Here is a 223,730-nt window from a genome sequence, read left to right on the forward strand (position 1 = left end):
GATCAGGGAGGCCATTGTCGGGTTTTTCGAGACCCGCCAGGAGATGTCGGCCCCGGATTTCAAGGACCTGACCGGCCTGTCGCGCAAGTATCTGATCCCGGTGCTCGAACATTTCGACAAGGAAAAACTCACCGTGCGGGTGGGAGATGTCAGGCATATCCGCAAACGTTCTTGACACGGTGGTGGAGGCAACTTACGCCATGCTCATGGCAAGAAAATATCCACATCGCAGGCCACGGTTCCTGTTGGTCTGCCTGTTGCTCATGGCCGTGTTCCTGGCCTCTTTTCTGGCAGGTTGCGCGGGCAGGGGGACTGGCTCGGTCTCCGGCTCCGAGGCCACGGCCCAGTCGCTGGTTGACTCGGCCACGCGAACCTTGCAGGCCGGGCTGGACGGCGAACAGGGAGAGCGGTTGCGCCAGCTCATCGGTCAGGCCAAAGGGGCCATGATCGTGCCTGGCATGGGCAGCGTCAGCTTTCTCTTTTCCCTGGGCGGCGGCAACGGCGTGATGCTGGCGCGCACCGACCGGGGCTGGTCCGGTCCCGCCTTCCTGACCAAGGGCACGGGCGGGCTGGGCATGCAGGCCGGGGTGACCCGCGTCTCCGGCATCATCCTCTACATGCGCGAGGAGGACGTGCGGTATGTGCTTGAAACCGGCGCGCTGCTCCAGGGCCGGGCGGCCATCACCTTTTTGGACGCCGACTTCGAGGGCAACCGTACGCCCGAATTCGTGGAGACCGGCGACGTGATCTTTGTGGGCGATACCGAGGGACTGTACGCGGGCATCGGCGTGAGTACCGGCGGGTTGTCCAACCGGACGAGCCTCAACGCGGCCTATCACCGCACCGCCGATGGCAGGCCGGTACATGTTCTCTATGAAACTGGGAGTGTGCCCGAGGGCGCGCGCGGTCTCATGGACCTGCTCGACCGCGCCGGGGCGCAAGGACGCGAGGCAACAAAAAAGGACGGAACCGAAATTCCGTCCGATTAGGACCACTTGGGGTGAGTGATGGGACTTGAACCCACGGCCACTTGGGCCACAACCAAGTGCTCTACCAACTGAGCTACACCCACCGTGTGAGGGGCATTTCTTAGCTAAGGTTTCAGCCACGGTCAAGCAAAACAATCATGAAAAGGTAAATACATGGATAAACTTATCATCCAAGGTGGCGTTCCGCTTCAGGGCAACATCCGCGTCAGCGGCTCGAAAAACGCGGCCCTGCCCATACTCATGGCCTGCCTGCTGGCCGAGGGCAAAGTGAGCCTGAGCAATGTTCCCCGGCTCGCGGACATCCGCACCTCGCTCAAGCTCCTGAACATCCTGGGGTGCGAAACCGCCTTTGAAGGCAACGAGGCCAGCAGCGAATGCGTGGGCCTCAAGCCCGAAGCGCCCTATGATCTGGTCAAGACCATGCGCGCCTCGGTGCTGTGCCTGGGGCCGCTCCTGGCTCGGCTGGGCGAGGCCAGGGTGGCCCTGCCCGGCGGCTGCGCCATTGGCGCGCGCCCGGTGGACCTGCACCTGCGCGGTCTGGAGCGCATGGGCGCCAAGTTCGAGATCACCGAAGGGTACATCATAGGAACCTGCAAGGACGGCCTCAAGGGCGCGCACATCACCCTCGACTTTCCCACCGTGGGCGGCACCGAGAACCTGCTCATGGCCGCCAGCCTTGCCCAGGGGCGCACCACCATGGAGAACGCCGCGCGCGAGCCCGAGGTGGTGGATCTGGCCAATTTCCTCAACGCCTGCGGGGCCAAAATCAGCGGGCAGGGGACCAGCGTCCTGACCATCGACGGCGTGCCGTCCCTCTCCGGCTGCGATTACCGGGTCATGCCGGACCGCATCGAGGCGGGCACCTACATGGTGGCCGCCGCCATCACCGGCGGGGAGCTCAAGATTTTCGACTGCCCGTTCCAGGAACTGGACGCCGTGAGCTACAAGCTGCGTGCAATGGGCGTCTGGCTCCAGGAGGAGGACGGCTACGTGCTCGTGCGCCGGGAAAACGGGCTGCTCAAGAACGTGGACGTGACCACGCTGCCCCATCCCGGATTCCCCACCGACATGCAGGCCCAGCTCATGGCCCTGATGTGCTTTGGCCAGGGAACAGGGACCATCGAGGAGAAAATCTTCGAGAACCGCTTCATGCATGTGCTCGAACTGGTGCGCCTGGGCGCGGATGTCCGGCTCAAGGGGCGCACGGCCATGGTCCACGGTGTGGGCAGGCTCACGGGCGCGCCGGTCATGGCGTCGGACCTGCGGGCCAGCGCGTCCCTGGTACTGGCCGGACTGGCCGCCAGCGGAACCACCACCATCGAGCGCATCTACCACCTTGATCGCGGCTATGAAAACATCGAGGCCAAACTCTCCGGCGTGGGCGGACGCATCAAAAGAGTGGGAGAATAGGGTCGAGCCGGGGGAAAAACTTTTGGGATAGTTTTCCCCCCGGACCCCCCTTTCAAATCTTTTTGGGTCTACGCCGCCTGGAAAGGCAGGCGGGAGAGAAGGGGCTTGATGGCGGCGTAGGGGGCTGCCGTCCGTACGGGGCGGGCCGCTTTTTTATCAAGTAGAAAAGAAGGCTGCCTTTCCGCGCATCCACGCCCGCTCCGTCGCTCTCCGTCGCCTTGCTCTCACGACCTCGCCTTGCGGCGGAGAGCCGAAAAGTGTTGGAGAGTCCAGAGAACCTTTTCCAAAAGGTTCTCTGGCAGCCGGAGGCATATCCCAAGGCCGCGCGTGAGCTGGCGGTGCGCTGTTTCATGCCGTACACGATAGACGATCACCATGACAACGGAGCGAACTGCATGACCAAACGAATCCGGGTTGGCGGACTTGCCGTTTCCGCCCCTCTGCACGCGATGATGGAGACCGCCCTGGTCGGCACGGGCCTGGACGCCCGGACCTTTTGGGGCGGGCTGGAACGCATCGTGGCCGACCTCGGCCCGAGGAACCGCGTCCTGCTCGAAAAGCGCGACACGCTGCAACAGGCCATCGACGGCTGGCACCGGCAGCGGGCCGGGCAGCCGCACGACCCTGCGGCATACAAGAAATTTTTGCAGGAGATCGGCTACCTCGTGCCTGACGGCGGCGATTTTGCCATCACCACCAGCGGGGTGGACCCGGAGATCGCCACCATCGCCGGGCCGCAGCTCGTGGTGCCTGTCACCATCGCCCGCTATGCCCTGAACGCGGCCAATGCCCGTTGGGGCAGCCTCTACGACGCGCTCTACGGCAGCGACGTCATTGACGAGGGTGGTGGCGCGCACAAGGGCGGTGTCTACAATCCCGTGCGCGGGGCCGAGGTCTTTGCCTTCTGCGCCAGGTTTTTGGATACGGCCCTGCCCCTTGCCACCGGCTCCCATGTGCAGGTGACGGAATATGTTTTGGACGCGGGCGGCGTCCAGGCCCGGCTGGCCGACGGCAGCCTGGCCGCGCTGCGCACCCCCGGCCAGTTCGTCGGCAGCGCGGATCATGATGCCCGTCTGCTTTTTGTCAACAACGGCCTGCACATCGAGCTGTGCATCGACCGCGCGCATCCCGTGGGCAAGGATCATCCCGCCGGGGTCAGGGACGTGGTCCTCGAATCCGCGCTGACCACCATCCTTGATTGCGAGGACTCGGTGGCCGTGGTGGACGGCGAGGACAAGGCCCTGGCCTACGCCAACATGCTCGGACTGGCGCTCGGCACCCTTGAGGCCTCGTTCCCCAAGGGCGCGAAGACCGTCACCCGGACCATGAACCCGGACCGCCGCTACACCGGGGCCAGTGGCGGGGAGGTGGTCCTGCCGGGCCGCAGCCTGCTCCTGGTGCGCACCGTCGGGCACCTCATGACCACGCCCGCCGTGCTCGACGCCGAGGGGAGCGAGATCCCCGAGGGCATGCTCGACGCCATGGCCACGGGCCTGATTTTCTCGCACGACCTGCAAGGCCGGGGCAGGGTCGCCAACAGCCGCGCCGGGGCCATCAACATCGTCAAGCCCAAGATGCATGGCCCGGAGGAGGTCGCCTTTGCCTGCGAACTCTTTGAGCGGACCGAACAGGCGCTGGGCCTGCCCGCCGGGTGCATGAAGATCGGCATCATGGACGAGGAGAGGCGCACCACCCTGAACCTTCGGGAATGCATCCGTCAGGCCAGCGACCGCGTCATCTTCATCAACACCGGCTTTCTCGACAGAACGGGCGATGAAATCCACACCAGCATGGAGGCCGGGCCCGTGGTCCGCAAGGATGCCATGAAGGGCCAGCCCTGGATCATGGCCTATGAAGACTGGAATGTGGACGTGGGGCTTGCCTGCGGTTTCAGCGGCCGGGCCCAGATCGGCAAGGGCATGTGGGCCAAGCCCGACAGGCTCGGCGAGATGGTGGCCACCAAGGGCGCGCATCCCGCTGCCGGGGCCAACTGCGCCTGGGTTCCCTCACCCACGGCGGCCACCCTGCACGCCATGCATTACCACGAAACGGACGTGTTCGCCCGCCAGGGCGAGCTCATGGGCCAGAACCGCGCCACGCGCGATCAGCTCCTGACTCTGCCGCTCATGGCCCGCACACCTTCCGTCGAGGAGGTGGAACACGAGCTGTCCAACAACTGCCAATCCATCCTGGGCTATGTGGTGCGCTGGATCGACCAGGGCATCGGCTGCTCCAAGGTGCCGGACATCAACGACGTGGGCCTGATGGAAGACCGCGCCACCCTGCGCATCTCAAGCCAGCACATAGCCAACTGGCTGCGCCACGGCGTCTGCTCGCACGATCAGGTGCTCACCGCGCTCAAGCGCATGGCCGCCGTGGTGGACCGTCAGAACGCGGACGACCCGGCCTATCGGCCCATGGCCGCGGACTTCGAATCCAGCGTGGCCTTCCAAGCCGCCAGCGATCTGATCTTCAAGGGCGCAACACAGCCAAACGGCTACACCGAACCCATCCTCCATGCCAGAAGGCTGGAGGCCAAGGCCGAATATCGATAGGCATGGTCGAAACGCGGCACCGGGCGCAAAGAGCGATTCAGGACTGGCCAAGGACTTGTGGGCCTGACGTGCTCTGTGGGCGGGGCGGGCCGGTGTCACACGGCTTTCTTCCATGCAGTGCGGGTGTCTCGCACGAGTGAGAGCAGGGCGTTCCCGGCCAGTGCCAGTTCGCCGCTGTTGTCGATGGATTTGAGGGCGGGATGCCTGACTTCGTACGCCTCGGCCAGTGCCAGCCGATGTTCGATTTCAGATTCGTTTTCGCGGCCCCGGACCAGGAGCCGGTGTCTCAGGATGCCGGGTTCCACGGTGATGAGCACGGGCCGCATGTCCGGGTAGCGTCTGGCTGCTTCCGGCAGATAGGCACGGGAGCCGTTGACCACCACGTTGAACCCGGCCTCCATCCAGGCGTCGATCTCGCAGCCGATGCCGTAGCGGTAGCCGTGGCTGTCCCAGTGCAGGGCGAACACGCCGCCTTCCACCCGCGCCTGGAACTCGTCGGGTTGGAGGTGAACGTGGTTCTCGCCGCCTGCCTCGGCGCTGCGGGTGATGTAACGGTGGGCAAAGACGGCCTCGTTCCCCGGACACAGCTTCCTGGCGTAGGCCATGACGCTGTCCTTGCCGCAACCCGAAGGCCCGATCACATATGTCAGTCTGCCGTATTTCATGATCATCTCCTGTCACGCCCCAGCGGGACGCGGTGGGTGAGAAAGAACGGGGCCTCGGTGAACTCCTGGTGAAAAACGCAGATGTCCCGCACAGGATGCGCTGCCTTGCGCAATGGTTCGGTGAACTCCGCCAGCCGTCGCAGCAGCGTCTTGCGCCGGGCCTTGTCCCTGACCGGACCGGTCAGGGTCAGGTGAAACAGGTATTCGCCGAGAACATAGGGATAGCCCCAGTCCGCCAACAGACGCTCCTGGGTCGGCGTCAGCCCCCTGGACCTTTGCCGCTCAAGCTCGGCCAGGGACGGCGGCTCCCTGAAGGCGCCAAGGGCCCGCAGACAGGTCTCGGCCAGGGCGGCGACAGCCTCCTGTCTGGCCGGGACCAGGGCGATGAAGTTGCCGATCTCCCGGATCGTCAGCAGGGGCAGGTCAAAGGGGTGCAACTCCCCGGCAACGGCGTGGACACGCGTGAGGAAATTGTCGGCTGAGCAGGATTCCCTGAGCGCGAACGGCGGCACAAGGGTGGCGTGGAAGCCGTAGTGGCGAGGCGCGCTGGTCAGCTCGCGCAACTGGTCCCGGCTGAGGCCCGGCAGCGCCGGCTGTTCGACAGGCAGTCCGGTCCGGGCGCATCGGCCAACCCATTGACTGCCGAAGCGACCGAGGTCGCTCTCCCGCACCGGGGCAAAATATACCGCGAATCGTTCAGGCATCCCGTCACCCCCGCGTCTTCTCGTACTTGTCCAGGAACGCCTCGGCATCGAGCCGCCTGAAATCATCAAGGGCAAGGGCGAGGGTGTCGTGAGGCCAATCCCACCAGCCCAGCCGGACAAACCGCTCCCCCACAGCCGTTGAAAAGCGCTCCTTGATGAACCGGGCCGGGACTCCGCCGACAACGGCATAGGGCGCGACATCCCTGCTGACCACCGCGCCCGCCGCCACCACCGCTCCGTGGCCCACGCGCACGCCGGGCAGGATGATGGCGCCATGGCCGATCCAGACATCGTTGCCGATGACCGTGCGCTGCGCCCGTCGCCACTCGAAGAGCCACTCCTCGTCCTCGCCGAAGCCGTACTTGTCGCTGCGATAGGTGAAGTGGTGCTGGGCCGCCCGCCAGGTGGGGTGGTTGGTCGGCCCGATGCGGACCTGGGCGGCCACGGACACGAACCTGCCCACCTCGGCGTGGGCCACATCGCATCCCTCACTCAGGTACGAATACGCCCCAAGGGCGCTCTCAAGCACGCGGCAGTTCTCAAGGATCTCGACGTAGGGGCCAAGAATGGAGTCCGCAACGTCCGCTGTCGGGTGGACGCACGGCTCAGGACCAAGGCGCTGTTCGGCGCTGTTTTCTTTGGCTGGATGCTGCATGGTCAAGGACATACAGCCGGGCCGGATGGAAGAAATCACGATATGCCGTCAATTGGGAGACAATGGTGGCAAACGTGTTACAACTCCATGAAATTACGAAAAAAAACGCACAGGTCAAGTACTTGTCTAGTGCTGTTGCCAGACGCATGGCCTACCACCGTGAACAGCAGGCCGCATCAATGGGGATGGGCCGCATACTAAGGAACGGCACGGCAATGGCGTCACTCGAAGGAATCGACCACGATCTGCACCCAGTCGCTGGCGAACAGGCTGACCCCGAACTCGATCGGGACGCCTCGTGCGTCCACGTTGACGCTCTCGGTGATGAGCACGGGCCGCGTCCTGGGCTGACCAAGCTCGCGGGCCTCCTGCGCCGTGGGCATCCTGGCAATGATGCGGGTGCTTTTTCTGAAGTAGTCCCTGACCTTGTAGTGCTCCAGGGTCTGGGTGACCGAGCCTGTCTGGCGGTACACCCTGATCATGCCCGGAAACAGGACGCGCGGAAAATAGGAATGGCAATAGTTGATCCTGCGCCCGTCCGCCTCGCCCGCGCTGGTGATGCGGGTGACCATTTCGCCGGGCCGGATGCCGAGCGCGGCGGCCACAGGTCCATCCGCCTCGATGTCCGCCGCCTCCAGCAGCACATTGCCCGGCGCGCGGCGCTGCCGGGTGAGGTTCTCGCTGAACCGGGTCCGCCTGCCTACCGGGTAGTTGATGACCGGCTCGCGGACAAACGCGCCCCGGCCCTGCTCCACGCGCACCAGCCCGGCCTGCTCCAGCGCGGCCATGGCCCGGCGGATGGTGTGCCGGTTCACTCCGTATTTTTCGGACAGGGCGTTTTCCGACGGCAGCCTGTCGCCGGGCCTAAAGCCGTGGTCCGCTATCTCCCGCTCAAGATTCGAATAGATCTGCCGCCACAAGGCGACACCGCTGTTGCGCGCAAGCATGGGGCACTCTCCCTGGCGATCCGCCAAGTCACAGCGACAACACATCCTCTGTCGGATGTCTAGACAAGCAAGGAGGATGTCACAGAAATGAAACCCGACACCACACCCATCGACTCCATGCTCCTGGGCACCGCAGCCCGGAAACGCTGGATGAGCGTGCTGGCCCGCGCCGGTGCCACGAGGCTGGAACAGGCCCTGACAGCCCTTGGGACGTCGCCGCAGTTCGAACACATCCGCCCGCCCGAGGTCGGGATGGTGCTGGTCCGTGGCCGGGCTGGCGGCGGGGGAGAGCGGTTCAACCTGGGCGAGATGACCATGACCCGGTGCTCGGTCGCGCTGTTCGGCGGTGTGGTGGGCCACGGCTATGTGGCGGGCCGGGACAAGGTCCACGCCGAGTTGGCCGCCATATTCGACGCCCTGCTCCAATGCCCGGAGCACAATCCGGGACTCATGGACCGCGTCATCGACCCCCTTGAGCGCGAGCAGCAGGCACGATGGCGGGAACAACACGATAAAACGGCGGCCACCAGGGTGAACTTCTTCACCATGGTACGCGGCGAGGATTGAGGAATATCGATGCAAGGATGTGAAAAGCGCGAAAAGCGCGAAGAACGCGTCACAGCGACCATTGCGCCTGGCCTGAAGAACCCGGCTCAGGACAACCAGCGGATATTCCGGGCGATCCTGCTGACCATGTCGCGCCCGGGAACCGTGACGGTTCTGGGCAACTGGCCCAAGCCCCCGGCCTCGCTGCACCCTGCGGCCACGGCAGTCTGCCTGGCCCTGGCCGACATGGACACGCCCCTGTGGCTCGGCCCGGCAGCGCCAAGGGACGCCCAGACCTATCTGCGCTTTCACTGCGGATCGCCGCTGGTGACCAGGGAGGAGGACGCGGTCTTCGCCATCATCCCTGACGGTCACGCCCTGCCGGATCTGGCTCGGTTCAATCCGGGAACGCTGGAGTATCCCGACCGCTCGGCCACCGTGATCATCCAGGTCCGGTCCATCGAGGTGGGCTGCGGCGTGCGTCTCTCCGGCCCCGGCATCAGGGACGAGGTCAGGCTGGCCGTTGACGGCCTGCACACGGACTTCTGGCAGGCCATGCAGTGGAACAGCCACCGGTTTCCCCTTGGATTCGACACCATCCTGGCGACAGAAACCGAGATCGTCTCGCTCCCGCGAACGGTCCGGGTGGGGATCTGACATGTATGTGGCTGTCAAGGGTGGCGAAAAGGCCATCGACAACGCCCACCGGCTCATGGCCGGGGAGCGGCGCGGCGACACCGAAGTGCCGGAGCTGACCGTCAGGCAGATCATGGAGCAGATGAGCCTGGCCGTGGACCGGGTCATGAGCGAGGGTTCTCTTTACGATCCGGAGCTGGCCGCCCTGGCGATCAAGCAGGCGCGCGGCGATCTGGTGGAGGCCATCTTCCTGCTGCGGGCCTACCGGACGACCCTGCCCAGGCTGGCCGTGTCCAGCCCTGTCGAGACCTCGGCCATGCGCGTGCGCAGGCGCGTCTCGGCCACCTTCAAGGACATTCCAGGTGGCCAGCTGCTCGGGCCGACCTTTGACTACACCCACCGGCTCCTGGACTTTTCCCTGGCCGGGGAATCCAGCCCCGAACCGGCCCGGACCAGCCCGCACGAGGAGCGCCCCATGCCGCGTGTCATGGACATTCTCGCTGCGCAGGGGCTTGTGGACCAGCCGGACCGCGCTGACGACAAGCCCGTGGCGGACATCACCCGCGACCCGGTCACCTATCCTGCCGGGCGGGATGTCCGCCTCCAGAACCTGGCGCGCGGCGACGAGGGCTTCCTGCTCGCCCTGGGGTATTCCAGCCAGCGCGGATTCGGCGACAACCACCCCTTTGCGGGCGAGATCCGCATGGGCGAGGTGGCCGTGTGCATCGCGCCCGACGAGCTCGGCTTCGAGATCGAGATCGGTGACATCACTGTCTCCGAGTGTGAGATGGTCACCAGCTTCACCGGCTCGAAGACAGAGCTGCCCACTTTCACCCGGGGCTACGGCCTCTCCTTTGGCTATTGCGAGCGCAAGGTCATGGCCATGTCCCTGGTGGACCGGTCGCTCCAGGCCAGGGAGCTTGGCGAGGAGATCGCCGCGCCCTCGCAGGACGAGGAGTTCGTCCTCTCCCACAGCGACAATGTCGAGGCTCAGGGGTTTGTCCAGCACCTCAAGCTGCCGCACTACGTGGACTTCCAGGCTGACCTGATCATGGTGCGCGGGATGCGCGAGGAGATCCTCGGCACAACGGCCCGGAACCGTGACAAAACGGGCGACATAACGGGCGACAAAACTGGCGACATAACGGGCGACAAGGCAGAGGAGGCCGCATGACCCCCATGCACGCGGAAACAGCGACAGTCCGCGAGACCGACGCGGGCAGGGATACCGGCTACAACTTCGCCTACCTCGACGAGCAGACCAAGCGGATGATCCGCCGGGCGATCCTCAAGGCCGTGGCCATCCCCGGCTATCAGGTGCCCTTTGCCGGGCGCGAGATGCCCATGCCCTACGGATGGGGCACGGGCGGCATCCAGCTCTCGGCGAGCATTCTCGGCCCCGACGATGTCTTCAAGGTCATCGACCAGGGCGCGGACGACACCACCAACGCGGTTTCCATCCGCCGCTTTTTCGCCATGATGGCCGGGGTGGAGACCACGGAGAAGACCGCCGAGGCCAGCGTCATCCAGACCCGGCACCGCATCCCGGAGACGCCTTTGTGCGAGGACCAGATCATGGTCTATCAGGTGCCCATCCCCGAGCCGCTGCGCTGGGTCGAACCCCGCGAGTCCGAGACGCGCAAGATGCACGCCCTGGAGGAATACGGTGTCATGCATGTCCAGCTGTACGAGGACATCGCCCGGCATGGCCGCATCGCCACCAACTTCATGTATCCGGTGACGGTCAATGGCCGCTACATCATGAGCCCGTCGCCCATCCCCAAGTTCGACAACCCCAAGCTCCACATGAGCCCGGCCCTGCACCTGTTCGGCGCGGGCCGCGAGAAGCGCATCTACGCCGTGCCGCCCTATACGAGCGTCAGGAGTCTCGATTTCGAGGACCACCCCTTTGTGGTGGAAAAGTGGGACGCCTGCTGCGGGCTTTGCGGAGCGCGGGACAGCTACCTCGACGAGGTGGTGCTCGACGACGCCGGGGAGCGGATGTTCGTCTGCTCGGACACCGACTATTGCGCCAGCCGCCGCGAGCAGGGTCTGCTCGGCCCCATGGCCGCCCGCGACGACATTGCGGAACTCACGGGCCAACGCTCGCAAACCAGGCAGGAAACCCCATGGCCGAATCCGAAAAACCGCTGATCAGCGCGCACGGGCTGACCAAATACTACGGCAGCATGCTCGGCTGCAAAAACGTGAGCTTCGACCTCTGGCCCGGCGAGGTCATGGGCATCGTGGGCGAGTCCGGCTCCGGGAAATCCACGCTCCTCGCCTGCCTGTCGGGCCGGTCGGCCCCGTCCGGAGGGGCGGTGGAGTATCGTTCCAGCGAATTCGGAACCATAGACGTGCATGGTTCCATCGAGCCCGTGCGGCGCAAGCTGATGCGCACCGAATGGGGCGTGGTCCACCAGAACCCGCGCGACGGGCTCAGGCTCGGCGTCACCGCCGGGGCCAATATCGGCGAGCGGCTCATGGGCATCGGCGCGCGCCACTACGGCAACATCCGGGCCAAGGCCCTGGAATGGCTCGCCCAGGTGGAGATCGATGCGGACCGGATCGACCATTTTCCCAAGACCTTTTCTGGCGGCATGCAGCAGCGGCTGCAGATCGCCTGCAACCTGGCCACCTCCCCCAGCCTCATCTTCATGGACGAACCCACCGGCGGGCTCGATGTTTCGGTCCAGGCCCGGCTGCTCGACCTGCTCCGGGGGCTCGTGGCCCGGCTCGGACTCTCGGCAGTGGTCGTCACCCACGATCTGGCCGTGGCCCGGCTGCTGGCCCACAGGCTGATGGTCATGAAAAACGGCGAGGTGGTGGAATCAGGCCTTACCGATCAAGTGCTGGACGACCCCCAGCATCCGTACACGCAGCTGCTCGTCTCATCAATCCTGCAAGCCTAGGAATGGTCATGACCGTTTGCATATCCGTGAAAAACCTCTGCAAGACCTTTACCCTGCACACCCAGGGCGGCACGGTCATCCCGGTCTTCTCCGGGCTTGATCTCGATGTGCGGGCCGGGGAGTGCGTGGCCTTAAGCGGCTCATCCGGAGCCGGGAAATCGTCACTCATCTGCTCCCTGTACGGCAACTACAAGTCACAGGCCGGGAGCATCCTGGTCCGGCACCAGGGGTCTCTCGTGGACATGGTCACGGCCCAGCCGCGCGAGATCATGGATGTCCGCAGGCGCACCATGGGCTATGTGAGCCAGTTCCTGCGAGTGGTGCCCAGGGTGCCGGCCAGGGATGTGGTGGCCGAACCGCTCGCAAGCCTGACCGGCGACCGGGCCGCGGCCAGGGACAAGGCCGAACACCTGCTTGCGCGGCTGAACATCCCGCGCCCCCTGTGGTCCCTGCCGCCCGCCACCTTCTCTGGCGGCGAGCGGCAGCGGGTCAACATCGCACGCGGCTTTTGCGCGGACTACCCGATCCTGCTCCTGGACGAACCCACGGCCTCGCTGGACGCGCACAACCGTCAGGCGGTCGTCCAGCTCATTCTGGAGGCCAAGGCCAGGGGCGCGGCTGTGGTCGGCATCTTTCACGACGAGGAAGTGCGCGGCCTGGTTTCGGACACAGTGTTTGCAATGCGCGGTTTCAGGGAGGCCGCCTGATTATGGATATTGTCATCAAGAATGCCCGCATCGTCGCCGCAAGCGGCATTGTCGCTGGGTCGGTCAAGGTTGTCGGCGGAGTGATCGAGTCCGTGGACCAGGGACCGTGCATGGCCCCCGGCGGGGTGGATTTTCAGGGAGACTATCTCTTGCCCGGCTTTGTGGAGCTGCATACCGACAATCTTGAGCAGGAGCTGGAGCCCCGGCCCGGCGTGTTCTGGCCGGACACGCTTTCGTCCGTGCTGGCTCACGATGCCCAGATGGTCAGCGCGGGCATCACCACGGTCCTGGATGCCGTGTCGCTGGGAGAATACCATGACGGCCCCAAGCGGAGCACCATCCTGGACATGAGCATCCGCGCCCTGCGCAAGGCCCGGTCCACCGGGGTGCTCAAGGCGGACCACAAGCTCCACCTGCGTTGTGAGTATTCGGACCCCAAGGTGCTTGAGATGCTCGCTCCGCATCTGGACGACGACGTGCTGATGCTCGTCTCGCTCATGGACCACACGCCGGGCCAGCGGCAGTTCACGGATACAGACAAGTACCGGCAATACTACAAGAACAGATGGAATGACGAGGAGTTTGCCGAGATGGCAGACCGGCTCGTCGCCACCCAGCGGGCCTGCGCCGCTGAGAACCGGCGAGTCATCGTCGAGCTGTGCCGCCAGCGCGCCATTCCCATGGCCAGCCACGACGACACCACAGCCGAACACATCGGGGAGGCGGTGCGCGAGAAGATCGCCATCTCCGAGTTTCCGACCACGCGGCTGGCCGCGTCCCTGGCCAGACAAGCCGGGATCAGCATCGTCATGGGCGGCCCCAACGTGGTCCGGGGCGGGTCGCATTCGGGCAATGTGGCTGCCCAGGATCTGGCGGCTGTGGGGCTGCTCGACATCCTGTCATCCGACTATGTGCCGGGCAGCCTCGCCTCTGGCGCGTTTGCCCTGCACAGGCGGCTTGGCATTCCGCTGCACGAGACCGTGGCCATGATCAGCCTGAATCCGGCCACGGTGATCGGCCTTTTGGACCGGGGGGAGATCGCGCCGGGCAAGCGGGCTGACCTGGTCCGCGTCCGGGAAATCGAAGGTGTGCCCGCCGTGTTACAAACCTGGGCTGGCGGAACCGCAAGCCCCCTTGAAATAACGGCAAAAAATGCGGCCTGAATGTTACGGGGCCGTCCATGATCATAATGGAAAGGTCACAGGATCATCATACCCCCGTAGCGGGATTGTTATAGACCCATGCTGATGAGGAATGGCCCTGCCCATGTCCAGCTTGTTCCAGAAAGAACCGACTTTGGAGGCGCAATATGAAATCAATCGACCTGAATGCGGGCAAGGTGGCCGTCAGGGCCAGGAATCTCTGCAAGGTGTATCCCAACGGCACTGTGGCCCTCAATAATGTCAGCCTGGATGTCAGGCAGTCCGATTTTGTCGTGGTCATCGGGCTCTCGGGCGCGGGCAAGTCCACCATGCTGCGCTGCCTGAACAGGCTCATCCGGCCCACCAGCGGCGAACTGTCCCTGTTTGGCGACGACATCACCACGGTCAACGGGAACAAGCTGAAGCAGGTCCGCCGCAGGGTGGGCATGATCTTCCAGCAATTCAACCTCATCAGAAGGCTGAGCGTCCTGGAAAACGTCCTGGTCGGGCGGCTGCGCTTCAACGCCAGCCTGACCAAGCGGTGCTGCTCCATGTTCCGCCACTTTTCCCGGCAGGAGAGGGAGTTCGCCTTTGACTGCCTGAAGCAGGTCGGCATCGCCGATCTCGCGTTCCGCCGGGCCGATGCCCTGTCGGGCGGCCAGCAGCAGCGTGTGGCCATCGCCCGCTCCCTGGCCCAGGAGCCGGAAGTCTTCCTGGCTGACGAGCCCATCGCCAGCCTTGATCCCCGCAGCTCGGAAACTGTCATGCAGATACTCACCCAGATCCACGAGGAGCGGGGTATCCCGGTCCTGGTCAACCTGCACCACATCGACTTTGCCCAACGCTACGGCAAGCGCATCCTCGGCATGTCCAAGGGCGAGATCATCTTTGACGGCACGGCCCGCGACCTCAATTGCGACAACGTGTCCTGCATCTACGGCGACAAGGCGGAAGAGGCCCTGGAAGAGCTCTCTGCCGCCTAGAACCATACTGGAAAAGCAAGGACTGATTGTGAGAAAAAACAATTCCAACCGATTACAGGAGAATTCCCAATGTTTGGCAAAATGACGAAACGACTCATCGTTGCTGCCCTTATGCTGGCTTTTGCCCTGCCCGGCCTCGGCCACGCAGCCCCTGCTGACTGGCCTGCGGTCATCAAGTTCGGCTTCATCCCCACCGAGGGTGCCGCCGACTCGGCCAAGCGCGCCAAGCCCATCGCCGACAAGCTTGAGGCGGTCCTGGGCGTGAAGGTCGAGGTCTTCACCGCCTCCGACTACAACGGCATCATTACTGCCATGGCCAACAAGCACATCGACTTCGCCTACTTCGGCCCCAAGAGCTACATCGAGGCCGCTGAAAAGGCCAATGCCGAAGCCCTGGTCCTCGAACTGGACCAGGACGGCCAGCCCGGCTACACCGGCATCATCATCGCCCGCAAGGATTCCGGCATCACCACCATGGAGCAGGCCAAGGGCAAGACCTTTGCCTTCACCGATCCCAACTCCACCTCCGGCTTCCTGGTTCCCAACGTCATCTTTGCCAGGGACATGAAGGTTGATCCCAAGGCGTACTTCAAGGAAGTCCGTTTCTCCGGCTCCCATGGCGCGTCCATCCTGGCTGTCAAGAACAACTCCATCGATGTCGCCGCCACCAATGACATCGACCTGAACCGCATGATCCAGAAAGGTTCTGTGGCCATGGACGAATTCGTCATTCTCACGAAATCCGACCTCATCCCCGGCGCTCCCATGACCGCGCGCAAAGACCTTCCCGCCAGCCTGAAGGCGGCCTTTGCCGGAGCCCTTCTGCAGATCAATGACGACCCCGAGGCGCTGAACATCCTGCAAAACGGCGGCTACGCGCACACCAACGACAAGAACTACGACATCATCCGCTACATGAATCGGCTCAAGAAACAGCTGGACAAGCAATAGCCATGAGTCAGGACCTGACACTCGATCATGTCACCCCCAAAGCGACCCTCCTCCAGAGGGTCGCCATGGGGGGGCTGCTCGCCCTCGTGCTGGCCGTTCTCGCCGCCTCCTACATCTCGACGGACATCAACCCGTTCAAGCTGTATGAAAAACGGCAGAACGCCTTTGAATACCTCTTTGGCCGCCAGTTGAACGAGGCCGACGAGCGCGACGCCATGGCCCAGGCCATGCGGCTGCCGGAGATCATCGCCTTTGAAGAGGCGTATCAGGATATCAAGTCGGAATATGTTGCAGACGGCCGCAAGTTGGACACCGTGGCCATCCAGCGCGAAGCCCAGGCGCGGGCCGACAAGCGCCTCGCGGCCATGAGCCCGACCGATCGGGAAACCCTGGTGCAACAGGAATACGCGCGCATCGCTGACGAGAAATCAGGGGGATATTTCCCGCCTGTTACGGCCTGGAGCTACCTGAAGGAGTATTCCAAGGCGCTCATCGAAACCGTGGCCATCGCCATATGGGGAACCCTGCTGGCCTTTGTGGCAGCCATCCCCATGGCCATGTTCGCGGCCCGTAACACTCTCGAACTGATGGTCCAGGGCGATGGCCTGCGCCAGAAGGTGATCCGCTGGTTCGGCCAGTTTGTGGCCCGTCGGACCCTCGACTTCTGCCGCGGGTTCAACGAGTTCGTCATGGCCCTCATCTTCGTGGCTGTCATCGGGCTCGGCCCGTACGCGGGCGTGCTCGCCCTGGCCATCCACACCTTCGGCATCCTGGGCAAGGTGTTTTCCGAGGCCATAGAGCAGATCGAGCCGGGGCAGGTGGAGGCGGTGACCGCCTCGGGCGCGGGACCGGCCCAGATCATGGCCTTCTCGGTCATCCCCCAGGTCATGCCGCTGATCGTCAGCTACACCCTGCTGCGGTTTGAATCCAACGTCCGCTCGGCCACCATCCTCGGCTTTGTGGGCGCGGGCGGCATCGGCTTCCTCATGTTCGACAAGATCAACGGCTACCTCTACCGCGAGGTCTGCACCATGATGATCATGGTCATACTCTCTGTCACACTGATCGACTATATGTGCGGCGTGCTGCGGCGGCGTTTCGTCTAACGGTTTTCGCCCAGTGGCGAAGAGAGGGGGGCAGGCCGTCAGGTCCGCCCCCCTTTCCGTCCCTCTGATCCGAACCGGAGCACCCGGTCAAGGCGATCTCGTAACACTGCCGCCCAAAAATGCGCCGGAGCGTGACTAATTGTGACAATCGTGCGCACCGTATTGAACTGGCCGTCCAATTGAGGGTAGTGGCAGTAGTTCAACAACACTCCGAAGGAGACTCAATGGGAAGCGACACGAAAGCCACCAGCCAGATGGACATCCGGGAACTGCCCGCTTTTTTCCGCTTGCTGGCCGACGCTCTTGAAAAGGGGGGCGACGGCGAGTTCGTCGGGAGTGACGAGTTCAGGAAATTCAAGATCAGCGGCAAGAACGAATTTGGCCAGGTCACGGTCAAGGTGAAGTTCAAATCCGCCGGGGAGTGCGAGGCGGCTGAAGAGGCCGAAGAGTGCGACGAGTGCCGCGCCTCTGGCACGCTGAAGTACAAACATCTCAAAAAGCGCATGAAAATCAGCTTCAGGCTGATTTTCAAGATGATTCACGAAGGGCAGATGCCACCTGCGGAAGCCGTGGAATCCTTCCTGGCCGACTCTGATCTGATGATCGGCTATCCCGGCTATGGCGACGAATACTATGCCCAGTATGCCAAGGTCTGCGCCACGTTCAAGGCGGCATTCGAGTCCGGCGACCTCGCCCGGATGGGAGAGGCCGTTGATGCCATCGCCCACGAGAAGAGCCGCTGCCACGCCAAGTACGACTGAAACACCAGCTCTGGAGCGGCACCCATGAAACTGATCAAGAAAGGCGAAATTCCGGACAGGCCGGGTCCGCTTGCCGGGGCATCCCCGGAGATAACCGAGGACGACAGCAGGCGTTTCTTCGAGCTGGTCTCGACCGACCTGATGCCCTGGCAGGTCGAGCAGGTGATCACGCCGTCGCAGGTCCATGCCCGCCAGGAGGCCCTGCTTGCGGTCCACTGGCACCCGGAGTTCGTGCCCATGGAGCATATCCGCAGACGGGTGGAAGCCATGTTTCCGAATCGCCAAGAGGAACTGCTCATCCCCACCCAGCACAACGAGCTCATGAGCTGGGACGGCCACTCCGGCGTGGAGGTGGACTGCTACTCCAGCGGGTTCAACCGCAAGGTGCAGCTTCTGCTTCATTTTGCCGACGACCGGGTGCGCGACGCCGGGGTGCTCCGTTCGATGCTCATCCATACCTTCAAGTACCGTTCGGGCCAGCTTTTTGACTTCATGCACACCATCACCAAGCCCATTGAGCCTCGGATACAGGCGGCTGCCAGGATTTCCGGCGCAGACGTGGAACTCGTGGAGTTCGTCCGGCGAGGCGTCTCCAAGATCGAGCGGTTGCTGGACGAACACTGGGCCGATGTGCCGCGCCAGTCGGTCAAGAACAAGCTGCTGCGCAACTGGTTCGACTCCCTGCGGCCCGAGCTGGGCGATGTGGCCATCGACCGGGTCCAGGCCTATCTCAAGGCGGTCAAGGAGATCGTCAAGCAGGGATTTGATCTCTCCTTCTTCTACCGGGCGAGCGAGGTCATCGAGGAGGTCCGGGGGCTTGGCGGATGCGTGGTCATTCCCCACCCGGAGCAGTTCTGGCCCATCCTGCTCAGGAACTACGACGTGGACGGCATCGAGGTGTGGAACCCCCAGTCGCAGGAGTATACCGAGTTCCTCATCTCGGTGGTCAACGAGCAGAACGAGCGGCGGCAGAAAAGCGAGCGCAGGGTGCTCATCTTCATGGGCGACGACTGCCACATGGGGGAAAAGACCAAGCCGCTTGATCAGCAGGATGCGGTCAAGGCGGGGCGCGAGGTCGGGCTTCAGCCCGCCTGGGACGACCTGGCCGTCAGGAAACGACTCATTGTCAACAACATCAGCCGACATTCAGTCATCAATGAATACAGGGCCCGGCTCGCCGGATAACCCAAAGGGGTGCTTCATGTCTGAAGAGAAATTCGTCTTTGACTCGCTGCAGGACAGCGAGACCATCAAGGCATTCCTGGCCTCTCTCACCGAAGGGTTCGAGAAGGGGAGCATCACCCTCTCGACCAACGGCGACGCCATTGAACTCAAACCCGACGGCCTGCTGAACTTCATCGTCAAGGCCCGCAAAAAGGGCACGGAAAACAAGCTGTCCATCAAGGTCGAGTGGAAGGATGCCGCCAAGCTGAAGAAAGACACCGATGAAAAACTGAAGGTCAGTTAGGCGATGATCACATTTGAAGGTTTGGACGAGAATTTCAAGTTCATCGTCCTCGAGGTCGAGAATCAGGCCCGGTCCACCCGGAAGTTCATGGACGCCCCGTCCCGGCAGCGCTACTCGAAGATCGCCAATCGGGACGACTACATCGACAACCTGAAGACGATCATCGAGAACAAGTGTTACTCGCGCATCCACTCGGACAAGTCGCTGGACAAGAACCAGATCAACAGGATCCGGGCCATACAGGTGATGTGCGTCAACCTGGAGAAGATTGCCGATTATTTCGTCAACATCACCAAGCAGATGCGGTATCTGGACGACCAGTCGTTCATCAAGAAGTACGACTACGGGGAGGTTTTCGACATCATCTTCGATCGGCTCGCGGCCATCCTGGCCGCCTTCAGGAACGAGGACATGTCCAAGGCGCTCTACATCTGCAAGGCGGAGCCAATGCTGGACAGCGTCTACAAGGTGCGGTTCGACCGGATCATGAATGAGATGGGCATGGGCCGCGACGCCCAGAGCCTGATCACCGTGCTGTTCATCTTCCGCTACTTCGAACGGGTCGGGGACGCCCTGCTCAATATCGGCGAGGCCGTCATCTTCTCGTTGCTGGGTGAGCGCATCAAGATCGAGCAGTTCGAGGCATTGCAGCAGACCCTGACCAAGTCCGGGTTCAGCGATTCGTTTGCGGACATTGATTTTCGCGCCATCTGGGGCACACGGTCCGGATGCCGCATCGGCAAGGTGGAGCAGCGGGACGCGACCACTTCCTCCGAGGAAAGACGGCAGGGCAGCATCTACAAGGAAGGGAGCCTGGAAAAGATTCGCAAGGAACGGGAATCGATCCAGCGCTGGAAGCAGACCTTCCCCAATCTCGTGGCCGACATCTACGGCTTTCACGAGGATGCCGACAAAGGCTCCATGCTGGTGGAATTCCTCAACGGCTGTACCCTGGATGAGGTCGTCCTCTCCGGTGAGGACGAACTCGTCCGAAACGCTTTGTTCATCTTTGAAAGCACAGTCCTTGAGACCTGGACAACCACCCTGGAGCGGTTGCCGGTCAAGACCAACTATATCTGGCAGGTGCAGTCGAGGCTCGAAAGCGTGCTCCAGACCCATCCCGAATTCTGGCGCACGCCCAAGTCCCTGGGCAGCGCCGAGGTCCGGTCCACCGAGGAACTCCTGGTCCGTTGCGCCGAGATCGAGGACGAGATGGAGGCGCCGTTTTCCGTGTTCATCCACGGCGACTTCAATATCAACAACGTGGTCTACAATAACGAGGCGCAGCAGGTGCACTACATCGACCTCTACCGCTCCCGCGATTTCGACTACGTGCAGGATGCTTCGGTCTTCCTCGTTTCCAACTTCAGGATGCCCATCTTCGATACCGATCACCGGGGCCGCATCAACAGCGTCATCAACCAGTTCTACGGGTTCGTCAAAGGGTTTGCCCAGGAGCACGAAGACCCGACCTTTGAGGCGCGCATGGCCTTTGCCCTGGCCCGGTCGTTCTATACCTCGACCCGGTTCGAGCTGAACTTCAAGTTCGCCAAGGAGATGTACAACCGGTCCATGTTCCTGCTCGAAAAGATATCCCATTACCGGGGTCGCAACTGGGAGAAGTTCTCCCTGCCGACCCAAGTCCTCCACTACTAGCCCGCAACAAGGAGCTGCCGCGTGAAAATTGGAGTCATCGGAACCGAGGGCGGCTGGTCCTCGGAAACGCTTGCAGACACCGTGGCCCGCAGAACCGGGGAACGCATCCTCATCGGCATGGATCAGGTCCGCCTCGACCTGCCCTCCGGGGACGCGTTTTACAACGGCCACAACCTCAAGGATTTCGACGCCCTGATCATCAAGAAGATCGGAGCCCGGTATTCACCGGACCTGCTGGACCGGCTGGAGGTGCTGCGCTACCTGGCCGAGCGTGGGCTGAAGATTTTCAGCTCTCCCTACTCGATCCTGCGGGTGCTCGACCGCTTGAGCTGCACCATCACCATGCAGTTGGCGAACATCCCCATGCCGCCGACCACCATCACCGAAAGCGTGGATCAGGCCCTGACAGCCCTGGAAATGTACGGCGAGGCGGTCTTCAAGCCGCTCTACACCTCCAAGGCGCGGGGCATGTTCATCCTCGAAAACGGCCCGGACGCCCGCGCCGCCATCGAGCAGTACAGGACCGAGAACCCGATCATGTACATCCAAAAAACCATAGAGCTTGGCGATCTCGACCTCGGCATCGCCTTTCTCGGCGGCGAGTACCTGACCACCTATGCCCGGTGCAAGACCAACGGGGCGTGGAACACCACCACCGAGTCCGGCGGCAAGTATCGGCCCTACGAGCCGTCCCCTGAAATCATCGAACTCGCCCACAAGGCACAGGCGCAGTTCGATCTCGACTTCACCTGCGTGGACGTGGCCATCACCGATGACGGCCCCTATGTCTTCGAGGTCTCGGCCTTCGGCGGGTTCCGGGGCATCCAGGAGACCAGCGGCATTGATGCGGCACAGCGGTATGTCGAGTACGTCATGGAGAGAATATGATGCTGACTGATGTCACTTCGTGCAAGGAACTGGTGGCGAGGTTCAGGGAGTCCGTCCCGGCGGACAAAGGGCTGTTGCTCGATTTCGGCGGCTGCGTCGTCCAGGCGCTGTGCAGCACCGATACGCTTCGCGACGAGCTCGCGGCCTATTTCAAGGAGTTTGTCACGCCATCCGGCAGCCCGGACATCGTGGTCTCGGCCCACGAGGCTGACCCGCCGGAAACCGGCCTGGATTTCTCGGTCAAGCAGCCCGACTCCGGCAAGACAAAGATCAAGGAGGAGTGGGCGGACCTGGAAGATGGCCGCGTGGTGCGCAAGCGTCTGACCGGGATGCATTTTGTCTTCGGGCAGGGGGAGAACGCGACCATTGGTCCCTGCCTCGCCAATTCCAACCAGGTCATCAACTTCATCAACAACCGGTTCATCGAGTGGAAGCTCAACCTGGGCGGGCTTCTTGGCCATGCCGCGGGTGTCGCCCACCATGGCCGGGGCATCTCCCTGGCCGGTTTTTCCGGGGCGGGCAAGTCCACCCTGGCCCTGCACCTCATGAGCCGGGGGACCACTTTCATCAGCAACGACCGGGTCATGGTGGAGCAGAACGGCAATGGGCTGACGATGTTCGGCGTGGCCAAACAGCCGCGCATCAATCCCGGCACGGCCCTTCACAACCCGGACCTGTGCAACATCGTGGAGCCGGATATGAGAAGGGACTTCCTGGCCATGCCGCCGGAGGAACTGTGGCGGCTCGAACACAAGTATGACGCGCTCATCGACGAATGCTACGGTCCTGGCCGGTTCATGCTCAGGCACACCATGAACGCCCTGGTCATCCTCAACTGGACGCGGGGCGGCGGCTCCATGAAGGTCTCGATGGTCGATCCCCTGGAGCGTGCCGATCTGCTGGCCGCATTCATGAAGGACACCGGCCTGTTCTACCTGCCCGCCGACCCGGAGCGGGCAAAGGGACCGGACGTGGGCGACTATGCCCGCATGCTGGGCAGGGCGGATTTGATCGAGATATCGGGCGGCATCGACTTCGAAGGCGCCTCGACCGTCTGCCTGCACTACATGGCCACGGGGGAACTCCCTGAAAACCAGCTGTAATTCAATGCGAATACGCATCACGCGGGATGTTGCCATACCCGACCTGCTCAAGCTGGAGCGCTACAGGAGAACCCCGGAACTGGGGCCGCGCATCCTGTTTTTCAGCGGCGGCACGGCCTTGCGCAAGACCTCGCGGGCGCTCGTCCGCTACACCCACAACTCCATCCACCTGATCACGCCCTTTGATTCGGGGGGCAGTTCGGCCATCATCCGCAAGGCCTTTGCCATGCCCGCGGTGGGCGATATCCGCAACCGGCTCATGGCCCTGGCAGACCAGTCGGTGCAGGGCAACCCGGCGATCTTCGATCTCTTTGCCCACCGGCTTCCCAAGGTGGGGGAGCAGGCCGGGCTTCGCCAGGAGCTTGAGGAGATGGCCGCAGGCAGGCATCCGCTGGTCAGGCGCATCCCGGACCCCATGCGCAAGATCATCCGCAACCACTTCCACCAGTTCCTGCTCGCCATGCCCGAAGGGTTCAACCTCCGTGGAGCCAGCATCGGCAATCTGGTGCTGACAGCGGGCTACCTGGGCAACAGGCGGCAGCTGGACCCGGTCATCTACATCTTCTCCAAGCTGGTCCATGTCTGTGGGGTCGTCCGCCCGACCCTGAACAAGGACCTGCACCTTGCCGCACGCCTGAGAAACGGGACGGTCCTGGTCGGGCAGCATCTCGTGACCGGCAAGGAGACCGACCCGATCCCTTCGCCAATAGAGGAGGTCTGGCTGACCCAGTCGCTGGAGGACGCGACCCCGGTCACGCCGCACATCCGCAGCAAGATCAGGGACAGGATCGCCGAGGCCGACCTGATCTGCTACCCGCCAGGGAGCTTCTTTTCGAGCGTTGTCGCCAATCTTCTGCCTTCCGGCGTGGGCCGGGCCGTGGCTGCAAACGCCTGCCCCAAGGTGTTTGTTCCCAGCACGGGCCTGGACCCGGAAGCCCGCGATCTGAGCGTCGCGGCCCGGGCCGGTCTGCTGCGCCGCCACCTCGCCGGGAGCGGTGCGCCGACCGGGAGCGATGTCCTGAGCCACGTGCTCGTGGATACCAGAAACGGGGAGTATCCGGGCGGCGTCAACAAGAAAGGGCTCAAGGATCAGGGGCTCGACGTGGTGGACTGTCCCCTGGTGACCGCGCACAGCGCGCCGAATATTGACGAAAAGTTGTTGAGCAAAGTGCTTTTGTCGTTGACCTGACGTGAAACCGGAACAGAGGAGGACACATGGAAAAGAGAAAGATCAATGTCAAGATGAGTCTGTCGTATCCCGAGGTGGTCGCCTACCTGGAAGATCTGCTCAAAAGCTTCAAGTCCCGCAAGATCGTTGTGCAAACGGGCGAGGATCATCTCGTCATGACTCCCCCGGAGCAGGTCGGCGTCAAGGTCGAGGCCAAGATCAAGAAGGATCGGCAGAGCATCGGCTTTGAGCTGTCCTGGGTCCAGTGCGAAACCGGCTGCCTCTCCATCAGCGACAGGGAGCCGGAACCTGCGGCGGCCCGGATCGAGCTGAAACCCGTGGCCATGAAGCCGGAGCAAGGCACAGGTGTCGAGGTTGCCGAGAAGGTCGTGAAAATCAAGAAGGAAGAGAACAAGCACGGGAAGAAAGACGCGAAAGAGGAGAAGAAGGATTCGTCCGGCAAGGGCAAGACTCTGAAAGCGCATGCAACTGAGCCGCGCGGCTGATCGCGGCAATCCACACATGGAGAGGACAATGACTGACAGTTGCTACAAGTCCTTTGAGTGGAACGAGCTGATCGATCTCTTCCGCATCCCTGAGCCCCAGACGGTCAACGAGGAGGAGCGGATGAAAATCATGGATAAAATAAACAGCCTTGCCGACAGGTTCGGTCGGGAATACGTGATCAGGAAAATCGCGCTCCATGCCGGGTAGGCAGCATGCCCGCTAGGCTGCATGCGCAAACACCATCAGTATTCGGGAGTTGTATGCGAACCCTTGCAGTGCTCAATCAGAAAGGCGGTGTGGGCAAGACCACGACCGCGGTCAACCTGGGGGCAGGGCTTGCCCGGCAGGGCCGGAAGGTTCTGCTGCTCGATCTCGACCCCCAGGCGCACCTGACCTACTCGCTGGGCGTCATGGCCCACGAACTGCCGCGCACCATGGGGGCGGTGCTCATGCAGGAGTGCCGCCTTGGCGATGTGGTCCGCCGCGTCGCAGGCATGGATGTGGTCCCGGCCTCGGTCGCCCTGGCCGGGACCGAGGTCGATCTGGCCGGGGTGGACAACCGCGAGAACCGTCTCCGGATGGCCCTGGCGGACGTTGACGGGTACGATTTTGTCGTGGCCGACTGCCCCCCCAACCTCGGCCTGCTGACCCTCAACGCCATGACCGCCTGCGACGAGCTGCTGGTCCCTGTCCAGCCGGAGTTCCTGGCCCTGCAAAGCCTGGGCAAGCTCATGGAGACCGTGGCCGCCATCCAGGGGGGCTGGAATCCCGATCTCAGGGTGACGGGCATTCTGCTGACGCGCTACCAGCGGCAGAAAAAGCTCAACCGGGAGACGCGCCAGAGGATTCAGAAGCATTTCGGCGACACCCTGCTTACCACCGTCATTCGCGACAACATCTCCCTGGCTGAGGCTCCGAGCTTCGGGCAGGATATCTTCACCTACAAACCGGGCAGCAACGGAGCCGCGGATTATCGCAGCCTGGCTCTGGAACTGCTCCGCCGAGGTGCTCCATGAGCAACGACACACGACTCGGCGTCGACCCGCTGAACTGGATGGCCCCTGGCGGCCCCTCCGCGCAGCATGTCGCCGCCGTCCAAAACGACACAACGCCGACAGGCGACACACCCCCGGCTTCCCCGATGCCCAGGGGCGGCGTGTTCCTGTCCGCCGAGACACCTTTGAAGGAGAACCCCATGAGCAAGGACAAGGTCAAGATCAAACAGACGCTGGACACGGCCCAGGTGGTGGCCCACCTCGAAGACCTGGCCGATTCGCTCAAGTCGGGCATTGTCCGCGTTGACGATGGCACCAACAGCGTGGTCCTGTGCGCTGGCGACATCATGAACTTTGAAATGAAGATAGGCCGCAAGAAGGATCGTGCCAGATGCTCCATCGAACTGGAGTGGGACGACGACGGCTCCAAGCTGGAATCATTCAAGATATCTGATAAATAGGAAGCCAAGGGCGCAGGTCTTGGTGGCTGATTCAGGAGGGAAGACTTGTGGAAGAGCCTTCTCTCTGGCTGCCGGAAACGTTTCCATCAAGTGGAAAGCGGCCAGCATCGGGGGGATGCTGGCCGCTTTCGCATTGGGGTGTGGTTGGAGAGTCTAGGCCCTGGCGACCTGGACGAAGTGCTCCTGCATGGAGACGGCACCGCCGGACTTGTCGTAGCGCTTGATGCCCTTGGGCATGAGCAGGTTGTCAGCCGCGCCCTTGCCCAGTGCGCGGGATTCGCATGGCAGGGTGTGGCCGAAACCATGAATCATGAACACCGCCTCCGGGTGGATGAAATCCGTGACAAAGGCGCGGATTTTTGAGGAATACCCGTTGTTGCTCACGGTGACGTAGTCGTCGGTGGCGATGCCGAGCGCTTTGGCCCTGTCGGTGTGTATCCACAGGGTGTTTTCGGACATGCGCTCGAAGAGCAGGGCGTTGTTGACCGTGTGGCCCTGGGTATGCAGGGCGCAGCGGCCAAAGGTGATGCGGAACTTGTCCGCAGGAGGCCTCTGGGGCGAGACATAGGGCTTGAGCGAGGGCATGCCATCGGCTTCGAGCTTTGCGTCGATGATCTGGATCTTGCCCGAGGGGGTCTTGAAGATGCCCTCTTTGACGGGCTTGAACAGCGGCTCCTTGGTCAGGGAGACCATGCCTGTCTTGGCGAAGTCCTCGATGGTTACCCCGGTGCCTTCGAGCTGGAAGTTCCAGATGTCCTCTATCTTGTCGTAGTCGAGCTCCTTGAGGCCCATGCGCTTGCCAAGGCCCGCATAGATTTCCCAGATGGCCTTGGTGTCGTAGACCGGCTCAATGGCGCGGTTGCGGATGATGAAGCCCGGCTTGGCGCCGTTCTTGGTCATGATGGTGTCGTCGCGCTCAAGGTAGGGCGAGATGGGCAGCACCACGTCGGCCTGCCAGGCGGTGTCGGACCAGGAGAAGGTCACGGCCACCAGCAGGTCGAGGTTGTCCCACATGGCCTTGACGTCGTCCTTGTCCGGGAAGGCCATGAGCGGGTCGTGGCGGTGGGCGATGTATGCCTTGATGGGGTAGGGTTTGCCGGTGACGATGGCGTCATAGGCGAGGTTGACCAGGCCCGGGCCGGCGTCGTAGTGCTTGCGGCCTTCCATCCAGCCCACGCCGTCCACGCGCTTGGCTTCGGGCTTGGGGTAGATCTCCATGAAGCTCTTCACATCCTTGGCTCCCACATCGCCGGGCTTGACCATGATCGGCAGGCCGCCCTTGGCCCCGATGCTGCCGAGCAGGGCGTTGATGATGTAGATGGTGCGCGACATGTAAAAGGAGTCGTCATAGCGGGCGGTCATCCAGCCGGGGTGCCAGAGCACGGAAGGGGCGGCCTCGGAGAGCTGGCGGGCCAGATCGCGGATGGCTTCCGCCGACACGCCGGTTTCGACTCCGGCCCATTCCGGGGTGTACTCGGCCACGAAGCTCTTGAGCACCTCGAAATCGTTGAACCAGTCGGCCACGAACTGCTTGTCGTAGAGTTCCTCGGTGATGAGGGTGTTGATGACAGCCAGGTTGAAGGCGTAGTCGGTGCCGGGGCGGATGAGGTAGAAGTTGTCCGCCTTGGTGGCCGGGACATTGGCCCGGATGTCGATGACCGAAAGCTTGCAGCCGTTTTCCATGGCGCCCAGCAGGTTGTTCACCTCGGCCACGTTGATGGCTTCGAAGATGTTGCGCTGTTGCAGGATGACATGCTTGGCGTTCTTGAGGTCGTAGGCCATGCCCTTGCGGCCAAATCCGAAGACGGAGAGGGCGGCGTTCTGCACGTTGCGTGCGCAGGCCGAGTCATGGTTGTTGTAGTTGGGCGTACCAATGCCGCGCAGGAAGGCGCGGTAAAAGTCGCGGAACGGGCCGCCCCGGTCTGAGAACAGGACCGATTCCTTGCCGTACTGGGCCTGGATGGCCTTGAGCTTGTCGGTCACATAGTCCAGGGCTTCGTCCCAGGATGCCTTGCGCCATTTGCCCTCGCCGCGTTCGCCCACACGGATCATGGGATGCTGGGGGCGCTCCTCGTCGTAGGTCAGGGCGGTCCCTGCCGCGCCGCGCGGACACAAGGAACCCAAGATGCCCGCTGCGTGCGGGTTGCCCTGGATGTACTCGGCCTTGCCGTCAACCACCTCGACCTGGATGGGACAGCGCACCGTGCACATGCCACAGACGCTATACACATATTCTTTGCTCATATACTCCTCCTGAAGGCACGGGAATGAAACGATGACTCTTGGAACCCTACAACCGCACGACGGACGCTAGCAATGTCTTATGACAAACAGCAACACTCTACCCGCATGTGAAGCATATCACAATCAACAGCCCAAAAAAATAATACCGAGGGAGTCTGAAAAGCGTTTAATTGAGAAAATAATCACAACCACTGGTCCCGTTGACCAGGGTTGATTTTTGGACCTAAAGGGTGTCTATCATAAAATTTGCGCGGATAAACGCTGATTCAGAGGTGAGGAAATGGCAATTTACAGGATCAAGTTCGACAAGAAGAGGTGCATCGCCTGTGATGCCTGTCTGATTCACTGCAAGGTGAAAAACAAGGTTCCGACTGGGCTGAGTCTGAACAGGCTGATAGCCGAGGGACCTGTTGCCGACAAGGACGGCAAGCCCACGGCCAAGCTCAAGTACCAGCCGTGCATGCACTGTAAGAAGCCGGAGTGTGTGCCGGCCTGTCCCACCGGGGCCATGTACCAGCGCGAGGACGGCCTCGTGCTCGTCAACATGGACCTGTGCGACGGCTGCCAGTCATGCATTGCCGCCTGCCCGTGGGACGTGCCTGTCTTCAATGCGCTGACTGGCAAGATCATGAAGTGTGATTACTGCGTGGACCGGGTGGATGCCGGGGGCACACCCGCCTGCGTTACTGGCTGCACCGCCTCTGCCCTGAGTTTTGTGCGGCCTGAATAGGCAATGTTCAAACCCTGTTGTCGGGTGACCGCAGGGTGATTTTTCGGGGTTCAACACATTCTAGGAGGTTAACCGTGTTACGTTCCAACAAAGTTCTCTTGTTGCTGGCCGTGCTGGCCGTCTGCTTCATGGTCCAGCCCGCCTGGGCCGACGCCCTGGCCGATGCCATTGCCGAGGCCAATCCCCAGGGTGAGCCCGGCTATCTGGGCATTCCAGGCGGCCCGCAGATCAACCTCATCGTCGCCCTGCTCTGGGCGGTCTGGGTAGGCTGGATTTTCTCCACCGTCGGCGCGTTCGGCGGAATCATGGCCGGTGTCGGCCACATCACTGTCTTTGGCCTGGGCGACTACGCCAGCTCCTTTGGCAAGGGTGCCAAGCTCAACAATCTGATCACCGACTCCATCCGCGTGTCCAACCAGTGGATGGTCGGTTGCTCGGCGGCCCTGTCCTCCTTCAACTACTGGAAGGCTGGCCGTCTGGTGCTCCCCCTGGCCATTGCCCTGGGCATCGGCTCCATCGCCGGTTCCTGGCTGGTGCCCTGGCTCACCGCTGGCAAGATCAGCCTGAAGGCGTACCTCGGCTACTTCGGTCTCTTCGTCCTGTTCCTGGGCTGCTACCTCTTCTATGAAACGACCCCCAAGGGACAGGCCGGCAAGCAGGCCGCCAAGAAGGCTGCCGACGCCTTCCAGAAGTCCGTCAAGGAGCAGAAGTCCGGCACCACCGTGGACATGGCCGAAATGGGCGTCAAGGTGCAGAAGTTCACCCCCACCATGTGCGAGTTCACCTTCTTCGGCGTCGAGTTCAAGTTCAACCCCCTGATTCCGGTGGTCGGCGGCTTCTTCATTGCGGCCATGGCCTCCTTCCTGGGCGTTGGCGGCGGCTTCCTGCTGGTGCCGTTCCTGACCTCCGTGGCAGGCCTGCCCATGTACCTGGTGGCCGGCACCTCGGCCCTGGCCGTGTTCGTGGGCATGATCAACTCCATCGCCTCCTACATGTTCCTGGGCAACATCACCATCGAGTGGAGCCTGATCGGCGTGGAACTGGTCGGTATCGTCATCGGTTCCATCATCGGCCCCAAGACCTCCAAGTACATCCCGGACATCTGGCTCAAGCGCCTCTTCATCCTCTTGGCTCTCTACGTGGGTATCCGCTACGCCACCAAGGGCTTCCTGGGCTACAGCATCGTGCCCCCCTTCTAGGTCGCAGTTCGATTGGCCTGATGAAAACGGAGGCCGCCCCAAGCGGGCGGCCTCCACAAAAAGACAGGAAAGACCATGACCGGCACCGCCGTTTACCAGTTTCTCGATCCGTGGCTCATCTGGACCTTTCGCCTGGGCGACAATCCCCATGTCGGATTCGCCATTGGCCTCTTCTGGCTCTGCCTTTTGACCACCGTCATCGGCGAGCTGTGCATGGCCGGGGTCTATTTCCTGAACAAGAAGCATTTCGCGGCCATCAACAAAGACATGGTCAGCCACCATAACCTGTCCCTCAAGGCGTTGGGGGCCAAGGACAAGACCGCGTGGAAGGCGTGCAACTCCATTGCCAATGACGCGTTCGGCAAGAATTTCTTCTCGCGCATCGCCCTGTTCGCCTCATCCCTGTGGGTGGTGCCGTTCGCCATCGGCTGGCTCTATTTCCGGTTCTCGTCGGTGGATTTCGCCCTGCCGTATCTGGGGCAGATAGGCGTTTCCTTCATCTTCATCCCGGCCTACATCCTGACGCGCGTGCTCTTCAGCCGGGTCAAGCCGGTGCTGCCGGTTTTCCGGTCCATCAAGCGCAGGATCAGCGAGAACGAGGGTGGCGAGGTCCTGATGAACTACATGGATCTGGCCGCAGACCCTGACAGGCCGCAGGCCGCCAGCCCGGTTCACGGGAACCCGTAAGGTGTGCGCGAGCTTCGCTTGAAGGGCGGGCGGCCCGGACTCGGGCCGACCCGCTTTTTCTATTGTTTGAGCTGTTCGACGGACTCGGCGAACTGGTCCAGGTTGGTGGGGCCGAGCAGATAGTCTCTGTCGGCGGTCTGGAGGCACAGGACATCCGGCCTGTTGGAGACGATGACACCCTCGCGACCGTTACCAAGCTCGACCACACCGGAGCGATACCCGGCGAAGTGCATGAATTTCTTGGCCTTGCGAACGGCATAGGCGGGATCGTCGAGACGGGCGGCAAAGGTCTTCTCCACCGAGGCCCAGGGGATGACCGCGCTGGCAAAGGGCGGCGCGGCCAGGAGGATGCCCTCCTCGGCCACGGTGATGGCGGCGCGCCTCGGGTTGACATAGAGCATGTACCAGTAGAGCAGGGCGAGCGGGGCGGCCACGACGATGAGGCAGATGCCTGTCCAGGTCAGTCCCGACTTGAAGCTCCAGGCCACGGTTGCGGAGACTGCGGCGACGCAGAGGAGCAGGGCGACCGGGACCAGTCTGTTCATGGGTATCTTGTATGTGGTGTGCATGCGTGTATTCTCCTTGGGTGCTCGGCGCGGATACGCTGGCCTGGTCATACGGACCAAGCGGACCGTTGCCAAGGGGTAATACGGATTGGACTGGGGCGCAAATTCTTGTAGAGTGATGGCATGGCGCAGGTCGCAGGCAATAACGAGGCAGGTCAGACACGATGATTTTCAGCACAGCCAGATGTCTCTTTGCGATGGTCCTGATGGCGACCATGCTCGTCTCTCTTGGCTGTGGCGAAAACGAGTCGGTTGTCGAGGTTGATCTCTCCCGTCGAGAGAAACTCGTGGCTCCCCAAAGGCAGAAGACGATCACCTACGCCTACCTGCCCCAGTATTCGCGCACCGTGTCCTTCCAGCGCCACCGGGCGTTGCTTGAATATCTGCGCGAGACCACGGGGCTGCCCCTGCATCAGGTGTTTCCCGACACCTTTGACGAGCACATCAAGATGGTGCAGCGGGGCGAGATAGACATCTCCTATTCCAACCCCTTCGTGTACATCCAACTGGCCGAGGTTGGTTCCACCGCCTTTGCCAGGATCATCGAGCCAACCGGCACGCCCGATTTCAGCGGGCAGATCATCTGCCGCAGTGACAACCCGACCATCAGGACCATCGAGGATTGCCGGGGCAAGCGGCTCATCGCCGTGGACCCGGGTTCCGCAGGGGGGTTCCTCTTTCCGCTTGGCCTGTTCTACGATCACGGCATTCGCCTGGGTGACTTTGCCGAGGTGGAGTTTGCCCAGGGCAAGCAGGAAAAGGTCGTTCTGGCAGTCCATGCCGGGGCCTACGACATCGGCACCATCCGCAAGGGAACCCTGAATGTGGTGGCCGGAATGATCGACCTGACCGACATCCGCGTTCTGGCCGAGACCAGACCCTACCCCGGCTGGCTCTACTCGGCGCGCGCGGGATTCGACCCGGCAGCCACGGCTGCCATCGCCCAGGCCATGTTCGCCCTCAACCCGGACAATCCGGAGCACCTCCGCATCCTCGACGCGGCGGGCATGCGCGGCGTTATCCCGGCTGAAGACGCAGACTATGATCCCGTCAGGGAGCTGACCGAAAAAGTCGGCATCTACTAGGCGGCCCAATGCGAATCTTCTCAAGGCTCAAATTCCACACCAAGCTCAACCTGGGCATCTCGGCCATCCTCATCGGCATGGCGGTCCTGCTGCTGCCCTTGGTCAGCAACATGACCGCCAAGATATTGCTGGAGGAAAACCGCAAGCGCGGGGCTGCCCTGGTGGAGAGCATGTCGGCCAGGGCCGTGGACCCGCTGCTGGCGCGCGACTTTTTGCGCCTGAAGAACATGGTGGACGAGCAGGTGGCCGTGGGCGACGTGCTCTACGTCTTTGTGCAGGACAAGCGCGGGTATGTGCTGGCCCACACCTTTGAGCGGGGGTTTCCCGTGGACCTGATCCGGGCCAACGTGGTGCCCAGCGGTTCAACGGTTCACATCCAGCTGCTGGCCGACGGGCCTGGCCGAATCTATGATTTCGCCTCTGCTGTGTCGATAGGGGACGAGCGGCTGGGTACGGTCCGCATCGGGCTGTCCAAGACACGCATCAACGCATCCGTCAACCACCAGATATCCATCATGGCCGGGCTTTTCGCCGGGGCCCTGCTCCTGGCTACGGTCATGGGCACCCTCTTTGCCAGACGGGTCGCGGCCCGGATTGGTCAGCTCAGGGAGCATGCCGAGGCCATGCTCATGGGCAACCTCGACACCCAGTCCGGCCCAGCTGATGGGGCACATTGCTGGGAGAGGCAGAACTGCAACCTGATCTCCTGCCCCGCCTTTGGCGAGCGCCGCCGCCGGTGCTGGTATATCGCCGGGACCATGTGCCCGGATTGCCGGGACGAGAAGACCAAGTCCGTCTCGCGCGATTCGTGCAGCCTGTGCAAGGTCTATCTGGAGAGCGCGGGCGACGAGTTGCAGGATCTGGCCGAGACCTTCGATGTCATGGCCCTGTCCCTCAAGAGCCACATCGATGAGCTGCGCGATGCGGACCGCAGCCTGCGCGACCAGCAGCGGCTCATGCGCACCATCCTTGATGTGACCCCGGACCGGGTCTCGCTGGTGGACACGCGGATGCGCTACCAGAGCGCCAACCGGAGCTTTACCGAATCCGTGGGACTCAACCTGCACGAACTGGTGGGCAAGACGGACTTCGACATCTTTGACGAGCCCGAGGCCGAGGCGCGCCACATGGCGGCCAGGGAGATTCTTCAGTCCGGGGAACGGTTGGACACCCAGGTGGTGGTGACCGAGGATGGAAGCGAGCGGTGGTTCCACGTGGTCTGCATCCCGGTCCATGACGAGGACGGGCGCATCTCCGGGCTTTTGCGCACGGACCGCGACATCACCGACATCAAGGGGTATGAGAAGCAGCTCATCCAGGCGCAGAAGATGGAATCCTTGGGTCTCATGGCCGGGGGCGTGGCCCACGAGATCAACACCCCGCTGGGTATCATCCTCGGCTACGCCCAGCTCCTGCAGGAGGACGTGGCCCCCGGCACCCAGATCCAGCAGGATCTGGCCGTGGTCGAGAAGCAGGCCAAGGTGTGCAAGAAGATCGTGGCCGACCTGCTCGGCTTCTCCCGGCAGACCCATTCGGCCAAGCGCGAGATGTGCTTCAACAACTCGGTCATGGAGGCCGTCACCCTCGTGCGTCATACCTTCGAGCTCGACCATGTGGATATCGTCACCCAGCTCGACGACCGCTTTCCCATCATCTATGGCGACCCGGAAAAGCTCAAGCAGGTCTGGATCAATCTGCTCACCAACTCCCGCGACGCCATGCCCGATGGCGGCCTCATCATCATCCGGACCCGGCTCGACACCCCCAGGGGCGTGGTCCAGCTCTGGGTGGCCGATTGCGGCGAGGGCATCAAGGAGGACGTGCTCAAGAAGATTTTCGATCCCTTCTACAGCACCAAGCCCGTGGGGCGTGGCACAGGCCTTGGCCTGTCCGTGTCATTTGGCATCATCGAGGACCATGACGGAGAGATTCACGCCACCAGCCCGGTGCCAGCCGAGTTCAACTTTCCCCAAGAGGCCCTGTCCCGCAAAACCGGGCCGGGAACCGTGTTCGAGGTCAATCTTCCCCTTGACCATGGCGTGGACGAACCCGTCAGGGCCAAGGACGGAGCTGCCGAGAGCATCAAGCAGGACATATAAGCAAAAGGAGACGGAAAATGGCTCAGATATTGGTACTGGACGACGTTTCTGACGCCGGGATGCTGGTCAAGCGCATCCTGGAGCGCAAGGGGCACAGCGTGGTCGTGTTCACCGAGGAGGAAGACGCCTTGCGCCATGCGACCACTTCTGCTGTTGATCTCTGCATCCTCGACATCAAGCTCAAGAAGATGACCGGCGTCGAGGTGCTTGAAGAGCTCAAGAAGCTCAACCCGGCGATGAAGGCCATCATGCTCACCGGGTACCCGACCCTGGAGACAGCCCGCGAGGCACTGCGCCTTGGCGCACAGGAATACTGCGTCAAGCCCATCAACAAGGAAGAACTCGAAACCAAGGTGGCCGAGGTCATCGGGGAATAGGAGAGGCCATGCATGTGAAACAGCTCTTCAAGCATTGGACATACCAGGTCTTTGCGCCGGGAACCCTGCTTCGGAGAAAGTACGAGGCGTTCAAGTCGCTGCTTCGGCACGATGCCAGGGCGCTGGAACTCATCGCCGATCTCGAAGAGCTGTTCTACGGAGAAAAGCTGGCCGACAGGCAGCGCGCCAATTGGCTGGCGGCAAGGCTCTCCGAGTCCGTCAAGGTCATGACCGGCCAATTGGTGGAGATGAACCCCACCCGGTACATGGATCTGCCCGAATACTTCCGCAAGATCGACTTCTACGTGCGCATGGCCCTGGAGCTTGATCAGCCCGAAGTCGGCCCGCCATACATCCTGTCGCTGGAGGATGCGGGCTCGCTGCCCAATCTCGCCGGGGGCAAGGCGGCCAACCTCGGACGCGCCCGGCGCGAGAGCGGGGTGCCTGTGCCGCCCGGGTTTGTCGTCACCGCCAACGCCTTCAACTACTTTATAGAATTCAACGGGCTGAGAGACGACATCGAGCGGTGCCTGCGCGAGATGGTGGTCGGCGATCGCGACCTGCTGGTCCGGCTCACCGGCGAGATGCAGGAGCTGATCCTCTCGGCAGAGGTGCCGGAGGAGATTGCCCGTGGCATCCGCTTCGCGGTGTCGGAGATCATCAGCGGTGATGATCTCATTGCCGTGCGCTCCAGCGCCCTGTCCGAGGACGGCGAGATATCCTTTGCAGGCCAGTACGCCAGCGAGCTGAACATCCAGCCCAACGACGTGCTCGAAGCCTACAAGCGCGTGCTGGCGGGCAAGTATTGCCCGCGCGCCGTGGCCTACCGCATCTCCAACGGGCTGACCGACAGTGAGACGGCCATGGCCGTGCTGATCATCCCCATGGTGGATGCCGAGACCGCGGGCGTGGCCTATTCGCTCGACCCGGACTGCACCGGGCGCGATCAGATAGGCGTCTACGGCGTGCGCGGCCTGGGCAACGGGTTGGTGGACGGCAGCGTCTCGCCGGGCAAGGCGGTGCTGACCCGCGAGGAGACCCCGCGCATCAGCGAGGACTGCGCGCCCGATGAGGGCGGGCTGCCCTCAAAGGACACCCTGATCGAGATCGGGCGGCTGGCCATGCGGCTTGAGGAAATCTTTGGTTCCCCCCAGGACATCGAGTGGGCTGAGGACGTGACCGGTGCGCTCTTCATCCTCCAGACGCGCCCCCTGCAACGGGAGCGGCCAGAGTTCGACGCCGAACACGCGCCGCTCCTGATCAAGCCTCTGGCCGATGGATTTGAGCGGGCGGCCACCGGCGTGGGCTGCGGCGAAGTCTACTACGCGCCCACCGGCGAATCCATCGCCCGCATCCCCAAGGGCGCGGTGGTCGTGACCCCGACCCTCAAGCCTTCGTTGCTGACCTTCATCGGCAACATGAACGGGGTCATTGCCCAGACCGGCAGCCGGGCCAGTCATTTTGCCTCGGTGGCCCGCGAGTGTGGCGTTCCCGTGCTGGTCGGCTCCATGGCTGAGGCGCTTGAGCCGGGGCGGCTTGTCACGGTGGACGGCACCACCGGCGCCATCTACGACGGCTACGTCGAGGAGATCGTGACCCGCGGCAAAAGGGAGGCGGCGGTCACGGACCATGTGACGCGCCAGTACGCCAAGGTCATCCCACTCACGGTCAAGCTCAACCTGACCGATCCGCAGGCCAGCGAGTTCACCCCTGGAGGGTGTCGCTCCATGCACGACGTGATCCGCTTCTGCCACGAGAAGGCCGTTGGCGAGATGTTTTCCCTGGTGGACAAGAAAGGCCGGGGCATGGGGGCTGCCAGACGCCTCAAGACCAACCTGCCGCTGGTCATGTACCTGCTTGACCTTGGCGACGGCCTGTTCGCCAACGCCAGCCAGGGCGAACTGGTCACGCCGCAGGACATCAAGAGCCGCCCCATGTGGGCGCTGTGGTACGGGCTTTCCGATCCGCGCGTGCAGTGGTCAAAAACTCTCACCCACATGGACTGGGAGGAGTTCGACCGCATGTCCGCCGGGATATTCAGCTTCGATTCCAAGCTCCTGGCCAGTTATGGCCTCATTTCCAGCGATTATCTGCATCTGATGATCCGGTTCGGCTACCACTTTTCGGTGGTCGATTCCGTCTGCGGGTCCGATCCCGGAGCCAACTACATCAATTTCCGTTTCAAGGGCGGAGGCGCGGCCTTTGACCAGCGGCTGCTGCGGCTCAAGTTCATCGGGGATGTGCTTACCCATTACGGGTACGAGGTCAGCTTCCGTGGCGACATGCTGGACGCCGGGTGTGTCCGCCAGGACGAGAACGAGACCAGGCGGCTCCTGGCCCGGCTGGGCTACCTGATGGCCGTCACCCGCCTGATGGACATGCGCCTTGAGAACGTCGAGTCCGTGGAGCGTGAGGTGGAGCGGTTCATTCAGGACGCGGAGCGGCAGGATGTTCGGTCTCAGTCGTAAGCCCGCCTACCAGGTGACCTGGGTCACGGACCAGCTGGGCGTGGGCAACGCGCCCATGAGCCATGCCCAGCTCGATGCCATCCGCAATGAGGGGGTGGACGCCATCCTCAATCTCTGCGGCGAGTTCTGCGACCTGCACGACATCGAAAAGGACGCCGGGTTCGAAGTCCACTATCTGCCCCTGGCCGACGAGGAGGCCCCGGACCTGATCGAGCTGGAAAAGGCGCTGGCCTGGCTCGACGAGGCCATCTACCTCGGCAAGAAGGTGCTCATCCATTGTCGCCACGGTATCGGGCGCACCGGGACGGTGCTCAATTCCTACCTGCTGCGGCGCGGCCTGGGCCACAAGCTGGCGTGGCGGGCGCTCAAGAAGCTCAAGTCCAAGCCCGCCAACTTCGTGCAGTGGCGCACCGTGCGCAAGTACGGCAAGCAGAGCGGCAGGCTGACCGTGCGCGAGCCGAGCCTCGAATTCAAGCGGCTGGTCGATCTTTCGCCTTTTTTCAATGACTACGACGAGCTGGTGCAGCGGGTGGACGAGCGGGCCGGGCAGGCCAGGGCCGGGATGGCCTGCGGGCTGGACCACGACCAGTGCTGCCGCACCCCGGTCAGGCTTTCGCTGGTGGAGGCCGTGCACCTGAGCCACCGCATCAATCGCGAGTTGTGCTGCGAGGACCGGCTGCTGGTCATCGAGCGCGCCGTGGAGACCGCCCAGGCCGAACGGCAGGCGGCCCGCGACCTGGGCCGGGAGCAGGAGAATCTCGAATACTGTCTGTCCGAGGTTGGGACCGTCTGCCCTCTGCTGGTGGACGGCGTGTGCATGCTCTTTGCCCACCGCCCGTTGCAGTGCCGCGCCTTTGGGCTCGACGAGAGCGAGGACGGCGAGCTCTGGAGCAGCCTGCTCACCCCGGCTCTCGACAAGATTTCCGGTGAGATGTGGTTCGCCTACACAGGCACCATGGTGGAGGAGCGGCTGCCCCTCTTTTCCCTGCCCGACGTGGTCTCGGGCAAGTTCATGGAGCGGGTGTTCAAGCTCATGCTTCAACTGGGCCTGCCCCGGTAAGGGAACGTCTCCCGTGAAACCCCGTCCCGAACCCCGGACCCCGCCGCCCCTGGCCGGGCTGTTGCCGTGGCAGAGCGGTTTTCTCGCCTTTGTGGTGGGCGTATTTGCCTATCGCGCCCCGGTAGAGGCCGGGCTTGGGCTCGCGGTGCTCATGGTGGCGGATACCATGCTCCGGGGATGGGCGCGTCGGCTGCCGCTGCTGACGCTTGTTCTGTGCGCGGTCTTTGGCCTGGCTTATGCGGCCCAGCGCGCTCCAGAGCCCTTGGAGACGCCGCCCTGGATGGAGTCGGGCCGCCCTGTGGTCGTGCGGGGCGTGGTGGACCGGGTCGAACCCCGGGAGGATCGCCGGTTGCGCCTTGTTCTGCGCGACATGGTCTGTCTGACAGACGATGGTCAGGTCGCGCTGCCGGGTCGGCTCGTCTGGAACTGGCGCATGCCCGCATACGATCCGCTGCCGGGGCAGAGGGTGGAGGCGAGGCTGCGCGTGGTTCCGGTGCGCGGGTTCGGCAATCCGGGCGGTTGGGATTTCGAATGGTACTGGCTGCGCCAGGGGGTGAACTGGCGCGGCTGGACCGGGGGCAAGCCGCTACTTGTCTGGGGCGAACGCCCCTCGGCCACCCTTGGCGAACTGAAGGCGGACCTACGCCGCGCCGTAGCCGATCGGCTGCCGGACACTCCTGGCGGGGGGGTGGTTCTGGCCCTGCTCACGGGCGACCGGTCAACCATGGATGCCAGCACCACACAGGCGGTTCGCGCCGCCGGGCTGGCCCATACCCTGGCCCTGTCCGGGCTGCATGTCGGGTTTGTGGCCGCTCTGGGCATGGGGCTGGCCTGGCTGGCTGGCTGGCTTCGCCCCTCCCTGATGCTGCGCATTCCGCGTCCCAAGCTGGCCGTGCTCCTGGCCGCGCCCCTGGTGCTCGGCTACGTTTGGCTCGGCCAGCCGTCGTCGTCCCTGATCCGGGCCGCGACCATGTACGCTTTCTGGGGTGCGCTCCTGCTCCAAGGACGTGGCCGCGTGCTCATGGACGGGCTGTTTTTCGCCCTGGCTGTGATCGTCTTTGTCTCGCCCCTGTCCGTCTACGACCTCGGCTTGCAGATGTCCGCTCTGGCCGTGGCCGGGATCGGGCTGATGCACCGGCGCATCAGACCTCTGGTGTCCGGCGGGGCGGGCGCGGTGCGCGCGGTCCTCGGATTCGCCTGGGGGGTGCTGGCGGTCAGCCTGTGCGCCAGTATCAGCCTGCTCCCGCTCGTGTCCTGGTATTTCGGCACCTTGGCCCCCAACATCCTGCTCAATGTCATCTGGATTCCCGCCCTCGGATTCGCGGTCATGCCCCTGGGCATTATGGGAATGCTTCTGGCCCTGCCCGCGCCAACGGCCCCCCTTGGCGGGCTGCTGCTCGGGCTGGCGGCCCGGATCATGGATCAGCTGCTCGCCCTGCTGCAACTCCTGGCCGATGCCGGGCTGACGCCGGTCTCCTCCGTTCTCCGGCCCCTGTGGCCGGAAGTCTTCGGCTTCGGTCTGCTTCTGCTGGCGGCCCTGACGGCCTGGGCCAACAGGCGGGTCATGGCCGGGCTGGCCGCGCTCGGTTTTCTCCTGCTTGTCGGGCCGCATGTGGCGGTCATGGTCTCGGACGCGCGCGGCATCGTGCGGCTGTCTCTCATCGATGTCGGGCTTGGGCAGGCCGCGCTCGTGACCATGCCGGGCGGCCATCGCTGGCTGGTGGACGGCGGGGGCGGCTCCCGGACCTTTGACCTGGGCGAGGCCGTGGTCGCTCCCTATCTGACTCTGGGGCGGCCTCCCCGGCTGGACGGGGTGATCATGAGCCATCCGGACAACGACCACAGTCGGGGGCTTTCCTTCATCCTCGCCGGATTCAATGTGGGCACCTTTCATACCAACGGCCTGATGCCCACGGGCGAGTCGGGCGAGGAGATGCGCGCGGCCCTGGGGCGCAGCGGGTTGGCCCCGGTCCCGCTTGTGGCCGGGCAGCGCCTGGGCCTTGGCGGCGATGTCCGCTTCGAGGTTCTGCATCCGGCGCGGGATTTCCGGGCTTCGGGCAGCAACGAGCGGTCCCTGGTCCTGCGGCTGGCCGCTGGCGACAGGGGGCTGGCCATACTGCCCGGCGACATGGAGCGGACCGGCACGGCAGCCGTGCTCGCGTCCGGAGCCGACCTGACGGCGGACATCCTGGTCCTGCCGCACCACGGTAGCCGGTCGAGCCTGAGCCCGCCGTTCTACCGGGCAGTGGACGCTCGGGCGGCCCTGTGCTCCGACGGGTTCATGAACCGGTTCGGGTTCCCCCATCCGGAGGTGGTGGAAGCGCTCGGCATCCCGCTTTTCGCCACCTCGCGCCACGGGCTGGTCAGTGCCCAATGGCATGGAGCCGGGCCAGTCGCAATCCGGGCGAACCTCCCCTGACCCGGACTTGCCAAAACCGGTCATTCCTGCGATACGAATTGGGTCTTGTGCCGTGTGGGGGCGAGCGATCATGTGCCGCGCGCGGCGGCTCGCGGGTCGGGAATCCAGCAACTATCGTGGGATACATGCCGAACGTCAGAACGAACCTCGTGGATGCGGTGGAGAGGATGCCAGCCTTTCCCAAGAGCGTGCATCAGGTGCTGAAGCTCGCCTCGGACATCAATTGTTCGCAAAAGTGTCTGGTCGAGATCATCAAGAAGGACCCGGTCTTCACCCTGAAGATCCTGCGGCTGGTCAACTCCGCCTATTTCGGCCTCTCCCGCGAGGTCACGTCCATCAATCACGCCAGCGTCTACCTCGGCCTGAACACGCTCAAGAACGTGGCTCTCGGTCTGGCCGCAGTGGGGGCCATGCCCAGAGCCAACATGGCCGGGCTGGACATGGACGCGTTCTGGCTCCACTCCCTGGCCGTGGCCACGGCCACCCGGATGCTTGGGGGCATGCTCGGCGTCTCACAGGACGAGGCCGCGGACTATTTCGCTGCCGGGCTGCTGCACGACATTGGCAAGGTGGTCCTGGCCCTGTACATGGCCGAGGAGTTCGAGGATGTGGGGCGGTTGATGGACAGGGAAGGCATGCCCATGTACGAGGCCGAGATGGCCGTGCTTGGAGCCACCCACGCCGATGTCGGGGCCATGCTGGCCGTCAAGTGGAACCTGCCCGTCGACCTGGGCGACGCCATCGCCCGGCACCACACCCCGGACCAGGGGGATCGCTCCCAACTGGTGGACTGCGTGTTCGCCGCCGACCAGATCAGCAAGAAACTCTGCTTTGGCTCTTCCGGCAATCTCGCGGTTCAGCCGCTGCCCGCTCCGGTCAGGGCCAGGTTCGGCCTGGACCTGGATGGCCTTATCGCCGGAATGCCGACCCTTGACCAGGAGGTCGGGGAGGCCCGCATCTTCATCAGGCTCGGGGAGGCGGACTGATGCGGTTCCGTTTTCGCGGCACACGGGGCTCGCTGCCCGCGCCCGGCCCGGACACGGTCAGGTACGGGGGCAACACCACCTGCATCGAGGTCCGATCAGACGCGGGCGAGTTGATCATCCTCGACGCAGGCACCGGCATCCGAGAGCTCGGCATCGAGCTGATGGCGGCCCGGCCCGTCAAGTGCCATATTTTCATCAGCCACACCCACTGGGACCACATCCACGGACTGCCGTTCTTTCTCCCCCTGTTCACGCCGGGCAACGCTGTCACTCTCTACGGCCCGCCCGACCCGCTGGCCATGACCGGCATTGAGGCCGTGTTGAGCAAGCAGATGGAATACCCGCACTTTCCCGTGCGCGTGGCCGAGCTGCGGGCGGATATCGCCTACAGGACGCTGGCTGACAGGCAGGCCGTGGACCTCGGATTTGCCACTGTCTCGACCCTGCTCATGAACCATCCGGCCATGGATTTCGGCTGCAAGGTGCGCTGTGACGGCAAGACCCTGTTCTTTACCGGTGATCACGAGCCGTATTACAACATTTATGCGCCGGGCGACGCGGACTTCGAGGAATATGGGCGGATCGTGGACGAGCGAAACAAAGCGCTCACGGATTTCCTGCGCGGTGTGGACATCCTGGTGGCGGACGCCCAATATGCCGAGGAGGAATACCGGACGCGGCGCGGCTGGGGGCATTCCACTTTTGAGCGGACCCTCTCGCTGGCCAGAGAGGCGGGCATTGCCAGGGTCTACCTGACCCATCACGAGACGACCCGGACCGATGACGAGATGGACGTCATCCTCGCCAGGCTGCGCCGCGAGTGGGAGGGATGTGGGTTTGATTTTGACATGGCCCGCGAAGGAGACGACCTTGTCGCCTGAGTTACAATTATCCCCACGGTCAATGTCTCGGAATGGTTGCTTTTTGCGCAAAACAATGCGATGAGTACCAACGGCGGCAAAAGGTCAATATAGACTATCAGGAGGAGATGATGAAAGCGTTGATCGTGGATGATGACTTTTACAGCAGAAACATGATTCACGAAATCCTCCGCCCTGTGGCGCGGTGTGACATCGCGGTGAACGGGGAAGAGGCCATAGAGGCGTTCCGCCGGGGATTGATGGCCGCGGCTCCCTACGACCTCATCTGCCTTGATCTCCTCATGCCGGAGCTCGACGGCCAGCAGGCCCTGCGCGAGATTCGGGCCATAGAGCAGGAATTCGACGTGGCCCCGCGCAACGAGGCCAAGGTCATTGTCACCACCATGCTCGACGACGAGAAGGAGACCCATGACGCTTTTTTTCTCGGCGGAGCCACCTCCTACCTCGTCAAGCCCATTGATGAGGAAAAATTATTGAACGAAATCAAGAGCCTCGGACTGCTATAACCCGTCCGATCCTTTTCCCCGATGCCGATTCGCGAGCCGGGAGCCGTATCTGCAGCACGGCCCCGGCTTTTTGCGCACATGGGTATTTGAAGTCGGCGGCGTTTTCTAATATGATATCTTTTTGCGCGGCATTATCTCTCCCCTGCACGGCGGGGGTCATTATACACAGGATTGTGATGCATGAGCCAGATACTTGGTGTGAAATTCAATGACTACGGTCAGGTATACTATTTCGGCTCCGGGCCGTTCGTGGTCCGCGAAGGGCAGCACGTCATCGTCAAGACCGACCAGGGCATGGGCCTTGGCAAGGTCATCCTGACCCGGCAGGCCCCGCAGGAGAACGAATCGGAAGACGGCGAAGGGTACAAGGCCATCTATCGGCTGGCCAACGACAAGGACCTGGAGGCCGTGGCTGAGAACGAGGCCCTGGCCAGGGACGCCTACCGCCATTGTCGCAAGTGCGTGTCGCGGCTCAAGCTGGGCATGAAGCTCGTGGATGTGGAGGTTTTTTTTGACCGCAGCAAGATGGTCTTTTTTTTCACCGCACCGGGCCGCATCGATTTTCGCGAACTGATCAAGGATCTGGTGCGGGAGTACCGCACCCGCATTGAGCTGCGCCAGATCGGCGTGCGCCATGAAACCCAGATGCTCGGCGCCATCGGCAACTGCGGCCAGATGTGCTGCTGCCGCCGGTTCATGCGCAAGTTCGTGCCGGTCACCATCAAGATGGCCAAGGAGCAGAACCTGTTCCTGAATCCCACCAAGATTTCCGGCATTTGTGGCCGCCTCCTGTGCTGCCTGAGCTTTGAGCAGAAGGGATATGAGGAATTCCACCGCATGTGCCCGAGGGTGGGCAAGAAGTTCACCACCTCCCTTGGGGCCGTGAAGGTACTTCGCTCTAATTTCTTCAAGAAATCCTTGACTTTGATGACGGAGAATTTTGACGAGAAGGAAGTTTCCATTGACGAATGGAATGAAATAGTTAACAAGCCGCCCAGCGAAGAAGCCATGGCCGAGGCGCGCGCGCAGGCCTCTCGTGGCCGTCGGCCCGCGCGCAGGCCGTCCCGCCCGGATGTCGAGTCTGCGTCCGAGGCGGATGAGGTGTCGCCTGAGATTCTCGCCCTGGAGGACAACGAGCCGCCCCTGGGCCTGGAGCGTCCAGACGCGGGGCAGGGGGCGGAACGCCCGGCCAGGCAACCCAGAGCGCCCAGGCCGCCCCGACAGGCCCCGCAGGCCCCGCAGGCCCCGCAGGCCGTGCAGGATGCACAGGCCGGGAACGATTCCCCTGGCGCAGGTGACGACGACGGCAAGAGCGTGCGCAGGCCAAGGCGGCGCAGACGCAAACCCCCCAGGAAATAACTGTCCCAGCCAGCCCCTGCGCCAGTCGGGACAAGGAGATTCGGTTTGGAACGTTTCTACATCACCACGCCCATTTATTATGTGAACGCGAAACCGCATCTGGGACACGCGTACACCACCACGGTTGCGGATTCGCTGCGCCGCTTCCACTCGCTCATGGGCGAGGAGACCTATTTTCTCACCGGAACAGACGAGCATGGCGACAAGATCGTGCAAGCCGCAGAGGCCAACGGCCAGTCGCCCAGGGATTACGTCGATGCCGTCAGCGGGTTGTTCAAGGCTCTGCTGCCCGACATGAACATCAGCAACGACGATTTCATCCGCACCACCGAGCCGCGCCACATCAAGGTCGTCCAGAGTATCCTCCAGAAGGTCCACGATTCTGGCGACATCTACTTCGGCGAATACGGCGGCCACTACTGTTTCGGCTGCGAGCGGTTCTATACCGAGAAGGAGCTGGTGGACGGCCTGTGCCCGGATCATCAGACCAAGCCGGAGTACATCGCGGAAAAAAACTATTTCTTCAGGATGTCCAAGTACCAGGGGTGGCTCAAGGAGCACATCAGAACGAACCCCGACTTCATCCGTCCGGAGCAGTACCGCAACGAGGTGCTGAGCCTGCTCGAATCCGGTGAGCTTGAGGATTTGTGCATCTCGCGGCCCAAGAGCCGGTTGACCTGGGGGATCGAGCTGCCCTTTGACTCGGAGTTCGTCACCTATGTCTGGTTCGATGCGCTCATCAACTACCTCTCGGCCCTGGGCTACCCGGACGGCGACAAGTTCAAAAAATTCTGGCCCGCCGCCAACCATCTGGTGGCCAAGGACATTCTCAAGCCCCATGCCGTATTCTGGCCGACCATGCTCAAGGCTGCGGGCATCGAGCCTTACCAGTCCCTGAATGTCCACGGCTACTGGCTGGTCAAGGACACCAAGATGTCCAAGTCCATCGGCAATGTCATCGAGCCGCTGGCCATCAAGGACAAGTACGGCCTGGACGCCTTCCGCTACTTTCTGCTGCGCGAGATGTCCTTTGGTCAGGATTCGAGTTTTTCCGAGGAGGCACTGGTGGGCCGACTCAACGCCGACCTCGCCAACGACCTGGGCAATCTCTTCAACCGCACCCTGTCCATGACCCACAAGTATTTCGGCGGCGTGATCCCCAGCCCGGATGCCGAGGAGATCATGGATGCCGAGATCAAGAAGCTCGGACAGGACTCCATGCGGGCGTTCCAGGCCCATTTTAGCGACCTGCGGTTTTCGCGCGGCCTGGAGTCGCTGTGGGAGCTGGTGCGCGGCCTGAACAAGTATATCGACACCAGCGCGCCCTGGACCCTGTTCAAGGCCGGGAACACGGGCAGGCTCTCCACTGTCATCTACGTGCTGCTGGAAAACATGCGCAAGATCGCGGTCCACCTGTGGCCGGTCATGCCCGAATCCAGCGAGAGCATGCTCAAGCAGCTGGGCATCAGTTTTGCCTGGGACAAGTTCAATCTGCCCAAGGAGCTTGAGGTCTGGGGCGTGCTTGAATCCGGCTCCACCGTGGCCGAGACCTCCAATCTTTTCCCACGCATCGAGGTGGTCGCGGCTGAATCCGCGGCTCCGGCAGCCAAGGCTGTGGGCGGTAAAGTCGGCAAAGTCGGCAAAACTGGCACGGAAGGAAAAGCCGCAAAGGAAGCTGAAGCCTTTCAGGGCAACGGAACCATCGAGTTCGAGGATTTCCAGAAACTTGACCTGCGCGTGGGCACCGTGGTCGAGGTGGAGCCGCACCCCGATGCCGACCGGCTGCTGCTGGTCCGGGTGGACACCGGCGAGGACGCGCCGCGCCAAGTGGTGGCGGGCATCGCCGAATTCTTTGCGCCTGACGATCTGGTCGGCAAACAGGTGGTTGTGGTGACCAACCTCAAGCCGCGCAAGCTCCGCAAGCAGCTCTCCCAGGGCATGATCCTGGCGGTCAAATCCGGCGAATCCCTGCACCTGCTCACCCCATCGGGCGAGGTCGCGCCGGGCAGCAAGGTCAGCTAGCCTTTTCCCTTTTTCGCCGCCAAAGAGGCCGTCCCGCACCGGGGCGGCCTCTTTGGCGTCCGGCGTCCATGGTAGAGCGGCTGGCAGAATCCTTGCAGGGCTGGCGTGGGACGTGTCAAGACGGCAACAATCGGACGATCCGGGGGTAGAAACATGCATATCGAGATGATCCGCGGCGTTGACAGGGGCAAGGAAGGACAGGGCGAATGCCCGTGGCAGGCCTTGGTCCGGCTGGGACAGGGTGGCACTGCGGTCGATCTGGCCAGGGCCGTTCGCAAGCAGGGGCTGCGCTCGCTGGCGTTCGACGACGAGGCGCTTTTTGCCTGCCACGCGCGCGCCATGACCGTGTGCAGCGAGATGCGCGAGCTGGATGTCAATGTCCTGTGGAGCGCGCGGTTGTCGAGCCTGCCGGAGCGGGAACTGTTGCGCGCCATGCGGCTGGCCGGATGCCAGTTGCTGGATGCGCGGCTCGGGCCGGACGAGGCTGCCGAGGCCCTGTGCCGGGCGCGCGAGTTCGGTTTTGACATCCGTCTGCGCAATGTGGACGGCTCGGCCTATGCCACGGACAAGACCAGCTACACCGTGGCCGAGCGTGAGGCCATCGCGGACCTGCTGCCCGGCCTGCACGCCGCCCAGTTCGACCTGGCCGTGGCCTATTACCGGGCGCGTCGTTTCAGCGATGTCATGCAGCCTTTGGGCAAGGCCATGGTCCTGCGCTTTCCCATGAACGAGCTGTGCCTCAACCTGCTGGCCTGCCTGAGCGCGGCCCGGCACTATCCCGATATGGCCGCCGGGCTGCTCGATCAGGCCGGGCATGGCTGCCCGCATCCGGTGGTATTCCGCAACCGCGGGCTGCTCCGGTCGTGGATGGAGAGCGGGGGTGACCTGCGGGGCGTGCGCCTGGAGCTGGAGCCTGTCAGCGGACCCGGCGCGATCCTCTGATCCTTCTGGTTGGGGAGCGGCAGCGCGTCAGGCGTGATTGCGCAGCTTCAGTTCGAGCGGGTGCGGGGCGAGGTAGCACTGGTCCTTCAGATAGTGGACGCCGTATTTTCGCACATAGTGGTTCATGAGCGTGATCGGCACGATGAGCGGGATCATTTCTTTCTTGTAATTCTCGATAATCTCCAGACATTCCTGCTTTTCGTCAGCGGTGAGCATGGCCTTGAAATAGCCCATGGCGTGCATGAGCACGTCCGCGTTCTTGCGCGCGGTGGGCTTGTGGGCCATGGCCTGGGCCAGCAGGCGGCCATAGTGGTCGAAGAGTTCATCGCGGGGCATGGTCTTGCCGCCAGCCACGAGCGATCCCATCTTGCGGTAGGTGGGGATGTCGTGGGAGCGCAGGAGCATCTTGTGACTGGTGTGGAAATTGATCAGACCCTTCATGGTTTTTTCGGCCATGAACACCGAGTTCCACCGGTGCTGCACGAAGACTCGCTCAAGGAAGTTGGCGCGCAACCCGATGTCGTGCAGCCGTCCCTCGTCCTCCACCGGCAGCAGGGGAAACCGCTCCATGAACAGTCGGGCAAAGAGGCCCACGCCTGCGTGGCTGACGGACTGCCCGCCGTTTTCCGGATAGACCTTGATGCGGGTCATGCCGCTGGACGGCGACTTGGCCTTGAAGATGAATCCGCACAGGCCCGCGTCTGCCAGTTCGTCGAGCGCGTTTTGCGCCCAGGCGGTCATGCGCCCGGTCCAGTCCGCGCCGGATTCGCGGCCCACCAGCCTGCACGATTCGGGCGTGCCCACCAGCCGCACCGGTTCGCGCGGAATGCCCATGCCGCACCCCACCTCGGGGCAGACGGGGTGGAATTCGACGCGGTCCGCCAGCAGGGCGGTCACATGGTGCGCGTGGGCGTGGCCGCCGTCATACCTGACCTTTTCCCCCAGCAGACATGTGCTGATGCCGATGCGTATGGGGTTGTCCATCGCCAGTCCCTCTGCCTTGCTAGGCGTGGTTGAGGAGCTTCTGTTCCGCCGGGTCCGGGTTGAGGAAAAACTGCTGCGTCAGGTAGGGCCGGTCGTACTTGCGCGCGTAATGGTTGAGGATCGTGATGGGGATGAGCAGGGGAACCCGGCCCTCCTTGTAGGCGGTGATCATGTCCAGCAGTTCCTGCTTGTCCCGGCTGTCCAGATCTTTCTTGAAGAACCCCATGGCGTGCATGAGCACGTCCGCGTTCTTGCCGGGCGTGGCCTTGAGCGCCAGGGAGCGGAAGAGCAGGGTGCCGTAGGTCGCAAAAATCTCGGCGTTGTTGAAGATTGAGCTTTCGCCCAGCAGTTGTCCCAGTTGGCGATAGCCGCGCAGGTCGTGGGCGCGGACGAGCATCTTGTGGCGGGTGTGGAAGTCCACCAGTTGGCCGATCTGCATGCCCTTGGACAGCAGCTCACGCCAGCGCTTGAGCACGAAGATGCGGCGGACGAAATTCTCGCGCAGCAGGGGGGTGTGCAGTTGGTTGTCTGTTTCCACCGGGAGCAGGGGATAGCGCTCCATCAGCCTGCCTGCGAAGAATCCTGATCCCCGCCTGGGCGGATCGCCCTTGGTGGAGAACAGCTTGCCCTGCATCAGTGCGCAGGAGGGCGAGGCGTGCCTGAGGACGAATCCGCAGATGGCGTCCTCGTCCAGGCCGGGCAGGATGCGGTTGGCCCAGACGTTCATGCGGTCGGTCCAGTCCTCGCCGGAGTCGTAGCCGATGAGCCTGGTGGCACCGCCGCAGTCCACCTGTCGAATCTGCTCGCGCGGCACACCCATGCCACAGGCGACCTCCGGACACAGGGGGACGAACTCAACGTACTTGGCAAGGGTGTCGGTGATGTAGGCGTCGCGGGCGTGGCTGCCGTCGTAACGGACCCTCTCCCCCACGACGCAGGCGCTGACGCCTATCCTGATGATGTTGGGCATGGTTGGCGAACCTCCGGTGGCTTCCTTGTGGATAGCATCCGGCGATCATCATGCACAAGACAAAATCAACCTGTCTGGCAGGTTGATCTCTTGTCGGGAGCGAGTGGGACGGGGATGGGGTTACGAAGCCTTGGCCTGGGTGCCAGGGCAGCAGTCGCAGGGCGGAACCTCGACGGAGTCCTTGTCCACGGCCAGTATCTTGCCAGCCAGGCCGCAGCACAGAACCACTTCGCAGCCGCGCACGCGCACCCGGCATCCCGCCGGGCCGCCGGCCAGGATCTCCACCGGGCAGCCGGGGGTCAGGCCCATGGCCAGCATGCGCGACCGTGCGCGCCTGCCGCCGTCGATGTCGGCCACGCGGACAATGGTTCCCGCCGGATACTCGGTCAAAGGCTTTACCATCAAAGCTCCCCTCCAGGACAGTCTTGAGTTTGATAATAAGTATCAACCTCGATCCTGTCAATGAGTAAAACGGGTTGCGTCTCTTGAGGGAAGCCTTGATGCCTCCTCCGGCAAGGAGTGCGGGGGGCGGAAGGAGGGGCGCGGGGCGGGTGCCCGACCGGGGTGCGGCCCATAAAACCATTGCGTTTCAAGGTCCAAGGCTGTAAGTAAATGAGCTTGTCCGGCGGGTGGCGGCGTTGCCTGGCCGGGCACATGAGCCGACTGTTTCCTCCGATCTGAAAAGATGCCGTAACTTCAACTACTTCCATATAGAATGCCCAAACGCACAGATATCAAAAAGATCATGCTGATCGGGTCCGGCCCCATTGTCATCGGGCAGGCCTGCGAGTTCGACTACTCCGGCACCCAGGCGCTCAAGGCGCTCAAGGAAGAGGGGTACGAGGTTGTCCTGATCAATTCCAACCCGGCGTCGATCATGACCGACCCGGAATTGGCCGACAGGACATACATTGAACCCATCGAGCCGGAGACCGTGGCCCGAATCATCGAGAAAGAGCGTCCCGACGCTCTTTTGCCGACTCTGGGGGGGCAGACCGGGCTCAACACCGCCTTGGCCGTGGCCGAGATGGGCGTGCTTGATCGCTTCAACGTCGAGCTGATCGGGGCCAACATTGCGGCCATCAACAAGGCCGAGAGCCGCGAGGAATTCCGCGCGGCCATGGAGAACATCGGGTTGTCCGTGCCGGAGTCCGGCATCTGCCGGAACATGGAGGACGTCCGCCGCTGGGGGCAGATCATCGCGTTCCCCATCATCGTCCGGCCCGCCTACACCCTTGGCGGTTCTGGCGGCGGCGTGGCCTACAACATGGAAGAGCTTGAGGAAATCTGCGCCAACGGCCTGGCCCTGTCCATGAAGCACGAGATCATGCTCGAACGCTCCATCCTCGGCTGGAAGGAGTACGAGCTTGAGGTCATGCGCGACAGGAATGACAACTGCGTCATCATCTGCTCCATCGAGAACCTGGACCCCATGGGCGTGCACACCGGCGACTCGGTGACCGTGGCCCCGGCCCAGACCCTGACCGACGACGAGTACCAGATGATGCGCAACGCCTCGCTGGCCATCATGCGCGAGATCGGCGTGGAGACCGGCGGGTCCAACGTCCAGTTCGCCATCAATCCAGAAAACGGCGAGATGATTGTCATCGAGATGAATCCGCGCGTGTCGCGCTCCTCGGCCCTGGCCTCCAAGGCCACAGGCTTTCCCATCGCCAAGATCGCGGCCAAGCTGGCCGTGGGCTACACCCTGGATGAGATTCCCAACGACATCACCCGCGAGACCATGGCCTCGTTCGAACCGGCCATCGACTACTGCGTGGTCAAGATACCCCGCTTCACCTTCGAGAAATTCCCCGGCACCGAGGACTACCTGACCACGGCCATGAAATCCGTGGGCGAGACCATGGCCATAGGCCGGACCTTCAAGGAGGCGCTGCAAAAGGGGCTGCGCTCCCTTGAGACCGGACACACCGGCCTTGGCAAGCGGTTCGAGACTTGCGAGATCGACAGGAACGAGATCCTGCGTCTCCTGCGCAGGCCCAATTCGCAGCGCATCTACGCCCTGCGCAACGCGTTGCGCTGCGGCATGTCCGTGGAGGAGATCTTCGAGGCCACCCACATCGATCCGTGGTTCCTGCGCCAGTTCGAGGACATCCTGGTCATGGAGCGCACCCTGATCGAGTTCGGCAAGAAAGAGGGAGTGGACGCCGCCGCCAAAGGCATGGCCGAGATGCTGCGCACGGCCAAGGAGTATGGCTATTCCGACGCCCAGCTGGCCGCCATGTGGCGTACCGGCGAGGACGCCATCCGGGCCATGCGCAAGGAACTGGGCATCATCCCGACCTATTATCTGGTGGACACCTGCGCCGCGGAGTTCGAGGCCCACACCCCGTACTACTACTCCACTTACGAGACCGGGCAGGAAAATGTCCGCGACGAGGTGAAGAAGATCGTCATTCTGGGCGGCGGTCCCAACCGCATCGGCCAGGGCATCGAGTTCGACTACTGCTGCTGCCACTCCTCCTTCACCCTCAAGGAGATGGGCGTGCAGTCCATCATGGTCAATTCCAATCCGGAGACCGTGTCCACCGACTACGACACCTCGGACAAGCTCTACTTTGAGCCGCTGACCTTCGAGGATGTCATGAACATCATCGATTTCGAGCAGCCGGACGGCGTCATCGTCCAGTTCGGCGGGCAGACCCCGCTCAATCTGGCGCTGAGGCTGATGCGGGCGGGCGTGCCGCTCATCGGCACCAGCCCGGACGCCATCGACCGGGCCGAGGACCGCGAGCGGTTCAAGCAGTTTCTCAACAAGCTGCACCTCAAGCAGCCGCCCAACGGGACGGCCATGAGCATGACTGCGGCCAAGGAGATCGCCCAGGGCCTTGGCTTCCCCCTGGTGCTTCGGCCTTCCTATGTCCTGGGTGGCCGGGGCATGGACATCGTCTATTCCATGGACGAGTTCGAGGCCTATTTCCGCGATTCCGCCCGGGTCTCGCCCGAGCATCCCACTCTCATCGACAAGTTTCTCGAATACGCCATCGAGGTGGACGTGGACGCCCTGGCCGACGGCGAGGATGTCTACATCGGCGGCGTCATGGAGCATATCGAGGAGGCGGGCATCCACTCCGGCGACTCGGCCTCGGTGCTGCCGCCCTACAGCCTCAGCTCGGAGATGATCCGCGAGATCGAGCGCCAGACCGTGGCCATGGCCAGGGAACTCGGCGTGGTCGGGCTGATGAACGTTCAGTTCGCCATCAAGGACGGCGAGGTGTTCATCATCGAGGTCAATCCGCGCGCCTCGCGCACCGTGCCCTTTGTGTCCAAGGCCACCGGCGTGCCGCTGGCCAAGCTGGCCACCAGGGTCATGCTGGGCGAGAAGCTCAAGGATCTCAAGCCCTGGGCCACGCGCAAGAAGGGCCATGTCTCGGTCAAGGAGTCGGTTTTTCCGTTCAACCGCTTCCCCAATGTGGATGTGCTGCTCGGCCCCGAGATGCGCTCCACCGGCGAGGTCATGGGCATTGATCCGAGCTTCGGGCTGGCCTACATGAAGGCGCAGCTGGCCGCAGGGCAGAAGCTGCCCACTTCGGGAACGGTCTTCATCTCGGTCAATGACTGGGACAAGGCCAAACTGGTGCTGGCGGCCAAGGACTTTGCGGACATGGGCTTTAGGGTCATGGCCACCGGGGGCACGGCGGATTATTTCATCGAGAAGGGCGTGCCCGTGACCAAGGTCAACAAGGTGCACGAGGGCCAGCGCCCCCATGTGGTGGATCACATCAAGAACGGCGAGATTGATCTGGTCATCAACACCCCGTCGGGCAAGAAGACCGTGGGCGACGCCAAGATCATCCGTCAGAACACCTTGTTGTACAATATTCCGTACACCACCACGGTGTCGGGTGCCCGGGCCATCGCCCAGGCCATCCTCGAATTGCGGCAGACCGGCCTCCAGGTCCAGAGCCTGCAAAAGTACTACGGCGGCTAGACCGCCTTCAGAGAATAGCACATGAAAAAAGAGTATTGCGGTCTTTTCGGAGTCTACGGCCACAAAGAGGCCGCCAGGATGACCTACTTCGGCCTCTATGCCCTGCAGCACCGCGGGCAGGAGTCGGCTGGCATCGTCACCTGGGACGGCGAGACTATCCGTGAGCAGAAGGGCATGGGGCTGGTAGCCGATGTGTTCAACGAGCGCCACTTGAGCAAGGAGCTCAAGGGCGACATCGCCATGGGCCACATCCGCTATTCCACCACCGGTGCCTCCCTCATCCGCAACGCCCAGCCGTTTCTCGTCCGCCATGGTGACCTGCGGCTGGCCGTGGCCCACAACGGCAATCTGGTCAACACCTATGAGTTGCGGACCGAGCTTGAGCAAAACGGATCAATCTTCCAGACCACCATGGATACCGAGGTCTTTGCCCACCTGATCATCAAGTATCTGCACGAGACCGACACCATCGAGGCGGCCATCGCCAAGGCGTGTTCCAGGGTCCGCGGCGCGTACTCCATGCTGATCATGGCCAACGACAAGCTCATCGCCCTCAAGGATCCCAACGGCGTCAGGCCGCTCGGCCTTGGCCGGGTGGGCGACCGCTACGTCTTTGCCACCGAGACCTGCGCCTTTGACCTGATCGAGGCGGAATACCTGCGTCCGCTGGAGCCCGGCGAGATCGTCACCATCCACAAGAACAAGCTGACCTCCCTGCGGTTCAACGACACGGAACCCAAGCGTCAGTGCATCTTTGAGCTGATCTATTTCGCCCGGCCCGACTCCAACATCTTCGGCGATGTGGTCTACGAGCGGCGCAAGGCCATGGGCGTCATGCTCGCCAAAGAGGCCCCGGTGGACGCGGACTTTGTCATGCCGTTCCCGGACTCGGGCAACTACGCCGCCGTGGGCTATTCCCAGGAGTCCGGCCTGCCGCTCGAGCTGGCCATGATCTGCAACCATTACGTGGGCCGCACCTTCATCCAGCCATCGCAGGACATGCGCGACTTCTCGGTGCGGGTGAAGCTCAACCCGGTCAAGAGCATGGTCAAGGGCAAGCGCATCATCATCATCGAGGACTCCATCGTGCGCGGCACCACCATCCGCGCCCGGGTGCGCAAGCTGCGTGAACTGGGAGCGCGCGAGTTGCACCTGCGCGTCAGTTGCCCGGCCATCAAGTTCCCCTGTTTTTACGGCATCGATTTCTCGTCCAAGGGCGAGCTGATCGCGGCCAATCATTCGGTGGAGGACATAGCCCGGTTCATGGGGCTTGATTCCCTCCACTACCTGACCATCCCCGGCCTGCTCGACTCGGTCACGGACGACGACGCCTGGTGCCTAGCCTGTTTCGACGGCAATTATCCCATTCCCCTGTCCGACAAGATGGGCAAGGACTGCCTTGAGGCCAACCCCGGTATCATCAAGGAATTCTGCTAGGAGCGCGCTCATGGCATGCACGTCCGACAGAACAGACTGGCTTGAGCTGGCCCGCGAGGTGCTCGACATCGAGATCGAGGGACTGCGGACCGTGTCCGGGCAGCTGGGTGACGGGTTCGTGCGCGCCCTGACCCTCATGGCCGAGTGTAGGGGCCGCGTGGTCATCACCGGCATCGGCAAGTCCGGGCTGGTGGGACGCAAGATCGCGGCCACCCTGTCGAGCACGGGCACGCCCGCCTTTTTCCTGCATCCGGTGGAGGGCGCCCACGGCGACATGGGCATGATCCGCAGCGAGGACGTGGTCCTCGCCCTGTCCAATTCCGGCGGCAGCGACGAGGTCAACGCCATCATCCCGACCTTGCGCTCGCTGGGGGCCACGGTCATCGCCATGACCGGCAACACCGCCTCGGCCATGGCCGAGCTGGCGGACATCACCATCGAGGTCCGGGTGCCGCGCGAGGCCTGCCCCATGGGGCTCGCCCCCACGTCGAGCACCACGGCCCACCTGGCCGTGGGCGACGCCCTGGCCGTCTGCCTCATGGAGTGGAAGTCCTTTGGTCAGGACGATTTCCGTAAATTTCATCCCGGCGGTTCCCTGGGCCAGCGGCTGGCCATGTGCGTGGACCAGCTCATGCACACCGCCGACCTGCCTGTGGTGACCGACACTGTGACCGTCCGGGAGGCGATCACGGCCCTCAACTCCGGCGGCCTCGGCCTTGTGGCCATCATCGATGCCGGCACCATGCTCAGAGGCGTGTTCACCGACGGCGATGTGCGTCGTCTGGTCTGTTCGGACGCCATGGACATGGACCGGCCCGTGGCCGGGGTCATGACCGTGTCGCCGCGCCGGGCCGTGGTGGGAGAATCCTCGGCCCATGTCCTTGATGTCATGGAGCAGAACGAGATCACCGTGCTGCCCGTGGTGCTGGAAGACGGACGGCTGGCGGGCATGGTCCACCTGCACGACCTCCTGGGTAAGGGCGCGCTGCGCTTTTCCGGCAGCTCCGGATTTGGCAGCGCCGGGTCAGGGAGCGCCGAATAATCGGCGGGGATGCCATGACCACGATCCGGTCCAGCGACTCCGACACCTGCCGCCGATGCGCCCTCCTGGGCCCCACCTGCTGCCGCATGACGGCAGGGCAGGAGGAGTTCTGCTTTCCCGTGTCCCAGATGGAGAAGGACCGCGTCCGCGATCATGCCCCCTTTACCGGTGGCTTTGTGCTCACGCCCAACAGCGTGGCCTTCATCGACAATGTCTGCCGTTTGTTTCCGGGCGAGAGCGACCTGATACACGAATTGTTTCCCGCCCGGGGCGAGCACTATCGCCTGACGGTGGACACCATGGGAGCGTGCCGGTTTCTCGGCCCGGAAGGGTGCGAGATTCCCTACGAGGCCCGGCCATACTATTGTCGGCTCTATCCCTTCTGGGTGGTGGGGCGGGAGGTGACGTTCTTCGACGCGCCCACCTGCCTTGCCAGACGGGAGGAGAAGACGCTGCCGCGAATGCTCAAATGCTTTGACACGAACAAGTCCTCGGTCCTGGACCTCCATGGGAGGCTCCGGCTGGCCTGGGGGTTGCCGCCCACGCGGGGTGCGTGCACGGTAAAAAGAGGTTTTTGATACCCATGAAAGCGCTCAAGATTCTGCTTGTTGTTTTCCTGCTTTGTCTGCTCGCCGGGATCGGCGCGGCCTTCGGGCTGTACCACTGGGCGTCCAAGGATCTGCCTGGTTTCCGAAACATCACCGACTACAAGCCGCCGCTCGTGACCACGGTCTACGGCAAGGACAACGAGGTGCTCGGCTATTTCTACAAGGAAAAGCGGTTTCTGGTGACGCTCGACCAGATGAGCCCGTTCCTACCCAAGGCGTTCCTGGCCGCCGAGGATTCGGCCTTTTACCAGCATGACGGGGTGGACCTGACGGCCATCCTGCGCGCCTTTGTGGCCAACGTCCGGGCCGGGCGCACCAAGCAGGGCGGCTCCACCATCACCCAGCAGATCATCAAGCGGCTGCTCCTGACCCCGGAGCGCAGCTATACCCGCAAGATCAAGGAGGCCATCCTGGCCTTCAGGCTCGAAAACTATCTGACCAAGGAAGAGATCCTGACCATCTATCTCAACCAGATCTTCCTTGGTGCCAACTCCTATGGGGTCGAGGCCGCGTCCAGAACGTATTTTGCCAGGCACGCCACGGACCTGACCCTGGCCCAGGCGGCCATGCTGGCCGGTCTGCCCCAGGCGCCCAGCCGCTACAATCCGTATCAGAGCCTGGAACAGGCCAAGGTCCGTCAGCGCTATGTCCTCGACCAGATGCTTTCCCTGCGCTGGATCACCCCCGAGCAGCACGCACAGGCTCTGGCCGAGGAGATCGTGCTGGAGAGCATGGCCGAGCCGTCGTGGCAGATCGGGGCTTATTATCTCGAAGAAGTGCGCCGCTGGCTCATTGGTCAGTACGGCGAGGATGAAGTCTACACCGCGGGCCTGACCGTGACCACGCCGTGCGACCTCAAGCATCAGGGGGCGGCGGAAAGGGCGCTTCGGCGCGGCCTGCTTGATTCTGCCCAGCGGCGCGGCTGGCTCGGTCCCATCGAGACCGTCAATCCCGGCGATGTGGCCCGCATCCTTGACCAAGGCCCCCAGGCCACGGACGGCCTCAAGGACAAATCCGTGCCCTTCAAGGTGTGGGTGGCCGAGGTGGACAAGGACAGGGCCACGGTCCGGTTCGGCAAATACAGCGGCGTCATCCCTGTCAAGGCCATGTGGTGGGTGCGTGAGCCCAACATCAAGCGAAGCCACGAGGATGTTCCGGACCCGTCGGACGCCCGCAAGGTGCTTAAAAAGGGCGATGTGGTCTGGGCCACGGTGGCCAAGGCACCCGATGCCCCCGAAGGCGTGTGGGTGCTCGACCTTGAGCGCGAGCCGCTGGTGGAGGGGGCCATCGTCTCCATGAAGCCGGAGACCGGCGAGGTGCTGGCCCTGTCGGGCGGGTATTCCTTCCACAGGAGCCAGTTCAACCGGGCGACCCAGGCCAAGCGCCAGCCCGGTTCGGCCTTCAAGCCCATCGTCTACTCCGCGGCCATGGACAACGGGTTCACGCCCGCGTCCATCGTCCTCGACGCCCCCATCGTTTACGCCAACGATGCCCTGGGCAAGCTGTGGCGGCCTGAAAACTTCGAGGGCACCTTCGAAGGGCCGACCCTGCTGCGCACCGCGCTGGTCAAGTCCAAGAACCTCGTCACCATCCGCGTGGCCCAGAAGATCGGCATCCGCACCATCATCGATCGGGCCAGGGCCATGGGGCTTGAGAGCGATTTTCCTGCGGACCTCTCGGTCTCGCTGGGCTCGTCCGTGGTCACCCTCATGAACCTCTGCGAGGCGTATACCGCCTTTGCGCGCGGCGGCTCCTACATCAAGCCGCGTACCGTGCTCTCGGTCCATTCCGCCTGGGGCGAGGAGATGTACACCTCGGTCCCCGAGGCCGTGGACGCCATCAGCCCCCAGACCGCGTTCATCATGACCACCATGATGAAGCAGGTGGTGCTGCACGGCACCGGCTGGCGGGCCAAGGAACTCAACCGGCCCGTGGCGGCCAAGACCGGCACGTCGAACAACGAGAACGACGCCTGGTTCATGGGCTTCACCTCCTACCTGCTGACAGGCGTGTACGTCGGTTTTGACGAGATGCGGCCCATGGGCAAGTTCGAGACCGGATCGCGCGCAGCCAGCCCCCTGTGGGTGGACTATCGCAGGCAGGTGGAGGAGGATTTCCCCTATCAGGACTTCACCGAACCGCCGGGAGTTGTTATGGTCCGGGTGGACGGCAATACGGGCAAGCTCGCCTCGTCGGGTTCCAGTACGGAGTTTTTCCTGCCCTTCAAGGTGGGTACCGAGCCGACCGAGACCACCGCGCCAGCCGGATCGCGCGAGGATTCCACCGGCTCGGCGGACGATTTGTTCAAGCAGATGTTCTAAAAAGGATTTAGTCATGGAACTCGACATCTATCAGGTGGACGCCTTTGCCGAAGAGGTGTTCAGCGGCAACCCGGCTGCGGTGATCCCGCTTTTCGAGTGGCTGAGCGACGGATTGATGCAGCGCATCGCCCAGGAGTGCGGCCAGTCCGAGACGGCGTTTTTCGTGCGCCGGGGCGAGTATTTCGAGCTGCGCTGGTTCACCCCGGACTACGAGATCGACCTGTGCGGCCACGCCACCCTGGCCAGCGCCCATGTCCTTTACGAATTCCTCGACTACACTGACCCGGTGGTGGTCTTTGAGACCAAGAGCGGGCGGCTCTTTGTGGACCGCGAGAACGGCTTGTATTCCATGGATTTTCCGGCCTGGAGCGTGCGCCCCATCCAGGTGACCGAGCGGGTGGCCCAGGCGCTGGGCGCGCGGCCCGACGAGCTGTTCATGGGTGAACGCGACATGATGGCCGTGTTCGGCAGCGAGGAGCAGGTCCGCGCCCTCAAGCCCGACTTCCGGCTCGTCTCCAAGCTCGACGGGCTGTGCATGATCTGCACCGCGCCCGGCCTGGATCATGATTTCGTCTCGCGCACCTTTGTGGCCATCACGGGCTTGCCCGAAGACCCGGTCACCGGCTCGGCCCACTGCACCCTGGTGCCCTTCTGGGCCGAACGGCTGGGCAAGTCGGCCCTGCGCGCCCGGCAGGTCTCGGCGCGCGGCGGCGTGCTCATCTGCGAGAACCTCGGCAGCCGCGTCAAGATTGCGGGCCACGCCGTGACCTTCATGAAGGGAACCATCACGCTGTAGTTGCTCTTGTTTTCAGGAATAGAGAAGGGGGAAGCGGTGTGATCGCTTCCCCCTTTTTTTGCGGGCATTGGCATCCGGGGGCTACAGCAGTTGCAGCTTCCAGTTGAAGGTGCTGGTCCGCCTTGGTTTGGGCACGTCCTTGGGCCACTCCTCGATCATGGTCACGAAGGTCTTGAAGCCTGCCCGGTCGAGGGTCTTGTATTCCTCGCTCAGGTCCAGCTCCCAGGCCGGGAAGAGCCAGTTGGTCTGGCCGTACTTGCGAACGAAGAGCACCTCGTGCATGGGGCTCTTGACCGGCCCGTCGAGGCGGACCGACTCGGCCAGGAAACGCGACAGGCCAAAGGGCCACATGCCCTTGATGACCAGCCCGAGCGGCAGGGGCGTGTTGCGCGACAGTTCGAGCGTGTCCTCGCCGGACAGCTCCGGGCTGATGATGGCCGACGAGCAGCCCAGCTCCTTGAGCACCTGGAGCGCGAACCGGTTGGACGCGTTGCAGAACGGCCCGGCCACCAGGACGACGTTCTTGCGGTCCTCGAAATAGGCTGCCTGCCAGGGCGAGTTGATGACGAACTCGCGCCCGCCGTTCTTGATGGCTTCCTTGATCAGGGTGCGGTATTTCTTGTCCTCGTCGGGCCAGATGACCGGGGGCAGCCACCACTGGGCGCGGCCCGTCTGGCCCCTGGCCACCTTGCCCAGCGAGGCGCGTTCGAGCCAGTAGGCGGCCCGGCCATTGACCCGCCCGCGCGGCGGCAGGCGGAAGAGCAGGACGTTTTCCGGGCGGCCCTTGCCGCGCACCGCGTCCTTGGGCCATTTGGGCGTGAATTTCGATTCCTTGGGCTCCGGGGCCGGGAACAGGGCCAGCTCGGCCTCAAGTCCCCTGATCAGTTTGACCAGCTCCGGATCGCGGCGGTCCACCAGGAATATTTTGGTGCCCGTGGGCAGGGGTGGGCCGGGGGTCTTGGCCGAGTAGGGGATGTCCATGCGCCCGCGCTTGGGCACGCGGCGGCGGATGGAGAGCGTCCGGTGGCCTGGCTGGTCCTCGTAGCCCACACGGATGAGGTCGCCGGGGTGGAGGTCTTCGCGGGGCTGGAAATAGAGTTTCTTCTGCTCGCGTTTGATCTCGCCCACGAGCCTGCCGGAGCTGGTCTCCTCCTTGGGCTGGATGGGCATGAAGGGCCGCTGGGGAAGGAAGACGGAGTGGCTGGAGGGCCTGCCCAGAGCCTGATCGAGCAGGTCCACGGCAGCCTTCTTGGCCTGGGCGTCGTTCGGGTTGTCGCGCAGCATCTGGTAGGCGCGCACCGTGTAGTAGACGTAGTGGGGGCCTTTTTTGCGGCCCTCGATCTTCCAGGCCGTGACCTTGGGCATGTCCAGCAGCGGCTTGGTCAATACGTCCAGGGAAAGATCGGTGCAGGAGAAGAGCCGTTCGGCGTCCTGCTTGCCTTGTTTGTACAGGCGGCGGCAGGGCTGGACGCAGCGGCCACGCAGGCCGGACTTGCCGCCCAGGTAGCTGCTCCAGTAGCAACGGCCCGATACGCAGTGGCACAGCGCGCCGTGGACGAAAATCTCCAGGTCCAGATCCTTGGGGCAGGCGTCGGCCATGAGCTTGACCTCGTCCAGGTTCAGCTCGCGGGGGACGACCACGCGGGTCGCGCCGAGCTTTTTTGCCACCTCAAGGCCTGCCGGGTGGCTCAGGTTGGCCAGGGTGGAGAGGTGCAGCTCGCCCTTGAACCCGGCCTGCCGGGCAAGGGGGATCATGGCCAGATCCTGCACGATGAGGGCGTTGGGCTTGACGTTGGTTTGCAGCCGCTCGATGAGTCGGCCTGCGGATTCAGGATCGCCGGGCTTGACCAGGGTGTTCATGGCGACGTAGGTCTTGGTGCCCCGGTCGCGGCCCAGGCTTGCCAGTTGCGCCAGCTCGCTGATAGAGAAGTTGGTGGCCTGCATCCGGGCCGAGAAATGTTTCAGCCCCACGTACACGGCGTCCGCCCCGGCGGCCACGGCGGCGAGGAAGGATGACGTATCCCCTGCGGGCGCCATGATCTCTGGTAAATGTTTTATGCTCATAAGGGTATCGTATGTCCTTGAGGATCTGCCGGAATGTTACGGTATTGGAAGTGTCCCCGGTCGGTCAATCAAAAAGGCCGGACGAGTTCTACGAGATCCGGCTCTCCCTGCCCGACTGGGACGGGTGGAAGCCCGGCCAGTTCGTCATGGTCCGGCCCGTTTCCTGGGAGCTTGACCTGCTCTGGGCCCGGCCCTTCTCCATCTCGTCGGTGGACAATGAAAGCGTGACCATCTTCATCCAGAAGGTGGGGCGGGGCACGGCCCGCATGGCGCGCCTTGCGCCGGGCGATCAGGTGGCCCTGTGGGGACCGCTTGGCAACTCGTTCGCCATGGAGCCGGACACGCCGACCCTGCTCCTAGCCGGGGGGATCGGCATCGCACCTTTTCGCGGTTATGTCGAGCACCATCCGCATCCGGAGAATCTGCGGCTCTTCCTGGCCCACCGGTTGCCCGTGGAATGTTACCCCTTTGGCCTGCTCTCCGCGCGGGTGGACAGCCGGTGCATGCTCGAGGCCCAGCCCTGCGATCTCGACCTGATCATCGCCGCCATGCGCGCGCAGATCGCTGAATACGCGGCCCTTGGCGGGCTGGTGCTGGCCTGCGGCCCGACCCCGTTTATGCGCACGGTGCAGACCTTTGCCGCCGAGTTCGGGGCGCGGGCGCAAGTGTCGCTCGAAAACCGCATGGCTTGCGGCGTGGGCGCGTGCCTCGGCTGCGTGACGCGCGACGGCGAGGGGCATCACGTGCAGGTCTGCACGCGCGGCCCCATCTTCTGGTCCGACAAGGTCCAGCTCTAGTTTTTTCGACAGGGAGTCTTTTTCATATGGATATGCACGTCACATTCGGCGGCCTGAGCCTCAGGAATCCGGTCATGACCGCCTCGGGCACCTTTGGCTTCGGCCTGGAATTCGCGCCCTATGGCGACCTCACGCGGCTGGGCGGCATCGTGGCCAAGGGCATATCCCTTGCGCCGCGCGAGGGCAATCCCATGCCGCGCATTGCCGAGACGCCGTGCGGCATGCTCAACGCCATCGGCATCCAGAATCCGGGGGTGGAGCAGTTCATCGCCAAGGCGTTGCCCTCCCTGCCGTGGCGCGAGGTGGCCATCATCGCCAATCTCTACGCCTGCGACGCTGCGGAGTTCGGCGAGCTGGCCGGGATGCTGGCCGCCGAGGAGGGTATCGCCGCCCTTGAGGTCAATGTCTCCTGCCCCAACGTGCGCGAGGGCGGCATCGCCTTTGGCCAGGACCCGGCCCAGATCGCGCGCGTGACCGAGGCGGTCAAAAAAAGGGCCGGGAACAAGCCGGTCATGGTCAAGCTCTCGCCCAATGTCACGGACATCACGGTCTGCGCCAGGGCTGCAGAGGACGGCGGGGCCGACTGCCTGTCCCTGATCAACACCCTCTCGGGCATGGCCGTGGACATCCGCAAAAGGCAGCCGCGCATCGCCAACGTCATTGCCGGGCTGTCCGGCCCGGCCATCAAGCCCGTGGCCCTGCGCTGCGTGCATCAGGCGGTCCGGGCCGTGAGCATCCCGGTGGTGGGCATCGGCGGCATCGCCAGCGCCGAGGACGCCCTGGAGTTCATCCTGGTGGGCGCCCACGCGGTGCAGGTGGGCACGGCCAATTTCCTGCGGCCCGACTTCGCCTTTGGCCTGGCTGACGAGATGGCGGCCCTGCTGGCCGAGATCGGCGCATCAAGCCTCGACGAGTTCCGCGGGAGCCTCCAGCTCCCATTGTGAGCCAGCCGGGCCGGACTGTGAGCCCGCCGGGCCGGTTGCGGGAACTTTTCTCTTGCCATGGCTGCTCATTTTGGTTAGTTACTGCCTCTCAAACGCGGAGAGGTGTCCGAGTACGGTTTAAGGAGCACGCCTGGAAAGCGTGTTTGGGGGGAACTCCAACGGAGGTTCAAATCCTCTCCTCTCCGCCAGATACCACAAGGGCTTACGGTGAAAATCGTAAGCCCTTTTTGCGTGTTTTCAGCCGCAACTATTTGGATTTGTTGCAAGATCGTCAAGCGCCCGAATGGCGCCACTTGACGAGGTACAACTTTGGTGTAGTATATTATGTGTGATCGAGATTTCATAAATCTAGGGACTGACCAATAAAACCGAGGGTTGCTATGAAGTTTGCGATCGTATTCGCTGCCATATTATGCCTTTTTTTCAGTTCACCGGTTGAGGCCAAAGACAAGGTCCTCCGTATCAGCACTTCCTATCGAAATCTTCTATCTAATTCTGATTGTTCAGGGATGCTGGATCAGATAGTCACAGAGGCATTTCGAAGAATCGGCATTAAAGTCGAGATCGTTTTTACTACCACGAAACGTTCAGTGGTTGAGGTAAATGATGGGTTGTTGGACGGTGAGTTGAATCGCATCGAAGGTATGGAGCAGGGTTTTAACAATTTAGTTCGTGTTCCTGAACCAAATATGCAGATGCACTTTGTTGCCTTTGCCAAGAGGGATATTCCAATTTCCGATTGGGAGAGCCTCAAAGACTTAAGGATCGGCCTTGTCAGTGGATGGAAGATATTGGAGCAGAACATCAAGGGTTTTCCCAACGTCACGTACCTGACTGAAATTGCCACCCTGTTTAAAATGCTTGAGATGGATCGGTTGGATGTAGTTTTGTACTCTCAACTGACTGGGTATGAGGAACTTCATAAGTTGGGGTATGATGACATTCACCATCTTACGCCGCCACTGTGCGTGAATGACATGTTTCTCTATCTGCATAAGAGCCACAAAGAAATCGTTGTCCCTGTGGCTGAGGCGTTACGCGAGATGAAGAAGGATGGGACTTATGACAAGATCATCCAAGAAACGACCGGTCATCTGCACTAAGGCGGTCGGGTGGTGGAAGTGAAAACTATGGAGCAGCCTCAAGACTGTTGAAACTGCAATAGCTTACGGAGAAAATCGTAAGCCTTTTTTCGCGTCCCCGCCCAATCCTCGCCAAGCAACAAAAAAAAGCGCGTTCCTGAGAACGCGCCTTTGAGTGGAAGCCGGACACCCGGCGGCAATCGATACCGCTGCTTCCTTTCGGACCTGACGGGGTTTTCAACGCCGCCGCCGCCCGGCTTCCCTCTGATCGGGAAAGGACTTCCTACAGTGTCGGGCCGGGTTCGTCAACCATCGTGTTGGGGCGCGGCAGGGCAAACGCATCACAAATCACAAAATTAGACAATCGCTTTCCCCTCAAGGCCGTAGCCGTTGCAATGGACGGGTTTGATGGAAAGATTTCGTCCCTTCGGGCCGACTTACTTTTGGACCGGAGCGCCCAAAAGTAAGCAAAAACCGCTCTTTATCCTGTAATCGGGTCTCCCGCGCCGCGCGCCAGTAACGTCGGCCCGCTGGCGAAACAGTTGTCGGCGTCGAAGACTCCGCCTCCGCCGGGTTTCGCCCGAGACGCGAGCCAACGAACTGGCGCTGCGACGCTCCCGCCCATTGCCTGTCTGCCGTAAGCAACATCGAAAATGGCGTGACCAGCGTGGATACGAAGAAAAGACAAGGATACCGAAAGGCTGCCGTTTCTGCCTGCAACCCGAGGAGTGCGCCGTGTGGATACGAAGAAAAGACAAGGATACCGAAAGGCTGCCGTTTCTGCCTGCAATCCGAGGAGTGCGCCGTGTGGATACGAAGAAAAGACAAGGATACCGAAAGGCTATTCGCCTCCCGTACCCGAGGCTCTTCCGGCCTCCGAGTGCCCCAGCCATTAAGCCTCCTAAGGCCTAGAAGCTGACAAATCGCAAGCTGCGGCTCTTTCGAATCACGGACGGAGCGAAGCGGAGGACTTGATTCGGGAGCAGCGTGATTTGATCAGCTTCTTGGCCGTGGAGTGCGGCGGCCAAGCACGTAAGCCGAGCTTTTTTTGGTTCTTTTTTGGGGCGGCCCAGCCAAAAAAGAACCCCGCCGGGAGGGCAATTCTAAACTTGGAGGAGCGACAGCGACGGCTCTTTCTTCCTCTCTTGTTCCCAAAGCAACAGGCAGGAATCAGTTTCACGCGTCGCGTTGACAAACTGCAAAATTTCATCCACCCATCCGGCATGAAACCCGACGCCATCCCCGCCTTCATCGAGCGCTTCTTCATCCCCATCACCGCCACCCTGTGCGCCATCGCCCTGGCGCATCCGCCGTCCTTCACCTGGATCAAGCCGCATATCCCGCTGTTTCTGGGCGTGATCATGTTCGGCATGGGGCTGACCCTGGAGTTCGGCGATTTTCGCAATATCCTCGGCAAGTGGCGGCTGGTTGGGTTCGGGGTGTTCATGCAGTACGCGATCATGCCCGTGCTGGCCGTGGGCATTTCCTCTGCGCTCCGGCTGCCGCCCGAGGCCACGGTGGGCATGGTCCTGGTGGGGGCCTGTCCCGGCGGCACGGCCTCCAACGTGGTGGCCTATCTTGCCCGTGCCAACGTGCCCCTGTCCGTGACCCTGACCCTGGCCTCCACCTGTCTGGCCCCGGTCCTGACGCCCGCCATCGTCTACCTGATCCTGGAGCAGAAGGTGGAGATGGACTTCTGGGGCATGGTCGCCTCGGTCTTCTGGATCGTGGTCTTCCCGCTGGTGGACGGGCTTATCCTGCGCCGCCTGCTGCGCCGCTGGCTGGAGCCGTTTCTCCGGTATTTTCCCTCCCTGTCCATCCTGGTCATCGCCATGCTCATCGCCTGCATCATCGGGCTGAACCAGACCACCTTGCTGGCCCTGCCGGCCCTGGTCTTCGTGGCCGTGGTCCTGCACAACGGGCTGGGGCTGGCCGCAGGCTATTCCCTGGCCCGGCTGGCCCGGTGCTCCCGCCGCGACGCCCGGACCCTGGCCATCGAGGTGGGCATGCAGAACTCCGGGCTGGGCGTGGCCTTGGCCGTGGCCCACTTCGGCGCGGCCAGCGCATTGCCGGGCGCGTTGTTCAGCCTGTGGCACAACATCTCCGGCGTGTTCCTGGCACGACGGTGGCGCGCAAACAACGACTCCGAGTAACCCGGTGCGAAAAGATGCGGCTTCCGCCTTGACTTGTGTTACGCTTTTGGTATCAGTATGCATTGCTGCTGACGAAACGTAATTCAATATCTCTAGACGCGGGAGGTTCGGACTGATGAAGATACGGATGACGATTGTGACCACGGCTGCGGCGCTCCTGATGGCGAGCGCGGCGTTTGCGCATTTCGGCATGCTCATCCCTGACACCGACGAGCTGAGCCAGGACAAGAGGACGGTCAACCTGACCCTGTCCTTCTCCCATCCCTTTGAGATGGTGGGCATGGAGCTTGAGAAGCCCGCGGCCTTCTTCGTGGTGGCCAACGGCGAGGCGAAGACCGACCTGCTCGGCACCCTCAAGCCGGCCAAGGTCATGGATCATACCGCCTGGACCGTTGCATACACCCCGCGCGAGCCAGGCCTATACGCCTTTGTCTTTGATCCGGTCCCCTACAAGGAGGACGCGGAGAACAACTACATCCGCCACATCACCAAGGTGGTCATCGACGCCTACGGCGAGGGCGAGGGATGGAACAAGCCCCTGGGCCTGAAGACCGAGATCGTCCCGCTGACCCGGCCCTTTGGCAACTATGCGGGCAACGTCTTCCAGGGCGTGGTCATGCTCGACGGCAAGCCCGCCCCGTACACCCGCGTCGAGGTCGAGTTCTACAACCAGGACGGCAAGCGGACCGCGCCCAACGAGCGCATGATCACCCAGGAAGTGGTGGCCGACGGCAACGGCGTGTTCACCTTTGCCTGCCCGTGGAAGGGGTGGTGGGGATTTGCCGGACTCAACGCCGACTCCGCACCCTACCAGGGCCGCGAGCTGGAGCTTGGCGCGGTCATCTGGGTCAACATGCAATAATTCTGAGTTTTCGACATGGTGAGAGGAATCACCTCCCTTTCACGGAGCCCTGGTGAGCGATCACCGGGGCTTTTCCGTTTCCTGGCTGGGAGCTGGCTCAGAGGCTGCCGTGGCGGGGCTTGGCCCGATCCTGCGCGCGCATCAGTTCAAGGATGGGGGTGATGACCTCATCGGGGAACGCGCCGGTCATGGCCCCGAAAAACGCGCCGACCATGGAGCCGACAACGAGATTCGCGCCGCTGGCGCTGTCGGCCAGCTGGACCAGGGTGCCGAGAAAGGCTCCCATGAACGCGCCCATGACCCAGCCGTCGTGGTTGATGCAGCGGTAGGGGGGGAGTCCGCGCAGGGTGCGTCCCAGGTCTTTCAGGAAAAATCCGGTGAATCCGCCGAGGAAGGCGGCCACCAGGGTCAGGGCCATGCCCGGAAACCCGGTGTGCAGGGTGAACCCATAGCGGAGCGACCCTTCGCCAATGCCCGCGAGGCAGCCGACGGCCAGCAGGCCGTGAAAGTTCTTTTCCTTGATGTCCAGTTTCGAGAGCATGGGGCGTCCTTGCTGGTCGGGCAGCTTTTTCCTGTTCCCAAACAGGATGCCAGAATCATGCCCGGCTGCTCTGTTGGTTCTGTGACAACAGTCTGTTGCGTGCGCATTTGGTCGGCTGATGGTCAGTTTTTGTTGTACATTGAGTGACGGTTTGGTTATAAAAACACGCTTTGTGCAAAAAGTAACAGACCTGATGGTTCCGGGGCGGGGCAACCCGCCGCATCTGGGAGGGTGCCGGATTCATCAGGCCAGACAGTCGCCGCGCACGCTGCGACACCGTCAAGGGGGAAGGATGAAACGTGCAGTTATTGCAGTTTTCTGCAGTCTTTTCGTATGTCTTCTGGCAACGGCCTCCAGCGTCCATGCTGGTGGTTTCGCATTGTATGAGTGGAGCAACCGCGGTGTTGCCATGGCCACTACCGGGTATGCCATTGCCGGAGACGCTTCGGTCATCGCCACCAACCCGGCGCTCATGACCAAGCTGGAAGGGTCCCACGCCCTGGCCGGTGCCGTGCTCATCTCGCCGCAGTCCACGGTGGTGGTTGATGGTCACAAGAACAAGACCAAGGCCAACATCTACACCGTGCCCCACGCCTACTACACCCGCCAGATGGAATCCAACGAGAACGTCTGGTTCGGCGTTGGCATGTTCACCCGGTTCGGCCTGGGCACCCATTACCAGGATGACTGGACCGGCAAGGCTAAGTTGCAGTACGTGGACCTGACCTCCGTCTCGCTCAACCCCAACATGGCCTTCAAGTTCTCTGACGATTTCTCGGCAGCGGTTGGAGTCGAGGTTCTCAAGGGCGGCATCAAGCTGCAACGGAATATTGCAGGCAATATTTTCAGCGCCAACACCGAAGGCTACGCCGTGGGCGGGAATATCGGCCTGCACTACGATATTGACGACCAGTGGGCCGCCGGCCTGACATGGCGCGCGCCCATGCACATGGTCACCGAAGGGTCCGGTCAATCCAATACGGCTTCTTCGGCGACCAGCGGACAGACCATCGAGGCGACCCTGCCGGGCAGCTACACTCTGGGCATCGGCTATCAGCCCCTGGACAACTGGTCCTGGGAATTCGACGTGGTCCACACCCGGTGGGATTCCGTGGACGCCATGGATTACAGTGGCATCCTTGTCGCCAGCGACCAACTCCATTACAAGAATACCTGGCGGTTCCAGGTGGGCACCGAGTACTGGGCCACGGACTGGTTCGCCATGCGGTTCGGTTATGCCTACGACCAGACGCCCACCAGGGCGGGCTATTCGTCCTTCATGCTGCCGTGCAACGACCGCCAGCTCTTTTCCACCGGCCTTGGCCTCAAGGGAGACAAGTGGACGCTTGATTGGTCCTTCATGTATGTGAAGGCCAAGGAACGCCATGGGCTTGGGATATCCAACCCGCTGGGCGGTTCCTACAGTGTTGACTTCAAGGACGGCAAGACGTGGATAACAGGCCTGTCCGTGGGGTACGATTTCTAGTTCCTCCCCAATTCCTGTCCGTCATGAGCCCCTGCCCGCGCAGGGGCTTTTTCTTTGGCCGAGGCGGCTGCGGGTTGACAGCTCGCGGTCGTGTGGTGAAGGGTGGGTCCGGTCCGGATTCGGGCCGACACTCACGGGCCACAAGGAGCTGCCATGATTCGCGTGACCGATCTTGAATACGCCTATCCCGGAGGGCAGGGCGCACTTGTGTCGGTGTCCCTGTCCACCGGGCCTGGGCGGCTTGTCGGGCTGGTGGGTGCCAACGGCAGCGGCAAGTCCACTCTCATGGCGCTCATGGCTGGATTGTACACCCCTACGGGCGGCACGGTCACGGTGGGCGGCCATGTCAGTCCGGGCGAGACCAGGGCCATTCGCGGGTTGTGTCGGCTGGTCATGCAGGACGCGGACCTCCAGATGCTCGGAGCCACGGTGGAGGAGGACCTGTTGCTGGGTCGCCAGCATACTGCCGGGACCGTGAGCCGGGCCAGGGAGCTGGCAGCGCGGCTTCATCTGCTGGACGCCTGGGAGCGTCCGGTCCAGACCCTGTCCTGGGGCATGAAGCGCAAGGTCTGTCTGGCCGCTGCCCTGCTCGACGATCCCAAAGTCCTGCTCCTTGACGAGCCGTTTAGCGGCCTCGATTACCCCGGCATGCGCGAGATGCGCAAGTTGCTGGTGGAAAACCGCGAGGCCGGGCTGACCCAGATCGTGTCGTCCCATGATCTGGAATGTTTCGTGGACATCGTGGATGAACTGGCCGTGCTCGATGCGGGCAGGCTGGCTCTGGCCGGGCCGCCGCAGGACGTGCTGGGCCAGGTGCGGGAACACGGCGTGCGTCCGCCCTGCTCGTGGAATGCGGGCCAGGGCGTCAGGCCGTGGGAGGGCGGGGAGCGATGATGCGGGGCCTTGCCGCCTTGGCGCGTCGGCTCGACCCGCGCCTCAAGCTGGGGGCGGCCCTGGTTCTTGGTCCGGTGTTGTGGCTGGTGGGGGCGGCGCAGGCCGGGGCGTGCGCGTTGGTCCTGCTGGCGCTGGTCGCACCCCTGGCCGCGGACCACCCCCTTGGCGGGCGCATGGTGCGCAGTCTTCTCCTCTTCGTGGTCTTCTGGGTGGCGGCCAAGGCCGGGCTTGACGCGCTCTCCGGTCTGCCCCTGGGCGCGATCTCGGCTGGCGCTGGCGAGCTGGCAATCCGTCTTGCCGCGCTGCTCCTGCTCGGCCTGTTCCTGGCTCTGTCCTCGTCGGCCCGCGCCCTGGGGATGGCCGTGGCCTGGGCTGTGCGCCCGGTTGTCGGGCGCGAACAGGCATGGCGGCTGGCCCTTTCCCTCGCTCTCATGGTTCATTTCCTGCCCCTGTGTCTCTCCACGGTTTCGCAGGTCAGACAGACCATGGCCCGCCGATGCCCACGGTGCGGGTTTTTCCTGCGCATGGTCGTGATTCCCCAGGCCGTGATCCGCGCCTTGGGCCAGAAGACCTGGAACCAGACCCTGGCCGTGGCCGGGCGCAACCTGGACCGGCCCGAGGCCTGGGAGCCGGACTTTTCCTGGACCAGCCGCGACACTCTGCTGTGTCTGCTGGTGATTTGCGCCCTGGCCGGGTTGATTTTCCCGGTCATTTTCGTCCCTTCCCCGTAATCCTCCCCATTTCTGACGGGCGTTGCCCCCTGTGGTGCGAGTTGACGCCCTCGGACCATGTGCCGTATCCTTTTGAGAATGGGGCAATCCCGTTGCGTCCCATTCCCGACGATGATGTCATACAGCCGAGGGAGCCATGACCACAGCCGCGAAGACCATGAGTGTTGATCAGGCCAGGGCGTTTCTGGACCGGCGGTCGCCAGGGGACCACAGCCTGCTCGATGTCCGGCAGGGCTGGGAGTACGAGGAGTTTCACCTGCCCGGAGCACGCCACGTCCCCCTGGCCGACCTGCTCGACCGGCTGGACGAGATCGACCGTGACAAGCCGGTGCTGGTCTATTGCCTGTCCGGCGGACGGAGCCACTCGGCGGCGAGCCTGCTCGACGGGCAGGGATATGCGGATGTGGCCACCATGGCGGGCGGGATCATGGCCTGGCAGGGGCAGACGGCCTTTGGCCCCGCAGCGCTCGGCATGGTCGAGTTCACGGGCCGGGAGACGCCGCAGGAGGTGGTGCTCAAGGCGTACGCCATGGAGAACATCCTGCAGGAATTCTACATTCTCCGGGCCGATCTGGCCGAGACCCTGGAGCGCATTGAGCTGTTCATGGAGCTGGCTGGCTTTGAGGACCGTCACAAGGACACCCTGTTCGCCCTCTATCAGAAGCTCATGGGCGAGAAGATGGACCGGAAGCTCTTTGACGAGGTGGCCCTGGCCGGGGCTGGTGCCAAGGGCGGAGCCGGTGCCGGGGAAGCTGTTGCCGAGGGCGGAGTGGGCATCCTGGAATACCTCGATGTCTTTGGCGAGGCCTTTGACGCGGACCAGGGCGTGCTCCAGTTCGCGTCCATGATCGAGGCGCAGGCCCTGGACTACTATCTGCGTTGCGGGAGGCGGGCGGAGCGGGACGACGCCCGTGATGTCTTCGCCACCCTGGCCAGGGAGGAGAAGGCGCACCTCAAGCTCCTGGCCCGGTTCATGGACAGGCGCGGGGAATAACCCGCTGGCAGGATGTCAGGCCGACCGGATCAGTGTGGCCGCCCGTCGCCGCAGGAGCAGGGCGCGCAGGTTGGGGATCACGATGCCGAGGATGATCAGGACTGTGCCGCCGATCTGCAGGAGCGCCACCTGTTCGCCGAGCAGGATCGCTGCCCCGGCCAGGGTGACCACCGGCTCCACCGACGAGAAGATCGAGGCATAGGCGCTGCCCACTTTTTCCACGGCCATGTAGAGGAATGACACGGCCACCACCCCCGGCACCACGCCCAGCGACACGCCGAAAACCACCCGCTCCCAGGTGGGGGAGAGCCACGCCGCCGGATCGCCGGACAGGGTGAAGGAGATTGCGGCAAAGAACATGACGTAGAAGGTGGCGGTCAGGGGTTTCAGTTTCCTGAGCAGCACCTGCACCAGCAGGAGGTAGCAGGAAAAGAAGCACATGGCCCCTACGGCGTAGAGTAGCCCCACCGGGTTGGCCTCTTTCAGGAACGCGTCGTAGAACACGAGGCAGCAGCCGCCAAGCACCAGGGCCAGCGAGCCGAGCACCACGCGATTGAGCTTCATCCCCAGAAAGACCGCCGAGAGCAGGGTCACGCTCACCGGGTAGAAATACAGGATCAGCGCGGTGGTGGAGGCGGGTATGGTCTCAAGGGCCCGGACAAAGCATGTGGTCTGGAGCCAGTAGACGACCAGGCCGAGCAGGGCGCACCGGGCCAGCCCGGAGCGGGAGATAACCAGGAGCGAGCGGTCGCGCAGGAGCATGAACGTGCCGAGAACGACGACGGCGTAGGTGAAGCGGTACTGCATCATCTCGCTGCCCGAAAGGCCCGCGTCGTAGCCGAGCTTGACCAGGACGGCCAGGGAGCCGAAGGCCACGGCAGAGATGACGGCGTAGACGAGTCCCTGGAACATGCTCTTCCCGAATGGATTGAATTTGTTGGATGCGAGACTGGTACGCCGGGTCCGGGGGATCAGGCAAGTCTTTTCATGTAGGCCAGATATTCCTGGTTGCCCTTGGGGCCGAGAATGCACGAGGGGACTACGCCTGCCACGGTCAATCCCAACTCGTCGCGGCAGAATCCGGTCACCATGTCCACGGCCTTCTGTCTCAGGGTCTCGTCGCGGACCACGCCCTTGTCGGTCTGGCCCGGTCCCAGTTCGAACTGCGGTTTGATGAGCGCCACCACCTCGCCGCCGGGCCGCAGAAACTGCAGGCACGCGGGCAGGATCTTGGTCAGGGAGATGAAAGAGACATCAGCCACCACCACATCCACCGGCTCCGGGATGAGATCCGGTCCGGCGTGGCGCACGTTGGTCCGCTCCAGGTTGATGACCCTGGCGTCCTGCCTGAGTTTCTCGTGGAGCTGGCCGTAGCCTACATCCGCCGCGTAGACGCGCACCGCTCCGTGCTGGAGCAGGCAGTCGGTGAAGCCGCCGGTGGAGGCTCCGGCGTCCAGGGCCACCGCGCCAGCGAAGTCGAGGCCGAACTCCTCAATGGCCGTGAGCAGCTTGTGCGCCCCGCGCGATACATAACAGTCATCGCCGGGAACCACGAATTCGGTGTCCTCGTCGAACTGCTGGCCGGGTTTGGACACCGGGATCTTCTGGCCCCGGTCCAGAGAGTGGACCTCGCCTGCCATGATCAGACGCTTGGCCTTCTCGCGGCTCTCCACGAGGCCGGATGCCGCCAGCAGATGGTCGGCGCGGTATTTCTTGGGCATGGCCGGTCCTACTTCTTCTCCAGTCCCAGCCGGGCGACGATGTTCTCCGCCGTGGTCCGGGTGAATTCCTCGGGCGAGAGGCGCGCCTTGTCCTCGGGCGAGATGACCAGCGCGGGCTTGTTGGCCAGGGCCATGTCCGGCACCACCTCAAACTCCGGCGGGAAGGCGTTTTCGAAATACATGGTCTGGAAATCCACAAACTTGAGCTGGTGGGCCGTGGAGTCGAGCACGCACAGTTCGTCGGGCGAGACCAGCCCAAGCTCCAGGGCGCGCTTGGCCCCGGCAAAGGATTCGCCACCCTGGGTACAGGCGATGTGTCCGTTGCGGTTGGCCTGGATCATGGAATCCATGATCTGCTGCTCGGTCACCTGGATCACCTGGAAGGCGTCGGCACCTGCCACGGCCTCGAATTTCTCGGCAAAGTGGCGCACGCGCGGGAAGGAGACCGGGTTGCCGATCATGGCCGCCTGGGCCACGGACGGGGTCACGGTCACGGGGCGGTAGTGCCGCTCCTTGGGGTCGTCCACGGCGTAGTAGCGGTAGACCGGGTCCGCATGGTGCGACTGGACGCCGAAGATGCGCGGCAGGCTGGTGATGACGTCAAGTTCGTGAAGCTTGAGGAATCCGGCCATGATGGCCGTGATGTTGCCCGCGTTGCCGATGGGCACGAAGATGCATGTGTCGCGCAAATCCCAGTCGAACCACTGGGCGACCTCAAAGGCGTAGGATTCCTGGCCGAGGATGCGCCAGGCGTTCTTGGAGTTGAGCAGGGCCACGCGGTAGTTGTCGGCCAGATGCTCGACCACCTTCATGCAGTCGTCGAACACGCCCGGCACTTCGAGCACCACCGCGCCCGAGCCGAGCGGCTGGGCGAGCTGGGCCGGGGTGACCTTGCCGTGGGGCAGGATGACCACCGAGGTGATGGCCCCGCCCACATAAGAGGCGTAGAGGGCCGCAGCCGCCGAGGTGTCGCCCGTGGAGGCGCAGACCGTGAGGATGGAGTCCCAGCCGTGCTTGCGGATGAGGGCGCGCAGGTAGGAGAAGCCACAGGCCATGCCCCGGTCCTTGAAAGACGCGGACGGGTTCTGGCCATCGTTCTTGTAGGCGGTGCGCAGACCCGTGGCCGCGTTGAGCCCTGGGGATGATTCCACCAGCGGGGTGTTGCCCTCACCCAGGTAGACTATGTCCTCCTCCTCCAGCACCGGAGCCATCAGTTCGTAGAACCGGAACACGCCGCGCAGCGCGGTGCGCTTGGAGGCAGCGCGCGCGTCGAAGATTCTTCGCCACTCTTCGCCCGGCGTCTTCTTCAGTTCGTTGAAGTCGAGGTTGTCGAGCAGGAACACGCCGCCGCACTCGGGGCAGGTGTAATACAACTCGTCGGCGGGGTACCGCTGGCCGCATCCGAGACAGAAGTATTCCATGCGTCCGCGATAGGTGGGGAAGAGATCGGCAGTCATAGCATCACCCGGCTGAAAGAGGTTCTCTGGTCTGGGATCGCCGCAAACGGCCCCACAAAGTCGCTCAAAACCCGGCGTCGCGCAAGCCAAATGTGGGAAGGCAGCCTGTCAGGCCATGGAGGGGCTCAGGGCCAGATGCGGGGAATGGCGAGGATGACCATGGCCGCGCCCACGGCGGTCTTGACCGTGAAGCCGAGGGCCTTGCCCACGAACGCCCCCTTGGCTGCGCGCAACGCCTCGGTCCGGCTGCGGCCCGGCATCTCCACCAGCAGGCAGCCGAGGTATGCGCCGGCCAGCGCACCGGGCAGCGCGCCCAGGCCAAAAAGAAAGGGCACGCCCAGAATGGCGCCGACCACGGCCCCGACAATGCCGCCGAAGTTGCCGCGCCGGGTTGCGCCGTAGCGGTCCGCGCCCCATGCCTGGAGGCCGAATTCGAGCACCTCGGCCAGGAGGGCGAGCACGGCCAGGATGATGACGAAGGTCCAGTCCATGGATGCGGGGTGGAGCCATTTCCACAGGGCCACGATCCCCAGAGCCACCCAGTTGGCGGGCATGCTGGCGATCTGTAGCACCTGCGACAGGAGCAGGGACAGGATGGCGAGGGTCGCCCAGACGTAGGCCACGGGTTAGTCCTTGTTCCGGTTGTCGATGACGCGCACGGCCTTGCCCTCGGCCTTGGGAATGGTGTCGTGCTGGACCAGCTCCACGCGCGGGGTGAGCAGGATCTCGTTGCACAGGTTCTTGGCGATCCGTTTCTGAAGCCCCTGCAACGAGCGCATGTCTTCCACGAAATATTCGTTCTTGATCTCCACCTTGACCTTCATCTGGTCGGACACGCCCTCGGTCACCAGCTCGATGAGGTAGTTCTGGCCCACCTCGGGCATGGCCATCAGGCACTGCTCGATCTGCATGGGGTAGATGTTCACGCCCTTGAGGATGATCATGTCGTCGGCCCGGCCCGCGATGCGGTCGATGCGGCGATGGGTGCGGCCACAGGCGCACTGGCCCGGAATGAAGCGGGTCAGGTCGCGGGTGCGGTAGCGGATGATGGGCATGCCCTCGCGGGTCAGGGTGGTCATGACCAACTCTCCGATCTCGCCTTCGGCCACGTGTTCGCCAGTCTCGGGGTTGATGATCTCGGCGATGTAGGCGTCCTCCCAGAGGTGCATGCCGGTCTGGTGCAGACACTCGAAGGCCACGCCCGGGCCGTTCATTTCGGACAGGCCGTAGGAGTTGTACGCCTTGATGTGCATCATCTCCTCGATCTTGCGTCGGGCCTCCTCGGTGTGCGGCTCCGCGCCGATGAGGGCGATGCGCCAGGGCATGTCCGCGGTGTCGAACCCTTCCTCGCGCACCTTCTGGGCGAAATAGAGGGCAAAGGAGGGGATGATGTGCATGACCGTGACGTTGAAGTCGCGGATGAGCTTGATCTGTCGCCGGGTGTTGCCCGCGCCCGCCGGGATGGTCAGCATGCCCAAACGCTCGGACCCGTAGTGGATGCCCAGCCCGCCCGTGAACAGGCCGTAGCCGGACATGTTCTGGAGCACGTCGGACCTGCGGCAGCCGCAGGCGTACATGGAGCGCGCCATGAGGTCTGCCCAGGTCTCGAGATCCTTCTGGGTGTAGAAGACCGCCGTGGGCGTGCCCGTGGTGCCGGACGAGGCGTGCAGCCGGACGAAATCCTCCAGAGGCCGGGCGAGCATGCCGCAGGGATACTGGCTGCGCAGGTCGTCCTTGGTGGTGAAGGGCAACGAAGTGATGTCGGCAGGGGTGCGGATGCTCTCGGCATCAAATCCGGCCAAGCGCTCCTTGTAGAAGGGCGATTGGCGGGCGATGGCAAGGGTGTCTCTGAGTCGCCGGGCCTGGAGTGCTTCCAGGTCTGCGCGGTCCATGGCTTCAACTGAATCGAAATACATGTTTTTCATTGGGTTGGAGTTAGATCCCTTCCGGGAGTTCCGAGGGATACGGGGTGGCGTCCATGTTTTCGAACAGGGTGAATTCCTTCTGGAAGAAGAGTTCACACTTGCCCACAGGGCCGTTACGCTGCTTAGCGATGATGATTTCCGCATGGTTTTTCAGCGGGTTGTCCTCGCTCTTGTTGTAGGCGGCGTCGCGGTAGAGGAAGACGATGATGTCCGCGTCCTGCTCAATGGCGCCCGATTCGCGCAGGTCGGCCATCATGGGCCGCTTGTCCGTGCGCTCCTCCACCTTGCGGTTGAGCTGGGAGAGGGCGATGACCGGAAGGTTGAGTTCCTTGGCCAGGGCCTTCATGCTCCGGGAGATTTCCGAGATCTCCTGCTCGCGCGAGTCGGTGCGGTTGCTGGCGCGCATGAGCTGGAGGTAGTCCACGATGACCAGCCCGAGGTTGTGCTCGGCCTTGAGGCGGCGGCAGCGCGCCTGGAGTTCCAGGGTGGAGAGGGCGGGCGTGTCGTCGATGAAGATGGGGGCCTGGGACAGAATGTCGCCCGCGGCGTAGAGTTTTTGCCAGTCCTGGTCGTCGAGGTAGCCGGTACGCAGGTTTTGCAGCCCCACCTTGGCCTGCACTGCCAGCAGGCGGGTCATGAGCTGCTCCATGCTCATTTCGAGGGAAAAGATGACCGTGGGGGTCTCGGACCGGGCCGCGGCGCGCAGGGCCACATTGAGGGCAAAGGCGGTCTTGCCCATGGAGGGACGCCCGGCCATGATGATCAGATCCGACTTCTGGAGCCCGGCGGTCATGGCGTCAAAGGCGTGGTAGTGGGTGGCGATGCCGGTGATGGCCGACTTGTTCTCGTATTTTCGGGTCAGGTCCTCGAACACCCGGTCGAGCAGCCGCTTGCTGTCGATCTGGTTGGCGTTGCCCTTGGACTGGGCGATGTTGAATATCTGCTTTTCGGATTCGCCCAGCAGTTCATCGACATCGCCCGCCTCGTAGCAGTTGGTGATGATGGTGCTTGAGGCGTCGATGAGGCGGCGCAGGATCGCCTTGTCGCGGACGATCTTGGCGTGGTGCATGGCGTTGGCCGCGCTGAACACCGAGTCCGCCAGCTCGAAGAGATAGACCGGGCCGCCGATGGTCTCAAGGGTGCCCGAGGTTTCGAGCTGGTCCTTGACCGTGACCAGATCGATGGGTTTTTGCCTGTTGTAGAGTTCGATGAAGGCCTGGAAGATGGTCCGGTGCGCCGGGGAGTAGAAATCGTCGGCGTCAATGATGTCCACCAGTTCGTGGAACATGGTGTTTGACTGGAACACGCCGCCTATAACAGCTTGTTCCGCTTCGAGATTCTGTGGGGGGAGTTTGCGTAAGAGATCGGAAGAGGCCCTTTCTAGGGCCTCTTCCGAATGTGAGTCGTACTGGCCTGCTCTAGGCCTCTGCTGTTTCGGCGTCTTCGGACTGTGCATCTTTAGCAACGGATCCCTTGGCCGCCGGAGCAGTTTCTTCGATGATGGAAGCGCCGTGGCGGACGACAGAGAGCTTCAGCTCGCCGTGAACGTCGGGGTGCAGCTTGACCTCGACCTCGTACTCGCCAAGCGAGCGGATGGGGTCGGACAGGACGATCTTCCTGCGGTCGATGTTGATGCCTGCGGCCTCAAGCACGTCGCCGATGTTGGTGGACGTGACCGAACCGTAGAGCTTGTCGCCTTCGCCCACGCGCACTTCGATGGTGAGGGGCGTGGCGGCGATGCGATCGGCCAGGCCCTGGGCCTGGGCGCGCAGGGAATTGGCATTCTCCTGCAGCTTGCGGCGCTCGAGCTCAAAAGCCTTGAGGTTGGCGGGGGTGGCGGGCTTGGCAAGTCCCTGAGGGATCAGGTAGTTGCGGCCATAGCCGGCCTTGACAGTAACGATTTCTCCGAGCCGACCCAGGGCATCGACATCAGCGCGTAATATAAGTTTCATCAGTCCTCCTCCTACATGGAGCTCCGTTTCTTCACATCGGTGCTGTGAACGGTGGTGTAGAACAGAAGGGCCATTTGACGGGCGCGCTTGATCTCGTTGGTCAGTCGGCGCTGATGCTTGGCGCAGGTGCCGGTGATGCGGCGGGCAATGATCTTGCCGCGCTCGGTCACGAAATCACGAAGGATGTCGGTGCGCTTGTAGTCAAGGGGCAGTTCCTGGTCCGCGCAGAAGCGGCAGAACTTCTTCCTCGGGGTGAATTTCTTGCGAAATGCCATGGTGAAACCTCCTAGGCAGCCAGTTTGACGGTCATGAACTTGAAGATGCCGTCGGTGATGCGGATGTTGCGTTCAAGCTCGGCCACCAGATTTCCGGGGGCGTCATAGACCAGTCGCACATAGTATCCGCGGGTCTGCTTCTGGACAGGGTAGGCCAGCTGGCGCAGGCCCCAGTCGTCGGTTTCGACCATGTTGCCGCCTTCGCGCTCCACGATGGAGGTGAGGAGGTCCAGGATGCCTTTCCTGTTTTCCTCAGCCAACTCGGGAGAGAGAAGCACGAGCGTCTCGTAGTTGTTAGCCATAATGGTACTCCTTTTGGTCATTGGCCCTCCTCAATCAAAGAAGAGAGCAAGGCAAGGGGGGACTTATAGTTTCATTCCGCGCTGCTGTCAAGTGGCCCATCGTCCTGGGTCACGACGCGGACGTCCCGGCTATTTTTTGTCTTTTTCTTCGGATTTCCCGGATTTGGGCGGCTTCCAGCCGCACGAGTTGTTGCTCGGGCCTCAGCCGCCGCCGAGTTTGCCTCGGACGAAGCGACCGAAAACGAGGCCGAGGACGACCAGACCGACGAGTTGGAGCCATTCGGGCATGACGGGCCTCCTAAAGCTTGAGTTCCCCGCCCGTGAGCAGGGCGTATGCTTCCATGTACTTGGCGCGGGTGCTCTCGGCGATCTCCGGCGGCACGCGCGGGGCCGGGGGCTGCTTGTTGAAGCCGATCTCCTCCAGCCAGTCGCGGAAATACTGCTTGTCAAAGCTCGGCTGCGACGCGCCGGGCGCGTATCCTTCCACAGGCCAGAAGCGCGACGAGTCCGGGGTCAGCACCTCGTCGATGAGGATGAGCTGGTCGCCGACCATGCCGAACTCGAACTTGGTGTCCGCGATGATGATGCCGCGCAGCCGGGCGTAGTCGCGGGCGCGGCTGTAGATGGCGATGGCCAGGGTTTCGACAGTGCGCATCAGGTCCGCGCCGATGAGCTGGGCCGCCGTGTCCAGGGTGATGTTCTCGTCGTGGTCGCCCAGGTCCGCCTTGGTGGAGGGGGTGAAAAGCGGCGTCTCAAGCATCTCGGATTCCTTGAGATTGGCTGGCAGCGCGTGGCCGCAGACCTGCCCAGTCTTCTGGTAGTCCTTCCAGCCTGAGCCGGTGATGAAGCCGCGCACGATGCACTCGATGGGCAGGGGCTTGGCTCTCTTGACCAGCACGCTGCGATCCTGCAACTCGGCCTTGTATTTGCGAAGCGGCTCGGGATAGTCGTCCACGTTGGTGGCGATGATGTGGTTGGGCACCAGATCACGCATCATGTCCATCCAGAACAGGGTGATCTGGTTGAGGATTTTGCCCTTGTCCTCAATGGGGTCGGGCATGACCACGTCAAAGGCGGAGATGCGGTCCGTGGTCACCAGCAGCAGGGTGTCGGCATCTATCGCATAGATATCGCGGACCTTGCCTCTGGAGATGCGCGTGTATTCCTTGAAATCGGTTTCCATCACGGCGGTCATGGGTGTTCCCTCTCTATAATTGTAATGGCTATTTGGTGCGGCATTCCACGCTGCGGGCGTGGGCTTCAAGCCCTTCCAGCCGGGCCAGCCGGGCGATCTTGTGCCCGTGCTCGGCCACGTAGCCGGGGCTTGTGGCGATCACGCTGGATTTCTTGCAGAAATTCTGGACCGACAGGGCCGAGGAAAAGCGCACGGTGCGCAGGGTGGGCAGGACATGGTTGGGTCCGGCAAAGTAGTCGCCCACTGGTTCTGGCGAGGTGTGGCCCATGAAGATGGCCCCGGCGTGGCGGATGGAGCCGAGCATGGTCCAAGGGTCGGCCAGGGCGAGTTCCAGGTGTTCGGGGGCCAGCAGGTTGACCAGCTCGGCCCCGGCGGTCAGGTCCGGCACCGTGATGACGCCTCCCCACGATTCCAGGGATTTGGCCGCGATCTGGCCGCGCGGCAGGGCGGTGCACTGGGTCGTCAGTTCCCGGCGCACTTCTTCGGCCAGCCCGGTATCCGGGGTGACGAGGATGGAGGCAGCCAGCGGGTCGTGCTCGGCCTGGGAGAGCATGTCCGCCGCCAGCCAGGCCGGGGTGGCGGAGCTGTCGGCCAGGATGACGATCTCGCTTGGCCCGGCCACCATGTCGATGCCCACCTGTCCGATGAGCTGGGATTTGGCCGTGGCCACGAAGATGTTGCCCGGCCCGGCAAGCACGTCGCACGGGGCGATGGTCTGCGTGCCGTAGGCCAGTGCGCCGATGGCCCAGGCGGAACCGGCGAGGTGGATTTCACCCAGGCCGAGCAGGGCGGCGGTGGCCAGAATATAGGGGTTCAGGGTGGCGTCGGCGCGCGGCGGCGAGGTCACGGCTATGGACTCCACCCCGGCTACCTGGGCCGGGATGGCGTTCATGATCAGGCTGGAGATGAGCGGGGTCTCACCGCCCTGGCCGCCGGGCACATAGAGGCCCACCCGGTCCACCGGGCGGACCATCTGGCCCAGGATGGTCCCGTCCGGGCTGGTGGTCCACCAGGATTTTTCCTTCTGGTTGGCGTGGAAGTCGCGCACCCGGCGGATCGCCTCCTCAAGGATGGCGATGTCCGCCCTGGGCAGATCGGCCAGGGCTGCGTCGATGGCCTCCTTGGGGACGCGCAGCATGGAGCCGTCGAAGTTCGGGCAGTCGAATGTGCGGGTGTACTCCACCAGGGCGTCGTTGCCCCGGTCTTTCACCGCGGCGAGGATGTCCCGGACGATTCCGTCCACAGTGGTGTCCGGGTCTTTGCGCCGGTCAAGCCAAGTGGCGATGGCGGGCCAGTCCTGGAGGTTTGTATAGTCAAGGGTTCTGCACGGCATGAAGACCTCGGCAATGGCTTATGGCGACAGGCCGCACCGGGCACGGCAGCGTCAGTCAAGGGACAATAATATAGCCGACCAGGGCTGGAAAGTCGAGCACCAGAAGCGGGGAGGGGTGCAAGCCGAGGGCGGCAATGGCGACGGATGCCGGGCAAATGAAAGGGGCCGGGGTTTGCACTCCCCGGCCCCAGGTGTCACTTGGGTCGATTGTGTCTGTCTAGAGGATCAGACTAGAACTTGTAGGCCACACCGGTGCTGATCTTCCAGGCGTCGCCGCCCTTCATGCCAGACACGTTGTTCCAACGGGATTCCTTGGTGTCCAAGTTGAGGTAACCCAGGTCCAGGGACAGGGTCAGCTCGTCGTACAGCTTGTAACCGGTGTTGAAGTCGATTTCGTACAGGGTGTCCTTCTCGGTGAGGGAACGACCGTACGTGAAGTTGTGGTTGGAACCACCAGCGCCGGTAACGTCCAAGGAATTCTTGTCGTTGGTACCCCTGGCGTAGATCAAGTGCACGTCGTGGGTCAGGCCTTCAGCAAAGGACTGGATGTCCTTGAGGGACAGGCCCAGGGCCCAGAAGCCCATGTAGTCGTTGGTCTCCTGGATGGAACCCATGAGCAGACGGTCACCACCGAAGAAGAAGGAGCCGATGGCCCAGTTCTGGGCGGCCAGGACAGGCATGCGCTCGGAGGAGCCATTGCCCTTGGAGGAGTTTCCATCTTCACCAGAGGTGTAGACGAAGAACAGCTCGGGGGTCATGAAGTCAAAGCCCTTGTATTCCAGGGCGGCGTCGAACAGCCAGCCGGAACGGTCGTTCTGGGAACGGCTGGACTTGACAGTGCCGTAGTTCACGTCGGCCATCAGGACGAAGGGATCAAACAGGTCCATGGTGAAGGCAGCGCCCAGCCAGTAGGCGTTGTCAAAGGAACCATCGGTCACGTCGGTGGCGTTGTTGGCAGCCAGACCCTGCATCTTGGAGCCGATCAGGGAGGTGGCGGTCGTGGCGTCGCCGATCGGAGCGTACATGCCGAAGGGAGCGAAGGAGAAACCTTCGAAGCTCATCGGCAGGGCGGCAACGTAAGCGTCAATGTAGGCATTGGTGTTGGCACCGCCGTCAGCAGCGCGGGCGTAGCCGACCAGGTAGCCGACGTTGTCGGTCATGGAGCCGGAGACAACGGCAGCGCCGATCTCTTCGTCCAGGACCAGGGAGCCGCCGCCAAAGGCAGCAGGCAGGGAGATGCCCTGGTAACCAGCGCGGACATGCACGGTGGTGTCGGGCCAGTTGAAGTCGATGTAGGCCTGACGCACGGTGATGCGGTTCTGGGTGTTGTCGTTGGTGCCGGAGTCGCCAGAGCCGATGGCGAAGCTTTTCTGGCCCCACTGCTCAGTGCCGTAACGGGTCTGGAGGACGCCCTTCAGGTTCTCGTTGGCGATGAACTCGAAGGTGGTGGTGGCGCGCTGGGAGACAGCGAAAGCAGCACCGTTGGACGCGCCGGCTACATCTTTGTTGAAGGCCCAGTTGGAATTCCAGTTGGCCTCAACGACCCAGGCGCCGGACGCTTTGATGTCGGCGGCGGAGGCCACGGCAGCGCTGAGCACAAAGGCGCACAGCACGGCGAGGATGATAAGACGTTTCATTGTTTTCTTCCTTTTTTGCGGTTAACCCAAGTGAACACCGTTACTGGCAACCCTTCTACAACAGCATGGCGCGTCTTGGCAAGGGGTTTTGGCCGAAAAAGACGATGTTGGTCAAAATTTTTTTACCGTGTGTTTCCGGGATGATTTCAAAGTGAAACTTTACGGCATAACTATTTAAAATAATTATATTTTTAACACACAAATTTTCCTGTGATCACCAGCGCATTTTGGGATATGCTGCGTAAAAATCCAAAGGGAGTCCAAGAAAAACCACATGGCCGTGACCCAGGAGTTCAAATTTTTTGCCGCCGACTATCCCGACTCGCCGGGTGTGTATCTGATGAAGAACGCGCGCGGGCGGATCATCTATGTGGGCAAGGCCAAGCGGCTCAGGCGGCGGCTGGCCTCGTACTTTCAGAAAAGCTCTGGGCTGACCCCCAAGACCCTGGCCCTGGTCGGGCAAGTGTGCGCGGTGGACGTGCTGCTGACCGGGACCGAGAAGGAGGCCCTGCTCCTGGAGGAGGGGCTGATCAAGAAGCACCGGCCCCGCTACAACGTGGTCCTCAAGGACGACAAGCAGTATGTGCTCTTCCGGCTGGACCGGAAGGCCGAATTCCCCAGGCTGTCCGTGACCCGCAAGGTGGTGCGCGACGGGTCGGTCTATTTCGGGCCGTTCACTTCGGGCGCGGCGGCCAGGACCACCTGGAAGCTGCTGGGCAAGGTCTTTCCCTTGCGCAAGTGCTCGGACCATGTCTTCCGCAACCGGGTCAGGCCGTGCCTCTATCACCATCTGCATCAGTGCCTCGCGCCGTGCGTGCTCAATGTGGACCGGGCCGTGTACAAGGATATGGTCCGGCGCGTGGAGATGCTCCTCTCCGGCAAGTCGGGCGAGCTGCTGACCACCCTGGAGAAGCGCATGGCCGAAGCCTCGGCGGCCATGGAGTACGAGCAGGCGGCGCTCTTGCGCGACCAGATCCGGGCGGTGCGGCAGACTGTGGAAGGACAGGTGGCCGTGTGTCACGACACCCGCGACCGCGACGTGCTGGGGCTGGCCGCCAGCGAGAGTGGCCTGGGGCTCGGTCTGCTCTTCATCCGCCAGGGCAGACTCCTGGACGAAAAGCAGTTCTTCTGGCCGGGGTTGACCCTGGACGAGGGGCCGGAGGTGATCCAGAGTTTTGTGATGCAGTTCTACGGCGCGGCCCGGTTTATCCCGCCGATGATTATTGTTCCCTATGAGATGGTGGAGCCGCTGGTGGCCGAGGTGCTGGCCGAGCGGCGCACCGGCCCGGTGCGCCTCGTCCTGCCCCGGACAACGCAGGAGAAGAAACTGCTGGAATTGGCCCGCGACGTGGCCCGGCAGGCTCGTCAGCGCAGGGATTCCATCTCGGCCCGGCTGGCCCGCGCCCTCAACCTGCCCGCCGAGCCGGAGCGCATCGAGTGCGTGGACGCCTCGCACCTGGGCGGCAGCGACATGCGCGTGGGGCAGGTGGTGTTCGAGGCCGGGCGGCGCGACAGGGAAGCATCAAGGCTCTACGCCTTTCCCGACCTGGAAGGGACGGGCGACGACTACGCGGCCCTGGCCGCCTGGGCGCGCAGGCGGGTGGAGTCTGGCCCGCCGTGGCCCGATCTGGTGCTCATCGACGGCGGCAGGGGGCAGCTGGCCGCCGTGGAGCGGGCCTTGAGCGAATGCGTTGAAGAGACCTGCTGGGAGCTGGTTGCCATCGCCAAGGGGCCGTCGCGCCGGGCGGGCGAGCTGGAGGATGTGGTCTTCAGGCCGGGGCGCAAGAATCCCATGCCGCTGAAACCCGGCAGCGCTGAATTGTTGTTTTTGCAGATGGTGCGCGATACGGCCCACCGTTTCGTGCTCGGCAGGCAGCGCATCGCGCGCAAGAAGACGGTGCTGCAAAGCGAGCTGACCTTGCTGCCGGGCATCGGGCCGAAGACGGCGCGGCTGTTGTGGGATCGGTTCGAGTCGCTCGACGCCATGCTGGCGGCTGATCCCCAGGCCATCCGCGCCCTGCCCGGCATCGGCGGGAAAAAGGCGGAGCTGATCCACGCGGCCCTGCAAAAGCTCAGGGCGACGGGGTAGGCGGGCCTGGACCGGCAGGCTCTCCGGCTCTAGAGGGTCGTCGGTTCGCCGATGGCAAGCTCCACCAGCTCGGTCTCGGGCGAAAGGAGCATGAGCTGTTCGGCCAGGGCCGTGGTGTTCTGGGCCAGGACCGACCAAGTGCCCCAGTGCTGCGGGATGACCTTGCGGCAGCCGAGCAGCGAGCAGGCGTAGGCCGCCTGGACCGCGTCCATGGTGAACCGTCCGCCGATGGGCAGCATGGCGATGTTGATGTCGTGGAGCTTGCCGAACAGGGCCATGTCGCCGAACAGGCCGGTGTCCCCGGAGTTGTAGATGCAGGTCCGGTCGGGCAGGGTGATGATGAAGCCAGCGGCGGCTCCATGCACGGACGAGTGCATGGCCTGGACCATCTTGATGGAAAGGCCGAGCCGGGAGACCGTGCCCCCGATGTTCATGCCCACGCCCAGATGCTCGGGCAGTCCCTGGGTGATGAGGTTCTGGATCACGTCGAAGATGGCCACCACCTCGGCGTCATGCCTGGCGGCCAGCTCCAGGGTCTGGCCCACATGGTCGTTGTGGTCGTGGGTGACGAGGATGAGGTCGCACCGCTCGATCTCCTTGTAGGTCGTGGGCGAGGACGGGTTGCCCACGAAGAACGGGTCGATCAGCACCACTGTTTCGCCTGTCCTGATCATGAAATTCGCATGGCCGAACCAGGTGATCTCCATACTCTCCCTCCTGACGGCTGCCGGATTGCGCGTGCGGGAAATCCGCACCGGACTGCCGGGCGCGCGAGTTGCCCGGCGGCTTGCGCCTGTCTGTTGTCAGCCTCGTGTTTGCCTTCTCATCCCAGGCTCACTCGCCCCAGCGGGCGTGGAGCGCGTGCGGGATGTCCAGTTGGTCGAGAATCCTGCCCGCCAGATGGGCGGCCAGATCCCCGATGGTCTCCGGGCGATGGTAAAAACCGGGACATGCCGGCATGATCACGGCTCCGGCCCGGTTGGCCGCGAGCATGTTCTTCAGGTGGATGGCGCTGACAGGGGTCTCGCGGGTGACGAGCACGAGGCGTCCGCGCTCCTTGAGGGTCACGTCCGCGGCCCGGTGGATGAGCGAGTTGCCCGCGCCGGTGGCCACGGCGGAGAGGGTGGCCATGGAGCAGGGGCAGATGATCATGCCCTGGTGCCGCCACGAGCCGCTGGCCGGGGGCGCGCCGATGTCAGCCTGGGGGTGGACGGCAAAGGCGCGGGCGGCGAGGGAGTCGGGTGTGGTGTCCGTTTCCTGCGCCATGACCTGCCGGGCGGCGTCGGAGATGATGAGGTGCAGCTCAATGTCGTCCCGGCGGCCAAGCTCGTTGGCCAGCGCGGCGGCGTAAACGGTGCCGCTGGCGCCGGTAACTGCCAGGATGATTCGTTTTTTGTCCATCGGCTCTCCGCGGTTCCTCAGCCTGCTCCGGCCTGCGCAGGCCGGGTGCGGACCGAAACCGGCCATGATTTCAACCCTTATAGACTTTATTTAGACATTTTTGCAAGAGAAAATGGTGGTGTTGTCGTTTGGCCTGCTTGCCGATGCCAATAGGCGGTGCCTGTTTCAGGCCGGGTGATGTCTCCTTGACAAAGCGTGGTCCGGAGTATAGCTACTTCGTTCTCGCGGGCTATTAGCTCAGATGGATAGAGTGCTTGCCTCCGGAGCAAGAGGTCACAAGTTCGAATCTTGTATAGCCCACCACGAAAGACAAGGGTTTACGCGCTGATTGCGTGTAAGCCCTTTTCTCTTTTTCCACACTTTTTTGGGCAGGCGCATCCTGGTGCGTCGGGTTGCCCTCATCAGTTTTCGCGCCCTGCCATGTGGGCGGCGTAGCGCATGTCTTCGTTCATGATATGCGCGGCCAGCCAACTGCTCAGGAAGACGAACACCTGGGTCAGGTTGGTCTGGCTGTCCAGCTTGCGCCGAAAGTCGTCCACCGTGGCGTTGAACTTGGCGTGCTGGAACTTGTGCTCCTCAATGCCGGGGAAGCCGTGGTCGCGCATGTACCGCTCCTCGGTGGCGAAGTGCGTTCTGCCGTATGCGGCCATGCGGTCCACAAGCTCTGCCAATAGGGCGTGGTCCTGTCCCTGGATGGCCTCGTAGGTCTGGTTGACCAGGTCCACGAGCGTCTTGTGCTGGGCGTCGATCTCCTCGACGCCCACGGATAGGTTCGTGTCCCACTGCATCAGCGGCATGGTTCTCCTCCGGATAACGGGTGTGCCTCTCGCAGTGATCCTAGCATGGCGTCCGGCCCGGGAAAAGGGCGAGGTGCGAGGGTGGCGCGGGGCGGGTGGAATTATAATACCCATTGTGAGCGGTCCGTGATGGTATCCGAAACTGAGCCAGTATCTGATTCGGAGGACCAAGATGCGTAAATTGTCAACCATGTCAAACAATTGTCTGACGTGCGTCTTTCATCGGAAGTCGTGCGTGCTGGGAATCAGGCGGCCCTGGAACGCGCATGCCTGCGACGACTACCGGCCCTATTGCCTTGTGTGCAGCTATCCCAGGGTGTTCTGCAACACCTGTCGCAACCTCGCGTCAAAGGGGATGAAGCCCCTTGAGATGGACATGCGCCCACTGTTCGATCCGCAAGGCAGTGTCCATTTCGACTGCGTGTGGACGTCGTCCGCTGTCAAGCGGCGAGAGGGCGCGTTTGTCGACAGCCCTGTCGACTGCCCCGCCGACTGCCCGATTCCCGCTTAACATTTCCGCCCGTTCCGTCTAGATTGTCTCGCCAGCAAACACGAAACCGGGAATCGAAATGGGATACATCAACACCAGACAGTGCCTTGACGCCCTTGAGGCCAGGGGCGAACTCGTGCGCATCGACACGGCGGTCGATGCCAGGATCGAGGTGGGGGCGATTCAGCGCAGGGTCTTCCTGGCGGGCGGTCCGGCGCTCCTCTTCACCAATGTCAAGGGATGCCGTTTTCCCATGGCCGCCAATATCTACGGCACGCGCGAGCGGATGCACTTCATCTTCCGCGACACCATCGCCACGGTGCGCCGGCTGATGAAACTCAAGCTCAACCCCATGGAGGCGCTCAGGCACCCGCTGCGATATCTGGGTGCGCCCCGTACGGCCTGGCACACCCTGCCGCGCAGCGTCGGGACCGGGCCGGTCATGGAGCATGAGACGACCATATCGGCCCTGCCTCAGCTGGTTTCCTGGCCAATGGACGGCGGCGGCTACGTGACCCTGCCCCAGGTCTACACCGAAAGCCCGGACAATCCGGGCTACGCCGGGTCCAACATGGGCATGTATCGGGTCCAGCTCACGGGCAACGACTTTTTGCCGGACCGCGAGGTGGGGCTGCACTACCAGATTCATCGGGGCATCGGCCATCATCACGCCCAGGCGCTTGCCAAGGGCCAGCCGCTCAGGGTCAACGTGTTTGTCGGCGGTCCCCCGGCCATGACCCTGGCCGCGGTCATGCCGCTGCCCGAGGGGCTGGCCGAGCTGTTCTTTGCCGGGGCCATGGCCGGGCATCGCATTCCCATGGTCAGCCGCGAGGGCGGTCTGCCCATTCCGGCCCAGGCGGATTTCTGCATCTGCGGCATGGTCATGCCCGGCGAGCAGAAGCCCGAGGGGCCGTTTGGCGACCATCTCGGCTACTACAGCCTGACGCACGATTTTCCGGTCATGCGCGTGGACAGGGTCTTTCACCGCAGCGACGCCATCTGGCCGTTCACCACCGTGGGCAGGCCGCCCCAGGAGGACACCGTGTTTGGCGAGTTCATCCACGAGATGACCGCGGAGCTGGTGCCCTCGGTCTTCTCGGGCGTGCACGAGGTCCACGCCGTGGACGCGGCGGGTGTCCATCCGCTGCTCCTGGCCGTGGGCAGCGAACGGTACGTGCCCTATGCCCAGGACAGGCAGCCCCAGGAGTTGCTGACCAACGCCATGTCCCTGCTGGGCAACACCCAGACCTCGCTCTCGAAATACGTGGTCATCGCGGCCAGGGAGGACATGGAGCCAGGGCTTTCCTGCCACGACATCCCGGCCTTTTTCGGCCACATGCTGCGGCGGGTGGACCTGACCCGCGACCTGCACTTCATCACCCGCACCACCATGGACACCCTGGACTATTCCGGCATCAGCCTCAACCAGGGGTCCAAGCTGGTGCTCGCCGCCGCAGGTTCGCCCAGACGGACACTGGCAGCCGAACTGCCGTCCGGCCTCGATCTGCCGCGCGGGTTCCGCAACGCCCGTGTGTTCGCGCCGGGCATCATGGTTCTCAAGGGACCGGCCCATCGCCGCAAGCGGGACCAGCAGGACCCGGCCTTTGACAGGCTGGGCGAAATCCTGTCGCAGGTCCGGGGCATCGAGGGGTTCCCCCTGATCGTGGTGGCCGACGACGCCGGTTTCACGGCAAAGGACTGGGACAACTTTCTCTGGGTGACCTTCACCCGCTCCGATCCGGCCACGGACATTTACGGCGCTGGCGCATTCACCAATGCCAAGCACTGGGGCGCGACCCTGGCCGTGGTCATCGACGCGCGTCTGAAGACCTACCACGCCCCGCCCCTTGCCCCGGACCCCGAGGTGGAGCGGCGCGTGGACGCCCTGGGCGCGCCCGGCGGGCCGCTGCACGGTATCATCTAGCGGTTTATTGGCCCGGTTTCGACGCTTGGCCGATTGTGCAACGCGCTGAAATGCGCTATTTGCTGCGCTGCGTTGCGCTCAACACCGGAGGGAATCCATGGACGGGAAAGTCATCGAGGATATCAAGCTGGCCTTTGCCTGCGACCTGTACGAGACGGTCAAGGCGGCCAGGAAGCATCACGGGGAGTCCGTGTTTCGGCACACCATGGCCGAGGAGAGCGGGACCATGGTCTTTGTCGGGGCGTTCCCCAAGAAGGACATCCTCGAATTCCCGGACCTGACTGACGAGTTCGTGTCCAGGCTCGGCACCTTCAACCTGATCGGCGTGGTCACGGACGGCAAGAGCCGCCTTGACCTGTTCTTTCTTGGCGGGATGAACAAGCCCTTCACCTCGCTGACCGATCCCAGGGGGCTGGCCAGGGTCTTTTCCGATGAGCCGCTGACGGCTTTCCTGCTTATGTATTTCGAGGTCAAGGGCATCATGATCGACTTCACCGAAATGACCCACGACGAGTTCCTCAAGGCCGTGGAAGGGGAGGTCTTCAAGAATACCTCCTTTACCAAGATGCAGGAGGCGAGTCAGTTGCTCAAGGTCTTCGAAAACTAGGCCCGTGAAGCAAGGCGAAAAGAAAGGGCGTCCCGTGATCGGGACGCCCTTTTTTTGCGTGTCGTGTCTCAGCGTTCGAGAGATTTCTTGACGGACATTTCGAGCATGGCCGTGTGCAGCCGGATGCTGATGTCATCATTGCGGTCGATATTGTCCACCAGTTCCCTGAGCTTGTCCACCGCTTCAAGGCTGGCGGTGATGATCATCTCCGTGACCGGGATCTTTCCGGTGCGGACGTTCTCAAGCACGTTCTCCAGCGTATGGGCCAGTTCCTCGATAACCTTGAGCTTGAGGAGGTTGGCCCCGGCCTTGACCGAGTGGGCGTCGCGGAAAATGGAGTTGACCAGTTCGGAGTCCGGGGCGGACCGTCTCTCAAGCTGGAGCAGCCCCGTCTCGATGGTGTTGAGCCGTTCGGAGGTCTCTTCGAGGTAGACCTCGAGGATTTCGTCACCCGGTTTGATCAAGCGTGCGTTCCTTCGATGAGTTTGATGGCCACTTCGGGAATGGTGTGCAGGTCGGGCTTGGTGATCTGCATGTCCGCGCCCACGGAGTCGCCCTTGTGGCGCAGCTCGTTGGTGATGATGGAGGAGTACAAGATGACCGGGAGCTTTTTCAGGACCGGGTCCTGCTTGATGTTCTTGGTCAGGCTGAAGCCGTCCATGAGCGGCATCTCGATGTCCGAGACCACGATGTCCACATACTCGGTGATGTCTTTGCCCGCTTCCTCGGCCATGGCCTTGTAGCCCATGATGGTCTTGAGGGCTTCGCTGCCGTTGTTGGTGATGGTGGGCTTGAAGTTGGCCGATGTCAGGTTTTGTTGGAGCATGGTCCGGATGGTGGCCGAGTCGTCCGCCACCAGCACCTTGTACTCCCTGTCCGACCTTTTCAGCGCTATGCCGTCGTCCGGCTCGAACTGGGTCAGGATGGTTTCGAGGTCGAGCAACTGGATGAAGTGGTCGCCCTTGTCCACCAGACCGATGATGGAATCGGTGCTCTGGGAGATGACGCTTGAAGGCGGGATGACCTCGCCCCAGCCCACGCGGTGGATCTCGGTGACGCCTGAGACCAGGAATCCGGTCACGGATTTGCTGAACTCGGTGACGATGACGATGTCGCGCTCGGTCTTGGGCATGTTGAGTTCAAGCCAGACCGAGAGGTCGAGCACCGGCAGGATGAGATCGCGCAGGGGGATGGTCCCCATGAACGACGGATGGGGCGCGGATTCCGGAGGTTCCAGGTTCGGCGTCTCGATGACCTGCATGACCTTGGCCACGTTGATGCCGAAGTGGTTTTTGACCGGGGGATGTCCTTCCTTGATGGTCTCGTTGATATAGAATTCAAGAATTTCGAGTTCGTTCGTGCCGGTCTCCAGAAGGATGCCAGTGTCAGTCGCAAGCTTGCTCATACTATTACCTCGTCGCGGAACTCAGGTCAGGCCACCATGGCCCACTTGTCTGATCATACCCCGCAGGACACTGCATGTCCATGCTATAAGATCGTCAGTCAAACCATTATAATGTGTTGGACGATTCGTGAATGATTTTTTCTCCCCCTTGACGGGTGCGCGCGGGCCATGCACAAATGATGATGCACAGTGGTCCGACCCTCAAGCCAGGAGATGCCCAGTGAACCAGGATACGACGATTGATCCGGCCACGCTCCGCGACGAGGTTCAGAGACAGGTCCTTGAGTCGGTGCGGACCCTTGTTCCATGGTTCAGCCGGAACATGCCCGAATACTACTTTCGCACCCACGGCAGGGACGAGCAGGTCCGGCACCTCAAGGCCCTGGTCTCGGGCATGGTCCGCGAGCAGGGGCAGTCCATGGTCCTGCACAGTCCGTGCGGCACCATGGTCACGCACATCACCCCTGGCGGCGACATGCGGTCCCTGGCCGGGGTGCTGCGGCAGCATATCGACCGGGATATCCGCATCGCGCGCATCTATTCGAGCCGCGACGACACCATCCGGCTCGACACGCTGCTTTTTGGCCCAAGGCCGCAGTGCGCTGCGGACAGCGACGGGCTGGCCCGCGCCCTGGCCACGGTCCGCCGGGGCGGCCTTGATCTCGACCCTGCCGAGGCGGCTGATTTTGAGGGCTTCCTGGCCAGCGCCAACGACGATTATCTGGAGAAGTTCGAACCGGGCCGGGCCGTGCGCCATTTCAAAACGTGCAGTTGCGTGGAGAACCGGGAGCGGGTCCAGGTCGCCCTCGACACAGAGCCCGTGCCTGGGTTCGACCGCGTGTCCGTGGCCATGGAGCATCCGCCGGCCAGGGGGCTGCTCCTGCGGGTGGTCAACGTCTTTGCCAGGGAGAACATCCCGGTGGACCGGGCCTACTCGGATGTTTTCGAGCGCGGGGACATGCCGCCCATCGCGGTCATGAGCTTCTATCTCGACCGTTCCCGCATCGGGCTGGTCGAAGGGACAGGGCAGTGGGAGCGGCTTCGCCGCCAGCTGGAGCTGACCAAATGGTTCGCCTTTCACGGCCTGGAGGCCCTGGCCGAGGAGGAGGGCTGGGAGCTTGGCGAGGTCATGCTCATGCAGGCCGCCTCAGAGTTCGCCCACCAGTTCCTGATCCGGAAGAACCTGCACGCCTACGGCTCCGGTCGCATCGTCCACGTGGTGCTCAAGCACCGCCATGTGGCCCGGCGGCTGCTCGACTATTTCGACGCCCGCTGCAATCCCGCCCTTGCAGGCGACCGGGAAAGGGCCGTGGCCGAACAGCGCGAGGCCGTCCTTGAGGCCATCAACGGCGTGAACAATGAGATACACCGCAACATTTTGAAATACATCTATAAGTTTTTCAGGTATACTCTGCGGACCAACTATTATCTGCCGCACCGGCTCGGCCTGAGCTTTCGGCTGGACCCGATCATCCTCGCTCCCACCCCGGCGCAGGAGCGGCCCTTTGGCCTCTATTGTTTCCACGGGCCGTACTGCTTTGCCTTCCATGTCCGATACCGCGACATGGCCAGGGGCGGGGTCCGGGTGGTGCGCACCGGTTCCCAGGAGCATTTCGAGCTGGAGTCCAACCGGCTCTTCGACGAGGTCACCAAGCTGGCCAAGGCGCAGCAGTTCAAGAACAAGGACATTCCGGAGGGCGGGTCCAAGGCGGTCCTGCTGCTCGGCCCCGAGGGGGATATCGATCTGGCCGTCAGGAGCATGGTCGATTCGTTCCTCGATCTCCTGGCCGCTCCTGCCAACGGGAGCGGGTTCGTCCTGCCCGACATTGTGGACCACCTGAACCGCGAGGAGGTCATCTTTCTCGGTCCTGACGAGAACATCACGCCGGAGCATATCTCCTGGATCGCGGCCAGGGCGGCCAAGCGCGGCTACAAGTGGCCCGGCGCGTTCATGAGCTCCAAGCCCGGAGCCGGGATCGCTCACAAGGAATATGGCGTGACCAGCGAGGGCGTGGTGGTCTTTGCCCGCGAGCTGCTGCTGGCTCTGGGAATCGATCCGGCCCGGCAGACGTTCTCGGTCAAGCTGACCGGCGGCCCGGCGGGCGACGTGGCCTCCAACGTCATCAGGATTCTCATCCGCGAATACGGCGAAAACGCGCGCATCGTGGCCATGGCCGACGGACACGGGGCGGCCTTTGATCCGGACGGCATGGACCATGCCGAGCTGTTGCGTCTCATCGACAGCGGGGGGCGGGCATCGGGCTTTGACGCCACACGGCTCACGGGCGCGGGCGCGTTCGTGGTCTCGACCCAGGACCCCGACGGCGTGCGCATCCGCGACGAGCTGCACAACCAGGCCAGGGCCGACCTCTTCATCCCGGCGGGCGGCAGGCCCGAGACCATCAACATGACCAACTGGAAGCAGTTCCTCGGCAGGGATGGCACGCCATCGGCCAGGGGCATCGTGGAGGGCGCCAACATATTCATCGCGGCAGACGCCCGAACCGCGCTGGAAAAGGCGGGGGTGCTGGTGGTGCCAGGCCCTTCGGCCAACAAGACCGGGGTCATCTGCTCGTCCTACGAGATCCTGGCCGGGCTCATCCTGACGGACGAGGAATTCCTCGCCATCAAGGACCGCTACGTGTCCCAGCTGCTCGACATCCTGCGCCAGCGCGCCGGGGCCGAGGCCCGGCTGCTCATGCGCGAATACCGGCTGGCCGGGGGCGGCAAGACCGTCACCCAGATATCCTATGCCCTCTCGGCGTCCATCAACGCACTGGCCGACAGGATCGTTGCGGCGCTCGAAGAGGAGACGGGCCGGGTGGCTGACAGCCCGGAGCTGTGCGAGGTGATCCTTGCCTACTGTCCCACCATCCTGGCCGAAAAATATGCCGACCGTCTGGTGGGCGATCTGCCGCGCAGGCATCAGCTGGCCCTGGTGGCCGCGTTTGTCTCGGCCAGGATGCTCTACCAGGAGGGTCTTGGCTGGGCCGAGCGGCTCGTGTCCCTGCGCGGGGTGCGCGAGGTGGTCTTCGGCTATCTGGCCGAGGAGAAGGCGCTGGCCCGGCTCGTGGCCGAGGTCCGCGCCGCCGGGCTGGCGCACGGCCCGCTCGTGGTCGACATCCTGGAGCGGGGAGGGCGCAGCCGCCTGACCCTCGACCGGCTCGGCCTGGGATAGCAAAGAAGGGTGAATTTCGCTTGCCTCTTTGACAACCTTCAGATAGGAATAATTATCAATTATAAATCAAAGGAGCGAACAGCATGATAGAAAGAACTGGAATCGTCACATTGAAAGGCAACCCCGTGACCCTGGTCGGCCCGGAGATCAAGGTGGGGGACACGGCCCCGGCCTTTACCGTTCTGGCCAACGACCTGAGCCCGAAAACCCTGGCCGACTACAAGGGCAGGGTGCTGATCATAGCTTCGGTGCCTTCGCTCGACACCCCGGTCTGCGACATGGAGACACGCCGTTTCAACACCGAGGCCGCCGGGCTCGGCAAAGACGTGACCATCCTCACCCTGAGCATGGACCTGCCCTTTGCCCAGGCACGCTGGTGCGGAGCCGCCGGGGTCGAGGCGGTCAAGACCCTCTCCGACCATCGCGACGCCTCCTTCGGGCAGTCCTGGGGCGTGCTGATCAAGGAATTGCGTCTCCTGGGCCGCGCGGTCTTCGTGGTCGGCCGGGATGGGCGCGTGGCCTATGTCCAGTACCTCAAGGAAACCACCGATGAGCCTGACTACGCCGCCGCCCTGGCTGCGGCCAGAAATGTCGCGGGCTGATCACTCCCGGTCACTTCCAGATCCGACAGGCCGCCCTTTCGTCAGGAAAGGGCGGCCTCAGGCTGCTGACAAAGGCCCGATTGCGTCGTTGCTTCAAAAAAGGCAAACCCTCGCGTATTATATATACGCGTCGGTCTTGCCTTTTTTTCGCGCCTAGCACTCGAACCTTTCTCAACAGCCTTTCAGAGTGGACTTTGTCAACACGCTGAGGCCGCTCTTTCGTCAGGAAAGAGCAGCCTTGTGCGCTCGACCGGTTGACAACCGGATTGAACGTGGGTAAATCCATCACAAATGAGTAGCTGATCATTTGAGGAAAAATGTCCAACATCGCATGTGGAAATACCGAGCAGCACGTCGAGAACGTGGACAGGGTCCGGGGGCAGATGCTCACCGAGCGCGATTTCCTTTTCCTGGCCGAGCTGTTCAAGGCCCTTGGCGACTACACCAGGGTGCGCATGCTCTACGCCCTGTCCATCAATGAGCTGTGCGTCTGCGCCCTGGCGGAGGTGCTCGACATGTCGCCCTCGGCCATCTCGCACCAGTTGCGGCTGTTGCGCGCCGCCCGGCTGGTCCGCTACCGCAAGGATGGCAAGAACGTGTACTATACCCTGGACGACGATCATGTGCGCGCCCTCATCGTTCAAGGGCTTGACCATGTCCGGGAAGAGGGGTGAGTCGTGGCCGCTCTTTTTTTTATCCAATTACATGAACATATGCTCATATGTAACAGAGTTGCATTGAGAGGAAGGTGAACCGTGCCTCAATTGTTTTTCGAAATATTTTCAGAGTCGTGGCGAGTACTTGTGGATTCTGCGCCCTATGTTCTCTTTGGCTTTTTCGTGGCCGGGCTGCTCAAGGCGTTCGTGCCGGATTCGTTCATGGCCCGCCATCTCGGCAAGAGCTCGGTGGGCTCGGTGTTCAAGGCCGCCCTCATCGGCGTGCCGTTGCCTTTGTGCTCGTGCGGGGTGCTGCCCGCTGCCCTGGGGCTGCGCCAACAGGGTGCCAGCAAGGGGGCGACCACGGCCTTCATGATCTCCACGCCCGAGACCGGGGTGGACTCCATGGCCGTGACCTATGCGCTCATCGACCCGATCATGACCGTGGTCCGGCCCGTGGCCGCGACGATCACCGCCATCTTCGCCGGGTTGCTGGTCAACGCCTTCCCCGACCGCGAGGCAGGGGCAGCGTCGCGGATGCGTCCCATCGTGGTGGGATCGCCCGCCGACTCTCCCGAATCTGCCGCGACCGGCGAACCCACTGCGCCGGGCTGCGGCTGCCACGGCTGCGGCTCTTCCCCCGTGACCCTTGCGGGCCGGTTTCGCGCGGGCATGGGCTACGCCTTTGGCGAGATGATCGCGGATATCGGCAAGTGGCTCATCGCGGGCGTGATCGTGGCCGGGGCCATCGCGGCTCTGATTCCAGAGGACGTGCTGGTCGAATACGTGGGCCAGGGGTTCCTGTCCTATCTGGTCATGCTGGTCGTGGCCCTGCCGCTCTACGTCTGCGCCACGGCCTCGACCCCCATTGCTGCCTCGCTGCTGCTCAAGGGGTTGTCGCCTGGCGCGGCTCTGGTCTTTCTGCTGGCCGGTCCGGCCACCAACGGGGCCACCATCACGGTCATGCTCAAGACCCTGGGCAGGCGGGCGACCGGGCTGTATCTCGCGTCCATTGTCGTCTGCTCGCTGGGGCTGGCCTGGCTGGTGGACAGGCTCTATATCGGCCTTGGGCTCGACATCCGGGCCGTGGTCATGCAGGTGGACGAGACCCTGCCGGAGTGGGTCGGCGTGATCAGCGCCGTGACCATCCTGCTGCTCGTCGGACGCACCCTGTTCCAGGGCGGCCACGGCTGAGCCGCCGGACAGGGCGCAGCCGGTCCGGCTGCCTGACGATCCTTCCCAGGGCATGCCCCTCGCCGCGAGGCCGGGCCTCTCCGGGCAACGTCTTTTCTTTCTCGCGCGGGCATGCTACATACGCGCCACCAATTTTATGGAGAACTGGCATGAGAAATCCACTGCCCGCTGCGTTGCTCATACTCTGCCTCGTTATCCTGACCGCGCCCGCCAAGGCGCAGGATGTCAGGATACGCTTCGGCATTCTGCCCGTGCTCGACACCTTGCCGCTCCAGGTGGCGGTGACGGACGGCCTGTTCGCCGGGCAGGGGCTTGATGTCGAGCTGATCCCCTTTGCCTCGGCCCTTGAGCGCGACACGGCCATGCAGACCGGCCAGCTCGACGGCTATTTTGGCGACCTCATCGCCACCTACATGCTCATCAACCAGAATGTGCCCATGTACATCGCTCTGACATCCTGGCGCACCTCCCCCGGCTATCCCATGTTCGGCATTGCCCTTTCGCCGGGCGCGCGGGACAGGACCCTGGCCGAGCTCAAGGGAAGCAACCTCGGCATCTCCAAGTCCACCATCATGGAGTTTCTGGCCGACAAGATGGAGGCGCGGCTGGGCGTGGGCACGGGCTATTTCTCACGCATGGAAGTCAAGAAGATCCCCATCAGGCTCCAGATGCTCATGGCCGATCAGATCGACGCTGCCTTCCTGCCCGAGCCGCTCCTGTCGCTGGCCAGGCTCAAGGGCGGCGGGGTGCTGGTCACTGCGGACAACCTTGACGTGCCCCTGACCGTGCTCTGCCTGCACCGCAAGTATTTCTCCGACGGTGCCGAGACCTATGTCCGCTTTGTCACCGCCTACAAGGAGGCCGTGGAGCGGCTGGCCGCCGATCCCGAGAAGTATCGCGCGCTCATGGCCGAGGTCTGCCGCATTCCCCAGCCGCTGGCAGCGGAATTTCCGGTCTACAGGTATCCGCTGCCCGCGCTGCCTGCCGACAGCGAACTCGACGAGGTTCAGGACTGGATGATCGCCAAGGGGCTCCTGCGGGAGCGCATGCCCAACGAGATCGCGCTCTCCCCGATCATACCGTAGCGCGAAGGGGAGCTTCGCCGTCGCGTCCAAATCCGTGCGGCCATTGCTGCCGTCGGGCCAATGCAACACCCAGAGAATTCATGCTCAGAGCCGAAAATCTCGGAAAATCCTATGGCGCGGAGCGCGTCCTGGACAGCGTGTCCTTTGCCCTGGCGGGCGAGGAGACCCTGGCCGTGGTCGGCCCGTCGGGCTGCGGCAAGACCTCGCTGCTCTATATCCTAAGCGGCCTTGTCAGGCCCGATAGCGGGGCGGTCCTGCTTGACGGCGCGCCCATCAGCGGGCCGACCCCGGACATCTCCATCATCCTGCAGGACTACGGGCTGCTGCCCTGGCGCACCGTTGAGGACAACGTGGCCCTTGGTCTCAAGGTGCAGGGCGTGCCGCGCGCCGAGCGGCGGGCGCGGGCCAAGGCCCAGCTGGCCGAGTTGGGCATTGTCGGGCGCGGCCAGGACTTTCCCGCCACCCTGAGCGGGGGGGAGCAGCAGCGGGTGGCCATTGCCCGCGCCTTTGTCTCCCGGCCCCGGCTCATGCTGCTCGACGAGCCTTTTTCGTCGCTGGACGCCCTGACCCGCGAGCGGCTCCAGCGCACCCTGCTCGATGTCTGGAAACGGCGCAGGGTGCCGTATGTCCTGGTTACCCATTCGCTGGAGGAGGCTGTGGTGCTTGGACGCAGGATCATGGTCATGTCGGGCCGTCCGGCCCGGCCCGTGGCCGTGTTCGACAACCCTGGTTTCGGCGATGCGTCCATCCGCGACACCGAGGCGTGCTTCAAGCTGCTCAAGGAGCTTCGACACACCGTGGAGGACGTATGGTGAGGCCAGGCGGCCCGATCATGCGCTACGGGCTGGTCATGCTCGCGCTCGGCCTTTTGTGGAAGCTGGCCGCCGTGGCCCTGGGCGGGGTCATCCTGCCGCATCCTGAGGACGCGCTGGCCGCCTTTGCCTCGGCCCTGTCCACCCGCATCTTCTGGGAGCATTTCTGCATCAGCGGCTACCGGGCCGTCACGGCCATGGCCCTGGCCTGGTGTGTCGCCTTTCCGCTCGGGCTGGTCATGGGCAGCGTCAGGCGGGCGGACGCCCTGCTGGCCCCGTTCATCTTCCTGACCTATCCCATCCCCAAGATCGTGCTCCTGCCCGTGTTCCTGCTCCTGTTCGGCCTTGGCGACGCCTCCAAGATCGCCATGATCGCACTCATCCTCGGCTACCAGATACTGGTCACCACCCGCGACGGGGTGCGCTCCATCCATCCGAAGTATTTCGATTCGGTCCGCTCGCTCGGCGGCTCGCGCTGGAACGTGCTGCGCGAGGTGCTGCTGCCCGCGGCCCTGCCCCATGGCTTTACAGCCCTTCGCCTCGGCACTGGCGTGTCCGTGGCCGTGCTCTTCTTCGTCGAATCCTTTGCCACCACGCGGGGGTTGGGCTACATGATCATGGACGCTTGGGGGGCTATGGACTATCTCGGCATGTTCACCGGGATCATCGGCATGAGCCTGATGGGCGCGGCCCTCTATGAGCTGGCCAATTTCATGGAGCGCAAGGCGTGCCGGTGGATGTTCCTCAGAAAAAAGGGGTGATCGTCCATTGAAAGATTGCGGGATGCCCGTTACGGTGCGACCAGATCAACCACGGCCAGACAGGCTGGCATGGCGCCATGGGGCGATCCGTCAACCACCAGCGGGAGCGACTGCTCGACATGAAGCTCGAATTTGATGACAGCAGGCTGGCCAGCCAGCTTTTTGGCCCCCACAACCAGTATCTCAAGCTCATGGGCGAGCGGATCGGCGTGCGCCTTGAGAGTCGGGGCAACGCCGTGACCGTCACCGCGCCCGAGGGCGAAGAGGGCGGGGAGAGCGCGGAAGCGTTGGCCGCCCAGGTGCTTACCCAGCTCTACGCCATGCTCAAGGCGGGTAAGAAAATCTATCCCCAGGATGTGGATTTTGCCTGCCGCATCCTCATGCGCCAGCCCTCGGCGGACGTGGGCGAGGTCTTCAAGGGTGATGTCTACGCCACCTCCGGCAAACGCACGGTCTCGCCCAAGTCCCTGAACCAGCGCGAATATCTCGACGCCATCCGGCAGTACGACCTGACCTTTGGCATCGGTCCCGCGGGCACGGGCAAGACCTACCTCGCCGTGGCCATGGCCGTGGGCGCGCTGTTGCGCCGCGAGGTCAAGCGCATTGTGCTCACCCGCCCGGCGGTGGAGGCGGGCGAGAAGCTCGGCTTCCTGCCCGGCGACCTGGCCGAGAAGATCAATCCCTACCTGCGCCCGCTCTACGACGCCCTGCACGACATGCTCGATTTTCCCAGGATGCAGGAATATCAGGAGACCGGCGTCATCGAGGTGGCCCCCCTGGCCTTCATGCGTGGCCGCACACTCAACGACGCCTTCATCATCCTCGACGAGGCCCAGAACACCACGCCGGAACAGATGAAGATGTTCCTGACGCGCCTTGGTTTCGGCTCTCGGGCCGTGATCACCGGTGATGTCACCCAGATCGATTTGCCTGTCCACGCCCGCTCCGGCCTGCTCAACGCCCGCACCGTTCTCGACGGGGTCAAGGGCGTGAAGTTCATCCTCTTCGACGAGCACGATGTCATCCGCCACCCCCTGGTGGGGCGGATCGTCCGCGCTTACGATCAGCACGACACCATCCGGACCGAATGATGGGCGGCGATATCAGGATCCTGCGCGAAACCCGGCTGGAACCGGATTTTCCTTTGTCCCGGCAGGAGCTTGTCCGGGTGGTGGAAACCATTCTGGACAGCCTCGGCCTTGAGGGCGCGGCCCTGGAACTCACCTTGGTCGACGACCGCGAGATCGCCCGGCTCAACCGCGAGTTCATGGGCTGCCCCGGCCCCACCAATATTCTGAGTTTTCCCGCCTTTGAGCGGTCTGGCCCTGACTCTGGCCCCGATGTTGACCCCGATTCAGGTCCTGATTCAGGCACTATGGCGGAATACCTTGGCGAGCTGGCCCTGTCCGTGGACACCCTGGCCCGCGAAGCCCATCTCTACGGTCAGCCGCCCCGTGTCCATCTGGCCCGGCTGCTGGCCCATGGCATTCTGCATCTGGCCGGGCACGACCACGGCGAGGAGATGGACGCGCTCACGGAAACGGCTGTGGATGTTGTCCAGCTCACCTGTTCAGACTGATCAACCAGGAGTTTCATGTTCAAGCGCATTTCCCGCCGGAGCCGCAGCCGGACCCGCAATCTCATGCGGGGCAGGAACCTCTACAGGCTGCTCTTTTCCGGGGTGATCCTGGCCATGGCGGCCATCGCTGCGCTCGCCTTCTGGGGCGTGCACGAGGTCCGGCGCGACGCGGCTTCCGTGGCCGTGGAGAGTTCGGCGCGCGGCCTGTCGGGTGCCGTGACCGTGCTGGTCAACGCGGTGTCCGCATCCAACATCGACCTGACCGGCAAGGATTTCGGGAGCCTGGAACCGGCCCACCTGCGCGACGTCTTTGCCGCCATCCTCGAAAAACACGCTGTCCTGGCCTCGGCCATGGTCTCTGATGGTGACGGGCTGCGCTACATGCTCACGCGCAGGCGCGGCGGGCTGCTGGAAGGCGTGGCCGCGACCGGTGCGCAAGGCGACCCTTCGAGCGACCTGCGCTGGACCCTGTGGACGAGCGACGGCAACTCCAGGCCGACCCAGGCCAGAGGGCGGTACGACAAGGCTGCGGTGGACGCCGTGCTGGCCGACGAGTTCCGGCAGCTTGCGCCCGGACAGGTCCGGTGGCGCAGCACGGATCGCCTGCTCGACGCGGGCGAGTCGTGGATCACGGCCTCGTCGCTGGCCGAAAGCAGGGGCAGGAAGATCATGCTCTCCTTCATTCTGCCCGTGAATGCCGTGGTCAGTCAGCTTGTCGGCGCGGAAAAGGGGAGGGCCGAGAAGGTCTTTCTCTCCTGGGCCAGCGGCAGCATATTGTCCATCGGCGACGGAGCCGTCATTGCCGGGCCGGGCCAGACCCGTGTGCCGCAGCCGGTCGGCAGCGTGACTGATCCGGTCATCGCCAGGGCCGCCGAACTCCTGGCCGCCGATGCGTCGCTGCGCAGCGTTCCGGTCTCCATGCGGGTGGCGGGCGAAACGTGGTGGGTCTACCTCATGCCCCTGTCCGTGTTCGAAGACAGCATGTCCCTTGGCGTGGCCGTGCCCATGAAGAGTGTGGTTCCGGCCATGGGCAGCGACACCTTTTTACAATTTTTTGGAGGCGGGCTTGTGCTTCTGGCCGCATGCGCGCTGTTTCTGCTGCGCAGGTACCGGGCCAGGATCGAGACCCTGGGCATGCGTCACGGCGCGGCCCGGACCGCTCAGGACGTGCTGAGTCTCATTGCCGAGGGCGAATGCAGCGTGCTTGAATTCAAGCAGACCATGCGGTTCAACCTCAAGGCGGGCAAGAACGGCAAGGAGATCGAACACGCCATTGTCAAGACCGTGGCCGCCTTCATGAATTCTGAGGGCGGCATGCTCCTGATCGGTGTTGCCGACGATGGCATGGTCACCGGCTTTGGCGAGGACAATTTCGCCAGCGACGACAAGGCGCTGCTGCACCTCAACAACCTTGTGAACCAGTATGTCGGGGCTGAATTCTCGCGCTATGTCGATACCATGGTCATTGAAGTCAATGGCAGGCCGGTCATCCGCGTCCTGTGCACGCCCGCTTCGGCCCCGGCCATCCTCAAGACGGGCCAGAGCGAGGAGTTCTATGTGCGCAGCGGCCCGGCCAGCCGCCAGCTCACCCTGAGCCAGTTTTACGAATGGCTCCAGAACCATTGATGGTGCTGGCAACGGGCATGGAGAGGCGGACCAAAAGCCTTTACATCCATGTGAATATCGGCCACACTTCTTCCCTTTCATAAAGACCGGCAATCGATGATGGAGTACACGTACGATGCCCAAGAATTTCCTGACTATTTTGGATATGCCCAGGGACGAGGCCCGGCAGGTGCTGCTGCGCGCCAAGGAGATGAAGGACGGAAAAGTCCGCACCGACCTCCTGGCAGGCAAGACCCTGCTCCTGATTTTCGAGAAGGCCTCCACCCGCACGCGGGTCTCTTTTGAAGTGGGCGTGCGCCAGCTTGGCGGCGACCCGGTCTTCATCACCTCGCGTGACTCGCAGTTGGGCCGCAGCGAGCCCCTCAAGGACACCGCGCGGGTGCTCTCGCGCTACGCGGACGGACTCATCGTGCGCACCTTTGGCCAGGAAAAGCTCGAAACCCTGGTCAAATACGGGACCATTCCGGTCATCAACGCCCTGACCGACGAGTACCATCCCTGCCAGATCATGTCCGACGTGCTGACCATGTACGAGCGCACGCCCAGCCTCGACGAGATCAAGGTGGCCTGGATCGGCGACGGCAACAACATGGCCCACTCGTTCATCAATGCGGCGGCCACCTTTGGCTTTGCCCTCTCCCTGGCCTGCCCGGCGGGATACCTGCCCGACCAGGGTATCCTGGACAAGGCCCGCAGCCTGGGCGCGGACATCACCCTGACCGACGATCCGGCCAGGGCCGTGGCCGGGGCGCACTATGTCAACACCGATGTCTGGGCATCCATGGGACAGGAAGAGGAGCAGAAGAAGCGCGAGGCCGCCTTTGCCGGGTATGCCGTGGACGATGTGCTCATGGCCAAGGCCGCGCCGGGCGCCTGCTTCATGCACTGCCTGCCCGCCCACCGGGGCGAGGAGGTCAGCGAGGCCGTGTTCGAGGGGCCTGCCTCCATCGTCTGGGACCAGGCCGAGAACCGGCTGCACATGCAAAAGGCCATCATCGAATGGATTTACAGCAATTAAAGCTAGATGGAATAGCGAGGAAATAATCAGATGAGCAAGCTGGAAAAAGTCGTTCTCGCCTACTCGGGCGGACTTGACACATCGATCATTCTCAAGTGGATCAAGAACAACTACGACTGCGACGTGGTCTGCATGACCGCAGACCTCGGCCAGGGCGAGGAGATGGACGGCATCGAGCAGAAGGCGCTGACCACCGGAGCGGTCAAGGCGTATGTCGAGGATCTGCGCGAGGAGTTTGTGCGCGATTACGTCTTCCCCATGTTCCGCGCCAGCGCCCTGTACGAGGGCCGCTATCTGCTCGGCACGGCCATTGCCCGGCCCCTGATCGCCAAGCGCATGGTCGAGATTGCCGAGGTCGAGGGCGCCCAGGCCGTGGCCCACGGCGCCACGGGCAAGGGCAACGATCAGGTCCGGTTCGAGCTGGCCACCATGGCCCTCAACCCGCGCCTGAAGACCATCGCCCCCTGGCGCGAATGGGACATGAAGTCGCGCACCGATCTCATCAACTACGCCAAGGAGAACTCCATCCCGGTGCCGGTGAGCCGCGCCAAGCCGTGGTCCATCGACGCCAACCTGCTGCACACCTCCTTTGAGGGCGGCGAGCTGGAAGATCCGTGGAACTCTCCGGGCCAGGATTGCCACCGCACCGTCACCCCCTTGGAGAAATGTCCGGATCAGGCCGAAGAGATCACCATCGATTTCGAGCGGGGCAACCCCGTGGCCGTCAACGACATCCGGTATTCTCCGGCAGCCCTGCTGGCCAAGCTCAACGAGCTGGGCGGCAGGCACGGCATCGGACGAGTTGACATGGTCGAGAACCGCTTTGTGGGCATGAAGTCCCGCGGCGTGTACGAGACGCCCGGCGGCACCATTCTGGCCGCCGCCCACCGCGACCTCGAAGGGCTGACCATGGACCGCGAAATGATGCATTTGCGCGACGGCCTCATTCCCCGCTACGCCGAGATGGTCTATTACGGCTACTGGTTCTCGCCGGAGCGCGAGGCGTTGCAGGCCATGGTGGACAAGTCGCAGGAGAAGGTCACCGGCACCGTGCGCGTCAAGCTCTACAAGGGCAACTGCGTGCCCCTTGGCCGCAAGTCGCCGTTCTCCATGTACAATGCCGATTTGGCCACCTTTGAGGAAGATTACGTCTACGACCAGTCCGATGCTGCGGGCTTCATCAAGCTCGTGGGCCTGCGGCTCAAGGGCCGCATGCAGCAGAGCAAGTTTGGCGGCAAAGACGTGGAAGACAGCTGCGAGTAAGGTATGGCAGACAAGAAGATGTGGGGAGGGCGGTTCTCAGGCGGAACCGCCGCGTCCATGGAGGCGTATTCCGAGTCCGTGTCCTTTGACTGGCGGCTCTATGCCGAGGACATCCTCGGCTCACAGGCCCATGCCCGCATGCTGGCGCGCCAGGGATTCCTGACCGACGACGAAGCCGTGCGCATCTGCGACGGGCTGGACGCGGTCCGGGCCGAGATCGAGGCCGGGGAGTTTGTCTGGAAGACCGGGCACGAGGACGTGCACATGAACATCGAGTCGCGTCTGACCGAGCTCATCGGCCCCCTGGGCGGCAAGCTGCATACGGCGCGCAGCCGCAACGACCAGGTGGCCCTGGATTTCCGGCTCCATGTGGCGGCTCGGCTGGCGGCCTGGCAGGAGCGTCTGGCCGCGCTGATCAAGGTCTATGCGGACCGGGCCGACGAGCACCGGGACACCCTGCTGCCCGGATGCACCCACTTCCAGCCCGCCCAGCCCGTGAGCCTCGCCCACCATCTGCTGGCCTACTGCCAGATGTTCAGGCGCGACCACGAGCGGCTGGCCGACTGCCTGAAGCGCGTCCGGGTCATGCCCCTGGGCGCGGCGGCCCTGGCCGGGACCACCCATCCGGTCGATCCCGCCTTTGTGGCCCAACAGCTCGGCATGGAAGCGGTCTTCGCCAACTCCATGGATGCCGTGGCGGACCGCGATTTTGTGCTTGAGGCCGTGTTCGCGGGCAGCGTGGTCATGACGCATCTGTCGCGGATGTGCGAGGAGATCATCATCTGGGCCAATCCCAACTTCGGCTATGTCAGGCTGCCGGACGGCTATTCCACCGGCTCGTCCATCATGCCGCAGAAGAAGAACCCGGACTCCTGCGAGATCATGCGCGGCAAGACGGGCCGGGTGGTCGGCTCCCTGATGGGGCTTCTGGTGCTGGTCAAGGGGCTGCCCATGACTTACAACCGGGACATGCAGGAGGACAAGGAGCCATTTTTTGACGCGGACAGGACTGTGACCGCGTCCCTTGAGATCATGGCCGGGCTGCTTCGCGAGCTGGAATTCGTGCCGGAGAGGATGCTGGCCGCGGTGGAGCGGGGCTTTCTCAACGCCACCGAGCTGGCCGACTATCTGGCGGCCAGGGGATTGCCCTTCCGCGAGGCGCACCACATCACTGGCGCGGCAGTGGGCTATGCCGAGTCCAAGGGTGTGCGGCTTGAGGATTTGAGCCTGGACGAGATGCGCCGGTTTTCCGCCCTGATAGACGAGGATGTCTACGGGGTGCTGGATTACCGGGCCGCAGTCAGGCGGCGGAACATGCCGGGCGGCACCGGGCCGCAGTCCGTGGCCGGGCAGATCACAGCGCTCAGGACGTGGCTCGGTTCTGCCGGATGATCTCCGGATCCATTTTTTTTGCGTCGTTTCCCTTGATTTTTCACGCAAGGCCATTACTTTAGAAAACTGACAGGCTGTCAACAATCGACCGCGTCCACCTGTCGCGGTCCGCTCAAGAGGGCGCACGTGGCCTGAGGCCGCAACGCCCGGAGGAACAGTATTTGAACAATCATATGAAAAATCTCGTTGTCTGGGCGATCATCTTCGTTTTGATGGTCGTTCTCTTCAACCTGTTCAACCAGCCCCCCCTGCCGCAGGATCAGCCCTCGTACAGCGAGTTTCTGTCCATGGTGGACAGCGGCGGTGTGGCAGAGGTGAAGATTCAGGGACAGCGGGTCTCCGGTCTCAAGACCTCTGGCGAACGGTTCCAGGTCTACACCCCTGACGATCCCAATCTCATCGAGACGCTGATCAAGAAGGGCGTGCAGGTCAAGGCCGAGCCGCCGGACGAATCCCCCTGGTACATGACAGTGCTGCTGTCCTGGTTCCCCATGCTGCTGCTCATCGGCGTCTGGATATTCTTCATGCGCCAGATGCAGGGCGGCGGCAGCGGCGGACGCGGGGCCATGAGCTTTGGCCGCTCCAAGGCGCGTCTCATCACCGGGGAGACCGCCAAGGTCACCTTCGACGATGTGGCGGGCGTGGACGAGGCCAAGGAGGAGCTCTCCGAGATCGTCGATTTCCTGCGTGAGCCGCGCAAGTTCACCCGTCTTGGCGGACGCATCCCCAAGGGCGTGCTCCTGGTGGGCGGACCCGGCACGGGCAAGACCCTGCTGGCGCGCGCCGTGGCGGGCGAGGCCGGGGTTCCCTTTTATTCCATTTCCGGTTCCGATTTCGTGGAGATGTTCGTGGGTGTGGGCGCATCGCGTGTTCGCGACCTCTTTGCCCAGGGCAAGAAGAACGCCCCCTGCCTCATCTTCATCGACGAGATTGACGCCGTGGGCCGTCAGCGCGGCGCGGGACTGGGCGGCGGGCATGACGAGCGCGAGCAGACCCTCAACCAGTTGCTCGTCGAGATGGACGGTTTCGAATCCAACGAGGGCGTCATCCTGGTGGCGGCCACCAACCGGCCCGACGTGCTCGACCCGGCCCTGCTCAGGCCGGGCCGCTTCGACCGGCAGGTGGTCGTGCCCAGTCCGGACCTGCGTGGCCGCGAGCACATCCTCAAGGTCCACAGCCGCAAGACTCCCCTCGCGCCCGAAGTGAATCTGCACATCATCGCCAAGGGTACGCCCGGCTTCTCCGGTGCGGACCTTGAGAATCTGGTCAACGAGGCCGCGCTCTATGCCGCCAAGCTCGGCAAGGATCATGTCAACATGAGCGACTTCGAGGAGGCCAAGGACAAGGTCATGATGGGCAAGGAGCGGCGCAGCCTCATCCTCTCCGAGGAGGAGAAGCGGACCACGGCCTACCACGAGGCGGGCCATGCCCTGCTGGCCAAGATACTGCCCGGCACCGATCCGGTCCACAAGGTCTCCATCATCCCGCGCGGTCGTGCCCTGGGCGTGACCATGCAGTTGCCGGGCGAGGACAGGTATAATTATTCCAAGGAGTTCCTCAAGAACACCATGGTCGTCCTCATGGGAGGCCGGGTGGCCGAGGAGGTGGTCCTCAACCAGCTCACCACCGGGGCCAGCAACGACATCGAGCGCGCCACCAAGACCGCGCGCAACATGGTCTGCATGTGGGGCATGAGCGAGAAGCTCGGCCCTTTGAGCTTCGGTGACAGCCAGGAGCAGGTCTTCTTGGGCAAGGAATTGATCCACAACAAGGACTATGGAGAAGAGACGGCCAAGACCATCGACGCCGAGGTCAGTCATTTCGTGGCCCAGGCCCACGAGCGGGCCACCAAGCTGATCAGGGAGAACCTGATGCATGTGGAAGCCATCGCCTTGGCCCTGCTCGACCGCGAGACCATCACTGGCGCGGACATTGATCTGTTGATGAAGGGCGAGTCCCTGCCGCCCATGAACAACGGCGGCTCCACGGGCGCTCCCGGATCGTCCGGCACGTCCGCTTCTGGCGACGCGCCGGTCTACACCGCCGAGGGCAAGGTGGTCGCCGGGCCGGGCTACACCCCGGTCAGCGAAAAACAGCCCGAGGGCGATGACTTCCTCCTAGAGGAGGACGACGGCAAGACCGGTCAGGCCGAGAAGGCCGACGGGGACTCCGGCGAGAAGTCGGGCGACGGCAACCCGAAGATTCAGTAACCGCACCTGAAGGTCGGCCATTGATGATCGACACGACATGGACAGTGAAGGGGGGCAGGGTCTTGGGCCCCGCCCCCTTTTTCATTGCCGGGATCGTCAACGTGACCCCGGATTCCTTCTATGACGGGGGGGCGCATGGTGTGGTCGGGAAGGCCGTGGCCCACGGGCTGACCCTGGCCCGCCAGGGCGCGCACATCCTCGACGTGGGCGGCGAGTCCACCCGGCCCTATGCCGAGACTGTTCCGGCAGAGGCCGAGATTGCGCGGGTGCTGCCGGTCATCGAGGGGCTGCTGGCGTCGGACGAGCTGTCAGGCGGGTCGGCCCCGGCCATTTCGGTGGACACCACCAAGGCCGTGGTTGCCGCCAGGGCGCTCGATGCCGGGGCGGTCATCCTCAACGACGTGTCCGCCTTTTCCTATGACCCGGCCCTGGCCGATGTCATTGCCCAGTACAGGCCCGGCTACGTGCTCATGCACAGTCTGGGCAGGCCAGGGACCATGCAGGATTCCCCGCGGTATGCGGATGTGGTGGACGAGGTCATGGCCTTTTTCGGGGAGAAGCTTGAGCGGCTCGACGCGCTGGGGCTGCCAGGGGACCGGATCGTGCTCGATCCGGGTATCGGGTTCGGCAAGACCCTTGAACACAACCTGACCATCCTGCGGGGCATTGAGCGGTTCAAAGCCTTTGGGCTGCCTGTGTTCATGGGGCTTTCCAACAAATCCCTGTGGCAGGGACTGCTCGGCCTGCCTGTTGACAGGCGGCAGAACGCCACCCAGGCGGCCACGGCGATCATGGCGGCGAAGGGCGTGCCCATCCACCGTGTTCATGAGGTGGAATCGACACGACAAACATTGACCATCGTTCATCAAATAGCGTAGTTAAAAATATGTTTGAACTTTTCGGGATGGAAATAACCTGGCGCGTCGTGCTCGATATCGGGCTCGTGGGCGTCATCTATTACAACATCATCCTGCTCGTGCGGGGAACCCGCGCCGCCGCCGTGCTCTACGGCATGGTGGTGGTGCTGATCATCTATTACTTCTCCGATCAGTTCAATCTGTACACCCTGAGCACCCTGCTGGGCGAGTTCCTCAGTTCCATCTTCCTCGTGGTGGTCATTCTTTTCAGGACAGACATCCGCAAGGCTCTGGCCAGCGTCGGCACCAAGCGTTTCTGGACCAAGTCCCAGGTTCGCGACGACACGCTGGAGCACCTGATCAACGCGGCCATGGATATGGCGCGCACTCATACCGGCGCCATCATTGTCATCGAGAAGAACATGCCCCTGGGCGATATCGTGGAGCGTGGCATCGAGATCGACGCCAAGGTCAACAAGGAACTGCTGTTGACGATTTTCTTTGCCGACACCCCCCTGCACGACGGTGCGGTCATCATCCGGCGCGACCGGCTCGTGGCCGCGGCCTGCATCCTGCCCCTGTCGTCCAAGCTGCGCGGCCAGCCCATGTACGGGACGAGGCATCGTGCGGCCCTGGGCATCAGCGAGGAATCGGACGCGGTCACCGTGGTCGTGTCCGAGGAACGGGGCGAGGTGTCCGTGGCCATGAACGGGCGTCTGACCACCAGCCTGGACGATGTCCGCCTCAGGCGCGTCCTGCGCAACGCTTTGGGACGGTAGGCATATGAAGAATTGGCAGACCATGCTGCTGGCCCTGGCGCTGGCGATATTCACCTGGTTCCTGGTCACCGGGCGCGAGGTCATCGAGACATGGGTCGAGATGCCTGTCATCATGACCAACCCGCCCGAAGGCATGATCATCGAAGAGGGCATGATCGAGAAGATTCAGGTCCGTCTGCGCGGCCCCAAGGGGCTTGTGGGCAGCCTGGCTTCGCAGACCCTGACCTATCCGCTTGACGTGAGCAAACTCTCCATAGGCCAGCAGGTGGTGGAGATCGACGCATCCAAGCTGCCTTTTTCGTCCACCTACGAGATCATCGAGGTCAGGCCGAACCGGCTCAAGCTGGTGGTGGACCGGCGCACGACCAAGACCATCCCCCTCGAGGCCGCCTGGTCCGGCCAGCTGAATCCGGATTACGTGCTGCGGGAGGTCCGTGCCACGCCGTCCGAGGTCGAGATCCGGGGGCCTGAGACCAAGCTGGGCAAGATCACGGCCACCAAGGTGGTGCTGCACGAGGACTTTCTCGAAAACGTCCCGGAGCAATGGGCCGAGGACGTGGGGGTCGAACTGCCCGACGAGATCAGGGCATCGCCCGGCAAGGTCCGGGTGGAGGCGTTCTTCAGCGCCAAGACGCGTGAGATATGGGTCAAGCTCCCTCTCTCTTACGATGAACCGCGCGGCTACGGGGTTGCCGTGGCGCAGGACTTCGTACGTCTGCTCATCGACGGCCCCATTGCCCTTTTTCGCAACAACGACTACCGGACCGGCATGGTTGCAACCCTCGTCTTCCCGGAGGACATGGCCGCAGGCCGGCATGAACTCGACTATCAGGTGGCACTGCCCGAGGGGTGTCAGTTGATGAGAAAGAATCCCGAGACCATCTCGATCACACTGACCAGGAAATAATCGCCGCTTTCGCGGCACGCTGGAGCATTCCATGAAGCAGAGGCTTTTCGGAACCGATGGCCTGCGCGGCCAGGGCAACATATTCCCCATGACCCCGGAGATCGCGCTCAAGCTCGGTCTGGCCGCCGGGCAGTACTTTCGCAACGGATCGGGCCGCAACCGGGTGGTCATCGGCAAGGACACGCGGCTTTCGGGCTATGTCTTCGAGACCGCGCTGACCTCCGGGCTGTGCGCCAACGGCATGGATGTCTTTCTGGTGGGCCCGCTGCCCACCCCGGCCATCTCGTTTCTGACGCGCAACATGCGCGCCGATCTCGGCGTGGTCATCTCGGCCAGCCACAACCCGTTCATGGACAACGGCATCAAATTCTTCGACCGCGAGGGGTTCAAGCTCCCCGACGAGGTGGAGGACGAGATCAGCGAACTGGTCATGGCCGAGCATCCCCGCTGGGAGTACCCTGCGCCCGAGGATATCGGCAAGGCGCATCGCATCGTGGACGCGCAGGGACGCTACATCGTCTATCTCAAGAACAGCTTTTCGCCCAGGTTGACCCTGGACGGCCTCAAGGTGGTCCTCGACTGTGCTCACGGCGCGGCCTACGGGGTGGCTCCCATGGTTCTGGAAGAGCTCGGGGCCACGGTCATCAAGATCGGTGTGAGTCCCGACGGGTTGAACATCAACCACAAGTGCGGCTCGCTCTATCCTGAGGTCGTCTCCAACATCGTGGTGGACGAGGGGGCCGACATCGGTATCGCCCTGGACGGAGACGCCGACCGGCTCATCGTCTGCGACGAGAAGGGGCGCATTCTCGACGGCGACCAGATCATGGCCCTGAGCGCTCTTGAGATGATGGAGAAGGGCAGGCTGCCGAAAAACATGCTCGTGTCCACGGTCATGAGCAACATGGCCCTGGAGCTGTTCATGCGGCAGCACGGCGGCACGCTGCTGCGCACTGCGGTGGGCGACCGCTATGTGGTCGAGGCCATGCGCCGCGAGGGGGCCAGGCTGGGCGGCGAGCAGTCGGGCCATCTGATTTTCATGGATCATTCCACCACGGGCGACGGACTCCTTGCCGCGCTGCAATTATTGCGTATAATGGTGGAAAAGGACAAGCCGCTCTCGGAGCTGGCTGGCCTGCTCGAACCCTTCCCCCAGATGTTGCGCAACGTCCATGTGGAGCGCAAGATCCCGTTTGCGCAGGCTCCCGGCCTCCAGGCCGAGGTGGCCCGCGTTGAACAGGCCCTGCACGGCAAGGGGCGCGTCCTCTTGCGCTATTCGGGCACCGAGGCCGTCTGCCGGGTCATGGTCGAGGGGCCGGACCTGGACACGGTGCAGCGGCACGTCATGGAACTGGTCGAGGCCTGCGAAAAGCATCTGCGGTAGATTCAAAGCACTTTCACGGAGGACTCCCATGGAAATCACAAAGGCCGTTATTCCCGTCGCTGGCTGGGGCACCCGCTCCCTTCCCGCAACCAAGAACGTTCCCAAGGAGATGCTGCCCATCTTCCGCAAGCCCATCGTCCAGTACATCGTGGAGGAGGGCATTGGCGCGGGCATCACGGACGTGGTCTTTGTCACCAACCAGAACAAGACCATCATCGAGGACCATTTCGACCGCAACTTCCTGCTGGAGCAGCTCCTGGCCCGCGCGGACAAGCTGGACATGCTGGAGGAGGTCCGCCGCGTGGCCGACATGGTCAACGTCATCGCCGTGCGCCAGAAGGAGCAGCTGGGCCTTGGCCACGCCGTGCTCACGGCCCGCGAGGTGTGCAAGAACGAGCCGTTCGCGGTCATGCTGGGCGACGATCTCATGTTCGGGCGCGACACCGGCATCGGCGAGCTGATCAAGGCCGCCAAGATCGAGAACAAGGCCGTGGTCGGCGTCATCGAGGTGCCGAAAAGCAAGGTCAGCAAATACGGCGTGATCAAGGGCACCGAGTTTGCCAAGGGCATGTACACGGTCTCAAGTCTGGTGGAGAAGCCCTCGGTGGAGCAGGCCCCGTCCAACCTCGCCATCATCGGGCGCTATGTCCTGCTGCCGGAGATTTTCGACATCCTCGAAGACCAGAAGGCGGGCGTGGGCGGCGAGATCCAGTTGACCGACGCCCTTCAGGGGCTGGCAGATCGCGACAAGCTCATCGCGGTCAAGCTCCAGGGGCAGCGTTTTGATGCTGGCGACTGGGTGGAATACCTGACGGCCAATATCTACTTCGCCCTCCAGGACGAGGAACTGCGCGACGAACTCGTCAAGCGGCTCCAGGAGTTGCTCTCTTGCCCAAGCTGATTTCGCTTTTCCTCGGATTCGCTCTTCTCGGCGGTTTTGCGCTCCCGGCAGCCGCCTTCACCCCGGACAACGGGGAGATTTCGCGGCTGATGCAGAGGCACTATGGCGGACTGACCTCGTGGGAGGCGGTCATGACCTTTCCCGAACAGCCCGGCGTGTCGGCCCATGTCTGGCACTCGCGCGGCAGATGGCGGCAGGAGTGGCAGGGGGAGGGCGCAGCCAGGGCCGTGGGCGTGAACGGGCGTGTTGTTGCGGCCTGCACCCAGCAGGGTTTTCCTCTTTCACCGCTTTTCGTCTGGCTGCCGCCCAGTCCGGTGGCCACCTGGCAATCCTGGGGCGTGGGCATCGCCAGCCGCAGCTTCGGGTTCTGCGGCGATGCGCCCTGCCTCATGCTCGGTGCCGAGCCGGGCGACGAGGTGTCGCCAGCCGTGCATCTGCACAACGAGAGCGGCACGCCGCTTCTGGTCCGCTACCGCAGCGGGCCAGGGGTGATCACGGTCCGCTTCGGCGAATACCGCACCGTGGGCGGATTCCAGGTGCCGCAGCGTCTGTCCGTCGATCTCGGCGGCACGACCCTGGAGGCCAGGGTGGAGTGGATCGCCGTCAATCGGGCTGACAGCGACTCTCTCTACGCCCTGGACACCCCTGATGTCGCGCCGTGTGCCGAGCCGCCTGCCCCCTTCGGGCTTTTGCGTGATTCATTCCGTACCCCGACCCTGGAGTAGGCCGCTGTCATGGCTGATCTCTGGCAGGTCACCCTCGTCAGTCCGCCGTATCAGGCGCTGACCTACGAGCGGCCCCGGTATTTTCCCGAAATCGGACCCGGCCAGCGGGTGATCGTCCCCCTTGGGCGGTCCCATCGTGTGGGCGTGGTCATCGGTCCGGCTGCCGAAGCGCCCCAGGGCGTGGTCATCAAACCCCTCATCTGGCCCCTGGAACCTGCCCCGCTGCTCGACAAGGGGTACATCGAGCTGGTCCACAATCTGGCCACCCGGCAGATGGCCCGGCCCGGGCGCATTCTCGAAACGCTGCTGCCGCGCGGCCTGCGCACGGCGGCGGTGGTCTTTCGCGTGGATCGCCACGTGGCCGACCGCCCCCTGCCGGGCACGGTCCGGCCCGCCGATCTCGCCCGGCTGCCCCTGGCGGACCGCGAGGCGCTCATGGAGCTGTGGCTTGCCGGGCGCATGCGCGTGCGCGTCAATATCAAGCGCGAGGAAGAGGAGCGGTTTGCCTCCCTTGTCTCGGACCCGCCCTGGGCCGTGCGCCCCAATGCCAAGCGGCAGATCAGGATTCTCGAACACCTGCTCGACAACGGGCCGCAGAGCCTCTTCTCCCTGCGCCACGCCCTGGGCGAGTGGGCCGTGACCACGGTGGCAAAGATGGAAGGCGTTGGGCTGGTCGCCCTGGGCGAGCTGACCGCGGACCGGCTGGCCGAGGTGGACGCCGGGCCAGGCCGGTGCCAGGGAATTGAACCGGCTGCCTTTGCCCTGACAGACGAGCAGCGCGTGGCCCTGGACGAACTGATTGTCACCATGGACGGCTCCGGCGGGGCGCATCTGGTCCACGGCGTGACCGGCAGCGGCAAGACCGTGCTCTATCTCGAACTGGTCCGCGCCTGTCTGGCGCGGGGCCGCTCGTCCATGCTGCTCGCGCCGGAGGTGGCCCTTTCGTGCAGACTCTTCCGCACGGTGGCCGAGCATTTCCCGCAGCAGCGCGTGGTCTTTTACCACGGTTACCAGAGCCCCATGAAGCGCGAGACAGCCTTTGTGGACGCGGCGCGCGGCGACGGGCCGGTGATCGTGATCGGCACGCGGTCCGCCCTGTTTCTGCCGGTACCCGACCTTGGACTGGTGGTGCTTGACGAGGAACACGACGAATCCTTCAAGCAGGAGGAGCGGCTCTCCTACCACGCCAAGGAAGTGGCCTGGTTCCGCGTGGAGCGCAGCGGCGGTCTCCTGGTGCTTGGCTCGGCCACGCCGGATGTGAAGACCTTTCACGCCGCCCGGACCGGGGCCATCGCGGTCTCGACCCTGACCCGGCGCGTGGGCGAAAGCGTGCTGCCCGCCGTGGAGCTGGTGGATATCTCGGCCATGGCCGGTTCGGCCCAGCCCTTTGCGCCCGCCACCATCGAGGCTGTCAGGCAGACCGTGGCCGAGGGGCATCAGGTCATCGTCATGCTCAACCGGCGGGGCTATGCGCCGCTCATGTACTGCCTCGACTGCGCCGAGACCGTGCGCTGCCCGGAGTGCGAGGTGGGCATGACCTACCACAAGGGGCGCGAGCGGGTCATCTGTCACTACTGCGGCCTTTCGCATTCCTATCCGCTGTTGTGCGCCAAGTGCGGCGGCGGCAACTTCGTGCCCATGGGGGATGGGACCGAGCGGCTTGAGGAGTACCTAGGCGAACTGCTGCCCGACGGGGTTACGGTGCTGCGGCTCGACCGCGACGCCACCCGGCGGCAGGAGCGCATGGAGGAAATCCTCGGTGCCTTTGACCGGGGCGAGGCCCAGGTGCTGGTGGGCACGCAGATGATCTCCAAGGGACACCATTTCCCCGGAGTGACGCTGGTGGTGGTGGCGGACGGCGACCTCGGCCTGAGCCTGCCCGATTACCGCTCCACGGAGCGGACCTTCCAACTGCTGGTGCAGGTGGCCGGGCGGGCAGGGCGCGGCGATGATCCGGGCCGGGTGCTCATCCAGACCCGCAACCCCGGCCATCCCATCTGGCGCGATGTGCTTTCCGGCGATTACCCGGCGTTTTTCGAGCGCGAGATCGGGCGGCGCAGACTCTTCGGCTACCCGCCGTTTTCCAGGCTCGCCCTGGTGCGCATCAGCCATCCGGCGGACTACGCCGACGGACCCGCCGCCCTGGAGCTTTTTGCCAAGGTGCTGTCGGAAAAAGCGTCCGGCCTGGGCATTGTGGCCCTTGGTCCGGCCCCGGCTCCCTTTGGCATGCTGCGCGGCAGGAAGCGGTTCAACTGCCTGTTCAAGGGCGACGACTGGGGCCGTGTGCGGACCCTGTACGCGCATCTGGTCCAGGCCAATCCCTGTCCGGACAAGATTCGTCTGGGGCTCGACCTGGACCCGCTGACCACCCTGTGACGCGCCTCGACAACCGGTGCGGTTTGCGGCTACAGTGGGTCACTCCATCGCCAATAAAGAGAGTCTTTGCATGAAAATACTGCCCTATTGCCTGCTCGGTCTGTGCCTTGCCCTGGTCTGGACCGGGTCTGCTTCGGCCCAGGCCTCCAAGGTCGGCTTTGTCAATCCCCAGCGCATCATCAACGAGTCCAAGGTCGGACGCATCGCCCAGGAGGATCTGGCCCGGCTCGGCAAGGAGAAGGACCGCCGCGTGCGCGAATCCCTGCAACGGCTGGACGCCATCAAGGCGGAACTGGGAAAAGGCACTCTGTCGGTTTCCGAGGAGCAGGCCAGTGAGCGGAGCCTGCGGCTGGCCGCCCGCGAATACGAGACCCTGGTGGAGGAGAGCAACGCGGACATCCAGTCCGAGGAGCGGCAGTTGATCCAATTCGTCATGCGCCGGGCCGACTCCATCCTGCGCCGCATCGCCGAGGAGATGGGGTTCACCATGATCCTCACTGATCCGGAGATCATCGGCTATGTGGCCAGTTCCATGGACATCACGGACCGTGTCATCACCGAACTCAACAGCATGATATAGACGGTACCCAATGCGAAAGACGTGCATCCTCTCCCTGACGGCCCTGTGCCTGCTGCTGGTGACGGCGGCGACAGCCGCGGCCTTTGGCGAAATCCGCTACCCGGACCGCCCGCTCAACCTGCGCTCCGCCCGATCGGCCCAATCCCAATGGGTGGGCAGCCTGCATCCCGGTCAGAAGGTCCGGATCTCCTTCATGAAGGACGGCTGGGTGGCCGTGTTCGAGCCGGGCGAGACCCGGGCCGACGAGGCCTTTGCCGTGGGCTATTCCAACGTCAAATTCCTGCTTCCCAAGCCCACGCGGGTGGAGCCGGAAACCTGGGGCGAACTCATGGTCACCCCGCGCACGCTCAACATCCGCGACGGCGCGTCGGTCGGCTCCCGGCTTGTGGGCAACCTGGAGGCCATGGAGCGCGTCAAGGTGGATTTTCCCGAAGGCGATTGGATCATGGTCTTTCATCCCGACGCCACCATCCGCTCCCAGATGAACGCGCGCGGCTACTGCTCGGCCAAGTATTTCGAGCCGGCGGCGCAGGCCGCTTTGGTCCCGGACGAGCGTCAGCAGACTGTTTCGGGCAGGGATGAAGCACAGCAGGCTGCACCCATGCCCATTGAGGACGACTCGACGAGCGTGAGCGGGGCCGCCGAGGTGCGGGCAGCGGTGCAGCCGCCCCAGCCGGCTGTTGCGGTCGAGGAGCCAACCCCGTCGTCATCTTCCGGCGACTGGGGCAAGACCGTCACCCTGCAATCGGATGTCAACCTGCGCACCGAGCGCACGTCCGGATCGGTCCAGGTGCGCACCCTCAAGGCGGGTGAAAGGGTGCGTGTGGATTTCCTGAAGAACGGCTGGTACGCGGTGTTTGAGGAAAACGAGGTGCTGCGCAGTGAAAACCGCGCCCTGGGCTATGCCCTGCGCGGCCTGATCGAGGGCGAGGATGTCGGTCAGAACGCCGCTTCCCCGGAACCCGTCGCGCCCGTGGCCCCTGAGGCGAAGACAGCGCCGCCGCAGCCCGCCCAGTCGCCGCAGCCCGCCCAGCCGATGGTCGTCCAGGAGTCAGGCAAGCAGACCATGGTCATCGACCGGTCCAAGTTTGCGGGCAGCAAGAGGCCCGATCCGTCGCCCAACAAGACCGCCCACGGCTATCAGTACCGATTGCTCGAAAAATCCGAGACCAAGAAATACGGCGTGACCTGGATCACCCTCAAGATATTCTTGTCCACGACCAAGCTGCCCGAGGCCACCCAGCTCAAGGATTTCTGCACCACCCTGTGGAGCGAGCACCGCCGGGCCACGCGCAACCTCGTGGTCCTCGTGTATCTGCCGGGCATGGATACGGACGATCTCGCCTACGGCGTGGTCACCTTCGACGACAAGGCCATGCTCGAATTATGGGTCAGACAGGTGGCTCTGTTCGGAACGAAGTTCCTCTGAGCGCACCCGCCAGCGGACCAAACGGAAAAAGAAAGGCGCGGCTGTGCATACAAGCCGCGCCTTTTCTCTTACATCATTTCCCGTTCGACAAAGAGGGGGATGGTCTTTTTCAGGGCGGTGCGCAGGGCTGCGGGCCGCTTCTTGGGTGCGCCGTTCTTGGCCGGGATCATGTAGAGCCCCCGGCAGCTGAGGCATTCCCAGTGGTTCTCGCGCTGCTGGAGGTTGACGAGCAGTCCCTCACGGTCATAGCAGACCTGGCAGTAGGGGCCTTTTTTCTCATCCCCGTCCGCGAGCCAGTATTTCTGGCCGTCAAACCGCACCTTTTCCGCCAGATCAAGGACCGCCGCCACTTCTTGGAGCTGGGTCTTGAGGGCTTCGTTTTCCTCGCACACGGCCAGGAATTCGTCCTGGAGGCTTTTCAGGACGGCCTCGGCCTCCCTGAATTTGCCCTCGCGGCAAAGGAGCAGGGTGCGCTTGAATCCGGTAGCCTGGAACAGTGTCGATGACATGGAGCACTTCTCCGGTTGGTTATTCTCTTACGGCTTCCTTATCGGCCACGTTGCACAGGCACTTTAGGATGCATCTGTCGATTTTTACATGTTGGTTGATACGGTGGCATCGCGTCTTTACATGCCGGTTGGTTTGGCATAGGGTTCTGGCAGCTAGGGGTGCCTCGTCGAGGCTGAGATGGGCGTTTGCCTGACCCTTTGAACCTGATGCGGGTAATCCTGCCGTAGGGAAGCTGCAGTAAATCTGTGTTTTTACCAGTATGCGCTTGTCCCTTCATGGCAGGCGCATTTTTGTTTTTTGTTGCCGGACGGCGCGAGGGAGCAGGGCATGATTGTCATGGTCAATGGAAAGGAAATGGAGATCGCCCCGGAGCAGACCGTGCTCGGCCTGCTTAACGCCATGAGCGTTGCGCCGGACACGGTGGTGGTCGAGTGCAATGGCGGGATTGTCCCATCAGCCGCATTTGCCCGGACCGGTTTGAGTGACGGCGATCATCTTGAAGTGCTGCGCTTTGTGGGCGGCGGCTAGACAGGAGAGGGCAATGACAAGCGACGGATTTGAAATAGGCGGCGCGACCCTTGAGAGCCGGTTGTTCACCGGCACCGGGAAATACGCAGACGACTCGGTCATCCCGGAGGTCTGTACGGCCTCGGGTTCGCAGGTGGTCACCGTGGCCCTGCGCCGGGTGGACCTTGACTCGGCCACGGGCAATGTCATGGACTGCATCCCCAAGCACATGCGGCTGTTGCCCAACACTTCAGGCGCCAGGACCGCCGACGAGGCGGTGCGCATCGCCCGGCTGGCACGGGCTATGGGCTGCGGCGACTGGGTCAAGGTCGAGGTCATCTCCGACAACCGCTACCTCCTGCCCGACGGCTACGAGACGTGCCGGGCCACGGAGATTCTCGCCTCCGAAGGGTTCGTGGTCCTGCCCTACATCAACGCGGACCTGTATGTGGCCCGCAGTCTGGCCGATGCCGGGGCCGCGGCGATCATGCCCCTTGGCGCGCCCATCGGCACCAACCGGGGGCTCAGAACCCGCGAGATGATCCGCATCCTCATCGAGGAGATGGACCTACCGGTCATCGTGGACGCGGGCATTGGCCGCCCCTCCGAGGCGTGCGAGGCCATGGAGATGGGCGCGGCGGCCTGTCTCGTGAACACGGCCATTGCCACGGCAGGCGATCCGGTGACCATGGCCCGTGCCTTTGGCCGGGCGGTCCGGGCCGGGCGCGAGGCATATCTGGCGGGCCTTGGCGCGTCACGCGGCCTGGCCTCGGCCTCGTCGCCGCTGACAGGCTTCCTGGGCGAGGCGCAATCATGAGTTTCTACGCCCAGTGCGCGCAGTATGGGGCCATGCCTCTGGCCGGACGGTTTGCCGCCGTCACCGGCGACGACGTGCGCCGCGTCCTGGCCGGGCCATGCCGCGCGCCCGGCGATCTGCTGGCCCTGCTCAGCCCGGCTGCCACGCCGTTTCTGGAGGAAATGGCCGGGCAGGCCAGCCAATTGACGCTCCAGCATTTCGGCAGGACCATCCAGCTGTTCACGCCGCTCTATCTCTCCAATCACTGCGCCAACCACTGCGTTTACTGCGGGTTCAACGCCACCAACGTCATCCCGCGCTCCCAGCTCACGCTGGAACAGGTGGAGATCGAGGCCAGGGCCATCGCGGCCACCGGCCTGCGCCAGCTGCTCATCCTCACGGGCGAGTCGCGGGCCAAGGCGTCGCCCGAGTACCTGGAGGCATGCCTTGGCGTGCTGCGTCGCCATTTTCCTTCTGTCTCCATAGAAATATACGCCATGGAACAGGACGAATACGAGCGCATGATCCGGGCCGGGATCGACGGCCTGACCCTGTTTCAGGAGACCTACGACGAAGTGTTGTATGCACAGCTCCACCCGCGCGGTCCCAAACGCGACTACCGCTTTCGGCTCGACGCGCCGGAGCGGGGGTGCCGGGCCGGGATGCGCGTGGTCAACATCGGCGCGCTGCTCGGTCTTGGCGACTGGCGCAAGGACGCCTTGCTGACCGGCCTGCACGCCGCCTATCTGCAACGGAAATATCCCGAGGTGGACATCGCCGTGTCCCTGCCGCGCATGCGGCCCCACGCGGGTGCGTTCCAGCCCGCGTCTCTCGTCTCTGATGCCGATCTGGTCCAGATCATGCTCGCCTTCCGGCTCTTCCTGCCCCGCCTGGGCATCACCATCTCCACCCGCGAGACGGCCCGGCTGCGCGACAACCTGCTGCCGCTGGGCGTCACGCGCATGTCCGCCGGGGTGTCCACCGCCGTGGGCGGCCACTCGCAGGAAGGCGACAAGGTGGGCCAGTTCGAGATCAGCGACGACCGTAGCGTGGACGCGATGTGCGCCATGCTCAAGGCGCGCGGCTTCCAGCCCGTGTTTGCCGACTGGCAGCCCCCGGCGGACCGCCCTGTGGCCTGGCAGCGGGCCGATCGGCGGCAGGGATGCGCGCCATGAACGCCGCCGAGCAAGGCATCGCGGTCCATCTGGGCGCGGCGCGGCTGCGTCATCTCCAGTCCGTGACCGTGGGCATCGCCGGGGTCGGGGGGCTGGGCAGCAACTGCGCCATGCTCCTGGCGCGCAGCGGGTTCAAGCGGTTCGTGCTGGTCGATTTCGACTGCGTGGACGGCTCGAACCTCAACCGGCAAACGTATGGCGCGGACCAGATCGGCCAGCTCAAGGTGACGGCCCTGTCGCACAACCTGCTGGCCGTGAATCCGGACCTGTGCATCGACCCGCGCACCGTGCGCGTCACGCCTGAGAGCATGGAGGCCGTGTTCGCGGGGTGCGACGCGGTGGTCGAGGCCTTTGACGATCCGCAGTGCAAGCGTGCGCTGGTGGAAGCGCTGGTCCCCACAGGCGTGCTGGTGGTGGCTGCGTCCGGCATCGGTGGCCACGGCAATGCGGACGCCATTGTCACCCGCCGGGTGCGCGACAATTTCATCATGATCGGGGACATGGAGACCGAATGCTCCGCAGAGCACCCGCCGCTTGCGCCGCGCGTGGCCCTGGCCGCCGCCAAGCAGGCGGACGCGGTGCTGAGTCATTTTCTCAACATATTCAACGGGCAAGGAGGCGCATGATGGGCGCGCGAGAAATCACCCGTCAGTCCATTCTGGACACCGACATCTATTGCCTGACCGCCGAGAAGTTCTCGCGCGGCAGGAGCAACGTCGAGGTGGTCCGGGCCATGCTCAATCATGGCATCCGGCTTGTCCAGTATCGCGAGAAGGACAAGAAAATGGGTTCCAAGTACGAGGAATGTCTCGAAATCCGCCGCATGACCCGCGAGGCCGGGGCCGCCTTCGTGGTCAACGACGACATCGACCTTGCCGTGCTGGTGGGGGCGGACGGCGTGCATATCGGCCAGGAGGATTTGCCGGTGGAGGCCGTGCGCCGTTTGGTGGGCGAGGGCATGGCCATCGGCCTGTCCACACACTCGCCCGAGGAGGCGCTGGCCGCCGTGCAGCGCGGGGCCGACTACATCGGCGTGGGGCCGATCTTTCGCACCTTTACCAAGGAGGATGTCTGCGACCCCGTGGGCTACGAATATCTGGAATACGTGGCCCGCGAAATCGACATCCCCTTTGTCGCCATCGGCGGCATCAAGCGGCACAACGTGGCCGAGGTGGTGCGCCGTGGAGCGCGCTGCGTGGCCCTGATCACGGAAATAGTCGAGGCCGACGACATCGGCACCGCAATCAGCGAACTGCGTGAGGCCATGCAGTCCGCCAAGGAGCAATCATGAAATACACGACCCAGATGGACGCGGCCCGCAAGGGCATCGTCACCCCCCAGATTGAGACCGTGGCCCGCAAGGAGAACATGCGCGTGGAGGATCTCATGGAGCGCATGGCCCGCGGCGCGGTGATCATCCCGGCCAATCGCAACCACGTCAATCTCGACCCCGAGGGCGTGGGCGAGGGCATGCGCATCAAGATCAACGTCAACCTCGGCATTTCCAAGGATTGCAGTGCCATCGAGCCGGAACTGGACAAGGTGCGCGCCGCGCTCGACCTCAAGGCCGAGGCCATCATGGACCTGAGCTGCTACGGCAAGACCCAGGAGTTTCGCAAACGGCTGGTGGAGATGTCCCCGGCCATGATCGGCACCGTGCCCATCTACGACGCCGTGGGCTTCTACGACAAGAACCTTCAGGACATCACGGTGGACGAGTTCTTTGACGTGGTCCGCAAGCACGTCGAGGACGGCGTTGACTTCCTGACCATCCACTGCGGCCTGAACCGGCACACTGCCGAGAAGATCAAAAAGGCCAAGCGGCTGACCAACATCGTCTCGCGCGGCGGTTCCCTGCTCTTCACCTGGATGGAGATCAACCAGGCCGAGAACCCGTTCTATGAGCACTTCGACCGGCTGCTTGACATCTGCGAGGAGTACGACGTGACCCTGAGCCTTGGCGATGGCTGCCGCCCCGGCTGCCTGCACGACGCCACGGACGCCTGCCAGGTGGAGGAACTGATCACCCTGGGCGAGCTGACCAAACGCGCCTGGGAGCGCAACGTCCAGGTCATGATCGAGGGGCCGGGCCACATGGCCATGAACGAGATACCGGGCAACATGATGATGGAAAAACGGCTCTGCCACGGTGCGCCGTTCTACGTCCTCGGCCCGCTGGTCACGGACGTGGCTCCGGGCTACGACCATATCACCGCGGCCATCGGCGGGGCCATCGCGGGCATGTCCGGTGCGGACTTCCTGTGCTACGTCACCCCGGCGGAGCACCTGCGCCTGCCCACGCTGGACGACATGAAGGAAGGCATCATCGCCACCCGCATTGCGGCCCACGCGGCGGACGTGGCCAAGGGCTACCCCGGCGCGCGCGCCTGGGACGACTCCATGAGCAAGGCCCGCGCCGCCCTCGACTGGCCCGGCATGTTCGACCTGGCCATGGACCCGGTCAAGCCGCGCCAGTATCGCGAATCCTCCAAGCCGGAACACGAGGACTCCTGCACCATGTGCGGCAAGATGTGCGCCGTGCGCAACATGAACCGCATCCTTGAGGGCAAGGATATTCAGCTGGACGATTGATCCGGTTCAGGGATTGATCCGGCTGGGCTTTGCCCGGCCAATGGCGTAAAAGGGGCGGCACAAGTCGCCCTTTTTTCGTGAGGAGGTTCCATGCCCCGACCGTTCAGATTCGCGGCCCTGGTTTTCTGCATCGGGCTGCTCATGCATACGCCGGGTTTTGCCGGTCCTGGTTCGCCCATCGGCAGCGACACGCGTCAGCTGCTCGTGGTCACCACCCTGGGCTGGGACGCCACCGACGCCCGGCTCGCGCTCTATGATCGGGCCGAACCGGGCGCGCCCTGGCAACTGCGGCTCGGCCCGCTGCCTGCCGTGGTTGGCCGCGCCGGTCTGGCCTGGGGCATCGGCCTGCACCCCGACCCTCCCCCGGACGCCCCCCGCAAGCGGGAAGGGGACGGCAAGGCCCCGGCTGGCGTCTTTGGCCTGGGCCAAACCTTTGGGGCCGCGCCCCCGGAATCCGCCACGCCCCGGCACATGCCCTACATCCGGACCACCCCCACGCTTCAATGCGTGGATGACCCGGCCTCGTCCCTCTACAACCGGCTCGCGGATACTGCCGCGACCCCGCCCACCTGGGCCAGCGCCGAAACCATGGCTCGCCCGGACGGCCTCTACCGCCACGGCGCGGTGGTCCTGCACAACGACGCCCCGCCCAAACCCGGCTGCGGCTCCTGCATCTTCCTCCATATCTGGGAGGGGGCCGTTATCCCCACCAGCGGCTGCACGGCCATGGCCGAGACCGATCTGATCGCGTTGCTCAAATTATTGGATCAAAAGTCGAATCCCCTGCTTGTCCAGCTTCCTGAGGTGGAGTATGAGGAGAGAAAAGAGGGGTGGGGGTTGCCTTGATGGTGAGGCTGTCTCCATTGGGAGAAGAGTGGGATGTTCTTCGGGGGGGGAATGAAAATATATTGGATCATTGCCATGGCTGTGATCGGGTTGTCGCTGGGAAGCACTCCCTGCCAGGGGCGGGAGAAGGTTCTCGTGATTCACAGCTACGACCAGGAATTGGACTGGACCAGGCAGTGCAATCGGGGGATATCCGGCGTCCTCGCCGACACTGTCGCCCTGGAGTATGTCTATCTTGATACCAAGAGAATCCCGCAATCGGAATTTCAACAGAGGGCTGATGAAGCGATTGAAATCTTCCGTCGGGTCGCCCCGGACGTGGTCATGCTCGGCGACGACAATGCCTTGCGCCTGCTCGGGCCATTGATCGCTGAGACAGGAACGCGGGTTGTGTATTTTGGCATCAACGGCAACCCTCGCAGCTATTTTACTTCAATGCCGGAAAACGTGATCGGCATACTTGAACGCATACAGCTGTTCCCGTGGGCTCGATATCTGACTGAGATTGTCCCTGAAGTGAGAAACATGCTCGTGCTTATGGATGATAGTACATCATCCAGGGGGCTTGTTGAGGTGACATTCGCCGGGAGGAGGCAGTTGGAGTTCAACGATTGCACCATCAGCTACAAAACCACGAGCAGTTGGGCGCAGTGGCAGCGTATCGTTCTGGAACCGGACGCGTACGACGTGATCCTCACGCCCCTTTACCACGCCTTGAAAGATGACACCGGGGCGCATGTTTCATACGCAGAGGTCATCCGCTGGACCTCCAAGAACAGTGCGGTGCCTGTCTTTGCAACCCAGGACTATGCCGTTGGCGATGACGGAGTGGTTGGGGCCTGTACCATTTTTGGAGAAGACCATGGCCGCATGGCCGCGCTCCTGGTCAAAGGCATTCTTGAGGGAGAGGATCTTCTTGAATTGTCAGTGGCAAAGGATCAAAAAGGGACATTTTACTTCAACAAGAAGCAACTGCACCGTTTTAGGCTGACGCTCCCGCCGAGCATCCGGGATCAGGTCATTTACCGTTGATGGTTGGCATCAATCGGATCGGCAGTTATCCAAAGAAGCCTGTTTTTCTGTTGTGGCAAACGAAAACCGGTTGCATCATGTTGATGCAACCGGCTGTTTTCTCTGGTAGCGGGGATAGGACTTGAACCTATGGCCTTCGGGTTATGAGCCCGACGAGCTACCAACTGCTCCACCCCGCGTCACGTGAGAGGTGTGTATAGGCCCCCCCGGCCTGGGATTGTCAACCCGAGAAAGGAAATATTCCCGGGAAGAGTGTCTCCGGTGCGGTATTCGGACGACGGAATCCGCTTCATGACAGTGCTGTCGTCAGCCGCAGGTTGTTCCCAGGAGTGAAGTACGCGAAGACCGCAGCCCGCCGTTTGGTTCAGGAGAATGTGCCGTGCACGATGCGAGACCGTTCTTCCATCGGAAAGGACATGCTGCTGTTCAGAGTGGCGGCTCCGACGCAGGCGCGTTGCTCCCCGGTTTGTGCTGGGAGCGGCGCGCTGCCGCCACCGACTCTAGTTTTGATCCTTCCGGCCGTCCTGCCCGCCCGCGGTCAGCATTTCCGTATCGATTTCGAGGAAAATGTCCGCCGGGGTCTGGTTGAGGCGAGACGTTTCGTCGTATTCGCGGAAGCCCTGTCGCATGAGCAGGCCGAGGGCGGCCGTATTGTCCCGCGCGCAGTCCGTGGTGATCCTTCGGATTCCGAGGCGGCGGCAGTTGGATGCGATGGCGTGGAGCAGGGCCGAGGCGATTCCCCGACGCCGGTGGGCCGGGACGACCACGGCCGAGGTCAGGTGCGCCCTGCCTTCGGGAACGAGCTGCGTCAGCGCCGCGTCGATGTAGGACATGGCCCCGGCCAGCGTGCCGTCCCGTTCGGCGATGAACACCGCGCCCTGCTCCAGTTGCCTTTCGAGCAGGTGTAGGTATCCCCGCGCCGCATCGTCGCCCGGCGGGACGTTCCATTCGTGCAGCAGGTTTTCGTAAAGGCGGCTGATGGCCTCGATGTCCGTCCTCGTCGCCGTTCTTATGTCGTGCTTTCGCATCGTCCCGCTCCGATGAAACAGGATTGGAATGAGTTTGCCGCCAATCGGCGCAGCTCCGGGATGTCCATGCCATATTCGCGGCCCGCCTTGCAGTATTCGGAGACGAGGTCGCAGCCGAATATCGCGGGATCATCCGTGTGCAGACTCACGTTCAGTCCCGCTTCAAGCATGGCGCGAAGGGGATGCGCTCCCGGAGGCACGACGCCCAGGCGTTCGTTGCTCGTCAGGCACACCGTGACGGGCGTGCGGTTCCTTGCCAGGAGCGCCGTCGCCTTGGGTTCCTCAAGCACCGTCGTCGCATGTTCGACGCGGTCCGGTCGCAGCGCCAGGAGCGTTTCGAGGATCGTGCCCCGGACCTGCTCGCCGACATGTACGCTGGTGCGATACCCCAGCGCTCGCGCCGATTGGAACACTTGGGTGAAGGCGCTCGGCGGATGGCTGTTTTCAGCGCCTCCGAGGCCGAATCCAGCGACCACGCCGGGATCGCAGCGGGCCGTCTTGTCGAGGAGCCGCATGGCGTGCTCCGGGCCCGCGTCCCGGATCATATCCACGACCACGCCTCCGCTCGTGCCGTGGCGCCGGGAGGCCGTATGAAATGACTCCTGGAATGCGCCGAGGACACTCGCAATGGGGAATTCCGGAAAGAGCGGCAGCGCAACCATGATTTCCACATGGCGGACGCCGAGCGTGTGCGCCCGTTCGAGATAAAGGCAGGCGTGCCGCCGGATATCGTCCACGGTCCGGATCACGGCTCGGCGTTGGAAGTATTCCCGGACGAAATCGTCCGTGGACATCCGCACCGGAGACGATACGCCCGGCCGGTCCGTGGGGCCGGCCGGGGCATCGATGGCGCCCAGGAAGTGCACATGCGTTTCCGCCTTGGGCAGAGCGGCCGTCAACTCGGCTAGACTTGGGGCGGCGATGACGGACAGTCTCCTCGCGCTTGGCAGATCGGCTCCGGGAATGTCTCGAAGTGCGATTTTTGGGCGGAATTCCACAATTCCTTCATCCCCGATTCACGCAGGGAGCCCACCACGGAGGAAGGAACCAGCGAACAGGCCACCATGTCGAGGTTCGGAGCGATGCCCACGTGCGTGCCGCAGGCGGTGCAGCCGTGCCCCTCGGCCGTGGATTCCCGGAACAGGGAGGTGGCGGTTGGCGAGCACATCATCTGCGGGTGCGAGACACGGATATCCGGGAAATTCCGCATCTGTTCGGCGAGCAGTGCGTAGGAGTCGCGGAGCTGTTCATCCGTGGGCATGAGGGAGTCGAGCTCTCGTGTGGGACGCTCCGGCGGCATCAGGTTCATGAAGTGGAAGGCCCGGATGGTCGGGTGGAAGGCATGGAAAAGGTCCCCCAGCCGGTCCTTGTTGACCGTGGTGATCACGGTGGCGATTTGCGGCGTGAGGCCGTTTTCGGCCAGGGTGTGGATGAACTGCCTCACGGAAGCGGTCTTGCCTCGCGTGCGGTCGTTGACCGCCTCCGAAGGATGGTCCAGCGATACCTGGACGACGAACGGGTGGATGTTCTTGTGGCATTCCGCGAGCCGCACCGCGAGTTCCGGCGATTCCGTGCCGTTGGTGAGGACGGAGACGGACATTCTCGTCTGGATGGCGGCCTCCAGGATGCGGAAGAAGTCCGGGTGCCGCAGCGGCTCCCCTCCGGCCAGCAGCAGGAGGAAGACGCCCATTTCATCCATTTCCGCAAGCAGTTCGAGGAACCGTTCCGTGTCGATGTGCCGCTCTTCCTTCCAATGGCTCGCATAACAGTAGCGGCACGAAAGGGAACAGCTCGTGGTGATGTCCGCCTGGACCCAGAGCGGCCCCCGAAGCGTTATTTCGTCTCGTCCCATAACCCGACCTTGCGCAGGACAGATATGAATTGCTTCTGGACGTCTTCATCTGCCTTGAAGGATCGGAAGATGTCCTTCGGCGCCTCGCCCGCTGCGATGGCGGCGATGGCCTTTGCCGCGTCCGCATCGGCCTTGAGCACGACCTGGCTGATGGGATCGAAGACGATTGCACCGAATTCCTCTTCGCGGATGATGACCCGGCCCAGCGGGTGCGCCGACTTGACCGGTCCCGTGGTGGCCGACTTCCATTTTTCGGGTTTCGAGGAGTACACGGACGGCCAGGTCCGCTCATCCGCCACCTGGTGGACGGCGGGCCACCATTTTGTTTCGGCGCGTTCGACTGGGGCGTGGACCGCCGGCCACCATTTGGTTTCTGACCGTACCACTTCGGCGTGGACGGCGGGCCACCAACGAGTGGCGCCTTCCTCGACCACGGAGTGGACGGCGGGCCACCAACGAGTGGCGCCTTCCTCGACCACGGAGTGGACGGCGGGCCACCACTTCGTGCCGGGCTTGCTCGCGTAGAACTCCTGTGTGAGCGTCGCCAGATAGATTTCGACCTTCATCTCGCATCCTCCTGTTTATACGATGAAAAACCTGAGGCGATAGCACAAGGCTATTAATTTATAGATAGAATAGCACAATATCAAAAAAAATGTCAATTGGATGCGCGGAATCGGTTTGTCGATGCCGCGGCTGGTGGCGGACATGCGCGACCGCTTGTGATGGAGCACTGAAAGGAACGGTACGCGGATTGATGCGGAACGATATGCTTTTTCGTGGTTGCCGCTGTATCTGGGCGAGAGCGGGAAGGCCAGGAGTCGGGATATGCCGGACGGAGGAGAGGGAAAGGAAAAGGCGCTTGGAATGTCTTCCAAGCGCCTGTCATTTCTCTGGTAGCGGGGATAGGACTTGAACCTATGGCCTTCGGGTTATGAGCCCGACGAGCTACCAACTGCTCCACCCCGCGTCACGTGAGAAGGAGGTTCTAGGTGGCGGGCCGGTTTTTGTCAACCACTTATTGAGAGAATGTCAAAAAAGATCGTTGGTCGGAGAGGGTTGTTTTTGAAAGTCCTTTAAACACGAATGGATAGGGCGGTTTGAGTCTTGGGGGCGCGCAATGCGGCGGGCGCGGGCGCGGGCCGGACGTAGCCAGGTTGGCTGTTTACATTGTCCGGCAAATTCCGTAATTCATTTCGCCTATGAGCAACCAAGAGAAATTTTCCGTGGTGCTGCCGGTCTACAACGAGCAGGACAACCTTGAGACCCTGTTCGCCGAGATCAGGCGGGCGGCGGATTCCACGGGGCGGCCCTGGGAGGCGGTCTTTGTGGACGATTGCAGCACGGACCGTAGCCTCAGCATCATCCGGGGGCTGGCCGAGCGGCATGCCGAGGTGCGCTATGTCGCCTTTGCCGAGAACCGGGGGCAGTCCGCCGCGTTCTGCGCCGGGTTCGACGCCGCCGACTCGCAGGTGGTGGTGACCATGGACTCGGACCTGCAGAACGACCCGGCAGACATCCCCAAGATGCTCGCCGCGTTCGGCGACGAGTGCGAAATGGTCATCGGCTGGCGTGCCAAGCGCAAGGACACGCTGGTCAAGCGGCTCTCGTCGAGGATCGCCAACGCCATCCGCGACTGGTTCACTGACGACGGCGTGCACGACACCGGCTGCTCGCTCAAGGTCATGCGCGCCGATCTGCTGCGGCGGCTGCCGCGCTTCAAGAACATGCACCGCTATTTCCCCATCCTCATGAAAATGCAGGGGGCGCGCATCCACGAGGTCAAGGTCAACCACCGCCAGCGCTTCAGCGGCGTGTCCAAGTATGGTACGCTTGATCGCGCCCTGGCCGGGATATACGACCTCATCGGCGTGCAGTGGCTCATCAAGCGCCACATAGACTACGCGGTGAAGGAAAAGAAATAAGCCCATGCGGCTGCCTGCCTTCTGGTGGCTTCTGGCCCTCCCGGTCGTGATCCAGGGGGCTTTTTTCGTGCGATTGTGCGTTGTGCGCTTGCGCGGCAACGCGTTACAACCCCTGTCAGGGCGCATGGTCCTGCTGCTCGCCGCGTCGGGTCTGGCCGGGCTGGCCTATGGCGTGGTCCAGAGCGATCCTCTGTTTGTGGTCGGGCAGGCGTGCCTTTTGATTGTCTACTACAGGATGCGAACCCCCGGAGCGGCACCAAGGGGCGAAAGCGCAAGCCCGCCAAGGGCTGAAGAGCGAGAATGAGCGACACGAAATATCGTGACAACAGGAAGGGGCTCAGGGCCGTGGTCAAGGGGCTGGTCATGCTGGCCGGGCTTGGTCTGGCCGTGTATCTGGGCCGCAGCCTCGGCCTGGACGACATGCTCAGGAACACGCAATGGTTCAATGATCATGTGCTGGGGACCGGCCCCATGTCGGTGTTCATCTTCCTGGTGGTGGGCGCGGTGTTTACCTCGGTCGGGCTGCCGCGTCAGGTGATCGGGTTTCTCGGCGGATTCGCCTTTGGCGCGGTGGGCGGCACGCTGCTCTCCACGCTGGGCTCCGGGCTGGGGTGCGCCCTGGCCGCCGGATACGCCCGCTGGGGCGGTCGCGAGTTCGTGGCCCGCAAGCTGGGCAGCCGCATCCGGCGGGTGGATGGATTCCTCCGGTACAAGCCGTTTCGCACGGCCCTGGCCATCCGCTTTTTCCCCTTTGGCAGCAATGCGTTGACCAATCTAGCCGCCGGGGTCAGTGCCATTCCGCTCGGGCCGTTCATTCTCGGCTCGACCCTGGGCTATATCCCGCAGAATTTCATCTTCGCCCTGTTCGGGGCGGGCATGAACAAGGATTCCACCATGGGCATGGCTTTGTCCATCGGCATGGGCATCGTCTTGTTCGTGGGGTCCATCTGGCTGGGCACCGCTGTCTACCGCAGCTACCGGGCCGAGGTGGCCGACGCCGGGCTTCCTGTCAACGGGGACGACTAGGCCGGGTCCGGGTCAGTCTTGACGGAGCAAACGGCTCAGGCCGTAGCGCCAGACCATCCACACCACCAGGGCCACCGCCAGCCCGAGCAGCCATCCGGCCAGAATGTCCGTGGGGTAGTGCTTGCCCACATAGAGCCGGGAATAGCCCACCAAAAGCGGCAGCAGCAGGGGCCATTTGCCCAGCGCGGGCCACAGCAGGCACATGAGCGCGGCCAGACACATGGTGTTGGCCGCGTGGGCCGAAGGGTAGGAGGTGCCTTCCTCCTTGGTCTGGGCGAAATCCGGCGACCGCTGCTCCCAGTGGCCGTGAGCCTGATGAAAGGTGCCGGCCACCGCATTGAGGGGCCGGACCCGTTTGACCTGGGACTTGACCATGTCGGTGGAGAGGTTGGCCAAGCCCATGGCTATGAAAAGGATGATGAAATAGACGAGCTGCCGCCGCCCGGAGCGGATCACGGCATAGATGGCGGCCAGCCCCAGGCAGAGCATGAGCGCGGTCATGGACGAGAGCAGGGGCATGATCAGGTCGAACAGGGCGCAGCGCCATTCCTGGTTGACGAGCAGGAACAGCTTGAGGTCCAAGGCGGGCGTGAGGAAGAACATCTGGCTCCTTTGGGCGTGGAAGTCCCGGTTTCATACCGTTCTTCGCCGCGTTCGGCAACAACCTCCGCCTTGTCAAACTCCGAAATATCGTTCACAAGGGGTGCCTATGCAGACATCCGAGAGAAAAGGGCGTCTGGCCCTGGTCATGCCGCGACTGAGCCGGTATGGCGGGGCCGAATCCTTTGCCTGGCGTCTGGGCGAAGCACTTGCCCGGCGCGGCCACGCCGTGGACTTCATCTGCGCCCGCTGCGAGGCCGAGCCGCCCGAGGGGGTCACCCCGGTGGTGGTGGGCCGTTTCGGCGGTCTGCGCGTGATCAAGATCCTTTGGTTCGCCCTGATGGCCGAGCGGGCGCGCCGCACGGGCGGGTATGATCTCGTCTTTGGCATGGGCAAGACCGTCAACCAGGATATCCTGCGCATCGGCGGTGGCCCAATCTCCATGTTCTGGAAGCTCTCCAGGCGCGCCTGGCCAGCCGGATTTCCCCGTTGGTTCAAGATGGCGCGCCGCCGCCTCGCCCCGGCCAACTGGGCCATCCACCTGCTGGACACCGTCAGGCTGAGGCGCACTCCGCGCATCGTGGCGGTTTCCCACCTCGTGCGCGACTGGACCGTGGCCGCGCATCCGCACCTGGACCCCTCGGCCATCGACGTGATCTACAACAGGCCGGACCTGAGCCGGTTCTCGCCTGTGGACGAGGCCGGGCGGCAGACCTTGCGGGAGGCGGCTGGCATCGGGCCGGATCAGGTGGTCATCGGCACGGCGGCCACCAATTTCGCGCTCAAGGGCGTGCGCTCCCTGCTCATGGCCCTGGCCCGGCTGCCGGAGAACCATGTCCTGCATGTGGCCGGTGGCCGCAAGCCGGGCAAGTACCTGCGTCTCGCCCGTGAGCTGGGCGTGGAGGACCGTGTCCGCTTCCTGGGTCGAGTAGACGATATGGCGTCCTTCTACCGCTGCATCGATGTCTTTGTGCTGGCGACCTTTTACGACGCCTGTTCCAATGCCGTGCTCGAGGCCCTGGCCTGCGGCTGCCGCTCGGTGTCGAGCGCGCTCAACGGCAGCGCCTGTTTTCTGCCCGACCGCTGGGTGTTCCCCGATCCCGCCGACGTGCCGGAGCTGGCCGCGATTCTCTTGCGGGTGTCGGGTGAGGATCGTCCGGCTCCCTTTGTCTGGCCGCAGGATGTACCCTGCGGCCTGGACCCCTATGTGGAAATGATCGAACAGACTCTCTCCAGATAAATCCCATGAAAACAGTGTTTCTCGTCCCGTGCGGGACGCGGCGTTCCCATGCCGCCTACAGGGTCGCGCCCCATGTGGCGGCCGGTCGGGCAGCCGGTCTTGATGTCTGCATGCTGGAGGTGCCCGCGTCGGGTTTTGCCCGCTATCGGTTCTTCAGCCGACTGCCTGGGGCCGACGTGATTGTGGTCCACCGCGAGCTTATCTCCAGGGGCGAGCTGCGGACGCTTCGGCGGCTTGCTCCGAAACTGGTCTACGATTTTGCCGACGCGGTCTGGACCCTGCCCGCCAGGGAACAGGACGGCGGGGGGGCCAGACGCCGCATGGCCATGCTTGCCCGCAGATTCAGGCGGATCTGCGCCGAGGCGGACCTGTGCCTTGTGGAAAACATGGCCCAGGCCAAGGCGGCGGCCCCGTTTCAGGATCAGGTGCGGATCGTGCCGACGCCCCTTGATGCGGCCCGGTATGCGCCGCGTCCGGACACCGACGGCAGCGCCCCCGGCCACGGCGGCCCCATCCGCGTTGGCTGGATGGTCACGGGCGGCGACAGGCACTGCCTCGGCGAGATCGTGGGCGGGCTGGCCGATAAGGGGGTGGGCATCCAGTTTTCCATTGTATCGGATTCTCCCTATGATGGACCGGGCAGGGATTTCGTCTTCTGGTCGCTGCCCGAAAGCGCAAGCGAGATCGCCCGGCTCCAGACCATGGACATCGGGCTTGCCCCGTATCCTGACGATGGCCATTCGCAGGCGGTCAGCGGGCTGGACGTGCTGCGCTACATGGCTTGCGGCGTGGTGGTGGTCGCCTCGGACAAGGGCGGCGCGGGCGAGATCGTGGACCACGGCATCGACGGATTCCTGGCCCGCGACATCGAGGAGTGGACGCGCCATGTTCTCCATCTGGCCCGTGACCATGACCTCAGACACAGGATGGCCGAGGCCGCCCGGCTCAAGGTCGTGAACCAGTACGGGCTGGCTTCGGTCGCGGGCCAGCTGTGGGACGCGCTGGGCATCCCGCGCTAGCGCAACTGGCGAATTGCAATGAAAAAGCCGGGTCGCCCCGGCTTTTCTTGTCTAGGCTGTTTCAAGGCAGCGTCTGAAGTATTCCACGGTCTTGACCAGTCCCTGCCTGAGCGGGATTTTTGGTTCCCAGCCCATGGCCTTGCGGGCCAGGGTGATGTCCGGTTTGCGCTGCATGGGATCGTCCGAGGGCAGGGGCTTGAACACGATCTGCGACTTGGACCCGGTCAGGTCGATGACCTCGCGGGCGAGCTCAAGGATGGTGAACTCGCCGGGATTGCCCAGGTTCACGGGGCCGGTGAAGTCGTCAGGCGTCTTTTCCATCAGGCCGATGATGCCGTCCACCAGATCGTCCACATAGCAGAAGCTGCGGGTCTGCTCGCCCTTGCCGTAGACCGTGATGTTCTCGCCGCGCAGCGCCTGGACCACGAAGTTGGAGACCACCCGGCCATCGTCCATGGCCATGCGCGGTCCATAAGTGTTGAAGATGCGTCCCACTTTGATGCGCAGGCCGTGCTGGCGGTTGTAGTCGAAGAACAGGGTCTCGGCGCACCGTTTGCCCTCGTCGTAGCAGGCGCGGATGCCGATGGGGTTGACGTTGCCCCAGTAGTCCTCTGTCTGCGGGTGCACGGCGGGATCGCCGTAGACTTCACTGGTGGACGCCTGGAATATCTTGGCCTTGATGCGCTTGGCCAGCCCCAGCATGTTGATGGCGCCGTGGACCGATGTCTTGGTGGTCTGCACCGGGTCGAACTGGTAGTGGATGGGCGAGGCCGGGCAGGCGAGGTTGTATATTTCGTCCACCTCGGCGTAGAGCGGAAAGGTCACGTCGTGCCGGAGAACCTCGAAATAGGGGTTGTCCATCAGGTGCAGGATGCTCTCCTTGCGCCCGGTGTAGAAGTTGTCCACGCAGAGCACCTCGTGCCCCATGGCGAGCAGGCGCTCGCAGATGTGTGAACCGAGGAAGCCCGAGCCGCCGGTGACGAGAACGCGTTTTTTCTTCATTGTGATCATCTTTCAAAATAGTCCCGATTTGTCAATATGTCTGGCAAATATTACTATTTATGGTCTGTTATGGGCAATGTAGTCCGATTTTACCGAAAAAACTGGGTCGTGTTGAAAAGAAAACTGTGCAAAAGGTTGACTGATATCGAAAGCCATGAGATTCAACTAGGTAAAACTTTATGGTCTGGAAGTATATAAATGATTGTAAACATTGCTGAATGTCTTGACGGAGCGCGACGCGCGCGTGGCGTTGCCGTGGTTATCGACGTATTCAGGGCTTTTTCGGTCGCCTGCTACGCTGTGGACAACGGGGCGCAAGACTATCTTGCCGCGGCCGATGTGGATCTGGCCCGGCGGCTGGCCGGGGAGCATGGCGGTATCCTCATGGGCGAACGCGACTGCATCATGCCCAAAGGGTTCGACTACGGCAACTCGCCCACCGAGATAGAGCACGCGGATTTTTCCGGCAGGACGGTGGTGCACACCACCAGCGCCGGAACGCAGGGACTGCTGGCCTGCACCGGGGCCGACGAGGTGCTCACCGGCTCTTTTGTCAACGCCGGAGCGCTGGTCGAGTACCTGCGTGTCCGCAATCCCGAGGTCGTGACCCTGGTGGCCATGGGCACGGCTGGGGTCATGCGCGCCCAGGAGGACATGATGTGCGCCATGTACCTGAAGAACGCGCTGGAGGACTACCCCAACAGCTTCGAGACCCTGAAGTCGTTTTTGGCCCAGGTGGACAGCGCGCAGAAGTTCTTCGACCCGGAAAAGACCTATGCGCCGGAGCGGGATTTCGAGCTGTGCATGGCCCTTGACCGTTTTGATTTCGTGCTCAGGGCCTCGCCCTATGTGGATGGGGCGGTCAGGCTGGAGCGGGTTTTGCCTGTGCCGTCCGATGCCGGACGGACTGATTTGTGAGAGCGAGCCGATGCAAAAAGTTCTTATTGTTGATGATTCGCAGACCAATCTGACCCTGCTCGACCACATGCTGCGTCGGCAGGGGTGTGAAATCGTCCAGGCCAGGGGCGGCCACGAGGCCTTGACCCTGGCGGGCGAGCACGAATTCGCCCTGATCCTGCTCGACATCCAGATGCCGGGCATGAACGGCTATGAGACGGCCATGCACCTCAAGCAGTTGCCGCGGGGCAGGCATGTCCCCATCATCTTCATCACCGCCATCTATCAGGACGAGGAAAATGTCAGGATGGGCTACGAGACCGGGGCGGTCGATTACCTTTTCAGGCCCGTCAACGTGCAGACCCTGACGAGCAAGGTGCAGGTGTTTCTCCAGATGCACCGCCAGAAAGTGCTGCTTGAGCGCGAGATAGAGAGCCGTGTCCAGTCCGAGCGCTCGCTGCGGCAGGCCGAGGAAAAATACCGCTCCATCTTCGAGCGCGCCGTGGAGGGCATCTTTCAATGCACGCCGGACGGCACCTTTACCGAAGTCAACCCGGCCATGGCCCGGCTTTTCGGCTTTGACGACCCGGCCGGGATGATCGGGGTCGGTGGCCTGCGGCGGCAGCTCATGGTCGAATCCGACGATATGAACCGGTACATGGGCATTCTGCGCCGTGACGGCTATGTTTCCAGTTTCGAGTTCAGCGGACGCCGCCGGAACGGGGACACGTTCTGGTGCTCCGAAAGCTCCCGGCTGGTGACCTTCGACAACGGCACCGAGCTTGTCGAAGGCGTTCTGGAGGATGTGACCAGACGAAAGCAGACCGAGCTTGAACTCAAGCATCTGGCCACCATCGACAGCCTGACGGGCGTCTACAACCGGCATCTCTTCTTCGACCGCCTCGAGCACGCCCTGGTCACGGCCAAGCGGACCGATTCCATTGTGGCGGTCCTGTTCATTGATCTTGACGAGTTCAAGCGGGTCAACGACACCTACGGTCACCACGCGGGCGACGAACTGCTGCGCATGGTGGCGGGGCGGCTGCAAAAGCGCGTCCGCGAGGCAGACACCCTGGCCCGCTTGGGTGGAGACGAGTTCGGCGTGCTCCTCGAATGCCTCGACGACCAGAATGGGGCGCTGACCGTGGCCCAGAGCCTGCTGGAGGTCATGACCACCCCCTATGTCATCACCGGCGAGCACATCCGGGTGGGGGCGACCGTGGGCATCAGCTTCTTCCCGGACGACGGCAAGGATGGCGTCTCCCTCATCAGCCGGGCGGATTCCGCCATGTATGGCGTCAAGCGGCGCGGCGGGGTCAGGTTCGGCACCTTCAGGGAGTGCGGCGTTCCCAGGTAGCCGCTTTCCGGTTTTTTGCCCGCGCCCGACCCGAGGCCCTGTAGGGATATCGCAAAAAGTCTGTTGACCATTATACTCCATGTGTTTAGATGGGGTATGGTGGTCCTTTCATTTTTTCTTCGGGAGCGGGCGAAATCCCTGGGGCGGAACCTGGCCCTGGTTTGCCTGCTTGTCCTGGTTCCCTGTCCGCCCTTTGCGGCGGAACAGGCTCCCTTGCGCGTTGATTATCCCGACTTTTGGCCGTTCTTCTCGCGGGATGACGCCGGAAAAATGACCGGATTCTTCTACGAGATCGTCAGCGAGGCCCTGGGCCGGATCGGAGTCGAGACGGCTTGGCACGCCTATCCGTGGGGCCGTTGCCAGACCAACGTGCAAGGCGGCGAGGCGGACGCCATGATCACGGTCCCGACAGCGGAGCGGCTGGCCTACTCCCGGACACATTCCGACCCGTTCTACCGCAAGCAGCTGGTAATCTTCACCTGTGCCGACCATCCAAGGATCAGTGAGATCAAGGCCATCACCGGCATCGACGACATCCGGGACGGCGGTTTTTCGGTAATCACCTACATGGGTAACGGGTGGAACGAGGAAAACATCAGCGTGCGCGGCATCAAGACCTACGAAACGCCCAACCTCAAGGGCGTCTGGCTCATGCTGGCCCAGATGCGCGGGGACATCGTCATCGAGTGGCCCGGCGGGGCGTGGCCCGACATCCGTGCGGTCGGAGTCGAGCGGGATGTCATCCAGACAGGCGTTGTCCTGGAATCCATGCCCTTTCACCTCCTGGTCGGGAATGATTCGCCCTACGCGGACCGGCTTGCGGAATTCAACGAAACCATCCTTGTCATGCAGCGGGACGGGACCATGGAGCGCATCATTGACCAATATGTCCGAGAGGTGGATTGGAGCGGAAGGTAATCCGCTCCGTCGCTGCGGCCTATGCCGGGCCAGTGTTTTCGTCACCAATTGAACACCATCGCGGCCCAATCACGCCTGGCCCGACCGCATCCGGTCGGGCCTTTATTCTGTCTTCCGAAGAATCGTCGCCTATGCCGGCAGATCCGGGCTCCCGATGGCGTGTGTTTTCTCGACTTTATCAAGACTCCTGGCACAGTCTGTAATATCAAGCACTTACAACTTCGGAGCTTCGCGAAAAAAAGGGCGATCTACTTGACTAAACCCTTTTTTCGGGGCATGGGAGTGCGTATCCTCGGAATTTAAGTATTGTTCCGTGGTTCCATGCACTATTTACCTTTAAAGGACTGAGTATGGTTTTCAATTGGCTGCATTTTTCCATCGTGTTGTTCTTGCTTGCGGGGCTCATGTTCGCCTGCGGGCCGCTGATACTTGCGGTCCTGTTCGCCCCCAGGGCGAGAGGCGGGGACACTGGCATGCCGTACGAGTGCGGCATGGTCCCCTACGGGAGTTCATGGGCGAGATGGGGGGTGTCGTATTATGTGTACGCCCTGATCTTCCTCGCCTTTGACGTGGATGTCCTTTACCTGTTCCCGGTCGCCACGGCGTATGCTGACGCCGAAGGCTGGGTTTCCTTTGTGAAGGTCTTCATCTTCCTGTTCTTCCTTATTCTTTCGGTCGTCTATTTCTGGGCGAAAGGGGTGTTTACATGGCCGCGCAGGATTCAGTAGTGCACAAGGAATTCCTGACGGCGGGCGGCCATCGAATGGACCCGCCCATCGTCAACTTGAAGCTGGCGCAGGATCTTTTCGATGTCTGCCGCTCCATGTCGCTGTGGCCCATGACCTTCGGGCTGGCCTGCTGCGCCATCGAGATGATGGCCACAGGCATGGCCCGGTTCGACATGGCCCGCTTCGGGGCGGAGGTCTTCCGCCCGTCGCCGCGTCAGTCGGATGTCATGATCGTGGCTGGTACCGTGACCAAGAAGATGGCCCCTGCCGTGGTCAGGCTCTACGAGCAGATGCCCGGCCCCAAGTGGGTCATCGCCATGGGCAACTGTGCCATCTCCGGCGGTCCGTTCAAGATCAAGGACAACTACAACGTCATTGAGGGCGTGGATACATTGATCCCCGTCGACGTGTACGTGCCGGGATGCCCGCCCAGGCCGGAAGGGTTGCTTGAGGGCTTCTTCCAGTTGCAGCGGCAGATCACGGGCAAACGCTGGTGGCCTGTGGCCACCGGGGTGGAGGGCTGATCATGCTTCAGGCACTTGCAGGCATTCCCACCCAACTGGTGGCCAGGCAGGACAAGGGCGCGACGGGCAACGTCTGGTCCGTGTTCCTGGTTCCCGGGCAGATCGTCAAGGCGGCCCGGAAGCTCATCGAGGCCGAATACTCCCTGGAAGACATCCTGGCTCTGGATTTCAACGAGGGATTTTTGGTGCTCTATCATTTCAACCGCTGGACCATCGACGAGCGGGTGACGCTTCGCGTTCTCATCCCCAGGGACAACCCAGTCGTGCCGTCCATCGCCTCGGTCTATGATGGCGCGGAGTGGCACGAGCGGGAGACCCGCGACTTTCACGGCATCATCTTCGAGGGCAATCCGAACCTCGTGCCGCTGCTCATGCCGGTCGAGAGCGCGGATTTGCACCCCCTGGTCAAATCCGACAAGGCCCGGCTGTCCATCAAGGATGTCCTGAGCCTTGGCGAGGTCGTTTCCTCGACCGGGGTCATAGACGCATTGTTTGCGGTAGCGGAGGCCGGGGAGGCCTCCGACGCGTAGGCCGGGGCAACCGGTCGGTATATAAACCGGACTGAGAGTTTATGTCGGCTTACCAAAACATGGACCAGATGAAGGGTGATTTCTACACCCAGAAGTTTGAGGCCGGAAAGCAGGACGGAACCCTGATCATCAACATGGGTCCGCAGCATCCGTCAACGCACGGCGTGCTTCGGATCGTGATCGAGGTGGACGGCGAGTACATCGTCCGCGCCGAGCCCGTATTGGGCTACCTGCACCGCATGCACGAAAAAATGGGCGAAACCCAAACCTGGGGCGGTTTCATCCCCAACATGGGACGCGTCGACTACGGACACCCCATGGCCTGGAACTGGGCCTACGTGGGCGCTGTCGAAAAACTGATGGGCATCGAGGTGCCCGAGCGCGCGCAGTATCTGCGGGTCATCATGACCGAGCTCAACCGCCTCACCTCCCACCTGTTGTGGTGGGGCGCCTACATCCTCGACCTGGGCGCGTTCACGCCCATCATGTACGCCTTTGACGATCGCGAAATGCTCCTGGACATCCTGCAGCGCCCCTCGGCCTCCAGGCTGACCTACAGCAACTTCCGCGTCGGCGGCCTGCAGATGGACATGGACGACAAATGCATCGAGCTGATCAAGGCGTTCATCCCGCATTTTCGCAAGCGGTTGCCCATGTACCACGATCTGGTCACGGCGAATATCATTCTCCGTCGCCGCATCGAGGGCGTCGGCATCATCGACCAGGACATGTGCCGTCGCTACGGCTGCACCGGCCCTGTGTTGCGCGGTGCGGGCGTGCCCTACGACCTGCGCAAGGACGAGCCGTATTCGGTCTATGACCGGTTCGACTTCGAGATCCCGACCCAGGAATCGGCCTGCTCGGCGGGCCGCTACCTGGTCCGCGTGGCGGAGATGGAGCAGAGCCTGCGCATCATCGAGCAGGCCCTGGAGCAGCTCCCCGGTGCCGAGGGCAAGTATATCGTGGACAAGGCCCCCAAGCCCGCCATGAAACCCCCGGCGGGCGAGGCCTACTTCGCGGTCGAGGGCGCGCGCGGCAAGATCGGCGTCTACATTGCCTCTGATGGAAACAAGGTCCCGTACCGCGTCAAGCTGCGCGCACCGGGCTTTTCCAACATGCACGCGTTCGCCGAGGCCGCCACTGGCACCATCCTGGCCGACGCCGTGGCCATCCTGGGAAGCCTGGACCTGATTATCCCTGAACTCGACAGGTAGGGTGGATCAATGAACGAATTCATACAGAACCTGATACCACTGGTCATTGCCGTGGTCGGCTCCATGGCCTGGCTGGGCGTCAACGCCCTGGTGCTGGTCTACTGCGAGCGCAAATTCGCGGGCCACATCCAGCGCAGGCCCGGCCCGTACGAGGTCGGCCCCCATGGCATCCTGCAGACCCTCATAGACGGCCTGAAACTCATGGGCAAACAGCTCCTGACCCCGGACAACGCGGACGGCTTCCTCTATTGGCTGGCCCCGATTCTGTCCATGATCCCGGTGCTGCTGCTCTTCATGCCCATCCCGTACGGCCCGATGCTCACCGGCATGGAGGTCAATCTCGGCCTGCTGCTGATCCTGGCCTTCTCCAGCTTCAACGGGCTGGCCGTGATCCTGGCGGGCTGGGGCTCCAACAACAAGTGGGGCATCCTGGGCGCGGCCCGCGCCGTGGCCCAGATCGTGGCCTACGAAATTCCGCTGCTGCTGACCGTGCTGGCCATCGCCTTCATGACCAGCACCCTGAACCTGACCGAGATCACGGCCCAGCAGGCCGGACACATCGGCAACTGGATCATCTGGAAGCAGCCGCTCGCCTTCATCATCTTCATCTTCGCCATGTTCGGCGAGACCAACCGCGCCCCGTTCGACCTCGCCGAGGCCGAGTCGGAGCTGACCGCCGGATTCCACACCGAGTATTCGTCCATGGGCTTCGGCCTCTTCTTCATGGCCGAGTACGGGTACATGGTCGTCTTGTGCTCGGTCTGCTCGGTGCTGTTCCTGGGCGGCTTCCACGGCCCGATTCCCGGCATCGAGGGCTGGTGGTGGATGTTGGTGAAGACCTACGCCCTGCTGTTCCTCATGATCTGGGCCCGCTGGACCTTCCCCCGCGTGCGGTTCGACCAGCTTCTCAACATCAACTGGAAATGGCTGCTGCCGCTGGCGACGTTCAACCTGCTGGCCACGGCGCTGATCATGAAGCTGTAGGGGTGTAACCATGAATGCATTGAGAAAACACGTCATACAGCCGATCATCGACTGTTGGAGTCTGCTGGTGGGGCTCAAGATCACGGGCAAGTACTTCTGCCAGCCCCTGATCACCGTCCACTACCCGCGTCAGGTCATCGACGATGAAAATCTGTCCACCTACGGCGGGCATGTCGAGCTGATCGGCATGCCCAAGGATCCGGCCACGCCCAAGTGCATCTCCTGCATGATGTGCGTGACCAACTGCCCGAGCAACTGCCTCAAGGTCGTCAAGAGCAAGCCTCCGGTGACCACTCCCGAACAGGAGCAGGCATGGAAGGAGGCCGAGGAGCGGGGGGAGAAGGTCACCAGGCCCAAGGGCCCCAAGTATCCGGCCAAGTTCATGTACGACTACACCCTGTGCAGCCTGTGCGGCACCTGCATCGACAACTGCCCGGCAAACACGCTCCGGTTCTCCAACAACATATACTGGGTGGCCACGTCCCGGAAAGAGATGCACATCGATCTTCTCGCCCGGCTCAGGGAGAAGGCGACGGACCTTTCCGCTCCCGCTCCCAAAACCGAAGCCAAGCCGGCTGCGGCGGAGAAGGAGGCTTAATATGGAAGTCCTGGCAAAAGTGGCTTTTGGCATCTACACGGCAGTCATCATCGGCGGGTCCGTCTTCGCCGTGTCAAGCACCAGCCTTGTGCGCGCCCTGGTCGGGCTGATCACCACCCTGGTCGGCGTGGCGGGCATGTACCTGCTGCTGGCGTCCCCGTTCATGGCCTTCATGCAGCTGCTCATCTATGTGGGCGCTGTCAGCGTTCTGATCTTCTTCGCAGTGATGCTCACGCGGGCCGAGAGCGGCGGCGACGAGTCCGCCCCCGCGCCCATGAAGACCTATGTCTTCGGGCTGGCGGCCACCATCGCGCCTGCGGCAGTGCTCGGCTGGCTGGTCATGACCCGGCCCGTGCAGTCCATCGCGATTCCCACCGAGGTCGACATCAAGCAACTGGGCGAGGGGCTTCTGGGCACGTATTTCCTGCCCTTTGAACTTATCTCGGTAATTCTCATGGTCGCCATGGCTGGCGCCGTGCTCCTGACCTGGGAGAAGAGGGGGAAGAAATAGATGAGCGCCCTGACCCTATACCAACTTGTTGCGCTGATCCTGTTGTGCGCGGGCCTTTACGGCCTGACCCAGCGGAGAAGCCTCGTCGGCATGCTGATCTGCGTTGAGCTGATGCTCAACGGCGCGGGCCTGTCCATCGTGGCGGCTGCCCAGCTCACGGATTTCAGCGCGACCCTTGGCCAGCTCGGCACCCTGTTCGTCATGGGGCTTGCCGCGGCTGAGGCCACCCTCGTGCTGGCGATAGTCGTGGTCGTTGCCAGGCGGTTCGGTTCCGCCCAAACCAGTGACATCACTACCTTGAAGGAATAGCTATGATGGACGGGGTTACCATAGAGAGTTCCCGGATACTCCTGCCGGTGGTGATCACACTGATCGCGCCGCTCTTTATCTGGCTGAACCGCAAAGATGAAAACAAACGTGAGGCCGTCAGCTTTGTCGCGGCAGCCGCCACGTTTCTGTGTGTGTTGTCCATGGCACCCGCCGTGCTGCAGGGCGAGGTGTGGTACTACCATGTGACGACAATAATGCCCGGCATAACCATAGCGTTCGCCGCGGACGGGCTTGGCATGATCTTCGCCCTGATCGCGTCGTTGCTGTGGTTCTTCGCCACAAGCTACAACATCGGCTACATGCGCGGGCTCAAGGAGCACGCCCAGACCCGGTACTACATCTGCTTCGGCGTGGCCATCTTCGGTGCCGTGGGCGTGGCCTTCGCGGCCAACGTGTTCACCCTCTACCTCTTCTACGAGGTCATCACGGTGTTCACGTATCCTCTGGTCTACCACCACGAGGACGCCGACGCCAAGATGGGCGCGCGCAAGTACATCGTCTACCTGATGGGAACGTCCAAGCTCTTCCTGCTGCCCGCCATGGTCCTGACCTACGTGCTGGTCGGCAACCTGGACTTCCATCTGACCGACATCGTCAACGGCATGTTCTCGCCTGCGGTCGTGGCCGAGCATCCCAGACTGGTGGCGCTCACCTACTGGCTGTACATCTTCGGTATCGGCAAGGCGGCGCTCATGCCGTTTCACAACTGGCTGCCCTCGGCCATGGTCGCGCCCACCCCGGTCTCGGCTTTGCTGCACGCGGTGGCGGTTGTCAAGGCGGGCGTGTTCTGCGTCAGCCGCATCGTCCTTTCGGGCTTTGGCACCAAGACGGCGGGCACGCTGACCTTGAGCCAGGTCTTCGTGGGCGCGCCGGGCACCATGCTCGGCGACACGACCCTGGGCATCGGCACCGCCTATATCGCGGCCTTCACCATCGTGGTGGCCTCGCTCATCGCCCTGACCAAGGACGACATCAAGGCGCGACTTGCCTATTCCACGGTGTCCCAGCTCTCCTACGTCGTCATCGGCGTGACCATGCTGACGGACTCGGCGGTGCAGGGCGGGGTGATGCACATCGCCCACCACGCCTTCTCCAAGATCACGCTCTTCATGGCCGCCGGCGCAATCTATGTGGCCACGCATCTGAAAAAGATCAGTCTTATGGATGGTCTTGGCCGCAGGATGCCATGGACATTCGCTGCCTTCGGCCTAGCCTCGCTGTCCATGATCGGCATGCCGCCGGTCTGCGGGTTCGCCTCCAAGTGGTATCTGGTCAACGGCACGCTGCAGGCCAACCAGATGCCGCTCCTGGTGGCGCTCCTGGCCAGTACCGCGCTCAACGCGGGCTACTTCCTGCCCATCCTCTACCGCGCCTTCTTCAAGACGGCGTCGCCCGAGGCGAACATAGCGCAGTACAACGAGGCGTCGAAGACCATGGTCGTGCCGCTGTTCATCACGGCGGTCATATCAGTGTTACTGGGTCTGTACCCGCAGACTTTCCTGAACTTCGTCAACGTATTCGGCAAGTTCTAGGGGGATATAATGAGTCATAACGGATTGGGCGAACTCCTCGCCAAATGGAGAGACAACTGGAAGACGTGGAGAATCATCTTCTTCGTCGTGCTGGGCGTGCTGCTGGTGCTCAACGTTCCTTTTGTCACGCACCACCCGCACTTCGGCCTCGACAAGTACCCCGGGTTCTTCGCGGGATTCGGTCTTGTGGTCGGTCTTGGGATGGTCATTGTCATGAAGAAAATCATACAGCCGTTCATCGCCAGAAAGGAGGACTACTATGGAGATTAATTTCTTCCATCCCTCCATGGCGTTCCTGGCCCTGGCGCTGCTGGTGCCGTTCATTCCCAGGAATCTGTGGCTGAACAAGGCCTTTCGCGGCGCGCTGGCCCTGATTCCGCCGTTCATCGCCCTGGCGAGCATCATGACCGTGGAGCCGGGCATGTACGGCAATCTCGACTACCTGAGCCAGTCGCTGGTGCTGGGCCGGGTGGACAAGCTGTCCATCGTCTTCGGCCAGGTCTTCGCGGTCATCGCGGTGGCGGGTGCCATCTACGGCATGCATGTGGAGGACAGAGGGCACTACGTGTGCGGCTCCCTCTACGTTGCGGGCGGTTTCGGCTGCGTTTTCGCGGGCGATCTGCTGACGGTCTTCCTGTTCTGGGAGCTTATGAGCATCGGCTCCACCTTCCTGATCTGGCAGGCCCGGACCAAGGAGTCGGTCGGCGCGGGCTTCCGCTACTTCATGTACCACACCGTGGGCGGCCTGTTCCTGCTGTGCGGCCTGCTGCTCAAATACAAGGCCACCGGCTCCTTTGCCTTCATCGGCGTCGAGCCCGGCGCGGCCCAGCTCTATGACTGGCTGATCCTCATCGGCTTCTGCGTCAACGCCGCGGTCGTGCCCCTGCACGCGTGGCTGCCCGACGCCTACCCCCGCGCCTCCATCGGCGGTGCGGTGTACATGTGCGCCTTCACCACCAAGACAGCGGTCTATGTGCTCTGCCGGGGCTTCGCGGGCTGGGAGATCCTGGCCGTGGCCGGCACCTGCATGGCGGTCTTCGGCGTGCTGTACGCGTGCATAGAGAACAACGCCAGACGCATCCTCTCCTACCACATCGTCTCCCAGGTGGGATACATGGTGGCGGGCATCGGCATCGGCACGGCCATGACGCTCAACGGCGCCATTGCCCACGCCTACGCCCATATCCTGTACAAGGGCCTCCTGTTCATGGGCACCGGCTGCCTGCTTTACGCCGTGGGCACCGCCAAGCTCGACAAGCTGGGCGGGCTGGCCTACCGGCTGCCGTGGGTCATGGTCTGGTACATGGTGGCGGCCCTGTCCATCTCCGGCATGCCGCTCTTCAACGGCTTCATCTCCAAGACCATGACCATCGCCGGTGCGGCTGAGGCCCACCACACGATCCTGGCTCTTTGTCTGGAGATCGCCGCCGTGGGTACCTTCATCTCTGTGGGCATCAAGCTTCCGTACTTCGCCTTCTGGGGCGGCAAGCGGGAGTATGTGGGCGAGGTCAAGCCGATCCCGTTCAACATGTACGTGGGCATGGGGCTGACCGGCCTGCTGTGCATCGCCCAAGGCGTCTACCCCGACATGCTCTACCGCTACCTGCCTTTTGCGGTCGAGCACGCATACCACCCCTGGACCATCGACAAGGTCATAAACTCCGGCCTGCTGCTCGGCTTCTCCGGTCTGGCCTTCTACCTGACCCGCGAGATCATCACCCCGCACGCCAAGCTGAACCTGGACTTCGACTGGTTCTACCGGCTCATCGGGCGCGTGGTCATGCGGGCCCTGTGCTGGCCGATCTCGAAGGTTGACGACTTCTGGACCGAGGTCTACCGCACGGCTGGTCTGCGCTCGCTGATCGGCATGGGCGACGGGACTTCCTGGTTCGACAAGAAGGGCATCGACACTGTGGTGGACGGAAGCGCCTACACCGTCAGGAACATCGGCAGGGTGGGGGCCAAGGCCCAGACAGCACGCCTGCAGGATTACCTGGCGTTCGCCGCCGTTCTTGGCCTGGGCATTTTTGCCCTCGTTTGGTACTTCGGCTAAGCCGGACAATCTAAGGAGAGCTAGTTTTGGACTTCGGATATCCGGTACTCACACTGTTGATCCTATTCCCGCTCGTCGCGGCCTGCGGACTTTTCTTCCTGCGGGCTCCGCAGGTCGTGCGGATGTACACCTTCGTGGTGTCCGTCATCGAGCTGTTGCTGGCCGTGCCATTGCTCGGCTATAAACCCAACGCGGATTTCCAATTCGTCGAGCGTCTCGACTGGGTCCATCAATGGAACCTCGAATACTTCCTCGGCGTCGATGGAATCAGCATACTCATGGTCTGGCTGACGCTGGCGGTGCTGCCGCTGTGCGTCATGTGCTCGTGGACCTACATCGGCAAGCGCGTCAAGGAGTTCCACTTCTGCCTGCTGTTCATGACATCGGCGGTGCTGGGCGTCTTCTGTGCGCTTGATCTGGTCCTGTTCTACGTGTTCTGGGAGGCCATGCTCATCCCCATGTACCTGCTCATCGCGGTCTGGGGCGGAGACGACAGGAAGTACGCCTCGCTCAAGTTCTTCCTGTACACCCTGACCGGTTCGACCCTGCTCCTGGCGGCCATCGTGGCCTTCAGGATCACGGGCGGCACCTTTGCCATTCCCGAACTGATGGAGCAGACCTTCACCTTCCGCTTCCAGTTCTGGGCATTCCTGGCCATGGCCCTGGCCTTTGCCATCAAGGTGCCCATGTTCCCGTTCCACACATGGCTTCCGGCGGCGCACGTGCAGGCGCCTTCAGCCGGTTCCGTCATCCTGGCGGCAGTGCTGCTGAAGATGGGCACCTACGGGTTCCTGCGCTTCTGCCTCCCCCTGACTCCGGCGGCCAGCGAATACTTCGCCCCGATGATGATCGCGATTTCCATCGTCTCCATCATTTACGGCGGAGCCATCGCCCTGGGCCAGACGGATATCAAGAAGCTGGTCGCCTACTCCTCGGTGGGCCACATGGGCTTTGTCACCCTGGGCATCTTCCTGTTCAACCAGCGCGGCGTCGAAGGCGCGCTCTTCCAGATGCTCAACCACGGCATCGTCACCGGCGCGCTCTTCATGATGATCGGCGCGGTCTACGAGCGCAGCCACAGCCGCGACATCGAGAAGAACATGGGCCTTGGCAAGCACATGCCCGCCTTCATGTTCTTCTGGGGTCTCATGGCGTTGGCCTCGTTCGGCTTCCCCGGCACCAACGGATTCGTGGGCGAGATCCTGGTCTTTGTGGGCGCGTTCCAGGAATCCATCTGGCTTGGCATGCTCTGCGTGCCCGGCGCGCTGCTGGCCGCGGCCTACATGTTCCGCGTGTCCCTCAAGATGGCCTGGGGCCAGCCCTCCTCCGCCAAGAAGTGGAAGGACCTGAACGCCCGCGAGTGGGTCTATCTGACCATTCCGGCGGTGTTCGTGTTTTGGATCGGGCTCAACCCGGCCCTGTTCTTCAAGGTCATAGACCCGTCCGTCAACAAGCTGCTTGAAAACTTTGACAAGCGCAAGGTCGCCCATCTTGAGACCGAGCAGCCCATGCAAACCGCCGCAAACGACATCCTCGGTGTCCTTGCGGGCAAGAAATAGGGAGTTGCAGACGTGAATTTCAACATCACTCTGGTTGTCCCGGAACTGTACTTCCTGTGTCTGGTCCTGGTTTTGATGATTCAAAGCCTGGGCGACCGGGAATGGAAACCCGTGGTGGAGAAGTGGCTGCCCTTTGGCGCAGGCCTCGGCCTCTTCGTCACTGTCACGGGGTACGGCCTGCATGGCACCATGTTCTGGGATGTCTACAAGATCGACATGATGTCCCAGTTCTTCAAGATCGCCATAGCGTTTGGCTTCTTTGTCACCGTCATCAACGCCTCGCGCCAGCCCACGCTGGCCGAGGGCAAGCGGGCAGACTACTACATGCTGCTCGGCTTCTCGACCCTGGGCCTGATGATGCTCGCCTCGTCCGTCGAGCTGATCACCATCTATCTGGCCCTGGAGCTTGCCTCCTACAGCCTCTACGCGGTCATTCCGCTGCGCGCCAAGAGCAAGGGCGCGGCAGAGGCGGGTATCAAGTACATCCTGTTCGGCGCAGTGGCCACGGCCCTGGCCTTGTACGGCCTGTCCTACATCATGGCCAGCCAGCACACCACCTACATCGCCGAGCTGATGAACAAGTCGTGGACCTTTGCCGACCAGCCCATGGCGGTGGTCGGCCTGTCCCTGTTCCTGGGCGGCATGTTCTTCAAGCTGGCCCTGTTCCCGTTCCACTTCTGGTGCCCGGATGTCTATCAGGGAGCCAGCAACGAGACCGCTGCGTTCGTGGCCACGCTGCCCAAGATGGGTGCCATCATCGTGCTGGCGCGCATGGCCGTGTTCCTGAAGCCCGGTCTTGAGATCACCACGCTGCTCGCGGTGCTCGGTGCGCTCTCCATGACCTACGGCAACCTCGCGGCCCTGGCCCAGACCGACATCAAGCGTCTGCTTGGATTCTCGTCCGTGGCCCACGCCGGATACATCATGCTCGGTCTGGTCAGCGGCACCGCCGAAGGCTTGGCTGCCGCCGCCTTCTACGCCCTGGCCTATCTGGTCATGAATCTGCTGGTGTTCTGGGTCGTCAGTCGCGTGGCCGTGGATGGCCGCAATCTCAAGCTGAACGATCTCAACGGCTTGTACAAGAAAGCCCCGGTGCTGGCCTTTTCCCTGGCCGCCGGGGCCTTTGCCCTGGTCGGCCTGCCGCCCACCATGGGCTTCATGGGCAAGTTCTTCCTGATCACGTCGGCCTGGGACCACGGCTACAACTGGTTGGTCATCACCCTGGTGCTCAACTCGGCCATAGCCATCTACTACTACCTGAGCCTGTTCCGGCACGCCTTCACCGAAGACACGGCCCCGGAGCTGACTCCTGCCCCGGACAACAGCTGGTTTGCATCTGCGGGTGCCGGCCTGCTGGCCGCCGCCGTGCTGCTGATCGGCATGATTCCGGCTCCGCTGTTCAACTACGCGATGGCAGCGGGCAAGAGTCTGATGCAATAGAGCAGGGTTACCCCATTGATATGACAGGGAGCCTCCGCTTGGGGGCTCCTTTGTTTTGGATATGTGTCAGGGCGATCCGGCAGGGGGGTGGACGCGGTCTGCCCAGTGCCGTAGACTGGGTCAAACGGAGGACGGGCCATGCACGAGACCAGCCTGGGGGGCACGTTGCGCGACTATCTGAGCGGCGAGGAGATCGATGAGACCACCTTCGAGGAGTTTCGTCAGGCCCTGGCCCGACTGCTTGTGGAGGAGCAAGGCTACCCCCGCGAACGGATCAGGGCCAAGGTCAAACTGACCTACTGCATCGACGGTGAGGAATACGAGCGGCCACTCGATTTCGTGGTCTACGATGAAAAGGACAGGCCGATTTTTGTTGTTCTCTTCTGTGCCGGGAATGTGGGGAGCTTCGAGCGGGAGACCGTGTGCGCGGCCCGGCTGGTGGAGGGTGGCCCAGTGCCATACGCGCTGGTCACGGACACCATGAACGCCTCACTCATGGATGTGCGCACCGGGGAGGTGGCTGCCACGGGCATGCACGCGGTCCCAAACTGGGACGCGCTGCTGGAAATGGTACGCAAGGCCGATGTCAAGCCGCTCACAGAGGAGCAGCGGGAGCGGCAGACACGAGTTTTTCATACCTATTGCGGATTTCTTTTCGGCACCTGTTGCAGCGAAACCTGCTCCCTGCCCCCCAAGGACAAAGGCAAGGCGTGATCCACCCCGATGCCATGACCAGGGTGATCCGGGCCGCGCATGTGTCGAGACTGGCCGGTGTTCCGGGCTACTCGTCCACGAAGACGATGCATCCTTCGGGGCAGCAGTTCATGATGTCCTGGACCTCTTCCTCGGTCACCTCGGGCCGGCTCACAAAGGGCATGTCCAGCACCTCGTCCCAGGCGAACACATCAGGATTGAGTTCTATGCAGCCCTGGCAGGAGCAGCAGTCTCCCAACTCGATGGCTACCTCTCGCAACTGTGTGGTGGTGTCTTGTGTGTCCATGAGTCAATAATAGTTCCTGTTGTTAAAAAAGGCAAGCCCGTCAATACCAAAAAGTTCCGGTGGGTCAATGCCGTCACAAAAGGGTGCCATGAAATCATTGGAGGCGGTTGCCGAATTTCTCACGACCAGGGGGTGGGTGCTGGTCGACGATCCCGAAGAGCAGATCGTCTCCCTTGGTTCGCGCTGGAATAATGACAACTATGTGATCACAGCACACGAGCTCTATGGCGAAACCCGGTATTTCCTGCGCCTGGGCCGCTGCGGCGGGCTGGGACGCATGGCGCGTTTTGACTATGAGTTCGGTGTGTTGCAGTCTGTTGGCCGGTCCGGAGTGACACCCAGGCCGTTTTATTGCGACGCAGCCGCCGTGGTGGGTGGTGAGCCTGTGGGGGCCTTGCTCATGGAGTATCTGCCCGGTCGTGATTTCGAGGGCGCCGGGGATTGGGAGCTTGTCGCACAGGCCTTGGCCGTGGTCCATGCCCAGCCGCTGGATTCGCGTCTCCTCGTCAGGAATGATCCTGTCATGGACACATACCGGCTCTGTGCCGGTCCCGATGCGCAGGATACGACCTGCGGCGCAACCGGGGCGGGAAGGGCAGGCATGGACCGGCACGGGGAGGAATGGCGCGCCGAGTTGCGCTCCCTTGTCCATGAAGCCGGAGCGCTGCTTCGCGACGAGGCGCGGGTTGTGGTCCATGGCTCGGTGCAACTCACGGATTTCGTGGTGGACGAGGATTGGGGCAGGGCGTGGCTCGTGGATTGGGAAAGCGGAGGAGTGTCCAGCAGATATGCCGATCTTGGCCTGTTCATCGCCAGAGCTGCCGCAGTCGGTGAGGCGGGCTTTTGCCGGACGGAAGGCGAGCAGCAGGCATTTCTCGCCGCCTATGCGCAGGCGGCGGGGCTGACTGTGTCCACGGACGTGATGCTGGCCCGGGCCTCGCTGTTTGCGCGCGTGTGCCGGTTGCAGGGCCTGGTGGCGGGTCGCACTGAGCACGTTGCGGGCAAGGGGGCGGCTTCAGATTGAGCCGGGTGTTCGGGCCGGATCAGACGTTGAAGCGGAATTCGATGATGTCACCGTCCCGAACTATATACTCCTTGCCCTCCAGGCGGGCCAGTCCCAGTTCCTTGGCCTTCTTGAAAGTGCCTGCCCGCAGGAAGTCGTCGTAGCCGATGACCTCGGCCCTGATGAATCCCTTTTCGAAATCCGAGTGGATGACCCCGGCGGCCTGGGGTGCGGTGGAGCCCCGGCGCAGGGGCCATGTCCGGCATTCGTCCTCGCCCGCGGTCAGGTAGGAGATGAGGCCCAGGAGCTGATAGGTCTTGGCGATGACGGTCTCCAGAGCGGACTGAATGATGCCGAGATCATCAAGAAACATGCGCTTTTCCTCGGGATCTTCCACCTCGGCCAGTTCGCGCTCCAGCTTGGCCGAGGCGGCCATGTGGGCCATGCCGGGGGAGTCCTCGGGCAGGGCTCTCTTTGCCTCTTCGCCTTCGGAGCAGTTCCAGACGTAGAGTATGGGGCGGGCCGAGAGAAACTTGTACCCCCTGAGTTCGGGCAGGTCGGCCACGGCAGGGTCGAGGCGCAGCGGGCGTTCCCCTTCGAGCATGGCCATGGCTTTGGTCAGGGCGTCTTCCTCTTTCGGGTCCACCAGGGATTTGTTCTTTCTCTTGTCCGCCGCCAGCTTTTCCAGCCGTTTTTCGATGACGGCCATGTCTGTGACCATCATGTCCGCCTCGATGGCCTGCCACTGGCGGTGCGGGTCGTTCATGCCGGAAAAGGTGTCGAGCACGCCAATGAAGCAGTCGTAGGGGCGCACCTCGTTGAGCACGCGTTCGCCCAGCCCAGTCCCCTTGCCCCCGCCGCCGGGGATGTCGAGGTACTCGATCTCGCTGTAGGTGACCTTTTTGGGGTCAAAGAGTTCAATGAGCGGGTCGAGGCGGCTGTCAGGCACCTTGACCATGGCGCGGTTGCCTGCGGCTGCGGCAGAGGGGCCTGCCAAGGCGGCGAAAAGGTCGGTCTTGCCGGACCCGGAAAATCCGAAAATGGCGGTCTTCATGAGGCAACTCCCGTGGTCGGTGTTCTGGTGGCCGACAGAACCTACCAGCATTCGGCGGGATTGCAAAGACGGGATGGGTGACCGCCATTGAACCGGGCGCGGTTTTGCTCTACTGTCCGGCCATGAACTTGAGCAAGCATGTTTTTCTCATCGGGCCGCGCGCCTGCGGCAAGACGAGTGTGGGGCGCGCCCTGGCCTGCCGCCTGGGCTGCGGGTTCGTGGACACGGACCACGCGGTGGTGGCGGCTGTGGGCATGGAGATCGCGGCCTATGTGGCCCAACACGGCTGGGACGCCTTCCGTGACCGGGAGACCGAGGCCCTGGAGCGGGCGGTAGCGTCCTCGGACGGGGCGGTGGTCGGCTGCGGTGGCGGCATTGTCCTGCGCCAGCGCAACCGCGATATCCTGAAGACCGGGATCACCCTGTATCTTGAGGCGTCGGTCAAGACCCTTGCGGCCCGGCTGGCGCAAAATCCCAACGAGGCCCAGAGGCCATCGCTCACCGGCAGGCCTCTCCTCGACGAGGTGCGCGAAATCCTGGCCGAGCGGGCTCCGCTCTACGAGGCGTGTGCCGACGCCATATTGCCTGAAGCGGAACTGGACCAAATCGTGACCTTGGCCGAGACCGAGGTCCGCCGCCTTGGCGGGCTTTTTGACGGCAGGGGGGATAGGGAGTAACCAATGCGGGTCCGGGAAATCGTGTCGGCCATACTAATGCAATTCACCTCGCACCGCCCAGGTTGAGAACATGCGAATAAAACTTCTGTCGCCATACTGGATGCCCGTCTGGTTTTTTGCCGGAACCATCACCATGGGCGCGCTCCTGCTCCATCTGGATACCGGTCATCCCGGCGGCCCCATCTCCCTGATTGATGCGGTGTTCACGGCCACCTCGGCCATGTGCGTCACCGGTCTGAGCGTGGTGGACACGGGCAGCTTCTTTTCCCTTTCCGGCCAGAACGTCATCCTGGCGCTTTTCCAGCTGGGTGGATTGGGCATCATGACCTTCACCACCCTGATTATCCATCTGATGGGCCAGCAGGTCTCCCTTGGCGACCGCATTGCCGTGGGCCAGAGCCTGCTGCATGATCCATCCTTCAGCCTGCCCCGGTTCCTGACGCGGGTGGTGGTCGGAACCCTGGCCCTGGAGGCTGTCGGCGCGGTCTGCCTGTGGCTGATGGACCCGGTGGGGTTTTCGCCCTATTCAGCCATGTTCCACTCGGTCTCGGCCTTTTGCAACGCCGGGTTCTCGCTGTATCCCGACAGCCTGACCCGCTGGCAGGGCCACGTGGGCATCAATGTCGTCTTCATGGTCCTGATCACGGCGGGCGGGCTCGGATTCTATGTTCTCAACGAGTGTGCCACGCTGGGCAAATCGCTGCTGCTTGGGCGTCGGCCTCAGCGCCGGGGGGCGCATCTTCTGAGCTGGCACTCGACAACGGTGCTCCGCACCTCGCTCTTTCTTGTGGTCGCGGGCACGGTGGTCATATTTTTTGCCGAAGGATTGGCCGATACCGGCCCGGCAGACCCCGGCCAGCGGCTGCTGACCTCGCTCTTCCAGTCCGTGACCTGCCGCACCGCCGGGTTCAACACCGTGGATATCGGGATGATGTCCAATGTCTCCCTGCTTTTCATGATGGCGCTCATGTTCATCGGCGGCTCGCCCGGCTCCTGCGCAGGCGGTATCAAGACCACCTCGTTCCGCGCTTTGTGGGGGTTTGTGGCGGCGCAGTTGCGCGGGCGCGACCAGGTGCGAATAGGACGCTACGCCCTGAGTCAGGGCGCGCTGAACACGGTGTTTTCGCTCTTCATCATCGCCGCCATGCTGGTGGCCGTGGGGACCATGGTCCTGACATCCCTTGAAACCGTTGGCGAATCCTATCTGATCAGTCGGGACAGGTTCATGATCAACATGTTCGAGGTCATCTCGGCCTTTGCCACCGTGGGGCTGTCCACCGGGCTGACGCCGACCCTCAACGGCGCGGAAAAGGGCATGATCGTGGTCTTGATGTTCGTGGGCAGGCTCGGCCCGGTCTGGCTTTTGTCCGCCCTGCACAGCTGGCAGACGGAGTGCCACTACCGCGTGCCCACCGAAACGCTGCCCCTGGGCTAGCGGGGCGGTTCTTCCAGCGATGCAGTTTCAGGCTCGCGGTTCATGTTCTGGCCCGCGATTCAGCGTTTGGCAGCAGGCTTTTCCGACTGTTTGGCGATCTTTGACGCGGCCTTGGCCGTACTCAGATCGATGAAACCCAGGGTCAGGCACACGGCCAGATAGTCCATCTGGAGCGTGCCCATCTTGTCCTGAGCCTTCTGGCTTTGCTCCAGGGACACCTTGCCCTGGGAGAGGAGGTAGCGGCTGACGCGCTCGGTTTCGTCCGAGCCGTCCATGTCGAGATCGTGGGTGCTGATGGCTTTGATGCCCTCGCCATTGTTGCGCAGACTGGCGAGGGCGTGTTCCTTGTCTTCCAGTTCGCGCGTCAGGTCGCGCTTGCGCGCCAGCACGGCTTCATATTTGGCCCGCACAGCCCTGTTGCGGGTTTCCAGCGCGCCCAGTTCCCTATCGCGCCAGCCGGACATGGCGGCCCGGACGGCAAGAAAAATGCCGAGACACAGGCCGGAGAGGATGAGGGGGATGGTCATGGGACGGAGAGTTCCTTCAAGGCAGACAATTGGTCGTCCACCAGCGAAATTTTGTCCGAGAGTTCCCCTATCTGTTGTTCGAGCGCCTGTATCCGGGTGCCGAAGTGGCGCTCGGCAGCCTCTACCTCTCCGCGTTTGCGGCGCACAGCGTCAGCGCAGTGGTGCTGGTGCACCATGCTCAGGGCCACGAGAATGAACCCGGCCATGACCAGGAGGATGGAGGTGGTGCCCGCGTCGATCATGCCCGGACGGTTCCCGGAGGGTGGTTCGATGGCTGGCTGGAGACGATTTGGGGCTGCATGGAGTGGAAGGTAGCGTGGAACGATGAGGCGGGCAAGCCGAACCGGTGGGTCATCCCCATGACTGGAGGAAAGTGATCTTCCGGTCCTTGGGCTGTTTTTTCACGGCGATTTCAAGCCGGAGGGCGTCGCCCTTGCCTGGCGTCTCCACGGCGGCCACCAGGGTGACGGGGGTTCTGGACCGCGTGTATCGGGACGCCGTGCCCGCGTTGTGGCGGGCGAGGCGGCGGGCCATGTCGTTGGTCACCCCGCAGTAGAGGGTGTTGTCGGCGCAGCGCAGGAGGTAGACGAACCAAGCTTCCATGGGCCCAGTGTAGCCGCAAGCGGGCCGCGGGTCAAAAGCCTGCTTGCATAATGGGCGCGCACATTATATTCCCTCATTTCCCATACACGAAGGAACCTGCGCACCATGTCACGAATCACTGTCCAGAGTCTTTGCAAGTCCTACGGGGGCGAGTCTGTCTTCGAGGATGTCGCCTTCGAGGTGTCGCCCGGCATGCGCCTGGCCCTGACCGGTCCCAATGGCTGCGGCAAGAGTACGCTGCTCAAGGTGCTGGCCGGGGAGATAGAGCCCGACCTGGGGCAGGTGACCGTGGCCAGGGGCGCGCGCGTGGGCTATGTGGCCCAGGAGATGGCCGGGGATATCCTGGCGCAGCATCTGCTGCCCTGGGTCCTCTCGGCCCTGCCGTCCTGGAACGAGTTCTGGGAGCAGTGGGAGCAGGCTGTGGCCGATGGCGATTCCCAGCGCATCGAACGGCTGGCCCACCGTCAGGCCGAGTTCGAGGAACTCCATGGCTACAACCCCGACCACAAGGCGCGGGCCATCCTGACCGGCCTGGGTTTTGCCGAGGCCGATCTCGCCAAGGCCCTGGGCGAGCTCTCGGGCGGCTGGCGCGAACGGGCCAAGCTGGCCCGGGTGCTGTTGCAGGGGGCCGATGTGCTGCTCCTTGACGAGCCGACCAACCATCTCGACCTGGAGGCGGTGGAATGGCTTGAAGACTATTTGCTCAATTATCGCGGCGCGCTCGCCTTTGTGGTCCACGACCGGATCTTCCTCAACCGGGTGGGCACCCATGTGCTCTTCCTTGGCGCGGGCAGGCCGGTGCTGCGCAAGGGGTCGTTTGACGATTTCCTGCTCTGGGATGAGGAGAACGCGGAGCAGCGGCGCAAGGAAGCGGCCAAGCTCTCGGCCAAGATCGACAACGAATACAAATATATCAACAAGTTTCGTGTCAAGGCGCGCAAGGCGGCCCAGGCTCAGAGCAAGCTGAAGAAGGTCGGGAAGCTCGAAGAGGAACTGAGCCAGATCAAGCAGGCCCAGGCCGAGTCCCATCGCGGGCGCAGCCTCAATTTCCGCCTGCCCGAGCCAAGGCGCGGCGACAAGGTGCCCGTGGCCGTGGTCGATCTGGAGTTCCACTACGATTCGGGCCGCTCGGTCTGGCCCAAGCTCAATTTCCAGCTCTTCCGGGGCAAGAAGGTGGCGCTGGTGGCCCCCAACGGGGCGGGCAAGTCCACGCTGCTCAAGCTGATCACCGGCGACCTGACGCCGTCGGGCGGCCATGTCAGGATCGGCCCCAACACCCAGGTCGGCTACTTCAGTCAGCATCAGCACGAGATTCTGAACCTCGACAACACGGTCATCGGCGAGATTCGCAGGCTTTCGGACCCCAAGCTGACCGAGGAGCAGGTCATGGGCGTGCTCGGCCTGTTCCTGCTGGGCGAGCCGTTTTTCGACCGCAAGGTCAAGGGGCTCTCCGGCGGCGAAAAGAGCCGGTTGCTGCTGGCCAGCCTGTTTCTGGCCAGGGCTAATTTTCTCATCCTCGACGAGCCTACCAACCACCTGGACATCGAAACCCGCGAAGGACTCATCCGCGCCTTGAAAGACTACGAGGGCACGTTGCTCTTCGTGGCCCACGACCGGCACCTGCTGGGCGAGGTGGCCGAGGAGATCTGGGCGCTCGACGGCAACGGTGGCGTGGTCCAGTACCTCGGCGGCTATGAGGGGTACCTTGCCAAGCGCAAGGAGGAGATGTGTCTTGCCGATCCCCAGGCGTGCGAAACGGATGCCGCCTCGGCCCGGACCCGGATGTCCAAGGACGAGAAGCGGCGCCAGGCCGAGGACCGCAACCGCCTCTACCGCACCCTGAAGCCGCTGAAAAAGGACTATGACAAGCTTGAGGCGGATCTGGAAAAGGTGCTGGACGAGCAGGCCTCCCTGGAGGCGAAGATCAATGATCCTGCTACCTATGCGAAGCCCGAGGAGGCCCTGAAGGTCAACGCGGCCTATAAGGAGGCCACTGAATGGGCCGAGAGCCTGATGGTGCGCATGGCCGGGATCGAGGAGCGCATGGAGGCCCTGGCCGTTGAGGCGGGCCTTGATGTCGATGCCGGAACTGATGCGGCCGATGACATCAAGGTGAGCGTCCGGTGACCCGCTCCATGCTGGAGGTGGTGGCCGGAATCGTCTGGCGCGAAGGGAAATACCTGGCCGTGGAACGTCCCGAAGGGGCCAGGATGGCTGGTTGGTGGGAATTCCCCGGCGGCAAGATCGACCCCGGGGAAACGGGCGGGCAGGCCATTGTCCGCGAGCTTGAGGAGGAGCTGGGCATTACGCCCCTGGTCTTCGAGTTCTGGCGCGATCTCGTCCACCACTACGACGATTTTTCCGTTCATCTGCATTTCTATCACATCCGCGACTACCGGGGCGAGGCGACTCCGCTGGAGAACCAGCGCATGGTCTGGGTCGATCCGGCTCATCCCCCGGTGCTCGATTTTCTGCCCGCCGATATGCCCGTGGTCGAGGCCCTGCACGCCGGGTGCGGGCCGTCCGGGTCGCAGGTGTGATTCCTTATTGATGATTTTTGGAAGAGGGCATATGCTTTTTGCTTACCCGCCGGACAGGGCGGTTGAAAAGACGCACCATGAGCCTGCAAGGAGTTTCAATTGCACGTCTGTGATCTGATCGAGAAAAACACCCCCTTCATCTCCCTTGAGTTTTTTCCGCCCAAGGAGAAGGATGCCTGGCCCGGCTTTTTTGATGTGGTTGAAAAGCTCAAGGATCTCGGTCCGCTGTTCGCCTCTGTCACCTACGGCGCGGGCGGTGGCACCCAGGACAACACCCTGGAGATCGCCACCCGCATGAAGCGCGACCACGGCATCGAGCCCATTGTCCACCTGACCAGCGTGGGCGCGTCGGCGGCAAAGCTCGACACCTTTCTGGCCGGTCTGAGCGCGGCTGGCCTTGAGAATGTCCTGGCCCTGCGAGGCGATCCGCCCAAGGGCCAGGAGGATTTCAGCTTTGATTCCCAGGAATTCAAGCACGCCACGGATGTCATCGAGTTCATCAGCCGTCGCTACCCGAACATCTGCGTGGGCGGGGCGGCCTATCCGGAGTCGCACCCAGAATCGCCGTCCATCCAGTCCGACCTGGACATGGTCAACCTGAAGGTCCGGATGGGCGCAAAATTCCTGGTGACGCAGTTGTTTTTCGACAACAGGCTCTATTTCGACTATGTCGCCCGGCTGCGCGCCATGGGGGCCGACGTGCCCGTGGTGCCGGGAGTGCTGCCCATCATGAACCTGCGCTCGGCCAAGTTCATCCTTGGGCTGTGCGGTGCGGCCATTCCGGGCAAATATCTGAGCGCGCTGGAAAAGGCCAACGAGGAGGGCGGCGACGAGGCTGTCTACGCCCTGGGCATCCGATACGCCATCAGGCAGGCGCAGGAGTTGATCGACGGCGGCGCGCCGGGCGTTCATCTCTACACGCTCAACCGTGCCGAGGCGTGTCTGGAAATCGGCAAGAATTTGAAGATATAACAGGGGAAAGAGAATGAGCAGGAAACCTGTGGTGGCTGTATGCGGCGCAACGGGCGCGGTCGGCCAGGAGATGCTGAGGATTCTGGAACAGCGCGAATTTCCGCACAGCGAGATCATAGCCATGGCCTCGGCCCGCAGCGCGGGCAAGAAAGTGTCTTTCATGGGCCGTGATCTGACCGTGGTCGAGATGACCGAGGATTCCTTCAAGGGCGTGGATCTGGCCCTGTTTTCCGCCGGTGGCTCCACCTCCGAGAAATTCTCTCCCATCGCGGCCAAGGCTGGCTGCGTGGTGGTGGACAACTCCTCGGCGTGGCGCATGGACGACAATTGTCCGCTGGTGGTGCCCGAGGTCAATCCGCACGACCTGGACTGGCACAAGGGGATCATCGCCAACCCCAACTGCTCGACCATCCAGATGATGCTGGTGCTCAAGCCCATCCACGACAAGGCGCGCATCAAGCGGGTGGTGGTCTCCACCTATCAGGCCGTGTCCGGCACCGGCCAGAAGGCCATCGAGGAGCTGGAGAACCAGGTTCGCCGCCTCATGAACGGCCAGCCCGTGGTGGCCGATGTCTACCCGCACCAGATCGCCTTCAACTGCCTGCCGCAGATCGATGTCTTCATGGACAACGGCTACACCAAGGAAGAGATGAAGATGGTCAATGAGACCAGGAAGATCATGGGCGATCCGTCCATCAGGGTCACGGCCACCTGCGTGCGCGTGCCTGTCTTCTACGGCCACAGCGAGTCCGTGAACATCGAGACCGAGCAGAAGCTGACGGCGGACGATGTGCGCGCCCTGCTGGCCAAGGCGCCCGGCGTGACCGTGATCGATTTTCCGGAGAAGCGGGCCTACCCCATGCCCATCGAGGCGGCGGGTGAGGACGATACCTTTGTCGGCCGCATCCGCGAGGACGAGACCATCGAGAACGGCATCAACATGTGGGTGGTTTCCGACAACATCAGAAAGGGCGCTGCCCTGAACACGATCCAGATCGCCGAGACGCTCATGGAGCGCGATCTGCTTCGCGTTCCCAGGGGATAATCCCATGGCGCATGTCGTTGACAGACAGGCCTATCTTGAGGCGATGCTCGCGGCTCCCAGGCCGGGCGTGTCAGAGATTCACGCCTTCTATGAACACAGGATCGGCCACATCTGCACCGACCCCGCGCTGATGCTCATGCCGTGGGACGATCATCTTGTCCATCGCGGCGACGGCATCTTCGAGACCATGAAGTTCGTGGACCGCAAGCTCTACCAGTTGGAGCCGCACATGGAGCGCATGCAGCGCTCCTGCGAGGCCATCTATCTGACCCCGCCCTGTTCCTGGGACGAGATTCGCGGTCTGGTGCTCGACGTGGCCCGGACCGGAGGCAGGGACATGGGCATGGTCCGCGTCCTGATCGGGCGCGGTCCCGGCGGTTTCGGCATCTATCCGTCCGAATGCCCCGAGGCGAGCCTCTACGTGGTCTCCTACGACCTGCACCCCAAGCCGGAGTCGGTCTATGAAAAGGGCGTCACCGCCTTCAAGACCTCCATTCCGGCCAAGCAGTCGTATCTGGCGACCATCAAGTCCATCGACTACCTGCCCAACGTGCTCATGAAGCACGAGGCCGAGGAGAAGGGCTACGACTTCCCGTTCTGCTTCGACGGCAACGGCTTTCTGGCCGAAGGGGCCACGGAGAACGTCTGCATGGTGTCCCAGGACGGCAAGCTGGTCATCCCGGAGTTTGTCAACGCCCTGGCGGGCACGACCATGCTCCGCGCCGTGGACCTGGTCAAGGGTGAAATGTCCATTGTCTTCAGGGGAATAAGCGAGGGCGAGATCCTTGAGGCGCGCGAGGTGATTCTGGTCGGCACCACGGGCGACGCCATCCCCGTGGTCCGGTTCAACGGCAAGCCCATCCACAACGTCAAGCCTGGTCCGGTGGCAAGGCGGCTGCGCGAACTGCTCCGGCGCGATCTCCAGGAGAACGGCATCGTCCTGTGACCGCCGATGTCCCCAGGCATCAATAACAAAGGGCCGCTCCCGGAGCGGCCCTTTGTTATTGTTGTTGTCGGCGCACGGTCACGCCCGGCGGGATGACCTGTCGAATTGGCGGATCGCCTCGCGTACCAGTACGTCGGTGCCCATGCTCTTCATGTTGAATTCGTGCATCATCCTGGTTACTTCGATGGAATCCGGGATGGTCATGAAGTTGAACGCCTGGGCCCAGGGATCGCCCCGGAGGTAGGCGAGCGCCCACCGGACCGTGTGCATGTGGAAATAGGACTGGGTGTTGACCACGAGCATGGCCTTGCGGCGTCCGTCCTCGGCCCGCTCCCGGAAGGGGGTCTTGGCATGCTCGCAGGAGGCCAGCGGATAGTTGACGTGGAAGAACGCGGTGCCCATGGCCGCCGCCTGGACCCACAGGTCCCAGTAGCGGTAGGTGGTGTTGTCCCTGAATCCGTGGATGCGCTCCCACACCTGGCGGCGCATCATCACAGCCGGGCCGAGAAAGTTCATGGTCTGGAGCAGCGAATCGTCGAAATCGGGCAGTTGGACCAGGCCGGAAGTGACGCCTGAATTCTTGTCCGGGGCGAGTCGGATGTAATCGGGATACATGATCTCCGCTTCGGGACAGTCCGTGAAGACCGAGAGGGCCGTGGTCAGATACTTGGGGTCCAGACGGTAGTCGGGCCGCATGAACAGGAGCAGATCGCCTTGCGAACCGGCCACGGTGGAGTTCAGGGTCTCGCCCGGCGCAACGTCCGGGGCGGCTTGCACAAGGCGGATGGCATCGGTGCCCGCGATGGCGGACCATGCGGAGAGATCAAAAGGGGTGTGGGAACCGTTTCCGGTGACAAGGATTTCAACCCTGTCCAGGCCGGTGGACTGACGGGAGACCGATTGCAGCATGCGCGGCAGACAGCGGTGGTTTTCCAAGTCGGAAACGATGATCGAGACATGGCTTGCAGCGCCCATTGTGGCCCCTTCCGTGGGATAGTCTGACTCAGTGCGAGGGGCCCCGGCACGTTCCGTGTGCGCAATTTGGCTTCCTCGTGTCGTTTTTATCGGTTGTTAAACCGATTTCTTTAGAGGACAGGTGCAATTTTTTGATATGACCCGTTCGGCCTGATTTTACTCCATCCCTTGCCTCGACTGCATCCTTCACGTATGTATTGCAAAAGTCACAGGGTATCATGGCCCCTGTTTATCCGGTTGGACTGTTTGCACTCATACTCGATCCTGGTGGTGTTGCGTGGCAATTTTCAGTTGTGGGTTCTGCGATTACAAGCGGGATGTTCCCGACACGCTCCTTGGGAAAAAGGCGAAATGCCCCCAGTGCGGGCGCGGAGGAGCCGTGGTGGACGGCGATGCGCAGTCCCAGGATGTGGACGGGGCTGCCGTACCTGCTGCCGGGCCGCACGGGATGGACCTCGACGCCATCGATGTGACGGATATCGCTGACGAGGTGGCTTCGGACGCCGCCTCTGGCGACTCTCAGGAAGACATCATCTGCACTGGCTGCGGCTACGCGGTGTCAGGAGGTGGCCGGGCGTGTCCCAAGTGCGGTCGTGCCCTGAAGCGTCCCGAAGCGTTGCCCGAAGTGTCCGAGGAGGACATCGATGTCAGCGATCTGGCCGAGGAGGGCGCTCCTCAGGTGTGGGATGCCGATTATCCCGATGCATCCGCCAGTGGGCTGTCCGGGGTGGACGACACGGGAAGATCCGGCGGTTTCCGCCTGCTTGAGGGGAACTTGCCGCTCAACGTCTTTGCCGGACTGGTTTCCGGCATTCTGGCCTTTTTCTTCGCCCTGGCCCTGGCCCTGCTGACGTGTTCGCAGCCGGGCATGCAGCCGTTCCTGCCCCATGTCATCGCGATGTCGCTGGTGGCGACGGCGGTCGGCGGCGTGCTTTTCTCGCTCATGTCGCGGATTCCCTTTGCCCTGGCCGGGCCGGAGACCGTGCTTGCCGCCGCCCTGTTCCTCTTTGTCGGCTCGATCTACCGGAGCATGGCCGGGCTGTATCCGACCGACGCCATGCTGCCGACCATCCTGGCGGCCATCGTCCTGGCCTCCCTGAGCATCGGCGCCCTGCTGTGGCTGCTCGGCAAGCTCGGGGCTGCGGAGTATGTCCGCTTCATCCCCATACAGATCATCGGCGGCGTGGTCGGCGGAGTCGGCGTCTTTGTCCTGCTCGGCACCTTTGACTGGATGGGGCAATTCTCGCTCGACTGGAACAACCTTTTTGCCGCGGTCAGGGATTGCGTTCAGCTTTTCAGGCCCGACCAGTGCCTGTACTCCATGGGGCCGAGCGTGGCCTTTGGTGTGATCCTGCTGATCGGGCTGGCCCGATTCAAGAATTCGCTGTTCATGCTGGCCATGGTTCTGGCGGCCTCGGCGGTGGGATACGCCGCCGGCCTCTGGGGTGGCGACTTGCCCATCAGCACCCTCGCCATCACCATTCCCAATCTCGGCGACAACATTTTCCCCCTTCCGGTCGAGGCCTTGCGTCCAGGGTTTGGCGCCATCGAGTGGGGCGTGATCAAGGATAACGGCCTCTATATCGGGGGGCTGGCCGTCCTCGCGGTGCTCACCTCCATGTATCGGATCACCAACCTCGAACTCATCCATGGCCGCGAATCGGACCTCAACCAGGAGTACCGCTCCCTTGGCCTGACCAACATCGTGGCCGGACTGTGTGGCGGCGTGCCTTCGTCCATTTCCTACGGACGCAGCGCGGGTAACCGGGCTGTCGGGGCGCGCGGGCCCGTGGCCGGCATCGTGGCCGGGCTGCTGTGCGCGGCGGGATTGTACTATGCCGACCGCATCATCCCCATGATCCCCAGGTTCGTGCCCGAGGGCATCCTCATCTATGCCGGGCTCGACCTCATCCGCGACTGGCTCTTCAGGACGCGTACGGCATTCACTCGCCGCGACGACGTGCTCATGCTCTGGGTCACCTTCCTGACCACGCTTCTGCTCGGCCTGCTGGCGGGCATCGGCGTCGGGGTCGGGCTGGCCCTGATGGCCACGGTCAGCCGCTACAGCAAGGGCGGGGCCATCCGCAACGTTCTGTCCGGCGTCAACCATCGCAGCAACGTGGACCGCGCCCCGGCACAGCAGCGCACCCTCAAGGAATACGGCGACCACATCCACATCCTGCGCCTTCAGGGATTTCTTTTTCTTGGCTCCATGGAGCGGTTGCTCAAGGTCATCCGGGACCGGCTCGACACGCGCGACATGTTGCCCGTCGAATATCTGGTCATCGACTTCAAGCTGGTGACCGGGCTGGCCTCGGCTGCGGGCATCGGCTTCAAGAAGCTGCGCAACCTCGTGGAGGAGTATGACCTGGAGATGATCATCACCAGCGCGCCTCTGGAGCTTGAGGAGCATCTGTCCGGCATGGGCTATGTGGGCGAGGACGATTCGCCGTTCAAGGTCTTTTTCAACCTCGATTTCGCCCTGGAATGGTGCGAGAACCGGGTGCTCGACTCCGAGAACATGCTGACCATGAAGCTGTTGACCCTGCCTGAACTGCTGGCACCGGTCTTTCCCGAGCCGAGGTACATCCCGGCCCTGATGAAGGTGCTCAAGCGGGTGGTGGCGGACAAGGGCGAGGCCGTCTTTCGCCAGGGTGACAAATCGGATTCCATGTATTTTGTGGAGTCGGGCAGGCTGGACGTGGAACTGGAACTGGAGGGCGGCAAGCTGCTCAGGCTCAAGAAGGTCGGCCCTGGCGCCGTCTTCGGCGAGATGGGCATCTACACCCTGGCCCCGCGCTCGGCCACTGTCCGGGCGGCGGAGAAGTGCGTGCTCTACATGATGACCATTGACAAGCTCAACGCCGTGGAAAAGCGCGCGCCGGTGCTGGTCACGGCCATCAACCGGTTTCTCATCAACATGCTCTCCGAGCGGCTGGTGGACGCCAACAAGAAGGTGCGCGACCTGATGGTCTAGAACCGCACGGCGGGATGACACAAGGGGCCGAAGCGCGTTGTGCGCTTCGGCCTTTGTCGTGTCTGCTGGTACTGCCGATCAGGGATCAGATGACCGAGCCCCGCCTGAGGTCGCCGAGGACGTAGTCGGCCAGTGCCTGTTTCCAGTGCCTGGGGGTCACGCCCGTGGTCTGGATGAAACGGGAGAGGTCGAGGACCGAATAGGCCGGGCGCACCGCCTTGGTCGGGTAGGCGCTGGTGGGCACCGGTTCCACCGTGCAGTCGAGCCCGGCCAGGGCCACGGCCTCGGAGGCCAGCCCGTGCCATGTGGTCTCGCCGGAGTTGGCGACATGGTGGATGCCCGTGGCGTCGTGGGCCAGCAGGGCCAGGGTGTTGACGGCCACGTCGGGTGTGTAGGAGGGCGATCCGGTCTGGTCGTTGACCACGGAGATGGTCCCGCGCGTCTCGCACAGGGAAAGAATCTTGTCCACGAAATTGGTGCGGCCAGGGCCAAAAAGCCAGGAGATGCGGATGATGAGGGTGCGCTCGTAGCCAAAACGGAGCAGCCCCCGCTCGCCGTCTGCCTTGCTGATGCCGTAGACCGAGAACGGGCACGGGTCGTCATAGGGCAGGTAGGGCGTGTGTTTGTTGCCGCAGAAGACGAAATCCGTGCTGAAGTGGACAAAGGGGATGAGCCGCTTGGCGGCCAGCGAGGCCAGCAGGGGCGGGGCCGTGGCGTTGAGGGCAAAGGCCATCTCCTCTTGATCCTCGGCCAGATCCACCTGGGTGTAGGCTGCGGCGTTGACCATCAGGTCCGGGTCGCGCCGGTCCAGCAGCAGGTCCACGCCCCTGGGGTCCAGGATGTCGCAGTCCTGGCTGGAGAGGGGCACGGGCCTGGCTCCGGCCAGCCGGAACGCCCTGGTCAGGGCCTGGCCGAGCAGGCCGGTCCTGCCGCCGAAGATGATGACGCTCTTGCCCTTGAGCTCCATCAGTGGCGCGCCTCGTACCAGGAATCCATGAACCGGCGGTATTCGCCGCTCTGCACCTGCGCGAGCCACTCGCCGTTGGCTTGGTACCAGTCGATGGTCCGGCGCAGGCCGGTGGCGAAGTCGAGGGTCGGGGCAAAGCCCAGCTCGGCGGCGGCCAGGGAATAGTCCATGGCGTAGCGGCGGTCGTGTCCTGGCCGGTCGCCAACAAAGGTGATGAGCGATTCGGGCTTGCCGAGGATGGAGAGCAGCGTTTTGACCACGTTGAGGTTGGTCTCCTCGGCATTGCCGCCAAAGTTGTAGGCGCAGCCGTCGCGTCCCTTGAGCAGGGTCAGCTCCACGCCCCGGCAGTGGTCGTCCACATAGATCCAGTCGCGCACGTTCTGGCCGTCTCCGTAGACGGGCAGCGGCTTGTCGGCCATGGCCGTCAGGTACATGAGCGGGATGAGCTTTTCCGGAAACTGGTAGGGGCCGTAGTTGTTGGAGCAGCGGGTGATGAGGGCCGGAAATCCGTAGGTCTCGAAATAGGCGCGGGCCATGAGGTCGGCCCCGGCCTTGCTGGCCGAGTAGGGGCTGTTGGGGGCCAGCGGCGTGCTCTCGGTGAACTGACCCTGCGGCCCCAGCGTGCCGTACACCTCGTCGGTGGAGATGTGGACGAACCGGCCCACCCGCCGCTGCCGGGCACACTCAAACAAGTTCTGCGCGCCCTGGACATTGGTGGTCACAAAGGGCGCGGGGTCGCTGATGGAGCGGTCCACATGGGACTCGGCGGCAAAGTTGACCACCGCGTCCACGCTGTTTCCGGCCAGCAGGTCCATGACCAGGTCGCGGTCGCAGATGTCGCCCCGGACGAACCGGTAGCGGGGCTCATCGCGCTCCAGGTCCGCCAGGTTGAGGCGGTTGCCAGCGTAGGTCAGCTTGTCCAGGTTGACGATGGACCAGTCGGGATGGCTGCCGAGCATGAGCCGGATGAAGTTGGTGCCGATGAATCCGCAGCCGCCGGTGACGAGGAGTTTCATGGTTCTGGCGCTCGCAAGGGGTTGTGTCCCGTTGGGGATGCTGTTTTGCCAAGCAATACAGGCGGGGGAGCAAAAAGACAAGGCGCAGGGCGCGCATTCGTCGGGAATCAGGCAGGAATCAAGCGTGAATTAGTCGGGAATCAGGCCGGTCTGGCGCAATGCCTCGAAGAGCAGCACGCCCGTGGCCGTGGAGAGGTTGAGGCTGCGCACCTCGCCCCAGATGGGGATGCGCACGCCATCGGGATACCGCGCCAGCATGTCCGCCGGCAGGCCCCGCGTCTCCGGCCCCATGACGATGGCGTCGTCGGGCCGGAAGGCAAAGCGGTGGTGCGGGGCGGTGGCCCTGGTGCTGGCCAGCACCAGCCGGGCCGGGGACACGCGGGTCAGGAAGTCGTCGAAATCCGGATGCACGGTCACATCCACATGGGGCCAGTAGTCGAGCCCGGCGCGGCGCAGGTGCTTGTCGTCGATGGTGAATCCCAGCGGCTCGATGAGGTGCAGCGGGGTCCGGGTCGCGGCGCACAGGCGGGCGATGTTGCCCGTGTTGGGGGGGATCTCCGGCTGGTAGAGGACGATACGCATGGCCGGGAGGTATCCTTTTCCTGCCTACACGTCCAGCCGGATGGTTGCCTTGCCCGGCGCATACCCCTTGAGGGTGCGCAACATCTCGCGGATGGAGGCCGAGATGATCTCTTCCACAAAGGGCTTCATGCCCAGGGCTGCGCCGTTGATGTCCACGGCGATGGAGTTGTGCATGGCCAGGCAGGCCTTGGTGGTGGTCGCGCCGCGCACGATGTCTGCGGCCAGGGTGCGACAGTCCGGTCGTCCGCAGGTGCCGCAGTCCATGCCGGGCAGGAAGAACCCGCGCTCAAGCACCATGTCGGCCAGGGCGTCGATATCGGTGAAGGCCGAGACGCCCTCGACCCGCTTGTCGCCCCAGGAGCCGATGGCCAGCTCGGGCAGCAGCCAGTCCGTGCCGTCTGCAAGGTCGCCGTTCAGGCAGAGCACCCTGGGCAGGTAGCCCATGGATTTGCCGCCTTCAACCAGGAGCACGTCCGCGGTCAGCAGCGGCAGCAGGTCGGGCAGGAACCGGGCGCGGGTCCAGTGGACGAACGCCTCGCCAGGGCCAAGCCCGGCCACAGTGTCGCAGATGGCGGCGTATTTGGCGGTGTCCGTGTCCTGCCAGTCCAGGCCGTGGTGGCTGAACTTGGCGGCGGATACGGTCAACCCCCGGTCCTTGAGGCATCTGGCGAGCTGGAGGCCAAGAGTGGTCTTGCCAGAGTTCTTGGGGCCGATGATGGAGACAGCTTTCACTTCATCTCCTCCGATTTTTTGAGAGTTTTCTGTTCGATGATCAGGCCGTTTTCGAGGTGGAGCACATGGTCGCAGACCGCGTGGAGCCAGGCCATGTCGTGGCTGGCGATGACCAGGGCCGTGTTGTATCTGCTGCGGGCGGCCAGGGCGGCCTGACGGACCAGGGCCGCGCTGCTGCTGTCCAGGCTGGCCGTGGGCTCGTCCATGAGCAGCGCCTTGGGCCGCAGCACCAGGCGGGCGGCCAGGGCGACGCGCTGGGCCTCGCCGCCGGAAAGCTCGAACCACTGGCGGCGGGCGAACCTCTCCGCGTCCAGCCCCACGGCCTCCAGGGCCGCGTTGACCCTGGCCGTGACATCGGTCTCGCCCCGGACCTTGAGCCCGTAAGCCACGTTGCCGTGGACGCTGCGCCGAAGCAGATAGGGCTCCTGGACCAGCAGGGTGACCTGCCGGTGGACAGGGCCGGGCGATGATGATGAGGAGGCCGGAGAGCCCTCAAAGGTCATGGTGCCCGAGGCGGGCGGTTCGAGAAAGGCGAGCAGGCGCAGCAGGGTGGATTTGCCTGAGCCGTTGGGTCCGGCCAGCCCGACGATGCTGCCGGGCGTGATGTCGAGCCGGTCCACGCTGAGCACGGTGCGGCCAGAATACCGCTGGCGTACGTTGAAGAGGCTGATAAGCGGGGGGGTCATTGCACTGCCTTGCGCTTGAGCCCGGAGGCCATGACGTTGACCACCAGGGCCACGGTCAAGAGGACCATGCCCAGCGCGATGCCCACGGCGAATTCGCCCTTGCCGGTCTCAAGCGAGATGGCCGTGGTGATGGTCCGGGTATGCCATTTGATGTTGCCGCCGACCATCATGGAGATGCCGACCTCGGAGACAATGCGGCCATAGGCGGAAACCGCGGCCAGCATGATGGAGAACCGCGCCTCGATGACCGTGGCCCAGAGGATCTGGCGGGAGTTGGCGCCCAGGGTGGTCAGGGTCATGGGCAGCCGCCGGTCCAGGGCCTCCACGGCGGTGGCGGTCATGGCGATGATCACGGGCAGGCCGAGGATGGTCTGGCCGATGGCGATGGCGGGCAGGGTGAAGAGCAGCCCGGCCCCGCCAAAGGGGCCGCGATGGGTCAGAAAGGCGTAGACGAGCAGACCAATGACCACCGTGGGGAACGAGAGCAGGGTGTCCACGATGGTGCGCACGACCTTCTTGCCCCGGAAGGTCTTGTGGCCGAGAAGGAAGCCCAGGGGAATGCCCAGGGCCAGGCTGGCGATCATGGCCATGGTGGACACGGCCACCGTGGCCCAGATGGCGGAATAGGTCTCCGGGTCGCCGGAGAGGAGAAGCACGAAGCCCTGGAAAAAACCCTGGAGAAGAAAATCCATATGCTGCTCTCAAGAGCCGGGGGGGCGTGAGCCGCTCCCCCGGCGGATTGGCATGTCGCGTCTATTGCGCGTTGGGGGTGAAGAGGGGCTTGCCCAGGAGCATGAAGTTGCCGATGGCCTTCTGCACAGCCGGGGAGGCCATCCAGTCGATGTACTGCTTGGCCATGTCGTATTTGACGTTGGGGCACTTGGCCGGGTTCACGGCCAGGGCGCTGTACTGGTTGAACAGGACCTTGTCGCCTTCCACCAGGATGACCTGCGGTGGGTTGCCGCCCTTGGTGTCGGCATATTTGATGTAGGTGCCGCGATCGGTCATGGTGTAGCCGTTCTTTTCATCGGCGATGTTGATGGTGGCGATCATGCCCTGGCCGGTCTGGACGTACCAGGCTTCCTTCTCGGGGATGGTGAGGCCGGCGGACTTCCACAGGGACTGCTCCATCTTGTGGGTGCCGGAGTTGTCGCCCCGGCTGGCGAACACGGCCTGCTTGGCTTCGATGGTCTTGAGGGCCTCGGTGACGCTCATGCCCTTGACGCCCGCCGGGTCAGCTGCAGGGCCGACAATGATGAAATCGTTGTACATGAGTTCCCTGCGGTCCATGAGCACGCCGGATTCGACGTACGCTTTTTCCGCAGCCGGGGCGTGCACGAGGACCACGTCCACGTCGCAGCCTTCGGCCATCGCCAGGGCCTTGCCGGTGCCCACGGCCACGAACTTGATCTCGACCCCGGTATCCTTCAGATACAGGGGCACGATGAGTTCGTCGAGCAGCCCGGTGTTGGCGGTGCTGGTGGTGGTCGCCATCAGCAGGGTCTTGTCCGCCAGGGCAGGCAGGGCCAGGGTCAGGACAAGCATCAGGCTCAAGGCGGTTTTAAAAATGCGTTTCACGGTCTCCTCCATTTGTTCAGAGTTCAGGAAAGGGAATCAGTCCGACATGACTACTCGGTGTCTTCCCGATAGAACTCGCCCGCCTTGTCCACCTTCATGCCCAGCACCTCGGAGGCGCGCCTTGCGGCGTAGTCCTCGACATCGAGGTAGAAGTGAAGGAACCTGTCCATCAGATCCCTGCCGTAGGGCGAGAGCGTGAAGCGCTGCCCCTGGCCCCTGACCTTTTCCACCAGCGGGTGGCCGATGCGCTCCTCGGCGTTCTTGAGCTTGCCCCATGCTCTGCGGTAGGACATGCCAAGCTCTTCCGCCGCCTTGCGGAGCGAGCCGAGCCGTTCGATGTGCTGCAGGAGCAGGGTGCTGCCTATGCCCAGATAGGTTTCGTTGTCCTGCTCGATCCAGACTCGGAGACGGATGGTGGTGGTGTTTTTTTTCGGCATGGGTGTCAGGGTTGGAGGTGGTGGTACGGATGCGGTCCTGTCCATCTTGGGAAGATCACAAGACAGGTCATGGCAGGAACCGCGCCATTAAGTCAAGTTAAGCATAATACGTCATGGTCTGGCACTGGTCCGGATCAGAGCGCAACGGTTTCAAATGTCAGTTGCCTCAGGTCCATCAGCAGCATCTTGCCCGCCAGGGGCGAGACGTCGCCGCGCAGCATCCTGACGGCCTCGGCGGCCATGAGGGTCGCCACCGTGCAGACCGAAGGCGCCGGGCAGCCCAGTTTTTCCTCCGCACCATTGTCCTGGCCCATGAACTGTGCCGGCCCGGTCTGGCCGGGCATGATTACGGCCACATAGCCTGTCCAGCCGGCGATGGCCCCGGTGACCAGGGGGATGTTGGCTTTTGCCGCACACTGTTGGAGCGTCAGGCGGTGGGTCAGTCCGCCAAGGGCGTCGATGGCCAGATCGCACCCGGCCAGGAAGTGGGGGAACGTGTCCGCTGTGAGAAACTCGTGCCGTGCGTCCACCGTGATGGAGGGGTTGATGCGTGTTGCCGCAAGCCTGGCGGCCTGGGCCTTGGAACGCCAGATGGTGTCCATGTCGCACAGGGTTTGCCGGTTGAGGTTGCTCTCCTCGAAGTTGTCGCCGTCGGCTATGCGCAGGGTGCCTATGCCCAGGCGCAGGAGCTGCTCGAAGATGGTGCCGCCCAGACCGCCCAGCCCCACCTGGGCCACGGTCGAACGGAGCAGGCGCGTCTGGGCCTCGGGGGTGATGCTGTGCATGTTGCGCAGATAGCGCGTCGGAAGGATGCCGAGATCAAGCGCCGTGGCTTCGATGTTCCATCCGGGAATGCCCGTGTCCGAAGCGATCTTTGCCACGGCTCCTGGCACCAGAGCGAGCGCAAGACCTCCCTGGGGCAGGGGGGCCGGGAGCATCATGCGGTGGATGTACGCGTCAAGAGATTCGGCCACGGATCAACCGCCCCCGACAGCCGGGAAGATGCCGACCCTGTCGCCGTCCTTGAGTTTACTGTCGAGGTAGGCGCGCGCGGAGTTGATGAACAGGAGGGCCACCTCGTCCTCCGGGATGTCCAGCTTGGCAAGGAGTGACCGGATGGTCTCGCCTGAAGCGGCGGGATAGTCTGCCGCGTTGTCGGGCAGGAACCTGGCCAGGGTGGCAAAGCATTTGATTTCGATTCCCATGGAACGATCCTAGCCCGGCCAGCGGCCCATGGTCAACAAAAGAGGCGGCGGCCAGGGAAGGAATCCCTGGCCGCCGTGGTGTGGCAGCAGTGAAGCGGGTTAGACCTTGGCGCCCTGAAGCTCGTCCACGCTCAAATCCCAGACCACGCCATGGGGCGGCAGGGGATCGGTCTCGAAGAAGCGGGGCAGCTTGTCGTCCATCTTGGTGAACCCGGCGCGCTCGTTGAAGGCCTGTTCGTCCTTGAGGCAGTTGACGCCCAGGTTGACCAGATCGTCGGAGGTGAAAGGCTTGCCGGTGTATGCCTGGACCAGATCGGCCATGGCCTGCACGCCGTTGGGGGCGTCGAGCACGGCAAAGGCGACAAAGAGGCAAAAACCCATGGAGTCGATGGCCGCCGTGGCGATCTGAAGGTTCTTGGAGAGCTCGACGTTGCCTTCTTTCTTAAGGCCGTCGATGTCGCCGCCCACCTTGAGGATGTTTTGGGCCACGCCGTAACCGGCGGTGTGGTCCGCGCCCATGGCCGAGGTGGCGTAGGTGACGCCCACGCCCTTGACCGCGCGCGGATCGTAGGCGGGCATGGACTGGCCCTTGACCGTGGGCAGCCGGTCAACGCCGAAGGCGCCGCCCGCGAAATCCACGCCGTTGCCCATGATCATGCCCATGGGGTCCTTGGTGCCGACCTTGGAGAGCAGCTCGAAGGCGGCCTTGCCGTCGCCCCAGGGGATGATGCCGCCGTCCATGGCGATGGCCACGGTGTTGCCCATCTCGATGGTGTCCATGCCCTTCTCGTCACAGAGACGGTCGATGGCGGCGATGTCGTCGATGTCCTTGATCATGGCGTTGGCGCCCAGGGCCCAGACCGTCTCGTACTCGAAGCCGGAGGTCACGTACTCGCCCTTGGCGTTGTTGTACTGTTGGGAGCACTGGATGACACAGCCCACGTGGCAGCCCTCGGTGGTCTTGCCGCCGCGCGCGGTGATGAGCTCGGCGATCTTCTCGCCCGAGATGTCGGCGGCGTGGTCGATCTGACCCAGGCGGAAGTTCTTGCCCGGCAGGGCGCCCGCCTCGTTGACCACGTTGACCAGGATGGAGGTGCCGAAACCGGGCAGCCCCTGGCTGGTGACCGGATGGCCCTGGAGGATGTCCACCCAGGTCTTGCGGGCGGTCTTGAAGGCCTCGGCATCGACAGCGCCCACCTTGGTGTTGACCTCGGGATCAAGGACGATGGCCTTGATCTTCTTGGAACCCATGACTGCGCCGGTGCCGCCGCGGCCAGCCGAGCGCGCCGGGCGCTTGTAGGGATCGGTGAACTGGATGGTGGCGGTCTTGCGCAGGGTCTCGCCTGCGGGTCCGATCATGCCCGCGATCATCTTGTCGCCGTATTCGGCCAGGAGCTTGTCGTGGGCCGGGTAGTTGTCCATGCCCACGATGGGGGTGGCGTCCTTGAAGATCACCTTGCCGTCGGTGATGAACAAGGTGGAGAAGGGCGCGCCCTCCTCGGGCCGGTCTTCGAGGATGATAGCCAGCAGGTCCATCTTGGGCATCTTGTGGGCAAAGAGACCGCCGGAGTTGGACTCCTTGATGCCGTTGGTCAGCGGGGACTTGACGCCGACCGAGAGGCGGCCCGAGTTGGCGGCGGTGGAGCCGCCGAGCAGGCCCGTGGCGATGACGACCTTGTTCTCCGCCGACAGGGGGTGGCAGTCTGCCGGGACTTCGGTGTTGATGATGCGGGAGGTCAGGGCGCGACCGCCGAGGTTGGCGTACTTGCCGGCGTCCTCATAGGTGTACGCTTTGGTGCGGGTGTTGATCCTCAGAATCTTTGGCATATGCATCCTCGTCTTAGTTTGAGGTTATGGATGCGTGCGAAAACGCACGTTTGACTTTGGCTGTCAGCGTGTATTATCTATCCACTGTGATTTTAAAAGGGGCTGTACCAGATAACTAGCCCATATGTTTCTTAACCCACTGTTTCAGTTGCTTAAACTGTCTTTGTGGATTGGTGTTGTTAAAACGCCACTCACACTCCTTCAAGAATAGAGGAAAGTTCTTGGTCGGAATGCCGTTGAATTTCCTCATGTGGCGCTTGGCCTGGTTCCAAAAATTTTCAATCCCATTGATGTGGTTTTGCTTGTCGGCAAACAACCTCGAATGGTTGATCCTGAAGTGTTTGAACTCGGAAACGTCGAGGACATTGTAGCTGTAAAGAGCATCTGAGTACACGATACTGTCTGGTTGCACTTTCCCACGAATAATAGGCAGCAACGTCTTGCTCTTGGCGTCAGGAATCACCTGTGTGTATACCTTCCCGCCTCTTTTAAGAATTCCAAAAACAGGCACCTTGCCTGCGGCCCCTCGGCCCCGTTTGCCCTTCCGCTTTCCTCCGAAGTAACTTTCATCGACTTCAAATTCGCCAAAATCCATCCCTTCACCGGCCTCTTCTTCAGCTATGATTTCCCGGAGCCGATGAAAGTAAAAGGCGGCTGTTTTGACGTTCACTCCAACCAGATCAGCTGCACAGCGGGCAGTGGTGCCAGCTACAAAATGCTCAATCAATCGGAGCTGCTTTTTCTGACTCAAACGACTTTTTCGCATTGCCATACCGATAACCCAGAGGAGTTATCTGGTACAGCCCCTTTTAAAAAGTCAAAGAAAACATGCTATTATGCCCACTCAGGCATAATGACGGAATGAGCAGGGCTGCCCTCTCAAAGCGGGAAACCACATGACGACAAGCGTTGAGCGCCTGCGGGTGCGCATCAGGCCGCAGGGCCGTCTGGCCTGGAATTTTCTCTTGCAGAAGGGGTTTTATCTCACCGGGCGGGCTGGCATGTCGGTACGGGAGTTCCTGGCCGGGGTTGTCGGCTATGACGACGCGACCATAGAAGGGGAGGTCAGGACAATTTTTCTCAACAGCAGGCCTGTGGACGACATCGACGGGCCGCATGTGCGCGACGGCGACCGGCTTGCCCTGGGCAGCGCCATGCCCGGCCTCATCGGCATCTGCATGGGCCGCGACAATCCCTACAAGGGGTTTCGCAGCGACATCTCGGCCAAATCCGATGCGCCGGAGGCGGACCCGCGCGAGGCCACTCGTGTGTTCGTCAAGATTTTCAGCACCCTGGCCGTGGATACCGGCGAGGCCGTGTTGGCTCGCGGCATCAGGCTGGACGCCGCAGAGTTGGCGGAATTCCTCGACCGCCAGCAGGCGCACCTGCTCCCGGTGGACGGCGCGTCCGCCGGGGAGCAGCTGGCCTCCCTGCGCCAGCGCACCGGCGAGATTGTGGTGTCAGTGGAGTTTGTCGGCTAGTTGGAGCAGCCGAGTTCCGAGGCGTAGCCCTCCAGCTTCTGCACCTGCCGCTTGTACGTCATCTGGTTGACCATGTCTTCCCTGGCGTATTGTGTCCTGTTGTCGTGCAGGGCTCCGCCGATCTTGCGGCAGGCTAATTCCCGTTCCTCCCCAGGCATGTTTTCAAGGGAATCCCCGTAAGTCGCCTTGGCGCTTTTGTAGGCCTTTTGCGCGATCCTGAATTCCGAATCCGCCTGCCTGCGCAACGCGTGCGTGCCACCCTCCCTCGCCAGCGCCAGAGGCGCGCAGAGCAGCACCGCCATGGCCGCTGCGAACACTATCTGTCTGAGCATGATCGAGTCTCCTTCCAGCTTGTTTTGCAAGAGCCTATCACGCCCCCACCCGGTGCGAAAGGGGGAAGATCAGGCCACGCACAACAAAGGCGGCCCCGATTTCTCGGAGCCGCCTGGGTGGTCGGTGGTGGGCGATGCAGGCGAATTTGACGCGATTGGCTGGACAAATTCCGTTTTCAGGGTGCACTGTGAGAGTGGAGATGCATGCGCGGGAGGTTCTTTGCCGTCTGACTGGCGGGTGATCAGGGCGGAGCGTGGAGGCCAATCATGGTTGAGAATGTCGATTCCACCGGACTGCGGCGAGTGCTGGACAGCGTGGCTCTGGGCGTGTTCGCCGTGGACAGGGATTGGAACATCACGTTTTTCAACCGGGAGGCCGAGCGGATCACGGGATATTCCACCCAAGAGGCCCTTGGGATGCAGTGCCGGGATGTCTTTCGTTCCGAGCGGTGCTCCACGCGTTGCTACCTGCGTCAGGCCATGCGGTCAAAACGCAGCGTGATCAAGGTCCGGCTTGAGATCCTGAACAGGCACAATCGGCGCATCCCTCTGGAAGTCACGGCAGCCGTCCTCTACGACGAACAGGGCGTGACGCTGGGCGGAGTCGAGTCGCTCCTGGACCTGACAGTCCGGCAGAATCTGGAAACCTGCGTCAGGCAATCCTATCGTTTCTCTGATCTTGTCGGTCGCGATCCGGCCATGCAACGTCTCTTTCAAACCATGGCGGTCGTGGCCCCCACCGAAGCCGCCGTGCTCTTGCTAGGCGAAACCGGCACGGGCAAGGATCTGGTGGCGCGGGCCATCCACAACCTGAGCCGACGGGCGTCCGGTCCCTTTGTCAAGGTCAACTGCGCCGCAATTCCGGCCAATCTCCTGGAGTCGGAACTGTTCGGCTATCGCAAGGGAGCCTTCACCGACGCCCGGCAGGACAAGCCCGGCCTGTTTGCCAAGGCGGCAGGTGGCAGCGTGTTCCTGGACGAGGTGGGGGATATCCCCAGGGAATCCCAGGCCAAGCTTTTGCAGGTGCTGGACGAACACGCCTATATCCCCTTGGGGGCGACCGACCCGGAATCGGTCGATGTGCGTCTGGTGGCTGCCACCAACCGCGATCTGGCCGCCCTGGTCCAAAAGGGGGCGTTCCGCTCCGATCTCTACTATCGTTTGCGCGTGGTGGAGGTGGATATTCCGCCCCTGCGCAGACGACGGTGCGACATCCCCTTGCTCATCGAGCATTTCATCATCGAGTTCGCGGCTCGGCAGGGGAAGCCCGTGCAGGGAGTCGCCCCCAAGGCCATGCATATCCTGCTGCAATATGACTACCCCGGCAATGTCCGCGAGTTGCGGCACATCGTCGAACATGGCGTCATCCTGTCCACCACCGACGAGATCCGGGCCAGGGATCTGCCCCGGTATCTTACGCAACGGTCGGACGGATCTTATTTTGATCCCATCGTTTCCAATCAGACCGGGGACGACGAACGGGAGCGGCTGCGCCAGGCGCTGGATCGCCACCACTGGCGGGTGTCGGAAACGGCCAGGGCCCTGGGCATTGATCGCACGACGCTCTGGCGGCGGCGGAAAAAGCACGGGCTGTGAGAAGTCGCCGGATCAGCCGCGAAGTTGCTGATGTGACGCAACATTTGCTGCGCTAATGCAACATCCCAGTGCAACATGGGAAAGTGCGGCAAATGACCATTTGTTCATAACCCATCTGGGAAACTCAAATTTTGCGAGTTGCGATTGCATGGTCTCGCTTTTGCTTGTGCTGCTTGTCGTGCCTGATGCAGGCCGCCGGCACAGAAGCAAGGAGAGAGGCATGGGCGAAGCAGCCGTACTCGAAGTCACCCCGCATAAGTCGCAATTCCTGGACAAGGTGAAGGAGATTCTGCCCGAAGGCGGCAATTTGAGCATGTGCCTCACTTGCGGCGCTTGTTCGGCCGGGTGTCCGGCGACCGGGCTTGAGGACATGAATCCGCGCAAGTTCCTGCGGCTCGCCGCCATGGGGCAGGACGAGGTGATCATGTCGACGCCCTGGGTCTGGTTGTGCACCATGTGCCGACGGTGCGTCCATGCCTGCCCCATGGGGGTGGATATCCCGCAGTTGGTCTATTACTGCCGTCAATCCTGGCCGAGGGAGGATCGTCCCAAGGGTATCCTGGGATCGTGCGAACAGGCGTTGAATACGCCGGGCAACAGCGCCATGGGCGCGACCAGCGAGGATTTCAAGTTCGTGGTCGAGGATGTGCTGGCCGAGGTCCGGGAATCCCAGCCCGGCCAGGAGAACCTCGTGGCTTCTGTGGACAGGAAGGGGGCCTATTACTTCTTGAATCAGAATTCGCGCGAGCCTGTCACCGAGCCAGACGAAATGGTTCCCCTGTGGAAGATCCTGAGCTTGGTCGGAGCCGACTGGACCTACAGCACCAAGGGGTGGGCTGCCGAGAACTACTGCATGTTCCTGGCCGATGACGCGGCCTGGGAGGCCGTGGTTCGCAACAAGGCCAAGGCGGTCGAGGATCTGGGGTGCAAGGTCTGGCTCAACACCGAATGAGGCCACGAATTCTATGCAGTCCGGGCCGGACTGCAAAAGTTCAACATACAGCATGAATTCGAACTGGAGAGCATCATCAGCTTGTATGCCCGGTGGATTCGGGAGGGCAAGCTGCCCGTGAATTCGGATTGGAACAAGGAGCTGGGCGTCACCTTCACCGTGCAGGACCCCTGCCAATTGGTGCGCAAGTCCTTGGGCAACCCGGTGGCCGATGACCTTCGTTTTGTGGTCAAGTCCGTGGTCGGGGCGGAAAACTTCATAGACATGTGGCCCAACAAGTCCAACAACTATTGTTGCGGTGGCGGCGGCGGGTTTCTGCAATCGGGATATGCCGACGCCCGTCGGGCCTATGGCCGCGTCAAACTCGACCAGATTCTGCAGACTGGAGCCGATTATTGCATCGCTCCCTGTCACAACTGCCATTCCCAGATCCATGACCTGAGCGAACACTTCGAGGCCGGTTTTCCGGTGGTTCATCTGTGGACCTTGATCTGTCTTTCCTTGGGCATCCTGGGCGAAAACGAGCGCGAATACCTGGGTGAAGATCTCCGGGAAGTGGGATTGTAAGGAGGCTTGCGGTCATGCGGGAGGTTGTGCTCCCGCATGGCCGCAAACGGCACGGGGGGGCTATGGACCATGCGGCCGATTGTTTTGTCGAGACAAGTGAGGTCTGCCGGTGCTTGAACGACCTTGACCGTTATCTTGCGGCCATGGTCAGCCGGATCGATATTCGAGGCTCCAGCAGCAATTCCGGGTTCCTGTTCGAAACCAGCATCGTCAGCACCAACTACGCCGTGACCTTTGTCTGTCAGGCCAGGCGGCAGCATCGTCTCATGGTTTTCATGACAGAGCCGTATGCAGCCAGATTCCTGCTTGGGCGGGTTTTGCCGGATGGCTCATCCCGCATCATCAGCAACGGTGCGCTGATCTTTTTCGACTATCTCTGGCATGAGGGGTTGTTTCAGGATTTTTGCCGCGATTTATCGGAATCCCTCTCCCTGTACGAATCGCGATGGCAAGATGGCCGGTCTTTGTCATGATTTCCATAATATTCGGGAGGTTCTCAGTTGAATACTAAACAGGAAAAGAAGAACGGCAGATATCTGCGGATATCTGCCGTTCATTTGATGGCGGTGGTGGGCGATACGGGAATTGAACCTGTGACTTCCACCGTGTGAAGATGGCACTCTGACCAGCTGAGTTAATCGCCCACTTTGGTCGCCTTCGGGCGTGGTGCCCGACGGGAGAATTCATATATCGGCATGGGTTCCGGTTGGCAAGCCTTTTCTTAGGGAATCTTGGCGCAATGCTCGGCGAGGCACTCCTGGTCGCCGGTCATGTCGCGGTTGTAGCAGGTCAGGCCGCAGCGCAGGCAGCGGCAAGTCTCGTGCTTGGCCTCTTCGCTGCTCAGGGCGCCCTCGATCTCCTTGAAGGTGCAGGTGCGCTCGTCGTAACTGACGAGGTGGGGGATGGTCGAGCGCTGGCGATGGCCCACATCCGGCACGTTGGTGAACATGGTGTAGGGGATCAGCTCGCGCTGGAGCTTGGACGAATAGTGCGGCTCGCCATCCGTCAGGTACTGGTGGATGGAGCGCGCGGCCTTGCGCCCCTCGCCCAGGGCGGTGATGACCAGGGCAGGGCCGGTGTGCATGTCGCCGCCGGTGAAGACATGGGGCAGGGCGGTCTGGAGGGTGACCGGGTGTGCGTCCAGGGTGCGCCACTTGGTCTGGCCCAGGGGGCAGGTTCCCGATTCGTCGTAGAGGCAGGAGAGCTCCGGCTTTTGGCCGATGGCCGTGTACACGGTGTCCGCCTCAATGAGGGTTTCCGATCCCGTGACCGGCACGGGCCTGCGTCGGCCCGATTCGTCCGGCTCGCCCAGCTCCATCCGGATGTATTCCACATGGGTGACGTGGCCTGCGGCGTCGGCGACGATGCGGGTGGGCGCAGCCAGGAACAGGTATTTGACGCCCTCTTCCTCGGCCCCGATGATCTCCTCGATGTTGGCGGGCATCTCGTCCTTGGTGCGGCGGTACATGAGGGTCACGTCCGCGCCCAGGCGCACGCTGGTGCGCGCTGTGTCGATGGCCGTGTTGCCGCCGCCGATGACCACCACCTTGCGGCCTATGCCGGTCTCCATGTTCAGGCCCACCTTGGTCAGGAACTCGGTGCCTGTCTCCACGCCCCCGGAGTCTTCGCCGTCGATGCGCAGGGTCATGTTCATCCACGCGCCGATGCCCAGGAACACGGCCTCGAACCCGTCCGTCTTGAGGCTGTCCAGGTCGAAATCCGTGCCAAAGACCTTTTCGTATTCCACATCGATCCCAAGGCCGAGGATGCCTTCGATCTCCCAGTCGAGCACGGCCTTGGGCAGGCGGTATTCCGGGATGCCGAAGCGCAACTGGCCGCCCAGCTTGGGCATGGACTCGAAAATGGTCGGGCTGTGGCCCAGGCGGCGCAGGTAGAAGGCGCAGGCGAGGCCCGCCGGGCCGCCGCCGACCACGGCCACCTTGCGGCCCGTGTCGGCAGCGCAGGAGATGGGCAGCCGCTGGCCTGAGTTCATCTCCCAGTCGGCCACGAACCGCTTGATCATGTTGATGCCCACGGCCTCGTCCACATGGGTGCGGCGGCAGACGCTCTCGCAGGGATAGGGGCAGACGCGGCCAATGGACAGCGGCATGGGGATGCGCTCGCGGATGGTCTCGAGCGCGCCCGCGTAGTCGCCGCGCGACACCTGCTCGATGTAGCGGGGGATGTTGATCTGCCCCGGACAGCGCTGGCGGCAGGGGGCCAGACAGTCCGTGATTTCGTTGAGGTGGGTGATGCGCGCGGACAGGCCCCAGATGGTGATGACGCCGCGCGGGCAGACCTGGGCGCAGGCCCCGCAGGCGGTGCACAGGGCCGGGTCCACCACCGGGTAGCCGTCCGGCCCCATCTCGATGGCCCCGAACTGGCAGGCAGTGACGCAGGTGCCCAACCCAAGACACCCTTCGGGGCACATCTTGGACCCGCCGTAGAGCAGATTCTGGGCGCGGCAGTCGCGCACGCCCGCATATTCGTAGATTTCCTCGGCGCGAACGCCGCCGGTGCAGTCCACAAAGGCGATCTGCTTCTCCATGGACGAGAAATCAAGGCCCATGATGGCCGCCACATTGGCCGCCACTGCGTCCCCGCCGATGACGCAGACCGTGGCCCCGGCCTTGCCGTCCACCACAGCTTGAGCTGCGCCTGCGCAGCCTGGGTAGCCGCAGCCGCCGCAGTTGGCCCCGGCCAGCACGCCCTCCACTCTGGCAATGCGCGGGTCTTCGTAGACATAGAGGAGCTTGGAGGCCACGGCCAGGATGACCGCTGCCGTGAAACCGATGCCAAGGAGAACGAGAACCGATGTCGTGATCATATGCGCAAAACTCCTAGGAGGCCATGCCCTTGAAGGCGAAGAAGGCAAGGGACATGAGCCCCGCCATGATCAGGGCCAGGGGCGTGCCGCGCAGGCTGACCGGGACGCGCGCCAGATCGAGCCGCTCGCGGATGCTGGCCAGCACCACCAGGGCGAGCATGAAGCCGACTCCCGAGGCGATGGAGAAGAGGATGGTCTCCACCAGGGTGAACTCCTCGCGCTGGCAGATGATGGCGATGCCGAGCACGGCGCAGTTGGTGGTGATCAGCGGCAGGAAGATGCCTAAGGATTTGTAGAGCGGCGGCACGACCTTTTTCAGGAACATCTCCACGAACTGGACCAGGGCGGCAATGACCAGGATGAAGGTGATGGTCTGGAGATAGGCGAGGTCGTTGGGCATGAGCAGAAACCGCTGCACGCACCAGGTGATGGCTGCGGCCATGGTGGCCACGAAGACCACGGCCAGCCCCATGCCCATGGCCACGCCCGATTCCTTGGACGTGCCGATGAAGGGGCAGTTGCCCAGGTATTGCGCCAGGACGATGTTGTTGACGAATATGGCGGCGATGATGAGGACGAAGTAATCCATGTGGCCTCCTTACATCCCTGGCTTGCCGGCGCACATGCCGCAGGTCTTGCAGTCGTGAACCGGGCCTTCGATGGCCTCCAGCCCTTTGCTCTTGCGCTGCCAGTTGGTCAGGGCGTTCATGCCCGCCAGGACCAGCCCGAGGCAGACGAACGCGCCCGGAGCCTCGATCATGAAGGTGACGGGCTTGTACCACGCCCCGGCCACTTCCATGCCAAACCATGTGCCGGAGCCGAAAAGCTCGCGGATGCTGCCCAGGAAGGTCAGGGAGAGGGTGAACCCGACGCCCATGCCCAAGCCGTCGGCCACGGCCAGATGGACCGGGTTCTTGGAGGCAAACGCCTCGGCCCGGCCCAGGATTATGCAGTTGACCACGATGAGCGGCACGAAGATGCCGAGCTGGAGATACAGCGGATAGGCGTAGGCCTGCATCAGCAGCTCGACGCAGACCACCAGCGAGGCGGCCACCACGATGAAGCAGGCGATGCGCACCTTGGCCGGGATGAATCGGCGCAGCATGGAGACGAGCATGTTGGAGAGGGCGAGGACGAAGATGACCGCCAGCCCCATGCCCAGCCCGTTGTACGCCGTCTTGGTCACTGCCAGCACCGGACACAGTCCCAGCACGAGCTTGAAGGGGGGCAGATCCTTCCACAGTCCCTTGGAGAATTCCTTCCACAATCTGTTCATTTCGTCATCCTAGGAACCCCAGGCGATGGGGAGCTTGTCCTTGAGCTGGTTGAATATCCTGACCGCGTCGTTGACGGCGGCCACGGTGCCGGTTGACGAGATGGTTGCCCCGGCGATGGCCGCGATGTCGCCGCCCTGGCTCTGGAGCGCGATGGGTTCTGTCGCGTGGCCCTTGAACTGGTCGCGAAACTCCGGCTCCACCACGCGCGAGCCCAGACCGGGCGTCTCCTTGAGGGTGGTGATGCCGATGCCACGCAATGACCCGTCGGCCATGGAGAAGCCGACCATGACGCCGATGTCCCCGCCGTAACCCCTGCCTGAGGTTTCGAGGGCCACGCCCTTAAGCTGGCCGTCCTTGAGGGCCGGAAAGACCGTGACGGTGGAGTCCCCAAGGGTGAACGCCCTGCGGTCCGCCACCGGATTGTTGTCGCTGTCGGCGAAAATCTGCTTGAGGGCCGGGCCTTGGACATAGGTCATGACCTGCTCCTCAATGCGCGGGCCGGTGGCCTGGCGCACCGTGGCCAGGGTCAGCCCGGACAGGCTGCAAATGAGAGAGAGGACCAGGATCATCCGCAGGATTTCTTGCATACGGAATCCTCCTCGCGTTCCTGGGTGAGGGTGTAGGGGCCGCCAAAAGGCCGGGGGCGGATGCGGTCGAGCAGCGGGGTGAACAGGTTGGCCAGCAGGATGGCGAAGGGGACGCCGTCGGGGTAGATGCCGTACACCCTGATGATGATGACCATGATCCCGGCCACAAGGCCGAAGAGCAGGCGCGGAATGCGCCCGACGGGTGACGAGGCCGGGTCCGTGGCCAGGAAGAATGCGCCGAAGACCGCGCCGCCCGCCAGCAGGTGGAACAGGGGCGGGGCGTAGGCGGTCGGGTCCATGAGCCGGTAGACCCAGGCCGTGGCGAGCAGGCCCGCGATAAAGGCCGCCGGGATCTCCCACGGGATGTGGTGGCGCACCAGGAGGAACGCGCCCCCGGCCAGCAGGGCCGCCACATGGACGGCACCCAGTCCGCCCAGTTGGTGGCCGGTGAAGAGCGACACAGGGTCGATGGCGGTCACGGCGTCGAGGCCGAAGTGTTTCAGCTCATGCAGCGGGGCGGCCAGGGTCGAGGCGAGCATGGAAGCGTTGGTGTCCATGATCTCGGGCCAGGATATCCGGCACAGGGCCCAGCCCACCAGCGGCGGGCACAGGGGCGATGCGCCCAGGCCGCCGAAGATGAACTTGCCCAGCCCGATGCTGGCTGCCGCGCCCACCGCGGCCAGCCACCAGGGGGCCGAGGCCGGGAGCAGGAAGGCGAAGAGCAGGCCAGTGAGCAGGGCGCTCAGGTCGTCCACCGCCAGGTCGCGTCTGCTGAGCGTGTTGCACAGCGCCTCGGTGGCCACGGCCACGGCGCAGGCCATGGCCATGACGCGCACCGCGTCCAGGCCGAAGAACACGGCGGCCATGATGGTCGCGGGCAAAAGCGCGATGAGCGTCTCCCGCATGTGGCCCTTGATGGTCCTGCCGCAGTGGACGTGGGGGGCCATGGACACCGTCAGGATGGGGGGCAGCGGCCTGATCATCTCTCGTCTCCGGGCATTGGATCGGCGTCCTTTTTCTTGACTGATGATGTGGCAGGGCGCGTGGCCGACCTGAGTAGGGCCAGCTCGTACTTGGCCAGCCGGATATACTGGAGCAGGGGACGCCGGGCCTTGCACCAGTAGCCGCACAGGCCGCATTCGATGCAGGAGTGGATGTGGAAGGCCTCGGCCCTGGCAAACTGCTTGAATTCGGCGCACCGGCTGATCATGCCGGGCATGATTCGGGCCGGACAGTGGCGCTCGCACTCGCCGCAGCCCAGGCAGAAGGCGTCAGTGGGCTCAAGGGCCTCGCCCCTGCGCAGGACGTGCAGGGCCGTGGTGGTCTTGTCCACCCCCTGGTCCAGGTTGAGGGCCGGGATGCCGCGCATGAGCCCGCCCAGGATCACTCGGTCGCCGGGTTCGATGCTGCCCCCGGCCTCGGCCACGAGAAAGCCCGCGGGCGTGCCGACGCGCACCAAGTGGTTCTGCCCGTTGATGGTCATGACGGTTTCGGTGACCGGTCTGCCCGTCTCCATGACCCGGCCTATGAAGTACAGGTCGCTCACGGACAGGATGGCGGCGTTGTCGGGCTGCCTGCCGGGCAGGGTCTCCAGGCCGGTGACCGCCTTGGCGACCAGTTGGTCCAGGCCGTTGGGGTAGACGGACGGCACATGCATGACCGTGCAGTTGGCAAAGGCGTTGGCCCTGTTGCCCCTGGCCGCGACCAGGAAGAGCCTGGCGGGCTCGACCAGCCTCTCCACGGTTTCGAGGCCGAGTTCCAGGGTCTTGCGGTAATCCCTGAGCAGGGGATCGCAGATGGAGACGCCCGGTTCGGGCGGCACCGCGTTGATGATCAGGATGGGGGCGCGGCGGAATCCGGCGATGTTGACGCCCATGGTCCGAAGCCAGCGGCGCAGGGGCTCGCCGCCCTCGGTGGGCGGGGTCTGCCTCTGGGCCCGGTCATTGCCCGTGACTTCCAGAAGCATGGAGAACTGGTCCACCTCGCGGATGGTCCCGGCTAGGGGGGCGTGCAGGTCGCCCAGGCCGTCATTCTGGGCCTTGGCGACCATGGTGTCCGCGAGCGCCTGATCGCCCACGGCAAGCAGAGGGGTGTGGCCGTGCAGGGGGATGCGCAGGCGGTCCGGCCTGGACGCCTTGACCAGAGGGCTGGTCTCCCCGGTGAACAGGCTGAAGCTGTAGTTGATCATTTCTCGAACACCCTTATTTCATGTGGCATTTGTAGCAGGCGTCGTCGCCGTATGGGCCGCGTTTCATCGCTTCGTGGCAGCCCAGGCATTGTGTGTGGAAGGCTGCCATGGTGGTGGGCACCAGCTGATCGGCTGGCTCCTGGTGACAGTCGGCGCAGGGGCGGAGGGCCGGACCCGAAGCCTGTGACGCGGCCTGCGACGAAGTCATTGCCTGGGCCGGTTTCCGGGCGTGACAGGCGGCGCAGCCTGTGATCCCCTTGGCGAACAGGTCTTCGTGGCAGGAGGCGCAGCGGGTGTGGTTGGCCTCCTTGAGGGAGGGGATGTCCTCGCGCTTGCCGTGGCAGTTGTCGCAGGACTGGGGCTTTGGCTCCACAGTCGCGTCGTGGTGGCAGGACTGGCAGTCTCCGGCGGCATAGTCGTCCGCATGGTCGTCGTGGGAAAAATTGTCGATGGTCGCTTCCGTGTGGTGACAGGCGGCACACTGCTTTTGGTCCAGGGTCTGCTGGTGGTCGGCGGCAAAGGCCTCGTCGAATGTACGCACATGGCAGCTGGAGCAGGCGGGCGGGGACTGGTCGTCCTGGGCCGACGTGTGGTGACAGTCGTTGCAGGCGCGGCCTTCCATCGCGGCATGGGCCTGATGGGTGAAGATGACCTTGCCGCCCTTGTTGTCGAGCAGGATGCGCACGGGCGGCTCCTTCGTGCGTGCCGGGATCAGATAGCCGATCAGGGCCGCGACGAAAAGAATCCCCGTCAGAATCAGGATGGGAAGGAAGCGTTTTTGCAATGAACCAACCTCGGATTTGTGCTTATTTCGATCTTATAGGTGAATTATTCGGGTTTAGTCCATAACCAATGTGCATTGACTGATTGCTCAATGCCAGGCCGGGCGGGCTTGCGCCTGTTTCGTTTTATTCGGTTGCCATGACCGGGTGGCTCGGGTTCACTTGCCGAAGAGCATTGCATGCAGGAAGGTCAGGGCAAAAAAGACCACCCCGGCCCACCACAGAGCCACGGAAAGCTCTGTGGTGAAGAGGAGATATGCCCCTTTGATCGCGAATTCAAGCGGCAGGGACCGGGCCAGGGTGAGGAGGTCGAGTCCCATGCGCGCGCCGGTCTCCATGAGCGTGACCGAGGGCCAGGACGCGGTGACGACCCAGGTGACGGACTGATATCCAAGGACCAGGATGCATGCGGACCAGGCAATGATTCCAAGGGTCTTGAAGAGGGTGTGCGGCATTGTGTTTCTCACTGGCCGGACAACTATATATAATTGCTGCGCGATTGACCATAGTATAAGAACAGGAGAAACTGGGAGAAATGGTCACATGCGTTTCATGGCTGGCGACAAGGTTCTCATGGAGTTCTCCACCTTTGGCGACCGCTTTTTGGGTTTGGTCACCGAGGTGGTCGGCGATGGCCGTCTGTTCGTCTATGCTCCCGTGCCGCAGCTCGTGCACAGGCGGTTTGTCACGGACCGGGTCGCCAGGGTCCGTTTCGCCTTTGAGGGTGCGCTGCGCGGATTCGACACCCGTGTGCTCAATCGCGACAACCCGCCCGGCTTGATCCTGGAGCTTGCCGCGCCGGGCCGAATCTATGATGCCGAGGACCGGTGCGAGCCGAGGTGCCCCTGCCGTTTCCCGGCCATGGTGGCAGACAAGGGGGGTGGGGTGCGGGCCGTGGTCGAGGACATGTCGGCCAGTTGCACCAGGGTCCGCCTCGTGGGCGGCAATGGCCGCTGCACTGACGGGAATGGCGGCAGTGGCTGGAAGCCCTTGTCCGACACGCCCGAAGCCGAGGTGCTCCTCACTTTTTTCCCGTTCGACATGGGCGACGGCTGCACCGTGGCCTGTGTGGTCAGGAAACTGTTCATGAAGGATGGTGTCTACTTCGCCGTCCTCGAATTCAAGCCGGAGGAAACCGCCGTGCGCGAACGCATCGCCCGGTTTGTGGAGGTGCAGATCGAGTGCGGCATCGCCCGGCTGTGATCGTCTGTGACCGGCTCCTGTCATGGTCCAACGAAAAACCCCGGCGGGAGGATTCCCGGACCGGGGTTTTTCGTGCCTTCGACCGGCCTGTTACGAGCCGTGCGTGAGCTTTTTGGCGTAATTGGCGGCTTCAATGCCCGCCACGCAGCCCTCGCCAACGGCCTTGGCCATCTGCAGGGGCGGGCCGCAGATGTCGCCTGCGGCAAAAATGCCGGGGATGTTGGTGCGCTGCTTCTTGTCCGTGTCGATGTACTTCATGGATTCGTCGAGGGTGACTCCCAGGGTGGCCGTCAGTTCCAGCACGCCCTTGGCGCCCAGCTCGATGAACACGCCGGACACGGCCCGGGTGGTGGTGTCGTCCAGGGCCACGGCATCGACACCTGTCTCGCCCCGGATCTCCGTGATCTGGACGCCCTCGTGCAGGACGACCCCGGTCTCGTCCAGCTGCCTGCGCAGGCCGTCGGCCACATCGAGCTTGTCGCAGTAGAGGTGGACCTCGCTGGCGAACCGGGTCAGGGCCACTGCCCCGCCCGCCGCGGCGCTGCGGCTGCCTGCCACGGCCACGATCTGGCCGCGGTAGAACCCGGCGTCGCAGTCCACGCAATAGCTGACGCCCTTGCCGAGCAGCTCCTTCTCGCCGGGCACGCCGAGCTTGTTCCGGCTGGAGCCGGTGGCCAGGATGACGGTTTTGGACAGAACCGTGTCGCCTGATTCGAGCCTGATGGAAAAAAGGGATCCCTCCGGGTCGATGGACAGCACGTCCTCGTCGCGAAATTCGCCGCCGAAGGCCTCCACCTGCTCGCGTCCGGTGTTCAGTACTTCCTCGCCCGACACCTTGAACTGGCAGCAGTAGTTTTCGATATGCGCCCAGTACAGGCTGCTGTTGTCCATGCGCCCCAGCATCAGGGTGCGCACGTTCTTGCGCGCGGCGTGGATGCCCGCCTGGAGCCCAGCCGGGCCGGAACCGAGGATGACGACATCATATGTCTCGTGGGTGGTCATGGTCACTCCTTTGTGTGTGGTTCAGCATGCCACCTTATATGATAACCATTCTCCAGGGGATGTACAGGCCGGTCCGGGAGGGCAAAGGGCATAAAGAGAAGAGCGGGGGGGGCGGATAGGTCCTACGGGTCTACGTCCTTGGCGGATTCGCGTCCGTCGCCGGGGGCGGATCTGACCGAGGCGGGTTTGCCGATCACCGGAGTCCACGGCTTGCCGTGGATGCGCTGATAGAGCTTGTCCGCCTCGCGAAACTGCGGGTTCATCTTGAGGGCCATGATGACGTTTTTCGACGCTTCCTCGACCTTCTCCATGAAGTAGAACGCCTTGGCCATGTTGAAGTAGATGTTCTCGTCGCTTGGCGTCAGTTCCAGGGCCCGCCTGTAGGCATGGAGCGCGCCCGGATAGTCGCCCTGCTTGCGCAGGTTGACACCCAGGGTGTTGAAGGGGTTCGGGGTCTCGGCGTCATGCTTGAGTATCTCGATGAACAGGGCCTTGGTGGCTTCGAGCCGGTCGAACTGGGCGTGGATGTCGGCGGCCTTCCTGAGGAAGAGCTTGTACGCCTCCATGTCGCCCTTGCCCTTGTAGGCGTCGGCCAGCCCCTTGTACGCCTCGGCGAACAGATCATTGATCTTGACCGCCTTCTTGAAGGCGACGATGGCCTTGCCGTATTTGCATTGGAGCATGAACTGGCAGCCCATGTCGTAATATTTCTGTGCCTCGTCCTGGTAGGAGATGAGTTCCTCGAAGGCCTCGATGGCCTCGTCGAAATCGCCGCGCTCGACCATGTCCCTGGCCTCCTGCAGCTCCATCTCCTCGATTTCCGGGTAGTTGTCGAGCTGTGTGGTCAGGATGAGGTAGCGCTCGAAGGTGTCGAGGGAGTATGGCCGCAGGACGTAGCCGATGCATCCGGCGGCGATGGAGTCGAGGACGTGGTCCTTTCTGTTTTCAAGGGTGACCATGATGATGGGCAGGGGCCTGCCGCTCATGTTCTTCCTGACGATCTGGGCGAACTTGATGCCGGTCATGTCGTCCAGGGACGAGTCGCACAGGATGAGATCGACCTGGTTGTCGGTCAGGTGGTCGATGGCGTCCACGCCCGAGGTGAACATCCTGACGTTCTCCGAGCCGAACAGCTTGATGGTCCCCAGGTCGCGTTTGGCGTGCACCGCCACGTTGGTCAGGATGATGACGTTGGCGAAGGCTCCGTAAGCCCGACTCTCCTTCTTTTGGCTCATTCCCCCTCCCTGCGTGTGGAAACTACCGCCTCGCAAGGACGAGATCAAGAGGATGTCAGAATTTATAACGGATGGAGGACATGACCGAGTCCTTGAGCCGCCTGAGGGGTTCGTCGTCCGGGAGCATGGCGAAGATGCGGTCCGGGAATCTCTGTTCCACGGCCATGGCCAGGGTTGTCGGATAATGCAGCTCGTGCAGCCAGCCCGCCAGGAGCAGCTTGAAGTCGTTGGCAAAGCGCATGTGGCGGTAGTCGCCGGTCCGGCCTTGCAGGACGGCCTGATAGACTTCGTCGGAGTATTGCACAGACGTGTCTTCAAGCCCCATGGCCACCAGGGGGTTCTTCTTGTTTTCGCCAAAGTGATCGAGCAGGACCCGGAAGATGTCGAGCTTGTCGGCATCGCGCACGACCATGACCGGATGGAGAAGCCGGGCCGGAAGGGTGGGGCGGACGGTCTTGGCGTTGTGCTGGGCCACGGCGAAACGGACGATCCGCCACTCTTCCCCGGACAGGCCGTCGGGCAGTGTCATGGAGCGCAGGGTCAGGACACCGAGGCGGGCGTGGTTGACCGATTCGCGGTCGTTGAAGGTCTGGTAGCGGGCGAACTGGGGAAACCGGCCCGTGTCGTGATACAGGGCAGCCAGCAGGCAGATATCTGCGGTGCGGCCCGTGATGGTCTCGCCAGCAATGATGTGTCGGGCCGTATCGAGCACCTGTATCGAGTGTTCGAGCTTGAGGTTGATGAGTTTGTCGCCCTCGGCATCCCCGCTCAGGTGGCGCTGGGCAAACCCGGTCAGGACCGCGATGTGTGGCCCAAGCTGCATGGTCAGTCCTTGAGCCCCTTCATCCGGAGCGTGTGCTCGAATTCGGTGATGTCGCCCCTGGACAGTTGTGCGTCCAGGGCAGCCCTTTCCGTCGCGCGCTGCTCGTCGGCCTCCCGGTCCATTTCCTTGTCCCTCAAGGGGCCGTTGGGGCCGAAGAGGATGCGCAGGAAGATGATGATGACCGCGAAGATCAGCACGACGAACGCCATGCGCGCAATGGACGGCAGGATGTGCTCGCCGTAGCCCGCGTTGAAGGGCCAGGCCCGCCAGACGGGGCTGTCGAGGAAGTCGAAAAAATCCGAGACAAGGGTCGGCAACTGGGACATGCGCATTGGATGGGCTCCGGCTTTTGGGCATTGGTGACCGGGATTTAACTACCCGGCAAACGGTATGCTGGCAAGGTTTTTGGGTGGCGGTGTGCGGGATTTCATTCGTTGCTTGTGCTTGTCCGGCTTAGTGTCTATAAGGACACTTTGCTGTTTTGGAGTGATGGTGTAGACTGTGTGCCTCGGAGGAACGATGCGTGCATTGATTGTTGAAGACGAGTTCACCAGTCGCAAGCTCCTGTGGGCCCTGCTGGCCGATTTCGGGGAGTGCGACACGGCGCGGGACGGCGTGGAGTGCGTGGCTCAGTTCAGGCAGGCTCTGGCTCAGGGCGCGCCCTACGACCTCGTCTGTATGGACATCATGATGCCCAACATGGACGGGCATCAGGCACTCAAGGAACTGCGCGCCATCGAGCAGGAGGCGGGGACCCTGCCGCCCGACGAGGTCAAGGTGATCATGGTCACGGCACTCAATGATCCCAAGACCGTGGTCAGGGCCTATTACAAAGGTGGTGCGACCGCGTACCTTCCCAAGCCCATCGAGGTGGAATCCCTCTATGCAATCCTGCGCGACCTGGGGCTTATCGAGTAGCCGGGCGCGCTCCATCACGGTTAAATAATTCTCAATGAAATCAAAAATCAACGCATTTGCGATCAGTGTCCGTCTTGCCGGGATGGCCTGCGCCTGCGCGCTGGCTGTCCTGCTTGTTTCCACTGCGGCCCTGGCCTCTGCCGAGGCCCCGCAGAGCCGTTCCGGCAGCCTCCTCAACATCCTTCTGCTCGGCCTTGTCGCCTATTTTCTCGTGCGCGCCTTCCGGCGGCGGGGCGGCGGCCCAGGCCCCGGCACTGGGAGCGGTTCCGGTGATTCAGGTCAGGATGACGGGGGACAGGACGACCAGGCTCAGCCTCCGGCGCGGCCCACGGACCGGCACGAAGCCGCAAGGCAGATGTGGAACATGCTCGGTTCCAAGGACGCGCCCGAAGGGGGTGCGCCCCAGGCCGTCAGGCAATCTCCGGCGCCTGTCCCCGGCGGATTCGACGAGGCCGAGTTTCTGGAGGGGGCCAAGCTCTTCTTCTCCCGATTTCAACAGGTGTCCGGTCAGGGCGATCTGGACCAGTTGCGCGGCTTTCTCTCCGACGACGTGTACGAGCAGGCTCTGGCCGGACTGGCGGCGCAGCAGACCATTGCCAGGACCGAGGTCATGCTGGTGGATGCCCGGCTCATGGAGCGCAAGAGCGAGGGCGGTCGGACCTGGATCACGGTTTTCTACGACGCCCAGCTGCGCAAGGGTGTTTCCGGCGATCAGCCGTACCAATTGCGCGCGGCCTGGGAGTTCTCCCGCACGGACGCCGAAGGCAGCGGCCTGTGGACCCTGGAAAGCATCAACAAGAGAGACCAGTAACTCCACACTGTGGGGCAAGGGTCGGCAAGGATGGTTTTGTCGTGAAGGCGTATGATCTTGATCAGCCCATGGATCGGCTCATCGACCTCGCCGTGCGGAAGTTCGGCCCGGTCGAGTTCCAGAAGGTTTCCCTGGGCGGTCTTTCCCTTGAGGTGTTGCAGGTCACGGACATGCAGCAATACATAGAAACGCTGGTCAACAGGACTCGGGCCGGGAAGACCGTCAGTCTGCCCCTGTGGGCCAAGGTGTGGCCGTCGTGTCTGGTGCTCGGCTACATGCTGTCGCGCTATCCCTTCCCCGAGGGATGCCGGATTCTCGAAATCGGCGCGGGCGGAGCGGTCAACGGCATGGTCCTGGCCAGCCGGGGGCTGGCGGTGACCATCAGCGACATCGACCCGGACGCGCTCCTCTTCAGCCGCATCAACGTGCTCAAGAACGGCCTTGAGGAATTCGCCACCATCACCCGCATGGATTTCACCCGAAGCGACGACGAGACCCGGTTCGACTGCATCGTGGGCTGCGAGGTTCTCTACGACGAGGCCGCCTACGAGCCCCTGATCGGCTTCCTGGATCGCCATCTGGCCGTGGATGCCTCGGCTGAAGTCTTTCTGGCTCTGGATGAAAAGCGGCAGACGCGCAAGTTTTTCACCCAGGTCGCCGAGCATTTCTCCATGGCCAGAACCTGCTCCAAGTATAATGAAAAGGTCACGGGCGAGGAGAGGACGGTCAATCTGTTCAGGCTCAAGAGGAAAACCGCGTGATCAAGCTCAAGGACTGCCCCAAGGCGTACACCTCGGACCAGGACAAGGCGTGCAGTCCGGCGGAGACTGTCAGGCGCGTGACCGCCCGTCTGGCCGAGGCCTGCCCCGATGTGCTCGCCGGGACCGAACGGGTGGACACGGGGCGGCTTGGCATTCCGGTCTTTGTCGGCATCTGCGGTGCCAAGGCCCGGCAGGTCATGCCCACCCGCAAGCAGATGGGCAAGGGGGCCTCGCCTGAACAGGCCGAGGCATCGGCCCTGATGGAACTGGTGGAGCGGTATTCCTATTTCAGCTTCTGGGCCGACGAGGGGAATTTCACCCGCCTGACATGGTCCGAGGCCGAGGAAAAATGGCCGGGACAGCTCATGGACATCCGGCTGATTGCGGCCTCGGTGGACGAGGCCATTGCAGACGAGGACGCCGTGCGTCTCATGGACCTCCATCGTTGGCGGTTCCATCATGCCCTTGACGTGGCCAGTGGCCGCCATGAGTATGTCCCCCTCGACTGGTTCAGGAAACTCAACGAGTTCAACGGATCGTCAGCGGGCAACACCTTTGAGGAGTCCATCTCCCAGGGCGGCTGCGAACTGGTGGAGCGGCACGTTTGCGCCCGCATCGACCGCTTAAGGCCGACCATGCCGACCATTGATCCCAGGTCTTCGGACGATCCGGTCCTGGCAAGACTGGTGGACTGTTTCGAGAAGAACGGCGTCACCCTGATCCTCAAGGATTTCAGCCTGGGCTACCCGGTTCCCACGGTGGCTGCCGTGGCCTGGGATGCCAAGACCTTTCCGGTCTTGAGTGAGATCGTGTTCACGGCTGGCACTGCGGCTTCGCCGGTCAAGGCGGCCATCCGGGCCATCACCGAGGTGGCGCAGCTGGCGGGCGATTTCGAGACCAGCCGGGTCTACGAGGCGTCCGGGCTGCCCAAATTCACCAGGGTCGAGCAGGCGCAGTGGCTTTGCCAGGGCCCGGTGGTCGGCCTCGACACCCTGCCGAGCGTGGAGGACAGGAACATCCGCCGGGAGCTGGCGACCCTGGCCGACGGGCTGGCCGAGCGTGGCACGCCGCTGTATTCCGTCAGCACCATGCACCCGGACATTGGGGTGACTGCCAACTACAATTTCGTTCCGGGATTCGATTTTCGCGAACGCACACCCAACCGCAGCATCGGGCTGTTCGTCGGGCGCATCCTGGCCGAGGAATCGGATTTCGACGAGGCCCTGGAAGGACTCGACGAGGTGGAGGATATTTATCCAGACGCCTATTTCATTCCTTTTTTCCGGGCGCTTCTGGCCTTGCGCATGGGTGATCCCGAATACGCCGTTGACCAGTTCGTCCTGGCTGGACCGCTCCAGCCCGCCAACGAGGAACGCGCCCTGTGCGCCTTTTACGAAGCCTACGCCCTGTCGCAACAGGAGCGCTGGGACGAGGTAGTGGCCCCGCTCGACCGCGCTCTGGCCCTGGACGACGAGTGCCGCGAATACTTCAACCTGCGCGGCGTGGCCCATTTCAAGGGCGGACGGTACAAGGACGCGGCCAGGGATTTCGAGGCGTCCCTGACCATAGACAGCGGATCGCCGCATGATCTGGCCAACCTCGGCCTGTGCCACAAGTTCATGGGCAACACCGTGGAAGCACTTGACTATCTCGGTGCTGCGCTTAAAATGGAGCCTGGGTTGGATTATGCCCGTGTCCATTACGACGAACTCAATCAATCCTGATTGGTTGAGGGACATGGCGGAACTGGGGCGGGCCGGTGACGGAGTTCATGGGAAATTCGTCGAGCGCTTGACAAAGGATGGCCTGTGGACGTAATGTCCCGTCACGGTTTTAGTTCGGATCAATATGGTATCGAGTAGCGGATCGCTGCTTAAACGGATATGGTTGTTCCGGGAAGTCCCCGGAGCTTCAGCATGACAAACATCCCACTAGGAGGATACAATGGCTGTTGTTGAATTTCAGGGCGCCAATTTTGAGGTTGATGAGGACGGTTTCCTGCAGAAGTTCGAGGACTGGACCCCCGCGTGGGTCGAATTCGTGAAAGAGTCCGAGGGCATCAAGGAGATCACCGAGGATCACCAGAAGGTCATTGACTTCCTTCAGGACTACTACAAGAAGAACGGCATTGCCCCGATGGTTCGCATCCTTTCCAAGGTTACCGGCTTCAAGCTGAAGCAGATCTACGAGCTGTTCCCGTCCGGCCCCGGCAAGGGTGCCTGTAAGATGGCTGGCCTGCCCAAGCCCACCGGCTGCGTCTAACCCACACGCCGAGCTTGATTGACAAAGGGCGGGAACGAAAGTTCTCGCCCTTTTTATTGCACTAGGGTGAGGGGGCCGCTTGGCGCGCCGACCTGCCGGATCGGGCCAGGAAGAAGCGGGGCGGAAAAGCTCTTTTTTTGCTTGCCAACCCATGTGTGTCTGAGTATAAGACCAAGTTCCACGCAATAAATATGACAGGAGAACGTCATGAAGAACGATATTCATCCCACCACGCACAAGGCCAAGTTTCGTTGCCACTGCGGTTACGAGGCCGAATTGACGACCACCAAGGGTGAAGAGGTTGAAGTTGAAATCTGCTCCAACTGCCATCCCTTCTACACCGGCAAGCAGCGTTTCGTCGACACCGCCGGGCGCATCGACCGCTTCCGCAAGAAGTACGCCCAGTTCGACAAGACTCCGGCTGGCAACTAGCTTTCCTTGCGGCGAAAGCCGTGACCATATGCCTTCGTTGGGATACCTTCCCGCGGAGGCATATTGTTTTGGCGACTGCGCTTTACAAATGTCGGGGAATTCTTAATTCTAACCCGGCTGGATGCGTGGTCAAGGGTGCTGCTGCTCGGGGTGGATTGTTGCCTTGGACGTGATTACCGGAGGGTAGCTACTTGAATATCCTGGGACTTCTGGCTCTGGCCGCACCGCAGGCCGTTGGCGGGCAGGCTGTCATCGAGGGCGTCATGATGCGCGCCAGGAATACGCTTGCCATCGCCATCCGCAAATCCGACGGGACCATCACCACCGAGGTGCGGCCATGGTTCACCCTGGTCCGGCATCCCTGGCTCAAGAAGCCTTTCCTGCGCGGTTTTCCCGTGCTCATGGAGACGATGGTCAACGGCATCAAGGCCCTCAACTATTCGGCCATGCAGGCGGCGGACGATGACGACGAGGACGGCGGCGAGCTGACCACCTGGCATCTGGTCCTGACCATGGTCCTGGCCTTGGGTGCTGCGCTTGGTCTGTTCGTGGTGCTCCCCCACTTTTTGTCCGTGGGCATGGAGTATATGGGCTTGGCCGGGGATGTGGATTCCCTGAGCTTCCACCTCTGGGACGGCGTCATCAAGATGGTCATTTTTGTCGGGTACATCCTCGCCATCTCCTACATCCCTGATATCAGACGCGTTTTTCAGTATCACGGGGCCGAGCACAAGGTCATCTGGGCCTGGGAAGAGGGTGGCGACCTTTCCCCGGCCTCTTCGCGCTTTCGCAGCCGGTTGCATCCGCGTTGCGGCACGGCCTTCCTGCTCTTTGTGCTGGCGGTGTCCATTCTGCTCTACACGGTTCTGGTGCCGTACCTGCTGACTTTTTATTCGCCCGAGCATTTTGTCTCCAAGCACCTGTATATTGTCGGTATGAAGTTGTTTCTCATGATTCCGGTGAGTTGCGTCGCCTATGAGATGATCAAGTTTGCCGGGAAGTACAGCGGAAACTCTGTCTGCAGGATGATGTGCTGGCCCGGCATGATGATGCAGCTTTTGACGACCAAGGAACCGGACGACAGTCAGATAGAAGTGGCCATTGCCGCGCTGCGGTGCGCTGTCAACGCCGAGGAGTGCTGATCATGTTCGGCAAGCTGGAAGATATCGAAATCAAATACGACAAGCTGGAGTATGAGCTGGCCCAGCCTGGAATATTCAACGACCAGGAACGCTACAAGAAGGTTTCCAAGGCGCATTCCGACCTGAGCGACGTGGTCGTCCTGTATCGCGAATACAAGAAATGCTCCAAGGATCTTGCGGAAAATCGCGAGATGTCCCACGACCCGGACCCGGAAATCCGCGAAATGGCCAAGGCCGAGATCAGCGAGCTTGAGGACCGCATCGAGACCCTTGAGGAAAAGATCAAGATACTCCTGCTGCCCAGCGATCCCATGGACGAGAAGAACATCATCCTTGAAATCCGTGCGGGCACCGGCGGCGACGAGGCGGGCCTGTTCGCGGCTGATCTCTATCGCATGTACACCCGCTACGCCGAGGCCAACCGGTGGAAGGTGGAGGAGATGAGCTCCAATGTCACAGGTTCGGGGGGGCTCAAGGAAGTCATTGCCAGCATTGCAGGCGACAAGGTCTACAGCAAGCTCAAATACGAATCCGGCACCCACCGGGTGCAGCGCGTTCCAGCCACTGAATCCCAGGGCCGCATCCATACTTCGGTGGTCACCGTGGCCATCATGCCCGAAGCCGAGGAGGTGGATATCGACCTTCGGCCCGAGGACGTTCGCGTGGACGTGTTCCGTTCGTCAGGGCCGGGTGGCCAGTCGGTCAACACCACGGACTCGGCCATTCGCGTCACCCACATACCCACCGGCATGATCGTCATCTGTCAGGACGAGAAGTCGCAGCACAAGAACAAGGCCAAGGCCCTGAAGGTGCTCCGCTCCCGCCTGCTCCAGCTTGAGCAGGACAAGGCCAAGGCCGAGGAGGACGCGGCCCGGCGCATCCAGGTGGGTTCTGGCGACAGGTCCGAGCGCATCCGCACCTACAATTTCCCGCAGGGGCGGGTGTCCGACCACCGCATCAACCTGACGCTGCACAAGCTGCCCCAGATCCTGGAAGGCGAGTTGGACGACCTGACCGACGCCCTGATCGGCCATTATCAGGCCGAGGCCATGAAGCGGCAGGGCGATTAGCGCATCGTCGGCAACCAGTATGGGTGTCACTGTGCAGGCCATTGTCCGGGAGTGCGAGGCCGGGCTGCAGGGCGTGGATTCGCCGCGCCTGAGCGCCCAGGTCCTGGTGGCCGAGGTTCTTGGTCTGACCCGGCTCGGGCTCAGCCTTGAGCGTGATCGCGCGCTGACGCCTGAAGAGACCGACCGCATCCGCTCCCTTGCCGCCAGACGCGCCTCGGGCGAGCCCCTGGCCTACCTCCTCGGACGCCGCGAGTTCTACGGGCTGGATTTCTCGGTCACGCCCGATGTCCTCATTCCGCGCCCTGAGACAGAGCACGTCATCGAGGCCGTCCTGAACGCCTTTTCGCCCGATACCCCCGTCCGCTTTGCCGATCTTGGCACCGGGTCCGGCATCCTGGCCGTTACCCTGGCCCACTGTTTTCCCCATGCCACCGGGCTGGCCGTCGACCTGAGCGGCCCGGCCCTGGCCGTGGCCCGGCGCAATGCTCGCGCTCACGGAGTCCACGACCGGATCGCCTTTGTTCAAGGCGATTTCACAGGTCCCATTCTCGGAAAAGGGCGCTTTGACCTCATCGTCTCGAATCCCCCCTATGTCACGGACGAAGAATTCGAACGGGCCAGCCGCGAGGTGACCGGGTTTGAGCCAAGAACCGCCCTGGTCAGCGGGCCGGACGGGCTTGATCATATCCGGGCCATGCTCCCGCGCGCCCTTGAGGCGCTCCGGCCTGGCGGACTCCTGCTCATGGAGATCGGTTGCGGACAGGTCGAGGGTGTGAATATTATAACGTCAAACCAATGTCTGGAATCCAGGGATGTTGGCGTCATCAAGGACCTGGCCGGGCATGATCGTGTCGTATCCATGCGACGGGCGTAATCGCAAAAATGCAACACTCCCGCGATTTGTTGTTGTAAAAAAACAATTATTTGCGCAATTGACACACTTTTCTAGAAAGTTTTATGAAAAATAAGTTTAATAAAATCATGGCTTTGTGCTATAATGTGGCTGTGGCATTGTTTTTGCTGTTATGTTCGGTGAATTAACCGGAGGGACAATGCTTCAGACCACCATACACAAATCAGTGCGTTGCACCGGGATCGGACTTCACAGCGGCAAGCAGGTGGAGCTTGTTCTCCGCCCGGCCACTGAGGACACCGGAATCCTCTTTTCGCTCCGCAATGATTCCGGTTCCACCTTCCTGACCCCCGCTCCGTCCCTGGTCGTCGAAACCGGGCTTGCCACCGTCCTCGGAGACGGGCACCAGTCCGTCGCCACTGTCGAGCACCTGCTGGCCGCAGTCAGCGGCATGGGCATCGACAACATCCATATCGAGGTGACCGGCAGAGAACTGCCCATCATGGATGGCTCCGCCGCCTCTTTCGTCTATCTGCTCAAGCAGGCCGGGCTACGCAAGCTCGACAAGCCCAGGACCGTCATGGCCGTCAAGAAGCCCATCGAGTTCGAGCAGGACGGCAAATACATCAAGGCGCGCCCCCACAACGGGTTCCGCGTGGACTACACCATCGAATTTGTCCATCCCCTCATCGGTTCCCAGCGGCTGGAGCTTGAGATCACCCCCAGAAATTTCGTCACCGAGATCGCCAAGGCCCGCACCTTCGGTTTCCTCAAGGAAGTGGATTACCTGCATGCCAACGGGCTGGCCCTGGGCGGATCGCTCGACAATGCCATCGTGCTCGACGAGTACGGTGTTCTCAACGCCGAGGGGCTGCGCTTCAAGGACGAGTTCGTGCGGCACAAGCTGCTTGATTTCATCGGCGACATGGCCGTGCTCGGCGCGCCGCTGCATGGGCATTTTGAGGTGTTTGCATCTGGGCACGCCATGAACAACGCGTTCCTGCGCCACCTGGATGAAAACCGCGACATCTACCTTGAACCCGTGACCCTGCCTCTGCCTGAATCGGCCAGGGAGCCCGTCCGTAGCGGACGCATGGTCCCCCCGGTGGCCGCCACCGCCTAGTTGCGTCACGAGACTGTCGTGATCTGAAGATCACCGAAAAACCCGCCATATGGCGGGTTTTTCGGTATCAGCGGGTGAAGATGAATTCGGCGAGTATGCCGCCGTGCTCGCTTTGCGGGAGTTTGCCCACGCCATGGCACTCGATCCCCGTCTCCGGGAGATGCATGCGCGACTGCAGGAAGGTCTTGAGATCCTGGATGCGTGATGCGCGCTGGACCTTGACGCGGTAACCAGTGGCTGCGGTCTTGTGGAGAAATTCGACCCTGACCAATCCCAGTGGACCGGCCTCGCATTCCACGACGACCTCGACAAGTCCCTGGCCGGTGGCGGCATCCGGGTGATGTGTCCTGGTCAACTGCCGCCGACACAGGGGGGTGAGCCATGGCTGGTAGGCGATGCGGCCCGTGCGTTGGCTGGCAAAGAGGGTGTTGATGCCCTCCGTGCAATCAAGGGCATCGAGATAGGCGGCGAAAAGGGCGGTCTCCCCGGCCAGGAGCGCCATGAAGCGGGGCAGGCGTGAGGCGGTGTCAGACACGGCCAGGGTAGGCCCATGGGGCCGGAACCTGTTCTCGAAGAGGGTCCGCGCTGTCTCGAAGGCGCTTGCCGCGGCCAAGCTGTCGGGAACACCCCCGCCTCCGCCGAATATCTCCTTGAGCACGATTTCTGGCGTGAGCTGTTTGATGGTGAAGGTCAGGAAAGATCCTTCGGGCGGGCGCGATTGGAGCTGCGCCAGGAGGCTGTGGCCGTCGATGAGAATCCAGGCCATGCCTTCGGACACCCATTTGACGAGTTTGCCTCGGACCTTCTGGCCGGGGCGGCGTCCCTGGCGGAACTGGTCCGAGCGACTCCCGCTGCCTCCGCCGGATCCTGCGAATCCCGAACCGCCATCGCGTATGCGCATCATCTCACCCGTTCCTGTCCCGCATCGGTTCACCTGCCCAATGGGGTGGTCGTCACGACTGGTCGATGATCAGGTCGATGTCTTCGAGGCTGAGGCCGGTGGACTTGGCGAGTTGCGCCGGGGATTTGCCAGCCCGGTGCCCCATGAGAATGATCTCGCGCATGAACTGGGGGGATTTGCAGTAGCCGTCGGCCTGGGTGACCAGTTTCTTCAGTTCCGCCACCCTGTGTTCGAGCTCGTTGTTCAGGGTGATCAACTCCTGCTGGCGTCGCTCAAAGGTGGCCACAAGCTCATTTTCGAGCTGGGTGTTGAACTGGAGACGCTTGATGAACTCCTCTTGCTTGATCTGGATGCCTGAGAGGAGCGCCTCGGATTTCTTCAGGCGCAGGAAGAACATGATCACCACGCCAAGGAGCACGACCTCGCTGATGGTGAGCAGGATGATGAGCAGATCGGACATCAGGGATTCTCGCGGGTTCGTGGTTGAAGCGGCGTGCGGTCAGGGACGGCGGAGGTCATATCTTGATGTCCACGATGTTGCCTGACCAGGGGGAGTGGCTGGACGGGGTGGTTTCGCCCTTGTCCTCGTCTTCCTTCTCCTTGCGCTCGTGCTCTGCCAGGGTTTGCTGCCCTTGCTGCTGGTGGCCGTCGCGGTCGAGCGGAGCGGTCTGCTCCTTTTTTTCGACCTGCTGGACCTTGCTCTCATTCTTTCGAATATACTCGTTGATGAGCGGCCCGAAAATCTGCTTCTTGATTTCCGGTCCTGCTTTTTCCGCATGGGCTATCTTCGCGACATAGGGCAGCTGCGATATGAGGACCGGAAGGTCCAGGGGAGTCGGACTCATGGCTCACCTCACAAGATATTGTTCGAACAAGATCGTATCGAACTGACCAAACCCCATGTATTGGTTGATGATTGCCAGCAGTTCCTGCTTGAGTTTGTCGCTGTTCTCCTTGTTGGAGAGAAACTGGAGATCCTTGTTTTTCAAATAATAGAATATGGCGTTACGAACGGTGTAGGTATCCTGCTTGAACTGTTTGGCCAAACCCTCGTCCTGGGTGCTGACGAGCACCCGGACTTCCAGGAATCGGATGACGTTGTCCTTGTCGCGCTGCTCGATGAGAAACGGGTCGAGGCGGATGAGGATGTCCAGCGTCTCCGCCGCCTCAGTTGGCGCGCTCGGGGCAGCCTTGGGAGGAGGCGGCGGCAGCGGCGGAGCCTCCGGCTCGCGACCGAGCAGGAGGATGATGATCACGACCAGGAGCAGGATCACGCCGAGAGCAATCAGGAACAGCCGATTCTTGAAAAGCGCCGAAAAATCGAATTTTTTCGCCGGGACGCTCTTTTCGAAAAGGGGCGTCTCCTCCTGGGCAAAGGCGACCTCTTCCTCTTCTTCCTCGTCTTCGAGAAAGGGGGCGTCGTCAAGGTCGAGATCGACCTTCTGCGTCGCCTTGCTGGCCTCGCTGTCGTCGAGCTGCGCCTTGGGCTGTCGGCCTCCGCCCGGAGTTGAATCCGGGCTCATATCATCAGCGTCGTTCGGGACAAGCAGAACCATGGTGTTCGCCTCTCAGGCCAAAAGCCGGAGGCTAACTGAAGATTTTTTCGATCTTCTGGCCCAGGGTTTCAGGGGTGAACGGCTTGACGATGTAGTTGGACACCTTGGCCTGCACGGCCTCGATGATGTTCTCCTGCTGCGCCTCGGCGGTGACCATCAGGAAGGGCAGATCGGCGTATTCCTCGCTGCCGCGGACCTTGCGCAAGAGCTCGATGCCCGACATGGTCGGCATGTTCCAGTCGGACACGATGAAGTCAATGTTGTCCTTGTTCAGCACTTCCCAGGCCGTGGAGCCGTCGTCGGCCTCGACGATGTTGGTGAAGCCGAGCTGGCGAAGGATGTTCTTTATGATCTTGCGCATGGTGGAGAAGTCGTCGACGACGAGGATGCGCATATTGGTGTCGTAAGCCATGGAGGTGCTCCTTTACTCTGTGCTACTCGCTTTCATAGCGGGCTCTGAATGTTTTTCTCAACTTTGTCAGGGCTTGGGAGTGAAGCTGAGAAACCCGGCCTTCGGTTATGTCCATAACTTCAGCCGTTTCCTTCATGTTCAGTTCCTCACCGTAGTACAAAGATATGACCAATTTTTCCCTTGGCGTCAATTCCTCAATGAGACTGGCTACTTTGTCAACTATTTCCTGAAAGGCCGTTGACTGGAACGGTTCGTCCTCGGTCATGGCCTTGCGGCCAATGACGTTTTCATGAAAGCTGTCGAGGCTTAAGCACATCTGGTTGTGCAGGGCTTCAAGTCCCTGGCGCACGTCTTTTTCCGACATGCCGGTAAGAGCCTGCAACTGCTCGGTCGTGGCCGGGCCGCCGGTTTCGTGCTCCACCTGCCGCTGGGCATCTTCAAGCGCCTTGACCTTTTGGCGCAATCCTCTGGAAAACCAATCCATCCGGCGCAGCTCGTCAAGCATGGCACCCTTGATCCGGTTTTCGGAGTAGGTGTCGAACTTGATGCCTCGCTGGGCGTTGTATTTGCCCAGTGCGTCCAGAAGACCCAGGCTGCCGGCGCTGATCAGCTCATTGAGCTCGACGCTTTGCGGCAGTTTCGCCTTGAGGCGAAGGGCGAGTATCCGGATTTTCGGCGCGTAGAAGCGGGCGATGTCTTCCCTGTCCCGTGACGAGAAGTCATCCCAGTTCTTGGCTCCGTTTTCCAGTTCACGCCACGGATCGTTCCTGGAAGAGCAGTTTTTTCCAGAAGAATTTAATATTGCCATCTGTGTTTGGTTCTACATGCCATCCGTTGATTGTTTGCGCGGCCTGTCTGACCGCCACGCTGGCCGGGGTCTTGGGATACCTGTGACAAAAGGGTTTTTGCGCGATGACCGAGTTGCGGACATTGGGGTCATAGGGGACAAAGCCGACCAGATCGAGGGATATGCCGTCCAGGAAGTGGTCGCAGGCCTTGAGCAGCTTGATGTAGACATCCTTGGCCGTCTTCCTGTCCTCCACCATGTTCACGAGCACGCGGAATCGCTCCACCCCGTGCTGGAGCTTGAGCACCTTGATCAGGGCGTAGGCGTCGGTCAGTGAAGTGGGCTCAGGGGTGATGACCAGCAGCCGCTCCTGCACCGCGAGGTTGAAATAGAGCACGTTGTCGTTGATGCCGGCCCCGGTATCGACGATGAGGTAGTCCACGGTGTCCTCAAGGGCGTCCATGGCATCGAGCAGGTCGAGTTTTTGCCCACGGTCCAGGTTGACCATGTCGCTGACACCCGAGGACGCGGGGAGAATTCTGAAGCCGTAGGGGGTGTCGAAGAGTATCCTGTCCAGGGTCATGTCCTCGTTGAAGAGGTGGAACAGGTTGCGCTCCGGGGTCAGGCCGAGAATGACATCGACGTTGGCCAGCCCGAGGTCGGCGTCGAGCAGAACAACGTTCTTGCCCGCCATGCTCAGGGAGTAGGCCAGGTTGACCGACATGTTGGTTTTGCCCACGCCGCCCTTGCCGGAGGTGACGGAGAGGACCAGGGGTAAACGGGAAGTCATGGCGTCTGTCTTTCTCCTTAGGGTTGGATGTCGCCGCCGGGCAGTTTGCGCATGAACAGCATCCGCCAGATCATGTCCTTGGTGGCGGGAGCGATGCTGTTCTTGAGATCAGCCCCGTACGAGAGCGCTGAAATGGGCAGCCCGCTGGCGAACGCCATGTTCAATAATGCACCAAATGTACAGGTTTCGTCGAGTTTCGTCCAGATAACGCTTGCAAGTTGTTCACTTTTGTATTTCTCCATGAACCGATCGAACTGGGTCTGGCTGTAATACGGGTTGAGAACCAGGTGGATGGACAGGTTTTCGCACGTGGAAAGCCCGTAAAGGGCGGTGAATTCTTCAAGGGTTGTATTGCCGGGAAGTCCGGGCAGGTCAATGAGAATCATGTCGAATTGGTCGGCCTCGCGACGCAGGAGCATGAAGTCGTCGCGGGTCATGAGCTCCCGAAAGGCAAGGCAGGAGAGTTCGGCATAGTGTTTGAGGACAAGCCGCCCTTTGCCGCGTCCGCCGTCAGCTGTGGCCAGGCAGATGCGTGCCTTGGGGTTGCTCTTCTTTTCCCTCAGGGCCAGCCGGATCAGGCTGGAGGTCTTGCCCGCTCCGCCGGGGCCGGCAAAGGCGTGGATGACGCCCGGCCACCTGCTGGCCTGAAAGGGTTTCACTTCAACCATGGATTCGAGCACCGTGATGATGGAGCGGTCGGCATCCTCGCGCAGTTCGCAGAATATTCGCGTCATGGCCCGGTCGTCCACGTCCTCGCGCTCCAGGTATTCCAAGGCCAGCCGCTGCTTGGGCGTGATGGTCTCGCGGTCCATCTGCGGCCTCATGAGCATCATGATCTGATTCTTGATCTGGCTCCACTCGCGCTGCCAGCCCGCTGTGCCATGCAGGGCGTCCTCGACCACGTCGTTTCTGGTCCTCGCAGTCGCGGCTGCCGGGACTGAATCCACCGCGGCCACGACCTCGCAGCATTTGCTGCCGTTTTCCGTGACGGTCTTGTTGGAGAGGATGACGGCATCCTTTCCGAGATCGGCCTTGACCAGGGCGAATGCCGCAGTGGAGTTGGCGGCGCGGAAGGTCTTCATTCTCATGTTCTATTCCTAGAAATCAACGGTTGCTGCAGACTGGATCTTGATGTCTGCAGGAATCTCGGCCTGAGATATGACGGCAAGGGTCGGGATGAACCTGTTCAGAAGCTGGGCGAGCTGGCTTCTGATCTGCGGCGTCACCAGCAGGACCGGCTGGCCGTCAGCGACCATGGCGTCCTCGGTGGCCCGGTTGATAGTCTGGATGATCTGCTGGGCCATGCCCGGCTCAAGGGCCAGATAGCCGCCCTGTTCCGCCGGGCGCATGGCACCCGCGAGGATCTCGTCCACTTTGGGGCTCAGGGTGATGATGGGCAGGATGCCTGTTTCGCCAAGGTAGGGGTTGATGATGGTCCGGCCCATCTTGGCGCGGACGAATTCCGTGAGCTGGGCCGGGTCCTGGGTGGCCAAGCCGTAGTCGGCCAGGGTTTCCACGATGGTCAGCAGGTCGCGAATGGAGACCTTCTCCTGCACCAGATGCTGGAGGACCTTCTGGACGCCGCCGACATTGAGCACCGAGGGGACGAGGCTTTCCACGGCCTTGGGTGCGCGTTTGGTGAGGTTGTCGAGCAGTTCCTGGGTCTCCTGGCGTCCGAGGAATTCATGCAGGTTGCGGCGGAACACTTCTGTCAGGTGCGTGGCGATGACCGTGGACGGATCGACCACGGTGTAACCCGCCAGCATGGCCTCTTCCTTCTGCGCTTCGGGTATCCAGACCGCGGGCAGGTTGAAGGCCGGTTCCACGGTCTCCACGCCCTGGATGCGCTGCTTGGCATCGCCCGGATCCATGGCCAGATAGTGGTCGATGAGCAGTTCGGCCTGGGCCACGGGGTTGCCCTTGATGACCACGCGGTATTCGCCCGGCTTGAGTTGCAGGTTGTCGCGCAGGTGGAGCGAGGGGATGACCACGCCCATGTCCAGGGCGAATTGGCGGCGAATGGAGCGGATTCTCGAGAGCAGGTTGCCGTTTTGCTCCTCGTCCACCAGCGGGATGAGGCCGTAGCCGACCTCCAGCTCCAGCTGATCAAGAGGCAGAAGCATCTGCACCTCTTCGGGCGTGTCGAGGGTGGCGTTGTCGCGGGCGTCCTTCTTGTCCTCGAGGGTCGTGTTCATGGCGTTCTGCTGCTTGGCGGACAGGTGTCCCACGGTATAGACGATAACCGCAAGGGTGAGGAAGGGTATGGTGGGCATGCCCGGAACGATGGCGAAGATAACCAGGATGCCCGACACCAGCTTGAGCGCTCGGTGGTGGTATGACAGCTGGCCTATGAATTCCTCGCCCATCTTGGCCTCGGCTGCGGCGCGCGAGACGATGATACCCGCCGAGGTGGAGATGATCAGCGACGGAATGGTGGCGACGAGACCGTCGCCGATGGTCAGCAGGGTGTAAGTCTGGGCGGCGTCCATCCACTCCATGTTGTTTTGGATCACGCCGATGAGGAATCCGCCGATGATGTTGACGCAGGTGATCATCATGCCTGCCTTGACATCACCGGAGACGAACTTGCCCGCACCGTCCATGGCACCGTAGAAGTCGGCTTCCCGACGCATGTGGTCGCGCCGTCTGGTGGCCTCTGCCTCGTCGATGAGTCCGGCGTTGAGGTCTGCCTCGACAGCCATCTGCTTGCCCGGCATGGCGTCCAGGGTGAAGCGGGCGGCCACCTCGGCGATGCGCGTGGTACCGCTGACGATGACTGTCTTGTTGAGGATGAACAGGATCATGAAGATGACAATGCCGATGACGTAGTTGCCGCCGACCACGAACTCGCCAAAACTTTGAATGACCGACCCGGCGGCGTCGGAGCCCTCGTGGCCGTGGAGCAGGATGGCGCGCGTGGTGGCCACGTTGAGGGAGAGCCGAAGCAGGGTGGTGACCAGGAGCAGCGACGGGAAGATGGAAAATTCCAGGGGGGAGATCATGAACATGGTGGTCACCAGGATGACCAGCGCAAGCGATATGCTGACGGTCAGCATGAAGTCGAGAAACGGCGTGGGCAGTGGGATGAGCATCACGAAGAGGATGGTCACAACGCCGCCAGCCAGGAGGATGTCGCCCTGTTTGGTGAATTTTGAGTAGTCTATCTGGGGGATGAGGGACTTGCTTGAAGGCTGAGCCATGTTTTTGACACCTCTTGGACGGTCTTGAGTCGTTTGCCGGAGGTGTCTTTTGCCTGCAACCCCTAGCGTCTCTTGAACTTGTCAAGTTTTGCGAGGATCGCGGCAACTGCCTGGAACATTTCCTCCGGGATTGTTTCCCCGATTTCGACCTGTTTATACAAAGCCCGTGCCAAGGGAGGGTTGACTTCGATGGGAATGCTGTTTTCTCTGGCAACCTCCTTGATTCGTTCGGCAACCCGGTTCACGCCCTTGGCCAGCACCAGGGGGGCCGGGGCCACCAGGGCGTCATATTGGAGGGCCACGGCGAAGTGGGTCGGGTTGGTGATGACCACGTCCGCCTTGGGAATGTCCTTGAACATCCGGCTGGCCATCATCTGGAGCATCTTTTGCTGCTGTTTCCGTTTGATATGCGGGTCGCCCTCGGCCTGTCTGCGCTCGTCCTTGATCTCGTCCTTGGTCATCTTGATGCCCTCCTCGTACTTCCAGCGTGAGTACCAGAGGTCTGCTATGGCGATGAGCAGCATGGGCACCAGCGCGTAGCAGGCCATCTTGTAGCCCACGCCGAGGATGTAGGCGATGATGCCGTGGGTGCTGGCGTGAAACAGGGGGAGCAGGTTGGGCAACTCCTGCTTGATGACGATATAGGGGGCGATGCCAACGGCCAGGGCTTGCAGGATGCTCCTGCCGAGTCTGACAAACGCCTGGGGGCTGATGAGCAGCCGCTTGAGCCCTGCCACGATGTTGAACATCTTGGCGAATTTCGGCTTCATCGGCTTGGTTGTCCAGAGCCCGCCGACCTGAAGGCGCAGGGTCAGCCATGCGGTGAAGGCGAGGACAAAGAGCAGGGGCAGGACGATGATGGCCAGTTTCTTCACGCCCCAGACAAACAGGGCATAGGTCGTGGACGGGTCGAGTTTGGTATGGATGCCTTCGCGGAAGGTCCATTCATAGATCTCGATGAACTGGTCCTGATAAAAGCCAATGAGAGAGCGCAGGGTGAGCACGCCCATGAGCAGGACGATGGCCTTGGTCAGCTCGGAGCTCTTGGGGACGTTGCCCTCGTTTCTGGTTCTCTTGCGCCGCTTTGTGGTGGCTTTTTCTGTTTTGCTCGGATCCTGGGCCATGGTCCATGCCCCCTAGAGCGGCGATCCGGCTTTGAGGATGCCCCGGAAGAGCGGGGTCAGATCCTGGATGAATTCCTGCACATAGAGGGACATGATGGTGAAGAGGAAGCCCAGGAAGAAGAAGCCGACCGTGATCTTGATGGGAAAGCCGAGGATGAGCACATGCATCTGGGGCGCGGCCCTGGAGATGAGCGCCAGGGCGAGATCGACCAGAAACAGGGCGGCCATGACCGGGGCCGCGATCCTGATGGCCAGGGTGAACATGATGGCCGAGAGGCTCAGGAACTGGGTGGCCAGGCTCGGCGTGATCAGCAGTCCGCCCGGAGGAATGTACTGAAAGCTCATGCCCAGGGCGTTGATCAACTGCAGGTGGCCGTTGAGGACGAGGAAGGTCAGCATGGTGCACATGTAGAGGAAGTGGGCGGTCACGGCATTGGTTGTGCCTGAAATGGGATCGACCACGCTGACCATGGCGAATCCCATCTGAAACCCGATGATCTGGCCGCCGAACTGGATGGCGCCGAACAGGAAGTTGACGGTCAGACCGAGGATGAGGCCGAGCAGAACCTCACCCAGGAACATGATTGTGATGTCCAGTCCATTGGCAGGAAGCATGCTGCCTGGGAAGGAGAGCTGCGGCCACACGGCCAGGGACAGGACCAGGACCAGGGCGCCTTTGACCAGGGTGGGGATCGAATTGCCGCCAAAAAACGGCATCAGGAAGAGCACGACGCTGATGCGGAACAGCGTCAGGAAAAAGCTCAGCATGTCGCTGGGGTTGAATCCGAAAATTTCCATCAGGCTCTCATTGCAAAACCCGAACCAGTTCGTGCCGGGGCGGATGTCATGTCATACAAGGAAAAGGCCCTCTTGGAAAGTCCGGTTCCGAGAGGGCCTGTCTGGATCATTGCCTGGGCGGCTAGTTCAGGATGTAGCGCTTGGGGTCCACCGGCACGCCGTTGAGGCGCACCTCGTAGTGCAGGTGCGGCCCGGTGCTTCGCCCGGTGGTGCCCACGTAGCCGACCAGTTCGCCGCGGGTGACGACCTGTCCGTCCTTGACCGAGATGCGGTGCAGGTGGGCGTAGCGGGTGGAAAGGCTGGCGTTGTGCTTCAGGCGGATGGTCAGGCCGTAGGAACCGTCGCGTCCCGTGAAGGTGATGGTGCCGCGCGCCGGGGCGTAGACAGGAGTGCCGCGCGGGGCGGAAATGTCGATGCCCTTGTGAAATTCCCGCTTGCCGGTGAACGGGGAGGTCCGCCACGCGAAGCCCGAAGTCACCCAGCCCGAAGTGGGCCAGATGGAGGGGGTGGCCTCAAGGATGTTCTGGTTGTTGCGCAGGGTGTGCAGGATTTCCTGCTGCCTGACTTCTTCGAGCCGGGCCTCCACATTGAGCTGGCGGAGGAACTCGTGCATCTTTCGGGCGAGCAGCTCCTGGCGGTAGAGGGGCAGATAGCCCTTGGAAAAGTTCTCGTTGGCCGAGCCGCCCTTGGGCGCGGTGGCCTGGCTGCCGTCCTGGTCAAGGTTGATCATGACCCTGAGCTTGGAGTCGAAGTCCCGGATGCGGTCCAGATTTTTTTGCAGGGAGGATATTTTTTGTGAAAGGCTGAGGAGCTGGGTTTTCTGCTCCTGAACGGTTTTCTCGGCTATGCCCAGGCCCTGCTCGACGCGGGAGTGGCGGGTGTATTTGTTCCAGAGGACTATGTTTCCAGCAGCCATGCCGACAACAAGAATGAGCAGGGTTGCGATGAACCAGCCTCGCAGCTGGAACTTTTTGCATGATCCCTGTTTATCCTTGAAGACGACGATGTGGTATTTTCTGAAAAGCATAGCCTTTCCAGTCGGATGTTATGGTTTCAATAGGACAGATTCCTCGACTAACGTTCTATTAGTCTAGAGCTTTTTGCATGTCAAGTCGAGTTGGTGGCGAATGACCGCGTTGAACACGTTGTTTTTCATACGGTTATCGTTTTGCCATGTTTGGTGCAGCCAGTCGTGGATTTCATCACGCCTGGTCCGTCCGTTGGAAGGGCAGGTGTTTTCCCAGACCGGGAGCTCCCACTGTTTGGCCGCCCTGATGACGGTTTTCTTGTCCAGCAGCATGGTGGGGCGGATGACGTTGAGCCTGCCGTCAAAAAAAGGTTCATTGACCGAGAGTCCCTGGACGCGACCGTTTTGGAATATGTTCATGAAGAAGGTGACCACGTTGTCATCGGCGTTGTGGCCAAAGGCGAGGTGGGTCAGCCCGTAATCCCGACACAGTTCGAAGAGTCGTTTGCGCCGCAGCATGCTGCAATAGAAACAGGGGGATTTCTTGCGATTCTCCTCCGAGTGGGCGCGGGGGCCGTAGTCCGTAACCTCGATGTGGGCGGCGAGCTTGTGGCTGGCGCACCAGTCTACGAGCGGAGCGTGGGAGGCTGTGTCGAAGCCCGCGTTGATGTGCAGGGCCATGAGTTCCACGGGGAAGGGCATGATCGCCTGGCGGATGGTCAGCACCTTGAGCATCAGGAAACTGTCCACCCCGCCCGAGGCGGCGATCCCGATGCGCGCCCCGTGACTGACCATGCCGGTGCTCTGCATGAGCTTGCCGGTGGCGCTGACGCACTGTTTTTGCGCGAATGTGAGTTTGCCCCACGAGGCCATGTATCGTTCCCTTGATGTCTTTGCTAGGATGGCGGGCCCGGTATGGCAGATAGACGATTCCAGCTTGACTTGCAAGTGCGGCTGGGGCATTTTAACTAGCTTGCATGCCGGACAAGGCCCTGCCGCGGGCCGATACGACACGATTCGATCCGGTACCCGTCTGGAGGGCTGCCTTTTTGAAGAGAATATTTCTGGCTCTGATCCTGGCGCTGGTGGCCGCGATGGCCATCGGCATATCCTGGCACGCGACCAGCCAACATCAGAGCATTGATCGGACCCGCTGGCTTTCGCGGCCTTTTGCCGGTGTCACTTCCATCCACGTCCAGAGTCCCGTGGGCAGCTACATGCTCAATGCCGTGGCTTCGGGCTGGGAGGCCCATGTGCCTGGCACATCGTGGAATTTCGTGGCGCGCGTGCTGCCCGAGAGGGTGGCCGACTACCTTGGGAGGCTTGAGGGGCTGACACTCCAGCGATCCGTGGGCGGTTTCGATCAGGGAGGGCTTGGCGCCTACGGGCTTGACGATCCGGTCTTCAAGGTCATCATCGCCTTTGGCGACAAGGACAAGAACCCACTGACCATCAGGCTGTCCGCCAACGATTCCGGCAATGTCCGGGGGTGGAATTCGGACAATCCCGGACTGGTCTACGAATTTGACGCCGGAGCCATTGAGCAGCTCGGCCTGCCCGCGGCCTGGTTTTTCGACACCCGTGTCTTTAATTTCGATCAGGAGACGGTGGCCAAGGTCCAGCTGGTGCAGCCGTTCGGGTCCAGCTGGCTGGTGGAGAAGCGCAAGGAAGGGTATTTCTTCAGCCTGCCCGGCTATCTCAAGGACAAGCCCGCTTCGGATTCGGCGCTCAAGCTTTATCTGCACTCCCTGGCCCTGCTCAAGGCCGGTGCCCTGGCTCTTGAACCCATGGATGTGGACAAGCGCATGCCCGCGCTGACGATTCGCATCTGGAATGGCAGGAGCGAGACGCCGTCCACGGTCGATTTCTACACGGTGAACGACAGGCCGGACATCTATGTCGGCCACTCGTCCTGGCTGAAGATTCCCTTCACGCTCGACCCTCAGAGCGTCGGACAGCTGGTCAGGAGCGCCTTTGACGTGCAGGGGCGGACAGTGGTCAAGCTCGACATCGGGATCGTGGCCCGGTTCATCGTCAACCATGGCGGCACCGAGTACGTGGTCGAGCGCGGCGAGACTGGCTGGCGCATATTTGGCAGCAATATGGACATTTCCGGCATTGACATGTCGCTGTGGCGATTTACTGATTTGCAGTTCGAGGCGCTGCCCCTGAACACTCTGCCGGAGAGTGCGGTGGAACTCATGCACTGCAGGCTTGTTGACAAGAGCGGCGAGAAGCTGGCCGCCCTGATTTTCTATGCGGACCCGAAACTGCCCCAGGGGCAGTGCTGGCTCAAGAATGGCGGCGGCATGTACTACCCGGTTTCGAGCCGGCTGCTCAAGGACCTTCAGGGTCTCTTCCCCGTCCTCGCGACGGCAGGCAGCTAGGCCCGGACCTGCAATACGATCCAAGGAGAATGACATGGCACGGATTACCGTTGAAGATTGCCTGGAAAAAGTGAGCAACCGTTTTCTCATCACCCAGATGGGCATCAAGCGGGTCAAGCAGTATCGCGAAGGATACCTGCCCCTGATCGAGTCCAAGAACAAGGAGATCGTCAACTCCCTGCGCGAGATCGCGGCGGGCAAGATTCTGCCCGACCAGCCGATTCCGGACGTTGAGATCGATTATGATTCCTTCGAGGGTTCCAAGATCTAGTCATGGCCAAGCGCGATTACTATGAAGTCCTGGGGGTCTCGCGTGAGGCTGCGCAGGACGAGATAAAAACGGCCTACCGCAAGCAGGCGTTCAAGTTCCATCCCGACCGCAATCAGGACGATCCGGACGCGGAATCAAGGTTCAAGGAGGCCGCCGAGGCCTACGAGGTGCTCGGCAATGCCGAAAAACGGCAGACCTACGACCGCTTCGGCCACCAAGGGGTGAATGGCAACGGGTTCTCCGGCTTCTCCAGCAGCGAGGACATCTTCGGGGCGTTCAGCGACATCTTCGGCGAAGTCTTCGGGTTCTCCGCAGCGGGCAGGGGGGGGAGCAACCGTCCCCGGCCCGGTTCAGACCTGCGCTACAACCTCGACGTTACCTTCAGGCAGGCCGCCAAGGGTGCCGAGGTGGACATCCGCATCCCGGTCGAACAGACTTGCGACACCTGCAACGGCTCCGGTTCTACCCCCGGCACCAGGCCGCAGGCCTGCTCCCAGTGCGGCGGCTCGGGCACCATGCAGCAGTCCCAGGGATTCTTCCGCATTTCCGTAACCTGCCCGCAGTGTCGGGGAGCCGGGTCCATCATCACCGATCCCTGCGGCGAGTGCATGGGACGCGGCACGGTCATCAGGGACAAGGACCTCAAAGTCCGCATCCCTGCCGGGGTGGACAACAACTCCCGCCTGCGGCTGCGCGGCGAGGGCGAGGCCGGCATGTTTGGCGGTCCCCCCGGCGACCTCTACGTGGTCATCCGCGTGGAACCGGACTCGGTTTTCGAGCGACAGGGACAGAACCTGATCATCAGCCGCGAGATATCGTTTGTGGAGGCGGCCCTTGGGCATCGGCTCGAAGTGCCAACCCTGGATGAGCCGGTGAACCTCGACATTCCCAAGGGCAGCCAGAGCGGCGAGGTCTTCCGGTTGCGCGGTCTGGGGCTTCCGCATCCGGGCAGCTCCCACCAGGGCGATCTGCTGGTCGAGATTCGGGTCAAGACCCCGACCCACCTGAACAAGCGCCAGGAAGAGCTGCTGCGGGAATTCTCGGAGATCGAGGCCAAGAAACTGACAACCAAGGCCAAGGATTTCTTCAAGAAAGCCAAGGGCAAGGTGATGGGAGAGTAACGTGTCCGACGGATTTTCGCACATGGACGCCGACGGCAATGCGCGCATGGTCGATGTCTCGGCCAAGGGCGACACCCTGCGCACGGCCATTGTCCGCTGCGAGGTGCGGCTCGCGCCGAAGACAATGACCCTGCTGGTGCAAAACGCGCTGCCCAAGGGCGACGTGCTGACCACGGCCAAGATCGCCGGAATCCAGGCGGCCAAGCGCACGGCGGACATGATCCCCATGTGCCACCCGCTGCCCATCAGCCATGTGGACATCCGCTTTGCCGTGGATGAGGCCGGGGCGGTCATCACCATCGAGGCCGAGGTGCGCACCGCCTACAAGACCGGCGTGGAGATGGAGGCCCTGGTGGGTGCCCAGATCGCCGCGGCCACCATCTACGACATGTGCAAGGCCGTCCAGAAGGACATTGTCATCGACAACTGCCGCCTCGTCTACAAGAGCGGCGGCAAGAGCGGCACCTTCACCGCCCGTTAGCAGGCTGTTGAAAAACGTCCGATTGCTGCGTTGCTTCAAAAAGGTCAAATCCTCACGTACTGGAAGTACGCTTCGGCCTTGACCTTTTTTTGCGCCTTGCACTCGAACATTTTTGAACAGCCTGCGAAAGTGGTTTTTTCAACGGTCTCCTAGGTTTCATTGCAATCAATAAAAGAGCCGCCGTCCCATCCGGGACAGCGGCTCATTTTTTTGCTTCAGGGGAAACCTACCAGACCGACCGGGTCTGCACCCCGGCCTCGGCCATGTGTTTCTTGAGGTCGGCGATGGTGTATTCGCCGTAGTGGACGATGGAGGCAATGAGCGCCGCAGAGGCCCGGCCCGTGGTCACGGCGTCCACCATGTGCTGGGGCGTTCCGGCCCCGCCCGAGGCGATGACCGGGATGGTCACGGACTCGGCCACCAGCCGGGTCAGTTCCAGGTCATAGCCGTCCCTGGTGCCGTCGGCGTCGATGGAGTTGAGGCAGATTTCGCCTGCGCCCAGGGCCTCGCCGGTCTTGGCCCACTCGACGGCGTCCATGCCCATGTACTTGCGGCCACCGTGGATGACGATCTCGAATCCGGACGGGATGGTCTCGGACTTTTCCACCCGCTTCACGTCCATGCCCAGCACGATGCACTGGGAGCCGAACCGGGTCGCGCCCTCGCTGATGATGTCCGGGTTCTTGACCGCGCCGGAGTTGACCGAGACCTTTTCGGCCCCGGCCACGAGCACGTCGCGCATGTCATTGACGGTGTTGATGCCGCCGCCCACGGAAAAGGGGATGAATATCTGGGAGGCGACCTTCTCGACCACGTCGAGGAAGATGCCGCGCGCCTCGTGGGAGGCGGTGATGTCGTAGAAGACGATCTCGTCCGCGCCTTCCTCGTAATATCTCCTGGCCGTTGCCACCGGGTCGCCGATGTCCACGTTGCCCTCGAACTTGATGCCCTTGGTCAGACGCCCGTTGCGGACATCGAGGCACGGGATGACGCGCTTACTCAGCATCGGCGGCCTCCTGGCAGTATGCGTGGAAGTTCTTGAGCAGCTTGAGTCCGGGTCGGCCACTCTTCTCCGGGTGGAACTGGACGGCCCAGAGCCCCCGGCGGCCATGCACCGAGCAGAAGTCAATGCCGTAGCGGGTGGTGCCGATGATGAACTCCGGGCTGGGCGCGGGGTAGTAGCTGTGGACGAAGTAGAAGTCCGCGTCCGGATCAATCCCGGCGAACAGCTCGCACTCCTGCTTGAGTTCCACCTGGTTCCAGCCCATGTGGGGGACTCGGATGGGCACGCCTTCGTAATCTGTCCAGGACGGGTTGAACAGCCTGCACTCGCCGGGGATGATCTTGAGCGCCCTGGTGTCGTTTTCTTCGCTGTAGTCGAGCAGGATCTGGCAGCCCACACAGATGCCGAGCACCGGCTTGTTCTGCCAGATGAGGCTCTTGATGACCTCGTCGAGCCCGGCGGAATGCAGTTCGTCCATGGCCTGTCCGGCTGCGCCGACGCCGGGGAAGATGATTCCCTTGGCCTTGTTCAGCGTGTCCGGGTCATTGGTGATCTGGTTGGGGATTCCCAGGTGTTCGAGTGCCCGGTGAACACTGGTCTGGTTTCCCGCCTTGTAGTCGAATATGGCGAGCATTTGTCCCTCCACTCAATTTCATTCAGTACAGCGACTAGTAAAAAACGATGCGGATAACAAGGAGTTTCTTCGCGTTTTCACACGGGGCATCCAAGGGAGGGTGGTGACCGAAATGTAGAAAAAATATTACAGAATTGTATTCGCCATGTTGGGGTCCAGGCGCGCCGTCGTGTGCGGGGCTGGTCCGTGGCGGTTGCGGGAAGACTATCGGGCGAGGATTCTGAGCAGGAGGTCACCCGCCAGGGGGCCGAGTTTGCGGCCCAGTCCCTTGAGGCGGATGGGGCGGCCAACCACGAAATCCGGGGGCAGGGTGACTTCGATGGTCTTGGGACCGTCCGAGAAGGTTTGCTCCACGGTGATGCGCACCTTGCGTCCCGGAATCAGGTTCATGGCCGGAAAAAAAACCGTCTGCTCGTGGTCCATCTGTCCCTTGAACCAGGACTTGACAGAGCCTCCGAGCCCCTTGGCAAAATCGAAACCGATGGTCCTGTTGCCCAGATGGAGCTCAAGCTTGCGCTTCTTCAGTTCAAGCGGTCCCTTGTAGCCGGGCTGATCCTTGCGGATCTGGCTGTAGATGTCCTCGAAGACCTTGCGGGCAAAGGGGTCGTTGAGGATGGTCTTGAGGACTTCCTCTTCCCTGTAATAGAAGTGCTGCTGCCGGGAGCGGGCCGAGTTCTTGTCCGCAGCCTGCGGTTTTTCGCGCTGCTGGCGCGAGTAGGCGCGCGCGCCCTGGGCGCGGCTGGCCCTGGTGGGCTCGTCTTCGCCTGTGCCCTGGCCGGTCGTTGCGGATTGTCCGCCGTTGCCGTTCTCCAGCAGTTTCTTGGCCGTGACGTAGGCTTCGTTGATCTCGCGGAACTTCTCGCTCGCGCCGGGGGCGCTGTTGAGGTCCGGATGATGGGCAAAGGCGAGCCGACGGAAGGCCGACTTGACCGCGCCGAGTTCCGCTCCCGCATCGAGCTTGAGTATCCGGTAGCATTCCTGGAGCGTCATTGATCAACCTTTATCTGTGACCAATCTCGATCGGTGACGAATCAGTCCGGGATCAGTCGTCGGAGAGCAGCGCATTGGGTGACGTGTCGGGATCATAGCGCAAAAGGCCTTCGCTGCGCAAATACAGCTTTCCCTGGCGCACGAACTCGGCGTGTCCGGCAGCCGGATTCACTCCGGGGCAGTAATCCTGGACCATCTCCCAACTCGTCTCGTCCACGAGGTTGCCCCGGAAATAGGGCCAGGCGCGGCAGATGTCGGGCCTGCCGGGATGCACGCCGCATCCCTGGTCGAAGAAGACGCAGAAGCCGTCATCCCCGCAGGTCAGGTGGAGCTTGCCTCCCCGCGTGACGGCGAAACGCTCTACAAGCGCCTTGGGGCTGATGCCCAGGTGCTCGGCTAGGCGCGCCATGTCTTTGTCGGTCAGGACGATGCCGCCCTCGCCCTGGCAGCAGTGGCCGCACATGCGACACTCGAAGGCCTGCGCGGTCACGGGCGGACACCGAGACGGGTCAGCTCCACCTTGAGGCAGCGGTCCTCGATCACCTGGATGGGGGTGTGGGCCAGGATCTGCCGCGCCTCAGGGCTGAACACGCCGGACTGCATCCAGAAGAACGTGGGCAGGGTCTGCATCTCCAGCACTTCCTCGGCGTGGCCGGGGCAGAATTGTCCGTTGCGGAACAGGTCCACCACGTCCACGGCCACCGGGATGTCCGCGACGCTTCTGAATGTCTCAAGGCCCCAGACCTCTGTGCGGGTGGGGTGGACCGGGATGATGGTGAAGCCCATCCTGATCATTTCACGGGCCACGCCGTCCACCGGGCGGCCCGGCTTGTCCACCGCGCCGATCACGGCGATGGTCTTGACCTCGCGGAGCCGGGCGGCTAGTTCTTTTTCATTGATCAGCATTCTGCGTTCCTCGCTTGGGAACGTCCTTTTACAGCAATCCATCCACAATGCCTAGTCGTTATATAGCAAGGAGTCCCCATGTTCGAAGCCATAGCCCGCATCCCAGCCGAGGAACTCGCCCGCCGTCACGCCGCCCTCAGGAAGCATCTTGAGGCCGTGGCCCCCAAGGCCGGCGGGATACTCGTGTTCTCGCGCCTCAATATCTATTATCTGACTGGGACGTCGGGCCAGGGCGTGCTGTGGCTGCCCCTGTTGGGCGAGCCGGTGCTCATGCTGCGCAAGGGCGTGAGCCGCGCCCGGCTCGAGGCGGGCGTCAGGCACATCGTGCCCTTCAAGTCCTATTCCGAGTTGCCCGGCCTGTGCGCCGACGCGGGCAGCCCCATGACGCCGGTCCTGGCCGCGGTCATGGCCGGGCTCACCTGGCAGCTCGGCACTTTGCTGGCGGCCAAGCTTTCGGCCCACACCCTGGTGTCCGGAGATCACGCCATGGCCCTGGCCAAGATGGTCAAGTCCGAGTTCGAGCTTGAAATCATGCGTCGCTGCGGCGACAAGCACCACCGCAGCCTCTACGACATCCTGCCCGGCAGGATCAGGCCGGGCATGACCGAGCGGGAGGTCGCGCATCACGCCTGGGCGGTCTTTTTCGAGCACGGACACATGGGCATCCTGCGCATGCAGGCCCACGACGAGGAGTGCTTCCTGGGCCATGTCTCGGCAGGGGATTCCGGCAACTATCCCAGCTCGTTCAATGGTCCGCTCGGCCTGCGCGGCGAGCATCCGGCTGTGGTGCTCATGGGCAACGCGAAGACCGTATGGCAGCCGGGTCAGCCCCTCATGCTCGACATCGGCTTCCAGATCGAGGGCTATCACACGGACAAGACCCAGGCCTATTTTGCCGGGCCGGTATCGGCCATTCCCGACGCCATCCGCCGCGCTCACGATTTCTGCATCGAGGTGCAGGACTGGGTGTGCGACAAGGCCAAACCCGGCGTGACCCCTGCCGAGCTCTACGCGGGCAGTCTTGACATGGCCAAGCGTCGCGGTTTTGCCGAGGGATTCATGGGGCTTGACGACAACCAGGTACCCTTTGTCGGGCACGGCATCGGCCTGACCATCGACGAGTTTCCAGCCATTGCCAGGGGATTCGACCTGCCCCTTGAGCCAGGCATGACCCTGGCCGTGGAGCCCAAGCAGGGCGTGCGCGGCGTGGCCATGGTCGGTGTGGAGAACACCTTTGAGATCACGGCCACGGGCGCGCGCTGCATCACCGGCGACAGCTACGAGATGGTCGGGGTGGAATAGCCCTTATGCCTTGACAGCGGCCCGCATCATCATGGTGACCACCAGATGGTGGAAGGGGCGGATGAGGGCGAAGTAGACCGGACCGGTCCAGTGGGCATGGCGGACGATGGTGCCGACGTGGAACCGGTTGATCCCGTCGCCCATCCACTCGCGGGCCACCAGCAGGTCTGCCCGCAGGTGCTTGTCCGCATGGTGCGCGGCGAGGTATTCGCCGTCGCGGCCACAGGTCACGGTAAAGAAGTGGCAGGGATCGCCCGGTGTGAACGAGACGGACTCCGGGGTGATCTCCGGCAGGGGGACGGACTCCTGGCGCATGCCCAGCATCCGGACCAGGACCGCCCTGGCCCGGTAGAGCAGGACAAGCCACCATGGCCGATAGGTCATGAACCTGGCCAGGAAAAGGCGCAGGTCCATGGGTGCGTCCACGAACTTGACATCCACATGGTCCGCCCCTGCAAAAAGGGGCGCGAGGTCGGGGATGGATTTCAGATAGTCGTCCGGGATCATGATTGCACCTTTTACCCCGTATCTCTCCGCTATTCGTAGGCCGCCTCGAAGATGGCCACGACATCGTCCATGGACATGGAGACCGGCGTGAGATCGAAGAGGTGGCCCATGGTGGTCAGGGAGGTCTCGGCCAGGGCCGGTATCTCCTCGCGGGTAACGCCGTAGTCCGAGAGCTTTTCGTCGCCAAGCCCCACCGCTTCGATGAGCGCGTCCAGGGCGTCGAGGAAGGCCAC

226 protein-coding genes, 6 tRNA genes, 1 other RNA gene and 1 riboswitch (2 of these 234 running past the window's edge) are annotated in these 223,730 nt (G+C 62.8%); of the genes, 142 read left to right on the forward strand and 91 right to left on the reverse strand.

The features are described from left to right. Both selB and DAES_RS05795 read left to right on the forward strand, forming a co-directional pair. Positions 1-175, forward strand: partial view of a selenocysteine-specific translation elongation factor gene (gene selB / locus DAES_RS05790; protein WP_013514101.1) — the end only. It extends 1,748 nt beyond the left edge of the window; only the last 175 of its 1,923 coding nucleotides appear in the window; its start codon lies beyond the left edge, outside the window; its stop codon occupies positions 173-175. Between the two features lie 25 nt (positions 176-200). Next, entirely contained in the window at positions 201-989 is a 789-nt protein-coding gene (locus tag DAES_RS05795) for a lipid-binding SYLF domain-containing protein (RefSeq protein ID WP_013514102.1), read from the forward strand. A gap of 7 nt (positions 990-996) precedes the next feature. On the opposite strand, the gene DAES_RS05800 is transcribed toward DAES_RS05795, so the two are convergent. After that, positions 997-1,072 (reverse strand) — tRNA-His (locus DAES_RS05800). 70 nt (positions 1,073-1,142) lie between these two features. Between DAES_RS05800 and murA the strand changes: the two genes are divergently transcribed. Both murA and DAES_RS05810 read left to right on the forward strand, forming a co-directional pair. Then, positions 1,143-2,399, forward strand: coding sequence for a UDP-N-acetylglucosamine 1-carboxyvinyltransferase (gene murA, locus DAES_RS05805; RefSeq protein WP_013514103.1), 1,257 nt, complete (start codon positions 1,143-1,145; stop codon positions 2,397-2,399). Between the two features lie 395 nt (positions 2,400-2,794). Then, positions 2,795-4,954: a malate synthase G gene (locus DAES_RS05810; RefSeq protein WP_013514104.1), complete on the forward strand. Its 2,160-nt coding sequence runs from the start codon at positions 2,795-2,797 to the stop codon at positions 4,952-4,954. A 95-nt stretch (positions 4,955-5,049) separates the two neighbouring features. Here the strand turns inward: DAES_RS05810 and phnN are convergent, their stop codons facing one another. The 4 genes from phnN to phnF form a co-directional block, all read right to left on the reverse strand. Further along, entirely contained in the window at positions 5,050-5,619 is a 570-nt protein-coding gene (gene phnN / locus DAES_RS05815) for a phosphonate metabolism protein/1,5-bisphosphokinase (PRPP-forming) PhnN (protein WP_013514105.1), read from the reverse strand. Positions 5,620-5,621: 2 nt separating this feature from the next. Further along, positions 5,622-6,323, reverse strand: a complete 702-nt coding sequence (locus DAES_RS05820) for a DUF1045 domain-containing protein (RefSeq protein ID WP_013514106.1) — start codon at positions 6,321-6,323, stop codon at positions 5,622-5,624. A gap of 4 nt (positions 6,324-6,327) precedes the next feature. Then, positions 6,328-6,990 (reverse strand): DapH/DapD/GlmU-related protein, encoded by a 663-nt coding sequence (locus DAES_RS05825; RefSeq protein WP_157864814.1) that lies wholly within the window; start codon positions 6,988-6,990, stop codon positions 6,328-6,330. Positions 6,991-7,199: 209 nt separating this feature from the next. After that, entirely contained in the window at positions 7,200-7,925 is a 726-nt protein-coding gene (gene phnF, locus DAES_RS05830; protein WP_013514108.1) for a phosphonate metabolism transcriptional regulator PhnF, read from the reverse strand. Positions 7,926-8,012: 87 nt separating this feature from the next. Here phnF and phnG point away from each other — a divergent pair, with 87 nt between their 5' ends. The 21 genes from phnG (at position 8,013) to DAES_RS17560 (ending at position 25,915) form a co-directional block, all read left to right on the forward strand. Further along, complete coding sequence (gene phnG, locus DAES_RS05835) at positions 8,013-8,492, forward strand: phosphonate C-P lyase system protein PhnG (protein WP_013514109.1); 480 nt, start codon at positions 8,013-8,015, stop codon at positions 8,490-8,492. A 9-nt stretch (positions 8,493-8,501) separates the two neighbouring features. Next, entirely contained in the window at positions 8,502-9,128 is a 627-nt protein-coding gene (phnH, locus tag DAES_RS05840) for a phosphonate C-P lyase system protein PhnH (protein WP_013514110.1), read from the forward strand. Position 9,129: 1 nt separating this feature from the next. Next, positions 9,130-10,281 carry a carbon-phosphorus lyase complex subunit PhnI gene (locus DAES_RS05845; protein WP_013514111.1) on the forward strand — a complete coding sequence of 384 codons (1,152 nt, stop codon included), beginning with the start codon at positions 9,130-9,132 and terminating at the stop codon, positions 10,279-10,281. Then, a complete protein-coding gene (locus tag DAES_RS05850) occupies positions 10,278-11,261 on the forward strand; it encodes an alpha-D-ribose 1-methylphosphonate 5-phosphate C-P-lyase PhnJ (protein ID WP_013514112.1) in 984 nt (327 codons plus the stop codon). The genes DAES_RS05845 and DAES_RS05850 overlap by 4 nt, the downstream gene beginning before the upstream one ends. Then, positions 11,237-12,019: a phosphonate C-P lyase system protein PhnK gene (phnK, locus tag DAES_RS05855; RefSeq protein WP_013514113.1), complete on the forward strand. Its 783-nt coding sequence runs from the start codon at positions 11,237-11,239 to the stop codon at positions 12,017-12,019. The genes DAES_RS05850 and phnK overlap by 25 nt, the downstream gene beginning before the upstream one ends. An 8-nt stretch (positions 12,020-12,027) precedes the next feature. Then, entirely contained in the window at positions 12,028-12,726 is a 699-nt protein-coding gene (gene phnL / locus DAES_RS05860; protein ID WP_013514114.1) for a phosphonate C-P lyase system protein PhnL, read from the forward strand. A gap of 2 nt (positions 12,727-12,728) precedes the next feature. Further along, positions 12,729-13,889, forward strand: coding sequence for an alpha-D-ribose 1-methylphosphonate 5-triphosphate diphosphatase (locus DAES_RS05865; protein WP_013514115.1), 1,161 nt, complete (start codon positions 12,729-12,731; stop codon positions 13,887-13,889). 146 nt (positions 13,890-14,035) lie between these two features. Further along, entirely contained in the window at positions 14,036-14,851 is an 816-nt protein-coding gene (gene phnC, locus DAES_RS05870; RefSeq protein ID WP_013514116.1) for a phosphonate ABC transporter ATP-binding protein, read from the forward strand. Between the two features lie 69 nt (positions 14,852-14,920). After that, entirely contained in the window at positions 14,921-15,802 is an 882-nt protein-coding gene (phnD, locus tag DAES_RS05875) for a phosphonate ABC transporter substrate-binding protein (RefSeq protein WP_013514117.1), read from the forward strand. Positions 15,803-15,804: 2 nt separating this feature from the next. After that, positions 15,805-16,908 (forward strand): phosphonate ABC transporter, permease protein PhnE, encoded by a 1,104-nt coding sequence (gene phnE / locus DAES_RS05880; RefSeq protein ID WP_013514118.1) that lies wholly within the window; start codon positions 15,805-15,807, stop codon positions 16,906-16,908. A 224-nt stretch (positions 16,909-17,132) separates the two neighbouring features. Next, positions 17,133-17,669 carry a GAK system XXXCH domain-containing protein gene (locus tag DAES_RS05885; protein ID WP_013514119.1) on the forward strand — a complete coding sequence of 179 codons (537 nt, stop codon included), beginning with the start codon at positions 17,133-17,135 and terminating at the stop codon, positions 17,667-17,669. Positions 17,670-17,693: 24 nt separating this feature from the next. After that, entirely contained in the window at positions 17,694-18,854 is a 1,161-nt protein-coding gene (locus DAES_RS05890) for a PHP domain-containing protein (protein WP_013514120.1), read from the forward strand. A 16-nt stretch (positions 18,855-18,870) separates the two neighbouring features. Then, positions 18,871-19,137: an amphi-Trp domain-containing protein gene (locus DAES_RS05895; RefSeq protein WP_013514121.1), complete on the forward strand. Its 267-nt coding sequence runs from the start codon at positions 18,871-18,873 to the stop codon at positions 19,135-19,137. 3 nt (positions 19,138-19,140) lie between these two features. Then, the gene (locus DAES_RS05900; RefSeq protein ID WP_013514122.1) at positions 19,141-20,793 is read left to right on the forward strand and encodes a PhoU domain-containing protein; all 1,653 of its coding nucleotides are present in this window, start codon (positions 19,141-19,143) and stop codon (positions 20,791-20,793) included. Positions 20,794-20,814: 21 nt separating this feature from the next. Then, positions 20,815-21,681 (forward strand): GAK system ATP-grasp enzyme, encoded by an 867-nt coding sequence (locus DAES_RS05905; RefSeq protein ID WP_013514123.1) that lies wholly within the window; start codon positions 20,815-20,817, stop codon positions 21,679-21,681. Beyond that, entirely contained in the window at positions 21,678-22,784 is a 1,107-nt protein-coding gene (locus DAES_RS05910; RefSeq protein WP_013514124.1) for an HprK-related kinase B, read from the forward strand. The genes DAES_RS05905 and DAES_RS05910 overlap by 4 nt, the downstream gene beginning before the upstream one ends. A 4-nt stretch (positions 22,785-22,788) precedes the next feature. Next, complete coding sequence (locus DAES_RS05915; RefSeq protein ID WP_013514125.1) at positions 22,789-23,973, forward strand: GAK system CofD-like protein; 1,185 nt, start codon at positions 22,789-22,791, stop codon at positions 23,971-23,973. Between the two features lie 26 nt (positions 23,974-23,999). After that, positions 24,000-24,458 carry an amphi-Trp domain-containing protein gene (locus DAES_RS05920; protein WP_013514126.1) on the forward strand — a complete coding sequence of 153 codons (459 nt, stop codon included), beginning with the start codon at positions 24,000-24,002 and terminating at the stop codon, positions 24,456-24,458. A 28-nt stretch (positions 24,459-24,486) separates the two neighbouring features. Beyond that, a complete protein-coding gene (locus tag DAES_RS05925; protein ID WP_013514127.1) occupies positions 24,487-24,666 on the forward strand; it encodes a hypothetical protein in 180 nt (59 codons plus the stop codon). Positions 24,667-24,719: 53 nt separating this feature from the next. Beyond that, positions 24,720-25,475 (forward strand): ParA family protein, encoded by a 756-nt coding sequence (locus DAES_RS05930; protein WP_013514128.1) that lies wholly within the window; start codon positions 24,720-24,722, stop codon positions 25,473-25,475. Positions 25,476-25,654: 179 nt separating this feature from the next. Further along, a complete protein-coding gene (locus DAES_RS17560; RefSeq protein ID WP_041271366.1) occupies positions 25,655-25,915 on the forward strand; it encodes an amphi-Trp domain-containing protein in 261 nt (86 codons plus the stop codon). A gap of 153 nt (positions 25,916-26,068) precedes the next feature. On the opposite strand, the gene DAES_RS05940 is transcribed toward DAES_RS17560, so the two are convergent. Continuing rightward, a complete protein-coding gene (locus DAES_RS05940) occupies positions 26,069-28,159 on the reverse strand; it encodes a molybdopterin-dependent oxidoreductase (RefSeq protein WP_013514130.1) in 2,091 nt (696 codons plus the stop codon). Between the two features lie 280 nt (positions 28,160-28,439). On the opposite strand from DAES_RS05940, the gene DAES_RS05945 reads away from it, so the two are divergent. The 3 genes from DAES_RS05945 (at position 28,440) to DAES_RS05955 (ending at position 30,775) form a co-directional block, all read left to right on the forward strand. After that, positions 28,440-28,889, forward strand: a complete 450-nt coding sequence (locus DAES_RS05945) for a 4Fe-4S dicluster domain-containing protein (protein WP_013514131.1) — start codon at positions 28,440-28,442, stop codon at positions 28,887-28,889. A gap of 74 nt (positions 28,890-28,963) precedes the next feature. Then, on the forward strand, positions 28,964-30,088 hold the full coding sequence (locus tag DAES_RS05950) for a sulfite exporter TauE/SafE family protein (protein ID WP_013514132.1): 1,125 nt from the start codon (positions 28,964-28,966) through the stop codon (positions 30,086-30,088). Positions 30,089-30,163: 75 nt separating this feature from the next. Next, on the forward strand, positions 30,164-30,775 hold the full coding sequence (locus DAES_RS05955; protein WP_013514133.1) for a hypothetical protein: 612 nt from the start codon (positions 30,164-30,166) through the stop codon (positions 30,773-30,775). Positions 30,776-30,834: 59 nt separating this feature from the next. Here the strand turns inward: DAES_RS05955 and DAES_RS05960 are convergent, their stop codons facing one another. Beyond that, positions 30,835-31,344 carry a PH domain-containing protein gene (locus DAES_RS05960; protein WP_013514134.1) on the reverse strand — a complete coding sequence of 170 codons (510 nt, stop codon included), beginning with the start codon at positions 31,342-31,344 and terminating at the stop codon, positions 30,835-30,837. A 161-nt stretch (positions 31,345-31,505) separates the two neighbouring features. Here DAES_RS05960 and DAES_RS05965 point away from each other — a divergent pair, with 161 nt between their 5' ends. The 12 genes from DAES_RS05965 (at position 31,506) to DAES_RS06020 (ending at position 47,545) form a co-directional block, all read left to right on the forward strand. Continuing rightward, on the forward strand, positions 31,506-32,426 hold the full coding sequence (locus DAES_RS05965; RefSeq protein ID WP_013514135.1) for a phosphate/phosphite/phosphonate ABC transporter substrate-binding protein: 921 nt from the start codon (positions 31,506-31,508) through the stop codon (positions 32,424-32,426). Positions 32,427-32,434: 8 nt separating this feature from the next. Then, positions 32,435-34,525, forward strand: coding sequence for an ATP-binding protein (locus tag DAES_RS05970; RefSeq protein ID WP_013514136.1), 2,091 nt, complete (start codon positions 32,435-32,437; stop codon positions 34,523-34,525). 17 nt (positions 34,526-34,542) lie between these two features. Next, on the forward strand, positions 34,543-34,902 hold the full coding sequence (locus DAES_RS05975; protein WP_013514137.1) for a response regulator: 360 nt from the start codon (positions 34,543-34,545) through the stop codon (positions 34,900-34,902). An 8-nt stretch (positions 34,903-34,910) separates the two neighbouring features. Beyond that, the gene (locus DAES_RS05980; protein ID WP_013514138.1) at positions 34,911-37,370 is read left to right on the forward strand and encodes a PEP/pyruvate-binding domain-containing protein; all 2,460 of its coding nucleotides are present in this window, start codon (positions 34,911-34,913) and stop codon (positions 37,368-37,370) included. Then, positions 37,351-38,430, forward strand: a complete 1,080-nt coding sequence (locus DAES_RS05985) for a protein-tyrosine phosphatase family protein (protein WP_013514139.1) — start codon at positions 37,351-37,353, stop codon at positions 38,428-38,430. Before DAES_RS05980 ends, DAES_RS05985 begins: the two co-directional genes overlap by 20 nt. A 13-nt stretch (positions 38,431-38,443) precedes the next feature. Next, entirely contained in the window at positions 38,444-40,849 is a 2,406-nt protein-coding gene (locus DAES_RS05990; protein ID WP_013514140.1) for a DNA internalization-related competence protein ComEC/Rec2, read from the forward strand. A gap of 125 nt (positions 40,850-40,974) precedes the next feature. Then, the gene (locus DAES_RS05995) at positions 40,975-41,835 is read left to right on the forward strand and encodes an HDOD domain-containing protein (RefSeq protein WP_013514141.1); all 861 of its coding nucleotides are present in this window, start codon (positions 40,975-40,977) and stop codon (positions 41,833-41,835) included. After that, entirely contained in the window at positions 41,835-42,716 is an 882-nt protein-coding gene (locus DAES_RS06000) for an MBL fold metallo-hydrolase (protein ID WP_013514142.1), read from the forward strand. Before DAES_RS05995 ends, DAES_RS06000 begins: the two co-directional genes overlap by 1 nt. Before the next feature lie 110 nt (positions 42,717-42,826). Beyond that, positions 42,827-43,222 carry a response regulator gene (locus DAES_RS06005; protein ID WP_013514143.1) on the forward strand — a complete coding sequence of 132 codons (396 nt, stop codon included), beginning with the start codon at positions 42,827-42,829 and terminating at the stop codon, positions 43,220-43,222. A 180-nt stretch (positions 43,223-43,402) separates the two neighbouring features. Continuing rightward, positions 43,403-44,581 (forward strand): PSP1 domain-containing protein, encoded by a 1,179-nt coding sequence (locus DAES_RS06010; RefSeq protein ID WP_013514144.1) that lies wholly within the window; start codon positions 43,403-43,405, stop codon positions 44,579-44,581. Positions 44,582-44,626: 45 nt separating this feature from the next. Continuing rightward, positions 44,627-46,603: a methionine--tRNA ligase gene (gene metG / locus DAES_RS06015; protein WP_013514145.1), complete on the forward strand. Its 1,977-nt coding sequence runs from the start codon at positions 44,627-44,629 to the stop codon at positions 46,601-46,603. Positions 46,604-46,756: 153 nt separating this feature from the next. Then, on the forward strand, positions 46,757-47,545 hold the full coding sequence (locus DAES_RS06020) for a hypothetical protein (RefSeq protein WP_041271367.1): 789 nt from the start codon (positions 46,757-46,759) through the stop codon (positions 47,543-47,545). 27 nt (positions 47,546-47,572) lie between these two features. On the opposite strand, the gene DAES_RS06025 is transcribed toward DAES_RS06020, so the two are convergent. The 3 genes from DAES_RS06025 to DAES_RS06035 form a co-directional block, all read right to left on the reverse strand. Next, a complete protein-coding gene (locus DAES_RS06025; protein ID WP_013514146.1) occupies positions 47,573-48,529 on the reverse strand; it encodes a YbgA family protein in 957 nt (318 codons plus the stop codon). Positions 48,530-48,548: 19 nt separating this feature from the next. Further along, positions 48,549-49,499: a YbgA family protein gene (locus tag DAES_RS06030; protein WP_013514147.1), complete on the reverse strand. Its 951-nt coding sequence runs from the start codon at positions 49,497-49,499 to the stop codon at positions 48,549-48,551. 120 nt (positions 49,500-49,619) lie between these two features. Further along, a complete protein-coding gene (locus tag DAES_RS06035) occupies positions 49,620-49,901 on the reverse strand; it encodes a FeoA family protein (RefSeq protein ID WP_013514148.1) in 282 nt (93 codons plus the stop codon). 313 nt (positions 49,902-50,214) lie between these two features. On the opposite strand from DAES_RS06035, the gene carB reads away from it, so the two are divergent. Genes carB through DAES_RS06065 form a run of 6 tightly spaced genes read left to right on the forward strand, consistent with a single transcriptional unit; the run spans position 50,215 to position 59,655 of the window. After that, positions 50,215-53,451, forward strand: a complete 3,237-nt coding sequence (gene carB / locus DAES_RS06040; protein WP_013514149.1) for a carbamoyl-phosphate synthase large subunit — start codon at positions 50,215-50,217, stop codon at positions 53,449-53,451. Positions 53,452-53,472: 21 nt separating this feature from the next. Then, positions 53,473-54,888, forward strand: a complete 1,416-nt coding sequence (gene purF / locus DAES_RS06045) for an amidophosphoribosyltransferase (RefSeq protein ID WP_013514150.1) — start codon at positions 53,473-53,475, stop codon at positions 54,886-54,888. Positions 54,889-54,898: 10 nt separating this feature from the next. Further along, on the forward strand, positions 54,899-55,930 hold the full coding sequence (locus DAES_RS06050) for a KpsF/GutQ family sugar-phosphate isomerase (protein ID WP_013514151.1): 1,032 nt from the start codon (positions 54,899-54,901) through the stop codon (positions 55,928-55,930). Between the two features lie 14 nt (positions 55,931-55,944). Next, positions 55,945-56,508, forward strand: a complete 564-nt coding sequence (locus DAES_RS06055; protein WP_013514152.1) for a YkgJ family cysteine cluster protein — start codon at positions 55,945-55,947, stop codon at positions 56,506-56,508. Between the two features lie 5 nt (positions 56,509-56,513). Further along, positions 56,514-58,859 carry a penicillin-binding protein 1A gene (locus DAES_RS06060; protein ID WP_013514153.1) on the forward strand — a complete coding sequence of 782 codons (2,346 nt, stop codon included), beginning with the start codon at positions 56,514-56,516 and terminating at the stop codon, positions 58,857-58,859. Positions 58,860-58,872: 13 nt separating this feature from the next. Further along, positions 58,873-59,655, forward strand: a complete 783-nt coding sequence (locus DAES_RS06065) for a PhzF family phenazine biosynthesis protein (RefSeq protein WP_013514154.1) — start codon at positions 58,873-58,875, stop codon at positions 59,653-59,655. Between the two features lie 81 nt (positions 59,656-59,736). Here the strand turns inward: DAES_RS06065 and DAES_RS06070 are convergent, their stop codons facing one another. Then, the gene (locus DAES_RS06070; protein ID WP_013514155.1) at positions 59,737-61,719 is read right to left on the reverse strand and encodes a peptidase U32 family protein; all 1,983 of its coding nucleotides are present in this window, start codon (positions 61,717-61,719) and stop codon (positions 59,737-59,739) included. 11 nt (positions 61,720-61,730) lie between these two features. On the opposite strand from DAES_RS06070, the gene DAES_RS06075 reads away from it, so the two are divergent. The 4 genes from DAES_RS06075 to DAES_RS06090 all read left to right on the forward strand — a co-directional run bounded on the left by DAES_RS06075 (position 61,731) and on the right by DAES_RS06090 (position 64,563). Then, complete coding sequence (locus tag DAES_RS06075; RefSeq protein ID WP_013514156.1) at positions 61,731-62,516, forward strand: iron-sulfur cluster-binding protein; 786 nt, start codon at positions 61,731-61,733, stop codon at positions 62,514-62,516. Positions 62,517-62,542: 26 nt separating this feature from the next. Further along, positions 62,543-63,460, forward strand: a complete 918-nt coding sequence (locus tag DAES_RS06080; RefSeq protein ID WP_013514157.1) for a dihydroorotate dehydrogenase — start codon at positions 62,543-62,545, stop codon at positions 63,458-63,460. Positions 63,461-63,556: 96 nt separating this feature from the next. Continuing rightward, a tRNA-Ser gene (locus tag DAES_RS06085) sits at positions 63,557-63,648 on the forward strand. A gap of 192 nt (positions 63,649-63,840) precedes the next feature. Further along, complete coding sequence (locus DAES_RS06090) at positions 63,841-64,563, forward strand: substrate-binding periplasmic protein (protein WP_013514158.1); 723 nt, start codon at positions 63,841-63,843, stop codon at positions 64,561-64,563. Positions 64,564-64,713: 150 nt separating this feature from the next. On the opposite strand, the gene ffs is transcribed toward DAES_RS06090, so the two are convergent. Continuing rightward, positions 64,714-64,807, reverse strand: an RNA gene (gene ffs, locus DAES_RS17290) — signal recognition particle sRNA small type. Positions 64,808-65,765: 958 nt separating this feature from the next. On the opposite strand from ffs, the gene DAES_RS06095 reads away from it, so the two are divergent. Further along, complete coding sequence (locus tag DAES_RS06095) at positions 65,766-66,695, forward strand: bile acid:sodium symporter family protein (protein ID WP_013514159.1); 930 nt, start codon at positions 65,766-65,768, stop codon at positions 66,693-66,695. A 115-nt stretch (positions 66,696-66,810) separates the two neighbouring features. Beyond that, positions 66,811-67,557, forward strand: a complete 747-nt coding sequence (locus DAES_RS06100) for a DUF4198 domain-containing protein (protein WP_013514160.1) — start codon at positions 66,811-66,813, stop codon at positions 67,555-67,557. A gap of 97 nt (positions 67,558-67,654) precedes the next feature. Here the strand turns inward: DAES_RS06100 and DAES_RS06105 are convergent, their stop codons facing one another. Then, the gene (locus tag DAES_RS06105; RefSeq protein ID WP_013514161.1) at positions 67,655-68,098 is read right to left on the reverse strand and encodes a hypothetical protein; all 444 of its coding nucleotides are present in this window, start codon (positions 68,096-68,098) and stop codon (positions 67,655-67,657) included. A 292-nt stretch (positions 68,099-68,390) separates the two neighbouring features. On the opposite strand from DAES_RS06105, the gene DAES_RS06110 reads away from it, so the two are divergent. The 4 genes from DAES_RS06110 to DAES_RS06125 all read left to right on the forward strand — a co-directional run bounded on the left by DAES_RS06110 (position 68,391) and on the right by DAES_RS06125 (position 72,203). After that, positions 68,391-69,584, forward strand: coding sequence for an OmpP1/FadL family transporter (locus tag DAES_RS06110; protein ID WP_013514162.1), 1,194 nt, complete (start codon positions 68,391-68,393; stop codon positions 69,582-69,584). Positions 69,585-69,737: 153 nt separating this feature from the next. Continuing rightward, positions 69,738-70,478 carry an energy-coupling factor ABC transporter ATP-binding protein gene (locus tag DAES_RS06115; protein WP_013514163.1) on the forward strand — a complete coding sequence of 247 codons (741 nt, stop codon included), beginning with the start codon at positions 69,738-69,740 and terminating at the stop codon, positions 70,476-70,478. Then, complete coding sequence (locus DAES_RS06120) at positions 70,475-71,209, forward strand: cobalt transporter (RefSeq protein ID WP_013514164.1); 735 nt, start codon at positions 70,475-70,477, stop codon at positions 71,207-71,209. Before DAES_RS06115 ends, DAES_RS06120 begins: the two co-directional genes overlap by 4 nt. 136 nt (positions 71,210-71,345) lie before the next feature. Next, entirely contained in the window at positions 71,346-72,203 is an 858-nt protein-coding gene (locus DAES_RS06125; protein ID WP_013514165.1) for a rhodanese-like domain-containing protein, read from the forward strand. Between the two features lie 15 nt (positions 72,204-72,218). Here the strand turns inward: DAES_RS06125 and DAES_RS06130 are convergent, their stop codons facing one another. The 12 genes from DAES_RS06130 to DAES_RS06185 form a co-directional block, all read right to left on the reverse strand. Beyond that, complete coding sequence (locus DAES_RS06130) at positions 72,219-73,115, reverse strand: DMT family transporter (protein ID WP_013514166.1); 897 nt, start codon at positions 73,113-73,115, stop codon at positions 72,219-72,221. A 59-nt stretch (positions 73,116-73,174) separates the two neighbouring features. After that, entirely contained in the window at positions 73,175-73,924 is a 750-nt protein-coding gene (locus DAES_RS06135) for a TlyA family RNA methyltransferase (protein ID WP_013514167.1), read from the reverse strand. An 8-nt stretch (positions 73,925-73,932) separates the two neighbouring features. Beyond that, positions 73,933-75,381 carry a threonine synthase gene (gene thrC / locus DAES_RS06140; protein WP_013514168.1) on the reverse strand — a complete coding sequence of 483 codons (1,449 nt, stop codon included), beginning with the start codon at positions 75,379-75,381 and terminating at the stop codon, positions 73,933-73,935. Positions 75,382-75,506: 125 nt separating this feature from the next. Beyond that, positions 75,507-76,004: a DUF456 domain-containing protein gene (locus tag DAES_RS06145; protein ID WP_013514169.1), complete on the reverse strand. Its 498-nt coding sequence runs from the start codon at positions 76,002-76,004 to the stop codon at positions 75,507-75,509. A gap of 3 nt (positions 76,005-76,007) precedes the next feature. Further along, on the reverse strand, positions 76,008-77,297 hold the full coding sequence (locus DAES_RS06150; protein WP_041271664.1) for a phenylacetate--CoA ligase family protein: 1,290 nt from the start codon (positions 77,295-77,297) through the stop codon (positions 76,008-76,010). 19 nt (positions 77,298-77,316) lie between these two features. Next, a complete protein-coding gene (gene dnaB / locus DAES_RS06155) occupies positions 77,317-78,762 on the reverse strand; it encodes a replicative DNA helicase (protein WP_013514171.1) in 1,446 nt (481 codons plus the stop codon). Beyond that, positions 78,725-79,258, reverse strand: a complete 534-nt coding sequence (gene rplI, locus DAES_RS06160) for a 50S ribosomal protein L9 (protein ID WP_013514172.1) — start codon at positions 79,256-79,258, stop codon at positions 78,725-78,727. Before rplI ends, dnaB begins: the two co-directional genes overlap by 38 nt. A gap of 11 nt (positions 79,259-79,269) precedes the next feature. Further along, a complete protein-coding gene (rpsR, locus tag DAES_RS06165) occupies positions 79,270-79,533 on the reverse strand; it encodes a 30S ribosomal protein S18 (RefSeq protein ID WP_013514173.1) in 264 nt (87 codons plus the stop codon). Positions 79,534-79,544: 11 nt separating this feature from the next. Further along, on the reverse strand, positions 79,545-79,835 hold the full coding sequence (gene rpsF, locus DAES_RS06170; RefSeq protein ID WP_041271369.1) for a 30S ribosomal protein S6: 291 nt from the start codon (positions 79,833-79,835) through the stop codon (positions 79,545-79,547). 298 nt (positions 79,836-80,133) lie between these two features. Further along, positions 80,134-81,030, reverse strand: coding sequence for a phosphoribosylaminoimidazolesuccinocarboxamide synthase (locus DAES_RS06175; RefSeq protein ID WP_013514175.1), 897 nt, complete (start codon positions 81,028-81,030; stop codon positions 80,134-80,136). A gap of 28 nt (positions 81,031-81,058) precedes the next feature. Then, a complete protein-coding gene (gene hisD / locus DAES_RS06180; RefSeq protein ID WP_013514176.1) occupies positions 81,059-82,363 on the reverse strand; it encodes a histidinol dehydrogenase in 1,305 nt (434 codons plus the stop codon). Between the two features lie 230 nt (positions 82,364-82,593). Next, positions 82,594-84,000, reverse strand: coding sequence for an outer membrane homotrimeric porin (locus tag DAES_RS06185; RefSeq protein ID WP_013514177.1), 1,407 nt, complete (start codon positions 83,998-84,000; stop codon positions 82,594-82,596). A 274-nt stretch (positions 84,001-84,274) separates the two neighbouring features. Here DAES_RS06185 and uvrC point away from each other — a divergent pair, with 274 nt between their 5' ends. Beyond that, positions 84,275-86,089 carry an excinuclease ABC subunit UvrC gene (gene uvrC, locus DAES_RS06190; RefSeq protein ID WP_013514178.1) on the forward strand — a complete coding sequence of 605 codons (1,815 nt, stop codon included), beginning with the start codon at positions 84,275-84,277 and terminating at the stop codon, positions 86,087-86,089. A 29-nt stretch (positions 86,090-86,118) separates the two neighbouring features. Here uvrC and DAES_RS06195 read toward each other — a convergent pair whose 3' ends face one another. Together DAES_RS06195 and DAES_RS06200 are read right to left on the reverse strand one after the other, a co-directional pair. After that, on the reverse strand, positions 86,119-86,796 hold the full coding sequence (locus tag DAES_RS06195) for a metal-dependent hydrolase (protein ID WP_013514179.1): 678 nt from the start codon (positions 86,794-86,796) through the stop codon (positions 86,119-86,121). A 127-nt stretch (positions 86,797-86,923) separates the two neighbouring features. After that, on the reverse strand, positions 86,924-87,490 hold the full coding sequence (locus DAES_RS06200; RefSeq protein ID WP_013514180.1) for a UbiX family flavin prenyltransferase: 567 nt from the start codon (positions 87,488-87,490) through the stop codon (positions 86,924-86,926). 226 nt (positions 87,491-87,716) lie between these two features. On the opposite strand from DAES_RS06200, the gene DAES_RS06205 reads away from it, so the two are divergent. Beyond that, positions 87,717-87,793, forward strand: a tRNA-Arg gene (locus DAES_RS06205). A 98-nt stretch (positions 87,794-87,891) separates the two neighbouring features. On the opposite strand, the gene DAES_RS06210 is transcribed toward DAES_RS06205, so the two are convergent. After that, positions 87,892-88,287 (reverse strand): bacteriohemerythrin, encoded by a 396-nt coding sequence (locus tag DAES_RS06210; protein WP_013514181.1) that lies wholly within the window; start codon positions 88,285-88,287, stop codon positions 87,892-87,894. Positions 88,288-88,856: 569 nt separating this feature from the next. Between DAES_RS06210 and DAES_RS06220 the strand changes: the two genes are divergently transcribed. Beyond that, positions 88,857-90,701: a UbiD family decarboxylase gene (locus DAES_RS06220; RefSeq protein WP_013514183.1), complete on the forward strand. Its 1,845-nt coding sequence runs from the start codon at positions 88,857-88,859 to the stop codon at positions 90,699-90,701. Between the two features lie 97 nt (positions 90,702-90,798). Continuing rightward, positions 90,799-91,308 (forward strand): hypothetical protein, encoded by a 510-nt coding sequence (locus DAES_RS06225; protein ID WP_013514184.1) that lies wholly within the window; start codon positions 90,799-90,801, stop codon positions 91,306-91,308. Between the two features lie 68 nt (positions 91,309-91,376). Here the strand turns inward: DAES_RS06225 and DAES_RS06230 are convergent, their stop codons facing one another. Both DAES_RS06230 and DAES_RS06235 read right to left on the reverse strand, forming a co-directional pair. Further along, positions 91,377-91,772 carry an Hpt domain-containing protein gene (locus tag DAES_RS06230; RefSeq protein WP_013514185.1) on the reverse strand — a complete coding sequence of 132 codons (396 nt, stop codon included), beginning with the start codon at positions 91,770-91,772 and terminating at the stop codon, positions 91,377-91,379. After that, positions 91,769-92,713 (reverse strand): chemotaxis protein, encoded by a 945-nt coding sequence (locus tag DAES_RS06235; RefSeq protein ID WP_013514186.1) that lies wholly within the window; start codon positions 92,711-92,713, stop codon positions 91,769-91,771. The genes DAES_RS06230 and DAES_RS06235 overlap by 4 nt, the downstream gene beginning before the upstream one ends. A 220-nt stretch (positions 92,714-92,933) precedes the next feature. Between DAES_RS06235 and DAES_RS06240 the strand changes: the two genes are divergently transcribed. From DAES_RS06240 to DAES_RS06350, 23 genes are all read left to right on the forward strand, one after another. Continuing rightward, entirely contained in the window at positions 92,934-95,891 is a 2,958-nt protein-coding gene (locus DAES_RS06240; protein WP_013514187.1) for an NAD-glutamate dehydrogenase domain-containing protein, read from the forward strand. Between the two features lie 83 nt (positions 95,892-95,974). Then, positions 95,975-96,493, forward strand: a complete 519-nt coding sequence (tpx, locus tag DAES_RS06245) for a thiol peroxidase (RefSeq protein WP_013514188.1) — start codon at positions 95,975-95,977, stop codon at positions 96,491-96,493. A 317-nt stretch (positions 96,494-96,810) separates the two neighbouring features. Continuing rightward, positions 96,811-97,167 carry an ArsR/SmtB family transcription factor gene (locus tag DAES_RS06250; protein WP_013514189.1) on the forward strand — a complete coding sequence of 119 codons (357 nt, stop codon included), beginning with the start codon at positions 96,811-96,813 and terminating at the stop codon, positions 97,165-97,167. Between the two features lie 81 nt (positions 97,168-97,248). Further along, complete coding sequence (locus DAES_RS06255; protein ID WP_013514190.1) at positions 97,249-98,343, forward strand: SO_0444 family Cu/Zn efflux transporter; 1,095 nt, start codon at positions 97,249-97,251, stop codon at positions 98,341-98,343. Between the two features lie 149 nt (positions 98,344-98,492). Beyond that, complete coding sequence (locus DAES_RS06260; RefSeq protein ID WP_013514191.1) at positions 98,493-99,428, forward strand: ABC transporter substrate-binding protein; 936 nt, start codon at positions 98,493-98,495, stop codon at positions 99,426-99,428. An 80-nt stretch (positions 99,429-99,508) separates the two neighbouring features. Beyond that, a complete protein-coding gene (locus DAES_RS06265; RefSeq protein WP_013514192.1) occupies positions 99,509-100,243 on the forward strand; it encodes an ABC transporter ATP-binding protein in 735 nt (244 codons plus the stop codon). Beyond that, positions 100,237-101,001, forward strand: a complete 765-nt coding sequence (locus DAES_RS06270) for an ABC transporter permease (protein ID WP_013514193.1) — start codon at positions 100,237-100,239, stop codon at positions 100,999-101,001. The genes DAES_RS06265 and DAES_RS06270 overlap by 7 nt, the downstream gene beginning before the upstream one ends. 77 nt (positions 101,002-101,078) lie before the next feature. Beyond that, on the forward strand, positions 101,079-102,092 hold the full coding sequence (locus DAES_RS06275; protein ID WP_013514194.1) for a PhoH family protein: 1,014 nt from the start codon (positions 101,079-101,081) through the stop codon (positions 102,090-102,092). Continuing rightward, positions 102,092-102,580: an rRNA maturation RNase YbeY gene (gene ybeY / locus DAES_RS06280; RefSeq protein ID WP_013514195.1), complete on the forward strand. Its 489-nt coding sequence runs from the start codon at positions 102,092-102,094 to the stop codon at positions 102,578-102,580. The genes DAES_RS06275 and ybeY overlap by 1 nt, the downstream gene beginning before the upstream one ends. Positions 102,581-102,595: 15 nt before the next feature. Next, the gene (locus tag DAES_RS16915; RefSeq protein WP_013514196.1) at positions 102,596-104,206 is read left to right on the forward strand and encodes an AlbA family DNA-binding domain-containing protein; all 1,611 of its coding nucleotides are present in this window, start codon (positions 102,596-102,598) and stop codon (positions 104,204-104,206) included. Positions 104,207-104,321: 115 nt separating this feature from the next. Continuing rightward, positions 104,322-105,224: an ornithine carbamoyltransferase gene (gene argF, locus DAES_RS06290; protein ID WP_013514197.1), complete on the forward strand. Its 903-nt coding sequence runs from the start codon at positions 104,322-104,324 to the stop codon at positions 105,222-105,224. Positions 105,225-105,254: 30 nt separating this feature from the next. After that, positions 105,255-106,487, forward strand: coding sequence for an argininosuccinate synthase (locus DAES_RS06295; RefSeq protein WP_013514198.1), 1,233 nt, complete (start codon positions 105,255-105,257; stop codon positions 106,485-106,487). 3 nt (positions 106,488-106,490) lie between these two features. Further along, entirely contained in the window at positions 106,491-107,879 is a 1,389-nt protein-coding gene (gene argH, locus DAES_RS06300; RefSeq protein ID WP_013514199.1) for an argininosuccinate lyase, read from the forward strand. Between the two features lie 161 nt (positions 107,880-108,040). Next, the gene (gene ftsH / locus DAES_RS06305; protein WP_013514200.1) at positions 108,041-110,089 is read left to right on the forward strand and encodes an ATP-dependent zinc metalloprotease FtsH; all 2,049 of its coding nucleotides are present in this window, start codon (positions 108,041-108,043) and stop codon (positions 110,087-110,089) included. A 23-nt stretch (positions 110,090-110,112) separates the two neighbouring features. Continuing rightward, the gene (gene folP, locus DAES_RS06310; RefSeq protein ID WP_013514201.1) at positions 110,113-110,967 is read left to right on the forward strand and encodes a dihydropteroate synthase; all 855 of its coding nucleotides are present in this window, start codon (positions 110,113-110,115) and stop codon (positions 110,965-110,967) included. An 8-nt stretch (positions 110,968-110,975) separates the two neighbouring features. After that, complete coding sequence (gene cdaA / locus DAES_RS06315) at positions 110,976-111,725, forward strand: diadenylate cyclase CdaA (protein WP_013514202.1); 750 nt, start codon at positions 110,976-110,978, stop codon at positions 111,723-111,725. A gap of 4 nt (positions 111,726-111,729) precedes the next feature. Further along, a complete protein-coding gene (locus DAES_RS06320) occupies positions 111,730-112,632 on the forward strand; it encodes a CdaR family protein (RefSeq protein WP_013514203.1) in 903 nt (300 codons plus the stop codon). A gap of 31 nt (positions 112,633-112,663) precedes the next feature. Beyond that, the gene (gene glmM / locus DAES_RS06325) at positions 112,664-114,016 is read left to right on the forward strand and encodes a phosphoglucosamine mutase (protein WP_013514204.1); all 1,353 of its coding nucleotides are present in this window, start codon (positions 112,664-112,666) and stop codon (positions 114,014-114,016) included. A 28-nt stretch (positions 114,017-114,044) separates the two neighbouring features. Then, a complete protein-coding gene (gene galU, locus DAES_RS06330; protein ID WP_013514205.1) occupies positions 114,045-114,917 on the forward strand; it encodes a UTP--glucose-1-phosphate uridylyltransferase GalU in 873 nt (290 codons plus the stop codon). After that, positions 114,905-115,642, forward strand: a complete 738-nt coding sequence (locus DAES_RS06335; protein ID WP_013514206.1) for a hypothetical protein — start codon at positions 114,905-114,907, stop codon at positions 115,640-115,642. Before galU ends, DAES_RS06335 begins: the two co-directional genes overlap by 13 nt. 9 nt (positions 115,643-115,651) lie before the next feature. Further along, positions 115,652-118,018, forward strand: a complete 2,367-nt coding sequence (gene priA / locus DAES_RS06340) for a replication restart helicase PriA (protein WP_013514207.1) — start codon at positions 115,652-115,654, stop codon at positions 118,016-118,018. Positions 118,019-118,088: 70 nt separating this feature from the next. Further along, entirely contained in the window at positions 118,089-118,598 is a 510-nt protein-coding gene (locus DAES_RS06345) for an OmpH family outer membrane protein (protein ID WP_013514208.1), read from the forward strand. A gap of 10 nt (positions 118,599-118,608) precedes the next feature. Continuing rightward, entirely contained in the window at positions 118,609-120,027 is a 1,419-nt protein-coding gene (locus DAES_RS06350; RefSeq protein WP_013514209.1) for an SH3 type 3 domain-containing protein, read from the forward strand. Positions 120,028-120,095: 68 nt separating this feature from the next. On the opposite strand, the gene DAES_RS16920 is transcribed toward DAES_RS06350, so the two are convergent. Beyond that, positions 120,096-120,536, reverse strand: a complete 441-nt coding sequence (locus DAES_RS16920; protein WP_013514210.1) for a hypothetical protein — start codon at positions 120,534-120,536, stop codon at positions 120,096-120,098. Positions 120,537-120,681: 145 nt separating this feature from the next. Further along, positions 120,682-120,784: riboswitch (TPP riboswitch) on the forward strand. A gap of 80 nt (positions 120,785-120,864) precedes the next feature. On the opposite strand from DAES_RS16920, the gene thiS reads away from it, so the two are divergent. From thiS to DAES_RS06395, 8 genes are all read left to right on the forward strand, one after another. Continuing rightward, positions 120,865-121,065 (forward strand): sulfur carrier protein ThiS, encoded by a 201-nt coding sequence (gene thiS / locus DAES_RS06360; RefSeq protein ID WP_013514211.1) that lies wholly within the window; start codon positions 120,865-120,867, stop codon positions 121,063-121,065. Between the two features lie 13 nt (positions 121,066-121,078). Continuing rightward, on the forward strand, positions 121,079-121,861 hold the full coding sequence (locus DAES_RS06365) for a thiazole synthase (protein WP_013514212.1): 783 nt from the start codon (positions 121,079-121,081) through the stop codon (positions 121,859-121,861). Beyond that, complete coding sequence (gene thiH, locus DAES_RS06370; protein WP_013514213.1) at positions 121,858-123,015, forward strand: 2-iminoacetate synthase ThiH; 1,158 nt, start codon at positions 121,858-121,860, stop codon at positions 123,013-123,015. Before DAES_RS06365 ends, thiH begins: the two co-directional genes overlap by 4 nt. Next, a complete protein-coding gene (thiF, locus tag DAES_RS06375; RefSeq protein WP_236608474.1) occupies positions 123,003-123,641 on the forward strand; it encodes a sulfur carrier protein ThiS adenylyltransferase ThiF in 639 nt (212 codons plus the stop codon). Before thiH ends, thiF begins: the two co-directional genes overlap by 13 nt. After that, positions 123,641-124,306 carry a thiamine phosphate synthase gene (thiE, locus tag DAES_RS06380; RefSeq protein WP_013514215.1) on the forward strand — a complete coding sequence of 222 codons (666 nt, stop codon included), beginning with the start codon at positions 123,641-123,643 and terminating at the stop codon, positions 124,304-124,306. The genes thiF and thiE overlap by 1 nt, the downstream gene beginning before the upstream one ends. Beyond that, entirely contained in the window at positions 124,303-125,607 is a 1,305-nt protein-coding gene (thiC, locus tag DAES_RS06385; protein WP_013514216.1) for a phosphomethylpyrimidine synthase ThiC, read from the forward strand. Before thiE ends, thiC begins: the two co-directional genes overlap by 4 nt. Positions 125,608-125,697: 90 nt before the next feature. Further along, positions 125,698-126,453: a L,D-transpeptidase family protein gene (locus tag DAES_RS06390; RefSeq protein WP_013514217.1), complete on the forward strand. Its 756-nt coding sequence runs from the start codon at positions 125,698-125,700 to the stop codon at positions 126,451-126,453. Between the two features lie 51 nt (positions 126,454-126,504). Further along, a complete protein-coding gene (locus DAES_RS06395) occupies positions 126,505-127,485 on the forward strand; it encodes an ABC transporter substrate-binding protein (RefSeq protein ID WP_157864815.1) in 981 nt (326 codons plus the stop codon). Between the two features lie 103 nt (positions 127,486-127,588). Here the strand turns inward: DAES_RS06395 and DAES_RS06400 are convergent. The 6 genes from DAES_RS06400 to DAES_RS06425 form a co-directional block, all read right to left on the reverse strand. Further along, positions 127,589-127,664: transfer RNA gene (locus DAES_RS06400), tRNA-Met, on the reverse strand. Positions 127,665-127,985: 321 nt separating this feature from the next. Then, positions 127,986-128,513 carry a GNAT family N-acetyltransferase gene (locus DAES_RS06405; protein ID WP_013514219.1) on the reverse strand — a complete coding sequence of 176 codons (528 nt, stop codon included), beginning with the start codon at positions 128,511-128,513 and terminating at the stop codon, positions 127,986-127,988. Continuing rightward, a complete protein-coding gene (locus DAES_RS06410) occupies positions 128,495-129,379 on the reverse strand; it encodes an adenosine deaminase family protein (protein WP_013514220.1) in 885 nt (294 codons plus the stop codon). Before DAES_RS06410 ends, DAES_RS06405 begins: the two co-directional genes overlap by 19 nt. 38 nt (positions 129,380-129,417) lie before the next feature. Then, positions 129,418-130,365 (reverse strand): radical SAM protein, encoded by a 948-nt coding sequence (locus tag DAES_RS06415; RefSeq protein ID WP_013514221.1) that lies wholly within the window; start codon positions 130,363-130,365, stop codon positions 129,418-129,420. After that, the gene (locus tag DAES_RS06420) at positions 130,347-130,931 is read right to left on the reverse strand and encodes a hypothetical protein (protein ID WP_013514222.1); all 585 of its coding nucleotides are present in this window, start codon (positions 130,929-130,931) and stop codon (positions 130,347-130,349) included. The genes DAES_RS06415 and DAES_RS06420 overlap by 19 nt, the downstream gene beginning before the upstream one ends. 328 nt (positions 130,932-131,259) lie before the next feature. Then, positions 131,260-131,335: transfer RNA gene (locus DAES_RS06425), tRNA-Met, on the reverse strand. Positions 131,336-131,567: 232 nt separating this feature from the next. Between DAES_RS06425 and DAES_RS06430 the strand changes: the two genes are divergently transcribed. From DAES_RS06430 to DAES_RS06440, 3 genes are all read left to right on the forward strand, one after another. Continuing rightward, positions 131,568-132,290: a glycosyltransferase family 2 protein gene (locus tag DAES_RS06430; protein WP_013514223.1), complete on the forward strand. Its 723-nt coding sequence runs from the start codon at positions 131,568-131,570 to the stop codon at positions 132,288-132,290. Between the two features lie 67 nt (positions 132,291-132,357). Continuing rightward, positions 132,358-132,594, forward strand: coding sequence for a lipid A biosynthesis domain-containing protein (locus tag DAES_RS06435; protein ID WP_201764306.1), 237 nt, complete (start codon positions 132,358-132,360; stop codon positions 132,592-132,594). Then, on the forward strand, positions 132,591-133,316 hold the full coding sequence (locus DAES_RS06440; protein WP_013514225.1) for a TVP38/TMEM64 family protein: 726 nt from the start codon (positions 132,591-132,593) through the stop codon (positions 133,314-133,316). Before DAES_RS06435 ends, DAES_RS06440 begins: the two co-directional genes overlap by 4 nt. Positions 133,317-133,328: 12 nt before the next feature. Here DAES_RS06440 and DAES_RS06445 read toward each other — a convergent pair whose 3' ends face one another. Continuing rightward, a complete protein-coding gene (locus tag DAES_RS06445) occupies positions 133,329-133,919 on the reverse strand; it encodes a phosphatase PAP2 family protein (RefSeq protein WP_013514226.1) in 591 nt (196 codons plus the stop codon). A gap of 106 nt (positions 133,920-134,025) precedes the next feature. On the opposite strand from DAES_RS06445, the gene DAES_RS06450 reads away from it, so the two are divergent. Further along, the gene (locus DAES_RS06450) at positions 134,026-135,156 is read left to right on the forward strand and encodes a glycosyltransferase family 4 protein (RefSeq protein ID WP_013514227.1); all 1,131 of its coding nucleotides are present in this window, start codon (positions 134,026-134,028) and stop codon (positions 135,154-135,156) included. A 5-nt stretch (positions 135,157-135,161) separates the two neighbouring features. After that, positions 135,162-136,175, forward strand: coding sequence for a glycosyltransferase family 4 protein (locus DAES_RS06455; RefSeq protein WP_013514228.1), 1,014 nt, complete (start codon positions 135,162-135,164; stop codon positions 136,173-136,175). Between the two features lie 51 nt (positions 136,176-136,226). On the opposite strand, the gene DAES_RS06460 is transcribed toward DAES_RS06455, so the two are convergent. Further along, the gene (locus DAES_RS06460) at positions 136,227-137,186 is read right to left on the reverse strand and encodes a UDP-glucuronic acid decarboxylase family protein (protein WP_013514229.1); all 960 of its coding nucleotides are present in this window, start codon (positions 137,184-137,186) and stop codon (positions 136,227-136,229) included. Positions 137,187-137,375: 189 nt separating this feature from the next. Between DAES_RS06460 and DAES_RS06465 the strand changes: the two genes are divergently transcribed. From DAES_RS06465 to DAES_RS06545, 17 genes are all read left to right on the forward strand, one after another. Then, positions 137,376-138,095 carry a 2-phosphosulfolactate phosphatase gene (locus tag DAES_RS06465; protein WP_013514230.1) on the forward strand — a complete coding sequence of 240 codons (720 nt, stop codon included), beginning with the start codon at positions 137,376-137,378 and terminating at the stop codon, positions 138,093-138,095. 10 nt (positions 138,096-138,105) lie between these two features. Then, on the forward strand, positions 138,106-139,431 hold the full coding sequence (locus DAES_RS06470; RefSeq protein WP_013514231.1) for a GGDEF domain-containing response regulator: 1,326 nt from the start codon (positions 138,106-138,108) through the stop codon (positions 139,429-139,431). Between the two features lie 96 nt (positions 139,432-139,527). Then, positions 139,528-140,349, forward strand: coding sequence for a substrate-binding periplasmic protein (locus tag DAES_RS06475; RefSeq protein ID WP_013514232.1), 822 nt, complete (start codon positions 139,528-139,530; stop codon positions 140,347-140,349). A 350-nt stretch (positions 140,350-140,699) separates the two neighbouring features. Further along, positions 140,700-141,077, forward strand: a complete 378-nt coding sequence (locus DAES_RS06480) for an NADH-quinone oxidoreductase subunit A (protein ID WP_013514233.1) — start codon at positions 140,700-140,702, stop codon at positions 141,075-141,077. A 35-nt stretch (positions 141,078-141,112) separates the two neighbouring features. Then, entirely contained in the window at positions 141,113-141,601 is a 489-nt protein-coding gene (locus DAES_RS06485; protein ID WP_236608492.1) for an NADH-quinone oxidoreductase subunit B, read from the forward strand. A 2-nt stretch (positions 141,602-141,603) separates the two neighbouring features. Next, positions 141,604-142,131 (forward strand): NADH-quinone oxidoreductase subunit C, encoded by a 528-nt coding sequence (locus DAES_RS06490; protein WP_013514235.1) that lies wholly within the window; start codon positions 141,604-141,606, stop codon positions 142,129-142,131. A gap of 41 nt (positions 142,132-142,172) precedes the next feature. Beyond that, the gene (locus DAES_RS06495) at positions 142,173-143,345 is read left to right on the forward strand and encodes an NADH-quinone oxidoreductase subunit D (protein WP_013514236.1); all 1,173 of its coding nucleotides are present in this window, start codon (positions 142,173-142,175) and stop codon (positions 143,343-143,345) included. A gap of 9 nt (positions 143,346-143,354) precedes the next feature. Beyond that, positions 143,355-144,329, forward strand: coding sequence for an NADH-quinone oxidoreductase subunit NuoH (gene nuoH, locus DAES_RS06500; protein ID WP_013514237.1), 975 nt, complete (start codon positions 143,355-143,357; stop codon positions 144,327-144,329). A gap of 10 nt (positions 144,330-144,339) precedes the next feature. Further along, entirely contained in the window at positions 144,340-144,927 is a 588-nt protein-coding gene (locus tag DAES_RS06505; RefSeq protein ID WP_013514238.1) for a 4Fe-4S binding protein, read from the forward strand. Between the two features lies 1 nt (position 144,928). Then, complete coding sequence (locus DAES_RS06510) at positions 144,929-145,438, forward strand: NADH-quinone oxidoreductase subunit J family protein (RefSeq protein ID WP_013514239.1); 510 nt, start codon at positions 144,929-144,931, stop codon at positions 145,436-145,438. Then, positions 145,439-145,747 (forward strand): NADH-quinone oxidoreductase subunit NuoK, encoded by a 309-nt coding sequence (nuoK, locus tag DAES_RS06515; RefSeq protein ID WP_013514240.1) that lies wholly within the window; start codon positions 145,439-145,441, stop codon positions 145,745-145,747. Between the two features lie 2 nt (positions 145,748-145,749). Beyond that, positions 145,750-147,300, forward strand: coding sequence for a monovalent cation/H+ antiporter subunit D family protein (locus DAES_RS06520; RefSeq protein WP_013514241.1), 1,551 nt, complete (start codon positions 145,750-145,752; stop codon positions 147,298-147,300). A gap of 9 nt (positions 147,301-147,309) precedes the next feature. Then, a complete protein-coding gene (locus DAES_RS06525) occupies positions 147,310-147,570 on the forward strand; it encodes a hypothetical protein (RefSeq protein ID WP_013514242.1) in 261 nt (86 codons plus the stop codon). Beyond that, positions 147,560-149,353, forward strand: a complete 1,794-nt coding sequence (locus DAES_RS06530; protein ID WP_013514243.1) for a Na(+)/H(+) antiporter subunit D — start codon at positions 147,560-147,562, stop codon at positions 149,351-149,353. Before DAES_RS06525 ends, DAES_RS06530 begins: the two co-directional genes overlap by 11 nt. Before the next feature lie 26 nt (positions 149,354-149,379). Further along, positions 149,380-150,912 (forward strand): complex I subunit 4 family protein, encoded by a 1,533-nt coding sequence (locus DAES_RS06535; RefSeq protein WP_013514244.1) that lies wholly within the window; start codon positions 149,380-149,382, stop codon positions 150,910-150,912. 12 nt (positions 150,913-150,924) lie between these two features. Next, positions 150,925-152,352 (forward strand): NADH-quinone oxidoreductase subunit N, encoded by a 1,428-nt coding sequence (locus tag DAES_RS06540; protein ID WP_013514245.1) that lies wholly within the window; start codon positions 150,925-150,927, stop codon positions 152,350-152,352. A 138-nt stretch (positions 152,353-152,490) separates the two neighbouring features. Continuing rightward, the gene (locus DAES_RS06545; RefSeq protein WP_013514246.1) at positions 152,491-153,066 is read left to right on the forward strand and encodes a type I restriction enzyme HsdR N-terminal domain-containing protein; all 576 of its coding nucleotides are present in this window, start codon (positions 152,491-152,493) and stop codon (positions 153,064-153,066) included. 67 nt (positions 153,067-153,133) lie between these two features. Here DAES_RS06545 and DAES_RS06550 read toward each other — a convergent pair whose 3' ends face one another. Then, positions 153,134-153,352, reverse strand: a complete 219-nt coding sequence (locus DAES_RS06550) for a 4Fe-4S domain-containing protein (RefSeq protein WP_013514247.1) — start codon at positions 153,350-153,352, stop codon at positions 153,134-153,136. 88 nt (positions 153,353-153,440) lie between these two features. Between DAES_RS06550 and DAES_RS06555 the strand changes: the two genes are divergently transcribed. Beyond that, a complete protein-coding gene (locus tag DAES_RS06555; RefSeq protein WP_041271371.1) occupies positions 153,441-154,376 on the forward strand; it encodes a phosphotransferase in 936 nt (311 codons plus the stop codon). A gap of 19 nt (positions 154,377-154,395) precedes the next feature. Here DAES_RS06555 and DAES_RS06560 read toward each other — a convergent pair whose 3' ends face one another. Continuing rightward, positions 154,396-155,409, reverse strand: coding sequence for a DUF933 domain-containing protein (locus tag DAES_RS06560; protein ID WP_013514249.1), 1,014 nt, complete (start codon positions 155,407-155,409; stop codon positions 154,396-154,398). A gap of 122 nt (positions 155,410-155,531) precedes the next feature. On the opposite strand from DAES_RS06560, the gene aroL reads away from it, so the two are divergent. Continuing rightward, positions 155,532-156,086 (forward strand): shikimate kinase AroL, encoded by a 555-nt coding sequence (aroL, locus tag DAES_RS06565; RefSeq protein WP_013514250.1) that lies wholly within the window; start codon positions 155,532-155,534, stop codon positions 156,084-156,086. A 70-nt stretch (positions 156,087-156,156) separates the two neighbouring features. Then, complete coding sequence (locus DAES_RS06570; protein ID WP_013514251.1) at positions 156,157-157,521, forward strand: TrkH family potassium uptake protein; 1,365 nt, start codon at positions 156,157-156,159, stop codon at positions 157,519-157,521. Positions 157,522-157,580: 59 nt separating this feature from the next. Here the strand turns inward: DAES_RS06570 and DAES_RS06575 are convergent, their stop codons facing one another. From DAES_RS06575 to DAES_RS06585, 3 genes are all read right to left on the reverse strand, one after another. Beyond that, complete coding sequence (locus DAES_RS06575) at positions 157,581-158,048, reverse strand: hypothetical protein (protein WP_013514252.1); 468 nt, start codon at positions 158,046-158,048, stop codon at positions 157,581-157,583. Further along, positions 158,045-158,290, reverse strand: coding sequence for a hypothetical protein (locus DAES_RS16925; RefSeq protein WP_013514253.1), 246 nt, complete (start codon positions 158,288-158,290; stop codon positions 158,045-158,047). The genes DAES_RS06575 and DAES_RS16925 overlap by 4 nt, the downstream gene beginning before the upstream one ends. Before the next feature lie 109 nt (positions 158,291-158,399). Beyond that, positions 158,400-158,651, reverse strand: a complete 252-nt coding sequence (locus DAES_RS06585) for a GIY-YIG nuclease family protein (RefSeq protein WP_013514254.1) — start codon at positions 158,649-158,651, stop codon at positions 158,400-158,402. A gap of 105 nt (positions 158,652-158,756) precedes the next feature. On the opposite strand from DAES_RS06585, the gene abc-f reads away from it, so the two are divergent. The 5 genes from abc-f to DAES_RS06610 all read left to right on the forward strand — a co-directional run bounded on the left by abc-f (position 158,757) and on the right by DAES_RS06610 (position 164,154). Then, complete coding sequence (abc-f, locus tag DAES_RS06590; protein WP_013514255.1) at positions 158,757-160,778, forward strand: ribosomal protection-like ABC-F family protein; 2,022 nt, start codon at positions 158,757-158,759, stop codon at positions 160,776-160,778. After that, positions 160,775-161,191, forward strand: a complete 417-nt coding sequence (locus tag DAES_RS06595) for a (deoxy)nucleoside triphosphate pyrophosphohydrolase (RefSeq protein ID WP_236608478.1) — start codon at positions 160,775-160,777, stop codon at positions 161,189-161,191. Before abc-f ends, DAES_RS06595 begins: the two co-directional genes overlap by 4 nt. 99 nt (positions 161,192-161,290) lie before the next feature. Next, positions 161,291-162,163: a methylenetetrahydrofolate reductase gene (locus DAES_RS06600; RefSeq protein WP_013514257.1), complete on the forward strand. Its 873-nt coding sequence runs from the start codon at positions 161,291-161,293 to the stop codon at positions 162,161-162,163. 13 nt (positions 162,164-162,176) lie between these two features. Continuing rightward, positions 162,177-163,208: an aspartate-semialdehyde dehydrogenase gene (locus DAES_RS06605; protein ID WP_013514258.1), complete on the forward strand. Its 1,032-nt coding sequence runs from the start codon at positions 162,177-162,179 to the stop codon at positions 163,206-163,208. 4 nt (positions 163,209-163,212) lie between these two features. Next, positions 163,213-164,154 carry an aminotransferase class IV gene (locus tag DAES_RS06610; protein ID WP_013514259.1) on the forward strand — a complete coding sequence of 314 codons (942 nt, stop codon included), beginning with the start codon at positions 163,213-163,215 and terminating at the stop codon, positions 164,152-164,154. Between the two features lie 78 nt (positions 164,155-164,232). Here DAES_RS06610 and DAES_RS06615 read toward each other — a convergent pair whose 3' ends face one another. After that, complete coding sequence (locus tag DAES_RS06615; protein WP_013514260.1) at positions 164,233-165,129, reverse strand: glycosyltransferase family 2 protein; 897 nt, start codon at positions 165,127-165,129, stop codon at positions 164,233-164,235. A 277-nt stretch (positions 165,130-165,406) separates the two neighbouring features. Between DAES_RS06615 and DAES_RS06620 the strand changes: the two genes are divergently transcribed. Further along, positions 165,407-168,106, forward strand: coding sequence for a SulP family inorganic anion transporter (locus DAES_RS06620; protein ID WP_041271374.1), 2,700 nt, complete (start codon positions 165,407-165,409; stop codon positions 168,104-168,106). Between the two features lie 85 nt (positions 168,107-168,191). Here the strand turns inward: DAES_RS06620 and rfbD are convergent, their stop codons facing one another. The 12 genes from rfbD to DAES_RS06680 form a co-directional block, all read right to left on the reverse strand. Further along, the gene (gene rfbD / locus DAES_RS06625) at positions 168,192-169,073 is read right to left on the reverse strand and encodes a dTDP-4-dehydrorhamnose reductase (RefSeq protein WP_013514262.1); all 882 of its coding nucleotides are present in this window, start codon (positions 169,071-169,073) and stop codon (positions 168,192-168,194) included. Next, entirely contained in the window at positions 169,073-170,089 is a 1,017-nt protein-coding gene (rfbB, locus tag DAES_RS06630; RefSeq protein WP_013514263.1) for a dTDP-glucose 4,6-dehydratase, read from the reverse strand. The genes rfbD and rfbB overlap by 1 nt, the downstream gene beginning before the upstream one ends. A 129-nt stretch (positions 170,090-170,218) precedes the next feature. Continuing rightward, positions 170,219-170,671 carry a tRNA (cytidine(34)-2'-O)-methyltransferase gene (locus DAES_RS06635; protein ID WP_013514264.1) on the reverse strand — a complete coding sequence of 151 codons (453 nt, stop codon included), beginning with the start codon at positions 170,669-170,671 and terminating at the stop codon, positions 170,219-170,221. Between the two features lie 24 nt (positions 170,672-170,695). Further along, positions 170,696-171,403, reverse strand: a complete 708-nt coding sequence (locus tag DAES_RS06640; protein ID WP_013514265.1) for a molybdopterin-guanine dinucleotide biosynthesis protein MobB — start codon at positions 171,401-171,403, stop codon at positions 170,696-170,698. Next, entirely contained in the window at positions 171,400-172,089 is a 690-nt protein-coding gene (locus DAES_RS06645; RefSeq protein WP_013514266.1) for an energy-coupling factor ABC transporter ATP-binding protein, read from the reverse strand. Before DAES_RS06645 ends, DAES_RS06640 begins: the two co-directional genes overlap by 4 nt. After that, on the reverse strand, positions 172,086-172,781 hold the full coding sequence (locus tag DAES_RS06650) for an ABC transporter permease (protein ID WP_013514267.1): 696 nt from the start codon (positions 172,779-172,781) through the stop codon (positions 172,086-172,088). The genes DAES_RS06645 and DAES_RS06650 overlap by 4 nt, the downstream gene beginning before the upstream one ends. A gap of 61 nt (positions 172,782-172,842) precedes the next feature. After that, positions 172,843-173,667 (reverse strand): substrate-binding domain-containing protein, encoded by an 825-nt coding sequence (locus tag DAES_RS06655; RefSeq protein ID WP_013514268.1) that lies wholly within the window; start codon positions 173,665-173,667, stop codon positions 172,843-172,845. Between the two features lie 50 nt (positions 173,668-173,717). Further along, complete coding sequence (locus DAES_RS06660) at positions 173,718-174,104, reverse strand: winged helix-turn-helix domain-containing protein (RefSeq protein WP_013514269.1); 387 nt, start codon at positions 174,102-174,104, stop codon at positions 173,718-173,720. Between the two features lie 134 nt (positions 174,105-174,238). Next, positions 174,239-175,078 (reverse strand): HesA/MoeB/ThiF family protein, encoded by an 840-nt coding sequence (locus DAES_RS06665; RefSeq protein WP_013514270.1) that lies wholly within the window; start codon positions 175,076-175,078, stop codon positions 174,239-174,241. A 3-nt stretch (positions 175,079-175,081) separates the two neighbouring features. After that, a complete protein-coding gene (locus DAES_RS06670) occupies positions 175,082-175,309 on the reverse strand; it encodes a MoaD/ThiS family protein (RefSeq protein ID WP_013514271.1) in 228 nt (75 codons plus the stop codon). A gap of 99 nt (positions 175,310-175,408) precedes the next feature. After that, entirely contained in the window at positions 175,409-177,136 is a 1,728-nt protein-coding gene (locus DAES_RS06675) for an aldehyde ferredoxin oxidoreductase family protein (RefSeq protein WP_013514272.1), read from the reverse strand. Between the two features lie 115 nt (positions 177,137-177,251). Next, complete coding sequence (locus tag DAES_RS06680; protein WP_013513093.1) at positions 177,252-177,902, reverse strand: IS1595 family transposase; 651 nt, start codon at positions 177,900-177,902, stop codon at positions 177,252-177,254. Between the two features lie 130 nt (positions 177,903-178,032). Here DAES_RS06680 and DAES_RS06685 point away from each other — a divergent pair, with 130 nt between their 5' ends. Further along, positions 178,033-178,617 carry a hypothetical protein gene (locus DAES_RS06685; protein ID WP_013514273.1) on the forward strand — a complete coding sequence of 195 codons (585 nt, stop codon included), beginning with the start codon at positions 178,033-178,035 and terminating at the stop codon, positions 178,615-178,617. Here the strand turns inward: DAES_RS06685 and DAES_RS06690 are convergent. After that, positions 178,614-178,949: a hypothetical protein gene (locus tag DAES_RS06690; RefSeq protein ID WP_013514274.1), complete on the reverse strand. Its 336-nt coding sequence runs from the start codon at positions 178,947-178,949 to the stop codon at positions 178,614-178,616. The two genes, DAES_RS06685 and DAES_RS06690, sit on opposite strands and share 4 nt — an antisense overlap. Positions 178,950-179,216: 267 nt before the next feature. On the opposite strand from DAES_RS06690, the gene DAES_RS06695 reads away from it, so the two are divergent. The 3 genes from DAES_RS06695 (at position 179,217) to DAES_RS06710 (ending at position 182,537) form a co-directional block, all read left to right on the forward strand. After that, on the forward strand, positions 179,217-180,545 hold the full coding sequence (locus tag DAES_RS06695) for a sigma-54 interaction domain-containing protein (protein ID WP_013514275.1): 1,329 nt from the start codon (positions 179,217-179,219) through the stop codon (positions 180,543-180,545). 220 nt (positions 180,546-180,765) lie between these two features. After that, a complete protein-coding gene (locus tag DAES_RS17295) occupies positions 180,766-182,064 on the forward strand; it encodes a (Fe-S)-binding protein (RefSeq protein ID WP_013514276.1) in 1,299 nt (432 codons plus the stop codon). 113 nt (positions 182,065-182,177) lie between these two features. Further along, positions 182,178-182,537 (forward strand): hypothetical protein, encoded by a 360-nt coding sequence (locus tag DAES_RS06710; RefSeq protein WP_157864818.1) that lies wholly within the window; start codon positions 182,178-182,180, stop codon positions 182,535-182,537. A 94-nt stretch (positions 182,538-182,631) separates the two neighbouring features. Here the strand turns inward: DAES_RS06710 and DAES_RS06715 are convergent. The 9 genes from DAES_RS06715 to DAES_RS06755 form a co-directional block, all read right to left on the reverse strand. Further along, a tRNA-Val gene (locus DAES_RS06715) sits at positions 182,632-182,708 on the reverse strand. Positions 182,709-182,785: 77 nt separating this feature from the next. Then, positions 182,786-184,891 (reverse strand): FAD-dependent oxidoreductase, encoded by a 2,106-nt coding sequence (locus DAES_RS06720; RefSeq protein ID WP_013514278.1) that lies wholly within the window; start codon positions 184,889-184,891, stop codon positions 182,786-182,788. A 13-nt stretch (positions 184,892-184,904) separates the two neighbouring features. Beyond that, positions 184,905-185,480: an electron transport complex protein RnfA gene (locus DAES_RS06725; RefSeq protein ID WP_013514279.1), complete on the reverse strand. Its 576-nt coding sequence runs from the start codon at positions 185,478-185,480 to the stop codon at positions 184,905-184,907. Between the two features lie 9 nt (positions 185,481-185,489). Further along, on the reverse strand, positions 185,490-186,167 hold the full coding sequence (gene rsxE / locus DAES_RS06730; protein WP_013514280.1) for an electron transport complex subunit RsxE: 678 nt from the start codon (positions 186,165-186,167) through the stop codon (positions 185,490-185,492). 9 nt (positions 186,168-186,176) lie between these two features. Beyond that, a complete protein-coding gene (gene rnfG, locus DAES_RS06735; protein ID WP_013514281.1) occupies positions 186,177-186,755 on the reverse strand; it encodes an RnfABCDGE type electron transport complex subunit G in 579 nt (192 codons plus the stop codon). Then, positions 186,734-187,738, reverse strand: coding sequence for an RnfABCDGE type electron transport complex subunit D (locus DAES_RS06740; protein ID WP_013514282.1), 1,005 nt, complete (start codon positions 187,736-187,738; stop codon positions 186,734-186,736). The genes rnfG and DAES_RS06740 overlap by 22 nt, the downstream gene beginning before the upstream one ends. Beyond that, on the reverse strand, positions 187,735-188,943 hold the full coding sequence (locus DAES_RS06745) for an electron transporter RnfC (protein WP_013514283.1): 1,209 nt from the start codon (positions 188,941-188,943) through the stop codon (positions 187,735-187,737). The genes DAES_RS06740 and DAES_RS06745 overlap by 4 nt, the downstream gene beginning before the upstream one ends. 13 nt (positions 188,944-188,956) lie before the next feature. Continuing rightward, positions 188,957-189,727, reverse strand: a complete 771-nt coding sequence (locus DAES_RS06750; protein ID WP_013514284.1) for a cytochrome c3 family protein — start codon at positions 189,725-189,727, stop codon at positions 188,957-188,959. Positions 189,728-189,883: 156 nt separating this feature from the next. Then, positions 189,884-190,180 carry a hypothetical protein gene (locus DAES_RS06755; RefSeq protein ID WP_013514285.1) on the reverse strand — a complete coding sequence of 99 codons (297 nt, stop codon included), beginning with the start codon at positions 190,178-190,180 and terminating at the stop codon, positions 189,884-189,886. Between the two features lie 88 nt (positions 190,181-190,268). Here DAES_RS06755 and DAES_RS06760 point away from each other — a divergent pair, with 88 nt between their 5' ends. After that, on the forward strand, positions 190,269-190,928 hold the full coding sequence (locus DAES_RS06760) for a PilZ domain-containing protein (protein ID WP_013514286.1): 660 nt from the start codon (positions 190,269-190,271) through the stop codon (positions 190,926-190,928). Positions 190,929-191,018: 90 nt separating this feature from the next. Here the strand turns inward: DAES_RS06760 and DAES_RS06765 are convergent, their stop codons facing one another. From DAES_RS06765 to DAES_RS06780, 4 genes are all read right to left on the reverse strand, one after another. Continuing rightward, a complete protein-coding gene (locus tag DAES_RS06765) occupies positions 191,019-191,930 on the reverse strand; it encodes an NAD(P)/FAD-dependent oxidoreductase (protein ID WP_013514287.1) in 912 nt (303 codons plus the stop codon). Positions 191,931-192,052: 122 nt separating this feature from the next. Beyond that, entirely contained in the window at positions 192,053-193,165 is a 1,113-nt protein-coding gene (locus tag DAES_RS06770) for a tetratricopeptide repeat protein (protein ID WP_013514288.1), read from the reverse strand. A 55-nt stretch (positions 193,166-193,220) separates the two neighbouring features. Continuing rightward, positions 193,221-193,988, reverse strand: coding sequence for an HD domain-containing protein (locus DAES_RS06775; RefSeq protein ID WP_013514289.1), 768 nt, complete (start codon positions 193,986-193,988; stop codon positions 193,221-193,223). Positions 193,989-193,990: 2 nt separating this feature from the next. Beyond that, positions 193,991-194,320: a hypothetical protein gene (locus DAES_RS06780; RefSeq protein ID WP_013514290.1), complete on the reverse strand. Its 330-nt coding sequence runs from the start codon at positions 194,318-194,320 to the stop codon at positions 193,991-193,993. A gap of 187 nt (positions 194,321-194,507) precedes the next feature. On the opposite strand from DAES_RS06780, the gene DAES_RS06785 reads away from it, so the two are divergent. The 10 genes from DAES_RS06785 (at position 194,508) to lpxC (ending at position 203,360) form a co-directional block, all read left to right on the forward strand. Continuing rightward, entirely contained in the window at positions 194,508-194,906 is a 399-nt protein-coding gene (locus tag DAES_RS06785; RefSeq protein ID WP_013514291.1) for a response regulator, read from the forward strand. A gap of 34 nt (positions 194,907-194,940) precedes the next feature. After that, positions 194,941-195,717 carry a Tim44 domain-containing protein gene (locus DAES_RS06790; protein ID WP_013514292.1) on the forward strand — a complete coding sequence of 259 codons (777 nt, stop codon included), beginning with the start codon at positions 194,941-194,943 and terminating at the stop codon, positions 195,715-195,717. A 41-nt stretch (positions 195,718-195,758) separates the two neighbouring features. Then, positions 195,759-196,478: a class I SAM-dependent methyltransferase gene (locus DAES_RS06795; protein WP_013514293.1), complete on the forward strand. Its 720-nt coding sequence runs from the start codon at positions 195,759-195,761 to the stop codon at positions 196,476-196,478. Then, the gene (locus tag DAES_RS06800; RefSeq protein ID WP_013514294.1) at positions 196,475-198,202 is read left to right on the forward strand and encodes a YcaO-like family protein; all 1,728 of its coding nucleotides are present in this window, start codon (positions 196,475-196,477) and stop codon (positions 198,200-198,202) included. The genes DAES_RS06795 and DAES_RS06800 overlap by 4 nt, the downstream gene beginning before the upstream one ends. A 220-nt stretch (positions 198,203-198,422) precedes the next feature. Then, the gene (locus DAES_RS06805) at positions 198,423-198,740 is read left to right on the forward strand and encodes a TusE/DsrC/DsvC family sulfur relay protein (RefSeq protein ID WP_013514295.1); all 318 of its coding nucleotides are present in this window, start codon (positions 198,423-198,425) and stop codon (positions 198,738-198,740) included. A 207-nt stretch (positions 198,741-198,947) separates the two neighbouring features. Next, entirely contained in the window at positions 198,948-199,172 is a 225-nt protein-coding gene (rpmE, locus tag DAES_RS06810; protein WP_013514296.1) for a 50S ribosomal protein L31, read from the forward strand. Between the two features lie 191 nt (positions 199,173-199,363). Continuing rightward, entirely contained in the window at positions 199,364-200,314 is a 951-nt protein-coding gene (locus tag DAES_RS06815; RefSeq protein ID WP_013514297.1) for a DUF1385 domain-containing protein, read from the forward strand. Positions 200,315-200,316: 2 nt separating this feature from the next. Beyond that, entirely contained in the window at positions 200,317-201,384 is a 1,068-nt protein-coding gene (prfA, locus tag DAES_RS06820; protein ID WP_013514298.1) for a peptide chain release factor 1, read from the forward strand. A 19-nt stretch (positions 201,385-201,403) separates the two neighbouring features. Further along, entirely contained in the window at positions 201,404-202,258 is an 855-nt protein-coding gene (gene prmC, locus DAES_RS06825) for a peptide chain release factor N(5)-glutamine methyltransferase (RefSeq protein WP_013514299.1), read from the forward strand. A gap of 178 nt (positions 202,259-202,436) precedes the next feature. Further along, positions 202,437-203,360 (forward strand): UDP-3-O-acyl-N-acetylglucosamine deacetylase, encoded by a 924-nt coding sequence (gene lpxC, locus DAES_RS06830; protein WP_013514300.1) that lies wholly within the window; start codon positions 202,437-202,439, stop codon positions 203,358-203,360. Positions 203,361-203,427: 67 nt separating this feature from the next. On the opposite strand, the gene DAES_RS06835 is transcribed toward lpxC, so the two are convergent. The 13 genes from DAES_RS06835 to DAES_RS06895 all read right to left on the reverse strand — a co-directional run bounded on the left by DAES_RS06835 (position 203,428) and on the right by DAES_RS06895 (position 214,768). Then, positions 203,428-204,264: a hypothetical protein gene (locus tag DAES_RS06835; RefSeq protein ID WP_013514301.1), complete on the reverse strand. Its 837-nt coding sequence runs from the start codon at positions 204,262-204,264 to the stop codon at positions 203,428-203,430. A 49-nt stretch (positions 204,265-204,313) separates the two neighbouring features. Further along, complete coding sequence (locus DAES_RS06840; RefSeq protein WP_013514302.1) at positions 204,314-204,721, reverse strand: hypothetical protein; 408 nt, start codon at positions 204,719-204,721, stop codon at positions 204,314-204,316. 55 nt (positions 204,722-204,776) lie between these two features. Continuing rightward, on the reverse strand, positions 204,777-205,106 hold the full coding sequence (locus DAES_RS06845; RefSeq protein ID WP_013514303.1) for a hypothetical protein: 330 nt from the start codon (positions 205,104-205,106) through the stop codon (positions 204,777-204,779). A gap of 3 nt (positions 205,107-205,109) precedes the next feature. Then, complete coding sequence (locus DAES_RS06850) at positions 205,110-205,817, reverse strand: flagellar basal body-associated FliL family protein (RefSeq protein WP_013514304.1); 708 nt, start codon at positions 205,815-205,817, stop codon at positions 205,110-205,112. A gap of 31 nt (positions 205,818-205,848) precedes the next feature. Continuing rightward, positions 205,849-206,229 (reverse strand): chemotaxis response regulator CheY, encoded by a 381-nt coding sequence (locus DAES_RS06855; RefSeq protein ID WP_013514305.1) that lies wholly within the window; start codon positions 206,227-206,229, stop codon positions 205,849-205,851. 22 nt (positions 206,230-206,251) lie between these two features. Continuing rightward, positions 206,252-207,037, reverse strand: a complete 786-nt coding sequence (locus DAES_RS06860) for a FliA/WhiG family RNA polymerase sigma factor (protein WP_013514306.1) — start codon at positions 207,035-207,037, stop codon at positions 206,252-206,254. Further along, a complete protein-coding gene (locus DAES_RS06865; RefSeq protein WP_013514307.1) occupies positions 206,979-207,806 on the reverse strand; it encodes a MinD/ParA family protein in 828 nt (275 codons plus the stop codon). Before DAES_RS06865 ends, DAES_RS06860 begins: the two co-directional genes overlap by 59 nt. A 17-nt stretch (positions 207,807-207,823) precedes the next feature. Then, positions 207,824-208,894: a flagellar biosynthesis protein FlhF gene (locus DAES_RS06870; RefSeq protein ID WP_013514308.1), complete on the reverse strand. Its 1,071-nt coding sequence runs from the start codon at positions 208,892-208,894 to the stop codon at positions 207,824-207,826. A gap of 9 nt (positions 208,895-208,903) precedes the next feature. Further along, complete coding sequence (flhA, locus tag DAES_RS06875; protein WP_013514309.1) at positions 208,904-211,006, reverse strand: flagellar biosynthesis protein FlhA; 2,103 nt, start codon at positions 211,004-211,006, stop codon at positions 208,904-208,906. 62 nt (positions 211,007-211,068) lie between these two features. Beyond that, positions 211,069-212,130 (reverse strand): flagellar biosynthesis protein FlhB, encoded by a 1,062-nt coding sequence (gene flhB, locus DAES_RS06880; protein ID WP_013514310.1) that lies wholly within the window; start codon positions 212,128-212,130, stop codon positions 211,069-211,071. Between the two features lie 12 nt (positions 212,131-212,142). Then, positions 212,143-212,928, reverse strand: a complete 786-nt coding sequence (gene fliR / locus DAES_RS06885) for a flagellar biosynthetic protein FliR (RefSeq protein ID WP_013514311.1) — start codon at positions 212,926-212,928, stop codon at positions 212,143-212,145. Between the two features lie 121 nt (positions 212,929-213,049). Continuing rightward, positions 213,050-213,955: a M23 family metallopeptidase gene (locus tag DAES_RS06890; protein WP_013514312.1), complete on the reverse strand. Its 906-nt coding sequence runs from the start codon at positions 213,953-213,955 to the stop codon at positions 213,050-213,052. 63 nt (positions 213,956-214,018) lie between these two features. Then, entirely contained in the window at positions 214,019-214,768 is a 750-nt protein-coding gene (locus tag DAES_RS06895; protein ID WP_013514313.1) for a tRNA lysidine(34) synthetase, read from the reverse strand. Between the two features lie 176 nt (positions 214,769-214,944). Here DAES_RS06895 and DAES_RS06900 point away from each other — a divergent pair, with 176 nt between their 5' ends. Genes DAES_RS06900 through moaC form a run of 4 tightly spaced genes read left to right on the forward strand, consistent with a single transcriptional unit; the run spans position 214,945 to position 218,155 of the window. Next, the gene (locus DAES_RS06900; protein WP_013514314.1) at positions 214,945-216,282 is read left to right on the forward strand and encodes a DUF4340 domain-containing protein; all 1,338 of its coding nucleotides are present in this window, start codon (positions 214,945-214,947) and stop codon (positions 216,280-216,282) included. 34 nt (positions 216,283-216,316) lie between these two features. Beyond that, positions 216,317-216,553 (forward strand): DNA-directed RNA polymerase subunit omega, encoded by a 237-nt coding sequence (rpoZ, locus tag DAES_RS06905; protein ID WP_013514315.1) that lies wholly within the window; start codon positions 216,317-216,319, stop codon positions 216,551-216,553. A gap of 2 nt (positions 216,554-216,555) precedes the next feature. Beyond that, entirely contained in the window at positions 216,556-217,674 is a 1,119-nt protein-coding gene (gene dnaJ, locus DAES_RS06910) for a molecular chaperone DnaJ (protein ID WP_013514316.1), read from the forward strand. Between the two features lies 1 nt (position 217,675). Then, complete coding sequence (gene moaC, locus DAES_RS06915; protein ID WP_013514317.1) at positions 217,676-218,155, forward strand: cyclic pyranopterin monophosphate synthase MoaC; 480 nt, start codon at positions 217,676-217,678, stop codon at positions 218,153-218,155. A gap of 226 nt (positions 218,156-218,381) precedes the next feature. Here moaC and hisF read toward each other — a convergent pair whose 3' ends face one another. The 5 genes from hisF to DAES_RS06940 form a co-directional block, all read right to left on the reverse strand. After that, positions 218,382-219,161, reverse strand: a complete 780-nt coding sequence (gene hisF / locus DAES_RS06920; RefSeq protein ID WP_013514318.1) for an imidazole glycerol phosphate synthase subunit HisF — start codon at positions 219,159-219,161, stop codon at positions 218,382-218,384. After that, positions 219,151-219,792: an imidazole glycerol phosphate synthase subunit HisH gene (gene hisH / locus DAES_RS06925; RefSeq protein ID WP_013514319.1), complete on the reverse strand. Its 642-nt coding sequence runs from the start codon at positions 219,790-219,792 to the stop codon at positions 219,151-219,153. The genes hisF and hisH overlap by 11 nt, the downstream gene beginning before the upstream one ends. 204 nt (positions 219,793-219,996) lie before the next feature. Continuing rightward, the gene (locus DAES_RS06930) at positions 219,997-220,782 is read right to left on the reverse strand and encodes a J domain-containing protein (protein ID WP_013514320.1); all 786 of its coding nucleotides are present in this window, start codon (positions 220,780-220,782) and stop codon (positions 219,997-219,999) included. 52 nt (positions 220,783-220,834) lie between these two features. Next, positions 220,835-221,272, reverse strand: coding sequence for a YkgJ family cysteine cluster protein (locus tag DAES_RS06935; RefSeq protein ID WP_013514321.1), 438 nt, complete (start codon positions 221,270-221,272; stop codon positions 220,835-220,837). After that, a complete protein-coding gene (locus tag DAES_RS06940; protein ID WP_013514322.1) occupies positions 221,269-221,688 on the reverse strand; it encodes a CoA-binding protein in 420 nt (139 codons plus the stop codon). Before DAES_RS06940 ends, DAES_RS06935 begins: the two co-directional genes overlap by 4 nt. Before the next feature lie 78 nt (positions 221,689-221,766). Between DAES_RS06940 and DAES_RS06945 the strand changes: the two genes are divergently transcribed. Then, positions 221,767-222,990: a M24 family metallopeptidase gene (locus DAES_RS06945; RefSeq protein WP_013514323.1), complete on the forward strand. Its 1,224-nt coding sequence runs from the start codon at positions 221,767-221,769 to the stop codon at positions 222,988-222,990. Positions 222,991-222,993: 3 nt separating this feature from the next. On the opposite strand, the gene DAES_RS06950 is transcribed toward DAES_RS06945, so the two are convergent. Both DAES_RS06950 and DAES_RS06955 read right to left on the reverse strand, forming a co-directional pair. After that, on the reverse strand, positions 222,994-223,497 hold the full coding sequence (locus DAES_RS06950; RefSeq protein ID WP_013514324.1) for a DUF2867 domain-containing protein: 504 nt from the start codon (positions 223,495-223,497) through the stop codon (positions 222,994-222,996). Positions 223,498-223,526: 29 nt separating this feature from the next. Then, positions 223,527-223,730, reverse strand: partial view of an iron-containing alcohol dehydrogenase gene (locus tag DAES_RS06955; protein WP_013514325.1) — the final stretch only. 993 nt of this gene lie beyond the right edge of the window; the window shows 204 of its 1,197 coding nt (coding positions 994-1,197); its start codon lies beyond the right edge, outside the window — the gene reads right to left on this strand; the stop codon is at positions 223,527-223,529.

The sequence above is a fragment of the Pseudodesulfovibrio aespoeensis Aspo-2 genome (genome assembly GCF_000176915.2).
Classification (GTDB): Bacteria; Desulfobacterota; Desulfovibrionia; order Desulfovibrionales; family Desulfovibrionaceae; genus Pseudodesulfovibrio; species Pseudodesulfovibrio aespoeensis.

What these genes read in the sequence shown, in the direction of transcription:
- DAES_RS06010 (WP_013514144.1), top strand. Translation starts at nt 43,403, where the DNA reads ATGAGCCAGATACTTGGTGTGAAATTCAATGACTACGGTCAGGTATAC.
- DAES_RS06805 (WP_013514295.1), top strand. Translation starts at nt 198,423, where the DNA reads ATGGCTGTTGTTGAATTTCAGGGCGCCAATTTTGAGGTTGATGAGGAC.
- DAES_RS06455 (WP_013514228.1), top strand. Translation starts at nt 135,162, where the DNA reads ATGAAAACAGTGTTTCTCGTCCCGTGCGGGACGCGGCGTTCCCATGCC.
- DAES_RS06570 (WP_013514251.1), top strand. Translation starts at nt 156,157, where the DNA reads ATGCGAATAAAACTTCTGTCGCCATACTGGATGCCCGTCTGGTTTTTT.
- ybeY (WP_013514195.1), top strand. Translation starts at nt 102,092, where the DNA reads ATGGGCGGCGATATCAGGATCCTGCGCGAAACCCGGCTGGAACCGGAT.
- phnK (WP_013514113.1), top strand. Translation starts at nt 11,237, where the DNA reads ATGGCCGAATCCGAAAAACCGCTGATCAGCGCGCACGGGCTGACCAAA.
- DAES_RS06270 (WP_013514193.1), top strand. Translation starts at nt 100,237, where the DNA reads ATGGTGAGGCCAGGCGGCCCGATCATGCGCTACGGGCTGGTCATGCTC.
- DAES_RS06440 (WP_013514225.1), top strand. Translation starts at nt 132,591, where the DNA reads ATGAGCGACACGAAATATCGTGACAACAGGAAGGGGCTCAGGGCCGTG.
- uvrC (WP_013514178.1), top strand. Translation starts at nt 84,275, where the DNA reads ATGGCCGTGACCCAGGAGTTCAAATTTTTTGCCGCCGACTATCCCGAC.
- DAES_RS06760 (WP_013514286.1), top strand. Translation starts at nt 190,269, where the DNA reads ATGCGTTTCATGGCTGGCGACAAGGTTCTCATGGAGTTCTCCACCTTT.
- DAES_RS06550 (WP_013514247.1), bottom strand. Translation starts at nt 153,352, where the DNA reads ATGGACACACAAGACACCACCACACAGTTGCGAGAGGTAGCCATCGAG.
- DAES_RS06680 (WP_013513093.1), bottom strand. Translation starts at nt 177,902, where the DNA reads ATGCGAAAAAGTCGTTTGAGTCAGAAAAAGCAGCTCCGATTGATTGAG.
- DAES_RS06745 (WP_013514283.1), bottom strand. Translation starts at nt 188,943, where the DNA reads ATGATCAACTACAGCTTCAGCCTGTTCACCGGGGAGACCAGCCCTCTG.
- dnaB (WP_013514171.1), bottom strand. Translation starts at nt 78,762, where the DNA reads ATGCACAGTCCGAAGACGCCGAAACAGCAGAGGCCTAGAGCAGGCCAG.
- DAES_RS06420 (WP_013514222.1), bottom strand. Translation starts at nt 130,931, where the DNA reads ATGAAGGTCGAAATCTATCTGGCGACGCTCACACAGGAGTTCTACGCG.
- DAES_RS06660 (WP_013514269.1), bottom strand. Translation starts at nt 174,104, where the DNA reads ATGCCGAAAAAAAACACCACCACCATCCGTCTCCGAGTCTGGATCGAG.
- DAES_RS06265 (WP_013514192.1), top strand. Translation starts at nt 99,509, where the DNA reads ATGCTCAGAGCCGAAAATCTCGGAAAATCCTATGGCGCGGAGCGCGTC.
- galU (WP_013514205.1), top strand. Translation starts at nt 114,045, where the DNA reads ATGGAAATCACAAAGGCCGTTATTCCCGTCGCTGGCTGGGGCACCCGC.
- DAES_RS06650 (WP_013514267.1), bottom strand. Translation starts at nt 172,781, where the DNA reads ATGGATTTTCTTCTCCAGGGTTTTTTCCAGGGCTTCGTGCTTCTCCTC.
- DAES_RS06645 (WP_013514266.1), bottom strand. Translation starts at nt 172,089, where the DNA reads ATGACCCCCCCGCTTATCAGCCTCTTCAACGTACGCCAGCGGTATTCT.
- rpsF (WP_041271369.1), bottom strand. Translation starts at nt 79,835, where the DNA reads ATGGCTAACAACTACGAGACGCTCGTGCTTCTCTCTCCCGAGTTGGCT.
- nuoH (WP_013514237.1), top strand. Translation starts at nt 143,355, where the DNA reads ATGAACGAATTCATACAGAACCTGATACCACTGGTCATTGCCGTGGTC.
- DAES_RS06405 (WP_013514219.1), bottom strand. Translation starts at nt 128,513, where the DNA reads ATGCGAAAGCACGACATAAGAACGGCGACGAGGACGGACATCGAGGCC.
- DAES_RS06035 (WP_013514148.1), bottom strand. Translation starts at nt 49,901, where the DNA reads ATGGTAAAGCCTTTGACCGAGTATCCGGCGGGAACCATTGTCCGCGTG.
- cdaA (WP_013514202.1), top strand. Translation starts at nt 110,976, where the DNA reads ATGTTTGAACTTTTCGGGATGGAAATAACCTGGCGCGTCGTGCTCGAT.
- rfbD (WP_013514262.1), bottom strand. Translation starts at nt 169,073, where the DNA reads ATGGAGCTCAAGGGCAAGAGCGTCATCATCTTCGGCGGCAGGACCGGC.
- folP (WP_013514201.1), top strand. Translation starts at nt 110,113, where the DNA reads ATGATCGACACGACATGGACAGTGAAGGGGGGCAGGGTCTTGGGCCCC.
- DAES_RS06490 (WP_013514235.1), top strand. Translation starts at nt 141,604, where the DNA reads ATGCTTCAGGCACTTGCAGGCATTCCCACCCAACTGGTGGCCAGGCAG.
- rplI (WP_013514172.1), bottom strand. Translation starts at nt 79,258, where the DNA reads ATGAAACTTATATTACGCGCTGATGTCGATGCCCTGGGTCGGCTCGGA.
- DAES_RS05895 (WP_013514121.1), top strand. Translation starts at nt 18,871, where the DNA reads ATGTCTGAAGAGAAATTCGTCTTTGACTCGCTGCAGGACAGCGAGACC.
- DAES_RS06690 (WP_013514274.1), bottom strand. Translation starts at nt 178,949, where the DNA reads ATGCTCAGACAGATAGTGTTCGCAGCGGCCATGGCGGTGCTGCTCTGC.
- DAES_RS06110 (WP_013514162.1), top strand. Translation starts at nt 68,391, where the DNA reads ATGAAACGTGCAGTTATTGCAGTTTTCTGCAGTCTTTTCGTATGTCTT.
- DAES_RS06185 (WP_013514177.1), bottom strand. Translation starts at nt 84,000, where the DNA reads ATGAAACGTCTTATCATCCTCGCCGTGCTGTGCGCCTTTGTGCTCAGC.
- DAES_RS05995 (WP_013514141.1), top strand. Translation starts at nt 40,975, where the DNA reads ATGCCGAACGTCAGAACGAACCTCGTGGATGCGGTGGAGAGGATGCCA.
- hisD (WP_013514176.1), bottom strand. Translation starts at nt 82,363, where the DNA reads ATGCCGTGCAGAACCCTTGACTATACAAACCTCCAGGACTGGCCCGCC.
- phnL (WP_013514114.1), top strand. Translation starts at nt 12,028, where the DNA reads ATGACCGTTTGCATATCCGTGAAAAACCTCTGCAAGACCTTTACCCTG.
- DAES_RS06695 (WP_013514275.1), top strand. Translation starts at nt 179,217, where the DNA reads ATGGTTGAGAATGTCGATTCCACCGGACTGCGGCGAGTGCTGGACAGC.
- nuoK (WP_013514240.1), top strand. Translation starts at nt 145,439, where the DNA reads ATGAGCGCCCTGACCCTATACCAACTTGTTGCGCTGATCCTGTTGTGC.
- DAES_RS06130 (WP_013514166.1), bottom strand. Translation starts at nt 73,115, where the DNA reads ATGTTCCAGGGACTCGTCTACGCCGTCATCTCTGCCGTGGCCTTCGGC.
- DAES_RS05970 (WP_013514136.1), top strand. Translation starts at nt 32,435, where the DNA reads ATGCGAATCTTCTCAAGGCTCAAATTCCACACCAAGCTCAACCTGGGC.
- DAES_RS06775 (WP_013514289.1), bottom strand. Translation starts at nt 193,988, where the DNA reads ATGCAGCTTGGGCCACACATCGCGGTCCTGACCGGGTTTGCCCAGCGC.
- DAES_RS06850 (WP_013514304.1), bottom strand. Translation starts at nt 205,817, where the DNA reads ATGGTTCTGCTTGTCCCGAACGACGCTGATGATATGAGCCCGGATTCA.
- DAES_RS06855 (WP_013514305.1), bottom strand. Translation starts at nt 206,229, where the DNA reads ATGGCTTACGACACCAATATGCGCATCCTCGTCGTCGACGACTTCTCC.
- DAES_RS06635 (WP_013514264.1), bottom strand. Translation starts at nt 170,671, where the DNA reads ATGCGTATCGTCCTCTACCAGCCGGAGATCCCCCCCAACACGGGCAAC.
- DAES_RS16925 (WP_013514253.1), bottom strand. Translation starts at nt 158,290, where the DNA reads ATGATCGACGCGGGCACCACCTCCATCCTCCTGGTCATGGCCGGGTTC.
- phnC (WP_013514116.1), top strand. Translation starts at nt 14,036, where the DNA reads ATGAAATCAATCGACCTGAATGCGGGCAAGGTGGCCGTCAGGGCCAGG.
- DAES_RS06575 (WP_013514252.1), bottom strand. Translation starts at nt 158,048, where the DNA reads ATGACCATCCCCCTCATCCTCTCCGGCCTGTGTCTCGGCATTTTTCTT.
- DAES_RS06075 (WP_013514156.1), top strand. Translation starts at nt 61,731, where the DNA reads ATGTCCTTGAGGATCTGCCGGAATGTTACGGTATTGGAAGTGTCCCCG.
- DAES_RS06555 (WP_041271371.1), top strand. Translation starts at nt 153,441, where the DNA reads ATGAAATCATTGGAGGCGGTTGCCGAATTTCTCACGACCAGGGGGTGG.
- DAES_RS06860 (WP_013514306.1), bottom strand. Translation starts at nt 207,037, where the DNA reads ATGGCAATATTAAATTCTTCTGGAAAAAACTGCTCTTCCAGGAACGAT.
- DAES_RS06525 (WP_013514242.1), top strand. Translation starts at nt 147,310, where the DNA reads ATGAGTCATAACGGATTGGGCGAACTCCTCGCCAAATGGAGAGACAAC.
- DAES_RS06765 (WP_013514287.1), bottom strand. Translation starts at nt 191,930, where the DNA reads ATGACCACCCACGAGACATATGATGTCGTCATCCTCGGTTCCGGCCCG.
- flhB (WP_013514310.1), bottom strand. Translation starts at nt 212,130, where the DNA reads ATGGCCCAGGATCCGAGCAAAACAGAAAAAGCCACCACAAAGCGGCGC.
- tpx (WP_013514188.1), top strand. Translation starts at nt 95,975, where the DNA reads ATGATAGAAAGAACTGGAATCGTCACATTGAAAGGCAACCCCGTGACC.
- thrC (WP_013514168.1), bottom strand. Translation starts at nt 75,381, where the DNA reads ATGACTGCCGATCTCTTCCCCACCTATCGCGGACGCATGGAATACTTC.
- DAES_RS06505 (WP_013514238.1), top strand. Translation starts at nt 144,340, where the DNA reads ATGAATGCATTGAGAAAACACGTCATACAGCCGATCATCGACTGTTGG.
- DAES_RS05865 (WP_013514115.1), top strand. Translation starts at nt 12,729, where the DNA reads ATGGATATTGTCATCAAGAATGCCCGCATCGTCGCCGCAAGCGGCATT.
- abc-f (WP_013514255.1), top strand. Translation starts at nt 158,757, where the DNA reads ATGTCACGAATCACTGTCCAGAGTCTTTGCAAGTCCTACGGGGGCGAG.
- DAES_RS06495 (WP_013514236.1), top strand. Translation starts at nt 142,173, where the DNA reads ATGTCGGCTTACCAAAACATGGACCAGATGAAGGGTGATTTCTACACC.
- DAES_RS06725 (WP_013514279.1), bottom strand. Translation starts at nt 185,480, where the DNA reads ATGGATTACTTCGTCCTCATCATCGCCGCCATATTCGTCAACAACATC.
- DAES_RS05965 (WP_013514135.1), top strand. Translation starts at nt 31,506, where the DNA reads ATGATTTTCAGCACAGCCAGATGTCTCTTTGCGATGGTCCTGATGGCG.
- DAES_RS05845 (WP_013514111.1), top strand. Translation starts at nt 9,130, where the DNA reads ATGTATGTGGCTGTCAAGGGTGGCGAAAAGGCCATCGACAACGCCCAC.
- DAES_RS06785 (WP_013514291.1), top strand. Translation starts at nt 194,508, where the DNA reads ATGCGTGCATTGATTGTTGAAGACGAGTTCACCAGTCGCAAGCTCCTG.
- DAES_RS16920 (WP_013514210.1), bottom strand. Translation starts at nt 120,536, where the DNA reads ATGTCATCGACACTGTTCCAGGCTACCGGATTCAAGCGCACCCTGCTC.
- DAES_RS06090 (WP_013514158.1), top strand. Translation starts at nt 63,841, where the DNA reads ATGAAGTTTGCGATCGTATTCGCTGCCATATTATGCCTTTTTTTCAGT.
- DAES_RS06080 (WP_013514157.1), top strand. Translation starts at nt 62,543, where the DNA reads ATGGATATGCACGTCACATTCGGCGGCCTGAGCCTCAGGAATCCGGTC.
- aroL (WP_013514250.1), top strand. Translation starts at nt 155,532, where the DNA reads ATGAACTTGAGCAAGCATGTTTTTCTCATCGGGCCGCGCGCCTGCGGC.
- phnH (WP_013514110.1), top strand. Translation starts at nt 8,502, where the DNA reads ATGCAAGGATGTGAAAAGCGCGAAAAGCGCGAAGAACGCGTCACAGCG.
- thiS (WP_013514211.1), top strand. Translation starts at nt 120,865, where the DNA reads ATGATTGTCATGGTCAATGGAAAGGAAATGGAGATCGCCCCGGAGCAG.
- DAES_RS05980 (WP_013514138.1), top strand. Translation starts at nt 34,911, where the DNA reads ATGCATGTGAAACAGCTCTTCAAGCATTGGACATACCAGGTCTTTGCG.
- thiH (WP_013514213.1), top strand. Translation starts at nt 121,858, where the DNA reads ATGAGTTTCTACGCCCAGTGCGCGCAGTATGGGGCCATGCCTCTGGCC.
- DAES_RS06475 (WP_013514232.1), top strand. Translation starts at nt 139,528, where the DNA reads ATGGTGGTCCTTTCATTTTTTCTTCGGGAGCGGGCGAAATCCCTGGGG.
- DAES_RS06050 (WP_013514151.1), top strand. Translation starts at nt 54,899, where the DNA reads ATGGCATGCACGTCCGACAGAACAGACTGGCTTGAGCTGGCCCGCGAG.
- DAES_RS06060 (WP_013514153.1), top strand. Translation starts at nt 56,514, where the DNA reads ATGAAAGCGCTCAAGATTCTGCTTGTTGTTTTCCTGCTTTGTCTGCTC.
- DAES_RS06250 (WP_013514189.1), top strand. Translation starts at nt 96,811, where the DNA reads ATGTCCAACATCGCATGTGGAAATACCGAGCAGCACGTCGAGAACGTG.
- DAES_RS06755 (WP_013514285.1), bottom strand. Translation starts at nt 190,180, where the DNA reads ATGCCGCACACCCTCTTCAAGACCCTTGGAATCATTGCCTGGTCCGCA.
- DAES_RS16915 (WP_013514196.1), top strand. Translation starts at nt 102,596, where the DNA reads ATGTTCAAGCGCATTTCCCGCCGGAGCCGCAGCCGGACCCGCAATCTC.
- DAES_RS06950 (WP_013514324.1), bottom strand. Translation starts at nt 223,497, where the DNA reads ATGATCCCGGACGACTATCTGAAATCCATCCCCGACCTCGCGCCCCTT.
- DAES_RS05915 (WP_013514125.1), top strand. Translation starts at nt 22,789, where the DNA reads ATGCGAATACGCATCACGCGGGATGTTGCCATACCCGACCTGCTCAAG.
- prfA (WP_013514298.1), top strand. Translation starts at nt 200,317, where the DNA reads ATGTTCGGCAAGCTGGAAGATATCGAAATCAAATACGACAAGCTGGAG.
- DAES_RS05885 (WP_013514119.1), top strand. Translation starts at nt 17,133, where the DNA reads ATGGGAAGCGACACGAAAGCCACCAGCCAGATGGACATCCGGGAACTG.
- DAES_RS06260 (WP_013514191.1), top strand. Translation starts at nt 98,493, where the DNA reads ATGAGAAATCCACTGCCCGCTGCGTTGCTCATACTCTGCCTCGTTATC.
- DAES_RS06720 (WP_013514278.1), bottom strand. Translation starts at nt 184,891, where the DNA reads ATGATCACGACATCGGTTCTCGTTCTCCTTGGCATCGGTTTCACGGCA.
- DAES_RS06740 (WP_013514282.1), bottom strand. Translation starts at nt 187,738, where the DNA reads ATGATCAGGCCGCTGCCCCCCATCCTGACGGTGTCCATGGCCCCCCAC.
- DAES_RS06070 (WP_013514155.1), bottom strand. Translation starts at nt 61,719, where the DNA reads ATGAGCATAAAACATTTACCAGAGATCATGGCGCCCGCAGGGGATACG.
- DAES_RS05955 (WP_013514133.1), top strand. Translation starts at nt 30,164, where the DNA reads ATGACCGGCACCGCCGTTTACCAGTTTCTCGATCCGTGGCTCATCTGG.
- DAES_RS06840 (WP_013514302.1), bottom strand. Translation starts at nt 204,721, where the DNA reads ATGTCCGATCTGCTCATCATCCTGCTCACCATCAGCGAGGTCGTGCTC.
- DAES_RS05945 (WP_013514131.1), top strand. Translation starts at nt 28,440, where the DNA reads ATGGCAATTTACAGGATCAAGTTCGACAAGAAGAGGTGCATCGCCTGT.
- DAES_RS05850 (WP_013514112.1), top strand. Translation starts at nt 10,278, where the DNA reads ATGACCCCCATGCACGCGGAAACAGCGACAGTCCGCGAGACCGACGCG.
- DAES_RS06470 (WP_013514231.1), top strand. Translation starts at nt 138,106, where the DNA reads ATGCAAAAAGTTCTTATTGTTGATGATTCGCAGACCAATCTGACCCTG.
- DAES_RS06545 (WP_013514246.1), top strand. Translation starts at nt 152,491, where the DNA reads ATGCACGAGACCAGCCTGGGGGGCACGTTGCGCGACTATCTGAGCGGC.
- glmM (WP_013514204.1), top strand. Translation starts at nt 112,664, where the DNA reads ATGAAGCAGAGGCTTTTCGGAACCGATGGCCTGCGCGGCCAGGGCAAC.
- DAES_RS06395 (WP_157864815.1), top strand. Translation starts at nt 126,505, where the DNA reads ATGAAAATATATTGGATCATTGCCATGGCTGTGATCGGGTTGTCGCTG.
- DAES_RS06610 (WP_013514259.1), top strand. Translation starts at nt 163,213, where the DNA reads ATGGCGCATGTCGTTGACAGACAGGCCTATCTTGAGGCGATGCTCGCG.
- DAES_RS05920 (WP_013514126.1), top strand. Translation starts at nt 24,000, where the DNA reads ATGGAAAAGAGAAAGATCAATGTCAAGATGAGTCTGTCGTATCCCGAG.
- DAES_RS06125 (WP_013514165.1), top strand. Translation starts at nt 71,346, where the DNA reads ATGACCACAGCCGCGAAGACCATGAGTGTTGATCAGGCCAGGGCGTTT.
- DAES_RS06175 (WP_013514175.1), bottom strand. Translation starts at nt 81,030, where the DNA reads ATGACCGCCGTGATGGAAACCGATTTCAAGGAATACACGCGCATCTCC.
- DAES_RS06445 (WP_013514226.1), bottom strand. Translation starts at nt 133,919, where the DNA reads ATGTTCTTCCTCACGCCCGCCTTGGACCTCAAGCTGTTCCTGCTCGTC.
- DAES_RS06560 (WP_013514249.1), bottom strand. Translation starts at nt 155,409, where the DNA reads ATGAAGACCGCCATTTTCGGATTTTCCGGGTCCGGCAAGACCGACCTT.
- DAES_RS05810 (WP_013514104.1), top strand. Translation starts at nt 2,795, where the DNA reads ATGACCAAACGAATCCGGGTTGGCGGACTTGCCGTTTCCGCCCCTCTG.
- DAES_RS05820 (WP_013514106.1), bottom strand. Translation starts at nt 6,323, where the DNA reads ATGCCTGAACGATTCGCGGTATATTTTGCCCCGGTGCGGGAGAGCGAC.
- dnaJ (WP_013514316.1), top strand. Translation starts at nt 216,556, where the DNA reads ATGGCCAAGCGCGATTACTATGAAGTCCTGGGGGTCTCGCGTGAGGCT.
- thiF (WP_236608474.1), top strand. Translation starts at nt 123,003, where the DNA reads ATGCGCGCCATGAACGCCGCCGAGCAAGGCATCGCGGTCCATCTGGGC.
- DAES_RS06460 (WP_013514229.1), bottom strand. Translation starts at nt 137,186, where the DNA reads ATGATCACAATGAAGAAAAAACGCGTTCTCGTCACCGGCGGCTCGGGC.
- prmC (WP_013514299.1), top strand. Translation starts at nt 201,404, where the DNA reads ATGGGTGTCACTGTGCAGGCCATTGTCCGGGAGTGCGAGGCCGGGCTG.
- DAES_RS06685 (WP_013514273.1), top strand. Translation starts at nt 178,033, where the DNA reads ATGACGACAAGCGTTGAGCGCCTGCGGGTGCGCATCAGGCCGCAGGGC.
- DAES_RS06450 (WP_013514227.1), top strand. Translation starts at nt 134,026, where the DNA reads ATGCAGACATCCGAGAGAAAAGGGCGTCTGGCCCTGGTCATGCCGCGA.
- DAES_RS05900 (WP_013514122.1), top strand. Translation starts at nt 19,141, where the DNA reads ATGATCACATTTGAAGGTTTGGACGAGAATTTCAAGTTCATCGTCCTC.
- DAES_RS06065 (WP_013514154.1), top strand. Translation starts at nt 58,873, where the DNA reads ATGGAACTCGACATCTATCAGGTGGACGCCTTTGCCGAAGAGGTGTTC.
- DAES_RS06220 (WP_013514183.1), top strand. Translation starts at nt 88,857, where the DNA reads ATGGGATACATCAACACCAGACAGTGCCTTGACGCCCTTGAGGCCAGG.
- hisF (WP_013514318.1), bottom strand. Translation starts at nt 219,161, where the DNA reads ATGCTGAGTAAGCGCGTCATCCCGTGCCTCGATGTCCGCAACGGGCGT.
- priA (WP_013514207.1), top strand. Translation starts at nt 115,652, where the DNA reads ATGGCTGATCTCTGGCAGGTCACCCTCGTCAGTCCGCCGTATCAGGCG.
- purF (WP_013514150.1), top strand. Translation starts at nt 53,473, where the DNA reads ATGAAAAAAGAGTATTGCGGTCTTTTCGGAGTCTACGGCCACAAAGAG.
- rsxE (WP_013514280.1), bottom strand. Translation starts at nt 186,167, where the DNA reads ATGAACAGATTGTGGAAGGAATTCTCCAAGGGACTGTGGAAGGATCTG.
- DAES_RS06585 (WP_013514254.1), bottom strand. Translation starts at nt 158,651, where the DNA reads ATGGAAGCTTGGTTCGTCTACCTCCTGCGCTGCGCCGACAACACCCTC.
- murA (WP_013514103.1), top strand. Translation starts at nt 1,143, where the DNA reads ATGGATAAACTTATCATCCAAGGTGGCGTTCCGCTTCAGGGCAACATC.
- DAES_RS06020 (WP_041271367.1), top strand. Translation starts at nt 46,757, where the DNA reads ATGCATATCGAGATGATCCGCGGCGTTGACAGGGGCAAGGAAGGACAG.
- DAES_RS05795 (WP_013514102.1), top strand. Translation starts at nt 201, where the DNA reads ATGCTCATGGCAAGAAAATATCCACATCGCAGGCCACGGTTCCTGTTG.
- DAES_RS06115 (WP_013514163.1), top strand. Translation starts at nt 69,738, where the DNA reads ATGATTCGCGTGACCGATCTTGAATACGCCTATCCCGGAGGGCAGGGC.
- DAES_RS06135 (WP_013514167.1), bottom strand. Translation starts at nt 73,924, where the DNA reads ATGCCCAAGAAATACCGCGCCGACCATCTGCTGGCGGCATCCGGCCTC.
- DAES_RS05975 (WP_013514137.1), top strand. Translation starts at nt 34,543, where the DNA reads ATGGCTCAGATATTGGTACTGGACGACGTTTCTGACGCCGGGATGCTG.
- DAES_RS06415 (WP_013514221.1), bottom strand. Translation starts at nt 130,365, where the DNA reads ATGGGACGAGACGAAATAACGCTTCGGGGGCCGCTCTGGGTCCAGGCG.
- DAES_RS06845 (WP_013514303.1), bottom strand. Translation starts at nt 205,106, where the DNA reads ATGAGTCCGACTCCCCTGGACCTTCCGGTCCTCATATCGCAGCTGCCC.
- DAES_RS06000 (WP_013514142.1), top strand. Translation starts at nt 41,835, where the DNA reads ATGCGGTTCCGTTTTCGCGGCACACGGGGCTCGCTGCCCGCGCCCGGC.
- DAES_RS05925 (WP_013514127.1), top strand. Translation starts at nt 24,487, where the DNA reads ATGACTGACAGTTGCTACAAGTCCTTTGAGTGGAACGAGCTGATCGAT.
- DAES_RS06945 (WP_013514323.1), top strand. Translation starts at nt 221,767, where the DNA reads ATGTTCGAAGCCATAGCCCGCATCCCAGCCGAGGAACTCGCCCGCCGT.
- DAES_RS06770 (WP_013514288.1), bottom strand. Translation starts at nt 193,165, where the DNA reads ATGAGCCAAAAGAAGGAGAGTCGGGCTTACGGAGCCTTCGCCAACGTC.
- argF (WP_013514197.1), top strand. Translation starts at nt 104,322, where the DNA reads ATGCCCAAGAATTTCCTGACTATTTTGGATATGCCCAGGGACGAGGCC.
- DAES_RS06615 (WP_013514260.1), bottom strand. Translation starts at nt 165,129, where the DNA reads ATGGGCGCTGCAAGCCATGTCTCGATCATCGTTTCCGACTTGGAAAAC.
- DAES_RS06465 (WP_013514230.1), top strand. Translation starts at nt 137,376, where the DNA reads ATGATTGTAAACATTGCTGAATGTCTTGACGGAGCGCGACGCGCGCGT.
- DAES_RS17560 (WP_041271366.1), top strand. Translation starts at nt 25,655, where the DNA reads ATGAGCAAGGACAAGGTCAAGATCAAACAGACGCTGGACACGGCCCAG.
- DAES_RS06485 (WP_236608492.1), top strand. Translation starts at nt 141,113, where the DNA reads ATGGACCCGCCCATCGTCAACTTGAAGCTGGCGCAGGATCTTTTCGAT.
- thiE (WP_013514215.1), top strand. Translation starts at nt 123,641, where the DNA reads ATGGGCGCGCGAGAAATCACCCGTCAGTCCATTCTGGACACCGACATC.
- DAES_RS06150 (WP_041271664.1), bottom strand. Translation starts at nt 77,297, where the DNA reads ATGTATTTCGATTCAGTTGAAGCCATGGACCGCGCAGACCTGGAAGCA.
- phnN (WP_013514105.1), bottom strand. Translation starts at nt 5,619, where the DNA reads ATGAAATACGGCAGACTGACATATGTGATCGGGCCTTCGGGTTGCGGC.
- DAES_RS05960 (WP_013514134.1), bottom strand. Translation starts at nt 31,344, where the DNA reads ATGCACACCACATACAAGATACCCATGAACAGACTGGTCCCGGTCGCC.
- DAES_RS06095 (WP_013514159.1), top strand. Translation starts at nt 65,766, where the DNA reads ATGAAACCCGACGCCATCCCCGCCTTCATCGAGCGCTTCTTCATCCCC.
- flhA (WP_013514309.1), bottom strand. Translation starts at nt 211,006, where the DNA reads ATGGCTCAGCCTTCAAGCAAGTCCCTCATCCCCCAGATAGACTACTCA.
- DAES_RS06350 (WP_013514209.1), top strand. Translation starts at nt 118,609, where the DNA reads ATGCGAAAGACGTGCATCCTCTCCCTGACGGCCCTGTGCCTGCTGCTG.
- DAES_RS06890 (WP_013514312.1), bottom strand. Translation starts at nt 213,955, where the DNA reads ATGCTTTTCAGAAAATACCACATCGTCGTCTTCAAGGATAAACAGGGA.
- DAES_RS05890 (WP_013514120.1), top strand. Translation starts at nt 17,694, where the DNA reads ATGAAACTGATCAAGAAAGGCGAAATTCCGGACAGGCCGGGTCCGCTT.
- phnF (WP_013514108.1), bottom strand. Translation starts at nt 7,925, where the DNA reads ATGCTTGCGCGCAACAGCGGTGTCGCCTTGTGGCGGCAGATCTATTCG.
- rpmE (WP_013514296.1), top strand. Translation starts at nt 198,948, where the DNA reads ATGAAGAACGATATTCATCCCACCACGCACAAGGCCAAGTTTCGTTGC.
- rnfG (WP_013514281.1), bottom strand. Translation starts at nt 186,755, where the DNA reads ATGCAAGAAATCCTGCGGATGATCCTGGTCCTCTCTCTCATTTGCAGC.
- DAES_RS06390 (WP_013514217.1), top strand. Translation starts at nt 125,698, where the DNA reads ATGCCCCGACCGTTCAGATTCGCGGCCCTGGTTTTCTGCATCGGGCTG.
- DAES_RS05910 (WP_013514124.1), top strand. Translation starts at nt 21,678, where the DNA reads ATGATGCTGACTGATGTCACTTCGTGCAAGGAACTGGTGGCGAGGTTC.
- DAES_RS06365 (WP_013514212.1), top strand. Translation starts at nt 121,079, where the DNA reads ATGACAAGCGACGGATTTGAAATAGGCGGCGCGACCCTTGAGAGCCGG.
- DAES_RS06120 (WP_013514164.1), top strand. Translation starts at nt 70,475, where the DNA reads ATGATGCGGGGCCTTGCCGCCTTGGCGCGTCGGCTCGACCCGCGCCTC.
- DAES_RS05825 (WP_157864814.1), bottom strand. Translation starts at nt 6,990, where the DNA reads ATGTCCTTGACCATGCAGCATCCAGCCAAAGAAAACAGCGCCGAACAG.
- DAES_RS05930 (WP_013514128.1), top strand. Translation starts at nt 24,720, where the DNA reads ATGCGAACCCTTGCAGTGCTCAATCAGAAAGGCGGTGTGGGCAAGACC.
- DAES_RS06480 (WP_013514233.1), top strand. Translation starts at nt 140,700, where the DNA reads ATGGTTTTCAATTGGCTGCATTTTTCCATCGTGTTGTTCTTGCTTGCG.
- DAES_RS06780 (WP_013514290.1), bottom strand. Translation starts at nt 194,320, where the DNA reads ATGCGCATGTCCCAGTTGCCGACCCTTGTCTCGGATTTTTTCGACTTC.
- DAES_RS06105 (WP_013514161.1), bottom strand. Translation starts at nt 68,098, where the DNA reads ATGCTCTCGAAACTGGACATCAAGGAAAAGAACTTTCACGGCCTGCTG.
- DAES_RS06195 (WP_013514179.1), bottom strand. Translation starts at nt 86,796, where the DNA reads ATGGAGATCACCTGGTTCGGCCATGCGAATTTCATGATCAGGACAGGC.
- DAES_RS06835 (WP_013514301.1), bottom strand. Translation starts at nt 204,264, where the DNA reads ATGATGCGCATACGCGATGGCGGTTCGGGATTCGCAGGATCCGGCGGA.
- rpoZ (WP_013514315.1), top strand. Translation starts at nt 216,317, where the DNA reads ATGGCACGGATTACCGTTGAAGATTGCCTGGAAAAAGTGAGCAACCGT.
- DAES_RS05985 (WP_013514139.1), top strand. Translation starts at nt 37,351, where the DNA reads ATGTTCGGTCTCAGTCGTAAGCCCGCCTACCAGGTGACCTGGGTCACG.
- DAES_RS06870 (WP_013514308.1), bottom strand. Translation starts at nt 208,894, where the DNA reads ATGAGAATGAAGACCTTCCGCGCCGCCAACTCCACTGCGGCATTCGCC.
- DAES_RS06530 (WP_013514243.1), top strand. Translation starts at nt 147,560, where the DNA reads ATGGAGATTAATTTCTTCCATCCCTCCATGGCGTTCCTGGCCCTGGCG.
- fliR (WP_013514311.1), bottom strand. Translation starts at nt 212,928, where the DNA reads ATGGAAATTTTCGGATTCAACCCCAGCGACATGCTGAGCTTTTTCCTG.
- lpxC (WP_013514300.1), top strand. Translation starts at nt 202,437, where the DNA reads ATGCTTCAGACCACCATACACAAATCAGTGCGTTGCACCGGGATCGGA.
- DAES_RS06430 (WP_013514223.1), top strand. Translation starts at nt 131,568, where the DNA reads ATGAGCAACCAAGAGAAATTTTCCGTGGTGCTGCCGGTCTACAACGAG.
- DAES_RS06200 (WP_013514180.1), bottom strand. Translation starts at nt 87,490, where the DNA reads ATGGACAAAAAACGAATCATCCTGGCAGTTACCGGCGCCAGCGGCACC.
- phnE (WP_013514118.1), top strand. Translation starts at nt 15,805, where the DNA reads ATGAGTCAGGACCTGACACTCGATCATGTCACCCCCAAAGCGACCCTC.
- DAES_RS06930 (WP_013514320.1), bottom strand. Translation starts at nt 220,782, where the DNA reads ATGACGCTCCAGGAATGCTACCGGATACTCAAGCTCGATGCGGGAGCG.
- DAES_RS06235 (WP_013514186.1), bottom strand. Translation starts at nt 92,713, where the DNA reads ATGAGCAAGCTTGCGACTGACACTGGCATCCTTCTGGAGACCGGCACG.
- DAES_RS06345 (WP_013514208.1), top strand. Translation starts at nt 118,089, where the DNA reads ATGAAAATACTGCCCTATTGCCTGCTCGGTCTGTGCCTTGCCCTGGTC.
- rpsR (WP_013514173.1), bottom strand. Translation starts at nt 79,533, where the DNA reads ATGGCATTTCGCAAGAAATTCACCCCGAGGAAGAAGTTCTGCCGCTTC.
- DAES_RS06510 (WP_013514239.1), top strand. Translation starts at nt 144,929, where the DNA reads ATGGAAGTCCTGGCAAAAGTGGCTTTTGGCATCTACACGGCAGTCATC.
- phnD (WP_013514117.1), top strand. Translation starts at nt 14,921, where the DNA reads ATGTTTGGCAAAATGACGAAACGACTCATCGTTGCTGCCCTTATGCTG.
- DAES_RS05940 (WP_013514130.1), bottom strand. Translation starts at nt 28,159, where the DNA reads ATGAGCAAAGAATATGTGTATAGCGTCTGTGGCATGTGCACGGTGCGC.
- DAES_RS06790 (WP_013514292.1), top strand. Translation starts at nt 194,941, where the DNA reads ATGAAATCAAAAATCAACGCATTTGCGATCAGTGTCCGTCTTGCCGGG.
- DAES_RS06605 (WP_013514258.1), top strand. Translation starts at nt 162,177, where the DNA reads ATGAGCAGGAAACCTGTGGTGGCTGTATGCGGCGCAACGGGCGCGGTC.
- DAES_RS06225 (WP_013514184.1), top strand. Translation starts at nt 90,799, where the DNA reads ATGGACGGGAAAGTCATCGAGGATATCAAGCTGGCCTTTGCCTGCGAC.
- thiC (WP_013514216.1), top strand. Translation starts at nt 124,303, where the DNA reads ATGAAATACACGACCCAGATGGACGCGGCCCGCAAGGGCATCGTCACC.
- DAES_RS06025 (WP_013514146.1), bottom strand. Translation starts at nt 48,529, where the DNA reads ATGGACAACCCCATACGCATCGGCATCAGCACATGTCTGCTGGGGGAA.
- DAES_RS06940 (WP_013514322.1), bottom strand. Translation starts at nt 221,688, where the DNA reads ATGCTGATCAATGAAAAAGAACTAGCCGCCCGGCTCCGCGAGGTCAAG.
- DAES_RS06320 (WP_013514203.1), top strand. Translation starts at nt 111,730, where the DNA reads ATGAAGAATTGGCAGACCATGCTGCTGGCCCTGGCGCTGGCGATATTC.
- DAES_RS06295 (WP_013514198.1), top strand. Translation starts at nt 105,255, where the DNA reads ATGAGCAAGCTGGAAAAAGTCGTTCTCGCCTACTCGGGCGGACTTGAC.
- rfbB (WP_013514263.1), bottom strand. Translation starts at nt 170,089, where the DNA reads ATGAAACTCCTCGTCACCGGCGGCTGCGGATTCATCGGCACCAACTTC.
- DAES_RS06055 (WP_013514152.1), top strand. Translation starts at nt 55,945, where the DNA reads ATGACCACGATCCGGTCCAGCGACTCCGACACCTGCCGCCGATGCGCC.
- DAES_RS06520 (WP_013514241.1), top strand. Translation starts at nt 145,750, where the DNA reads ATGATGGACGGGGTTACCATAGAGAGTTCCCGGATACTCCTGCCGGTG.
- DAES_RS06895 (WP_013514313.1), bottom strand. Translation starts at nt 214,768, where the DNA reads ATGGCCTCGTGGGGCAAACTCACATTCGCGCAAAAACAGTGCGTCAGC.
- argH (WP_013514199.1), top strand. Translation starts at nt 106,491, where the DNA reads ATGGCAGACAAGAAGATGTGGGGAGGGCGGTTCTCAGGCGGAACCGCC.
- DAES_RS06005 (WP_013514143.1), top strand. Translation starts at nt 42,827, where the DNA reads ATGAAAGCGTTGATCGTGGATGATGACTTTTACAGCAGAAACATGATT.
- hisH (WP_013514319.1), bottom strand. Translation starts at nt 219,792, where the DNA reads ATGCTCGCCATATTCGACTACAAGGCGGGAAACCAGACCAGTGTTCAC.
- DAES_RS06865 (WP_013514307.1), bottom strand. Translation starts at nt 207,806, where the DNA reads ATGACTTCCCGTTTACCCCTGGTCCTCTCCGTCACCTCCGGCAAGGGC.
- DAES_RS06675 (WP_013514272.1), bottom strand. Translation starts at nt 177,136, where the DNA reads ATGCCAAAGATTCTGAGGATCAACACCCGCACCAAAGCGTACACCTAT.
- DAES_RS06100 (WP_013514160.1), top strand. Translation starts at nt 66,811, where the DNA reads ATGAAGATACGGATGACGATTGTGACCACGGCTGCGGCGCTCCTGATG.
- DAES_RS06030 (WP_013514147.1), bottom strand. Translation starts at nt 49,499, where the DNA reads ATGCCCAACATCATCAGGATAGGCGTCAGCGCCTGCGTCGTGGGGGAG.
- DAES_RS06670 (WP_013514271.1), bottom strand. Translation starts at nt 175,309, where the DNA reads ATGGGAATCGAAATCAAATGCTTTGCCACCCTGGCCAGGTTCCTGCCC.
- DAES_RS06210 (WP_013514181.1), bottom strand. Translation starts at nt 88,287, where the DNA reads ATGCCGCTGATGCAGTGGGACACGAACCTATCCGTGGGCGTCGAGGAG.
- phnG (WP_013514109.1), top strand. Translation starts at nt 8,013, where the DNA reads ATGAAACCCGACACCACACCCATCGACTCCATGCTCCTGGGCACCGCA.
- DAES_RS06275 (WP_013514194.1), top strand. Translation starts at nt 101,079, where the DNA reads ATGGGGCGATCCGTCAACCACCAGCGGGAGCGACTGCTCGACATGAAG.
- carB (WP_013514149.1), top strand. Translation starts at nt 50,215, where the DNA reads ATGCCCAAACGCACAGATATCAAAAAGATCATGCTGATCGGGTCCGGC.